Below are 224,772 nucleotides of genomic sequence, written 5' to 3'. Positions count from 1 at the left end.
GTTGTAGAGCAGCACGGTGAAGCTCGCGATGAAGGACTGCACCACCAGCAGCGGGAACGCCACGGCGGGTACCAGTGCCGCGATCGGCAGGAGGGCTGCGACGACGCTCATCGCGATCGCGCTCACCGGGATCGCGCGCCCCTCTCCGATCCAGCGGACGATGTGCGGGGTCGCGATCGCCCCGACGAACCCGCCGATCGCGCCGAGCGAGAACACCAGCCCCATCGACGCGGGGGTGAAGCCCAGCTCGCGCAGCAGGAAGATCGGCAGCAGCGTCGTCGCGAGGGTGTTGAAGAAGTTGCCGGTGGCGGTGAAGCCGACGATGCGGCGCAGCAGCTTCTCGGTGAAGACGAACTTCAGCCCCTCCCGGATCTCGTGGAGGATCGGGGCGTGGTCCTCGGGGGCCCGGCGCTCCTCGTGGTCGCGGGTGAACAGCAGTGCGACGAGCGAGAACACGTACGTGCCGACGGTCGCGAGGATCGCGAACGGCGCCGTCAGCACACCGATCAGCCACCCGCCGATGCCGGGGCCGGCGATGTTGGCGAGCTCGTACGTCGACTGGAGCTTGCCGTTCGCCTCGGCGATCTGGTTCGGTCGCACCAGGGACGGGATGATGCTCTGATACGACACGTCGAAGAACACGGTCGCGACGCCCATCACGATCGCCACCGCGATGACGTGCCACATGTGGAGGGCGCCCGCCCACCACAGCAGCGGCACGGTGGCGAGGGCGACCGCCCGGACACCGTCGGCCCAGATCATGACGTGGCGCTTGCGCATGCGGTCGATCCACGCGCCCGCCGGAAGCCCGATGATCAGGAAGGCCGCGACGTTGGCCGCGTTCAGCACGCCGACCTCGAATTCCGTCGCGTTCAGCAGCAGTACGGCGAGCACCGGGATCGCGAGCTCGGTGATCTGGGCGCCGAACTGGCTGAACGCCTGCCCGGACCACAGGGTCAGGAAGTTGCGGTCGTGCCACAGCGACCCTTTCCGCGCCGGCGGAGCGTCGGCGGGGGAGGCGGCGGCATCCGTCGCCTGGTCGGCTTCGACGGCCTCGTCGACGCGGGAGCCGGGAGAGGATGCCTCGGCCCGCGCCTCTGCGAGCACGCCGGCGTCGAGGTCGCCGGTGACCGACCGGTCGTCTGATTGGGACATGTCAATCAGTGTGCGGTACTGATTGAGATCTGTCAATCACTAGCGTACGCTGACATCGTGACGGATCAGGCGGAGCGCGTCGAACTGCATCGGGGAGACCCCGAGGGGGAGGCGCGGATGCGGGCGCTGAGCTCTCCGCTGCGGCTGCGCGTACTGCGGCTGTGCGCCTTCGAGTCGCGCACCAACAAGGAGCTCGCGGGGCTGCTGGGCGTCAACCCGGGAACGATGCTGCACCACGTGCGCACCCTCGTGCAGACCGGCTACCTGGTCGCCGAGCCCGAGCGCGCGGGTACCCAGGGCGCGCGGGAGGTGCCGTACCGCTCCACCGGATTGTCGTGGCGCACCTCGATGCCCGGCGGGTCTCCGGTGCTGATCGAGACGTTCCTGCAGCAGATCGAAGGCGTCGACCCCGACGAGCTGGACACCACGTGGCTGGGGCTCAAGCTGAGCCCCGCGCACAAGGAGGAGTTCCAGCAGCGCCTGTACGAGCTGGTCAACGAGTTCAAGGAACGCGGCCCCGACCCCGACGGCGACACCTACTCCTTCTTCAGCACGCTCCACCCCGACGAGAACCCGCCGGCCGCGCACTGAACGCCGTCACGGTCGCGGCGGGAAGACGCCTTGCAACGCGATCACGAAGTACATCGCGAGGAACGGCGGCAGGTTGTTGTGCGATGCCCCGCCACCGGCGGGTGCGAGGGGCGCCATGTCGACGGAGGCGCCGGGAGCGGCGTACGCCGGCCGCGGTGCGCGCCCCAGGCGGGGCTGCGCCCACGTCGAACCCGGCGCGTTGCCGGTCGTCCCGGTCGCGCTCGAGCCCCGCGCCGCGTGCGTGTGGCGCGGCATCTCGGCCGTGGTGAGGGTCACGACCCTCGACCCGCCGATCTCGCCGATGTCGCGGGGCGTGAGCCCTGGCCCCTGACCGGGTCCGATCACCATCGCACCGTTGAGGTTCGGCAGTGCGAAGGTGGTCGTGCCGTTGCCGCCGTACTGGGCGCCCAGCAGCGAGAACAGCGGGGTGTTCTGGGCGATCGGCAGTATCTGCCCGTTGCACATCGCCCACCCGGCGGGCGCGTAGCTGAAGCCGATGGTGCGGATCTCGCCCACATAGGGATCCATGCGTGTCCTCCGTTCAGTCCCGCGGCGGGAAGACGCCCTGCAGCGCGATGATGTGGTTGATGACCGTGTACGGCGGCATGTTCTCGTGCGGCTGGTTGCTGCCGGCGACCGCGATGGCGGCGGCATCCATCGACTGCCCACCCGCTGCCGCATACGCGGGCTGCGGAGTGCTCGCCCAGGTCGCGCCCGCGGGATCCGTGGTGGTGGCGGACGCCGTCGTCGCCAACGGGGTGTGCGTGTGCGGGGGCATCTCGCCGGCGGTGAGCGCGTGCGTGGCCTCGCCACCGACCTGGCCCCACGGCATGGCGGTTCCCGCTCCGAAGGGGATGCGTCCGCGCAGGTCGGGCAGCGCGAACGTCGTCACGCCGTTCCCGCCGTAGGTGGTGCCCAGCAGGGCGAACAGCGCCGCGTTCGTGTTGATGGCGAGCGTCTGCCCGTCGCACAGCGCCCACCCTCTCGGGGCGAAATCGAACGCGACGCGTCGGATCTCGCCGACAAACGGTTCGGCCACGTGTCACTCTCCGTTCTGCGGGTCGGGATGCGGGAATGCCCCGGTCAGGGGCGAGAAGGAAAGATGCCCTCGACGGCGATGATGTACGGGACCGCGAGGAACGGCGGCATGTTCTCGTGCGGCTGTCCGCCGCCGACGGCGCTGACGGCGCTTCCCGCGAGCGCGGCGGACCCCGTCGCCGCGCCGAACGCCGCAGCGGACTGCGACGACCACACCCCGCCGGCGGGGGAGGCGGAGGTGGCGCCGGTCGCCGCTGCGGCCGTGTGGGTGTGCGCGGGCAGGTTCCCGCCCGTGAGCGTCACGGCTTCGGCACCGCCGGTCGCGCCGGGAAGCAGACCCGGTCCCGCATGCACCGGCGCCCGGCCGCGCAGGTCGGGGAGGGCGAAGGTGGTCTGGCCGTCGCCGCCGTACGTGGTCCCGATCAGGGCGAACAGGGCGTCGTACTGGCTGATCGGGAGCGGTCGGCCGTCGCAGGGCAGCCACCCCACCGGCGCGAAGGTCCCAGCGAAGATGCGGATCTCTCCGATGAATGCCTCGCTCATCGGGTGCCCTCCTCAGGCTCGGGGACGGATGCCGGCTCCCGCCGCAGCGCACGATGCAATGCGCCCGGCTCCTCTGGCTCGGCTGCCGGTGTGAAACCGCGGGCGAGGTAGAGGCGCTCGGCGTCGCTCGCCGGGGCGACGGTGAGCTCGACGGCGCGGCCGGCGGCATCCGCTCGCTCGGCCAGCTCGTCGAGGAACCCGGTCGCGACGCCCGAGCGGCGGAAGGCGGGGTGCACCACGAGGTCGACCAGGCGGATGGCGGTGCCGGTGTCGTCGACGATCGCGTAGCCCGCCGTGTGCCCGTCGCGCAGGAGGAGCCAGGCCATGGCGCGAGGGTACGACGCGGTGAAACCGCCCAGCCGTGCCCGCACCTGCAGGTCGATCAGCGTGTCACGGGCGGGGCCCGCCACGGCCGCGAACTGCTCGGCGCAGTGCTTCGCCAGCACGCGGGCGAGCTCGTCGGTGATGAGCGGATCGTGCAGCGGCGTCGTCCGCGACCGTCGCTCGGGCGCCGCCGTCGCCGGCGTCATCGGGTGCGGTCCACGATGGCTTCGAGGATGCCCGGATCCGGACCGATCCGCCCGAGATAGAGGACGTGGCTGGAGCCGCTCGGAGAGGTGAGGTGGTAGATGCCGTCGCGCGCGGAGCCGTCGGTGGAGAAAGCCAGGCGGTATGCGTGCTCGGCGTCGCCGTCGGTGCGCAGATCGTGGATCGCCTGCAGGCGCAGGCGGTGGGGCGACCACGGTGAGGAGCCGTCGTAGACCGCGTCGAGGTGCGGCGCGAACTCCGAGCGCACCGGGCGCGCCGGGTCTCCCGGACGTGCGTCGGCGGCCGCGGCGGCGGACGACACCGGTCCCGACGCCCCACCCGACGTCGGACGGACGGCTGCCGCGGCCGGCTGCGCTGCGGCAAGCGCGACGGCGCCCGCCGTCGCGCCGAGCACCACTCGGCGAGAGATCTCGGTCCCCACGATCGACCCCCTTCCGTGGCGAGACTAGTGCACCCGGCGTGTTTCGCCCCGCATCGCAGACGACCGATAGCATTCGGCGAGGACTGTAGCCACGGGGGGCTCTTTTTTATGCGCAAAGTGGGGCTTCCGTCGCGTCTGACGGTCATCGGAGTCGTGTTCGGCGTCGTCGTCGCGGCCGGCGCCGTGTTCGCGACGCCTGCCTACGCAGCCACGATCACGGTGAGCACGACGGCAGACGGCGACGCCTCCGGCGCGTGCGCCGACGGCAGCGTCACCACCCTCCCGGCTCCGCCCGTCTCGCTGCGCACCGCGCTGTGCGTGGCCGGCAATCTGGGCGGCGCCCAGGTCGTCGAGGTGCCGGCGGGCGACTACACGCTCACCGAGGGCGCCCTCGTCGTCGGCACGGCGGCCGGGGCGTCCGTCGTCGTGTCGGGACCGTCCACCGGCACCGCGCGCCTGATCGGGAACGGCTCGACGCAGCTGCTCACGGTCGATCCCGACCTGGTGGGCGATGTGGCCGTCACCGTCGAGGACCTCACCTTCCAGGGCGGCCGCGACAGCCTGTACGGCGGCGGCGCGATCATCGCCGGCTCCGCGGGGGCCGGCGCCGGCGACGAACTGACGGTGCGCCGGTCGACGTTCGTCGACAACCGCTCCACGGCCGCCGCAGCCCCCGGCGGTGCGATCCAGTTCATGGGCGGCTCGCTGACGATCGAAGACTCCACCTTCACCGGCAACGACAGCGGCACCTCCGACGGCGGAGCCGTCTTCTACCTCGCGATGAGTGCGACGGGTGAGGCGCTGGACATCACGGGATCGACCTTCACGGGCAACACGGCGCACGCCGCAGCCGGCGTCGCCGCGGGCGGCGGAGCCGTCGCGTACTCGGTCGACGCCGGGGCGTCGGCATCCGTCACGATCAGCGGCAGCACCTTCGCGAACAACACCGTCACGACGACGGATGCCTCGCCCACGCGCGGCGGCGCGATCCGGCAGCAGGGCGGCACGGCGACGGTGACCGAGAACGCGTTCACCGGCAACTCCGCCGGCGCCGGGGCGGCGATCGATGCGACCGGCGGGCGCCTGGACGCGCACTTCAACCTCGTGGCGGGCAACACCGGCACCGCCGTCTCGACGGCAGGGACCACCGCCGACCTCACCCGCAACTGGTGGGGCTGTGCGACGGGCACAGGCACCGCGGGCTGCGACACCGTCGCGACGTCGGGGGCGACCGCGCCCCACCTCACGCTCACCGGGTCCGCTTCGCCGTCCGCGGTCGCGGCGGGCGGCTCTGCGACGCTCAGCGTGTCGCTGCGCACCGACTCCGGCGGGGGTGCGGTCGCCGCATCCGATCTGTCGGCCTTCACCGGGCGTGCGGTCGCGTGGACCGGCGCGACGCCCGCCGGATCGTCGGTCGGATCGTCCTCGACCTTCGCCGCGGGCATCGCGACCACCACCTACACGGCCGGACCCGCGGGTGGCCCCGGCGGCGCTACCGCCACGTTCCACAGCGCGAACGTGCCGATCGCCGTCGCGGTCAGCCAGCCGCCGGTGTTCGCCGCGTACCCGTCCGAGGTCACGCTGACCGCAGGATCGGCGATGCCGACGCTGACCCTCACCGCCACGGGCAGCCCGACCCCGGCGATCATCATGACGGGATCGCTGCCCGACGGGCTGACCTTCACGCCGAGCCCGGGCGGCGCGACCGTCACCGGCACGCCGACCGGTGCACCGGTCCAGGCGGGAGCACCGCTGTCGAGCACGGTCACCTTCAGCGCGCTCAACGGCGTGGGAACCCCCGCGGTCGCGACGGTGACCTTCGTCGTAAACGACAGGCCCGCCATCACCAGCGCCGGGTCGGCCATCGCGCAGGCGGGCGCCCCGTTCACGTTCACGGTCACCGCGACCGGACGGCCGACACCGGGCCTCGCCGTCGCACCGCTCCCGGCGGGCCTGTCGTTCGTCGACAACGGCGACGGCACGGGGACGCTGTCGGGCACCCCGAGTGCGGCGCTGTCGGGGGAGAACATGCTGACGATCTCCGCGCAGAACACCAGCGGCACCGCGGTGCAGTCGTTCCTGCTCACCGTCCGGTCGGCGCCGGCGTTCACGAGCCCCGACACGGCGACGTTCGCGGTCGGCACGGCGGGCACCTTCGTGCCCACCGTCGGATCCGCCTACCCGGCAGCGGTGACGATCGTCTCGTCGGGGACCCTTCCCGCGGGCATCGTCTTCACGCCGGGTGCTGCCGGATCCGCACAGTTCTCGGGAACACCGGCGGCCGGCGCCGGCGGCACCTACGACGTTCAGCTGACCGCGACGAACGCCGCAGGATCGACCACGCAGGACCTCACGCTGACGGTCACCGAGGCCCCGGTCGTGACGGACGACCCCGACGACGTCTCGGTCCGCGTCGGTGCCGGCGTCACCCTCACGGCGGCGGCGCGCGGCTTCCCGGCGCCGACCGTGCAGTGGCAGCGCTTCGACGGCGCCTCATGGGTCGATGTCGCCGGCGCGACGTCGAGCACGCTGACCTTCACCGCCGCGCTCGCCGACGACGGCGCCCGCTTCCGCGCCGTGTTCACGAACTCCGCGTCCGCCGCCACCTCCGCGGCGGCGACCGTCGTGGTGTCGGCCGCACCGGCGATCGCGCCGGTCGCCCCCGTGACGGTGCTGCCGGGTGCACCACGGAGCATCGAACTCGCCGTGACGGGGCATCCGTCTCCGGTCCTGTCGGCCGTCGGCCTCCCGGCGTGGTTGACGCTCACCGACAACCACGACGGCACCGCGACCCTCTCCGGCACGCCCGGCGTGGGCGACGTCGCAGCGACGGATGTCGTCGTCCAGGCGACCAACTCCGCGGGCACGGCGCTGACCACGGTGTCGATCACGGTCGCCCTCGACGTCGCGCTGCCCGGCACCGTCCCCGCCGGCGACGGCCCCCTCGGTGGCGTCCCCGGCGCGGTCGTGCCGGGTCAGGTCGTCACGGTGTCGGGGGACGGCTACCTCCCGGGGGCGTCGATCGCCATCGGGATGTACTCGACGCCGACCTCGCTCGGTTCGGCGACCGCCGACGCGAGCGGCGCGTTCTCGGCGGCGGTCACCGTCCCCTTCACGGCGGTCCTGGGCTCCCACACCCTCGCCGCGACGGGCGTCTCGGCTGCCGGAGACGTGCGCACGCTCGTGGCAGCGGTGAACGTCACCGCGGCCAGTGGCGGCTCCGGGGGCTCCGTGCCGGGCGCCTCGGGGTCGGGCGCGCTCGGCGCGACGGGCGGCACCGTGCCGTGGTGGGCCGTCGTCTCGGGACTCCTCGCGATCGCTTTGGGCGCCGCCCTGGCGGTGCGCTCGCGCCGCGCCCGGTAGGTCGACCCCGGGTTCGAGGAGGGGGAGGCGCGGAGAAATCCGCCGCCTGTTCCGCAACCGCGAAATCCGGTCGGTTCTTCCGGCCGCCAGCCGATGTGCCGCCCGGGCTGCCTCGCCTACGGTGACAAGCATGACGATCGCCACCGCCGACCTGTACGACGAACGCGGCGACGAGCTCGACTCGCTCGCCCTCCAGCTGCACGATTTCGGCGGCCGTGCCGCCTTCGACGGACCGATCCGCACGGTGCGCTGCCACCGCGACAACGCGCTCGTGAAGGCGGTCCTCGCGGAGCCGGGCGACGGCGCCGTGCTCGTGATCGACGGCGGCGGATCGCTCGAGTCGGCGCTGGTCGGCGACCTCATCGCCGGATCGGCCGTGCGCAACGGCTGGGCGGGGATCATCGTGCACGGCGCGATCCGCGACCGCGTCGCGATCGGGGGCCTCGATCTGGGCGTCAAGGCGCTGGGGTCCAACCCCCGCAAGAGCGCCAAGGACGGGCTCGGCGAGGTCGATGTGCCGGTCACGATCGCGGGTGTCGCGTTCGCACCGGGCCGGCACGTGTGGGCCGACGCCGACGGGGTGCTCGTCGAGCGCTGACGCCCCGGGCGGCCGGGGTGGTGCGCCGCGGCGCGCTCGCTCGTAGGGTGGAGGCCTGATGTCCTCCACCGACGGGGAGCCCGCCCGTTATCTCGCCCGGGCCATCGAGATCGCCATCGGCAACGTCCGCAACGCGGGCGGTCCGTTCGGCGCCATCGTGGTGACCGCCGACGGCCAGGTGTTCGAGGGCGTGAACCGCGTCACCGCGGACCTCGATCCGTCCGCCCACGCCGAGGTCACCGCCATCCGCGGGGCGTGCCGGGGGATCGGCACCTTCGACCTCACCGGGGCGACGCTCTACTCCAGCTGCGAGCCCTGCCCGATGTGTCTGGGCACAGCACTGTGGGCGCGGATCGACCGTGTGTACTTCGCGGCCGACCGCGACGACGCCGCCGCGGCCGGGTTCGACGACGCGTTGTTCTACCGGTACTTCGACGGCGGGCCCGGCCATCGCGACATCATGCCGCTGGAGACGGTCGCGCTCGCTGCCGACGAGCGCATCGCCCCGTTCGAGGAGTGGAAGCGCAACTCCACGCGCATCGACTACTGAGCGCGCGCGGCGGCAGCCTCCTCGATGAGCTGCAGCATCCGCGCCGCCACGCTCACGGCGATCGTGGCCGGCTGCTTGCCCGAGATCTCGGGCAGGCCGATGGGGGTGGTGACGCGCGCGAGGGCCGCGTCGCCGTGGCCGGCATCCTGCAGTCGTGTGCGGAACCGCGCCCACTTGGAATGCGAGCCGATGAGGCCGATCGAGGCGATGCCACCGGTCCGCAGCGCCAGGTCGACGATCGCGAGGTCCTCGCTGTGGTCGTGGGTCATCACGAGCACGTGGGTGCCGGGCGGCAGGCCGGCGATGACCGCCTCGGGCACCGGCGCGTGGTGGATCGCCACGTGCGCCACCGCGTCAGCGAGCGGCCCCGGCGCGCCGTCGACACCGAGTCGTGCGGGCTCGAGCATCTCCGCGCGGGAGTCGACCAGGTGCAGGTCGAGTTCCTGACGGGCCAGGATGCGCGCGACCTCGAGGCCGACGTGTCCCATCCCGAACACCGCGATCGAAGGGACGACCCGCACCGGCTCGAGCATGAGCGTGACCTCTCCGCCGCAGCACTGCACCCCGTACTCGGTGATCGCCTTGTCGCTGAGCGTGAGCGTGAGCAGATCGGGCTCCGCCGTGCCCGACGCCAGCATCTCGCGGGCGCGCGAGAGAGCCGTGGCTTCGAGGTTGCCGCCGCCGATGGTGCCGAACACCTCGACGGGGGCGACCACCATCTTGGCGCCGCCGTTGCGCGGTGCGTGACCGCGCACCATCGCGAGCGTCACGATGACGGCGGGGGTGCGCGCCGCCCGCAGACTCTGCAGGGCATCGAGCCAGTCCACGGCAGGACCTCAGCGCTCTCTGCGAAGGAGGTCGGGCTCGGCCGCCCGCTCCGCAGGGCGTGCGCTCGCGTCGGCGGCGCGCGCCGCCTCGATCGCCCAGAACACCGCCTCGGGGGTGGCGGGGGAGGCCAGCTCGACGCTGCGCCCGGCGGGACCGAAGGCGCCCACCGCCTGCCGCAGCGCCTCGCGCACGCTGAACGCGAGCAGCAGCGGCGGCTCGCCCACAGCCTTCGAGCCGTAGACCGCGCCGTCCTCGCGGGCGTTCTCGAAAAGCCGCACGTGGAACTCCTCGGGCATCTCGGAGAAGCTCGGCAGCTTGTACGTGCTGGCCGAGGGCGTCTGCAGGCGGCCGCGGGTCGGACCGTCGCCGGTGTCCCACCGCAGGTCCTCGAGCGTGAGCCAGCCCGTACCCTGCACGAACCCGCCTTCGATCTGCCCGATGTCGACGCGGGGCGACAGCGAGTCGCCGACGTCGTGCACGATGTCGACCCGGCGCAGGCGGTAGGCGCCGGTGAAGCCGTCGACCTCGACCTCGGCGGCCGCGCAGCCGTAGGCGAAGTACTTGAACGGCGAGCCCTGCTGGCGGGCGGCATCCCAGTGCAGCCCCTCGGTCCGGTAGTACCCGGTGGCGAACAGCTGCACGCGCTGCAGATAGGCCGCGGCGACCACCTCGGCGAACGGCAGGCCGCCACCCGTGTCGCCGAGCGCCGCGACGCGCCCGCCGGAGAAGCGCACGTCGCGCTCGTCGACGCCCAGGAGGCGCCCGGCGACGGCGGCGAGCCGGCCGCGGATCTCCTCGCACGCGAGCTTGATGGCGCCGCCGTTCAGATCGGCGCTGGAGGACGCCGCCGTAGCCGACGTGTTGGGCACCTTGTCGGTGCGGGTGGGCGCCAGCCGCACCTGGTCGGGCTCGAGGCCGAGCGCGGTCGCGGCGACCTGCAGCATCTTGGTGTGCAGGCCCTGGCCCATCTCGGTGCCGCCGTGGTTGATGAGCACCGAGCCGTCCTTGTAGACGATGACGAGGGCTCCGGCCTGGTTGAACGGCGTGAACGTGAACGAGATGCCGAACTTCACCGGCGTCATCGCGAGGCCCCGCTTGCGGTGCGGGTGGGCACTGTTGAACCGTTCGATCTCGCGGCGCCGCGCCTCCAGGTCGCTCTCGGCGCGCAGCTCATCCCACATCGTCGTCAGGCGCGCGGCATCCTTCACCGGCTGGCCGTAGGGCGTGGTGTGGCCGGGCCGGTAGAGGTTCTTCCGGCGCAGCTCGAGCGGATCGATCCCCAGCACGGGCGCGGCGCGGCCCAGGATGTCCTCGATCAGGAAGGACCCCTGCGGACCGCCGAAGCCGCGGAAGGCGGTGTTCGAGGGCTTGTTCGTCTTCGCGATGCGGCCGTGGGCGCGCACATGCGGGATCCAGTACGCGTTGTCGACGTGGCACAGCGCACGGCCGAGGACCGGCTCCGACAGGTCGAGGCTCCACCCGCCGTCCGAGGTGAGGGTCGCGTCGAGCGCCTGCAGCATCCCCTCCTCGTCGAAGCCGGCGCGCCACACCATGTGGAACGCGTGCCGCTTGCCGGTCATGGTGATGTCCTGGGTGCGGTTGAGCCGCAGCCGCACCGGGCGGCCGGTCAGCTTCGCGCCCAGCGCCGCGATCGCCGCGAACCCGTGCGGCTGCATCTCCTTGCCGCCGAACCCGCCTCCCATCCGCAGGCACTCGACCGTCACCTCGCTGGAGGCGATGCCGAGCACGTGCGCGACGATCTCCTGCGTCTCGGACGGGTGCTGCGTCGAGCACTCCACGAAGTAGCGGCCGTCGGGCTCGCGCACCGCGAAGGACGCGTGCGTCTCGAGCGCGAAATGCTCCTGCCCGCCGACCTCGCTCACCCCTTCGAACACGTACGCCGCGGAGGCGAGAGCGGATGCCGCGTCCCCGCGCTGCACGGTGGGCGACACGCCCTGGAACGAGCCGGCATCGATCGCCTCGGGGATCGTGATGATCGACGGCAGCGTCTCGTAGTCGACCGACACCGCGGCAGCACCGAGCCGCGCCGCTTCGGGCGTCTCGCCCAGCACCCACACCAGCGCGTGCCCGTGGAACATCGCCTCGGAGGGGAACAGCGGCTCGTCGTGCTTGACCCCGGCGTCGTTGATGCCCGGCACGTCGGCGGCGGTGAGCACGCGGACGACGCCCGGCACCTCGTAGGCGGGCGAGACGTCCACCGTGACGAGCGCGTGAGCGGAGGTCGAGCACACCGGCCACGCGGTGAGCACGCCGTGGGCGCGCGCGGCGAGGTCGTCGGTGTACGCGGCGGCACCGGTCACGTGCAGCGCCGCGCTCTCGTGCACCGCGGGGCGGCCCACGACGGGGTTCGGCGGCCGGTCGGCGAGGCTGCTCATGTCGTGGCCTCCTCCGCCGTGTTCGCGTACAGGGCGCGCAGGGCGTTGCCGAGCATGCGTGCGCGGTATGCGGCGCTGGCGCGGTGGTCGCTGAGCGGCGTCCCCTCCGTCTCCAGGACGACGGATGCCGCGTCCACGGTCTCGGTGTTCCAGGGCCTCCCGACCAGTGCCCGCTCGGTGGCCAGGGCGCGCAGCGGGGTGGCAGCGACTCCGCCGAGCCCGATGCGGGCTGCGGTCACCACGCCGTCGTCGAGGTCGAGCGCGAAGGCGACGGCATCCGACGAGATGTCGTCGTAGCGCCGCTTGGCGATCTTGTGGAACGCGGTGACGGCAGCCCCGCGCGCCGGGAACCGCACCGCGCGGATGAGCTCGTCGGGGCGCCGCACCGTGGTGCGATAGCCGGTGAAGTACTCGGCGAGGTCGATCTCGCGCTCGCCGTCGTCGGCGGAGGCGAGCACCACCCGAGCGCCCAGCGCGAGCAGTGCCGGTGCGGCGTCACCGATGGGCGACGCGGTGCCGAGGTTGCCGCCGAGGGTGGCGCGGTTGCGGATGAGAGGCGACGCGAACTGGGGGAGCAGCTGCGCCAGGATCGGCACCCGGCCCGCGAGACGCCGGCCGAGCTCGCTCAGCGATACCGCGGCGCCGAGCTCGACGACCTCGGTGCCGACCGTCACCTTCCGCAGCTCGTCGAGTCGGTCGATGGCGATCACGAGCGGCGAGCGCGCGCCGCGGAGGTTCACGTCGACGCCCCAGTCGGTGCATCCGGCCACGGGCAGTGCGTCCGGTTCGTCGCGCAGCAGCCGCAGCGCTTCGGCGAGGGTCGCCGGGCGCACGAAGCGCGCGCCGTCGACCACGACGTCGGTGGTCACGGCGTCGGGCGCGGGCGTGTGCAGGCGCTGGAGGAGCGGATCGTCGGGAAGCGGCATCCCGAGCGCGAACGCGGCATCGCGGATCGGCCGGTACCCGGTGCAGCGACACAGGTTGCCGCTGAGGGCGTGCAGGTCGAAGCCGTTGGCACCCTGCTCGGGCGCGGCGTCCTGCGGGGCGCGGTCTGCGCGGTAGAACTCGGCCGCCATGCTGCAGACGAAGCCGGGAGTGCAGTATCCGCATTGCGATCCGCCCGCGGCGGCGAGCTGCGCCTGCACGGGATGCAGGTCGTCAGGCGAACCGAGCCCCTCGGCCGTCACGATGTCCTGGCCGTCCAGGGCGTGCGCCGGCACCAGGCACGCGTTGACCGGCATCCACTCGGTGCTGCCGTCGGGCGCCGTGGTGGCCACGAGGACCGCGCACGCGCCGCACTCGCCCTCGGCGCACCCTTCCTTCGCGCCGGTGAGCCCGATGCTGCGCAGCCAGTCCAGCGCGGTGGCGTGCGCGACCGTGCCGGCGAGCGGGACGACCCGCCCGTTGACTGTCACAGCGGTGTCACGGTTCGTGCGGATGCCGGGAGTCTACGCCGCGCAGAGCATGGGACGGCCGGCACGGGCACCGATGTCCCTGCGGACCGCCGGGTCAGCCTGCGCCGGGATCCGGGGTCGATCCGGGTGCCGGGGGCGCCGTGGCGCGGATGTCGCGGATGATCGCGATCACCGGAAGCGCGACGAGGATCACCGTCGCCCCGACCATGGCGGGCGTGGCGTCGAACTGCCCCGCGATGCAGAGCCCGGCGACGGCCGCGTCGCCGACGATGGCGAAGCGCACGGAGCGGCTCCTCGTGGCGGCCGCGGCGAGCGCGAACGCCGGCACCGAGAGCCCTACGACGACCCATCTCACGGCGGTGTCCGGCCCCGGCACACTCCACACCGCCGCGATCCCCGCCGCGACCGCGATCAGCGGCCACATCCATCGATTCACATCCCCAGTCAAGCATCGCGGCGGCGGCGCGCGCGGCGGGGTGTCTGCGCGAACGGAACCCCTGGACAGGCCGTGGGGGCAAGAGGATCGTGGTCGTGGGGACGATCACTGGGAGGATGACATGTTCACCACGCAACGGGCCTATTCGAGCTTCGCCGTACCCGACATCGACGCGGCTGTGGCTTTCTATCGCGACACGCTGGGGCTCGACGTCACCGTCTGGGAGGAGATGGGCGGTGGGTTCACCTTCAAACTCCCCGCCGGTGGGAGCGTCTTCGTCTACCCGAAGGAGGACCACCAGCCCGCCGTCTTCACGATCCTGAACTTCGGCGTCGACGACGTCGACGCGGCCGTCGACGACCTCAACTCCCGCGGCGTCGTCACGAAGATCTACACCGACCCCGACTACGGGACCGATGAGAAGGGCATCTCGCGCGGCTTCATGGGCGGTCCTGACATCGCGTGGTTCCGCGATCCCGCGGGCAACGTCATCTCGGTCGGCGTGATGACGCCGGAGATGACGGGGAGCTGAAACCGCAGACATGCGGATGCCGCGGCCCGGTGCAGGCACACCGAGCCGTGGCATCCGCCTTCCCGTGCGTCCGGCGAGCGCTTCCGAGAGCTTCGTGGGCCGGCGTCGAGTCCGATCGCACGCGTGGTCGATCGCGCGGTGGGTCAGCCCTCCAGCGGATTGCTCGGCTCGTAGGTGACCGCGACGATCTGGTCGGTCGGCAGCACGGTGATCCACTGACTGAAGACCTCGTTGGCGGGTAGGCCGGCGTCGAAGCCCTGGGCGAGCGGATCGAATCCGCTCTCGAAGACCTTGTCGGATTCGAGGGTCTGCCCGATGTCGGCGTTGCGCAGGCCGAGCTTCTCGGCGATCTTCTCCAGGACGTAGCCCAGCTGCGGCGGATTCCCCTCGGCCTGGACCTCCGCCACCAGGGCGGAGTCCTCCGCGTTCGCGGGAACGAAGGTCGCATCCCATCCATCGCCTTCGTTGCCTTCGATCGCCTTGAGCCAGTTCAGCGCCGCGCTCTCGCGTCCGGGACGGATCGGCACGATCGCCTTCACCCACGGCGCGTTGAGGAACGCGTTCCTCAGGTTGTCGCCGTCGAGCTGCAGCAGCCAGCCGAGCGACGATCCGAGCCGGGCGGGCTCGGACTCCTCGGTGATGCTGTAATTGTCCGCCCGCGCGGGGACGTCGTCCCAGCGCACCTTGTTCTCGTCGTTGAGATTGACCGTCTGGTCACCGACCGGCACGTTCGGGTTGAAGGTATGCGCGGTCTGGTGCTGTCGAGGCATCCACCACTCCGGGGCGACGAAGTACAGCATCGCGTCGACGTCGAAGATGGCACGCACGATCTCGGAACGCACGTGGTTGAGCCGCCGCTGGCTCTCGCTGTCTCCGCTCGCCCAGCTGTCGAGCATGAGCTGGCGCAGCAGCCCGCGGTAGACGATCGTGCGCTCCTCCTCGCGAAGGTCCCACGAGGGGCGCGACGCGATGCCGTGCGCGGCCTTGATGCGGTCGCGCACGCTGTCGGAGTACGACTGCTTGACCAGGCGGAGGACCTCGGCGTCGTACTTCTCGTCGGCCTTCTTCTTGAGGGCTTCCCACGCGGTGATCGCCGCGCCGGTCGGGCGGTAGACGAGCTCGACGTCGAACCCGATCTGCTTCTGCCCGTTGAACTGCATCTGATGCATGACGATGTGGAAGGAGCCGTCCGGCTTGCCCGCGCCATCCCGATGCATCGGCCAGTCCTTGACGACGCCGAGCTGTCCGCTCTGGGGGCCGATCGGTCGCACCTCGGCGAGCTCGTAGCCCGCCTGCGGGGTCGGGGCGTGGAACGTGAACGGGCCCATGATGATGCGCTTGTCCTGCTCGTCCTCGTCGTCCGTGTTCATGCGGTTGCCGTAGTGGTTGCCGTCGGGATGCTGCCCCCGCCACTCGTACAGGGCCCCGCCGTTGTCGTCGGTGTTCTCACCGTGGAACTGGAGCGGAAGGGTCATCTTGCTCGTGACTTCGGCCGGGTAGGGGATCGGATCGGGCTGCTTGATGTTGGCCAGGTCGGGGGATTCCGCGTAGTGCACGAGCTCCGCGAGCCCCAGGCCCGCGCCGGGGTCGTCCACGAACACCTGCCAGCACAGCTGGGTTCCGAGGTCCTGCAGCTGAACGCCCACGCGGCGCATCTTGCGTCGTAGCTCGTAGTTCACGAGCTCGAGTCCGGGATTGCTGAGCAGGTAGCGCTTGGTGCGCGTGTCGGTCGTCTCGGTCACGGTGCGGAACACCGACTTGAAGCTGCGCTTGATCTCGCTCGACAGCTTCTCGGATTGCTCGCGGCTCTGTTTGTGGACGCTCTCGCGGGCGTCCTTGCGGGCACTGTCGACGTTGACGCTCGCCGTCGCGGACCCCTGGTAGACACCGAACGTCACCGAGTTCGTCGTCGATACACCGAGCTTCGTGCTCGAGTCGGTCTCGGAGCGGATGGCGTCGCTCAGCTCGTCTTTCACAGCGGACGACTGCTCGCTGCGCTTGGTCGTCTCCATCAGGCTTTCCTCGGTGCGCTCGATGAGGGTGCGGCGCGTGCTCACCTCGATGAGCTCCGTGGTGGTGCCCGGCGCGAGCCAGATGTGCTCGACCGGTTCGCCGAGGAACGTGCCGAGGTCGAAGAAGTACTGTCTGAACAGGTGCACGAAGCCCACCGGCGACAGCACGCCGCTGCGATCGTTCGGGTCGATGTTCGCCAGCGGGTCGGTCGGGGCGAAGAGTGCGTCCAGCGGCGGCGCCGTCGACACCGCGAAGAGCTTCGCGAGCGAGTCCGGCGCGTACTCGCCCTGTCCTTCGGCGTGGAAGAGCAGCATGGCCGCGATCTGCGATTCGTACTGCATGAGCTTCAGGTGCTCGGCCAGCGCGGCCTTGATGGCGTCGGCGGGGATACCGGCCGGGTGCAGCACGTTCAGTCGATCGAAGATCTGGGTGCGATGGCGGTCGTTCACCACGCGGAGGGGACCGGCATCCTGATTCATGAGGTCGTTGATCTCGATGAGCTGATTCCACTCGGCGCCGGTAGGAAGGCGGCCGGAGTTCTGCTCGACGAACGTCTGCACGCGGTCCCGGATGACCTTCATCAGCTCGCTGCCGAGGTCGTTGAGCAGGCTCACCCGCCAGGGATGCCTGCCCGAACCGGGTTCGAGCGGTTCGGCGAGGAAGTCCGTGTCGGACGTCGGCCCCGGCTTGATGCGACTGCTGAGGATGGCGCTCAGGCGGGGATCGACGACGCGCGCGCCGCGTCGGACCCACTCCTGCGTCAGTCGGGAGCGCCACCCGAGCAGAGGCTGATACACGCCGAAGTGCTCGCTGGCGTAGGGCGGGATGCCCTTGTAACGGTCGAGGTCCTTCTTCAGGTCAAACATGACTTCTCCATGGTGGGAAGCGGTTCGATCCGGGGGATTCGTGCGCACAATAGCGCGAAATCCGTGCGCGCGGCAGGGGTCGCCGTGGCACGCTGCAGCCGGGAGTCAGCGCGCGACCGCGAGTCCGCTCATGCCGGCGGCGTGGCCGAAGAAGATGCGGGGCATGAGTTCGTGCGCGCCGGCGGGAAGGAGTGCGGGTTCGACGGCGGACGTCGTGCCGGCGGGAGGTCCGAGGACGAAGGCGTCTTCGAACGACGCGGCGGTCCACCGTCCGTCCAGTCCGGACGCCACGGCGGCGCGCACTTTGCCCTCGCCACGGACGACGGGCGAGGCGCGACGTGCCAGCGCACTCCAGGCCCCGGGCCGACGGGCGAGGAAGTCCCAGCCTCCCGTGAACCGGGTCTTGTAGATGCGGAGGTGCCGGTCGCTCTCCTGCTGCAGCCAGGTCGCCGCGGCATCCGTGTATGCCGGAAAGCCGCCGGCGACGCCGTCGATCGCCCATTGCTCCTTCCACACGTGAGCGAAGTCGCGAGCGTCGTCGGATGCCCCGTCCCTCGACGTGGTCCACCAGGTGGGCGAGTCGTAGTGCGGCTCCGGCGTGCGCGGGAGCATCAGCGTGTGCAGCCGGGGAACGCTGGCGCTGAAGCCGCTGACCGCCACGCGTCGGACCACGGGAGGAGGCGCATGGACCACCGCGTCGGCGCCGCGCGGGAAGTCGCGCGGGATCCACAGGCACAGCTCCCTGAGCAGCCGCATCAGGGTCGACGGGTTCTCGAAGACCTCGAAATGGCTCGACGGTGCCACAGGGATGACGATGACGGCGTCCCGTCGGGCGGCAGCGAGCTGGTAGGCCAGGAAGTGCTGGCTGAGCAGGTGGAAGATCGGGATGTCGAGGAAGCGCTGCGATGCGACGGCCGTGCCCGTGGGGCCTTTGACCGCGATGAGTCCGTAAGGGTACGGCTGCCGGAACGGGTACTGCACCTGGGGCATCACGATCGGATTGTTCGTGTGGGGGTGGAGCCAGACGACGAAGTCCAGCTCCGTCACGCGGGGATCGTGGAGCCGGGCCGGAACCCACACCCCGATGGCGAACCGCGGTCCGCCGCTGGGTTCTGCACCGACCTCGCCGTACTCGAGCACGTACAGCCGGCCCGCGTGTGCGGGGTCGACCCGGTGCGCGGTCGTGGCGAAGCGGCCCCATCCCGCGGCCTCCGGGGTGTCGGAGAGCAGAGCCGGCGCCGCGACGTGGAAGCTCTCGATCACCCGTTGCAGAGCCGCCTGCGGTCGGTAGGCACTTCGGTCCTCGGTCACGAGGGCGTTGGGCTGGTCGAAGTCGAGTGGCGCGAAGATCCGCTCGGACGCCGGGCGCTTCCGCCGTGCCTGGGCCGCATTCTTCCTGTCCGCCTCGTCGAGGGTCGCTTGGAGTTCCCGCGCGCGACGCGCGAGCTGATCCTCCGGGACGTACGCCAGCGGCGCAGGTCGCAGCCGACCGAGAGTCGCGTGGACGGTGACGTCGGTGCCACTCGTCCGGACCCGCCGATTCGGGTTGGTCCAGCGCCACGTCCCTTCGCCGGCGACTCTCACCAGGTTCATCGCGAGGGTCGCGTAGCGCGCGTGGCGCAGCTCGCACACCACGTTCAGAGTTGCTTCCGGCACATCGAAGGAGTAGGCGGCGCCGGCGATCGTGACCTCCGGCATGGGCTGGACCTGGCCGCCCGCCCACACCCGCCGGACGAGGCGTGCGCCGTGCACGGGCGCGCCGCCGGCGTTCTCGACGACGACCGATATCCGCCAATCCGCCATGTGAGGATCCGCTCGACTTCTACTGCGCGTCCACTGGTGAGCCTTGCAATGAATCAGGCGCCCGCTCCGAGCGCCGGCGGCTCGCAGTGTACGCCTCGACAGGGCCGGCGGCGAGCGGTAGGTCCTGTCCAGCTCCTCCTTCGCGCGCCGGAGCCATCGGGGCTAATCTGGCGCGCGTGAGCCAACCGCACTCGCTCGCACGCGCCTGGATGGGGACGATCGTGTTCCTCTTCCTCGCGCCGGGCATCGTCGCGGGGCTGATGCCGGGTCTGATCGCGGGCTGGCAGTGGCACGATTGGGGCGGTGCGGCGTGGTTCGTCCTACCCGTCGCATGGTTCCTCATCGCGCTCGGTGCGGCGTTCCTCGTGTACGCCTTCGGCTTGTTCGCCCTGCAGCGCGGAACGCCTGCTCCCGTCGCTCCGACGCGGGCGCTCGTCGTGACAGGGGTGTACCGCTTCGTGCGCAATCCGATGTACCTCGCGGTGCTCGCGATCATCCTGGGCCAGGCGCTGCTGTTCGGCAGCGGGTGGGTCGTGCTCTACGCGGGCATCGTTCTCACCGCCTTCGTCGCGTTCGTGAAGGGCTACGAGGAGCCGACCCTTTCCCGCACCTACGGCGAGCAGTACCTCGAGTATCGCCGCCACGTCCCGGGGTGGTGGCCGCGGATCACGCCATGGCGGGGGTGAGCTCTGGACCGGCAGCGAAGGGGACACCGGGCAGCGTGGACTCCGCGGCCGGAGAAGTGAGTCGTCACATCGTCGGGCGGACCGGGAACTCAGGTCAGTCCTTGCCGGGCGGGTACCGAGGTCGTGGTGCTGATCGTCAGCCTTCGTCGAGGAAGACGCCGATCTGGTCGCCCTGTCTCACGAACTGGATGGCGCTGTCCGGGTAGGCCGTTCGCAGCTCCTCCGGGGCGTTGCTGTCGACGATCAGCTGGACGGTGGCAGGGAAGACTCCGACGCGGCACGCGCTGTAGATCTGCCCCGAGAGAGACCAGGAGTCCTGGTTGGACTCCTCCGCCTTCGGGATCTCCTCGGTCGTGACGACGGCGAAGCACTCGCCGCCGTTCGCGTTTCCGAACATCCCGCTGCTGGTCTCGAACAGGGTCAGACCCTGGAACTCCCAGACGCGGGAGCTGGGACCGGCGCCGAACCATCCGGGCGGGACCTCGACGAGCGGAGTCGGACGCAGCGTCGCGATCTGGGGGGCGCCGCTGGACGCCGATACGGGTGTCATGGCGACCAGTCCGTACGTGCCGGCAGCCGCGATGCCCGCCGCGGCGAGGATCGAGCCCGCCCACAGCAGGCGGACATGCCGCGACAACCGCCTCCGCCGAGGCCGGCCGTCCTCCGCGGCCTTCGGCGTGGCGCCCGGCTCATCGTGACCGGAGGTTCGCGTGCGATCGGGGTCGGGTGCCGACGTGGTGTCGTGCGCGCTCACTCGGGGCGGGACGTCCGCCTCCGCAGCGGGTTCGTGCCCGCGGTCGGCATGCGTATCGTCGACGGTCGCAGACGTGTCCCGCGGAAGGGGTGCGGGCACTCGGACGAGACCTTCCAGCTCACGGAGCCGCTGTTGCGCGGTCGAGTCCGTGTGGATGTCCGCGGACGGCCCGTACGCACGGAGGCGAAGAATCTGAAGCTCGTCGGCGGTGTCGCTGTCCATCTGCGGCATCGTCTCATGAGATTCCGTGCCGATGCACGAGCAACCTTCCTCCCGTGTTGCCGCCGCCCGCGAACGGCTTTACTGCTCCGCGGCGGGAGCGGGCACGACCTGCGGGGCCCCGTCGCCGGCGGCGAACGCGATCTGAAGCGTGCCGATCAGGACGGTGGCGATCCCGGCGAGGATCACGATCCACAGCATCGGATTCCATCCGGTGATGCCGGTCTCGTCGGCGACGATGCCGTAGCTGTACAGTGCTGCGCCGCCGGCGACCGTGACGATCACGCCGAGGCCAACCACGATCGCCGCCAGAGTCATCCGCATGCTCCGCACCCTCCCCGCCGATGTTCCCCGATCATAGGTCGACGCGGTGGACGGATGCCGCGACCCGGTGCAGACGCACCGGACCGCGGCATCCGTGTCCCGGCTCAGCCGGCGAGGGCCTCCGAGAGCTTCACGCGGCCGCCCATGCGCAGCAGCGAGTTCTCGTAGATGCGGGCGGCGACGAGGATCGCGACCACGCAGGTGGCGACGAGGATCGCCAGCGACACCAGCGGCTCCCACCACTGCGCGTCGCCGAGGAAGATGCGCATCGGCATGCCCACCGGCGCCGAGAACGGCACGTACGACATGATCGCGAGCACCAGCGGGTTGTCGTTGAAGAAGATCACCAGGAAGTACGGCGCCATCACGAGCATCGTGATCGGCATCGTGGTCGAGCCGATGTCCTCCTGGCGCGACACCATCGACGCGGCGGCCGCGAACAGCGACGCGAGCAGGATGAAGCCGAACAGGAAGAAGATCGCGAACCAGGCGATCGGACCGCCCAGGCCCTGCAGGAGCGCCGTCTGATCGGTGACGGTGAGGCCGATCACCGCGATCGCCGCGAGGATCAGGATCTGGCCCATCGCGAGGATGGTGTTGCCGATCACCTTGCCCGCCAGCAGCGACCGCACCGGGATCGCCGAGATCAGCAGCTCGACCACCCGGGTCTGCTTCTCCTCCACCACGCTCTGCGCGATCGTGCCGCCGAACAGCGACGCGGCCAGCAGGAACACGATGCCGAACCCGATGGCGGCGATGTAGCCGAGCGCGGCATTGCCCTGGTCGGGGTTCAAGAGCTCGACGGGAGGCACCTGCGCCAGTTGCAGCAGCAGCTGGGTGGGCGCCGACGAGTCGGCGATGACGGCGAAGCCCATCGGCGACGACGGGTCGCCCACCACGGCGGCGTCGACATCGCCGTCCTTCACGAGCGTCTCGGCCGCGGCGCGGTCGGCGACGTCGGTGACGTCGAGTCCCTGCGCGCTCGCGACGTACTGCTGGGCGTCGGCGGTGACCGCCACCGGGGTGCCGCTCGCGTTGGCCGCCTGGAAGCCGCCCCACAGCACCAGCGCGAGGGCGCCGACGAACAGGATCGCGGTCGAGATCACGAACGCCTTGCTGCGCAGCTTCGAGCCGATCTCGCGCTCGGCGACGAGCCAGATCGCCTGGGCGGCGCCGAGGCCGCGGTTCTCGGTGGTGCTCACTGGATGACCTCCTTGAAGATCTGGGCGAGAGACGGATGCTGCGGTGCGAAGCTCGCGACATCCCCCTGTGCGACGGCACGACGCAGCACGCGCTGCGCCGTCTCGTCGCTGTCGGCGTCGAACACGGCGAACCCGCCGTCGAAGTCGAGCACCTCGACGCCCGGCTCGCTGCGCAGCCACCCGGCGTCACCCGTGGACACGAGCTCGAAGCGGCGCGTGGAGTGCTCGGCGCGGAGGGTGTCGCGGGCGCCGGCCGCACGGATGGTGCCGCCGGCGATGATGACGAGGTCGTCGCACAGGCGCTCGACGACGTCGAGCTGGTGCGACGAGAACAGCACGGCGGCGCCCGCCGCGGCCCGCTCCTGCAGCACGCCGGCCACGACGTCGACGGCCAGCGGATCCAGGCCGGAGAAGGGCTCGTCGAGAATCAGCACCTGCGGGCCGTGCACCAGGGCGGCGGCGATCTGCGCGCGCTGCTGGTTGCCGAGCGAGAGCGTCTCGACGTTGTCGTTGAGGCGCTCGCCGAGCCCGAGCCGCTCGAGCAGCGCGCGGGCGCGGGTGGTGCCATCCGCCTTCGAGAACCCGTGCAGCCGCGCGAGGTAGGTGATGTGCTCAAGCACCTTCATCTTCGGGTACAGGCCGCGCTCCTCGGGCATGTAGCCGAAGCGGCGGCGGTCGGATGCCGTCACCTCCGCGCCGTCGAGCGTCACCGTTCCGGCGTCCTTGCCCAGCACTCCCAGCACGATCCGCATGGTCGTGGTCTTGCCGGCGCCGTTGCCGCCGACGAAGCCGGTGAGCCGGCCCGGGCGGACCTCGAACGACACGTCGTCGAGCACCCGGCGACCGCCGTAGCTCTTGGTGATCCCGCGCAGCTGCAGCATCCCTGTCTCCTCTCGTTCCTTCGCGATCGACGCTACGCACCCGTGCGGGGGACGTCCTCCCCCCGGAGGGGGATTCCGCGGCGCTCCGCCGTGCGGGGGAGGTCCGCGCATGAGAGACCTTTCATGCGCCGGAATAGAACTCAGGTTCATGTGCTTGCATGGAGGTGGAACGTCCACGGTGGTCCCCACCGGGACGCCTTTGCTTTTTCAAGGAGAGAACAGAATGTCCGAGCGGACCATCGGCTACATCGTCGGCAGCATCTCGTCGACCTCGATCAACCGTCGCCTGGCGAAGGCCCTCGAGCGCCTCGCCCCCGAGGGCACGACGCTGGTCGAGATCCCGATCGCAGACCTCCCCTTCTACTCGCCCGACTTCGACGCCGACTATCCGCAGGTCGCCCGCGACTTCAAGAAGGCCATCGAGGACGTCGACGGCGTCATCATCGTCACGCCCGAGTACAGCCGCTCGATCCCCGGCGTGCTGAAGAACGCCCTCGACTGGGCCGCCCGCCCCTGGGGCCAGGGCTCGTTCAACGGCAAGCCCACCGCGGTCATCGGCACCTCCGGCGGCGGCATCGCCACCGCGGCGGCGCAGCAGCACCTGAAGGCGATCCTCAGCCACTACAACGCTCCGACGCTCGGACAGCCCGAGGGCTACGTGCAGACCACCCCGGGTCTGTTCACCGAGACCGGCGAGGTCACCAACGACCAGACCGCCGAGTTCCTGGTCGGCTATCTCGAGGCGTTCGGCGCCCTGGTCGACCGCTACACCCAGGTCGCCGTCGCGGCCTGAGCCCCCGGATCGGCCGCCCGAGGCCGATCTCGTTCCAGCCGATCGGATGCCCCGACCCGGCGCCCCCTCGCGGGCGCAGGGCCGGGGCATCCGTGGTTCTAGGCGAGGCCGTGCCGGTGGGCGTAGACGACAGCGGCGACGCGGTCGCGGGCCCCGAGCTTCTGCAGCACGTTCGACACGTGCGTCTTCACGGTGGCCTCGCCGATGTACAGGCGCTGCGCGATCTCGGCGTTGCTCATCGCCTGGGCGACCAGCTGCAGCACCTCGGCCTCGCGCTCGGTGAGGTCGACCACCGGCTGCCCGCCCGTGACGACCCGCGCCGCGGTGGCGCCGACCGTGGCCGCGGGGGCGGTGACCGGGGCCTCCGCGAACCGCGCGATCACCCGGCGGGTCACCTCCGGGGCGAGCAGCGCGTCGCCGACCGCGGCCACCCGCACAGCGGCGATGAGCTCCTCGGGCCCCGCGTTCTTCAGCAGGAAGCCGCTGGCTCCGGCGGCGAGCGCGTCGAACAGGTAGTCGTCGCGGTCGAACGTCGTCACCACCACGACCGCCGCGTCCACGTCGGGGTCGGCGACGATCAGCCGAGTGGCGTCGAGGCCGTCCATGTCGGGCATCTGCACGTCCATGCAGATCACGTCCGGACCGAGAGCGGATGCCGCGGCCACCGCCTCCACGCCGGTCGACGCCTCGCCGACGACGACGATGTCGCCGGCGGACTCGAGGATCATCCGGAAACCCGCCCGCATCACGGCGTGGTCGTCGACGAGCAGCACGCGGATCGGCCCGCTCATGCGCCGACCTCCACGCGTGCGGCCAGCGGCACGCGCAGGCGCACCAGGAACCCGCCCCGCCCGCGCGGTCCGGCCTCGAGCTCTCCGCCCGAGGCGACCGCCCGTTCGCGCATGCCGACGAGGCCGAGCCCCGGACGCATCGGCGCGGTGACGGCGCGGCCGGTGTTGACGACCTCCAGCTCTAGGGAGTCCGGCGCGTAGCGCAGACGGACGTCGGCGGCGGCATCCGGTCCGCCGTGGCGGCGCGCGTTCGTGAGCGACTCCTGCGCGACGCGGTAGACGTTCACCTGCACGAGCTCGGGCAGCTCCACCGGGTCGCCGACGACCGTCAGCGTCGTGGGCAGGCCGTTGTCGTTGGCGTGGGCGACGAGGTCGGACAGGCCCGACAGATGCACCGTCGACCCGCCCTCGCCGTCGCCGGCGGGGGTGCGCAGGGTCTCCAGCAGCTGCCGGAGCTCGACCAGGGCTGAGCGGGCGGATGCCTCCACTCCGAGCATCGCCGAGCGAGCCGCCTCCGGGTCGCGCTCGAGCACGGCGCGCGCGGCGCCGGCCTGCACCCCCATCGCCGAGACGTGATGGGCGACCACGTCGTGCAGCTCCCGCGCGATGCGCACGCGGTCCAGCGCCACCGCCTGGGCGGCGGTCACCTCGCGTTCGCGTTCGAGCTCGCGGGTGCGCTCCTCGAGAGCCGCGCGCGAGAGCGCGGCGGAGTAGGCGCGGTCGCCCATGTAGTACGCGCCGCCGAAGAAGGCCGCGTTGATGAGGAGCTGGATGAGCATCATCGCGGCGAACGGCGAGAACAGGCCGGCCTTGGAGAGGCCGTCGTCCGACGGGTCGATCGCGGCCTGGAACATCGTGATCAGCAGCCACACGAACATCGCGACGACCACGCCCACGCGCACCCACATCGCGCGGCGACGGTCGTCGACCCACGCCCCGACGGTGTACATCGCGATGAACATCGAGATGTTCGTCACGTACAGATCCGGGATGCGCAGTGTCACGCCCACGAAGAACACGATCGCGACGACGACCACCACGATCTCGGGGAAGCGGCGCCGCACCGCCAGCGGAGCGGTGAGCCCGAAGCTGTACAGCAGCGCCCACTGCATGCCCGCGGTGGCGTCGGCGCCGTAGACGCCGGCGACCGAGCCGAGTGCGGTGCTCAGCACGGCCGCGACGAACAGCCCGGCGGCGAGCCAGATGTCGTTGCGCAGGTCGCGCGAGTCCGCGGGCGGGCGCAGGACCGGGTGCGCGGAAGGGAGGTCGGACATGCTTCCACGGTACGGACAACGAGGGGGCGCGGCATCCGTCTCACGGGGGAGGAGATCGCGAGTTGCTTGCTATTGACAAGCAGACTTGTTTTTTGCAACCATTGCACCACCAGGCAGTCAGGAACCCAGAGGAGCAAGGCAATGACGCACATCTTCGTCAACATCCCGACGAACGACCTCGAGCGTTCGAAGGCGTACTACACCGCCCTCGGGTGCGAACTCAATCCGCTCTTCACCGACGACAACGCGGCGTGCATCGTGTGGGACGAGAACGTCTTCTTCATGGTGCTCACGAAGGAGTACTTCTCGACGTTCACCGACAAGGAGTTCGCCGACCCGAAGACGTACGCGCAGGTGCTGCTGTCGATCAGCCGCGAGTCCCGCGAAGCGGTCGACCACACCGTCGAGGCCGGCGTCGCCAACGGCGGCACCGCGCCGGGCGACCCGCAGGACTTCGGCTTCATGTACAGCCGCGACCTCATCGACCCCGACGGGAACGGCATCCAGTTCATGTACATGGATCCCGAGGCCGCCGCCAAGGGGCCCGAGGCCTACATGGCGGAGCAGGCGCAGGCGTAAGTGGCGTCCCGCAGCTACGGGCAGTACTGCGGGGTCACGACGGCCGTCGAGCTGATCGGGGAACGGTGGGCGCTGCTCATCGTCCGCGATCTGCTCGTCGGGCCTCGCCGTTACACCGACCTCAAGCAGGGGCTGCCCAAGATCCCCACCAACATCCTCTCCACGCGGCTGAAGGAGCTGCAGGAGGGCGGTGTGGTGCGCCGCGTCCCGTTGCTGCACTGCGGGCTCGTCTACGAGCTGACGCCGTACGGGCGCGGGCTCGAGCCGATCGTGCTGGCACTCGGCCGATGGGGATTCGCGCAGATGGGTGACCCGCAGCCCGACGACGTCGTGACGGCGGACTCGCTCACGATGGCGCTGCGCACGGCGTACCGAGCGGATGCCGCAACCCTCCCGCCCGCCGACTACGAGGTGCACGTCGGCGACGTCGTGCTGCGCGTGCAGGTCGACGAGGCGGGCCTGCGCATCGCCCAGATCGCGCCGGCCGGGCGCCCCATCGACCCGAGACTCGGGACGCAGGCGTCCACCGACGGGACGCCGGATCTGGTCTTCGCGGCGGGTCCCGGCATCCGTCGCCTCATCTCGGGCGAGCTGACACCGGCCGACGCGATCGACCAGGAGGTGCTCGCGGTGGTCGCGGGCGACGCGACCCTCCTCGAGAGGTTCGCCCAGACGTTCCACATCGACCCGGGGCTCGTGCTCGTCGCGTGAGCAGGCCCCCGTTGGGAAGGAGTCGACCATGACCGGTCGCATCTTCATCGATCTGTTCACCACGCTCGACGGCGTCGCGCAGGCGCCCGGCGGCCGCGAGGAGGACCCGTCGCACGGGTTCGCGTACGGCGGCTGGCAGGCGCCGTTCCCCGACGAGACCATCGGGAAGTCGGTCTGGCAGGGCATCTCCGAGCTCGACGCCCTGCTGCTCGGTCGCCGCACCTACGACATCTTCGCCGCGTACTGGCCGCGGCACGCGGGCTCCGACAGCAAGATCGCCGACGTCTTCAACGAGGTGCCGAAGTACGTCGCCTCCCGCGGCACGCCGGCGCTCGACTGGGCGGGCACCACGCAGCTGGGTCCCGACACGGCCGCGGAGGTCGCCGCCCTGCGCGAACGCCACGAGCACATCCACGTCATCGGCAGCGTCGACTTCGTGCAGACGCTGCTGAAGGAGAAGCTCTTCGACGTGCTGACGCTGTGGGTGCACCCGGTCGTGCTCGGCCGGGGGAAGAAGGTGTTCCCCGACGGCGCCGATCCGGCGAACTATCGGCTGCTCGAACCCGCCGTGGTCGGTCCTCTCGGCGTGGTGCAGCTGCGTTACGCCCCCGCCGCGGGCCTGCCTGAGACGGGTGACGTCGGCGACTAGTCCGTGGTGACCGCGGTGGGCGAGGTCGCGTGGACGGTGACCGTGGTGGCGCGCCCCTCGCGACCGGTCGCCGCGTCGACGTAGCGGATTCCGATCACGTGGTCACCCGGTGCGAGGTCGTACACCACACGCCGCAACGGGTGGCCGAGCAGCGTGTGCAGGTTGCCTGTCCAGACCCCGTCCACCGACACGGCGACGCTCCGGTGCGGCAGCCCGTCGATCAGCAGGAACAGGTCGTCGGCGATGCCGTCCGCGTCGGCGTCGGCGAGCGGCACGTCGAAGGTCCCGTCGTCGCCGGTCACCGAGGGCACCGGGAAGGTGAAGGGGCCGACCGCCGTGCTCGGCGTGGACGGGCGCTCGTCCGGCGCGGTCTGCACGGCGTGCACGCTCATGCCGTCGTGGAGCGCGTCGCCCGGGATCACGGCCACGAACCGGCCGTCAGCGCCCACCGTCGCTGTGGCGATCACGGTGCCGGTCTCGTCGAGGAGCGTGACGCTCGCGCCGGCGACACCGCTCCCGGTCAGTGGTGCGGGTACGGGCTCGTCGAGGTGGTCGGGTGCATCGAGCAGGGGAGCCGCGGTCTGCGCGGGAGGCGTCGGAGTCGGCGTGGGGGTCGGCACGGGAGCCGGAGCGGGCGCAGGCGCGGGTGAGGGCTGCGGCGCCGGCGCGGGGCGCGGGGCGGGTGCCGGCACGACCTGGGGGGTCTCGGGCACAGGCGCGTCGGCAGGTTCGATGACCGGCGGCGCGGGCGGCGCCGCGACGTCGTCGTCGGCATCCGTCTCCACCGGCGCGATCACGGCCGCGACGGGCTCTTCCACGGGGGCGTTCCAGGGGGCGATCGCCATGACCACCGCGGCGATCGCGACGGCAGCGGCCACGCCGATGCCCACCGCGATGCCCGCGACCGGGTTGGCAGTGGTGSCGGCGCCCCCCGCGCCGSCACCCCCGCCTGAGGCGTCCCCAGACGCCGTTCCCCCGGAGCCGGATGCCCCGCCACCCCCGGTGGGCGATCCGGCCACCACCGATGCCACGGCCGGAGTGGCATCAGCGGTGTAGGCGAGGGCCCCAGCCCCGCCGAGTACAAGAGGCAGCAGCACCACACGGAGCTTCTGCGACACGTGTTCGATGTCGGCCGCGACGATGCGGCACGCCTGGCACTCGCGCAGATGCGCGTCGAGGCGGCGCCGGTCGCCGCGGCGCACCGGCTTCTTCTCGCTCGCGACGAGCAGTTCGCACACCCAGCGGCACTCGGCCGGCCGGGCCGGGTCGCTGATGTGTGCCTGCAGCCACGCCTGCTTGAACCCCTCGCGGGCGCGATACGCGAGCGCCGAGACGGCGTTGGCGCTCATGCCCAGCAGCGGCGCGACCTCGCGCGGCTTCATGCCCTCGACCTCGATGTACCACAGCAGCGTCCGCCAGCGGGCGGGCAGCTCCCGGAACGCCTGGGCGAGCACGGAGCGGTCGGCCACCAGCTCGGCGAACTCGGCCGCGGAATCCGCCGCCCGCTCGTCGAGGTCGTCCAGCGGCACCTCGGACGTGCGCCGGCCCCACGACGCCGCGGCGTTGCGCACGGTCGCGAACAAGTAGGGGCGGAAGCCGTCCTGCGGACCGCCGCCCTTGCGGATCGCAGAGAGGATCGACGTGAACGCCTCCGAGACCAGGTCGTCGGGATCCGCCTGCGGACTCACGGCCCGCGCCGCGCTGCGTGCGCTGCCGACATGGCGTTCCCACAGCACCGCGTACGCGGCGTCGTCGCCCGCGCGCGTGGCGATGACGAGGTCTTCGTCGGATCGCTCCTGCAGCGGGCCGTCGGCGACGGCACGGTGGGGGGTGGTCACGATAACTCCTGGCCGGTTGGCGCAAATCGGGGGGTCGGCCGGCGACGGCGGGTTCGCGCCAGGCTAACGAGGCGTGCTGGGAAACCTCTGGTGAGCAGAGGGAATCAGCACGTGAAACGGGGGGTCTCACAGTGCAAGACGTCCCCGGAGCGAAAACGTGACGCGGGGAGCGGAAAAAGTTCAGAAAAGTTCGACCCGGCCGCCGGGAGGGTCGTCGTGCGTCAGAAGATCATCGGGCGATCGTCGTCGTCGGGACCCTCGAGATCGAGGTCGACGACGACGGGCACGTGGTCGCTGGGCGCCTCGCCCTTGCGCTCGTTGCGGTGGATCGTCGCCCCTGTGACGGCGTCGGCCACCGCGTGGGAGCCGAGGATGAAGTCGATGCGCATGCCCTCGTTGCGGGGGAAGCGCAGCTGCTTGTAGTCCCAGTACGTGAACCCGGTCGGCACGAGCGGACGCACGACATCCTGAAGGCCGGCGGCCTCCAGCGCCGCGAACGCCTCGCGCTCTGGCGGCGAGACGTGGGTCGCGAACCCCTGGACGACCGTCGGGTCGCCGTTGTCGGCATCCGTCGGGGCGATGTTGAAGTCGCCGACCAGCGCCAGCGGCAGGTCGGGATTCGCCGCGAGCGCGTTCGAGGTGTACTCGGTGAGCGCCGACAGCCAGTCGAGCTTGTAGAAGTAGTGCGGGTCTCCCAGCGAGCGGCCGTTGGGGACGTAGAGGCTCCACACCTCGACGCCGCCGATCGTCGCGCCCATCGCGCGGGCCTCCTGCGGGGCATCCGGCCCGTTGTGGCCCTTCGCGAATCCCGGCATGTCGGGGAAGGCGGTGCGCACGTCTTTCATCGGCTCACGGCTGGCGATCGCGACGCCGTTCCACTGCGAGAAGCCGTACGCCTCGACGTGGAAGCCGGCCTCCTCGAAGCGGTCGAACGGGAACTGCTCGGTCTTGCACTTGATCTCCTGCATCGCGAGCACGTCGATGTGCTCTCGCACCGCGAAGTCGACGATGCGGTCGACCCGCGCGCGGATCGAGTTGACGTTCCAGGTGGCCAAGCGCATGGATCCAGCCTAGGCGGGGCGGCCGACGTCAGACGGACCGGGGCAGGCGGCATCCGTAGAATCGACGGCATGACCGCCGCCTCCACGCCCGAGCTCGAAGCCGACCGCCAGCGCCTGATCGGCCTCATCCAGGACGAGGCGGTGTTCCACGGCGACTTCACGCTGTCCAGCGGCAAGAAGGCGACGTACTACGTCGACATGCGCAAGCTCACGCTCGACCACCGCGCCGCCCCCGCCATCGGGCGCATCATGCTCGATCTCATCCGCGACGTCGACGGCATCGTCGCCGTCGGCGGCCTGACGCTCGGCGCCGACCCCATCGCCAACGCCGTCATGCACGAGTCGGCGCGCACCGACACCCCGCTGGACGCGTTCGTCGTGCGCAAGGAGCCCAAGGACCACGGCCGCGGCCGCCAGGTCGAGGGAGCGGATGTCGCGGGCAAGCGCGTCGTCGTCGTCGAGGACACCTCGACCACCGGCCAGTCGGCCCTCAAAGCCGTCGAAGCGCTGCGCCGTGAGGGCGCCGAGCCCGTCGCCGTCGCCGTGATCGTCGACCGCAAGACCGGCGCCCAGGCGGCCGTCGAGGCGGAGGGGCTGCAGTGGCTCGCCGCGATCGACCTCGACGATCTGGGCCTTCAGCCGCAGTAGTCCTGCGAGGCGTGTCACACGCCGGCCGCGGCCGGTGTCTCCATGTGCGAAGGACCTTTCCACGACATGGAGGAAGACATGACCAGCACCACTCGCATCCCTGCGGCGGAGATCACCGGACTGAAGGGCGCGGCCATCAAGGCGGTCGCCCGGAAGATGGCAGGCAAGGTGCCGGACTCCCTCGGCGTGCTGTGGCACCACCAGGGCGTCATGAAGGACTCGATGAGCATCGGGCGCAAGACCGAAGGCTGGCACGAGCTCGACCCGAACCTCGCGTCGTACGCCGTGATGGCCGCCGCCGCGACGATCGGCTGCAGCTTCTGCCTGGACTACAACTACTTCATGGCGCACAACCACGGCCTCGACGAGGCCAAGGTGCGGCAGGTTCCACGCTGGCGGGACGCGACGGTGTTCACCCCGCTGGAGCGCCGCGTCATGGAGTACGCCGAAGCGGCCAGTCAGACCCCGCCCGCCGTCACCGACGAGCTCTCCGACGCCCTGCTGGCCGAGCTGGGCGCCGCCGGGCTGGTCGAGCTCGCCGCCCGCGTCGCGTTCATGAACATGTCGGCGCGCATGAACGTCGCCCTCGGCATCCACTCCGAGGAGTTCGCCGACGCGTGCGGACTCGCTCCGCTGGCCGAGCGGCCCGTCGTCGTCGCCTCCGCGTAGGCTCCCGGCCATGAGCATCGCCGACGTCGACGACCCGTTCGTCGCGCACCGGAGCCTCCTGTTCACCGTCGCGTACGAGATGCTCGGCTCGGCCGCCGACGCCGAGGACGTGCTGCAGGAGTCGTGGCTGCGCTGGGCGGCGGTCGACCGGGCCACGGTGCAGGAGCCGCGCGCGTATCTCGTGCGGATCGTGACGCGTCAGGCGCTCAACCACCTGCGCACGGTGTCGCGGAGGCGGGAGGACTACGTCGGCGAGTGGCTCCCCGAGCCGCTGCTCACGAGCCCCGACGTGGCGGAGGACGTCGAGCTCGCCGAGAGCCTCTCGATCGCGATGCTCACGGTGCTCGAGACGCTCGGCCCCGCCGAGCGGGCGGTGTTCGTGCTGCGCGAGGTGTTCGACGTGCCGTACGACGAGATCGCGGATGCCGTGGGCAAGACGCCCGCGGCGGTCCGACAGATCGCGCACCGCGCCAAGCACCACGTCGCCGCGCGGCGACCGCGCGTGCGGGTCGGGCCCACGGAGCACGAGGAGGTCGTGGAACGCCTCGTCGCCGCGCTCAACAGCGGCGACCTGCAGGGCCTCATGGATGTGCTCGCGCCCGACGTCGTGTCGGTCGCCGACGGCGGCGGCAAGGTCCGCGGCGCGGCACGACGCCCGATCGTGGGAGCAGAGCGTCTCGCCCGCTACCTCGTGGGCGGCATGGCGAAGGTCGAGGGCACCCTCCTGGCCGCGCCGACGTGGGTCAACGGGCAGCCGGGCATCCGCATGGAGCTCGACGGCGTCCTGGTGGGCGTGGTGAGCCTGACCGTCGAGGACGGCCGCGTCACGCAGGTGTACTCGATCGCCAACCCCGACAAGCTCGGCCGCGTGGACGCGGAGGCGCTGATCGCCCGCTGAACGCCGGACGCTGCGCGCGCCGCGTCAGTCCTTCTTGCCGCGGTTGCGCCACCACTGCCAGATGATGACCGTCAGCGTGCCCAGCGTGATGAGGGCGGCGGTCAGCAGGAGCAGCGTCTGCTCGGTGTCGGAGATCACGGGCGCTTCCCTTCGTCGGCGTCGGCCACCAGCTTCGCGATGCGTGCCGCGCGGGTCTCTGGCCGGCGCGCGCTGTCGACCCCGGTGATGCCGAGCTTGCGGCTCGACGGCGGGAAGGCGTCCCACGCGGCGCGGGCGGCGGGCGAGGCATCCAGCGCCGCGGCGAGGTCATCGGGCTCGCGCAGCGCCTCGGCGTTGTCGAGCACGGTCCAGCTGCCGTTGCCCTTGGCGATCTCGATCGCGCGGCGCCCGGCATCCGTCATCTCGCCGGACGCCTCCAGGCGCTCGACCCGCGCCTTGTTCGTCGCCGCCCACCCGCTCGAGGCGCGTCGCGGCGCGAACCAGAGCCCGCCGCGCTCATCGTCGAACGAGCGCACCGGGCCGTCGATCCAGCCGAAGCACAGCGCCTGCAGGATCGCGTCCTCGTACTCGACGAACACGAGCCCCGATCCGGGCCGCGCCCGCACCAGCCATGCCCCCTTCGAGGTGCGATGGTTCGCGTCGAGCCACGTGCGCCAGGCCGCGGCATCCGTCGCCTCCACCTTCTCGCCGTCATCGAGAGCACCCATGCGGCGACCCTATCGGGCGGCGCCGACCTCGTGCACGACGGCGGCGAGCACGTCCACCGCCTCCTCGACGAGCGGGTCGGCGAGGTCGCCGTAGCCGAGCACGAGGCGCTCGGGCGCGGGCGCGTCGGCCGAGACGCGGTACCGCAGGATGTCGGTGAGGCCGAGGTCGCGCGGCTCCGCGAGGCGCACGACGTCGGCCGCCCGCACCCCCTCGGGCAGGTCGAGCACGACGTGCAGGCCCGCGGCCATCCCCGAGACGCGGCACTCCGGCAGTGCCCGCGCGAGCGCCGCCAGCAGCGCCTCGCGCCGGCGCCGGTAGCGCGTGCGCGCCCCGCGCAGGTGCCGGTCCAGGCCGCCGCTGGTGAGGAAGCGCGCGAGCGCCAGCTGGTCGAGCGTCGACGGCGCCGCGGACCCCGCGTCGCGCACCGCGCCGCGCAGCCACGGCGGCAGCACCAGCCAGCCGATGCCGAGCGCGGGCGTCGCGGTCTTGCTGAGACTCCCGGCGAGCACGACCCGGTCGGGCGCCATCGCCTGCAGCGCGCCGATCGGGCGCCGGTCGTAGCGGAACTCGGCGTCGTAGTCGTCCTCGATCACGACGCCGTCGACGGCCCTCGCCCACGCCACGAGCCCCTCGCGCCGCTCGGCCGACAGCGGCACGCCGACGGGGAACTGGTGTGCGGGCGTGACCAGCGCGGCCCGCGCGCCGGTGCGGACGGATGCCTCCCGCAGCGCCGCCACGTCGACTCCCTGCTCGTCGACCGCGACCGGGACCGCGGCGAGCCCCTCCGCCGCGGCGACCTGCCGCATGCGGTGCCAGGACGGGTCCTCGACGAGCACCGCCTGGTGGCCCAGGTCGCGCAGGGCCCCCGCGACGCGCCGCATGCCGTCGGCGGCGCCGTGCGTCACCACGACGGCATCGGCGTCCGCGCGGGCGAACCGCGACCGCGACAGGTACCCGGCCACCGCCGCCCGAGCCGCCGGCACGTCGCCGTCCCGCCGGAACAGCTCGGCATCCGGGGTCTCGGCGAGCATCTCGGTCATCGCCCGCAGCCACAGCGCGCGCGGCGCATGGCGCAGATCGGGCACGCCCGGGGCGAGATCGAGGCGCGGGCGCCGCAGTGCCGGGGCCGGATCCGGCGAGGCCCGCGGGGCTGTGACGGCGACGGATGCCGCCACCCGCGTCGCCGATCCCGTCCGGGCCTCGAGGATGCCCTCGGCCGCGAGGCGCCCGTACACCTCGGTCACCACCCACCGCGAGACGCCGAGCGAGGCTGCGAGGAGCCGGCTCGGGGGGAGCGCGGCGCCCGCGGGCAGGCGGCCGGTGGCCACGGCATCCCGCAGCGCCAGCTCGAGGCGCACATGACGGGGTCCCTCGAACGCGTCGAGGTCGAGCAGCGTGTCCCACGCGACGAGATTGGTCTGGACTTGAGCCATCGAATCGGATCGTACTCCCAGACCGTTCCCGCTCCACCATGAAGAGGCGCCCAGGAGAGCGGGGCGCCAGGAAGGGAGACCCCATGCAGTACCGCACCATCTCCGACGGCACCACGAGCTTCGAGGTCTCGGGCCTGTGCCTGGGCACCATGTTCTTCGGCACGCGCACCGACGTCGCGACGTCGCTCGAGATCCTCGACCGCTTCGCCGACGCCGGCGGCACGTTCGTCGACACGGCCAACAACTACAACGCCTGGGTCGGCGGCCACGGCCGCGACAGCGAGGACGTGCTCGGCGAGTGGATCCGCCGCCGAGGCGGCCTCGGCGACGTGCGCCTGGCCACCAAGCTCGGCGCCGCCAAGAAGGACCCCGCCCTGCCGCTGCAGAACGTCGAGCCGACGAACTTCCAGGGGCTGTCGGCCGAGGTGGTCGCGGGGGAGGCGCGCGAGAGCCTGCGCCACCTCGGCATCGAGCGGCTCGATGTGCTCTACGGGCACGTCGACGACCGCGAGACGCCCATCGCCGAGACGGTCGCCGCCTTCGGCCAGCTGCAGCGCGATGGGCTCGTCGGCATCTCGGGCATCTCGAACGTCGCCGTGTGGCGGCTCGTCGAGGCGCGCGAAGAGGCCCTCCGCCAGGGCGTGGACCCCTACGGCCTCGTGCAGCAGGGCTACAGCTACGTGTACCCGAGCCCCGGGTTCGGCCGCACCAACGACGTGTCGCCGGACCTGCTCGACTACGTCGCCGCCGTCGGGACCGAGGGGCGTGCGCCGCTCACGATCACCGCGTACTCGCCGCTGCACCAGGGCGCGTTCACCCGCGGCGACAAGCCGATGTGGGCGCCGATGCGCCACGCCTCGAACCGGGAGCGGGTGCACGTGCTGCACGACGTCGCGGCCGAGATCGGCGCCACGCCCAACCAGGTCGCGCTGGCGTGGCTGACCGGCAGCGCGGTCCCGGTGATCCCGGTGGTCGGCATCTCCAGCGTCGCCCAGCTCGACGAGGCGCTGGCCGCCGCCGACCTCGTGCTCGATGCCGAGGTGCGCGCGCGGCTGGACGCCGCCGACCTCGACACGCGGGCGCTCGCCGCGGTCTGAGCCGGACGTGAGGGGAGAGCGGATGTCGGGGGCTCCGGCATCCGCTCTCCTGCCGTCACAGCAGCTCGGGGTCCTCGGACTCGACCGGCCCGGCGTCGAGCAGATCGGCGACCGAGGTCAGCACCTCGTCGGGACGGAACGGGTAGCGGGCGATCTCGACGGCGTCGCTGATGCCTGTGAGCACCAGCACCGTGTGCAGGCCCGCCTCGATGCCGGCCACGACGTCGGTGTCCATGCGGTCGCCGATCATGCCGGTGTTCTCGGAGTGCGCGCCGATGCGGTTCAGGGCCGAGCGGAACATCATCGGGTTCGGCTTGCCGACGACGTAGGGCTCCATGCCGGTGGCCTTCGTGATCAGCGCCGAGATGGCGCCGGTGGCCGGCAGCAGGCCCTCCGTCGAGGGGCCGGTGGCGTCGGGGTTGGTCGCGATGAACCGGGCGCCGGCGCCGATGAAGCGGATGGCCTTGGTGATCGCCTCGAACGAGTAGTTGCGGGTCTCGCCGACCACGACGTAGTCGGGATCGGTCTCGGTCATGATGAAGCCGGCCTCGTGGAGGGCCGTCGTGAGGCCCGCCTCGCCGATCACGAACGCCGAGCCGCCCGGCATCTGCGACTTCAGGAAGTCGGCCGTCGCGAGTGCGGAGGTCCAGATGGACTCCTCCGGGACGATGAGCCCGGAGGCCCGCAGCCGGGCCGACAGATCCCGCGGCGTGAAGATCGAGTTGTTGGTGAGGACGAGGAACGGCGTGCCCTGATCGCGCCACTGCTGGAGCAGTTCCGACGCGCCCGGAATGGGCGTGTTCTCGTGCACCAGGACGCCGTCCATGTCGGTGAGCCAGCATTCGATGTCGGACCGCGTGCGCATGCGTCCAGACTAGGTGTCCGGCGGGCGTAGGGTCGAAGCCGTGACGTGGGACCCCCGCAGCCTTCCCGACCTCTCGGGCCGCGTGTTCCTGGTGACCGGATCGAACGCCGGGCTCGGGTATTTCGCGTCCGAGCAGCTCGTGCGCGCGGGTGCGCGCGTGATCATGTCTGCCCGCCATCCGAACCGGCTGTCGGCCGCACGCGCGGCGATCCGGCGGAGGGTTCCGGATGCCGCCCCCGACGCCACCGAGCCCCTCATCCTCGACACCTCCAACCTGGGGTCGGTCCGTTCGGCAGCCGCGAGCGTGCGCGGACGCGGAGCGCTGCACGGCGTCCTGCTCAACGCCGGCATCGTCCACGCCCCCAAGGATCGCGAGACCACGATCGAGGGGCACGAGAAGGTGTTCGCGACCAACGCACTCGGCCACTTCGCGCTCGCCGGGGAGCTGCTGACGGCGCTGGCGGAGGCATCCGGTCGCATGGTGTGGGTCGGCAGCATGTCGACCTCGCTCTCCCCCTACGACCCGGTCGATCCGCAGCTGGTCGACGGGTACTCGGCCTGGCGTGCGTACGTGCAGTCCAAGGTCGCCACCACTGCGCTCGGGTTCGAGGCCGACCGGCGGCTGCGTGCCGCAGGAGTGCCGGTGGCGAGCGTCGTCGCCCACCCGGGGTACTCCACCGGGGGCCGCACACCGGGCATCGTCGGCGTCAACGAGCCGTCGCGGGCGAAGCGGTTCGCCGACAACCTGCAGGCGTTCATGGCGCAGTCCAAGGAGCACGGCGCGTGGCCGCTGGTGCGCGCCCTCGTCGACCCCGACGTGGAGGGCGGCGAGTTCTGGGGCCCCCGCACCGGCTCGCGCGGCGAGCCGCGGCGGCAGACCGCGTCGAAGATCACGCGCGATCCCGCCGTGGCGGCGCGCCTGTGGGACGTCGCCGAGAAGGCCACCGGCGTGCGCTGGCCGTTCGAGACCGCCGCCCGCCGTCCCGCCGCCTGACGCTGTGTCGTCGGCGGATGCCGGCGGCCCCGCTGACAGACTGGGCACGGGAGGTCGCATGGCCGAGGTCGCCCCGTCGCTGTGGGCCCGCTTCGTCGCGCGGGTGCGAGAGGCGAACTGGGCCATCGACGCCAACGACGGCATCATCGCCACCGCGGGTCTGCTGCAGGGCTTCGCGGGCGCGGGCGCGGGCGACCGGCTGCTGCTGTTCACCTCGATCGCGGCGATGCTCGCCGGCGGGCTCAGCGCCGGCGGCGCGAAGTGGGCCGAGGTCGCGGCCGAGCGCGAGGCCGAGCTCGAGCTGGCCGCCGAGGAGCAGGCCGAGCTGGAGCGCGACCCGGCGGGGGAGCTGGCCGAGCTCGCGGCGCACTGGGAGTCGCGCGGGCTCGCACCCGACCTCGCACTGGAGGTCGCGCAGCAGCTTACCGCGACCGACCCGCTGGGGGCGCAGCTGGACGCCGAGCACGGGCTCGAAGAGATCACCCACCGCTCGGCGCCGTGGTGGGCGGGCCTGGAGACGGCGATCGCCTTCATGATCGGGGCGGCGATCCCGGTGCTCATCACCTTCTTCGCCCCGGTGGCCATCGAGACCTGGGCGATCATCGTCGCCGTCGTGGTCTCGCTCGCGCTCACATCGCTCGTCGCGGCGGGGGTGGGGCGCCTCTCCGCGCTGCGCATGCTGATCCGCAGCCTCGTCGTGGGCCTGGGCACGATGGCCGTCAGCTACGTCGCGGGCGTCGTGTTCTTCTGAGCCACCCGCACGACGTCGAGGTCTCCGGCGACAGGCCGGGTGACGGCATCCGCGAACCGGCGTGTCGGGCAGGACTTCCGATTCTGTGCCGCGGGACGGGTCAGGCGCTGAGCCACACCGCGTCGGCGGCGGCCGCGGGCAGCACCACGTCCGACTCGGCGATGCGCAGGGTGGCGGCATCCGTCACCGTCACGGTGGCGCCGACGGCCACGCCCGAGGCCTCGACGGCGCGCAGCAGCTCGGGGTCGCGGTCGCTGACCCGCAGCACCCGGCCGGTGTGACCCACCGGCGCCTGGCCGAGCAGGACGAAGGGCTCGCGGTGGACGTGGCCGGCGGCATCCGGGATCGCATCGCCGTGCGGGTCGAAGCGCGGGCGTCCGAGACGCTCGTCGATGCCCTCGAGGAGCCGGTCGCTGATGGCGTGCTCGAGCACCTCGGCCTCGTCGTGCACCTCGTCCCACGCGTAGCCGAACTCGCCCACGAGCCACGTCTCGATGAGACGGTGGCGGCGGATGATGGCCGCCGCCCGGCGCTCGCCCTCGTCCGACAGCGCGATCGGGCCGTAGGGGCGGTGGGTCACCAGGCCCTGCGCGGCGAGCTTCTGCACCATCTCGGTGACGCTCGACGGTGCGAGCCCCAGCTCCGCGGCCAGCTGCGACGGCGTGATGCGCTCGTCCTGCCACTCGGTGTGGTGGTAGATCGTCTTCAGGTAGTCGTCGATCGCGGGGGAAGGCACGGCCTCCAGGCTACCCGCGGGTCATCCGCCGGTGAGGACGAGGTACAGCAGCACCCCGTTGAGCGCGATGAGGAACACGGATGCCGCCACCCCCGCGATCGTCGTCCACACCCGGTTGCGGTACGCGCCGAGCACGTCGCGGTTCGCGGTGAGCGAGACCAGGGGGATGAGCGCGAAGGGGATGCCGAACGAGAGCACCACCTGGCTCAGCACGAGCGCGCCGGTGGGGTCGAACCCGAGCGCGAGGATGATGAGCGCGGGGATCAGGGTGACCAGGCGCCGGGCCAGCAGCGGCACGCGGATGTGGAGCAGGCCGTGCATGATCTCGGCGCCCGCGTAGGCGCCCACCGACGTGCTGGCCAGGCCGCTGGCGAGCAGGCCGACGGCGAACAGCGTCGCGACGAGCGGCCCGAGCCCGGCGTACAGCGCGGCGTACGCGCCCTCGAGCGAGTCGGTGCCGGGGACCCCGGCGAGGTTCGCCGCCGCGAGCAGGAGGATGCAGAGGTTCACGGTGCCGGCGATGAGCATGGCGATCGAGACGTCCCACTTCGTCGCGCGCAGCAGGCGCGGCGTCGAGATGCCGCGCAGCTCCGCCAGCGTGGGGTCGGTCGGCGCGGAGATCCCGGCATCGGCCGGACGGGTGCCGCGCGGAACGACGCGGTCGCCGTCGGGTGCGCCGCCGGTGCGGGGCGGTGCGAACCGGTCCCGCGCGAGGGCGCTGTGCGCATAGATCGCGTGCGGCATGATCGTCGCGCCGAGGATCGAGGCCGCCAGCAGCACCGAGTCGGTGCCCTCGAAACGCGGCACGAGCCCCGCGACCACGCTCGCGCCGTCGGGCGGCGCGACGAACACGCCGAACGAGAAGCCGATCGCGATGATGACGAGCAGGCCGATCACGACGAACTCGAAGGGGCGCGCACCGCGGCGCGACTGGATCAGCAGCAGCGCGATCGAGACCGCGCCGGTGATCGCGCCGCCCCACACCAGAGGGACGCCGAACAGCAGGTTCAGTGCGACGGCGCCGCCGATGACCTCGGCGATGTCGGTGGCCATCGCGACGAGCTCGGCCTGCAGCCAGTAGGCGCGGCGCACCCACGGGTTGCGGATGCGGGCGCCGAGCGTCTCGGGCAGGCTCCGGCCGGTGACGATGCCCAGCTTGGCCGAGAGGTACTGGATGAGCCACGCCATCACGTTGCCGAGCACGACGACCCACACCAGGAGGTATCCGTAGCGTGCGCCGGCGGTCATGTTGCTCGCGACGTTGCCGGGGTCGAGGTAGGCGACGCCGGCGACGAGGGCGGGGCCGATCAGCCACGCCAGGCGCGGGAGGCTGGGCGGGCGGCGGCGCAGGCTCGCGGCAGGGGCGGGCCTGACCCCGTCGTCAGTTTTCGGCACACCGAAATCCTAGACGTTTTTCGGCGCACCGAAAAGTCCCCGGCTGCCGTCGAGGGACGCGCCGCGGCTAGCCTGGGCCGGTGACCTCACCCGACCCCGCCGCCGAGCCCGCCGAGCCGACGCTGCCGGTGGGGGTGGGGCCGTGGCCCGGCGGACCGGACGCCTGGCCCGACGATCCGCGGTACGACCGGGAGCTGCTCGCGCACGGGGACGCCCGCAACGTCGTCGACGCCTACCGGTACTGGACGATGGACGCCATCGTCGCCGACCTCGACACCCGCCGGCACGCGTTCCACGTCGCGATCGAGAACTGGCAGCACGACATGAACATCGGCTCGATCGTGCGCAGCGCCAACGCCTTCCTCGCCTCCGAGGTGCACATCATCGGCAAGCGCCGCTGGAACCGCCGCGGCGCCATGGTCACGGACCGCTACCAGCACGTGCGCCACCACGAGACCGTCGAGGCGTTCGTGGCGTGGGCGGATGCCGCATCCGTCCCCGTCATCGCGATCGACAACGTGGAGGGCTCGCAGCCGCTGCCCGCCGCCGACCTGCCCGAGGCGTGCGTGCTGCTGTTCGGTCAGGAGGGCCCGGGGCTGTCGCCAGAGGCGCTGGCGGCGGCATCCGGAACCATCCAGATCGAGCAGTACGGCTCGACGCGCTCCATCAACGCCAGTGCCGCGGCCGCCGTCGTCATGTACGAGTGGTGCCGACGCTGGGCGTGAGCCCGCGGACGGGCCTCAGTCGCCGGCGGTCAGCCACGCCGACCCGCGCACCCGCCAGCCGAGGGTGAGCAGGCGCGCGAGCATGTAGACGCCGAAGAACGCGACGGCGAGCCACGCGAGACCCGCCGCGCCGACGGGGTGGAGCACCGCGACCAGCACCAGCGCCGGGACGAAGGGCACCAGGTTCAGCACCCCGACGATCGCGAGGTACCGGGCGTCGCCGGCGCCGATGAGCACGCCGTCGAGCACGAACACGACGCCGCACACCGGCTGCGCCACCGCGAGCACGATGAGCGCGGGCTGCACGAGCACGGCGATGCCGGCATCCCCCGTGAACAGCAGCCCGATCACCCCCGAGAGCGCGCCGATGATCACGCCGGTGATCACCCCGAACCATGCGCCCCACGCGACGGTGCGGCCGAGCACGCGGCGCACCAGCGGGGTGTCCTCGGCGCCGAGCCCCTTGCCGATGAGGGCCTGCGCGGCGATCGCGAGGGCGTCCAGCGCGAACGCGGCGGTCGAGAAGATCGTGAACGCGACCTGCCAGCCGGCGAGCTCGACCGTGCCGAGGCCCGTCGCGACGGCGACCGTCGCCAGCAGCGCGACCCGCAGCGACACGGTGCGCAGGAACAGCCAGCCGCCCGAGCGGGCAGACCCGCGAACGCCCTCCCGCTGGGGGAGGACGGATGCCTCGTGCCGGCGCGCGAGCCGCCCCACCACGAGCGCGTAGGCGCCGACCATGCCCCACTGCGCGACGACCGTGCCCACCGCGGAACCGGCGATGCCCCACCCCAGCCCGTAGATGAACGCCCAGTTCAGCAGGGCGTTGGCGGCGAAGCCCAGGCCGGCGATCCACAGCGGCGTCACGGTGTCCTGCATGCCGCGCAGGAGCCCGGTCGCCGCGAACACCACGAGCATGGCGGGCAGGCCCCACATCGAGATGCCGAGGTAGATCTCGGCCTGCCGGGCGACCTCCGGGGTCGCGCCGAAGAGGCCGACCAGTGCCGGCGTCGCGACGTAGCCGACGACGGCGAGCACCGCGCCGAGCCCGAGCGCGAGCCACATGCCGTCGATCCCCACCGATACGGCGCGGGACGGATCCCCGGCTCCGAACCGGCGCGCGACGGCCGGCGTCGTCGAGTACGCGAGGAACACCATGAGCCCGACGATCGTCTGCAGCACCGCCGACGCGATGCCGAGTCCGGCCAGGGGCTCGACGCCGAGATGGCCGACCAGGGCCGAGTCGACGATGAGGAACAGCGGCTCGGCGATCAGTGCGCCCAGCGCCGGCACCGCGAGCCGCAGGATGTCGCGGTTCAGGGTGTCGGTGGCCACCCTCAGAGCCTAGAAGGCGCCGCCGACGCCGCGCGCCGACGTCAGCGCCGGCGAGCCGAGGCGGACGCGGCATCCGCTTCATCACAATGCGGTCACGACAGCCGATGATTCCCCCGCCGCAGGTTCTGCTCCGCCGGGACGGCTACCCTGGAACGCATGACCGACGCCCCCCGCTCCGGTCTCGCGCTGGAGGAGTTCAGCGCCGAGATCCGCCCCCAGGACGACCTGTTCCGTCACGTCAACGGCTCGTGGCTGGAGCGCACCGAGATCCCGGAGGACAAGGCGCGGTGGGGCTCGTTCCACCTGATCGCCGAGCAGGCCGAGAAGGACGTCCACGCGATCGTCGAGGAATCGCAGCAGGCCGATCCCGGCACCGAGGCGCGCAAGATCGGCGACCTCTACACGAGCTTCATGGACACCGAGAACATCGAGGCGCAGGGCGCCGCACCGCTGGCCGACACTCTCGCGCGCGTCGAGGCGATCAGCGACATCCCCGGGTTCCTGCGCACGATCGGCGAGTTCGAGCGCGACGGCATCGCGGCGCTCATCCACCTCTACATCGAGCCCGACCCGGGCAACCCGCAGCGCTACGTTCCGTTCTTCATCCAGGGCGGCCTCTCGCTGCCCGATGAGAGCTACTACCGGCTGGAGAACTTCCAGGAGACGCGCATCGCGTTCCGCACGCACGTGCACCGCATCCTCGAGCTCGCCGGCGTCGCCGAGGCCGAGGCATCCGCCGACCGCATCGTCGCGCTCGAGACGGAGCTCGCCACCCACCACTGGGACAACGTGGCCAGCCGCGACGCCGTCAAGACGTACAACCTCAAGACGTGGGACGAGGTGCAGGAGCTCGTCGGCGTCGACCTGACGCCGTGGCGCGAGGGCGCCGCCGACGGGTACGCCGAGGCGTTCGCCGAGGTCAACGTCTACCAGCCGAGCTTCTTCGAGGGCCTGGGCGCCCTGCTCGTCGAGGACCGCGTCGAGGACTGGAAGGCCTGGCTGCGCTTCGCCGTCGTGCACTCCGCCGCGCCGTTCCTGTCGGAGGAGTTCGTCGCCGAGAACTTCGGGTTCTACGGCACGCAGCTCACCGGCGTCCCGGTCAACCGCGAGCGCTGGAAGCGCGGCGTGAGCCTCACCGAGGCCGCCATGGGCGAGGCCATCGGCCGCGTCTACGTCGAGCGCCACTTCCCGCCCGCCGCGAAGGACGCGATGGACGAGCTGGTCGGCAACCTCATCGAGGCGTACCGGCAGTCGATCACCGACCTGGAGTGGATGAGCCCCGAGACCCGTGAGCGCGCGCTCGCGAAGCTCGACGCCTTCACGCCGAAGATCGGCTACCCGGTGAGCTGGAAGGACTACTCCACGCTCGAGATCGACGCGGAGGACCTCGTCGGCAACGTCCGCCGCGCGCACGTCTGGGAGCACGACCGCCAGCTCGCCAAGGTCGGCCAGCCGATCGACCGCGACGAGTGGTTCATGACACCGCAGACGGTCAACGCGTACTACAACCCGCTCATGAACGAGATCGTGTTCCCGGCGGCGATCCTGCAGTTCCCGTTCTTCGACGCCGAGCGCGACGCGGCGGCGAACTACGGCGGCATCGGCGCGGTCATCGGCCACGAGATCGGCCACGGCTTCGACGACCAGGGCAGCCGGTTCGACGGCGACGGGTCGCTGCGCGACTGGTGGACCGACGACGACCGCGCCGCCTTCGAGGAGCGCACCAAGAACCTGATCGCGCAGTACGACGCGCTCGTGCCGCAGGGCCTGGCCGACGAGAACCACGTCAACGGCGCGCTCACGATCGGCGAGAACATCGGCGACCTGGGCGGGCTCGGCATCGCGATCAAGGCCTACGCGCTGTCGCTGGACGGCGAGGAGGCCCCCGAGCTCGACGGGTTCACCGGCATCCAGCGGCTGCTGCTCAGCTGGGGACAGATCTGGCAGCAGAAGGGCCGGGATGCCGAGACCATCCGCCTGCTGACGATCGACCCGCACTCGCCCAACGAGTTCCGGTGCAACCAGATCGTCCGCAACATCGGCGCGTTCTACGACGCGTTCGACGTGACCGCGTCGGACGCTCTCTGGCTCGACGAGGACCAGCGCGTCACCATCTGGTGACGGACGGGCCGTCCGCGGCCCGCCACGCCCCGCCATCACACGTACGGGAGGGACACTCCGTGGGCATGGAGCCCAGAAGGGACGCCGAGTCGCTGCGGGGGGCGCGACGGAGCACCGGACGACGGCTGCCGAAGAGGGCGGCGGCCGGACGTCGATCATTCACGTCGACGCTCAAGGCGCTCGACGACCTCGCCGCATCCGGCGCCAAGATCTCGGTGCGCATCACCGACCTCGACCGCGGCACGTCGGTGCTCTCGGGCGACGACTTCGTGACCCTGCCGGTGGCCGGCCTCGGGGTGGTGCCGCTGCTCATCGAGGTCGCGGCCGCCTTCGAGTCGGGGCGGCTCGAGCCGCTGGAGATCATCGACCGCGCGCACCTGGAACCGGTCGGCGTCGGCGGGGTGTGGCAGCATCTCAAGGCGCCCGCGCTGCCCCTCACCGACCTCGCCGTGCTGACCGCCGCGACCGGCGATGCGCTGGCCGCCAACGCGCTGCTGCGGCGCGTCGGGCTTCCGGCGGTCCGGTCCCGCATCGAGGAGCTGGGCCTGTCGCGCTCGGCGCTGCTGGACCGCTTCCGCGACGAGCGCGGTCCCGACGACGCGCCGCACTTCGCCCTCGGCTCGGCTCGCGAGCTCGCCGAGGTCTTCGCGGCCCTGGTGAACTCGCAGGTCGTCTCGCCCAGCGTCAGCGCCCAGGTCGCGGAGTGGCTGAGCCTCAACCACGACCTGTCGCTGGTGGCATCCGCGACCGGTCTCGACCCGTTCTCCCACGAGAACGACGAGCACGGGCTGCTCTTCATCAACAAGACCGGCCGCGACGCCGGCGTCCGCGTCGAGGCCGGCGTGCTCGCGGGCCCCCGCGCCGGGGTGTCCTACGCGCTCATCGTCTGTTTCGACGACCTGTCGATCTCGCACCGGCTGCGTGCGCATGAGGCCTTCCGCGTGCTGGGCACCGACCTCATGGAGTACGTGTTCTGACCGGGATGCCGCGGCATCGCGGTCGCGCCGGGCACCGGCGCCGGGCTCACCTCAGATCGCGACGCAGCGGCGCGATGACGGCGGCCGTCGCCGCGACGAGGGCGTAGGCGATGAGGATCGCGGCGCCGACGGCAGGAGAGGTCAGCGGCGCGGCGCCGAGGGACGTCTGCTCCGCGATGGTGTCGGTCAGGAAGGTGAAACGGGTCAGCGACGAGGTGGCGCCGCCCGGCAGGAACGCATAGACCGCGTTCACGCCGGGGATCAGCATCAGCACGTGCTCGAGGAAGTAGAAGTAGCCCATCACGATCCCGATCGCCAGGAGCTGGTGGCGGGCCAGCGCCCCGATGGCGACGCCGAGCACCATGTAGACGGCCGAAGCGACCGCCAGCTGCGCGAGCGTCACCATGAGCTGCTCGACCGTGAGGCCGATGTCGACGCCGCGCACCGCGGCCGCGCCGAGCAGGGCGAGCCCCGACGAGACGGATGCGACGACGCCGTAGAGCAGCCCGAGCAGCGTGTAGACCGCGAGCTTGGCGAAGAGCACGCGACCGCGCCGCGGTACGGCCAGGAACGTGGTGCCGATCGTGCGATGACGGTACTCGCCGGTGATCGCGATCGTGCCGATGAGCGCCGGGACGAACAGCAGCAGGGCGCCCAGGCCGACGACGAGGCCGGCGCCCTGCGCCGTGTCGATGCCGGGCATCGGCGTGGTGGAGTTCTCCGGGCCGATGAGCGCCAGGAGGCCGGTCATGCCGCCGCCGCACGCGACGGCGGCCAGCAGCGTCCACAGCGGAAGCCGGGTGGAGAACAGGCGGACGAGTTCGCCATGGATCGCATTCATCGTCGTGCATCTTCCTGGGTGAGGTGGAGGAAGGCGTCCTCGAGCGACGGCCCGGTCCCGAGGGCCTCGGCGAGGGTGCCGGTGAACGAGATCCGTCCACGATCGATGAGGACCACGTCGTCGACGGTGTGCTGGAGGTCGTTGAGGAGGTGACTGGAGATCAGCACCGCCCCGCCGGTGGACGCGAAGTGGCGCAGGAAGCCGCGCAGCCACGCGATGCCCGCCGGATCCAGGCCGTTCGACGGCTCGTCGAGCACGAGGATCCCGGGCTCGCCGAGCAGCGCCGTCGCGAGCGACAGGCGCTGGCGCATCCCCGTCGAGAATGTGCCGATCAGCCGGTCGGCGAACTCTTCCGCGTGGACCATGGCGAGGACCGCGTCCACGCGCTCGTCGGCGAGCCCCGCCAGGGCGCAGTAGGTGCGCAGGTGGCCCCGCGCGGTCATCCTCGGATGAGCGGAGGCGATGTCGAGGACGGCGCCGACGGTACGGAAGGGAGTCGCGAGGTCCACGTAGTCCTGTCCGTGGAGTCGGGCGGTGCCCTCGTCCGGGCGGATAAGACCGAGCAGCATCCGCAGCGTCGTCGACTTCCCGGCGCCGTTGGGACCGAGGAACCCCACCACGCGCCCCGCCTCGACGGCGAAGCTCACGCCGTCCACGGCGTGCACCGCTCCGAACCGCTTGCTCAGCCCCTTCACCTGGATGGCGGGCTCGGCCGCGGTCCCGCCCGGCGTCATCGTCTGCATCCCGTCGTCCGCACGTCGTTCTCCTCGTGGTGCTCGTAAAATCGTTCCTATGAGGTGGAACATTATCACGATGATAATAATGGTGGAGGAGCACGCGTGAGCGACTCCTCGATCGCCGACGTCGTCCTGCACCCGGTGCGGCTGCGGATCATCCAGCAGTTCGGCGGCCGCAGCCTGACGACCGCGCAGCTGCGGGAGACGGTCCCGGACGTGACGCAGGCGACGCTGTATCGGCACGTCGCCACGCTGGTGGATGCCGGGATCCTCGCCGTCGTCGAGGAGCGGCGGGTGCGCGGCGCCGTCGAGCGCACGCTCGCGCTCGGCGAGCGGATGGCGCACGTGGATCAGGGCGCCCTGCGCGCGATGAGCGACGTGCAGCTGCGGTCGGCGCTGCTGACCTTCCTCGGCTCGGTCGCCGCGGACTTCGACAGGTTCGTCGACAGCGACGACGAGGGCCTGCGCGACTTCGTCGGCTTCGGCCGCGTGCCGCTGTACGTCGATGCCGACGACCTCGCCGCCATCCAGTCGGGTCTCGCCGAGCTTCTCGGTCCCTACCTGTCGGACCGCGGCGGGGATCGTCGGCGCGTCGGCTTCGTGACGCTGCTGGTGCCCGAGGCGGACTCTCCCTCAGCGACCGGCTGAGCGCCGGGCGGACGACGGGATCAGGGCTTGCCGTACCGCGCGCGCAGGTCGGCCTTGCGCACCTTGCCCGACGCCGTGCGAGGAAGGTCCTCGACGACCACCACGTTCTTCGGCAGCTTGTAGCGGGCCAGCAGCCCGTCCAGCGCCGCGCGCACGCTCTCGGTGTCAGCCTCGGCGCCCTCCCGGAGCGTCACGACGGCCCACGGCACCTCGCCCCATCTCTCGTCGGGCACGCCGACGACGGCCACCCCCGAGATGCCCTCGATGTCGGCGATGAGACTCTCGACCTCGGCGGGATAGATGTTCTCACCGCCGGAGATGATCATGTCCTTGAGCCGGTCGGCGATGTACAGGTAGCCGTCAGCATCCAGATAGCCCAGGTCGCCGGAGCGGAACCAGCCGTCGTCGGCGAACGCCGCCGCCGTTGCCTCGGGCAAGCCGTGATAGCCGAGGAAGACATTCGGGCCGCTGACCTCGATCTCGCCGACGGTGCCGCGCGGCACCACGTCGCCGTGCTCATCGGCGATGCGCACCTCGGTGAAGAAGTGGGGGAGACCGACACTGCCCTGCTTCCGTCTCGTCATCGCCGGCGACAGCGACGTCGCCCCCGGGGACGTCTCGGTCATGCCGTACCCCTGCGAGAACGACAGGCCCCGCTCCTCGTAGGCGTTGAGGATGCGCGTCGGCACAGCCGAACCGCCGCACGTCAGCTTGCGCAACGTCGACAGATCGGTCGACGCCCACGCAGGATGGTCGGCCATCAGCTGGTAGGTCGTCGGCACCCCGCTGAGCATCGTGACGCCGCGCTCGTGGATGAGGGCGAGTGCGCGTCCGGGCTCGAAGCCCTTCTCCAGCACGAGCGTCGCGCCCTTCATGAGCACGGGCAGGGCGCCCATGCCGAGCGAGGCGACGTGGAACAGCGGCGAGATCATCAGCGACACGTCGCTCGAGACCACGTCGTAGTCGACGATGCAGTTCAGCGCGGCCCAGGTGAGATTGCCGTGGCTGAGCACAGCCCCCTTCGGGCGCCCGGTGGTGCCGGACGTGTAGATGATCGCGGCCGGCTCGTCCAGCGCGACCTCGGCGACGGTGTGGCCGCCCGGCGCGTCGGCGACGAGCCTCGCGAGTCCTGGATGCTCGGGGGTTCCGTCGCCGGTGACGATGACGTGGGCGATGCGCGCGGCTTCGATGCCGGGCATCGCCCGGCCGAGGAACTCGGCATCCAGCACGACCGCCCGGGCGCCCGAGTCGACGAGCACGTGCTGGATCTCGGGCGCCGCGAGCCGGGTGTTGACCGGTGTGAACACCGCGCCCAGCTGCGCGGCGCCGAACATCACCTGCAGGAACTGCGGGCTGTTCTCTCCGATGTAGGCCACGACATCGCCCCTGCGGATGCCGCGATGCCAGAGCACGGCGGCGACGTGGTCTGCGGCATCCGCCAGCTGACGATAGGTCAGCTCGTCGTCGCCGAACACGACAGCAGGCGTGTCGGGGTTCTTCAGGCGCCGCTTGGCGAGCCAGAAGCCGATTCCGGAGTGCATCGTTGCGTGTCCTCTCCCTCGAGGCGTTTCGTCTCGGTCGCTGCGCTCGCTCGCTCAACCACCGGCGGCCTCAGGCGTAGAAGCGGTACAGGCCTCGGGCGGCGACCGCGGGCTTGTCTGCGCCCTCGATCTCGATCGTCTGGTCGACGGCGAACTGGTAGCCGCCGCGCACCTCCGTCACCTCGTCGATGACGGCGGTCATGCGCACGCGTGCCCCGACCTTGACGGGGGAGACGAAACGCACCTTGTCGAGGCCGTAGTTCACGCGCGTGGTGACGCCGGTGACGTCGAACAGCTCCGACCAGAACCTCACCGCCAGCGACAGCGTCAGGAAGCCGTGGGCGATGGGTGCGCCGAACGGGCCGTCAGCGGCTCGCTCGGGGTCGACGTGGATCCACTGGTGATCGTCGGTCGCATCGGCGAAGAGGTTCACGCGGTCCTGCGTGACCTCGAGCCACTCGGTGCAGCCGAGATCGGTGCCGGCGAGCCCGGCGACGTCGGCGTAGGCGACGGTGGTGGTCATGGTTCTCCTTCGATGGACGGGGTCCTGGGTGATGTGCGTCGCCGGGCCCGGCGACGTCCGGTCAGGTGAATGCGGAGGCGCCGGTGAGTCCGCGGCCGACGATGAGCGCATTGATCTCGTGCGTCCCCTCGTACGAGTAGACGGCTTCGGCGTCGGCGAAGAAGCGGGCGACGTCGTGGCCGAGCAGGATGCCGTTGCCGCCGAGCACCTCGCGGCCCAGCGCCACCGTCTCCCGCGCCAGGCGCGCGGTCTGCATCTTGGCGAGCGCCGAGTTCTCGTCGGCGAACGCGCCGGCATCCTGCCGCGCCGACAGCTGCACCACGAGCGACAGCGAGGCGACCGTGTTGCCGAGCATCCGCGCGAGCTTCTCCTGTACGAGCTGGAAGCCGCCGATCGGGCGATCGAACTGGTGGCGCTCCCGCACGTAGCGCACGGTCGCGTCGAGCGCGCCGGCCTGCAGCCCCGCCGCGATCCACGCGACATCCGACCTCATCGCGCGGAGGATGCGAGCCACGTCGCGCCAGCCGTTCACGTTCTGCAGCCGCGAGGTGTCGGACACGCGCACGCCCGAGATCGTGATGAGCGCGTTCTGCATCGGACGCAGCGATACCTTGCCGCCGATCGCCTCGACGCGCACGCCGTCGGCTCCGGTCGGCACGAGGAAGGCCTTGACCGCGTGGTCGTCGACATCGCGCGCGAACACGACGAGGACATCGGATGCCGCGGCGCCGCCGATCCACATCTTCCGGCCGTCGATCACCCATTCGTCGCCCTCGCGGCGCGCCGTCGACGCGAGGCCGCCCGCGATGTCGGAGCCGTGCTCCGGCTCGGTCAGGGCGAACACGCCCTTGACGTCGAAGCTGCGCACGCGGGGGTCGAGTCCCGCGGCCTGCTCCGGCGACCCTCCGAGCTCGATCGTCGTCCGGAACAGGCCCGACTGCGCGTTGTACAAGGTCGCCACCGACACGTCGGTGCGGGCGAGCACGTAGTTGCGGAAACCGGAGAACACGCTCGACCGCGCCTCGGCGGCATCCACCCCCTCCGGCTGCATGAGATCGAGGGGGATGAGCGCGTCGAGCACGCCGGCCGGCATGGTCGCCGTCTCCCACGCGTCGGCGAGGAGCGGGCGGATGTCGCGCTCGAGGGTCTGCTGCAGACGCCCGAGCGCGATGCGTGCGGCGGGGCTGAGATGCGCGGCCGCGATCGCGTAGGGGTCGAACCCGAACGTCGTGTCCGCCTCGAGCGCCGGCACGTCAGCTTCCGAGGCCGAGCAGGCGCACGGCGTTGGCCTTGAGGATGCCCGGCATGGCCTCGGGCGTGAAGAGGGCGGACGCGTCGGCATCGCGCGTCCAGCGCTCGGGAGTCAGCAGCGGGAAGTCCGAGCCGAACAGCACGCGGCCCTTGAGGTACGAGTTCGCGGCGCGCACCAGGGACTGCGGGAAGTACTTCGGGCTCCAGCCCGACAGATCGATCCAGGTGTTGTGCTTGTGGGTCGCGACCGACAGCGCCTCGTCCTGCCACGGCACGGACGGGTGCGCCATCACGATCTGCAGGTCGGGGAACCGCGCGGCGACCGGATCGAGCAGCATCGGGTTCGACAGGCCCAGGAGGAGCCCGCGGCCTCCCGGCAGGCCTGCGCCGATGCCGGTCTGGCCGGTGTGGAACAGCGCGACGACACCGGCGTCCTGCAGCACCTCGTACAGCGGGAAGTGCGCATCGTCGGACGGGTCGAAGCCCTGCACGGTCGGGTGGAACTTGAATCCCCGCACGCCGGCGTCCTCGATGAGGCGTCGTGCGCGCTCGAGCGCGTCGGGGCGCCGGGGGTCGACCGAGCCGAACGGGATGAGCACGTCGTTGTTGCGCGCAGCGCCCTCGGCGACCTCGGCGCTGGAGATCGGCGTGTGGCCGAGCTGCGTCTCGGCGTCGACCGTGAACACGACGGCGGCCATCCGCCGCTCGCGGTAGTAGTCGGCGACCGAGTCCAGATCGGGCCGTGGCCCGTCGGTGCTGAAGTACCTCGACGCCGCCGCGGCGAGGTCGTCGGGCAGCGAGGCGTGGCCGTGCCCGTCGATCTCGATGTGCACGTGCACATCGATCGCCGTCAGTGCGTCGAGGTCGATCGCGGGTTCGTAGCGGGTCACGAGCGCTGGAGCTCCTCGGGGAGCGCCGGGAACTTCTCGCCGACCGACTGCAGGTCGCCGACGGCGCCGGCGAACCCGGCCGCGAGGTGGTCGTACGACCAGCCGCCCTCGCTGTACGCGGTCGCGACCGCCTCGGGGTGCGACCACAGTTGCAGGCGGTCGCCGCCGATGCCGATGGCCTGGCCGGTGACGGCGGCTGCGGCATCCGATGCCAGGTAGGCGATGAGCCCCGCGACGTCGTCGGAGGTTCCGAAGCCGAGGTCGCGGCGGAAGAACGCGGGCATGGGCTCGCCCGCCGCATCGGCCTCGACCGCGGCGGCGAAGTAGGGCACCGTGGCGGTCATCGCGGTCGCGGCGACGGGGATGACCGCGTTCGCGGTGATCCCGGCCCGCTTCAGTTCGAGCGCCCACGTGCGCACCATGCCGACGATGCCGGCCTTGGCCGCGGCGTAGTTGGTCTGGCCGAAGTTGCCGCGCTGGCCCGTGGGGGAGCCGATGCAGATGATCCGGCCGGCGATCTCGTTGTCGCGCATGTAGCCGGCCGCTTCGCGCACGCACGTGAAGGTGCCGCGCAGGTGCACGCCGATGACGGTGTCGAAGTCGTCGTCGCTCATCTTCCACAGCACGGTGTCGCGGAGGACTCCCGCGTTGGTCACCAGGATGTCGAGTCGGCCGAAGGTGTCGACCGCGGTCCGCACGAGCCGCTGTGCCGTCGCGGTCGGACCGACGGGCGCGACCACGGCGACGGCGCGGCCGCCTTCGGCCTCGATGGCAGCGACGGCCTCGGCCGCCGTGGCATCGTCGACGTCGTTGATCACGACGGATGCACCCTGCCGGGCGAGCTCCTGGGCGTAGGCCAGGCCGAGGCCGCGGCCCGAGCCGGTGACGATCGCGACCTTGCCGTCGAGAGGACGAGACATGCGGGGGCTCCTTCGTGTCGGGACCGCGTGGGGGATCCGGCATCCATTGAAATCGCAACAGTTGAAAAAGTCAATCATTCTGGATCTCTACGAGTTGAGATACGATCGACAGATGCCGAAGCCCGCCGACGTCGCCGCTCCGGCGGGCCTGCGGTCGTCGGCGCTCACCGACGATCTGAGCTTTCTGCTGGCCCGCGCGAACGCGTACGCGCTCGCCGCCGGCAACGCCGCGCTCGCCCAGCACGGGCTGAAGGTCCGCTCGTACTCGGTCCTCGTGCTCGCCTCCGGCCAGGCGCGTCCGTCGCAGCGCGAGCTCGCCGAGTTCCTCCGGCTCGACCCCAGCCAGGTCGTGAGCCTCGTCGACGAGCTGCAGTCGCGGCGCCTGGTCGAGCGGCAGCCCGATCCCTCGGATCGTCGCGCCAACGTCGTGGTGGCCACGGATGCCGGCCGCGACCTCGTGGCCGCCGCGCGCGAATCCGCACGTGCCGCCGAGGAGCGCGTGCACGCGCAGCTGAGCCCGGCCGACCGGGAGGCCCTGGCCGTCCTGCTGCGCACCTTGGCCTTCCCCGAGGACTGACCCCCGTTCCCGGATCGACGCGTCGCGGCCGCGAGCGTCCGCACACGCCATGGCGTCGGCATCCTCCGAGTCAGCGCCGTGCGAGCACGAATCGGTCGCGCCCGGCGAACAACCCGACCGCGGTGAGCGCCACGAGCACGCCCAGAAGCATCGCCAGCGGCGCGATCCAGCCGCCGGTGAGGCTGTGCAGTCCACCGAACACCACGGGACCGAAGGCGGCGATGACGTAGCCGACCGATTGGGACATGCCCGACAGCGCGGCCGACGTGTCGTGGTCGCGGGCCCGCTGCGCCATGAGGGTGAGCGACATCGCAAGCGTCGCGCCGCCGGTGAATCCGATGAGGGACGCCCAGGCGAGGATCGCGCCGGGGGCGAGCATCATGCCGGTCACGCCGGCGATCGCCAGCGAGGGGATGAGGGCGGGGGCCCAGCGTTCGAGTCCACCGCGCAGGATGAGGGGCAGCAGCAGCGAGCCGCCGAGCGAGAACAGCTGGTAGACCATCACGTCCACGCCCGCGACGACCTCGGAGCGGCCGAGCGACATCGACATGGGAGCCAGCCAGGTGACGAACATGTAGAACATGGATGCCTGCAGCCCCATGTAGACGGCGACCTGCCACGCGACCGGATCGGTCCAGATGCCGGTGCGCCCGCGGCGTGCCCTCGAGCGGTCGTGCGCCCCGGCGGCTCCGCGGTGCGCCCACCACCACGCCACGAGCGCGAACGGCAGCAGCGCGGCACCGGTGACCAGCAGGGCGGATCGCCAGCCGGCGGTGTGCCCGCCGACGTCGAGGTGCGAGATCGGCACGACGACCCCCGACGAGACGGCGCCCATACCGGCCAGCAGCGCGGTGTACGTCGCGGTCACCGCGGGGACGTGCCCCGCGAACTCCCGTTTGACCACGGCGGGCATGAGCACGTTGATGATCGCGATGCCGATGCCGACGATCGCGGTGCCGACCCACAGGCTCACGATGGGCCCGGGGACCGATCGCACGAGCGTGCCCGCGAGCAGCACGAGCAAGGACCCCAGCAGCACGCGCGGCTGTCCGTGGCGTCTGCTCAGGTCGTGCGCGAGCGGAGAGAACAGCGCCCATGCCATCAGGGGCACCGCGGCCAGCAGCCCGAGCGCGGTCGTCGACATGCCGGTGTCGGCCCCGATCTGGTCCAGCAGCGGCCCGAGCCCGGTGATCGCCGGCCGCATGTTGGCCGCGACGAGGCACACCGCCGCGAGGAGCATCGCCACCGCCGCGCGGCGTGACGGGGCGGCGGTGGCGGGCGCTGGTGCCGGGGCCGAGGGCGACCGGTGACGGTGGGATCCGGATTCGCCGTTCAGGCCAGGCCCTCCAGCGGCCAGCCCGTATACGCCTCGGCGAGGTAGCGGCTGCCCGCCTCGGACTCGACGACCGAGCGCAGCTCGCCGAGCTGGCGGAGCCGGTCGAAGTCCGATGCGTCGGGCGCGACGTGCAGCATGTTCGTCATCCACCACGAGAAGTGCTGCGCCTTCCAGATGCGGTGCAGCGCCGTCGCGGGGAACGCGTCGATGAGACGGTCGTCGTTCTCGAGCAGCAGCGCCCGCAGAGCTCGCTCCAGCACCAGTACGTCCGCGACGGCGAGGTTCATGCCCTTCGCACCGGTCGGCGGGACGGTGTGGGCGGCATCCCCGATCAGCGCCGCGCGACCGCGCCGCAGCTCGTGGGCGACGAAGCTGCGGAAGCGCAGCACGTCGCGCTGGAAGATCGGACCTTCCTTGAGCGTCGTGCCGGGCACGCGCGCCTGCAGCTCGTCCCACAGCTGCGCCTCGCTGTACGCGGCGGGGTCGGTCTCGGGGTCGCACTGGAAGTACATGCGCTGCACGGTGTCGCTGCGCTGGCTGATGAGTGCGAACCCGTCGGGCGAGTTGCTGTAGATCAGCTCGTCGGCGCTCGGCGGCGCCTCGCACAGGATGCCGAACCACGCGAAGGGGTACTCGCGGAAGTGGCCGCCGGTCGCCGAGCCCGTCACCGCCTCGCGCACGACGCTGCGCGACCCGTCGGCGCCGACCACGAACTCCGCCTCGATCTCCAGCGGCGCACCGTCGGCGTCGGTCGCGATGACGCGCGGCCGATCGGATGCCGCACCCTCGACGCGTAGGGCGGTGACGCCGAATCGGAGGTCCTGGCCCCGGTCGAGCCGCACTGCGATGAGGTCCTTGAGGACCTCGTGCTGCGGGTACAGCCACACCCCGCGGCCGACGAGGTCGGCGAAGTCGATGCGGTGACCCGCGCCGGCGAAGCGCAGCTCGATGCCGTCGTGACGGTGGCCGACCGAGCGGACGCGGCTGGACGCGCCGCTGGACTCGAGCACTTCGACGGTGCCCTGCTCGAGGATGCCGGCGCGGATGGTCGTCTCGACCTCGTCGCGGGTGCGCTGGTCGATGACGACGGAGTCGATGCCGGCTGACGCGAGCAGGTGCGACAGCAGCAGGCCGGCGGGCCCGGCGCCCACGATGGCGACACGGGTGCGGATGGGGGTGGTCATGCGGTCTCCTTCGACGACGTGCGCCACCCATCGTGCGGGTGAGGACGACCTCGGGATCCGCGACTCCCATTCAACGGGATGCCGCGAGACGAGGATCAGCGCCGGTAGCCCATGGCCCGCTCGATGTCGCGTGCCGCTCGGTGCAGCTCCTCGAGGGCGAACGCGGTCTGCGCGTCGCGGGGGAGGACGACCGAGAGCGCCGCGACGGTCGCCCCGGTCTCGACGCGCACGGGCACGGCGAGGCCCGTCGACACCTCCTCGATGTAGCCCGGGGCGATCGCGTGCCCGAGCGATCGCACCTCGGCGAGCTTGCGGCGCAGCGCGACCGGGTCCACGAGGGTCGACGGGGTGAGCGCCCGCAGCGGGCGCGCCAGCACCCGCTCGCGCAGCTCGTCATCGGCGAACGCCATCAGCACGAGCCCCGAGGAGGACGCGTGCAGCGGAAGCCGACCCGCGACCCGCGTCACGTTCGCGCCCGCGCCCTGACCGCTCAGCCGTTCCAGGAACAGCGCCTCGTCCTGCTCGAGGATCGCCAGCTGGGTGTGCTCGCGCACGCGCGCCTGCACGCGCTCCATGAACGGCAGGGCGGCCTGCCGCAGCCGCAGGGCGTGCGAGGAGCGCGTGGCGAGCTCCCACAGGCGCATCCCGACCCGGATGCGCCGGTCGTCGTCGCGCTCGAGCAGGCCCGCATCGACGAGCTCTCCGACGATGCGGTGCGCGGTCGAGGGGGGAAGACCGCTGCGTCGGCCGATCTCGGCGGCGGTCTGCGCGGTGCGGGTGGGGGTGTAGGTCTCGAGCACGCGTACGAGTCGATCCGTCATCGAGTCGCCGGACGGGGAGTTCGCCACGCGGCCAGTCTGCCACGGTCGAGGAAGCGAGTCCCATTCATCGGGAGGACGATGACCTCGGGCGATCGCTGCGTCGCACGATGGTGAGGGCTCGCAGGTGAAGCCCCACCCGAGCCCGTGTCGAAGGAGACCGTCATGGATGCCGCGCCCACGGCCGCAGCGCCCGAGTCGCTGCTGGCCTCACCCGACCAGCCGCCGCAGGCCGAGATCACCCGCGAGATCGCCGACCACCACGCGGCGACCGCCCTCCGCGAGGGAGCGGGGGAGGCGCTGCCGCCCACGCTGCACGACTTCCCGCCGTATCGCTCGAGCCTGCTCCGGCATCCCACCAAGAACCCCAAGCTCGTGGACCCGGAGAGCATCGAGCTCTGGTCCCCGGCCTTCGGTCAGCGCGAAGTGGCCGCCATCGAGTCGGACCTGACCGCGCAGCACGCCGGCGAGCCGCAGGGCGAGCGCATCACCGTGCAGGGGCGCCTTCTCGACTCGTGGGGCCGGCCGCTGGCGAACCAGCTCGTCGAGATCTGGCAGGCGAACGCGGCGGGCCGCTACATCCACCAGCGGGACCAGCATCCTGCCCCCCTGGATCCCCACTTCACCGGTGCCGGCCGCGCCGTCACCGACGACCACGGGTTCTACCGCTTCACGACGATCAAGCCGGGCCCCTACCCGTGGCGCAACCACGTCAACGCGTGGCGGCCCGCGCACATCCACTTCTCGGTGTTCGGCTCGGGGTTCACCCAGAGGCTGGTGACGCAGATGTACTTCCCCGGGGACCCGTTGTTCCCCCTCGACCCCATCTACAACAGCGTCTGGCGGCAGCAGGATCGCGACCGCCTCATCGGCGTCTACGACCACGACCTGTCGGTGCCCGAGTTCTCGATGGGCTACCGCTTCGACATCGTCGTCGACGGCCCGGACGCCACCTGGTTCGAGCCCGAGGAAGGGGACCGCTGATGGCTGTGATGCGCGACCTCGGTGCGAAGACCCACGAGCCCACCCCCGGCCAGACCGTCGGACCGTTCTTCGCGTTCGGCCTGGACTACCCGAAGAAGCACGAGGTCGTCTTCCCGCACAGCCCGGGCGCGATCGTGCTCGGCGGGACGGTGTTCGACGGCGCAGGAGCGCCGATCCCCGACGCGGTCGTCGAGATCTGGAGCGCCGACCGCAACGGCGCCATCCCCCGTGCGCACGGCGCGCTCGGTCGCGACGACCACACGTTCACCGGGTTCGGGCGCGCGGCGACCACCGACGTCGGCCGGTACGAGTTCTGGACCTGCGACCCGGGACCCGTCGACGGCCGAGCGCCGTTCTTCTCGGTCGTGGTGTTCGCGCGGGGCCTTCCCGACAAGCTCGTGACGCGCATCTACCTCCCCGAGCACGACGAGCTGCGCGCGGCGGACCCGCTCCTGTCCTCCCTCGACGAGAGCGAGCGCGCTACGCTCATCGCGACGCGCCTGCCGGGTGGCCACCTGCACCACGACATCCACCTGCAGGGCGAGAAGGAGACCGTGTTCCTTGCGTTCTGACCCTCACGGCGCCCCGCTGGACGCGGGGCTGCTGTCGCCGGTGACCGTCGGGCACGACGCGACGGTGACGGATGCCGCCTGCCTCGACGCGCTGGTGACCGCCGAGGTGGCGCTGGCCCGCGCCTACCGCGAGGCCGGGGTCGCCCCGGCTGCGGCGGTCGACGAGATCGAGGCGGAGTTCGGCTGGCTGGGCGGACTGCGCGGATGCCCCGGCCACGGCGTGGACGGCGTCGCGCTCGCGGCGGATGCCGTCGCCGGCGGCAACCCCGTGATCCCGCTCGTCGGGCTCATGAAGAACCGGGTCTCGCCCGAGGCGGGCGCGTGGCTGCACCGCGGGGCGACCAGCCAGGACATCCTCGACACGGCGCTGATGCTGATCGCCCGTGCGGCGACGAGCCGGATCGTCGCCGCGCTCGCGCACATCGAGGTGTCGCTGCGTTCGCTCGCCCGCTCGCGGCGCGACGAGGCCGCGACGTCGCGGACGCTCTCCCAGCACGCGGTGCCGACGACCGTCGGCGCCCGGGCGGCGGGATGGCTGCGCGGCGTCGCACGCGCGAAGACCCGGGTCGAAGAGGCCCAGCGGCGCCTGCCCGTGCAGCTCGGCGGAGCGGCCGGGACGCTCGCGTCCTTCGCCGAGATCGCGGGCGCCGACGTCGCGGCGGCGCTGCCCGCCCTGTACGCGCGAGAGCTCGGCCTCGCCGCCCCCGACGCGCCGTGGCACACCGAGCGCTGGCCGGTCACCGAGCTCGGCGACGCCCTGGTGCAGGCGATCGACGCCGTCGGCAAGATCGCCGCGGACGTCGCGACGCTCAGCCGCACCGAGATCGGCGAGCTCGCCGAGGGCGCGGCCGGCGGGTCGTCGGCGATGCCGCAGAAGCGCAACCCCGCGGCATCCGTGCTCATCCGTTCCGCGGCGCTGCGCGCGCCCCAGCTCGGCGCGACGCTGCACCTCGCGTCGGCGCTCGCCGTGGACGAACGACCGGACGGCGCCTGGCACGCGGAGTGGCCGACGCTGCGGGAGCTGCTGCGCCTGGCGCTCGGCGCGACGGCGCACGCGGCGACGCTCGTGGCCGGCCTGCACGTCGACACCGACGCCGTGGCACGCAATCTGGCCGCGACGCGGGGCCTCATCGTCGCCGAGCGGCTCTCGATCGTGCTGGGCCCGCGTATCGGCCCCGAGCGGGTGACGCGACTCGTCGCCGACGCCGCCGGCGGAGGCGACCTCGCCGCCGCCCTCGTCGGGCTGCCCGAGGTGACCGCGCTCGCCGCCGAGCGGGGCGTCGCCCCCGACCTGCTCGTCGCCGACCTGCTCGATCCCGCCCGCTACACCGGGCTCGCCGGCCGTCTGGTCGACCGGGCCGTCGACCACGGAGCGACCGCTCCCCGAGAGGAGGACGGGTGATCCCCACCATCTCGCTGACCGTCCCGGTCGGTGCCGCGCACGCCCCGCTGCTCGTGCTCGGGCCGTCGCTGGGCACGTCCACGCTGCTGTGGGACCGCGCGATCCCGACGCTCGCCGATCGGTACCGCGTCCTCGCGTGGGACCTTCCTGGGCACGGCTCCGCGCCGGCGGCGACCTCGCCGTTCACCGTCGCAGAGCTCGCCGACGCCGTCGCCGACGCCGTCGACGGGCCGTTCCTGTACGCCGGGGTGTCGCTCGGCGGCGCGGTCGGCCTCGAACTGCTGCTGCGTCACCCCGACCGCGTGGGTGCCGCCGCGATCCTGTGCTCGGGTGCGGCCATCGGCACCCCCGACGGCTGGCACGAGCGTGCGGCGCAGGTGCGCGCCCAGAGCACGTCGAGCCTCCTCATCGGCTCCGCGCAGCGCTGGTTCGCGCCGGGGTCGATCGGCCGCGACCCCGACACCACCGGCCGGCTGCTGCACGCACTGCAGGACGCCGACGACGAGAGCTACGCGCTGTGCTGCGAGGCGCTGGCCGCCTTCGACGTGCGCGATCGGCTCGGCCTCATCGCCGCCCCGGTGCTCGCGGTGTGGGGCGATCACGACGCCGTCACGCCCGAGGCATCCGCCCGTGAGATCGCCGCCGGCGTGCCGCGCGGCCAGGCGCTCGGGATCCCGGATGCCTCCCATCTGGCGCCCGTCGACGATCCTGCGGCCACCGTGACCGCCCTGCGCGGGTTCTTCGACGCGATCGTGGCGGAGCGTGCCGCATGACGCGTCCGGAGGGTGAGGGCCTCACCGACCAGGAGCGGTACGACCAGGGGATGACGGTGCGCCGCGAGGTGCTGTCGGACGCCCACGTCGACCGCGCCGTCGCGCGCACCACCCCGCTGACGGCGGACTTCCAGGACTTCATCACCCGTGTCGCATGGGGCGACATCTGGTCGCGGCCGGGGCTCGACCGGCGGTCGCGCTCGGTCGCCGTGCTCACGGCGCTCATCGCGCTGGGGCACGAGGAGGAGCTCGCGATGCACCTGCGGGCCGCGGTGCGCAACGGCCTGACCGTCGAGGAGATCACCGAGGTCATCCTCCAGGCGGGCCTGTACTGCGGCGTGCCCGCCGCGAACACGGCGTTCCGCATCGCGGGCGAGGTGTTCGCCGACGGGGTCTGACACTCCCTCGTCGCGTCGTTCGTCCCGGCGGCATCGGGCTGTCCGGCGTGGGCGAGCGCGTCCTGCGTCCGCGGTTCCGGGACTTCCCGAAGCGACGCGGGTTGCGTAGACTGGGCGCATAACGAACGAGTGTTCGCACAGCGAACATGAGGAGATCGCATGATCGACAAGACCGTCGCGACCGTCGAAGAGGCGGTGGCCGGCATCCCCGACGGGGCGACCGTCATGATCGGCGGCTTCGGCCGTGCCGGCCAGCCCGTCGAGCTGATCGACGCGCTGATCGCGCAGGGCGCGACCGATCTCACGATCATCAACAACAACGCCGGGAACGGCGACGTCGGGCTCGCGGCGCTGCTGGCGCATCGCCGCGTGCGCCGGATCGTCTGCTCGTTCCCGCGTCAGCACGACTCGTGGGTGTTCGACGGGCTCTACCGCGCCGGCGAGATCGAGCTCGAGCTGGTGCCGCAGGGCAACCTCGCCGAGCGCATCCGTGCCGCCGGCGCCGGCATCGGCGCCTTCTACTCGCCGACGGGCGTGGGCACGCAGCTGGCGGACGGCAAGGAGATCCGCGAGATCGACGGCCGCAGGTACGCCCTCGAATACCCGCTCGCGGCCGATGTGGCCCTCGTCTCGGCGCGGCAGGCCGACCGCTGGGGCAACCTCGTCTACCGCGAGACCGCCCGCAACTTCGGGCCGATCATGGCGGCCGCGGCGACGACCACCGTCGTGCAGGTCGACGAGATCGTGCCGCTGGGGGCGCTGGACCCCGAGGCCGTCGTGACGCCGGGCATCTTCGTCGACCGCGTCGTGGCGGTGGGGGAGCGCGCGTGGCTCGACGGGGGCGCGTTCGTCGGCGGCGTCGACATCGAGGGGCGTCCGGTGGCGGCGGCCGGAACGGCGGCGGGCGCATGAACGCCGTCGAGACCACGCGTGAGGCGACGCGCCTGTCGCGGGAGCAGCTGGCCGCCCGCGTCGCCCGCGACATCCCCGATGGTTCGTACGTCAACCTCGGCATCGGCGCGCCGACGCTGGTGGCCGACTACCTGCCGGCCGACCAGGAGATCATCCTCCACACCGAGAACGGGATGCTGGGCATGGGTCCCTCGCCCGAGCCGGGCGCCCTCGACCCCGACCTCATCAACGCGGGCAAGCAGCCCGTCACGGCACTCGCCGGCGCCTCCTACTTCCACCACGCCGACTCGTTCGGCATGATGCGCGGCGGCCACCTCGACGTGTGCGTGCTCGGGGCCTTCCAGGTCTCGCAGGGCGGCGACCTCGCCAACTGGTCCACGGGGGCGCCCGGGGCGATCCCCGCCGTCGGCGGCGCGATGGACCTCGCCATCGGCGCCAAGAACGTCTACGTCATGACCGACCTGCTGACCAGGACGGGCCAGTCCAAGCTGGTCGAGGCGTGCACGTATCCGCTGACAGGCGTCGGCTGCGTCACCCGCATCTACACCGACCACGCCGTCTTCGACGTGACGCCGGAGGGCTTCGCGGTGCGCGAGGCGTTCGGCGACAACACCGTCGAGCTTCTCGCCGAGCTCACCGGCGTGGAACTGACGGATGCCGGGGCCACCGGCATCCGGGAAGGCGAATGACATGGCCACCTACGTGTACGACGCCGTCCGCACCCCCTTCGGCCGCGCCGGCGGCGCCCTCTCGGGCGTCCGGCCCGACGACCTCGCCGCCGTCGTCATGAAGGCCACGATCGAGCGCACCGGCCTGGACCCGGCGCGCGTGGACGACGTGATCTTCGGCGACGCCAACCAGGCCGGGGAGGACAACCGCAACGTGGGCCGCATGGGCGCCCTGCTCGCGGGCTTTCCGACGTCGGTGACGGGTGTCACGGTCAACCGGCTGTGCGCCTCGTCGGTCGAGGCAGTGATCCAGGGGTCGCGCGCGATCGAGGCCGGCGACGCCGACATCGTGCTCGCCGGCGGCGTCGAGTCGATGAGCCGCGCGCCGTACGTCGTGGAGAAGTCACCGCGGCCGTGGCCGAGCGTGGGCAACCAGACGATGTGGAACACGTCCATCGGGTGGCGGATGACCAACCCCGCGCTGCCCAAGCACTGGACGATCTCCAACGGCGAGTCCGCCGAGCAGATCGCGCGCGAATGGGGGATCACCCGGGAGGCGCAGGACGCGTTCGCCGTGCGCTCGCACCGGCTCGCCGCCGCGGCGTGGGCGGACGGCGTCTACGACGCCGAGGTGGTGCAGGTGCCCGGCGCCGCGCTCGCGCGCGACGAGGGCATCCGCGACGACACGTCGGTGGACAAGCTCGCGGGGCTGAGGGCGCTGTTCGCCGCGGACGGCGCCGGCACGGTGACCGCCGGCAACTCGTCCCCGATCAACGACGGCGCCTCTGCGGTGCTGCTGGGCCGCGAGGGCGCCCTCCCCGGCGAGCCGCTCGCGCGGATCACGGGCCGCGCCGCCCACGGGGTCGATCCCGACCAGTTCCCGATCGCGCCCATCGAGGCGGCGAACAAGGCCCTCGCCCGGGCCGGGCGCACGTGGGCCGACGTCGACCTGGTCGAGCTCAACGAGGCCTTCGCGTCGCAGTCGCTGGCGTGCCTGGCCGGCTGGCCCGACCTCGACCCCGCGAAGCTCAACATCCACGGCGGCGCGCTGGCGATCGGGCATCCGCTCGGCGCCTCGGGCGGGCGCATCATCGGGCATGCCGCCCACGAGCTCGCCCGGCGCGGCGGCGGTGTCGCGGTCGCCGCGATCTGCATCGGCGTGGGTCAGGGGCTCGCGGTCGTCCTCGAGCGCTGACCGGGGTGGATAGGGTGAGCCGGTGACCGTGACAAGTGACGACGCCGCCGCGACCGGGAACGACACCGTGCAGTCGCTGGCGCGGGGGCTGGCGGTCATCCGCGCGTTCGATGCGGAGCATCCCGACCTGAGCCTCAGCGACGTCGCACGCCGCGCCGACATCACCCGCGCCGCCGCCGGGCGGTTCCTGCGGACCCTCGAGCAGCTGGGCTATGTGCGCGGGACCGACGAGCGCTCCGGGCGGCGGTTCTCGCTCACGCCGCGGGTGCTCGAGCTCGGCTTCAGCTACCTGTCGGCCCTGTCGATCCCCGAGATCGTCCAGCCGCACCTCGAGACCCTGTCGCGCGAGATCGGCGAGAGCGTGTCGGCGGCGGTGCTCGACGAGCACGAGATCGTCTACGTCGCGCGCGTGCCCACCCGCCGCATCATGAGCGTGCGCATCACCATCGGCACGCGGTTCCCCGCGTTCGCGACGTCGATGGGCCGCGTGCTGCTGGCGGGGATGCCGGATGCCGCCCTGGACGCGCTGCTGGCGGCATCCGATCGCCCCTCCCTCACCGAGCGGACCGTGACGGACGCGCCCGCGCTGCGCGCCGAGATCGACCGCGTGCGGGATCAGGGCTGGGCGCTCATCGACGGCGAGCTCGAGCCGGGCCTGCGCTCGGTCGCCGTTCCGCTGCACGACCGGCGGGGCGACGTGGTCGCTGCGGTGAACGTGTCGACGAGCGCGACCCGCGACAGCGTCGACCGCATCGTCGCCGAGTACCTGCCGCGGCTGCAGCGCGCCGCCGCGGTGATCGACGCGGAGCTGCGCCTGGTGTGATCCCGGATGCCGCCCACCGGCCGCGCGCGGCCGGTTCGGCGGGTCAGAACACGATGGTGTGGTTGCCGTGGCGGATGACGCGGTCCTGCGCGTGCCACAGCACGGCGCGCGAGAGCACCTGGCGCTCGACGTCGGCGCCGCGGCGGGCGAGCTCTGCGGCGGAGTCGGCGTGGGTCACCCGCACCGTGTCCTGCTCGATGATCGGGCCTTCGTCGAGGTCGTCGGTCACGTAGTGCGATGTCGCGCCGATGAGCTTGACGCCGCGCTCCTTCGCCTTCTTGTAGGGCTCGGCGCCGATGAAGGCCGGCAGGAACGAGTGGTGGATGTTGATGACCGGGACGCCCAGCTCGGCGAGGAAGTCGCCCGAGAGGATCTGCATGTAGCGGGCGAGCACGACGAAATCGACGTTGCCCTTCAGCAGCTCCAGGATCTTCGCCTCGGACGCCGACTTGTCGGGGCCCGGCGCCCCCGGCACGTGGAAGAACGGCACGCCGAACGAGCGGACGTCCTCGGCGGAGGTGGTGTGGTTCGAGATGACCATCGGCACCGTCACCGGCAGGTCGCCGCGGCGGTGGCGCCACAGCAGGTCGAGCAGGCAGTGGTCCTGCTTGGACGACAGGATCGCCATGCGCTTGGGCACCGACTGGTCGGTGAGCGACCACTCCAGGTCGAACCCGGCGAGGGTCTGGGCGATCTCCTCCTCGATGGGCGGGCGCGCGGCGGCGAAGCCGGGGCGGTGGAACACGACGCGCTGGAAGTAGGCGCCGCCCTCGGGGTTGTCGGAGTACTGGTCGAACGCGACGATGTTGCCGCCGATGCGCGTGATCATCGCCGAGACCGCGGCCACGATCCCCGGCCGGTCGCTCCCGTGGACGATGAGGCAGGCGTGGTCGGGGTTGAGGTGCAGCGGGACGGCCATTGTTCGATTCTGCCCTGTCTGCCGGCCGGCGGCGGGCGGGCGGGTGCGTGCCGGGCGGGCGGATGCCGCTAGGCCGCGGACACGGCCTCCTGGCGAAGGAGATCTCCGTTGCGGGTGAGTTCGAGGTACTCGGCGACCGCATCGCGGCTCTTGGTGAGGCACGCGAGGCGGTCGTCGAGGGCGGTCAGCTCGGTGGCGAGCATCTCGGCCAGCTCGCGGGAGCACGTCGGCTGCGCCATCGCGCACTGCCGCTCGACGTCGAGCACGACCTTCGCCAGGCGCGTCGACAGGCCCGCCTGCACGAGCCCGCGCGCCCGGGTGGCGCGCTCGACGTCCGCCTCGTCGTAGGAGCGGTAGCCGTTGGCCGAGCGCTCTGACGCGAGCAGGCCCTGCTCCTCGTAGTACCGCAGCATGCGCGGGGGGATGCCGGTGCGCTCCGACAGTTCGCCGATCTTCATGCCGGGCTCCGTCCCGTTTCGATCCGTGTCGCACGAAAGCTTGACATTGACATTGATGTCAAAGTTTAGCCTCGCTCCATGACGACGTCCACACCCTCCCCGACCCTTCCCTCCCCGCCCGCCCCGCGCATGCCGATGGGCGCTCTGCTGCTGCTCTCGCTCGGTGTCTTCGTCACCGTGACGGCCGAGTCGCTGCCTGCCGGTCTCATGCCCGAGATGGCGGCCGACCTCGGCGTCGACCCCCTCCGGATCGGGCTGCTGGTGTCGGTGTGGGCGATCGTGGTGATCGGCACCAGCCTGCCGCTGACCCGCGCGACCCGGGCGGTGGACCGCCGCGTCGTGGTCGCCGCCTCGCTCGCGGTGTTCGCGCTGGCCAACGTGGCCACCGCTTTCGCCCCGACCTACGAATTCGCCTTCGCGACCCGCGTCGTCGCGGCGATCGCGCACGGCGTGTTCTGGGCGATCGTCATCGTCTACGCATCGTCGCTGCTGGCCGGGTCGCAGCTCGGCAAGGGCCTCGCCCTCGTCACCGGCGGTGGCACCGCCGCGACCGTCCTGGGCCTGCCCGCGGCCACCGCGCTCGCGCAGCTGACCAGCTGGCGGGTCTCGTTCGCCGCGATGGGGATCGGGATGCTGCTGCTCGCGGTCGTGGTGCTCCGCCGGCTTCCCCGCTCGGTCGTGGCACCCGTGCCCGCCGGGGCGCGCGAGCCGCTGCGGCAGGATCGGTCGATCCCGGCGCTCCTGGCCCTCGGGATCTCCGGCCTGCTCATCGGTCTCGCGCAGTTCCTGTCGTTCGTGTACATCCGTCCCTACCTCGCCGACGCCGCCGGCATCGCCGACGGCTGGGCGAGCGCGCTGCTGTTCGTGTTCGGCGCGGCGGGGATGGTGGGGGTGACGGTGGCCGGGTGGCTCGCCGACCGGTTCCCGCGCGCGGCGCTCACGGCGACCCTGCTGGTCTTCGTCGTCGCCTACGCGGTGCTGGCCGCGCTGCCGCACGTGACGGCCGTCGTGGTCGTGGGGCTGGCGCTGTGGGGAGCCGGCACCGGTGCGGTATTCCCGCTGATCCAGACGGCGCTCATGCGCGCGGCATCCGATCGCCTCCGTGACCTCGCGAGTTCGGCGATCGTCGTGCTGTTCAACGTCGGGATCGCGTTCGGCTCGTGGGGCGGCGGGCAGCTGGTGACCGCCTACGGCCCCACCGCCAACATGGCGGTGTCGTCGATGGCGGTCCTGTTGGCCGCGGGGCTCGCGGCGCTGGGCATCGCGCTCGCCGCCCGGCGCAGCTCCGGGCGCGCGGCAGTGGACCCGGCTGCCGTGGCGGAACCGGCCGACCCGGGTGATCCGCCGATTCCGGAGGCGGTCGCAGTGCCGGAGGGGGTTCTCGCGCCGCAGCCGAGCGTCCGCTGACCGGTCCGCGTCCGTTCTGAGTCGCCGCCCGTCCCATGGGGATTGCGCCCCATGGGACGGGCGCGTCGGCCACTGTTACGCTCCGGATGCACGACCTGTGGGGAGCGAGGGGCAGAGATGGCGTTCTACGGTGCCGATGTCGAGGCGTTGCGCGAGTTCGGGCGGCAGCTCGCGGCGGGCGCGGACTCGCTCGACGACGCGCGCCGGGCGCTGCAGTCGCGTGTCACCGCTGTTCGCTGGGGCGGGCCGGACGGCGACCATGTGCGAAGCCAGTGGTCGGGCGAGCTCGGCCCGTCGCTCGCCGGCGCCGCCGCCACGCTGCGCCACGCCGCCGACCGGATCCGCGCGAACGCCGCCGATCAGGAGCGCACCAGCTCCGCAGGAGGGGGCGGCGTCGCCGGTGGACACGGCGGAGGTACGACGGGCGGCACCCACGGCGGCGGGGCGCACGGCGGAGCGGGCGACGACGACAGCGCCGCCGGCGGGTCGAAGGTCGACGTGAAGGACTCCCACAAAGTCACCCTGGGGGGCGAAGACGAGGACGCGGCCCAGGGCACGGATGCCAAGCTCGGGGGCGGCGTGAAGTACGACCCCGAGACCGGCGAGACCACGTACTCCGGCAACGGATCCCTCGAGCAGTGGGCGAAGGGCCCGGGCGATTCGAAGGTCACCTTCGGGGTCAACGGCGGCGCCGACTACACGACGGGGGAGAAGACCGAGGACGGCTTCACCACGTACACCTCCAAGTCGGACGTGTCGATCGGGGTCAGCGGCGGCGGCGAGGTCAAGGGTTACGGCCTGGACGGCGGGCGCACGTGGGGGGTCGAGGCCGAGTACAAGGTCAAGGTGCCCGAGGGCGCGGACGTCGACCCCGCGTCGATCAACCCGTTCGACCCGCACAGCATCCCCGTCGGCGGATCCGTGACCTCCAACGGAGGCGACTACGTCAAGACGGAACTCAACGGCGCCTTCCACCAGATCGCGGTGGACTCGTCGGTCAAGGACTCCAGCGGTGTGAGCAGCGTCGTCGAGCGCATCGACGACGACACGGTGCGCGTCACCGCCGGCCCGACAGACGCGCTCGTCAACAAGGCCGGGCTGGGGCTGGACGTCTTCGGCATCAAGGCGATGCTGACGGGGACCGAGACGTTCAACGGCAGCACGGTGCGCACCGCCGACTTCGACATCTCGACGCCCGAGGGGGCGGCGGCGTACGCCCACTATCAGGCGACGGGTGAGCTGCCCGGTTCCGAGTCCGCAGGCGTCTCGGGCACGACGAAGATCCAACGCCTCGACTACGACGACATCGCGAAGCTCGGCATCGAGACTCCGGTGGGCGCCGTCGGAGACACCGAGATCGGACACAACTCCGGGTCGAAGGTCATGACGACCTATCCCGACGGCAGCGCCGAGATGATCACGAACGCGAAGTACGGCGACACCGGCGACTTCCGGATGGAGCAGAGCTTCGACGCCTCGGGCAAGGAAGACATGTCGTCTCGGACGTACTCCTATCAGGTCACCGCGAACGACCTCACGGCGCAGTACCTCAACAGCGGCGATTGGTTCCCGCAGGGCTCCGTGCCCGACCACGTGTCTGCTGGTGAGAAGGTGACCCTCACGTTCACCGAGGCGCAGATGGAACGCCTGGCAGGCTATGCCGAACGCGCCGATCCGACTGGCGACAACACGGGCCTGCTCGGTGACAAGATGACGGCGTTCGACCTTGCGAGGAACTTCGCGATCAACTCGATGGACGAGCAGGAACTCATCGACCGGATCTCACGCGTCTACCAGTCGCGCTGATGAGGAGAGCGGATGCCGCGGGCCGCGGCATCCGTCGGGTGACCGGCGCTAGCGCACGCCCCGCATCAGCTTCAGCACCGGCTTGACCGAGGCCAGCAGTGCCAGGCCGAGCACGATCGCGATGCCGCCGAGGATCGTGAAGTAGGGCACCTCGTCCTCGGGGTTGTAGAACTGCGCCAGCCATCCGGCGATGGCGGTGCCGAGCGCGATCGAGAGGAAGTACAGCGCCACCATCTGGGTGTGGAAGCGCCCCGGGGCGAGCTTGGTCGTCACCGACAGTCCCGGGGGCGAGATGAACAGCTCGGCGATCGTGAACACGAACAGGATCAGGACGATCGCCAGCAGCGGCGTGGAGTTCGGCGCGCCGTTGGCCCACGGCAGGAACAGCAGGAACGCGACGCCCATGATCATCGCGCCGAGCGAGAACTTCACCGGCGCCGAGGGCGCGCGGTCGCCGAGCTTCGTCCAGACCGCGGCGAAGACGCCCGACAGGATGATGACGAAGATCGGGTTGATGGAGTTCACCCACGACACCGGCATCTCCCAGCCGAGGATGTTGCGGTTCAGGCGCTGGTCGGAGTAGATCGTGAGCACCGTGAACTGCTGCTGGTACAGCGACCAGAACCCCACGTTGACGATGAACAGCGGGATGAAGCCGACCACCCGCGAGCGGGCGTCACCGTCGAGGTGGCGCGACGAGATGATCACGGCGAAGTACGCGATCGCCGCCGCGAGAGTCACCAGGATCACGACGCCCGCGAGGTTGTCGGCGCGGATGACACCGGTGAGCACCAGCACCACGATGAGCAGGAGGCCGGCGACGCCGACGCCGATCATCAGGCCACGGCGGTTCGCCGGCAGCGGGTTGGAGACCACGCGCGACGAGGCCGGCAGCTGCTTGCGGCCGAACGAGTACTGCGTGAGGCCGATCGCCATGCCGATGGCGGCGGCGCCGAAGCCCCAGTGGAAACCGACGTTGGTCTGCAGGAACCCGGTCACGATGGGGCCGAGGAAGGCGCCCAGGTTGATGCCGAGGTAGAAGAGGGAGAAGCCCGCGTCACGGCGCGGATCCTTGGCGCTGTAGAGCGTGCCCACGACGGAGGTGGCGTTGGCCTTCAGGCCGCCCGAGCCCACCGCCACGAGGATGAGGCCCACCCCGAGCCCCCACACGCTCGGCAGCAGCGCGAGCGCGATGTGCCCGGCCATGATGACCCAGGCACTGAAGAACAGCACGCGCTCGGAGCCCAGCAGCCGGTCGGCCACCCACGCGCCGAGGATCGTCGACAGGTAGACGGTGCCGCCGTACGCCCCGACGATGCCCGTCGCCGTCGCCTGGTCGATGCCGAGGCCGCCCTCGGCGACCGAGTAGTACATGTAGATGAGCAGGATGCCCTGCATGCCGTAGAAGCTGAACCGCTCCCACATCTCCACTCCGAAGATGTGCGCCAGCGCCCACGGCTGCCCGAAGAAGCGGGCGTCGTGGTCGGCGCCGTCGTCGGCGACCGCGACGGCGGCGGCGCCGGGCTCGGCATCCTTGGCTCCCACGCTCGCCTCGCGGCCGGCGGCGGTAGCCCCGTCGGGCGGGCCGACCGGCTCTTGGCGGGACTCCTCGCCGTCCCCCTGATGTCCCTGCTCTCGCCCGTCCATGCCTGTGCTCCCGTCGCCCCCGGTTCCCGTCAGGCTAGCGAGGACGCGCAGTGGCGCGATAGACCTGCCGGGGGAGCCCCGTCGGATCGCGGCGCTCGGAGAGGGTCGGCATGCGCATCGGCATCATCGGCGGCGGCACCGCGGGGCTCGTGAGCGCGTGGCTGCTGGAGCAGGACCACGACGTCACGCTCTTCGAGAAGGACGCGCGTTTCGGTGGCCATGCGCACACCGTCGACATCGACGTCGGCGGGCGGGCCCTGAGCGTCGACCTCGGCTTCCAGTTCTTCGCCCGCAGCGCCGCGTATGCGACGTTCACCCGCCTCCTCGACGTGCTCGAGGTCCCCCGGCGGTCGTATGCGGCGACCCTCACGGTCGCGCGCGCCGACGGCAGGAGCGCGATCGCGATGCCTCCGGTCCGCCGAGGACGGCCGATGTGGTCGTCGCTCACGCCGCGGGCGATCGCGCACCTGCTGCGGCTGCGCGCCTTCCTCGCCGACATCCCCGCCTTCCTCGCCCGCCACGACACGACGATGACGATCGAGGAGTACGTCGCGCGCAAGCGCCTGCCCGCGTCCTTCGTCAACGGCTTCCTGTTCCCCCTGCTGCAGGCCTTCTGGTGCGTCGAGCTCGCCGAGTTCCGCCGGTTCGCGGCGTACAACGCGCTGTACTACCTGGGTGCGAACCTCCCGCACGGGCTGACGCCGCCGACGCAGAGCGAGATCCCCGGCGGCCTGCGCGTCTACGTCGACGCCCTCGTCCGCTCCCTCGAGCGGGCGCGGCTGCACAGCGACGCGGCGGTCGATTCCGTCGCCAGGGACGCCGACGGCACGCTGCTCGTCGACGTCGCGGGGACGCGGCATCCGTTCGACCACCTCGTGCTCGCGTGCGACGCGCGCACGGCGCACGATCTGCTCGCGCCGCTGCCCGAACAGGCGGAGCTGACGCAGCAGCTCGCCCGCTTCCGGTACTTCGACACCACCATCGCGATCCACGGCGACCGCCGTCTCATGCCGCGGGATCGCGCGGCGTGGTCGGTGGTGAACGTGCGCGCCGGCGACGGGCGCAGCGCGCTGTCGGTGTGGGCGCCCGCGCGCGGCGGCGACGTGTTCAAGAGCTGGGTGACGTACGAAGCCGAACCCCCGCGGCCGCTGTACGCCACCGCGAGCTACCGGCACGGGCTGATCGACACGGCCTACTTCGACGCCCAGCGCCGGCTGCGCCCGCTGCAGGGGCGGGAGGGCGTGTCGCTCGCAGGGCTGTACACCGCCGACGCCGACTCCCACGAGAGCGCGGTCCGCTCCGCGGTCGCCGTCGCGGAGCGCCTCGCACCCGCCGCACCGCGTCTGGAGCTGCTGCGCGGCTGAGGTGCCGGACCTCATTCCGGGAGGGACGGATGCCGCTCCTGCGGCGCGTGGCGGCGTGGGATGAACAGCGCCACCACCAGGGCGACCACCGCGGCCGCCCCGCCCAGCAGGAACGAGACGTGGAACGCGTCGGGCGTCGGGACGACGACCCCGTCGAGGTCGGTGGCGAACGTCGCCAGCACGGCGCCGATCACCGCGGCGGCGGTGCTCGTGCCCAGCGAGCGGAACAGGGCGTTCAGACCGTTCGACGCACCTGTCTCGGACTGCGGCACCGAGCGCATGATGAGCATCGGCATGGCGGCGTACCCGAAGCCGATGCCGAACCCGATGCCGATGTTCGCGGCGAGGATCTGCCACACGTGGTCGGACGCCACGAGCGTGAACCCGTAGGTCGCCACCAGTGCGAGCGCCCCGAGCACGAGGAGGAGCTTCGGCCCCACCGTGCGTGCCAGGCGCCCCGAGAACGGCGAGAGCACCATCATCACCAGGCCCGCCGGCATGACGACCAGGCTGGCGGCCACCAGCGACAGCCCGAAGCCGCCCGCGGCCGCCGGCAGCTCGAGCATCTGCGGGTAGACGACGTTCGACGCGAACAGCGCGAACCCGAACGCGACGGAGGCGAGGTTGGTCAGCAGCACCGGCCGCCGGGCGGCGACGCGCAGGTCGAGCAGCGGCTCCGCGATGCGCAGCTCGTACCAGCCCCACACCAGCAGCACGGCCAGGCCGCCCAGGCCGCAGGCGAGCACCGCGGGCGAGGTCCAGCCCCACTCGTTGCCGCGCGAGACGGCCAGCAGCACGCCGAGCAGGCCCACCGCGAGCCCCGCGGTGCCGACGAAGTCGAACCGCCCGCCGGTGCGCAGGGCGCTGACCGGCACGATCCAGGCGACCAGGGCGAAGACGATCACGCCGAGTCCGGCCGCGACCCAGAACAGCACGTGCCAGTCGCTGCGCTCGGTGATGAGGGCGCTGATCGGCAGTCCCAGGGCGCCGCCCACGCCGAGCGTGGCGCTGATGAGGGCGATGGCGGCGTCGACGCGGTCCTCATGCAGCACGTCGCGGAGGATCGAGATCCCGAGCGGGATGACGCCGGTCACGGCGCCTTGCAGCGTCCGGCCGATGATCACCCCGATGATGCCGGTGGAGACCGCTGCGATGACGGAGCCCGCCACCAGCAGCCCGAGCAGCACCAACACGATCCGCCGCTTGCCGTACATGTCGCCCAGACGGCCGGCGATCGGGGTCATCACCGCCGCCGCCAGCAGCGTCGAGGTGACCACCCACGCGGTGTCGTCGCGGCTCGCGTCCAGCAGCTCCGGGAGCTTCGACTGGATCGGCACGACGAGCGTGAACATGAACGACGAGGCCAGCCCTGCGATGGCGAGGACCGCAACGATCGCGCCCTGGCGCGGCATCCGGGTGAGTCGTCTTCTCTCGTCGTCTCCCGCGCCCATCCGTTCAGGCTATCGGCGCTGTGGGACACGGTCTCCGCGGGTGCAGACTGGATCCATGGCCGAGACCGCGACGCCGCCGGGCATCGACATCCGTCCCCTCGACACCGTCGAGCAGGTGTTCCGCGCCTCCGAGGTGCTGGCTGAGGTGTGGGGCGGCGACCGCGGCGGGATGCCGCCGAATCTGCTGCGCGCGCTCGCCCAGTCCGGCAACTACGCAGTCGGCCTGTACGACGGCGACCGCATGGTGGGGGCATCCGTCGCCTTCTTCGCCGCTCCGGCGGAGCGCTCGATGCACAGCCACATCACCGGCGTGCTGCCCGACCACCAGGCCCACGGGCTCGGGCGTCTGCTCAAGCAGCATCAGCGCGAGTGGGCGCTGGCGCGCGACGTCGGCCACATCACCTGGACGTTCGATCCGCTGGTGGCCCGCAACGCCCACTTCAACCTCCGCGTGCTCGGCACCCGGGTGACCCAGTACCTGGTGAACCACTACGGGCCGATGGACGACGGCGTCAACCGCGGCGACGAGACCGACCGCATCATGGTGTCGTGGGCGCTGGCCGCGCCACCGGTGCCGACACCGGCGGACGAGCTGGTGATCGCCTCGGTCGAGGTCCCGCACGACATCGAGGCGCTGCGTCGCGATGCGCCGACGGATGCCGCCGCCTGGCGACTGCGCGTGCGCGAGGAGCTCGTCGGGCACCTCGCCGCGGGCCTCGTCGTCGGCGGCTTCGACGACGCCCGGGGCTACCTGCTCGTCCGGCCCTGACACCGCGCCGGCGGAGGATTCCTGCCAGATCCTCCGGCATCGGCGCCATTGTCGGGCACGGACGCGTCGTGCGGATGCCGCGCCCCTAGGCTGACGCGCATGCCGACCTCCTCCGCGCAGTACCGCGCCCACTTCGACTTCGACATCCGCTTCGCCAACGGCGGCGGCCTCGCGGGGACCGGGTTCCGGCTGGACCTCCCCGATGCGGATGTCGCCGAGGGCGAGATCGCACGGCTGCTCGTCGCGCACCTCGGCCTGGCGCTCGTGGACGAGGTCGAGCTGCGCGGCGTGCGCGTCGTCGAAGAGCCGCATCGCGGCAGCCGCGGCGTCGACACCGCGGCAGGGTCCCCGGCTACCGGCGCGACACGCGTGGTCGACCTCAGTCATCCGATCCGTGCCGGGCTCGTCACCTACCCCGGGCTTCCGGCCCCGACGATCGCGCCGCACCTCACCCGCGAGCAGTCGCGCGCCCGCTACGCGCCCGGCACCGAGTTCGCGATGGACGTCATCACGATGATCGGCAACACCGGCACCTACCTCGACTCGCCGTTCCACCGCTACGCGGACGGCCCTGACCTCGCCGGGCTGGACCTGTCGTCGCTGGTGGGCCTGCGCGCCGAGGTGTTCCACCTCGAGGACGCGTGGGATGCCGGGCGTCGCGGCATCCGCTCGGCCACGCTCGCCGATCGCGACCTGCGCGGCGCCGCCGTGCTGCTGCACACCGGGTGGGACCGGTGGTTCGGGCGCCCCGAGTACGGCGCGGGGGCGCCCTTCCTCACCGGCGAGGCGGCGCAGTGGCTCATCGACGCCGGCGTCGCGCTGGTCGGCATCGACTCCGTGAACATCGACGACACCGAGTCCGGCGGCGAGCGTCCCGCGCACTCGCTGCTGCTCGGAGCCGGGGTGCACGTGGTGGAGCATCTGACGAACCTCGGGTCGCTTCCGCCCCGCGGCGCGCGGTTCACGGCGGCCCCGCCCGCGGTGGAGGGTTTCGGCACCTTCCCGGTGCGGGCGTTCGCCGAGATCCCGGTCTGAGCCCCGCTCAGGATGTCGGAGGCCCCTCCTAACGTGGGGTCATGAACGAGTTCGTGTCAGGGCTCGTGGCGGGCGAGGCGCAGCCGGCGCTCGTGGACGAGCTCGCGCTGTTCGGGCGCTTCATCGGATCGTGGCAGGTGCAGAACCGCTACCGGGCCGGCCCGACGGCGGACTGGATCACGGCCGAGCGCACCTGGGTCTTCTCGTGGATCGCCGGGGGCCGCGCGGTGCAGGACGTCATCCTCGGCGGCCCACCCCGACGCGAGGTCGCCGGCACGACCATGCGGGCCTACGACCCGCGCATCGGTGCCTGGCGGGTGGACTGGTTCGGCACGGCGGCGGCGAACTACTGCTCGCTGATCGCCCGGCCGCACGGCGACGACGGCATCCGTCAGGACGGCGTCGAGCACACCGCCGACGGCGACATCCCGATCCGATGGAACTTCAGCGCGATCAGGGTCGACGCGTTCACGTGGGACGGCTGGTCGTCCGCCGGCGCATCCGCCCGGTCCTCGCACCGCGCAGGGGGCCGTGGGTCATGGTGGCTCGAACAGCACATGGACGCCCGGCGCATCTCCTGACGTCCGGCAGTCGGACGACCAGGCGACGTATCAGCGCCGGGGCATGCCGCTCCTCCTCAACGAACCTGGAGGAATCATGCACGAGTATCTCGAATCGCTGATCGAGGCGTGGGAGCAGCGGATACGGGCCCACGAGGGACCGGCCGCTCAGACAGAGCCTCGTCACCGCCGCCCGCGACGCGCGCGTACGACCTACGTGCCGGTGCGCCGAGACGCCGCGGGCACGCGTTACGCGCACTGACGTGGACGGCTGCGGCCCGGGCGTACGCTGAGCGCATGCCCATCGCCCGGCCCACGGCATCCGTCGCTCTCGAGGGTTTCGAACTGCGCGTGCTGCATCTGCCGCTCGTGTCCCCGTTCACGACGTCGTTCGGCACCGAGACGGTGCGCGAGGTCATCCTGGTGCGCGCCTTCACCTCCGACGGCGAGGGCTGGGGCGAGATGGTGACGCAGGCCGATCCGCTCTACTCCAGCGAGTACACGCAGGGCGCGTGGGATGTCGCACTGCGCTTCCTCGCGCCGGCCCTGCTCGATCGAGGGCGCATCGCGCCCGAAGAGGTCGCCGGTGTGCTGGAACCCTTCAAGGGCCATCGCATGGCCAAGGCGGGGCTCGAGCTGGCCGTGCTCGACGCCGCGCTGCGCGCCGAGGGGCGCAGCTTCGGCGAGTACGTCGGCGCGACGCGCGACCGGGTTCCCAGCGGCGTCTCGGTCGGCATCCAGCGCGACCCCGCCGCTCTCGTCGACGCCGTCCACGGCTACCGCGACGAGGGCTACGTGCGCATCAAGATCAAGATCAAACCCGGTCGGGACGTCGGCGACACGGCCGCCGTGCGCGACGCCTTCGGGGCGATCCCGCTGCAGGTCGACGCGAACTCGGCGTACACGATGGCCGATGCCGACACCCTGGCCGAGCTCGACCGGTTCGACCTGCTGCTGATCGAGCAGCCACTGCAGGAGGACGACCTGGTCGACCATGCGACGCTCGCGCGGCGCCTGCGCACGCCGGTGTGCCTGGACGAGTCGATCGTGTCCGACAAGGCCGCCGCCGACGCGCTCGCGCTGGGCTCGGCGTCGGTGATCAACATCAAGGCGGGCCGCGTCGGCGGCTACCTCGAGGCGGTGCGCATCCACGACCGGTGCCTGGCCGCCGGAGTGCCGGTGTGGTGCGGCGGCATGCTCGAGACGGGCATCGGCCGCGCCGCGAACGCCGCGCTCGCCGCCCTTCCCGGCTTCACGCTGACCGGCGACGTGTCGGCTTCCCGTCGCTTCTACGCGCGCGACATCGTCACCGAGCCCGCCGTGCTCGAGGACGGCCATGTGCGCGTGCCGACCGGCCACGGACTGGGCGTCGAGATCGACCCGGTCGCCCTGGCGGACCTCACCGTCGTCCGCGAGACGCTGACGCGGTAGTCACCGAGGGCTTCCGGCGATGCGGCGCGCAGCACTCCTCCGGGACGGGGAACGGATGCCGCGCCTCGCCGCCGGACGCACCCGCGTCGCACTCGCGATCGCGCTGGCCGCCGTGCTCGGTCTCGTGGGGTGCGCGGCGACTGCGGGACCGGCGCCCGCGGCGACCCTTCCGGCGGGAGTCGTCGTCGAGCTCGCGCAGCTGCGCGCCGACGTCGCTTCGCGGCAGGCCGAGGTGCACGTGGCCAACGGGTCCGACGCCCCGCTCACGGTCGGTGCCGTCCGCATCGAGGACGCGCGGTTCGACGGCCCGGCGACCCGCGTGATGGCCGACCGGGTGAGCACAGTCCCCGCCGGCGGCGCGGTGGACATCCGCGTGCAGCTCCCGCCGGTGGACTGCAGCGCGCCCGACGACGGCGAGGCCGCGGTGGTGCTCGAGCTCGTGGGGGAGTCCGCGACGACCGAGGTGACGGCATCCGCTCCCGATCCGCTCGGGTTCCTCGTGGAGCTGCACGCCCGCGAGTGCCTGCTGGAGCAGGTGACGGATGCCGCAGCCCTCGCGTTCACGGGGTTCACGCCGTCTCCTGCCGGGCAGCCTGCCGCCCTCGAGCTGACCATCTCGCCGACAGGCGCCGGGGCGGCCACCGTCGTCGGGGTGGCGCGCACCAACCTGATCGATTTCGCCGGGACGCCCGCCGAGGAGGTCTATCCCGTCGGCGTCGAGGTCGCGAAGGGCGACACCGATCCGATCGTGGTGCGAATCCCGATCGTGCCGTTCCGCTGCGACCCGCACGTGGTGCAGGAGGACAAGCGCGGCACCATCTTCGACGTGCCCGTCGAGCTCGACGGGAAGGGCGGCGAGGTCGAGCTGTTCGTCGGCGACGAGCTGCGCGGGCAGATCCTCACGTGGGTCGGCGCGTGGTGCGGCTTCGGCCAGGGGTGAGCGGGATCCGCCGGGCCGCGACCCGTGCGTAGGCTGACCGCATGGCTCAGAGCATCGACGCTCCCGACGACCCCGCGGCCGCCTCGCGCGGCATCTCGCGGCGGACCCAGTCCGACATCTACCGCACCGGCATCAGCGGCATCCGCCCCCGGGTGCCCGTCGACGTCGACGGGCTCGAGGCGGCCGCCCGCAAGGCGCTGAGCGCCGAGGCGTTCGCCTACATCGCCGGCGGCGCGGGCGCCGAGCGCACGGTCGCCGCGAACCGTGCCGCCTTCGGCCGCTGGCAGGTGTGGCCGCGCCCGCTGCGCGACGTGTCGGTGCGCGACCTGTCGATCGACTTCCTCGGCGTGCGCCGAGCGACGCCGCTGCTGCTCGCACCGCTCGGCGTCATGGAGATGGCTCATCCCGAGGCCGACCTCGCCGTGGCGCGGGCGGCGGCATCCCTCGGGGTCCCGTACACCCTCTCGAACCAGGCGTCCCTCCCCATGGAGGAGGTCGCCGCGGCCGCCCCGGGTGGATCCCGGCTGTTCCAGCTGTACTGGTCGGCCTCCGACGAGCTGAACGCGTCGCTGCTGCGCCGGGCGGAGGCATCCGGGTGCGAAGCGATCGTGGTGACTCTCGACACGCACCTGCTCGGCTGGCGCACGCGCGACCTCGACCTCGCCTACCTGCCGTTCACGCGCGCCATGGGCATCGCCCAGTACACGAGCGACCCCGTCTTCCAGCAGCTGGTGCGCGAGCGGTCGCGCGCGGCGGCCTCGGCGCCCTCGCCCGACGAGGCCGCGCCCCCGGTCAAGGTCACGCCGAAGGCCGTGGCGGCCGGCGTGCGGATCGCGCGCAAGGGCGCAGCGCTCACCGGGTCGCCGAGCCTGCGCGAGAACCTGCGCTCGCCGCTGCCGCGCGCCGCGGTCGAGACGTTCCTCGACGTGTTCTCGACGCCCGCGCTCACGTGGGACGACCTCGCCAAGGCCCGGCAGTGGACGAGCCTCCCGATCATCCTCAAGGGGATCGTGCACCCCGACGACGCGATCCGTGCCCTCGACGCCGGCGTCGACGGCATCTGGATCTCGAACCACGGCGGGCGGCAGGTCGACCAGTCCGTTCCCACCCTCGAGGTTCTGCCCACCATCGCCGAGCGCGTCGCGGGACGGGTGCCGGTCGTGTTCGACTCGGGTGTGCGGCAGGGCTCCGACGTGTTCATCGCGCTCGCGCTCGGTGCCACCGCCGTGGCGCTCGGGCGGCCCTACTCGTACGGTCTCGGCATCGCCGGTGAGACGGGCGTGCGCGAGGTCGTGCGCAACGTGCTCGCCGAGCTCGACATCACCCTGGGACTCTCGGGGCACACCTCGATCGCACGGCTCGGCCGCGACGCGCTGCGCGAGGCGTGAGCCCTAGTCTGGGGCGGTGACGACTCCTCCTCCCCAGTACCCGTACGCCGCCGCGCCCGTGCAGCCGATGAGCCCCGCCGACGAGAAGCTGTGGGCCACGCTCGTGCACCTCGGCGGCCTGTTCTTCGGGTTCCTGGCTCCGCTGATCGGCTACCTCGTCCTCAAGGACCGCGGGCCGTTCGTGCGCTCCCACACCGCGACGGCGCTGAACTTCCAGCTGACGCTGCTCATCGCCTACGTCGTCGGGGCCCTGCTGAGCATCGTGCTGATCGGCTTCTTCATCATGTTCGCGGCGTACGTCCTCAACATCGTGCTCTGCATCGTCGCCGCGGTGAAGGCCAACCGCGGCGAGTGGTACACCTACCCGATGACCATCGCGTTCCTGCGCTGAGCGCGGTCATCGCGGCTCGCCGTCCTCGGTGAAGCCGAAGACCGGGACCGCTCCGGCGGGCTCGGCGGCCGGCAGCGCCGCGTGCGAGACCGGATCGCCGGGCGAGCCCGGATAGAGGATCGCCGTCAGCGCCACGGGGTCGCCGGCGTGGCAGGAGCTCTCGGCGTGCACGCTGATCGCGTCCGCCGATGCCTCGCCGTCGCGGATCTCGATCACGAGTCCGGCGACGCCGACCGCGCGACCGGATGCCTCCACCGCGACATCGCCGTCGGCCTGGGTGGCGGCATCCTGCGCCTTCCAGCCGTGGTCGGTCAGCCACCGCGCGAGGCGGTGGCCGGTCGTCGTCGCGTCGGCCGACAGGGTCCAGCCCTCCGGAGTCGTGCGTCCCATCGTGAACCCGTAGCCGCCGTCGCAGCCCACGGGCAGATCGCCGTACTCCTGCACCTGCCAGTCGCCGTCGTACAGGTGCAGCTGGACGGTGGCGACCGCCGCCTTGAACAGCAGGTTCGCCTGGCGCGCCGTCTCGTAGAGTCCGTCGGACGCGGGGGCGGCGATGCAGCCGGCCAGCGTCGTCGCGACGACGAGCGCCGCGGCCGCCGCTGTCCGGCGGGCGGCGCGGCGGGCGCTGTTCTCGGGCACGGTGCTCCTCCGGATCGGGGCCGACATCTCGGGTTCAGGGGTCCAGCCGGTAGAACCGGAACGCCGAGAACCCCTCGATCGGCAGGACACCCGTTGCGCGGAAGCCCGCGTCGCGTGCGTAGCGCTCCAGCGTGGCGGGTCGCATCACCGTGCCGGTGGCGACCGAACCCGGCGTGGACATCGAGTCGGGGAGGCAGATGAAGACGCTGTAGCCGTACATCACCCGTTCGATCGCGTCGCCCGGGGCGGTGAACTCCGCGCCGACCGCTTCGTCCATGATCACGACGACCCCGTCGGGTCTGATCGCCCGATGCATCGCGGCGAGCACCCCGACCGGGTCGGGCATGTCGTGCAGCGCCTCGAACACGAACGCGGCGTCGTACGCGCCGACCCGGTCGTCGGCGATCCGCTCACCCGGGAGCACCTCGAAGGCGACCCGCTCGAGACCCGCGGCGTGGTTGCGCGCGGCCGCGACCGACGGACCGTCGAGATCGAAGCCGTCCACTCTGGCCGAGGGGTAAGCGCGGGCCAGCGCGACGGTGGACCAGCCATGACCGCATCCGACATCCGCGATCCGCGCCGTGGGTCGCGACAGCACCGCGTGCACGTCGGGCACCGAGGCCAGGGCGTCCGCCAGTGCGGACTCGAACCACGGCCGGTTCTGATCGCCTTGGGCATCCCTCGCGTCGTCCCCGAACTCGGCCCATCCCACCCCGCCTCCGGTGCGGTACGCCGTGAGGAGCTCGGGGAGGCGGGATGCCGCCGCCGCCAGCATCCGCGCGAGCGGTGCCGCGTAGGCGAGAGAGGCCGGATCGGCGAGCACGCGGGCGTGCGCGGCCGGGAGGCGGAACCGGCGGGCCTCACCCTCGCCGTCCACGTCGACGAGCCCGGCCACAGCCTGATGCTCGAGCCACTCGCGTGCGTACCGTTCGTGGATGCCGGCGCGCGAGGCCAGCTCGTCGACGGTCAGCGGCGAATCGAGCAGGGCGCGGTACAGGCCGAGCCTGTCGCCCACGTAGATCGACAGCATCTCCATGCCCCCGAGCAGCCTTTCGAAGACCTCGCCGGCGAACGCGTCGACGGCATCCTCGGCCGCGTGCGCCCCGTTCTCCTGGATCGACATGACGAGCCCCTCCCCAGCGCCCCGGGCGGCACCGCCCGGGGCTGACGCCGCACATGCTAGACCCGCGCGCGGCGCACGGCGAGAGGGGTCTCCACATGTGGTCGGGAGCGGTCATGCGGCCGATCGCGGCGGGACTTACGCTGTACCCATGGCCCCTCGCCGCCCGCGGTCCACCGCCCGCTCCGAATCGCCGACATCGACCCGGAGCGGACGCCGACGTGTCGTGCGCGCAGCCGGGGCCGCACTCGCACTCGGGGCGACGATCATCGCGCTGACCGGGTGCTTCGCGCCGAGCACCGACGAGGGTTTCGGTGACGGCGACGGCGATTTCGTCGACGACGGCTGCACGAGCGTCGTCGTGGCGACATCGTCCGAGAAGGTCAACATGCTGGACGCCCTCGCCGACGCGTTCAAGGAGTCGCCGCAGCACGCCCAGCTCGACGAGTGCGCGACCGTGCACCCGATCAACGTGTCTTCGGGCGACGCGACGCGGTTCCTCACCGCCGGCGGCGACTGGCCCGACGACGACACCCGCCGTTGGCCGACGATGTGGTCGCCGGCGTCGACGGTGTGGACCGACCGCGTCGCGGCCGCGGCATCCCCTTCGCTCGTGGGCGAACCCGAGTCGTTCACCCACACGCCGGTCGTGTTCGGCGTGCCCGAGACGATGGCGAAGGCGCTCGGCTGGCCCGACGCCGAGATCGGCATCGCGGACTTCGAGCGGCTCTGCCAGGACCCGCAGGGCTGGGCGAGCGTCGGCAAGCCGCTGTGGGGTTCGTTCAAGATCTCCAAGACCAACCCGAACACCTCGACCACGGGCCTGTCGGCCATCCTCATGCAGTCGTACGAGGCGGCCGGCAAGACGGCAGACCTCACCGCCGCCGACGTGGCCGCGGCCGAGGAGTTCTCGCGGGTGTTCGAGGAGTGCGTCATCCACTACGGCGACACGACAGGCAAGGTGCTGACGCGGCTGTACGACGAGACCGAGAACGGTGCCGGAGGCTCGGGCTACGTCTCGGCCGTGGCGCTGGAAGAGACGTCGCTGCTCAACTACAACCAGGGCAACCCCGACTCGCACACGGTGCAGCCGGGCGAGACGCTGACCCCGCCGAAGGAGAAGCTGGTCGCGGTGTATCCGTCCGGCGGCTCGATGTGGTCCGACAACCCCATCACCGTGCTCGGCGCCGACTGGGTGACCGACGCGCAGGCGACGGCGGGCGCCGCGTTCGCGGCGTTCCTGCAGACGGAGGCGGCGCAGAAGATCCTGCCCGAGTACGGATTCCGTCCCCTCGACGCGTCCGTGCCCCTGGGCAAGCTGTTCACCACCGCGTACGGCGTCGACCCCGCCGGCCCCGCCGTCACCCTGCCCAAGCCCGCGGTCGACGTGGTGTCGGCGGCGATCGACCAGTGGACGCAGATCCGCAAGCCCTCGTCGGTGCTCGAGGTGATCGACATCTCCGGCTCGATGGACGAGCCCATCGGCGACGGCCGATCGAAGCTGGACGGCGCCATCGAGGGGGCGCAGGCCACGCTCGGCCACTTCCGTTCGTCCGACGAGGTCGGCGTGTGGGCGTTCACGACCGGGGTCGAGTCCGAGGCCGGCAAGAACCTCGTGGTGCTGCGCGATGTCGAGCCGCTCGCCTCCGACCGCGAATCGGTCGGGTCGGCGCTGGACGACCTGCGCTTCGCGCACCGCGAGGGCACGCCGCTGTACGACGCGATCGCCGCGGCCTACGACGAGATGGTGGCGCGCGCCCAGCCGGGCCGCATCAACGCGATCGTGCTGCTGTCGGACGGCCAGGACACCGACTCGGCGATGTCGCTCGACTCCCTGGTCGCCAAGATCGGCGCCGCGTCGAAGGAGGGCGGCGACGACGCGCCGGTGCGCATCTTCCCGATCGCGTACGGCGAGGGTGCCGACACCGGCGCCCTGCAGCGCATCGCGGAGGCGACCGGCGGCCAGTGGTTCGACGCGTCAGACGCCGCCAAGATCGACCTCGTCTTCGCGTCCGTCATCAACAACTTCTGAACGGCCGCGAATGCCTCACGAATTCGGCCTCGATGCGGCGGACGTCTACCTCGACGACGCTGCCGAGGGGCTCGCGAACAGCAACGTCTACGTCTCGAGCGACGTGTCCGGCGCGGCGCAGCTGCAGCAGACGCTCGACCAGCAGGTCACCGACGAATCGATCGCGGTCGTGGTGTTCCCCGACAACGAGGCTTTCGACATGACCGGTCGGGAGATGGTGGCATCGCTCGCCGGCCGGACCGACTACGACACGATCATCGTCGCAGTCGGCGACGATCTCTCGGCGGGATCGCACGTGCTGGTGTCGGGCGAGGCGATGCGCATCGCCAATGAGGCGGAGAGCTCGGCCGACTCCCTCGACTCGGCGATCGTGCAGACGGTCGAGGGCGTCATCGCGGCCTACCCCTCGGATCACGTGCCCGACCAGGGCGGCGTCGACGGCGGGCTGATCGTCGGCGGTGCGCTGGGACTGGTGGTCCTCGTCGCCGCGGGTGGCGCGCTGTGGGCGCTGATCCGTCGGCGCCGGCGCGGTGCGCCCGGGCAGCACGCACCGCTTCCGGACGCGGTGCGCCCGCTCGTCGCGCGGCTGCGCACCCTCAGCGGCGAGTATGCGACGGCCGGGGCCGCCGGCAATCGTGACGCCATGGCGGTGGCCGGCGAGATCTCGACGGTCGCGAACAACACGGTCGAGCTGTTCGACCGGCTCGGGCGCAAGGGCGACGAGGGCCAGCGGGCGACCGCCGCCGTCGAATACCGCGAGACACTGCGCAAGCTCACCGCCGCCCTGGACCGCGACTACCTGCTCGACATCCTGAAGCACCCAGATCTGTGGGACGACCCCGCCGACCGGGTGCGCGAGGTGCGCACGGCGCTGACGTCGTTCGGCGTCGAGCTCGTCGAGAACATCAAGCAGGTCAACGCCCGCAGGGGGCTGCACTTCCAGGTGTCGCTGGACGGGCTCATCGGCCGGCGCAAAGAGCTGCAGGAATGGGATCGCGCGTTCGAGCGCGCCGACGGCGAGGCCGGCCCTGCGACGGGCGCCGACACCGCGGGCTGACCAGCTCGTCGCGGAGCCGTGCGGCGCGATCCCGACGACGCCGCGCTCCTCGAGAGCGGCGCTCAGGATGACGGGCGACGGCGTCGCGACCACGCCAGCGCGACGATCCCGACCATCAGCAGCAGCGACCCGGCCAACGGCGACAGACCCGGACCGGCTCCTCCGGTGGGGGGAAGCGCTCCTCCGCCGGTGTCGGGCGGAGAGGTCGCCAGCACCGATGCACTCGCCGTGAGCGTCGATATCGGGAGCAGGGGGGTCGATGAGGTGATCGTCGCGGTGTTGTCGAAGGTGCCGACGGCCGAGACGATCGCGACGACCTCGATGGACACCGTCGCGCCCACCGCGATGGTGCCCAGATCGCAGGTGAGCGTCGCGGCGGCGACGACGCATCCGCCGGTGGGCGACGACGTCGGCATCACCCCGGTGGGGAAGGGGTCGACCAGTCGGACGTCGGCAGCCTCCGCCGGCCCCGCGTTCGACACGGTCATCGTGTAGAGCACGGCTCCGCCGGCCTGCACCGACGGGCGGTCGACCGACTTGGTGACGTGCAGCTCGGCAGGACGCGGGGTCGCCGTGACGACCGCCGAGGCCGTGTTGTTGGTGAGGTCCGGGTCGAAGATCGGGGCGTTCGTGCGATCCGACGTCGCGGTGTTCTCGAACGTGCCGTCCGCGTCGACGGTGGCGACGATCCGCAGCGTCCCATGAGGTGGCGGCGCGTCGCGGCCGAGTCCGGGGAGGTTCGCAGGAGCGAAGCTCGGCAGCAGCCACACTCCCGTCACCGCGTCGTAGGTGCCGACGCTCGCCTCGGACGACACGTAGGTCAGGCCTGCCGGAAGGATGTCGTTCACCACGACCGGACCCGAGGGGTCCGGGCCGTAGTTCCAGACGTCGACCGTGAAAGTGATCTGGTCGCCCACGTACACCGTGGGCTGGTCCACGCGCTTGGCCACCACGATGTCGGCCGCCGGTACGAACAGGTCGGCGTCGTCGACGTTGTTCTCCAGGTCGGGATCGGTCTGATCGAGGCCCAGCACCACGACGACGTTGCGATGCCACCCCGGGTTCTGCACGACGATGACGACGGTCAGCACGGCGGAATCGCCGACTGCGAGCGTGCCGATGTCCCACCTGCGCGTGACCGGATCGAAGGTGCCCACCGTGGCGTCGACGCTCACGATGACCGCCGCGGGCATGAGGGGATCGAACGCCACGACGCCGGTCGCGTCGTTCGGGCCGTTGTTGGTCACCGTGACGGTGTAGGTGACGTTCGCACCGGGACGGGATACCGCCGGCGACACGTCCTTCACGATCTGAAGGTCGGCGACGACGAGCCCGATGACCCCGGCGGATGCGCTGTTGTTGGTCGGGTCCGTGTCGTTCTGGGTCAGCGATGTGAGGGTGACGGTGTTCACGTACGCGATCGGCTGCGTCACGGTCGCCACGATGGTGTGCGTCGCGGTCGACCCCGACGCGATGGAGTCCAGCGTCCAGAGGCCGGTGGCCGGGTCGTACGTCCCGTCGCCGCTGCTCGAGACGAACGTCAACCCGGTGGGCAGGATGTCGGTGAGGACCACCTCGGTCGCGGCATCCGCCGTGGGGCCGGGGATGTTCTCGGCCGTGATCGTGAACTCGACCTGCTCGCCGACGGGCACCGCGTCGGGCGATGCGCCGGAGGGGACCGACACGGACTTGCCGACGGCGATGTCGAGGTCGGGCTCGCCGGAGGTCACCGTGGCGGCCGAGGAGTTGTTCAAGAGGTTCGGATCGTCGACGACCGGCGAGGAGATCGTCGCGGTGTTGACCAGCGTGCCGGGTGCCTCGATCCGAGCGGTGACCGTGGCCGTGATCCCGGTCTGGCCCGGCGTGATCGTGCCGATCGTCCAGGTGCCCGCATCAGCGCTGATGGTGCCGGTCGTCGTCGTCGCGCTCAGGATCGTCACGCCGGCGGGGAACACGTCCCCGACCGTCACCTGCAGCGCGGTGTCGGGGCCGAGGTTGCTCGCCGCGAGCTGGTATGTGACCTCCTGTCCCACCGTGACGACCTGCGGGAAGACGGCCTTGACGATCGCCAGGTCGGACTCGGGCCTGACGACCGTCAGGGTCGCGGTGTCGGAGTTGTTGGCGGGGTTGATGTCGGGCGGGCTCGGGTTGCCGGTGAGCGCCGCGATGTTGACGAAGGTCCCGAGGGCGGTGCCGGTGACCGTGATCGTTCGGGACACCGTCTGGTTCACGCCGAGCGCGCCGATGGCCCAGACCCCGGTCGCGGGGTCGTACGCGCCGGGACCGCTCGACGAGGCGAAGGCGAGGCCGGGCGGGAGGAGGTCGCTCACCTGCACGCCGGTCGCTGCGAACGGGCCGTTGTTCGTCGCGTCGATCGTGAACACCGCGGTGCCCCCGAGCGGGATCTGGGGTTCGTCGACCGACTTCGTCACGGCGATGTCCATCGTCGGCGTGATCGGGTTGACCGTCGCCGAGGCGCGGTCGTTGTTCGGGTTGCGGTCGGGCTGGTCGGTGCGCGTGCGCGTCGCGCTGTTCGTGAAGGGCGTGCCCGTGTTCACCGTGGCGGTGATGGTCAACGTGACGATCTGACCCAGAGTGAGGGACGGGATCGCCCACGCACCTGTCGCCGGGTCGTACGTCGTTCCGGCGGTCGTCGTCGACGACTGGTAGACGACGCTGCCCACGGGGTCGCCATCAGGCAGCACGTCCGAGATGATGACGCCGGTCGCGACGGACGGGCCGTTGTTGGTGGCGGTGACGGTGAACGTGACGTTCTGGCCGACGAGCGGGGCGGCGTCGTCGACCGTCTTGGTCACGCCGACGTCCGTCGAGACGGGGATCTGCGCCTGTACGGGGCCCGCGGTGACGATCTGCCCGATCGGGGTCGCCGAGCGGACGGAGGCCGTGTTCACGAGGTAGCCGGCGGCGTTGATCTGCCCGGGCTGGATGGTGTGGGTTCCGGTGCACACGGTCGACGCGCCCGGCGCGAGACGCGCGACCGGACACGAGATCGACGCCAGCGGCACGCGATCATCGGTGATGACGATGCCCAGCAGGTCCGAGCCACCGGTGTTGGTCACCGTGTAGCTGTACGAGACCTGCTGGCCGATCGCATACGGGGGTGCCGTCGCCACCGTCTTCGCGATCGAGATCGAGGCGACGAGCGGGATCGTGACGGTCGCGGGAGGCGAGACGACGGTTCCGCCCGACTGGGGGGCGGCGTGCGCGGTGGCGATGTTGACGACCTGGCCGGCCGCGACGTCGGCGGCGGTGACGGTGTACGAGCCGCGGCACACGGTGCTGGACCCGGGAGCCGGCGCCGTCGTGAGGGACGTCGCATCGCACGTGATGCTCGCCGTGGGGATCTTGTCGTCGGTGATGAACATGCCGGTGACGGGCTCGCCCGTGTTGGTGACCGTGTACTGGTACGGGATGACGGTTCCCGCGGTGATGACGGGTGGAAGCGCAGCACCCGTGCGATCCACCTGCTTCTCGAGCTGCAGGTTCGGCAGCGGGAGGATCGTGTCGATCTGGGCGGCGCGGATCAGGTGGACGTCGTTGTTGCCGCCCGTCGAGGCCGAGAAGCCGAACTTGTACGTCGTCGGGGCGTCGGGCGGGGCGGGGATGTCGAGCTCGGTGATCCATGGGCCGCCGTCCACGTACTGCACCTGCACGATCACACGCGGCACGGGGTTGCCTGCAGTCACGGGCGTGACCTGCACGTTCACCGTCCGCTTGGACGCCGCGAGCGTGTCGGCCCGCAGCGTGCCGGTGCCTCCGTTGAGAGTCGTGCCGGGCTTGGTGGGATTGGTGATCGGCTTCGGCACCGTCGAGTCGAGCCAGCAGTAGCCGATCAGACCCGAACCGCGCCCGCGGAGAGTGATGACGTTCGGAGCGATGGGACCCGTCACCGTGGTCGGCGCCCGCTGCCCCGCCGGGCAGCCGGCGCCTCGGCCCTCGCCGTCGTTGTAGAAGTTGCCGTAGGCGTCGAGGCCCACCCCGAGGTAGCCGCCGACGACGCCCGGCTCGCTGTTGCGCTGGGCATAGCCGAGACTGCCGCCGAGGCCGCCTGTGGCGGTCAGCGACGTGGAACCGTCCACCAGGAAGAAGCCGATCCCGTCCGCGCCGTTGCCGCCGTACTGGTACTGCTCGAAGGTCACCGAGACACCGGCGCTGGCAGGGATCGGCCGGTTGTACAGGATGCTGCCGGCGCGGTTGCCTGCGGTGTCCGTCAGCTGCAGGTAGCCGTTCGGCGCTCCGCCCATCGGCGGCACCGGCCCGTTGCGGTGGGCGACGCATGACGGGATCTGGGCCGCACCGGCAGGAGGCGTGGCGCCGGAGGCGGCGCCCGTGAGGCACGTGTCGCCCTGGATGCTCCAGCCGGCGTCGGGCACCGTCGCCCCGGTGAACGTCTCGTCGACGATCGTGGAGCCGCCGGTCGGTGGGTCGGCGGATGCCGGACTGGGCAGGCTCAGCGCCGTCATGCTCGCCCCGAGGAGTCCGCCGACCACGAGGAGCGTCAGGACGCGCCGGCCTTCGCGGACCTCACGCGGTCCCTCGACGCGCCACGGCACTGGCATCCGGCCTCCTCGACGAGGACTTTTCGCGAGTCAACCACATCCGCGCGTCGAGCGCACCGATCGTCTGCGCGTCGCAGCGGGTCCGGGGTGCGGCATCCGCTCAGTAGAATCGACGGATGCCGTGTTCTGCGGCATCCGCACTCTCGTGCACCTCTATCCCGACCATTGGAGCCACCGTGGCCGAGCAGTCTCGCCTCGACAAAGTCATCGCCCTCGCCCGTCACCGCGGGTTCGTGTTCCAAGCGGGTGAGATCTACGGCGGATCCCGGTCGGCGTGGGACTACGGTCCCCTCGGCACCGAGCTCAAGGAGAACATCCGCCGCCAGTGGTGGCAGACGTTCGTGCGCGGCCGCGGCGACATGGTGGGCCTCGATTCGTCGATCATCCTGCCCAAGCGCGTGTGGGAGGCATCCGGTCACGTCGCGACCTTCACCGACCCGCTCGTCGAGTGCCTGCACTGCCACAAGCGCTTCCGCGCCGACAACCTCATCGAGGACTTCGAGGCGCGCAAGGGCCGCAAGGCCGAGAACGGCCTGGCCGACGTGCCGTGCCCGAACTGCGGCACCAAGGGCCAGTACACCGAGCCCAAGGAGTTCTCCGGTCTCGTGAAGACGTACCTCGGCGTCGTCGACGACGAGTCGGGCCTGTACTTCCTGCGCCCCGAGACGGCGCAGGGCATCTTCGTGAACTTCTCGAACGTGCTGACCGCGAGCCGCAAGAAGCCGCCGTTCGGCATCGGCCAGGTGGGCAAGGCGTTCCGCAACGAGATCACCCCCGGCAACTTCATCTTCCGCACGCGCGAGTTCGAGCAGATGGAGATCGAGTACTTCGTTCCGCCCGCCGAGGCGCAGGAGTGGTTCGATCACTGGGTCGACGAGTGCTGGGACTGGTTCATCGATCTCGGCATCGATCCGGCCAACATGCGCCGGTTCGACGTGCCCGAAGAGGACCGCGCCCACTACTCCGACGGCACGATCGACGTCGAGTACCGCTTCGGCTTCGCCGGCAAGGAGTGGGGCGAGCTCATGGGCGTCGCCAACCGCACCGACTACGACCTGAGCTCGCACTCCGAGGCGTCGGGCCAGTCGCTGTCGTACTTCGACCAGGCGTCGGGCGAGAAGTACACCCCGTACGTCATCGAGCCCTCGTTCGGTCTCACCCGCGCCATGATGGCGTTCCTCGTCGACGCGTACCACGAGGAGGAGGCGCCGAACGCGAAGGGCGGCACCGACACCCGCACCGTGCTCAAGCTCGACCCGCGCCTGGCGCCCGTGAAGGCGGCCGTGCTGCCGCTGTCGCGCAACGAGCAGCTCTCGCCGATCGCCCGCGAGGTGGCCGAGCAGCTGCGCGGCGACTGGAACATCGACTTCGACGACGCAGGCGCCATCGGCCGCCGCTACCGCCGTCAGGACGAGATCGGCACGCCGTTCTGCGTCACCGTCGACTTCGACTCGCTCGAGGACCGCGCCGTCACGGTGCGCGACCGCGACACCATGGGCCAGGAGCGCGTCCCGCTCGAGGGCCTGCACGCCTACCTCGCGGAGCGTCTGCGCGGCGCCTGAGCCCCTGTCTCGAACGGATGCCTCTGCCCTTCGGGGCAGGGGCATCCGGCGTCCCGCCGCACCCGTATCCCGTGCGGGTGCGCCGACGTACATTTGCCGCATGAGCATGACCTACCGCGGCACGACCGCCCTCATCACCGGGGCCAGTGCGGGACTGGGCACCGCGTTCGCCGAGCAGTTCGCCGCGCGCGGCGCGGACCTCGTGCTGGTCGCGCGACGGGAGGACCGCCTCCGGTCGCTCGCCGACCGCCTCCAGGCCGCCCACGGCATCACCGCGGGCGTGATCCCGCTGGACCTGGCGAGGACGGATGCCGCCACCGCGCTGCGCGCCGGGCTCGACGAGCGCGGCATCCGCGTCCAGACGCTCGTCAACAACGCCGGCTTCGGCATGAAGGGCGCCTTCGTCGACGCCGACCCGGCGCGCATCGCCGAGATGGTGCAGGTCAACGTCGCGACGCTGGTGGGCGTGACGCGCGCCGTGCTGCCGGAGCTCGTCGCGGACGGCAGGGGAGCGCTCGTCAGTGTGGCGAGCACCGGCGCCTACCAGCTGTGCCCGAACATGGCGGTCTACGGCGCGACGAAGGCGTTCGTGCTGAGCTTCACCGAGGCGCTCGCCTACGAGACGAAGGCCTCGGGGCTGCGGGTGCTCGCCCTGAGCCCGGGGGCGACGCGCACCGAGTTCTTCGACGTGGTCGGCACCGCCGACGCCGCGGTGGGCCGGTATCAGTCCCCGACCCAGGTGGTCGAGCTCGCCCTGCGGGTGCTGGACGGCGGCCGCAGGCCCAGCATCGTCTCCGGTCGCCTCAACGCCGCCAGCGCGAAGCTGGCCGGCCTCATGCCGCGCCGACTGACGCTCGCGGTGAGCGGTCGCGTCCTGCGCTGAACACCGGCCGGGGCAGACGCGGCGGCCCGCCGGTGCGAAGACCGGAGGGCCCGCGCGCTGTGACGCGGACCCCCGGGTGCCGAGATGCCTCTCTCGGCGTGGCGGGCGCGGCCTGCTGGAACTTGGGGAGCGTCCCCCGGGCCGCGCCCGCGGTCTCAGTCCTGCATGCGACGGCGTCGCACGAGGAACGCGGCCACTGCGCCGCCGGCCAGCAGCACCGCGCCCGCGAGGGCCAGCGGCAGGACGGGGCCGGAGCCGGTGATCGCCAGCAGACCGCTCGGCGTGCCGGTCGACGTCGGCGGGGTGACCGGCGGGGTCACCGGTGGCGTGACCGGGGGTGTCGCCGTCTCGCGCACGAACCGGTTGACGACCGCGAGGGTGGCCGCGGCATCCGGGGTCACCGTCACCGACGCCGACGTGACCTCGTAGCCGTCCCAGCGGAACGTCGCGTCGGTGAAGTCGCCCTTCGCTGTCGTGACGTCCTCACCGTTCACCGCGCAGTCGGCGCCCACCGGCAGGTCGGCGACGGTCGCCGCAGCGCCGATCGTCACGGCCGCGGTGCCGGCGGCCACGGTCTCACCGTCGAAGGTGCACGCGTAGTCCACGTCGAACACGCGGTCGTCGCCACCGGTGAAGCCGTCGGCCGGCGTGCCGTCGCGGGGCGTCACCGTCTTGGTGATCGCGAGCGAACCGCGCGGGTCGAACGTGTTCGTGTAGGTGCACGTGATCGGTGCGGACGCAGCGTCCGCCGCCGCGAGAACGCCCGTGAAGGTGACCGTTCCGCCCGAGACGATGTCGAGCGGTGCGTCGGTGCCGTCGACGCACGTGAGGCTCGTGAACGACCACGGCGCCGCGGTGGCGTCTTCGGTGATCGTCACGGTCTCGCCGACGACCACGTCGCGGGTGACGGATGCCGCACCCGCGGCGCCGAGTCCGGTCGGGGTGAGCGCCGCGTCGGCGTCCCACGCCGAGCCGGGGGTGTCGACCGTGGTGGTGAAGCCGAACGCCGGGATCGAGGCCGGAGCCGAGTACGGCGCCTCGGCGACCTTGGTGACGGTGAGGCTGCGGACCTGCTGGATCGTGCCGTAGAGGCATCCGTAGGTCGAGGTGCGCTCCACGGTCTCGAAGCGGTTGATGGCGTCGCCGGGCGCGTCGAGCGTCGCGGCGCACGTGCCGTCGCCCAGCGGCGATGCGAATCCGCTCACGACGAGCGTGTAGCGGTTGCCGTCGGGGCCCTCGAACGAGGTCTCGCTGACCGTGTTGACGAACTCGAGCACGTCGTTGTTGGCCGGATCCTGGGGCGGGTTCACCTGATTGGGCGTTTCGTGCAGGCGCCAGGCGTACGACAGGTCGATGCCGAGCAGGCGCACGTCCATGACGCCCTGGAACCACTGGTTCGACGTGTACACCGGGTTGTTGCGGTGCACCATGCGGCCGAGGTTGAAGGCCACGCCGGTCTGCACCGACGGGACCGCGGCGGGGGAGAAGCCGACCGCGCTCTGCGACGACAGGTCGAGCTGCGTGCTGCAGCCCGAGCCGCCCCTGCCGTGGGCCGAGTAGGCCGTGTCGTCGTACGTGACCCAGTCGGTCGCGCCGTCCGCCCAGGCGGCGGCCTCGGTGCCGGCCGAGCCGCCGGGGTTGGCGATCGGGCCGGTCGTGACGCTGTCGGCGGCCGAGCCGTAGCGCACGCAGTCGCCCGTGTTCGGAGCAGGCGCGACGTCGGCGTTCCAGCCGGTGTGCGAGGTCATGCGTGCCTGCACGTCCTCCGTCAGCGGGATCGACAGCTGCGACGCCGACGCGGGCGCGGCATCGGCCATGACCCCCACGGCGACGGTCGCCGGGGCGATCAGCAGCGCCGCGGTGAGCGTCGCCATGAGGCGCCGCGACCGGTGGGCAGGTTGTTTCAAGGCGCGCGGGCGCGCGTGAGCAGGACGCATCGGAGAACCCCCAGGTAGGCGCCCCGTGCGGGCAGGGCGCGACGATACATCGCACCCCGTTCGGGCAGGGTGCGACGGTGCATCGCACCCCGTTCGGGCGGGGTGCGACGGTGCATCGCCCGCCGCCGCTTTCGGGTCGGCGACGAGCGCTCTTCACTCAGCAAGACGTCCATGCCGGAGGTTCATGACGCGCGCCCCGAAGAATGTTCGGGAGGAGCCGGGATGCCGGGCTCCCGCGTGACAGCGCTGTGACAGCGCGGCGGCAGGAGGAGGCATCCGTCGACAGCGTCGCGACAGCGCCCGCGGCGCACTCTGGGTGACGTCGAAAGGCGAATCCCATGACCATCACCAGTTCCGCATCCCGCACCCCCGCGGTCCGCGCCGAAGGGCTCGTGAAGAGCTTCGGCAGCAACCGCGCGGTCGACGGCGTCGATCTGACCGTCGAAGCCGGCACCGTCTACGGCGTGCTCGGCCCCAACGGCGCGGGCAAGACCACCACCATCAGCATGCTGGCCACCCTGCTGCGCCCCGACGCCGGCCGGGCCGAGATCTTCGGCTACGACGTCGTGCGCGACCCGCAGATCGTGCGCCAGCTCATCGGCCTCACCGGGCAGTTCGCGTCCGTCGACGAGACGCTCTCGGCCACCGAGAACCTCGTCATCTTCGGGCGGCTCCTCGGGCTCTCGCGCACCGACGCGAAGCGCAAGGCGTCGGAGCTGCTCGAGGAGTTCTCGCTCACCGAGGCCGCCACCCGGCCGTTGGCGAAGTTCTCCGGCGGCATGCGCCGCCGGCTCGACCTCGCGGCATCCCTCATCGCGCAGCCGCCGCTCATCTTCCTCGACGAGCCGACCACCGGCCTCGATCCCCGCACCCGCGGGCAGATGTGGGACACGATCCGCCGCCTCGTCGCGACCGGCTCGACCGTGCTGCTGACCACGCAGTACCTCGACGAGGCCGACCAGCTCGCCGACCGCATCGCCGTCATCGACCGCGGCACCGTGGTCGCCGAGGGCACCGCCCTCGAGCTGAAGGCCTCGGTCGGTCAGGCGTCGCTGCTGCTGCGGCTGCGCGCCGGCTCCGACATCGCCGAGGCGCAGCGCGAGATCGCCCGGGTGCTCGGCGTCACCGCTGTCGTGTCGCCCGAGGCCGCGCGCCTCACCGTACCGATGAGCGACCCCGACCGGGTCGCCGACCTCTTGGTCGCCTTCCGCGAGGCCGACCTGCACCTCGAGGAGCTGAGCGTGCAGCAGCCGACGCTCGACGAGGTCTTCCTCACCCTCACCGGCAAGGGCGTGCCGGAAGACGACGAGGCCGCCCACGCGACGGCCGACGACCTGGAAGGAGTGCGCGCATGACCGCCATCGCGACCCCCATCGTGCCGGTGTCCGACCGGCGCCTCTCGAACCGCACGAGCCTGACGCTCACGGTGCAGAACACGCTCACCATGGCGTGGCGCGGCATCCTGAAGATCCGTCGCACACCCGAGCAGCTCATCGACGTGACGGTGCAGCCGATCATCTTCACCCTGATGTTCACGTACATCTTCGGCGGTGCGATCGCCGGCGACGTGCAGAACTACCTGCCGATCATCATCCCGGGCATCCTCGTGCAGACCGTCATCACGACCTCGGTCGTCACCGGCGTGCAGCTGCGCGAGGACATGGACAAGGGCGTGTTCGACCGGTTCCGGTCGCTGCCGATCGCGCGCATCGCGCCGCTGTCGGGAGCCCTGCTGGCCGACACCCTGCGGTACACGATCGCGACGACGCTCACCTTCACGATGGGATTCATCATGGGCTTCCGCCCCGGTGGCGGACTCGGCGGCGTGATCGCGGCCGGCCTGCTCGTGATCGCCTGCTCGTGGGCGATGAGCTGGATCTTCGCCTTCTTCGGCGTGATCGCGCGCACCGCGTCGAGCGTGCAGGGCATCTCGATGCTCATCCTCTTCCCGCTGACGTTCCTGTCGAATGCGTTCGTCCCCGCCGACACGATGCCCGACTGGCTGCAGTGGTTCGTCGAGATGAACCCGGTCTCGCACCTCGTGACGGCCGTGCGCTCGCTCGTCAACGACGGCGTGGTGACCGGCGACGTCTTCGTCGCGCTGCTCGGCGCGGCGGTCATCGTGGCCGTGTTCGCGCCGCTCACGGTGCGCGCGTACATGCGCAAGGCATGAGCGGATGCCGGGACCCGTGGCGAGAGCCGCGGGTCCCGGTGGGCGGGCCGGAGTGGCGTGAGGCTGCTCCGGCCCTTCCCTGTTGAGCGGGGCGGCGCGGATCCAGACCGGTGTGTGCGAGCCGTCTAGATTCGCACGATGACGGGATTCGTCCGCTTTCAGAGCCTTGTTCCGAATCGTCGCGGCCGGTACCCGGGGGTGTTCGCCCTCGTGAACGGCCTGGCGAGCGAGAACCAGCTGTCTTCGCGGGACGCGAGGTGGGTCCGTGAGTCGAATGATCACGCCGAGGCGACTTATCCAGACCCATCGAGAGCGGTGCCGGACTGTTACGACCCGATCGTGAACCCGGGAGCGAGATCCTGGTTCAAGTCATCGGCGCACGAACTCCTCGATCTCACGCGGGGATACCTCGATCTCTTGGATCGCTATGGAGTGCGATGGGTCGAACTGCGGAGGACCGCTCCCGGAAGAGTCACGTATGAGGGTGATGTGCAGGTCGTTGCGGTGCCCTTCACGTATCCCGATGACTGGCCATTCGGGCGCTGACAGCCCGCGGGAGCGGCCCTCTGGTGTGCGCTCCACCTTTCAGCGCGCTCGGCTGCCAGTCGAGAGATGACCGCCCCCTGTCCCTGAGACTTTGCTGGCGGGAGGGTTACGAGATTCGTAACTATGTTCTATACTGGGGCTCTGGATCGGACTCGTGCCCACCTTCGTTCGATCTTCCGTCGCACCGTCTGTGGCGCCGTTCTGCGGGAGAGACATGGGGCACGAAGTCGGCACCGGCGACGCGGCCTGGGGTGCACTGGAGCGGGTGGTCTCGGCGGTGCAGGCGACCAGGTCTGAGATCGCACGCCTGCAGGCGGAGGAGGCGCGACTGCTCGACGAAGCCTCCGATGTCGTCCGCGCACGCGAGGAGGAGCGGCGCATCGCCGGCCGGCGTACTGCTCACGAGCTGCCGCTGCGCGAGGTGTCGAGTGAGCTCGGCGCGGCCATGCGATTGAGCGACCGCACCGTCCAGGCACGGATGTCGGCGGCGAGCACTCTCGTCGAGGCGTTCGCGAAGACGTTCTGCGCACTGCGCGAGGGGCAGATCGACTTGGCGCACGCGATGGCGATCACCGACAGCGGCGCCGCGATCAGCGATCAATCGATGCGCGCCGAGTACGAGCGCATCCTGCTCGAGGCCGCCGAGTTCGAGACGCCCGCCCGGCTGCGGGCGATCGCGCGTGTCGTCGCGGCGCGCATCGATCCCGAGATGGCGGCGGAGCTTCGTCGACGTGCTGCTGCCGAGCGCCGCATCCGCCTCATCGATCTCGATGACGGAATGGCGCGCCTGCTCGCCGACCTGCCGGCGGTCCTCGCCCACGCCATCTTCGACCGCCTCACCCGGATGGCGGAGGAGGAGCGTGCCTCCGGAGATCCGGCGGACGGAGCGGATCGCGGCGCAGCAGTACGCGATGGGTCCGGCGCGCACAGCCGTCGACCGCAGGCCGCTGCGACGCCGGGAAAGGAGCCGGCGTCGGCGGCGGCCGAACCGTGCGCTGACGCGGACCGGGCGGCGACGTCGTGCACCGGACCGACGGGGGAGAGTCGAACGCTCGATGAGCTTCGAGCCGACATCTTCGCCGATCTCGTTCTCACCGGAGCGCCGACCGCCCATGGGGACGGCGATGCTCTGGCGGCGATCCGCGGCCACGTGCAGATCACGATCCCGGTGCTGACCGCGGCGGGCCAAGACGACGAACCCGCGCTCCTGACGGGATACGGGCCGATCGACCCCTCGACGGCCCGTGAGCTCGCCGGCGGTGCGAGCGGCTGGGATCGCGTCATGTTCCACCCGCATACGGGACTTCCGCTGGCGGTCGACAGGTATCGTCCCAGCGCTGAGCTTCGCCGGTTCCTCCGGGCGCGGGACGAACGATGCCGGTTCCCGGGCTGCTCGCGCCGTCCCACTCGGTGCGACATCGACCACACCGTCGACCATGCCAGGGGCGGATCGACGCAGGACGCGAATCTCGCCCACTTCTGCCGACGCCACCACACCCTGAAGCACGCGAGCCCATGGCGCGTGCGACAGCTCGGAGGTGGGGTGCTCGAATGGAGGAGCCCCACCGGGCGCCGTCACCTCGACAAACCGCCGCCAGTGGTCCGGTTCGTGCCGTCGAGCGTGTTCGCGGAGATGCTCGTCCGCGGGTCGCGCGATGCCCCGTTCTGAGCAGCCGCGTGCCGAGCGCTCAGCCCAGGAGCGCGGTCAGCACCGCGAGGTCATCCTGCGCCTCAGCGGGCGAGCTCGGAAGCGCACCGGGTCCGGTTCCCGCTTCGGCAGCGCCGCTCGCACCGACTGCGGCCGTCGCACCGTCTCCCGGCCCGACCTCGCCTGCCGGCAGGTCCGCGTCCGCGGCGATCGCCAGCGAGCCCGTGCCGAGCCGTTCGCGCATGACGCGCAGGAACGGTTCGCGAGCGTCGACCCCGCCGCGCAACGTCGTCGCGGCCTGCAGCGCACGCCGGGCGTCAGCATCCCTCCCGTTCGCAGCGAGCCAGCCGGCGATCGAGACCGCGGTGTCGGAGATGATCGGGTGGTCGCCGCTGCGCGTGGCGGCGGGCAGCGCGACGCGCAGGGCGGCGGCGGCATCCGGAAGACGTCCCAGCAGGATCAGCGCCTGCGCGCGTTTGGACTGCGACCACGCCTTCAGCTGATCGGGGAACGAGGCCCCGCTGACGTCGACGGCCTCGAGCAGGCGCAGCGCGGCATCCCCGTCGCCGACGGCGATCTCGATGGCGGCACCGTCCAGCTGGGCCTGCGCGATCGCCTGCGGCGACTCCTTCGCGCGGGCGAGCTGCATCGTCTCGGCGAGTCGGGTGCGGGCCTCGTCGACGCGGCCGAGCCGCAACAGCAGCCCGGTGCTCTGCGATCGCTGCTGGACCGCGTCGGCGGTCGAGGTCAGCCCCAGCAGCGCCGCGCTGGACGTGTCGGCGACCTCCAGCGCCTCCTCGAGGTCTCCCGCGAGCTGCAGCCACTCCGACCGCATCTGGCTGGCGAACGCCGTGCCCCACACGTCACCGAGTTCGCGGAACATCCTGAGCGACTTCTCGCTCTCGACGCCGAGCGTGGCGGTGTCGCCCGCGTTCTGGGCGACGGCCGAGCGCAGCATGCTCACGAAGGCGCGAGACCACTCGGGTGCGTCCGGCCCCAGATCCTCGATCGCCGTGTTGCGCGGCCAGGGGTTGCCGGGAGGCGTCGTGCGGATCGTCGTCAGGATGCCGCGAAGCAGCGGACCGACCACGGCCGAGAGCTCGCTCGGGTGCGCGGCAGCGGCGGCGACGACCGCGGGTGTCTCGCGTTCCAGCAGCTCGATCCCGGAGGTGCGGATCCGGTCGCCGTCGTCACGGGCCGGATCCGCGGGCACGACGGGGCCGATCGGTCCCGCGGCATCGCCTCGACTCTCGCCGAACGCGCGGCCCAGCAGCCCGACGCCGCGCACGACGACGGCGGGCTCGGAGTCCATCGCCTCCGCGGCGTCGAAGAAGCGGGAGAGGCCGGAGACGAGCTCCTCGAAGCGCTCCCGCATGAGCCACGCCCACAAAGACGCCCGGACGAGGCGCACGCCGACCTCCTCCAGACCCGGCTGCTCGGAGCACGCCCGCAGGGCCGCGCTGAGGTTCTCCTCGTCGGCGTCGAACCACGCGAGGCCCTCTCGCACCTCGGGTCCGCGGAGCCGCGCATCCTCGCGGGCGGCGAGTCGTGCCATCGTCCGTGCCTGCACGGCGCGGAACCCGGCCTCGCGTCCTTCCGTCCGCAGCCGGTCGATGCCGTACTCGCGCACCGTCTCGAGCATGCGCAGGCGCCCGTCCGTCCGTCGCAGCAGGGACTTGTCGACGAGTCCCTCGAAAGCGTCGGGGTCGACCCCGAACCCTTCGGCGACCGCGGGGATGTCCCGCACGTCCACGCCGTCCGGGAACACCGCGGCGGCACGCAGCGCGGTGCGCTCGGCATCCGTCAGCGTCTCCCAGCTCCAGTCGATGAGCGCGCGCAGCGTCTGATGCCGCGCCTCGACCGCGCGAGGGCCGGTCGCCAGGAGGGCGAACCGGTCATCGAGGCCGCGGTCGATCTCGGCGATCGTCAGGGTGCGCGCCTTCGCGGCCGCCAGCTCCAGCGCCAGCGGAAGCCCGTCGAGCCGCGTGACGATGCGCGCGACGGCCTCCTCCTCGTCGGGCGACGGCGGCGTACCGCGTGCCGCCCGCACGCGACGGGCGAACAGTTCGCGCGCGTCGGCGCCGGGAAGCGGGCCGAGGTCGACGAACGCCTCCCCGGCCAGACCCAGCGGTTCGCGGCTGGTCGCGAGGATCCGTGCCCCCGGCGCACCCCGCAGCAGGTCGAGGGCGACGTCCGCCGCCTCGAGCGAGACATGCTCGCAGTTGTCGAGCACGACGAGCAGCGTCCGGCCCGCGAGCGCCTCGGCCACACGTTCGCGCGCGCTCGTCGACACGAGTTCGCCGACACGGATGCTGCGACCCACCGCACCGGCGACGGCCGCCCACACCTCGCCCGGCGCCGCCGGGGCGAGCTCGACGACGATGGATCCGGGCCGGCGACGCGCGGTCTCGAAAGCGAGCGTGGTCTTGCCCGCGCCGCCCGGGCCGATCAGGGTGACCAGCCGCTCGGCCTGGAGCTGCTCGCCGATCGATTCGAGCTCATGGCGCCGCCCGATCAGCGGGGTCAGCGACGCGGGAACGGCCGACTCCGCGACCGACGCATGCACGCTGCGCTCATCAGCGGCTTCGCCACCGGCGGAAGAACCCCCGCCTGGTGCGGGCTCGCCCGCCGCGTGCGGCGCAGCCTCGCCCGAGGACCCGTTCGCGGCGATGCGCTCGGCGTGGGCGCGGTCCTCGAGGAGGTCGCGCACGACCCAGTCGAAGCCCTCGCCGGGCGTCCACGGGTCGCCGTGCCACAGATCGAGAGCGGCCCGGGCATCCGTCGCGGCCTCGGCCGGGTCTTCCGCGCGCCGTGCGCGGGCCACCAGGTCCTGGAACCGCGCGATGTCCACGTCGTCGCGGGAGACGGCGAGCCGGTATCCACCGGGCACGGCTTCGAGCACCCCCGTAGGGAGCACGCGGCGCAGCCGTGAGGCGAGCGACTGCAGTGCGGCGCGCGGGTCTTCGGGAAGATCGTCGGGCCACACGTCCTCGGCGAGGGAGCGGTAGGCCACGGTGGTACCGGCGTCGAGGGCCAGACGCAGCAGCAGCGCCTCCTGCCCGCGCCCGCGGACCTCGAGCGGGGCGCCGTCCGCCTCCGCCGCGAGCCCTCCGAAGAACCTCAGCCGCACGTCGTCCACCTTAGGACGCGCACCCGCCTCGACCGGCGTGCACGCCGCGACCCGACGCACGCGCGCCGGCACCCGACGTACGCGCAGTCGCCGTCCCGTGCGCGACCTCCGTGCATCCGCGATGCTGGGACGATGAGCGGCACGCCTGACGGGTTCGAGTTCGCGGTCATCGGCGCCCAGGTGGAGATCCGACACCACGGCCGACGGGCCGCGATCCTCCGCAACGCCGCGGCGCAGAAGTTCCTCGCCGACGTGGAGCGCGGCGACCCGCAGCAGCTGATGGCCCGGGTGACGGGCGACTACAAGCGCGGCAACGAGCGCGCCCGCCGCACGGCCCGACCGTCAGGCGGGTGAGGCCGTCGGTGCGACGTCAGTCCGTGACGGTGATCGTCGCGGAGCCGGTGTCGCCCTCGAGGACGCGACGGTAGTCCTCGGCGACGATCTCGCGCAGCACCTCGGTGTCGACCTGGTCGAGGTCCTTGATGTAGAGGCATCCGACACCCGTGTCGTGCGGGCCCAGCTTCGCCAGCTGCGCGGTGTGCGCCCCCGTGTCGAGCAGGTAGACCGTCGTGGCCTGCCGCCGCGGGGCGAACGCGGCGACGGGCATGTCGCCCTCGGTCCCGGTCGGATACCGGTAGTGGCACGAGCCGAAGCCGACGATCGTCCCCCACATCTCGGGTTCACGCCCGGTGATCTCCCGCAGGAGCGCGACCATCGTGGCGGCATCCCGCTGCCGCTTCACCGGCGCGACGGCGGCGATGAACTCGTCGACGACCCCTCCGGTCTTCTGCATCAGACGCCCCCGCCGCCCTTGGCCGCGGCCTTCATGGCGCGCTTGTGCTCGCGCACCTTCACGAGCGAGTCGGCCGAGACGATGTCGGCGACGCTGCGGTGCGAGCCGTCCTCGCCATAGGGAGCGGATGCCTCCCGCCACCCGTCGCCGGTGTACCCGTACTGCTTGCCCAGCAGCGCCAGGAAGATCTTGGCCTTCTGCTCGCCGAAGCCGGGCAGCGCCTTCAGCCGCTTCAGCACGGTCGCGCCGTCCGGCTCGCCCTGCGTCCAGATGGCGGCGGCATCACCGCTCCAGTCCTGCTCGACGGCGGCGCACAGCGCCTGCACGCGTGCGGCCATCGAGCCCGGGAACCGGTGCACGGCGGGCGTCTTCTTGAACTCCTCGACGAACGACTCGGGGTCGTAGCCGGCGAGAGTGGCGGCATCCAGGCTTCCCACGCGCTGCTCGATCTTCAGCGGCCCTGCGAAGGCCGTCTCCATCGCGACCTGCTGGTCCAGGAGCATGCCGATGAGCAGTGCGAGCGGGTCGTCGGTCAGGAGGCGATCGGCGTCGGCGTCGCCCGTGATGTGGAGCGTCATGCCGTCAGTCTCCCATCCGCGCCCGGTGCTCCACAGCCGGGGATGCCGTCCCGAGCGTGAGGAGCGAGCGTCCGTTAGGTTGGCAGGAGCCCACGTCAGCGACCGACGAACCGCGGAGGACCGAGCCCATGCCCGATCATCGCGCGGCGTCGCGATCACGCGCCCTGTCCGGCGCACGCCTGCTGTGGATCCGCTCCGCGGCCCGCGCCGGGCTCCTGGGGAGCACCGCGGCGACGGTCGCCGTCGCGGTCGCCACCGTATGCCTCGCGCTCGCATGGCTCTCCCACGCCGTCGCGATCGCCGGCGACCCGCCCCCGCCGGGCGTCGACCCCGACGAGGTCGCCGCGCAGGTCGCCGACGGGGCCGCGGCGCTCGCATCGGCGGCGCCCGCACTCGTGATCCTGGTGGCCCTCCTCGCCGGCACGGCGGTGGCGCAGCTGGCCCGCCTGGTCGCCGCGGCACGCGAGTACGAGACCGCGACGATCCGCGCACGCGGCTTCTCCCGTGCGCAGGCCTGGTGGACGGATGCCGCAGAGGGCGCCGTCGTCGCCCTCGCCGGCACCGCGATCGGGTTCGTGCTCGCCATCGGCGCCGCGCCGCTGGTCGGCGCCGTGCCCTCGGACACGCTCGCCTCGTGGCCATGGGCTGCGGGGACGGGGCTCCTCCTGGCCGTGACCTTCGCGATCGCGCTGCGCCGCGGGGAAGGGCGCTCCTCGCGGGGGACGCGCGCGACCACGGCTGCCCTCGTCGTCGTGCTCCTCCTCGCATCCGCGCTGGTGGTGTGGCAGCTGCCGCTCTCACGGGGGGCGGGCTTCGATCCGATCGTGGCGATCGCTCCTGCGGTCGTGCTGATGGCGGGCGCCGTGGCCGCGCTCGCGGTGTTCGGCGCTGCGGCGGTGGCGTGGGCACGCCCGGCCGCCGTCGCGCCGGCGCTCGAGCCGGGCTATCCGGCACGACAGGTGGCCCGCCGCATCCCGATCTTCGCCGTCGCGGTGCTCCTTGTGGCGCTCACCGTCGCGCAGGCGGTGTTCACGGCCGCGTACACCGCGACGTGGACGGCCATGACGACCGATTCGGCCGCGGTCGTGGCTGGCGCCGACCTGCGCGTCGACACCGAGCCGCAGACGGTCTCTCCGGCCGATGTCGCGGACGCCGCCGCCGTTCCCGACATCGTCGCGGCCGCCCCCGCGCTGGTGGCCGACGTCGAATCGGGTTCCCTCGACGACCTGCAGCTGGTGTCGACGCCCGCGTCGGCGATCGATCCCGTCGTGACCTCCGCGGGCGGCCTGGTCGACAAGGCCGCGCTCGCCGCGACTGCGGACGAAGCCGACGGGGTCGTCAGCCCGGCCCTGCAGGACCTCGGGGATGCCGCGACCGGCGTGCGCGTCACGCTCGCCGTCGACGGCTCCGCCACCGCGGCCGACTCCATCGTGCTGACCGCGGTGCTCGTCGATGCTCAAGGGACGCCCACCGCGTTGACCATGCCGGGCGCGCGGATCGAGGGCCCGGCGGGCGGTGTCGGGTACGTCGCCGAGGTCGGCCTGCCGCAGGGCGGCGCGCCGTGGCGTCTGCTCGGACTGCTGCTGGGCTCCGCGCCGAGTGCCGCCTCCCCGAACCTCGGCGTCGCGATCACCGCGCTCGAGGCCGTCGGCGGCGAGGCCCTCGACGTCTCGGGCGAAGCGGAGCTGCGCGGCGGCACGACCGCTGCGGTGCTGTGGGTCGGCGACGGTGGTGCGTTCGCGTCGGGTGCGGCCGGCGCCGATGCGCTGCCCGTCGCCGCGAGCGTGACGACCGCGCTCGCCGAGCGCCTGGGAGCCGGCATCGGCGACGAACTGGAGTTCCGCTACACCGGCACCGGGCGCCGCGGGGTCGCCGTCATCACGTCGATCGTCGAGGTCGTGCCGGGGGCATCCGCGCCGCGCGCTCTGTTCGTGCCGCTCGAGCAGCTCCTGGTGTCGCAGCTGCAGCGGGGCACCTCGATCGTGCCGCCGGGATCGGTGTGGGCTGCGGGAGCCCCTGAGACCGACGACGCGCTGAGCGCGGCCCTCGGCGACCGCCCGGTCGCGACCTCCGCGCCGGGGCTGACGGCGGGTGTGGTCGGTGCGCTGGTGCCGGGATGGTGGATCGCGACGGTCGGATCTGCCGTCCTCGCCCTCATCGCGGCGCTCGCGATCGTGCAGACGCTCGCGATCGCGCGCCGTCGCGAGGTGGGCGTGCTGCGGGCGCTCGGAGTCACCCCGCGGCGGCAGGCGCGCATGCGGGCGGCCGAGCTCGGCGGGGTGTTCGCCGCGGCAGTGGTGCTGGGAGGAGCGGCCGGCGCGCTCGTCGCGCTGCTGATCGTCCCGGCGCTGGTGCGGGCGGTGACGCCCGGCATCCTGCCCGCCGCCGGCGGCGTCGACATGTCGTGGCTGCTGCTGTCCATCGCGGTGGCCTGCGTGGTCGTGGGGCTCGCCGTGATCGTCGCCGCGGCGGCGGGCGGCGTGCGCCGGGTGGCACGCACCGCGACGGTGGGGGAGGAGTCGCGATGAGCCGGCGCGTGTCGACGCGTGCGCTCGTCGCACACCACATCCGGTCGGGTCTCGGCGGAACGGGCATCGTGGCTGCTCTGGTGGCGGTGCTCGCCTTCCTCGCCACGGTGGCGCCGATCGCCCTCGGGATCATGGGCGATGCGGCGCTGCGAGACCGCCTCGACGGCCTCGCGCCCACCGAGCGCGACGTCGTGTCGGAGAACCCGGGCGGCTTCCCGCAGGTGCCGTACACCGCCGTCCCGCTCACCACCGACGAGGTGTGGGGCGGCTTCCAGCAGGCGGTCGAAGGCATCCGCGGGGGCGCCGACGCGCCGCTGCCCGACACCCTCCAGCCGGCGCGCATGATCACGACCAGCCGCGACAACCAGGTGCTCGAGTCGCGCACGCAGGCGCTCACGGTGGCCTTCGATCCCGGGTACGAGGACGAGATCCGCGTCACCGAGGGCCGGCTGCCGGAGGCCGCGGTGACCACTCTCACTCCGCCGCCCGAGCTCGGCGGGGAGGCGAACAGCGCAACCCAGGTCATCCTGCCGGAGCCCACGGGATCCGGCTTGATCGATCCGGAGTCCGGCCTCGAGGTGCCGCTGTACAACCGCATCGAGGCGGTGGCCTCGACGGATGCCGCGGCCGAGGTCGACTGGAAGGTTGGCGAGGTGCGCACGATCGGGATGCTCAGCATGCCGGTCGAGGTCGTCCTCGTCGGGCTCTTCGAGGCGGTCGACCCGAAAGCGGACTACTGGCAGCACGTGCCGTCGGTGCTGACGCCGAAGATCTTCGACGACGGCAATCGCGCGAGGGTGGTGACTCCGACGGTGTACGCGGCTCCGGCGTCGCTGGTCGCGGACGGCCTTGGTGGCACGTACGCCACGAAGGTCTGGTATCCCATCGACACGGCGACCATCGACGGCGAGGACGCCGAGCAGACCGTCGCGGCGCTCAACAAGCTGACAGCCGTCTCGCACACCGTCGCCGAGTCCAGCGGCGGGGGCGGCATCCTGGCCCTGCGCTTCGACGCCGACATCACCACCGAGATCGAGTACGCGCTCGCGCAGGAGGCGTCGACCGCCGCGGTGATCGCGATGATCGTCGCCGGCCCCGTCGGCGTCGCGATCGCGGTGCTGGTGCTGGGGTGCCGACTCATCCTCGAGGGGCGCCGCGCCGGCCTGCGGCTGCTGTCCGCGCGCGGCGCGTCGCTCGCGCAGCTGCGCCGCCTCCTCGCCGTCGAGGGCGTCCTCGCGGGAACAGTGCCCGCGGTCGTCGGCGCCGTCGCCGCGGTCCTCGTCGGCACGCTCGTGCTCGGGGCGACGCCCGGCGTCGCCGGCCTCGTCCCGGCGATCGTGCTGGCCCTCGCGCCCATCGGCATCCTCCTGGTGCTCGCGCCGTCCGTCGCGGAACGCCAGGTTCGCGCCGACCTCGGCCAGCGCGGGTCGCGGCTGCGGCTCATCTCCGAGGGCGTGCTCGCAGGCCTCGCCGCGGTCGCCCTGGTGCTGCTGTTCGTCCGCGGCTACAGCGACGGCGTCGACCTCCTGCTCGCCGCGACGCCGCTCCTGCTGGCGCTGGTCGCGTGCCTGGTGACGCTGCGGCTGTATCCGATGCCGCTGCGCGCCGTGCTCGGCCGGGCACGCGCCGGTGCCGGCGCCGATGCGTTCCTCGGATCCGCCCGCGCGCTCCGGGAGCCGTCGATCGGCCTCGTCCCGGTGCTCGCGCTGGTGGTCGGCGTCTCGGTGGCGGTGTCCTCCGGTGTCCTGCTCTCGGTCCTGCAGACCGGGATCACCGAGGCCGCCCGCGCCCAGGTCGGCGCCGACGTGCGCATCACCGGCGCCTCGTTCACGCGCGACCAGCTCGATCGGCTGGCCGAGGTGGAAGGCGTCGCCGACGCCACCGGCATCTCGGGCGCCGAGCCGGCGAAGCTCGACATCGACGGCGTCAAGCGCGGCACCTCGGTGTTCGTCGTCGACGCGGCCGATCTGCGCGCCGTGCAGGGTGATGGGCCCGGGATGCTGCCGCCCGGCGTCTCGCTCGAGCCCGGCGCGTCGCCCATGCCGCTGGTCGCCTCGGGCGCGGCCGCCGACCTGATCGGCGATGCCGAGCCTCTCGACGTCGACGGCGTGGACGCCGAGGTCGCGGGCATCACCCGCGGACCGGTGCCGATCGGGACGCGGGAGAACTGGGTCGCCATCGACTCCTCGTACGCCGAGGACGTGCTCGGGCGCGACCCCACCGACCGCACTGTGCTCGTGCGCCTGGACGAGGGCGTCGCGGTGTCTGCCGTCGAGGACGACCTGCGCGCCGTCGTCGGAGCGGACGTCCGCGTCGACACCCCCGACGAGATCGCCGACCGCATCGGATCCGGACCGGCGGTGCAGGGTGTGCGGTGGGCGCTGCTCGCGGCGACCGCCGTCGCCGCGCTCTTGAGCGCCCTCGCGATCGTGATGACGCTGGCGCTCGCCTCCGGACCGCGCGCCCGCGTGCTCGCCCTGCTGCGCACGCTCGGCGCGCCGCGCAGGTCGGCCACCTCCCTTGCCGTCTGGGAGATCGGACCGCCCGCGGTCGCCGCGGTCGTGGCCGGGGCCCTGTTCGGCGCAGTGGTGCCGTTCGTGGTGCTCGCGGCGGTCGACCTGCGGCCGTTCACCGGCTCGCCGCTGGCGCCGGCGTACCGGCTGGACCCCGGCATCCTGCTGCTCACCCTCGGCGGGTTCCTCGCGCTGGCCGCACTGCTCACCGCCATCGCACTGCTCGTCTCCCGGCGCATCCGCGCCGCCGGCGCGCTGCGCAACGTGGAGGAAGGATAAGACGATGGACTCCGACATCCTCTGTGTCGACCTGGTTCGCATCTTCAAGGTCGCCTCGGGCGCCGGCCCCGGCGTCGAGGTGCAGGCGCTTCAGGGCCTGAACCTGCGCATCGAACCCGGAGAGCTCGTCGCCGTCGTCGGCGCCTCCGGCTCGGGCAAGTCGACGCTGCTGTCGATCCTGTCGAGCATCGACCAGCCCACCGCCGGCGTCGCCCGCGTGGCCGGGCACGATCTGCTCACGATGACCGAGAAGGAACGCGTGGTGTTCCGCCGCCACAGCGTCGGGTTCGTGTGGCAGCAGACCTCGCGCAACCTGCTGCCCTATCTCTCGGCGAGCGAGAACGTCGCGGCGGCGCTCGCGATCCCCGGAAAGGTGCGCGGCACCGCCGCCCGCCGCGCGCGGGTCGCCGAGCTCCTGGACCTCCTCGAGGTCTCGCACTGCGCCGAGCGCAAGCCCGCCGAGATGTCGGGCGGCGAGCAGCAGCGCGTGGCCATCGCGGTCGGCATCGCGAACGACCCGCGCGTGCTGCTGGCCGACGAGCCCACCGGCGAGCTGGACGACACCGCGAGCGCCCACGTGCTGGAGGCGATGCGATCGGTCAACCGCGAACTCGGCGTCACGACGCTCATCGTGACGCACGATCCCGGCGTCTCGGAGCACGTCGCCCGCACCGTGCAGATCCGCGACGGGCGCACCTCGACCGAGGTGCTCCGGTCCACGCGGCTCGACGAGCACGGCGCCGAGCACCACGTCGCCGAGGAGTACGCGGTGCTCGACCGCGTCGGCCGGCTGCAGCTGCCCGACGAGTTCGTCACCGCGCTCGAGCTGCGCGACCGTGTGCGGCTCGCGCTCGAACCCGACCACGTCGGCGTGTGGCCCGGGCAGGCCGCCGCCGCCGACGGGCACAAGCCATCGGCATCCGGCCCCACGGAGGAACCCTCATGACCGCAGCACTGCGCGGCGAGAAGCTCAGCCGCACCTTCGCGTCGGCGGCGGGCGACGTGCACGCCTGCGTCGACATCGACATCGAGGTCGCCCCCGGCGAACTCGTCGTGGTGCGCGGCGCATCGGGCGCCGGCAAGACGACGCTGCTCAACATGCTCGGCGGGCTCGACACGCCCACCACCGGCCGCGTCTGGATCGGCGACGTCGAGGCGACCGCGCTCGACGACGACGCGCTGGCGACACTGCGCCGCGAACGGCTCGGCTTCGTGTTCCAGTCCTTCGGGCTCATCCCGATCCTCTCTGCGGCCGAGAACGTCGAGCTGCCGCTGCGCATCGCGAAGACCCCGCCCGCCGAGCGCGACGCCCGCGTCGCCGAGGCCCTCGCCCTGGTGGGCCTCGCCGGCCACGCCGCGCAGCGGCCGACCGAGCTCTCCGGCGGCCAGCAGCAGCGCGTCGGCATCGCCCGCGCGATCGCGGTGCGTCCGCACGTGCTGATCGCCGACGAGCCGACCGGCCAGCTCGACTCCCGCACCGCGGCGACCGTCATGGACCTCATCGGCGACCTCGTCCACACCCAGGGGCTCGCGGCGATCGTCTCGACCCACGACCCCCTGCTGGTGCAGCGGGCCGACCGCGTCGTCGAGCTGCACGACGGCCGTGTCACGTCGGTCACCGGCAAGCCGACGGAGCACGGCGGCGCCGCCGAACCTGCGGGGCCGCGGACGCGGGCCGAGGCGCGCGAGCTGCGGGACGCCGCCGCCGACTGACTCCCAGGGTCCGGGAGGGCGCGGATGGAAGGATGGATGCCGTGACCGACGCCGAACCCTTCCAGGACCTCGTCGACCATGCACGCCACACCCGCGTCATCGTCGTCGGCGGAGGCATCGCCGGGCTCGTGGCCGCGTGGGAGTGCGCCAAGGTCGGCATGGCCGTCACCGTGGTGGAGGCATCCGACTCCCTCGGCGGCACGATCGGCGCGACGAGCATCGCCGGCCTCGACCTCGATGCCGGCGTCACCTGCTGGTCGACGCGCGGCGGCGCCGTGCGCGCGCTCGTGGACGACGTGATGCCGGATGCCGTCATCGTGCGTCCGCGCGAGGACCGCTCCTGGATCGCCGGGTTCGGCAAAGGCGGCGCCGCGCCGCAGCCCGCCGAGCAGGTGCTGGGGATCCCGGCGAACACGTGGGACGAGAGCGTGCGCCGCATCATCGGGTGGGGCGGCACCTGGCGCGCCTACCTCGACCGCCTGCGCCCGCCGCTGACGATCGGCACCGAACGCAGCCTCGGGCGCCTCGTCCGCAGCCGCATGGGCGACAAGGTGCGCGACCGCCTCGTCGCACCGCTCAGCATCGACCGCTTCGGCCTCGAGCCCGAAGACGTCGATGTCGAGGTCGCCGCCCCCAAGCTGAGCCCCGCCCTCACCCGCACCGGGTCGCTCGGCGCCGCCGTCTCCGAGCTGCTCGTCGACGCCGCGGGCACGCCGGTCGAGAGCCTGGACGGCGGGATGCCGCAGCTCGTCGCCGCGCTGCGCGCACGGCTCGACGAGCTCGGCGTCACGGTGCGCACCGGCGCCCCTGCGGCCAGGATCGCGCGGGCCGAGGGTCTGTGGACGGTCGACCTCGACGCGGACGACGGCGCCGACTCCGACTCCCGCGACCCGCAGGCGCTCGTCGCGGAGGCGGTCGTGGTCGCCACCGGCGAGGCGACCGCGCGGCGGCTGGTCGGGCCCGTACTCGGGTCGGCCGCCTTCACCGATGCGGCCCCCGCCGGCATCGCCCGCGAGGTCGTGACGCTCGTCGTCGACGCACCCGAGCTCGACGGCGCGCCCCGCGGCGCGCACGTGCACGCGGTCCCCGGCGCGCTGCGCGCGACCGGCCTCGTCCACGAGACCGCACGGTGGGAGTGGCTCGCGCGCGTGGCCGGCCCCGGTCGGCACGTGCTGCGCGTCTCGTTCGGCGGGCCCGGAACCCCACCGGTCACCGCCGGACGCAGCGACGCCGAGGCCGCCGCGATCGCGGGGCAGGAGGCATCCGCTCTCCTGGGCGTGCCCCTCGGCGCTGAACGGATCGCGGGCGTGCATCGGGCTGCGTACACCCTCGTCCCGCCCGTGTCGGCTCGCGGGCATCACGAGCGCACCGCCGCCACGCGGACCGCCGTGAGACGCGTGCCGGGCCTGGCCGTCGTGGGTGCGTGGCTGTCGGGGAGCGGGCTCGCGCAGGTCGTGCCCGACGCCCAGGAACAGGCCGATCGGCTGCGCCGCAGCGCGTTGTGGGGCGGCGCGATACAGCAATGACGGCCGCTGTCAAGGGTGGATGCCGGAATCGGCATACAGGACTACCCTGGGAAGGTCGGCAGGTGCACACCGAGCGTGAGGAGACCCCATGAGGGGCAAAGCAGGACTCGTCGTCGGACTCGCCATCGGGTATGTGCTCGGAACGAGGGCGGGCCGCGAACGCTACGAGCAGATCAAGGCGCAGTGGCTGAAGGTGTGGAACCTCGACCCCGTGCAGGAGCAGGTGGGCAAAGTCAAGGACTTCGCCAAGACGCAGGCGATGGCGCTGCCCTCGACGCTCTGGGACTCCGCCGTCAAGGTCGCTCAGGCCGCCGGCTCGAAGGGCACGCCTGGGCAGAAGCTGGATGCCGCGATCAAGGTCGGCAAGGACTCCGCCGACGAGGTGGGCGAGGCCGCGCAGACCTCCGCGCAGGCGGTGAAGGACGCCGTCGTCGACGCCGTCGATGAGGCGGCGGACGGCCGCGGCGGGGCCTGACGTGCAGACGCGCCCGCGTGGCTTCCGCGACCGCGCGGACGACAGCCTCCTGACACTCGTCGGCGAGATCCCGGAACTGATCCGCAACCTCGTCATCGCCGAGATCGACGCCGCCAAGGCGTGGCTCGCCCGCACCGCCAAGGACGGCGGCTGGGGCGCCCTGTGGGTGTTCGCCGCGCTGTTCGTGCTGTTCTGGTCGGTGCCCGTCCTCGGGACGTTCGTGATCGCCGGTCTGTCGTCTTGGTGGCCGGTGTGGCTGTCGGCACTGGTCGTGTTCTTCGCGATGCTCATCGTCACGGCCGTGCTGGCATGGCTCGGCATCCTCCGCTTCAAGAAGATCGGCGAGCGGCAGAACCCCGTGCAATCGATCGCCCAGGACGTGAAGGAGGTGCGCGATGAGCTCTGACGCGCCCGTGCCGCAGCACCCTGCCCAATCCGTGGCGCTGCCCCGGACCGCCGTTCCGCTCGGAATCGGCGATCCCGTCGAGCAGGCCAGGGCCGAGCTCAAGGCGGCACTGGCCGCGATCGAGGAGAAGGCCAACGTGCCCCGCCGTGTCGGACGCGCGGTCGACGAGAGGGTCGCGCAGGCGCGCGCCTTCCAGCGTCGCAGCCCGGGCCTGGCCGCCGCGGCCGTCGTGGTCGGCGCCGTCGCCGTCGGCGCCGCGGTCTGGGGTTTCGTGCGTCTCTACACGCGCTGATCCCGCGTTCGGACATCCCGTCAGGGGTGAGGTCCGCGCTCCCAGCGATGAGGGGTATGCTCAGGGATCAAGGCAGTGCAATGGTGCGTATGCTGCCGATCGCGCGAACCCGATTCGTATCGCGCATCGGCTGCCTCATCGTCTTGGGCGGCCGACTGGGCACCACCGAGAGTCGACCCCCCATGAACACAGCCGCTACACAGCACCAGTCCGCCAAGCCCCTGACCGGCTGGCGCGTTCTCGTGCCCCGCGGCGGCCCCTGGGGCGACGGTGTCGCCGCCACGCTGCGCCGCCAGGGCGCGACCCCGGTGATCGCGCCCCTCATCAACTTCGCCCCGACGAACGACCAGGCCACGCTCGACCAGGCGCTCGCGGACCTCGCCGCCGGAGCGTTCGACTGGCTCACCGTCACGAGCGCCACCACGGTGGACGTGCTCTACGCGTACCGGGCCGTCGTCCCGCCGACCACCAAGGTCGCGGCCGTCGGCGAGACGACCGCGGCGGCGCTCCTGGCCGTCGGCTACCGTGTCGACCTCGTCCCCGAGCGCGACAACTCCGCCGCAGGCATGGCCGAGCAGCTCATCGGGCTCGAGCCCGAGCCCCGCGACATCCTCACCCTGCGCAGCGAGATCGCCAAGCCCGTGCTCACGCGCATGCTGACCGAGGCCGGTCACCGCGTGCGCAGCGTGGTGGCGTACCGCACCGTCGGGGTGCCGGTCACCGACCGCATCGCGGAGGACGTCCACTCCGGTCGCATCAACGCGATCCTCGTCACCAGCGGCTCGGTCGCCGAGCAGGTGCACGAGCAGTTCCCCGACATCCCCGACACCACCCTCATCGCCGCGATCGGCCCCCGCACCGCCAAGGATGCGCGCCGGGCGGGGCTGGATGTCGATGTCATCGCCGATGCGCAGACGGTCGACGCCCTGATCGACGCGGTCGGCAAGTTCTCGCTGCCGCACGCGGCCGACGAGTTCGCCCCGAAGACCGGCGTGCTGCCGCAGCTGCGCGGCGAGCGAGGCTGACGCGAACGTGACCGGCGCGCCTCGCATCGTCGTGCTCGCGGGCGGGGTCGGCGGATCCCGTTTCGTCCTCGGTGTGCGCGCCGCGCTGCGCGCCCGCGGCGTGGACGACACGACCGCGGCGCTCACCGTCGTCGTCAACACCGGGGACGACCTGTGGCTGTCGGGTGTCCGTCTGCAGCCCGACGTCGACTCCATCACGTACGCGCTGGCGGGCGTCAACGACACCGAGCGCGGGTGGGGGCGACAGGGCGACAGCGAGCGGGTCAACCACGAGCTGCAGGAGTGGGGCGCCGGCTGGCCCTGGTTCACCCTCGGCGACCTCGATCTCGGCACCCACCTCGCCCGCACCGGCTGGCTGCGCGACGGCCTGACCCCGACCCAGGTGCTGGAGCGGATGTCGCACCGGTGGGATCTCGGCGCGCGCCTGCTGCCGATGACCGACGCCGAGGTCGACACCCAGGTCTTCGTCGAGGACGGCTCGTGCCTGCACTTCCAGGAGTGGTGGACGCGGCATCGCGCGACCCTCGCGCCGGTCCGGTTCGCGAACCCCGGCATCGAGACCGCGACCGCGGCGCCCGGCGTCGCCGAGGCGATCGCCGCCGCGGATGCCGTGCTCGTCGCGCCGTCGAACCCCGTCGTCTCGATCGGCCCGATCCTGGCGGTCCCCGGCGTGCGAAGCGCGATCCGCGACACCGGCGCACCCGTGGTCGGCGTCTCGCCGATCATCGGCGGCAAGGTGGTGCGCGGCATGGCCGACGTCTGCCTGACCGCGATCGGCGTCGAGACCTCCGCCACAGCGGTCGCCGGGCACTACGGGGCGCGCGCGGACGGCGGGCTCCTGGATGCGTGGCTCGTCGCCGAGGAGGACGAAGCGGCGGCCGCAGCGGTGGCCGGGCTCGGCATCCGCCCGCTCGTGCGCCCGCTGTGGATGACGGATGCCGAGCGCAGCGCCGCGCTCGGCGAGGCGGCGCTGGCCGCAGCCGGCCTCTGACGTGCCCGATCTCGCCTGGTGGGCGTGGGCTCTGCTCGGCGTCGGTGCGCTCGTGGTCGGACTGTCGAAGACCGCCGTCCCCGGCGCCGGGACCATCGCCGTCGCGATCTTCGCGGCCGTGCTCCCTGCGAAGCAGTCGACCGGCGTGCTGCTGCTCCTGCTCATCGTCGCCGACCTGTTCGCCGTGACGATGTACCGGCGTCACGCGGATTGGCGGACGCTGGCGCGCCTCGCGCCCGCCGTGGTGGCGGGCGTGCTGGTCGGGGTGGTGTTCCTGTTCTTCGCCGACGACCTGTGGGTGAAGAGATCGATCGGCGTCATCCTGCTCGCCGTCATCGCGATCACGCTGCTGCGCCGCCGGTTCGGCGCGGGCGTCTCGGATGCCGGTCCCCACCGGGTCGCCGCGGCGACCTACGGCACGCTCGGCGGCTTCACCACGATGGTCGCCAACGCGGCGGGACCGGTGATGTCGATGTACTTCCTCGCGGCGCGGTTCGAGGTGAAGGCGTTCCTCGGCACGGCGGCGTGGTTCTTCGCGATCGTCAACCTGTTCAAGGTGCCGTTCTCGATCGGCATCGGCATCATCACGGTGCCGGGCCTGCTCATCGACCTCGTGCTCGTGCCGCTCGTGGTGGTGGCCGCCCTCCTCGGACGATGGCTCGCGGACCGTATGCCGCAGTCCGTGTTCGAGAAGCTCGTCATCGCGTTCACGATCGTGGGCGCGGTGTACCTGCTGGTGGCCTGACGGGCCGACTCAGCTCCAGGGCGAGGGGCGCTCCGGGTCGCGGCGGCTGTCGTCGGGGAGGTGGGGGAGCTCTTCGCCGCCGGCGCGGATGCAAAGCCAGCGCAGCTGCCCGGGGCTGTCGGGCGTCGCGCGCCACGTGCGCCAGACCCCCTGACCCACGCGCACGACGGTGCCCGCCTCGACGTCGACGATGTCGTCGTCCAGGCCCATCTGGCCGCGGCCGGTGAGGAAGACGTAGAGCTCCTCGATGCTCGCGTGCGTGTGCCAGTAGCCGGCCTGCTCGCCGGGTTCGAACGCGTTGGCCGTCATGCCGATGTACTGCATCGTCATGTCGTGGTCGACGACGCGTCGCCCGTCGCGCGAACGGTCCGGCGTGAACCCGCCGAAGTGGCTGCGCCACTGGTCGAGTCCGCCCATCTCCAGCACCTGGTAGTCGCTCATCGTGCCAGGCTATCGGCGCTGCGAAGGCCTTCGCCGGCGCCGGGAGCGGGTGGCGGGAACTGCGGGGCGGTTGGCAGGGAGAGGGCGTCGCCTCGGTCAGCCGCGACCCTTCAGGAGCGCCGCGGTGCGCGGCCCGAGGCCCAGGGCCGCCGCGGCGTGGAGCTGGTCGGCGGTGTCGACGTCGCGGCGGAGGGTGGAGGCATCGGGGATCCCCAGCGCCGCGCACCCCAGGGCGACGTGGCGCGCGAACGAGCCGTCGCCGAACGACGATGTCCACGCCACCTCGGCGGCCGCGGTCACCAGCGTCGAGCCGGTGCCCTCCGCGTCGGCCACGACGGCGCGGGGGACGGATGCCGCCTCCCGCAGCGCGTCGGCGAGATCGCCCGGGCGCAGGGCGGGGAGGTCGCCGAGAAGGGCGGCGCGCGGCATCCGTCCGTTCGGATCGATCGCGGCGACGCCTGCCGCCACTGCGGCATCGAGCCCGCCGGCGTCGCCCTCGGGGACGAACCGCAGCGCCGGGATCATCGCGGCCTCGCGCGCCAGCGTCGCGTCGTCGGTGACCACCACGACCTGGGCCACCAGCTCGCACGCGGTGGCCGCGGCGAGCGTGTCGAGGGCGATCGCACGGGCGAGATCGGCGCGGCCGACGCCGGGCACGTCGAGGCGCGACTTCGCGCGCGCCGACGGCTTGACCGGCACGACCACGACCCACTTCGGCGAGGGGGGCTGCGGCTGCTCGTCCTGTCGCGGGCGTCGGCGGAAGAGCGGACTCACGCGCCGTACTTCGCGCGCAGGCGCGGCAGGATCTCTTCGCCATACATCCGCAGGAAGGCGCCCTGGTCGTGACCGGGGTCGTGGAACACCAGGTGGCGGAAGCCGAGGCCGATGTACCAGCCGATGCGCTCGACGTGCTCATCGGGGTCGTCCGACACGATGAAGCGCGAAGCGGCGCGCTCGATGGGGAGCTCCTCGCCCAGTCGCTGCATCTCGATGGGGTCGTCGACGCCCATCTTCTCCTCGGGGGTGAGCGCGAGCGGAGCCCAGAAGCGGGTCTTCTCCTTCGCAGCCTCGATCGTCTCGGCCAGGGAGACCTTGATCTCCATCAGCGTGTCGATCGCGTCGGCGGGGCGGCCGGCCTTCTCCAGGCCCTCGTGCAGCGCGGGCAGCAGCGTGTCGGTGTAGAGCTCGCGCTTCTTGCCGCTGGTCGTGATGAACCCGTCGGCGATGCGACCGGCCAGACGCGTGGCTGCGGGACCTGCGGCGCCGATGTAGATCGGCACCGGCTCGGGCAGCTTGTCGTAGATCGTGATGTTGCGCGCGTGATAGTAGGTGCCGTCGAAGGTGACGCGGTCTTCCGACCACAGCCGCCGGATGAGGCCGATCGCCTCCTTGAGGCGCTGGAACCGCTCCGGCGGGTCGGGCCACGTGATGCCGAGGTTCGCCTCGTTGAGCGCCTCGCCGGTGCCGACCCCGAGGATCACGCGTCCCGGGTACATCACGCCGAGGGTCGCGAAATCCTGGGCGACGACCGTCGGGTTGTAGCGGAACGTGGGCGTGAGAACCGACGTGCCGATCAGCACACGCGACGTCTTCGCGCCGAGGGCGCCGAGCCACGGGACGGATGCCGGCGCGTGGCCGCCGTCGTGCAACCACGGCTGCAGGTGGTCCGAGATGAAGACCGAGTCGAACCCGGCCTCCTCGGCCTGGATCGCGTAGTCGAGCAGCTCGGCGGGGCCGAACTGCTCGGCCGAGGCCTTGTAGCCGAAGCGCAGGGGGACGGTCATGCGGGGCTCCCTTCGAGAGCGGGTTCACGTTCGGGACGGGAGCCGGGCGAGGGCAGGAACTCCGAGCCGTCGGCGCGGGCGAGCCGCTCCCGGAAGGCGTCGACCGTGCCCGGCCACAGCAGGGTGAGCCGGCCGGAACGTTCGTCGACGTACCAGTTGCGGCATCCGCCGGTCATCCAGCGGGTGGATGCCGCAGCCTGCGCGATCTCGTCGGTGTAGGTGCGCTCGGCGACGGGGTCGACCCGCAGCACGCGGCCGGCGCGGCCGGCGAGGACGCGGGTGACGTAGCCCGCCTGCTCCTCGATCATGAGCACCGACGACGAGTGGCCGAGCGAGGCGTTGGGGCCGTTGAGCACGAAGAGGTTGGGGAAGCCGGCGACGACCGTCGAGGCGAACGCCGTCATGCCGCCGGACCAGTGCTCGGCGAGCGTCCTGCCCTCTTCGCCGGAGACGAGCTCGGCGTAGGGCTGGCGGGTCGAGGCGAAGCCGGTCGCGAGGACGAGCGCGTCGACCTCGTGGCGGGTCCCGTCGGAGCCCACCAGGGTCGACCCCTCCACCGCGGAGAGGGCGGCGGGAACGAGCGAGACGGCGTCGGATGCGACAGCGGGGTAGAACTCGTCCGAGAGCAGCACGCGCTTGCACCCGAACGCGTAGTCGGGGGTGAGCGCGGCGCGAAGTGCGGGGTCGGCGATCTGCCGCTCGAGGTGTGCGCGTGCCACGGCCTCCGCCTCCGCGGCGGCGTCGGAGTCGCCCGACCGCGACGCGAAGCGCGCCTCGCCCTCGGCGTAGAGGTCGGCGCGCAGCGCCTCGAGCGCGGCGGGATCGGTCACGAACCGGGCACGCTCGGCGTCGGAGTAGGCGTCGCCGCCGCGCGGCACGATCCAGGCGGGTGTGCGCTGGAAGAGCGTGACGTGCGCCGCGGTGCGGGCCAGCTCCGGGACGATCTGCACCGCGCTGGCCCCGGTGCCCACGACCGCCACGCGCGCGCCGGCGAGATCCGCGGAGTGGTCCCACCGCGCCGAGTGGAACAGCGGCCCCGGGAACTGCTCGAGCCCGGCGATCCGCGGGATGGTCGGCTCCGTGAGCCGCCCGCACGCGAGCACGAGCACGTCGGCGACGATGACGTCGCCGGCAGCTGGAGAGGAGGCGCCGCGCGTCGTGACGTCGATCCGCCACACCTCGTTCTCGGCATCCCAGCGTGCGCCGCGCATCATGGTGCGCAGGCGCAGCCGGTCGCGCAGCCCCTCGGCGTCGACGACGTGCTCGAGGTAGGAGTGGATCTCCGCGCCCGTCGCGTAGGTGCCCGACCAGGCCGGGTTGGGGTGCGCCGCGAAGCCGTACAGGTGCGAGGGCACGTCGCAGGCGATGCCCGGATATGTGTTGTCGCGCCACGTGCCGCCGACCGACCCCCCGCGCTCCAGCACGACGAGGTCGTCGCGGCCGGCGCGGCGCAGCGACGAGGCCACGCCGATGCCCGCGAACCCGGCGCCGACGATCGCGACCTCGACGCGGGTCATCGCGTGACCTGCCCGTAGGTGGTCGTGCGCAGGCGGAACGGCCGGAACAGGCGCGACACCAGGGTCGCGGCATCCGACGCCGGCAGTTCGAGACCGTGCTCGATGCCCGCCTCGGGTTTCACGCGGCCGTCGAGGAGCGTGCCGCCGAGGTCGTCGCCGCCGGACTGCAGCAGGACCGCGGATGCCTCGCGCCCGACGCGCGTCCACGGGATCTGCACGTGCGGGATGCTGCCCGAGAGCAGCAGGCGCGACACGGCGACCATGGCGCGGTGCTCGTCCAGCGCCGCACGGCCGGCGACGAGGGGGACGCCGCCCGCGGGTCCGGGGAGCGGGATCGGCACGAACTCCGTGAACCCGCCGGTCTCGGACTGGATCGCGCGCAGCCGGCGGAGGTGGGCGACGCGCTCGGCGGCGGTCTCCACGTGGCCGTAGAAGAGGACGCTCGTCGACCGGAAGCCCGCGCGGTGCGCGGCGGTGATGCCCTCGACCCAGCGGTCGATCTCGAGGTCGCCGGGGGCGACGAGCCCCCGCACACGCTCGCTCAGCACCTTGACGCCGGTGCCGGGCACGGTGTCGACGCCCGCCTCGCGCATCGCCGCGAGCGCCGCGTCGAGCGTGATGCCGGAGCGGTCGGCGTGGTCCCGCACGTCTTGCGGGCGGTACGCGTGGAGGTGGATGCCGGGGGCCCCCGCCTTCACGGCGCGGGCGATGTCGAGATACCCCGACGGTTCCTCGGCCACGGGGAGCAGCCCCTGCACGCAGATCTCGGTCGCGCCGAGGTCCCACGCATCGGCCGCGATCGCGCCGACGTCCTCGAGGGTGAACGTCGCCGGGTCGTCGGTCGCGGCCCGCCGCAGCCCGGTCGAGGTGAGGTTGCGGTTCACGACGAGCGTGACCGCTTCGCCGACGGTGTAGCGGCGCACATCGTCAGCGGTCGCCGCGAGCACGTCGAGGTCGTCGCCGGCGGCCTCGAGGAGGGTGGCCCACTCGGCGTCGTCGAGCGCGAGCGGGTCGGCGGCCGCGGCCTCGGCGAGGGTGCGGACGGAGCGGTTCCCGCTGGTGCGCTCCGTCTCGTCGCTGCGCTCCTCGCTCAGCGACCGGGGACCCGGCGTCGGATGCGCTGAGGCGGCCACCTCGGTCGCCGCGCCGTCGTCGGCGAGACGAGGCTTCGCCGCCGCGAGGCCCGTGGCAGGGTCCGCCAGCGCCGTGACCGCGGGGCGCAGCGCGGGGTCGATCCACGTCTCGGCGTCGAGCACGAACTCGGGCTGCGCGGTCAGACGCTCGCGCAGCTCGAAGCCGAGTTCGGCGGTCATGCGGGCGAGGTCGTCGAGGTGCGGCCACGGGCGCTCGGGGTTGACGTGGTCGGCCGTCAGCGGCGAGACGCCGCCCCAGTCGTCGGCGCCTGCTCGTACGAGCAGGCCGAACTCGGTGGCGTCCGACAGGTTCGGCGGCACCTGGATGCGCATGTGCGGACCCATCACGAGCCGGGCGACGGCGACGGCGGCGACGTACTCCAGCAGATCGGCGTCGGGCGCGCCCTGCATCGCGGTGCGGGGCTTCGCGCGGAAGTTCTGGACGATGACCTCCTGCACGTGCCCTTGCCCGTCGACCTGGTGGCGCTCGTGGGCGTCGCGGATCGCGACGAGCGACTCGGCACGGTCGTGGACGGTCTCGCCGATGCCCACCAGGATGCCGGTGGTGAACGGCACGCGCGCGCGCCCGGCATCCTCGATCACGGCCAGTCGCACCGCTGGGTCCTTGTCGGGCGAGCCGAAGTGCACCTGCCCGGGCTCTTCGAACAGCCGCCGCGAGGTCGTCTCGAGCATCATTCCCATCGACGGCGCGGTGGGACGAAGCATCCGCAGCTCCTCCGCACTCATCACGCCCGGGTTGGCGTGCGCGAGCAGCCCCGTCTCGGCGGTCACGAGGCGCGCGACGTGAGCGACGTAATCGATCGTCGACGTGAAGCCGTGCTCGTCGAGCCATGCGCGCGCTTCGGGCCACCGCTCCTCGGGACGGTCGCCGAGGGTCAGCAGCACCTCCTTGCACCCCATCGCCTGGCCCTGCCGCACGACGGCGAGCACCTGCTCAGGAGACATGTACGCCGGCTTGTGCTTCTTCAGGAGCTGCCCGGGAGTGTCGACGAACACGCAGTAGTGGCAGCGGTCGCGGCACAGCGTCGTCAACGGCACGAAGACCTTGCGCGAGTAGGTGATGACGCCGGGACGACCGGATGCCGCGAGCCCGGCATCCCGCAGCGCACCGGCGATCGCGAGCAGGCGCTCGAACTGCTCCCCGGTCGCGCCGAGCAGCGCTTCGGCAGCCGCCACGTCGAGGCGCTCACCGGCGGCGGCGCGCGCGAGGGCCTCGTCGACGAGGGAGGCCGGCGGAGAGGTGACGGAGGGGGACACGACGGTCACCGCTCCAGTCTTGCACCGCCCGCCCTCGTCGGGGCCGAGGATCGTTGCCCTCCCGTAAGCAAATGAGGCCTGTTCCCGACGACGCCGCTGGCAGACTAGGCACATGGTGACGCTGCTGCTCGACTCGACGCAGCTCGAGGTCGTGCTGTCGGGGTCCGAGCGCGCGCTGTCATTCCGCAAAGGGAATGTGGTCATCGAGCGTTCCACGATCACCAAGGTGCAGCTGACCGACGACGCGTGGACGTGGCTGCGCGGCATCCCCAGCCCCGGCACGCACGTGCGCGGCGTGGTCGCGATGGGCACCTGGCGCTCGGCCGGCGGCGAGGACTTCGCCGTCATCCGCCGCCGCAGGCCCAGCGTCGTGATCGACCTCGAAGGTCACCCGGAGTTCCAGCGCGTGATCCTCACGACCCGTCACGGGCTCGCGCTCGTGCAGGCGCTGCGCGTCGAGGTCGCCGAGGAGCCGGTCGACGTCGTCGAGATCGCGGCCGAGACGGGCACAGTCCCCGCCGCGCCCGAGAAGAAGCCGCGCAAGCGCAAAGCCCCCTCGCCGGCTCCGGCGGTCTGAGCCGCCCGGTCAGCTGACGTCGCGGCGCCAGCTGACGAGCTGCCCCAGGACGACGAACACCACCGCGTACCCGAGCAGCACGAGCCCGCCCACCCACCACTCCAGCGGGTCCGCGGAGCCCTGCGGGATGCCGACGGCGTAGACGCTCGCGCCGACGAGCGCATCGCTCGCGGCCCCGGGGAGGAAGCGGGTGTAGTCCGACAGCCCCTCGACGAACGCCGCCGCGGCGCGTCCGATGGGCTCGACGAACTGGGTGAACACGAGCACCCCGACGATCGCGCCCACCTGGTTGCGCACCAGCGCGCCGACCCCGACGCCGATGAGCGTCCACAGCACATAGGCCAGCAGCATCCGTCCGAGCATCGCCCACGTGTCGGGCGAGGACAGCTCGGTCTCCAGCGAGAACCCGGCGAGGAAGGCGGCCGAGATCCCCACCGAGGCGACGATGCCGATGACGCCCAGCACGACGCCGATGAGGATCCCGACGGCGAGCTTGGCGGCGAGCACCCGGCCGCGCCGGGGAGTGGCGAGGAACGTCGGCGTCAGGGTCTTGTGCCGGAACTCGGCCGTGACCATGAGCGTGCCCACCAGCAGCGGGAAGACATAGCCCACCGTCGTCGCGGTGCTGTAGAGCGTGGCCGCGAGACCCTCCTCAGGGAGCGGCGGCGCGTCGCCCGGGAGCGACCCGGACGCGGCGGCCGCGTAGACGAAGCCGAGTGCCGCGGCCGTGAAGCCCACGTAGACGAACAGGACGATCGCGAGGATCCACCAGATGCTCGTCGAGAACAGCTTGGTGGTCTCGGCGCGGGTCGCTGCGGTGAGGCTCATCGCGTGCCCCCTTCGTCGTGGCGCTGCTCATCGGGTTCGTCGGACGATGGTCCCGGGGGAGGAGCGGATGCCTCCTCCGCGGCCACGTCGATGCGCGGCGCCTCCCCGGTGTCGAACGCCGCGAAGAACGCGTCGGCCTCGATGTCGGCATCCGTCTTGACGTACGTCTCCCAGGGGCGGTCCTCATCGGCATCGGCCGGTTCCGGCGGGGAGAGCTCCTCGTCGATCTCGCCGATGGCCTCGACGTCGGGGTCGGCGTCGAGGGGAGCCCACGCGTTGCCGGGCGCCGCGGCGCCGGGCTCGGGGTCGGGATGGGGCGCTGGCTCGGGTTCGGGTTCGGGTTGGGGCTCGGGTTCCGGCTGCGGCTCGGGTGCCGGTTCGGGTTGCGGCTGGGGTTCCGGCGCGGAGAGCTCCTCGTCGATCTCGCCGATCGCCTGGACGTCGGGGTCGGCGTCGAGGGGAGCCCAGGCGTTCTCGACGACCGGGCCCGTGGCGACGGAGGGTTCGGGCTCCGGCTGGGGTTGGGGTTCGGGCTCCGGCTGGGGTTGGGGTTCGGGCTGGGGTTGAGGCTCCGGCTCGGGCTGGGGTTCGGGCTGCGGTTCGGGCTCGCGCTCCGGCTGAGGTTGGGGCTCCGGCTGCGATTCGGGCTGAGGTTCGGGCTGGGGTTCCGGCTGCGGTTCGGGTTGCGGCTGCGGTTCGGGCTGCGGTTCGGGTTCGGGCTGCGGCTCGGGCTGCGGCTCGGGCTCCGGTTGCGGCTGCGGTTCGGGTTCCGGCTGAGGTTCCGGCTGAGGTTCCGGCTCTGGCTGGGGCTGGGGTTCGGGCTGCGGTTCGGGTTCGGGCTGGGGCTGGGGTTCCGGCTGTGGTTCGGGTTCGGGCTGCGGTTCCTGCTGCGGCTCCGCGGGTGCCTCGGCGGGGACGATGTCGATCACGCCGGTGCTGGCCACCGCGTACGCGACAGGAGCGGACGGCGGTTGGACCGGCTCTGCATCCCCGACGGGCGGGACATCGGGCGCGGCGGCGGTGGCCTCCGCACCCCGGTCGTCGTCCGCGACGGCCCATGCCGCTCCCGCGGCGGCGCCCAGCGCGGCGGCGGCGCCGGGCGCGCCGGTCGCCTCCGCGTCGAGCTCGGCCGCGGTGAGCGCGGACTCGTCCGCTTCGCGAGCATCCTCGTCTGTGGCGGCATCCGTCGCGGCTGCGGCGACGACGGCGGCCGCGACCGTCGAGTCCTGCACACGGGGCGCATCCGTCGTGGCTGCTGCGGCGACGGGTGCGCCCGGCGCACCCTGGGCGCTGCGGTGCACCCGCGTGCCGTTGACGAGGTCGAGGAAGACCTCCTCCAAGGCCGGCCCGCGGCGGTGCAGCGACGACAGCGCCACGCCGCCTGCCGCGGCGGCCGCGCCGACGGATGCCGGATCCAGGCCGCGGACGGTCAGCCCCGACCGCAGCACCTCGAACCGCACCCCCGCGGCCTCCAGCGCCGACGTCAGCGCCGCGCGGTCGGGGGCGTCGACGATGGTCGCGTACTCGTCGGAGTCGGCGAGCTCGTCGATCGATCCCTGGAACACGAGACGGCCGCGCGAGATGATCAGCAGCGCGTCGACCGTCTGCTGCACCTCGGCGAGCAGGTGCGACGAGACGAGCACCGTGCGTCCTTCCGCGGCGAGCTGCCGCAGGAAGCCGCGCATCCAGATGATGCCCTCGGGGTCGAGGCCGTTCGCCGGCTCATCGAGCACGAGCACGCCGGGGTCGCCCAGCAGCGCGTAGGCGAGGCCGAGGCGCTGGCGCATGCCGAGCGAGTAGCCGCCGACCTTGCGGCCGGCGGCATCTGCCAGCCCCACCAGGCCCAGCACCTCGTCGACGCGCGCCCGCCCGATCGAGGCGGCCTGCGCATAGATCGCGAGGTGGGCCGCGCCGGTGCGACCGGGATGGAAGCTGGATGCCTCCAGCACCGCGCCGACGCTCTGCAGCGGCCTGTCGAGTTCGGCGTAGCGCCGGCCGCCGATGGTCGCGCGGCCGGCCGTCGGGCGCACCAGGCCGAGCAGCATCCGCAGTGTCGTGGTCTTGCCTGCGCCGTTGGGGCCGAGGAATCCGGTCACCCGCCCCGGATCGACGCGGGCGGTGAGATCGGAGACGGCGGTGACCGCGCCGAAGCGCTTCGTGACGCCTGCGAACTCCAGCGACTGACCGTCGGGCATGCCGTTCCCTCTCGTGTTGTGAGCAGACACCTCGCGCTGCGGAGGACGGTGCCGCTTCGTTGCGGGATTCCTGCGGAACTCAGTCCCATCCTGGCGGAAATCCGGCACCGACGTGGGAGAACTTCACAGGCCCGGTAACGTTGCGCCCGTGACCGATCTCGCCCCGCAATCCGCCGAGCCCACCGTGCTCGTCCGCATCGGCCGGGGGCTGGGGCGCCTGACCCTCAACCGCCCGCGCGCGATCAACGCGCTCGACCTGGGCATGGTCCGGCGTCTGCACGAGGCGCTGGACTACTGGGAGGACGACACCGAAGTAGACCTGGTGCTGCTGGACGGCGCCGGGGAGCGCGGGCTGTGCGCGGGCGGCGACGTGCGGGGACTGGCCGAGCAGGTCACGACCGGCCGTGCCGAGGATGCGGCGGTGTTCTTCCGCGACGAGTACGCGCTCAACGCCCGCATCGCCGAGTACTCCAAGCCGTTCGTCGCGTTCGCCGACGGCATCACGATGGGCGGCGGCATCGGCGTGGCCGGCCACGCCGCCATCCGCATCGTCACCGAGCGCTCGCAGCTGGCGATGCCCGAGACCCGCATCGGGTTCACCCCCGACGTGGGCGGCTCGTGGCTGCTCGCCCACGCGCCGGGTCGGATCGGCGAGTATCTGGGGCTGACCGGGGCCGTGATGGATGCCGCTGACGCGGTGTACGCCGGATTCGCCGACCACTGCGTGCCCCACGAGCATCTCGACGCCCTCCGCGACGCGCTCGAGACCCGGGCCGATCCGTCGAGCCCGACCGAGCTCGTGCTGCTGTTCGACGAGACCCCCGGCCCGTCCAACCTGGAGCGCTCGCGAGAGTGGATCGACGACGCCTTCGCCGCCGACACGGTGGCGGGCATCGTCCAGCGGCTGCGCGCGCGCCCGGAGCCTGAGGCATCCGCCACCGCCGACCTGCTCGACGAGCTCTCGCCCACCGGGCTCGCCGTCACGCTCGCCGCCGTCCGCCGGGCGCGCGAGCTGCCCGGCCTGCGCGAGGCGCTGGAGCAGGAGTACGGGCTCGTGATGTGGTTCGCCACCACGCAGCCCGACCTTGCCGAGGGCATCCGCGCGCAGGTGATCGACAAGGACCGCTCGCCGCGGTGGCAGCCTGCGACGATCGCGGACCTGCCGCCGGACCTGGCGGCATCCGCTCTGGCCTACCGTCCCCAGATCCCGCTCTGGGACTGACGCCGCGAACGAGGAGGGATCGTGAGCACCCGGCGACGCACGTACTCGATCGGGGTGGCGGTCGACTGGTTCTTCTTCGTCTTCGCGGGGATCGCGGCGCTGTGGCTGGCCTACCTCAGCCTCACCGAGACGTTCCACGTCGGCTGGTGGGGCATCCCGTTCTTCATCGTGTTCTGGGTGCTGCTGGCCTACCTCGTACTGCCGCGGCTGCACCGCATCCTCACCACGATCTACGTGCCCGACTACTTCATCGGGCGCACCCGCACCAGTGACGGCCTGCTCGGCGACCCGGTGAACCTCGCGTTCCTCGGCTCGGCGGAGCAGATCGAGGCGGCGATGACCGCGGCCGGGTGGACCCGCGCCGATCCCGTCACCCTCGCCTCGTCGTGGGGCATCATCCGCTCCACGCTCGCCCGCCGCAGCTACGACGAGGCCCCGGTGAGCCCGCTGTTCCTGTTCGGCCGCCAGCAGGACTTCGCCTACCAGCAGGAGGTCGACGGCAACCCCGCCCAGCGCCACCATGTGCGCTTCTGGCGCTGCCCCGACGGCTGGCTGCTGCCCGGCGGTCGCCGCGTGGACTGGCTCGCCGCAGGCACCTTCGACACGCGCGTGGGGCTGTCGCTGTTCACGTTGCAGGTGACCCACAAGATCGACGCCGACACCGACGTCGAGCGCGACCACATCGTGCGCACAGTGGCGGATGCCGATCCCCGCGTGGCGGTCGATGTCATCGCCGACTTCGCCACGGGGTACCACGCCCGCAACGGCGGGGGCGACAGCATCCGCACCGACGGCGACCTGCCGATCGTCGACGTGCGGGCCGTCGCGGAGGCGGTGTCATGAGCGCGCCCGGAACGCCGGCGACGCCCGAGCCGCGCAAGCGCCCCGCGTACGAGCCCGCCGCGCGGCTGCTGCGGCCGCCGCGCGGCGACCCCGACATGCCGCGGCCGGCGTCCATCGTCGCCGGAGCGGTGCTCGTGCTGCTGCGTGCGCTGGCCGGGGTGCTCGTGCTCGCCGGGATCGCGCTGGAATGGCAGGGGATCCTCGCCGATCCCGACGTCCAGCTCGCCCTGGAGGGGATCGACACGGCGACCGCCCAGATGTGGGGGCTGGTCACCGTCCTCGTCGTCGGCGGCATCACGGTCCTGATCGACGTCGTCCTGGCCGTCTTCGTGCTGCGCGGCCGCAACTGGGCGCGCGTGGTCGTGATGGTCGTCTCGGTGGTCTCGATCAGCACGTCGTTCTTCGCCTGGTGGGTGCAGGGGCAGGAGATCCGCGTCGACGAGACGTTCGTGTCGCTGGCCTTCGACATCCTCGTGCTGCTCGCGCTGTCCAGTCGCAGCGCCGCCGCCTACGCGCGACGCAACGAGCGGCGCGCGGAGCCCGCCTCCGCCGGGTGACGTAGCCTGTTCTGGCCGCGACGCGCGGCAGGACGATCCGGGGGAGGGTGCGTGTTCGACAGTCCGCTCTCGGCGTCCGCCTACGAGGTGCTCGCGGTCGATCCCGCCGTCGACGAGGAGGGCCTGCGCAAGGCGTATCGCCTGCGCCTGCGCCAGACGCACCCCGACACCGGCGGCGACGCCGCGCTGTTCATCCAGGTGCAGCGGGCGTGGGAGCTCGTCGGCACCTCTGAGGCGCGCGCGGCCTACGACCGCGGGCACGGCTTCGGCGAGGCGGCGGCTCCGGAATGGTCGGGGTGGCGCCCGCCGGCGGCGCGGACCGACACGCGCCCCCGCGCCCGCTCGTACGGTCACCCCGGCGGCTGGCGGCGTGAGCGCTACCTGACCCTCATCCGCGAGTGGGTGGGGCGTGGCGTCACCCTCGACGACCCGTACGACCCCGCGCTCGTGCGCTCGGCGCCCGTCGCGCTCAAGCGCCTGCTCGCCGACGCGCTCGCCGAAGAGGCGACCGCGCGCATCGTCTCCGACCTGGGCATGGGGTACACGGTGTGGCACGACGTGGCCGCCTCCGGCCGCGACGCCGACCCCGACGCCAAGATCGACCACATCGTGCTCGGCCCGAGCGGCCTGTACGGCATCCTGTCGGAGGACTTCGGTGCGCCCGCGCGCCTGCGCCGGGGCGAGTTCATCGGCGACGGCGTGCCCGGTGCGCCGATCGCCGAGCTCCTCGCCCGCATGCGCGTGATCTCGCGGGCCGCGGGTGTGCGCTTCAGCGGGGCGATCGTGGTGCTGCCCGACGAGGACGTCGAGACGCCCATCGACGAGCTCGGCAAGCTGCGGGGCGTACGCGTGGCCGTGGCCTCGCGCAGCGCGCTGACCACCGTCCTGCGCCGCGGCATCACCGGCGCGCGCGACATCGGCGGCAACGAGGTCTTCGACGTCCGCACGCGTCTGCAGCAGACGGTCCGTTTCGCCTGAGCGCGGCCGGCGCCCGTGGGCACCGGCCGCGCGGGCTCAGCCGATCGGCGACAGCCTCGTCTGCAGCACCACCGCGCCGTCGAGGTCCCTCAGGGTGACGAGCAGGCCGGATGCCTCCGCCACGGCCTCGGTCCAGGTCGCGGCCTCGGGCGAGCCGGGGTCGCGATCGGGGCCGCCGGCCACGAGCTGGGCGTAGGGGAAGGCGTCGTCGGGCGCGAGCAGAGCGGGCTCGTGCGTGTGCCCGGACACCACCAGCTGCGCCCCCCACTCCACGAGCGAGTCGTGCCACGCGTCGCGGCTCATCCGGCTGAACCAGTCATAGCCGCCGTCGTCGTAGTCGACCTCGGACTCGTCGGTCCAGCGCAGCGGGATGTGGCAGAACACCAGCCGATACTGGGCATCGCGGATCTCGGGGCGCGCGACGGCCTCGCGCAGCCACTCCGCCTGGAGGGCGCGCAGCGGCTCGAAGGCCACCCGCCCCTCGAAGCTCGGGTGATCGTCGGGCTTGTCCTCGCCGGTGTGCAGCAGGATGCACGCGATCGGGCCCACGCGGAACGCCGAGTAGGGCCGGCCGTCCGGTGTCGCCACGTACTCCTCGAGCCGGTACGCCCACGTGCCGCGCACGTCGTGGTTGCCGACGACGATCGTGAGTGGCCGGTCGGCGCTGACGTCCAGGCCCTCGGGGCTGAGGACGGTGGCCGTGAACGAGTCGTCGTCCTTCCAGTCGTTGCAGAGGTCGCCGTTCCACACGAGCAGGTCGACCGGGGGTGTGACCTCGTCCAGCGTGCGCAGCGTGTCGCCGTGCTGGTGGGTGTCGTTCCACACGGCGATGCGGGCGCTCGGAGCCTCCGCGTCGAGCGTGCGCACGCGCTTCCACGGCGACTCGTGGCGCTCGGGGGCACCGAGGATCGCCTCGGTGATCGCGCGCACCTCCACCTCGCTGCCGGGGGCGAGGTCCGACAGGCGCACGCGCAGCACGCGGTCGCCCTGCGGCACCATGCCGAACGCGTCGGCGCGGGCCACCCCCGACCCCGCGGCGCCGCGCCACTCCAGGCGGCCGCGGGCGAGCCGCCCGACGCTCCAGACCACCTCGAACCCGTCGGCGCGCGGTGCCATGACCACCGGAGGACTCGTGACGAGCCCCGGGGTCGCGGCATCCGTCATCGGCCGACCTCGAGCTCGAAGCGGTAGCGCAGGTCGTCCTCGAACCACATGCGGAAGTTGGTGCCCCACACGTTGTTGTGGAGGTTGACGTGCACGCCGTCGTCGGGGCGTGCGACGCGGTTCTCGAAGCGCAGCAGCTGCGGCTCGCCGACGGCCACCAGCGGCGCGTCGGGGGTGCGCAGCACGAAGGCGCGCTCGCCGCGGCACTCCACGGCCGAGACGGCGTGCAGCGTGCGGTTGCCGTTGCGCACGACACGGCGCGGGTCGACCTTCGTGCCGAGCTTGTCCAGGGCCCACCCGTCGTCCGCCGTGCGCGGACGGAAGCCCAGCCAGCTCGCCTCGGGCAGACGCGAGGCGTCGCGATCCTGCGCGTCCAGGACGATGGCGATCGGTCCGGCACCGTGCGGGAAGCGGTACTCCAGGCGCAGCGTCCGCGGAGCACCCCACAGCGCGCTCGCCGCTTCGGGCAGCTCCAGCTGCAGCGCGACGACGTCCGCGTCGGCGTCGGCATGCAGCGCGGCGCTCACGACGTGCGGCGCGAACACCTGCGCGGGCTGGGTGTCGGCGATCGCGAGGCCGGGCTTGGACTGGTCGGGGATCGCCCAGAATCCGTGCTCGTCCATGTCGCGGCAGTACTGGTCCATCCAGGCCTGCTCGTCGCGCTCGTCGAACGTCTGGTAGCGGTAGGCGGCGAGCCGGTTCTCCGAGCCCGCCCACTCGGTGCCGTCGCGGTCGACGAGCGACACGAGCGACCCGTCGTCGCCGAAGCTCACGGTGAACCGTCCGAGCCGGTGCGCCTCGCCGGCCTCGACGACCAGAGGGACGGATGCCGCACCCGCGGTCGCCGCGGGGCGCAGCTCGTCCAGGGCGGCCCGGGCGGCGAGCTCGCGTTCGGGCGCGAGCGCGGCGACGGCCCGCTCGAGGTACTCGCGCTGCTCGGCCCACGAGGCCTCGAAGCCCGAGTAGCGCAGCCCCTGCGGCGTCGGGTGCTCCTCGTAGGCCCACGCGTACGCCTGGGTCGGGGCCGGGTTGCCGGCGAGGTCGATCTCGTCGCGCGCACGCGCGGCGATGAAGTCGGCCTTCGTATACGAGGCGTAGTCGGGGAGGAAGGTCTTGAGGTCCTCGCCCCAGGTGTGCTCGGCGATGAGCAGCAGCGCGTCGCCGAATCGCTGCGCCTCGTCGGAGTCGGGGTCCAGCGCACCGGAGGCGACCCACTCGGCCCGCAGCGTCAGCATCCGTCGCAGTCCCGCCGTCAGCAGCGGGTCGCTGCCGACGCCGTGGATCCACGAGTCGCCGATCTCGTCGGTGAGCACCGGCAGCGCGTCGCGCACGGCGACCACCGCGGAGGCGAACTCGTCGAGGGTGGAGGCCACGATGCGCGCGTCCGGGTATGCGGCCGCGAGGGCTGCGAACAGCTCCTCGACCTCTTCGGCCGGCGGCGGGCCGAAGTTGTCGCCGGTGTGGGCGAGGTGCAGTGCGTCCGTCCCGCCGGGCACGACGGCAAGACCCAGGTCGGTGGCGCCGTAGCTGCGCGCATAGTTGACGACGACCTCGCTGCCGTCCGGCGCCTGCCAGCGGAAGAACTCCGGCACGTCGGGCACGGCCGAGGCGCCGTTGACGCCGATGTGCAGGTACTCCAGTCCGGATGCCGCAAGCAGCGGGACGAGCCCGATGGTGTGGCCGGGGACGTCGGTCATCTTCGCCGCGACGGTGTGCACCCCGAAGCGCTCGTCGAGGCGCCGGCCGATGCGGATGCCGTGCTCTACGAGCCCGGCGTCCATCACCTCGGTGTGGGTCGTCGCCGGCAGACCGTGCCAGCGGATGCGTCCCTCGCGGATCGCACCCTCCAGGCGGTCGCGCTCGGCGGGCGTTCCCGCGCGCAGTGCCTCGTGAATGAGCCAGGAGCCGGTCGTCCACACGAACCGGGCGTCGCCGCCTCGGCGGTCGAGCTCCTCGGACAGCTCGATCGCGCGGGGCAGATATGAGCGCACATACCGTTCGGCGACGTTGGCCGCGAGGTCGGTGAAGCCGATGTCGAGGTGGGTTTTGAAGACGACGTGGATGGTCGAGATCACGCGGGGGGCTCCTTCGCCGGGAGGGGGGTCAAAACTGTGTTTGCGTAAACACGATCATCTCGTATACTCCGATGTGAACGCAAACATTCACGAGGAAGTGGGTCCGCACATGAGCGACTCCAGTGCGACGACGGAGCGTGGCCGGTGGCAACGATGACCATCGCAGCGCCGTCGACCAGCCCGTCCGGTGCATCCACTCCGGCCGCGCCGACGGTGCGCAACCGCAAGCGACTGCGTCGGGACTGGGCCGGCTGGTGGTTCATCGGGCCGTTCATGCTCGTGTTCACGGTCGTGCTCATCGCGCCGCTGCTCTACGCGATCTACCTCAGTCTCTTCCACGAGTCGCTCATCGGCGGCACGCGTTTCGTCGGGCTCGAGAACTACGCGACCGCGCTCACCGACCCGAAGTTCTGGGACGCCACCCTCCGGGTGACGGTCTTCCTGCTCATCCAGGTGCCGATCATGCTCGCCCTCGCACTGGTCGCCGCGCTCGCACTGGACAGCGCGCGGCTGCGCTTCGTGCCGCTGTACCGCCTCGGCATCTTCCTCCCCTACGCGGTCCCCGGCGTCGTCGCCGTCATGATCTGGGGCTACATGTACGGGTCGCAGTTCGGCCTCGTCGCCGACATCAACCACTGGCTCGGCACGGCCATCCCCTCGCCGCTGTCCGACAGCTTCATCATGGTCGCGATCGGCAACATCGTGACCTGGGAGTTCGTCGGCTACAACATGCTGATCTTCTTCTCCGCGCTCAAAGCCGTGCCCAATGAACTGTACGAGGCCGCCGAGATCGACGGTGCCGGGCCCTTCCGCACGGTGTTCAGCATCAAGATCCCGTCGATCCGCGGGGCGATCGTGGTGGCCACGATCTTCTCGATCATCGGCAGCTTCCAGCTGTTCAACGAGCCGGCCGTGCTGCAGTCCATCGCGCCGAACGTCATCACCAGCTACTTCACGCCGAATCTCTATGCGTACAACCTGTCGTTCGCGGGTTCGCAGTTCAACTACGCCGCGGCGATCGCAATCGTCTCCGGCCTCATCACCATGGTGATCGCGTTCTTCGCGCAGTCCACCGGCAACCGCGGGGAGAAGATCCGATGACCACCGAGACAGTCGTCACCGGCGGTCGCCGTCCGAGCCGGCTCGCCAGCGGTCGCATCGCGCCGCGCCCCACCCGCGCCGTGCACAGCCCGCGCCACCGACGTGCGTCGATCAGCCTCACCGTCGTGATGGTGCTGATGCTGATGTACTGCTTGGTGCCGCTGTTCTGGCTTCTGGTCAACGCCTCCAAGACACGTGCCGATCTGTACGACTCGTTCGCGCTCTGGTTCACGCCCGACTTCGCACTGTTCCAGAACATCGCCGCGGTGTTCGCCTACGACGACGGGATCTTCCTGCGCTGGCTCGGCAACACGCTGCTGTACGTCGTGGTGGGCGCGGGCGGCGCGACGCTGCTGGCAGCGCTGGGCGGTTACGGACTTGCGAAGTACCGGTTCCCCGGCCGTCGCGCGGTCTTCGCGATCATCCTCGGCGCCCTCGCGATCCCGGGCTCGGTCCTGGCCGTACCGCAGTTCCTCATGTTCAGCGGCCTGGGGCTCACCAACACCCCGTGGTCGGTCATCATCCCGTCGCTCGTGAGCGCTTTCGGGCTCTACCTGGTCTGGGTGTACGCCGCCGAGGCCATCCCCGACGAATTGCTCGAAGCGGCACGCCTGGACGGCGCCGGCGAACTGCGCATCTTCTTCTCCATCTCGGTGCGCCAGCTCGCTCCCGCGCTGATCACCGTGCTGATGTTCGCCGTCGTGGCGACGTGGAACAACTACTTCCTCCCGCTGATCATGCTGAGCGACCCGCAGTGGTACCCGCTGCCCGTCGGTCTGAATCAGTGGATGGCGCAGTCCAGCTCGATCGGCGCGCAGCCCATCCCGCACTTGGTGATCACGGCAGCCCTGCTCACCGTCCTCCCGATCTCTGCGGCTTTCCTCTATCTCCAGCGCTACTGGCAGTCGGGGCTCACCGCGGGGAGCGTCAAATAGGCCCGGCTCCGGCCGAGCCGCCTGCAAGACCCACTCATCACACTCCATCAAGAAGAAACACCCGAAGGGAACTGCACGTGAAGAACAACAGCACCCGCTTCTGGCAGCGGGCCGGCGTCATCGCCGGCACCGGCGCACTGCTTGTCGGCGCCCTCGCCGGCTGCGCCAGCAGCACTCCGGAGTCCGCCGACAGCGGCACCCAGGCCGACATCGACGCTGCGGTCGAGAACGGCGCCACGCTGACGTGGTGGACCTGGAGCGACTCGACGCAGGACCAGGCCGACGCGTTCATGAAGGAGAACCCGAAGGTCAAGATCAAGGTCGTCAAGCTGGAGAACCCCGACGCGGTCGTCACGAAGCTCCAGAACGCGATCAAGGCCGGCTCCGGCGCCCCGGACATCGTCCCGGTCGAGTACCAGACGATCCCGCAGCTGGCGCTCGGCGGCGCGCTGGCCGACATGAGCAAGTTCGGCCTCGACAGCTACGACGGCGAGTTCACCGAATCGACGTGGAACTCGGTGCACTTCGGTGACGAGCTCGTCGCGATCCCCGGCGACTCCGGCCCCATGGTCATGATCTACAACAAGGACGTCTACGACGCCGCCGGCATCACCGCTCCGCCGACGACGTGGGACGAGTTCGCTGCCGCGTCTGCCGCCATCCACGCCGCGGACCCCGAGGCCTACATCGCCAACAGTGGCGACGCCGGCTTCATCACCAGCATGCTGTGGTCGGCGGGCGCTCAGCCGTTCCAGGTCGAGGGCGAGAACGTCACCATCGACCTGCAGGACGAGGGCTCGAAGAAGTTCGCCGACTACTGGGGCACGCTGCTGCAGAACGGCGAGCTCTCGCCGCTGCCGACGTGGTCGGACGAGTGGAGCAAGGCGCTCACGCAGGGCAAGCTCGCCACGTTGATGATGGGCTCCTGGATGATCGGCGGCATGGACGACTACAGCACCGGCAACTGGCGCGTCGCGCCGATGCCGTCGTGGGACGGTCAGCCCGCCTCCGCCGAGAACGGCGGCAGCGGCCTCGCGGTCACGTCGCAGAGCGCGAATAAGGCGGCCGCGGCTGCGGTGCTGCAGTTCTTCGCCGACGGCACGGGCCGCGAGCTGCAGAACGCGACCGGGTTCCCGGCGACCAACGCGGCGTTCGACAACCCCGAGTGGGCCGACGTCGAGTTCCCGGCGTACGACGGTCAGCAGGCCAACCAGGTCGGTGCCGCGTCGGCCAAGTCGGTCATCGCCGGCTGGCAGTACCTGCCCTACCAGGGCTACGCGAACAACGTCTTCGCCGACTCCGTCGGCAAGGCGCTCGGTGAGCAGGGCGACCTGAACGCCGCGTTCCAGGAGTGGCAGGACACCCTCGTGGAGTACGGCAACTCCCAGGGCTTCTCCGTCAACAAGTAATCCCCATCGATGACGCGGGGGATCTGCTGACAGGCAGGTCCCCCGCGGCATATGCCTTCCGCGACCCGAAAGACCCCCGCATGCCCTCCTTCTCCATCGGCGACACCGACTTCCTCCTCGACGGCGAGCCGTTCCAGGTGATCTCCGGCGCCATCCACTACTTCCGGGTGCACCCCGAGCAGTGGGCCGATCGGGTGCGCAAGGCGCGGCAGATGGGGCTGAACACCATCGAGACCTATGTGGCGTGGAACGACCACGCTCCCACGCGCGGCGAGTTCCGCACGGACGACCGGCTCGACCTCGGCCGCTTCCTCGATCTGGTGCATGCGGAGGGGTTGCGCGCCATCGTGCGCCCCGGCCCGTACATCTGCGCGGAGTGGCACGACGGCGGGCTGCCCGGCTGGCTGGTCTCCAGCGATGTCACCATCCGCTCGAGCGACCCGGCCTACCTCGCGGCCGTCGGCGAGTACCTCGACGAGGTCTACCGCATCGTCGTGCCGCGTCAGATCGACGCCGGAGGACCGGTGATCCTGGTCCAGATCGAGAACGAGTACGGTGCGTACGGGGAGGATGCCGACTACCTGCGCGCGCTCGTGGACCGCACCCGCCGTGCGGGCGTGACGGTGCCGCTCACCACGGTCGACCAGCCACTGGACGACATGCTCACCCGCGGCAGTCTGGACGAACTGCACCGCACCGGTTCCTTCGGCTCGCGTGCCACCGAGCGGCTCGCCACCCTGCGCGAGCACCAGCCGACCGGCCCGCTGATGTGCTCGGAGTTCTGGTGCGGTTGGTTCGACAGCTGGGGCGAGCCCCATCACATCACGGCGGCGGCGGACTCGGCCGCCGAGCTCGACACGCTCCTGCGTGCGGGCGCCTCGGTGAACATCTACATGTTCCACGGCGGGACCAACTTCGGCTTCGCCGCGGGCGCGAACGACAAGGGCATCTATCGCCCGATCACGACCTCCTACGACTACGACGCTCCGCTGGCGGAGGACGGCACGCCCACCGAGAAGTACTGGCGGTTCCGCGAGGTGATCGCGCGGTACGCCCCGGTGCCCGACGACATGCCCGCCGAGCGGCAGGACGCGCCCGTGCTCGAGGCATCCCTCGATCGCGCGGTGCCGCTGCTGGAGGCCGGCCTTGTCCGCTCTTCGCGCTTCGACGCACTGCCCGACGCCGCGGCGTTCGGTTCTCCCCGCGGGTTCTCGGCGTATGCGACGACCGCCCCGCACGGCGGGCTGCTCGCGTTCGGCGAGGTGCGCGACCGCGCACACGTCTTCGTGGACGGCGTCCGGGTCGGCACGATCGACCGCGAGCAGGGCGAGCGCGTGCTGACGCTGCCGCCGGCGGGCGGCGAGCTGTTCGTGCTCGTCGAGCACCTCGGTGGCGTCGACTACGGTCCGCGTTTGGGAGAGACGAAGGGGCTGATCGGCCCCGCGACCCTGGACGGACGGCCCCTCGGCCCCTGGCAGGCCGGCCCCCTCGACCTCGAAGGCGCCACCTTGTGCGCCGCGCTCGCGGGCGCGGGCCGCTCACCAGTCCCGGGCGCCGCCGTGGCGGGTCCGGCGCTCGTGGCGGGCTCGTTCGCCCTCGACGCGCCTTGCGACCTGCATCTGGACACCACCGGCTGGGGTGCGGGAGTCGTGTGGATCAACGGCTTCTCGCTCGGCCGTTACTGGAGCCGCGGCCCGCAGAGCACGCTCTACGTGCCCGGCCCCGTGCTGCGTGCAGGAGCCAACGACATCGTGGTGCTCGAGCTGTCGGGCATGGCCGAGGCATCGGTCCGTTTCGCCGCGCGGCCGGATCTCGGCCCGACCGAAGTGTGAGCGGGCGCGTGGAAACCGCGGCACCGCAGGTGGCGCCCGGTCGGCGAGGCTCAGACGGTGCGTGCGGGACCGGTGCTGTCGCGCACGACGAGATGGGTCTGCACGAGGTGCTTCTGACGCTCGGAGCCCTGGCCGTCGATGAGCGCCAGCAGCAGATCGGTGGCGCGGTGTCCGACTTCGTCGAAGTTCTGGTGCACCGTGGTGAGCGCAGGCCAGTACGCCTTCGCCTCGTCGATGTCGTCGAAGCCGACCACGCTGATGTCCTCGGGGATGCGCAGGCCCGCCTCGTGGATGGAATGCATGATGCCGAGCGCCATCTGATCGTTGCCGGCGAAGACCGCCGTCGGCCGCGTGTCGGATGCCAGCAGCCGACGACCCGCCTCGAGCCCGGATGCCGTGGTCCAGTCGCCTTCGATGACGGGCGGCATGGCGAGGCCTGCGGCGGACATCGTGTGGTGGTAGCCGTCGAGGCGTCGCTTGGCCGAGAAGGACTTCGCGGGACCGGACACGTGCACGATGTCGCGGTGCCCGAGTGCGATCAGATGCTCGAGGGCGATTCGCGCACCCTGCTCCTGGTCGGTGTCGACGATGCTGTACGGCAGGTTCGCGTCGGAGTCGACGATCACCAGAGGAAGGCCGGCGGTGAGCGACAGCTCGTCGATGGGTCCGACTTCGGCCGACATGACGAGGATGATGCCGTCGACCGCCTGCTCTTCGAGGCGGCCGAAGGCGCCGACGACGTCGAGCTGGGTGGGATCGGCGACCGACAGCAGCGTGGTCGTGTAGCCGGCGGCCTCCGACGCGGCGGCCACCGCGTCGAGCGTGCGCGCGTTGCCGACGGTGGTCAGGTTGAACGTGACGAACCCGATGCTGCGGAAGCGGCCGGACTTCAGATTGCGGGCGGCGCTGTTCGGGCGGTAACCGAGAGCCTGCATCGAGGCGCGCACGCGGTCACGGGTGGCCGGGCGCACGTTCGTCTGGCCGTTTGCCACGCGCGACACCGTCTGCGCCGACACGCCTGCGTGGGCGGCGACGTCGTTGATGGAGGCGCGGGTGGCAGTCGACTTCATGGCAACGTAAACACTATCCGACGTACTAATTCAAGAGGAACTATCGATGTCATCCTTCCCTGACTGCGTCGTCGCGCTGCGCTCCGGCGGCGTGTCGCTCGTCCTCGAACTGCGCGACGGCGGACTGCCCGCCGTCGCGCATTGGGGCGCCGACCTCGGGGCGCTCACTGCCCTCGAGGCCAGGACGCTCGCGGTGGCGGGGATCCCCGCGGTCGCGGAGAGCCAGGCCGACGGGCCCGTCCCGCTGTCGCTCCTCCCGGAGCAGACCCGGGGCTGGGTGGGCCGTCCGGGGCTCAGCGGCTCCCGCGCGGGCGCGGCGTGGGCGCCGCAGTTCACCGTGACGCGAGCGGTCCTGGACGGCGTCGATCTTGCGAGCGCACCCGGTGCCCCCGCGGGGGACCCGCAGCTGTACGGCGACGGAGCAGGCGTGCTCGTGGTGGAGGCATCCGATGCCGTCACCGCGCTCGGTCTCACCCTCACGGTGGAGCTCACTGCGGACGGCGTCGTGCGCACCCGTGCGGTGGTCGAGAACCTCGCCGACACGCCGTACCAGGTGGATGAGCTGCTCCTGAGCCTGCCCGTGCCGCTCTTCGCCGACGAGGTGCTCGACTTCGCCGGACGCTGGGGACGGGAGCGCGCGCCGCAGCGCCGCCGCATGACCGCCGGGCAGCACCGCCGCGAGGGCCGACATGGTCGCACGGGCCTGGATGCCGCGACGCTGCTGTTCGCCGGAACCCCCGGCTTCGGCTTCGCCGAGGGAGAGGTCTGGGGCGTGCACACGGCATGGTCCGGCAACCACGTGCACCAGCTCGAGCGACAGCTCGACGGCCGGCAGCTCCTGGGCGGCGGTGAGCTGCTGCTGCCCGGCGAGATCGTGCTGCAGCAGGGCGAGCGGTACGAGAGCCCCTGGGTCTACGGCGTGCACGGGACGGGTCTGGACGACGCGGCACGACGCATGCACCGGATGCTGCGCGCCCGGCCCTCGCACCCGCGTTCGGCGCGGCCGGTCACCCTCAACGTGTGGGAGGCGGTCTACTTCGACCACGACCATGACACCCTGACCGAGCTCGCCGACGTCGCCGCGGCGGTGGGTGTCGAGCGGTTCGTACTCGACGACGGCTGGTTCGGCGCGCGCCGCAACGACCAGGCGGGTCTGGGCGACTGGACGGTCTCGCCTGATGTGTGGCCGACGGGACTGGGGCCGCTGGTGGATCATGTACGCGGGCTCGGCATGCAGTTCGGCCTGTGGGTCGAGCCCGAGATGATCAACGTCGACTCCGACCTCGCGCGCGCACATCCGGAGTGGATCATGTCGGCGCGTGACCGCCTGCCGGTCGAGGCGCGCAACCAGCAGGTGCTCGACCTCGCGAACCCTGATGCGTACGCGTACATCCGCGATGCGCTGGTGGCGCTCCTGGACGAGTACGACATCGCCTACCTCAAGTGGGATCACAACCGTGACCTGGTCGATGCGGGCACGGGCCCCGACCGCCGGCCGGGCGTGCACGGCCAGACCGCCGCGTTCTACCGGCTCGTCGACGAGCTGAAGGCGCGCTATCCCGGACTCGAGATCGAGTCGTGTTCGTCAGGCGGCGGGCGCGTGGACCTCGGTGCGCTCGAGCGCACCGACCGGGTGTGGGTCTCCGACAACAACGACCCCCTCGACCGCACCGAGATCAACCGCTGGACGACCCAGCTGGTGCCTCCGGAGCTGATGGGCACGCACATCGCGTCGGCGTCCTCGCACACCACCTGGCGCACGCACTCGCTGTCGTTCCGGGCCGTCACCGCGCTGTTCGGGCACCTCGGCGTCGAGTGGGATCTGCGTCAGGCGAGCGAGGCCGAGCGCGCCGAACTGGCGGACTGGGTCATGCTGCACCGCCGCCACCGGGCGCTCCTGCACAGCGGCGACCTGGTGCGCCTGGATCACCCGGAGGGTTCGTTCGCGCTGCACGGCGTGGTCGCGCAGGACCGGTGCGAGGCGCTCTACGCCTACGTCGGCCTCACCCGTTCGCCGCTGTCGGGCGTCGGACGGGTGCGTCTGCCCGGGCTCGATCCGGCCCGCCGCTACGCGCTGGAGCCGGTGCGCGTCGGCTTGCAGCCGCAGGAGCACGAAGCCCCGCGCTGGTGGTGGGACGCTCCGATCGTGCTCAGCGGCGCGGCACTGTCGACGGCCGGGGTCGTGCTGCTATCGATGCCGCCCGAACAGGCCGTGCTGCTGCACGTGAGGGCGGTGGACGCGTGATGCCGAGGTGAGCGCGCTGGTCCTCGGGGCGGTCCTCGGGGCCGCGGTGCTGCACGGCGCGTGGAACGCCATCGCCAAGGCGATCCCCGCGCGACTGGTCTCCTCAGCCCTCATCGGACTCGTCTACCTCGTCGCGGGGGCGATCGGATGCCTCGTCCTGCCGCCGATCGCCCCCGCGGCGTGGCCGCTGCTCATCGCCTCGGCGGCGGCGCAGACGCTGTACCTGGTGCTGCTGACCGCCGCCTACGCCCGCACCGAGTTCGGCCGCGCGTACCCGATGACGCGCGGACTGTCGGTGCTCGGCATCACGCTGGCCGCGACGACGCTCCTGGGGGAGCGGCTCACGCCGCTGCAGCTGGGCGGGGTGGCCGTCGTGGCGGTGTCGCTGCTGGTGCTGTCGTGGCCGCCTCGCGGCACCCGGCACGACAAGGTCGGCACCCTGCTCATCGTCGCGGTGGGGGCCACGGTGACGGTCTACTCCGTTCTCGACGGGGTGGGGGTGCGGGCGTCGGGCCAGCCGCTGAGCTACGCGGCGTGGCTCTTCCTGCTGCAGGGCGCCGCGATCCCGGTGGTCTGCCTCGTGCTCGCCCGCGACCGACGGGCGTTCCTGCGCGGACTGCGCACCCATGCACCACTCGGGGCGACCGGCGGGCTCATCTCGCTGGTCGCCTACACGATCGTGGTGTGGGCGCAGTCGCAGGCGCCGCTCGCGGTCGTCTCAGCGGTGCGCGAGACCGGCGTGATCGCGGCGGTCGTGATCGGGTTCCTGGTCTTCCGCGAGCCGCTGAAGGTCTCCCGCGCGCTGGTGAGCGTGTGCGTCGTCGCCGGCATCGTCGCGATCCGCGGGGGCGGCTGACCGCGCAGGCGCGGGCTCAGGCGTCGCGCGCCTGGCGGAGCCAGCGTTCGACGCCCGAGATGTGCGCCGTCGTGAGGGCGCTGGCCAGCTCGACGTCGTGCGCGGCGATCGCCTCGGCGATCCCGGCATGTTCGCGCACCGTGCGCTCGGCGGCGCCGGACTCGGTGAGGCCGCGCCACACGCGGGCGCGGACGGTCTGACTGCTGAGGCTCGCGATGAGGCTCGACAGGTATCGGTTGCCCGCGAGCTCGACGATCGCGGTGTGGAACCGCAGGTCGTGCTCGACGAGCGTCTCGATGTCGGTGACGCCGGCGGCCGAGGCGATCTCGTCCTCGAGGATGCGGACGTCGTCGTCGCTCGCGCGCGCGGCGGCGATGCCGCTGGCCTGGGACTCCAGCATCCGTCGCACCTGGAAGATCTCCAGCAGCGAATGGTCGTCGTGCAGATCGACCACGAACGAGATGGCCTCCAGCAGCAGTTCGGGTTCGAGGCTCGTCACGTACGTGCCGTCGCCGCGTCGCACATCGAGCACGCGGATGACCTCGAGCGCCTTGACCGCCTCGCGCATCGAGCTGCGCGACAGGCCGAGGCGCTCGGCGAGATCCTTCTCGGGAGGCAGGCGGGATCCGGGCGTCAGCTCGCCGCTGACGATCATCTCTTTGATCTTCTCGATCGCTTCATCGGTGACGGCCACGCGCCCATCATAGACATCGGATGTCCGGCGTCCGCGGAGGCGGCATCCGCGTGGCGTTCACGGCATGATGGGTGGCATGCGCGTCGTGGACGGACACCTTCACCTGTGGGACCCCGCGGTCCTCGACTACGAGTGGCTCGAGGGCGAGCTGCTCCGACCTTTCGGCCCGGACGAGCTGCACGCCGCTCTTGCCGAGGCGCCGGACGCCGGGTACGGCTTCGTCTTCGTGCAGGCGGACTGCGTGCCCGAGCAGTCGCTCGCCGAGGTCGACTGGGTCGCCGGCCTCGTGCCGCAGGTCGCGGTGCGCGGCATCGTGGCGCGCGCGCCCCTGGAAGACCCGGCGGCCACCGACGAGCACCTCGCCGCGTTCGCGACCAGGCCGCTCGTGGTCGGCATCCGGCGGAACCTGCAGTCCGCGCCCCTGGGCTTCTCGGCGACGCCCGGTTTCCGTGCCTCCGCCAGGGCGGTGGCATCCGCCGGGCTGACCTTCGATGCGTGCATCCTCCGCCACCAGCTGCCGGACGTGATCGCGCTGGCCGACAGTGTTCCCGACCTCACGATCGTGCTGGACCACCTGGGCAAGCCGGAGGTGGGGACACCGGATGCCCCGGCCCCTGCCGACGGCACCGAATGGGCCGCCGCGCTGCGCGCGGTCGCGGAGCGGCCCAACGTGGTGTGCAAGCTGTCGGGGCTTCCGGCCGAGTCCTCGGGGGAGTGGTCCGACGCGCAGCTGTGGCCGTTCCTCGACGTCGCACTGGATGCCTTCGGCCCGGAGCGCCTGCTCTTCGGCAGCGACTGGCCGGTGTCACGGCCGTTCGGCCAGTGGGTGCAGACGGTCTCGGACTGGCTCGACGACCGCCTCGGCGAGAACGGCCATCACGCCGTGCTCGCCGAGACCGCGGAGCGGGTCTACCGCCTGCGCTGACCCGCCCGCCGGTGCGCGGGCAGGTCAGCGCCGCGGCTCAGGAGCCGGCAGGGCGCAGGCGCAGGCCCGACATGCCGCCGTCCACCTCGATGCAGGTGCCGGTGGTCGAGCCCGACAGCGGGCTCACGAGGTAGAGCACGGCGCCGGCGACCTCGTCGGCCGACACCAGGCGCCCATGCGGCTGGCGCGCTTCGAGCGCCGCGCGCTCGGCGGCGGGGTCGGGGGCGCTGGAGAGCAGCCGGCCGACCCACGGCGTGTCGGCGGTGCCGGGGTTCACCGCGTTGACGCGGATGCCCTCGCGCAGGTGGTCGGCGGCCATCGCCCGCGTCAGCGAGAGCACGGCGCCCTTGGACGCGCTGTACAGCGCACGCTGCGGCAGGCCTGCGGTGGCGGCGATCGACGACGTGTTGCAGACCGCCGCGGACGGCGACTTCCGCAGCCACGGCAGCGCGGCCGTCGTCACCCGGGCGATGCCGGTGACGTTGATCGAGAACACCCGGGCCCACTCGTCGTCGTCGTTGGCGGCGATGTCGCCCTGCGCGCCGATGCCGGCGTTGTTGACGACGATGTCGATGCGGCCGAAGCGCTCGGCGACCGCGGCGATCGCACGCTCGACGGCGCCCCGGTCCGACACGTCGGCGGCGAACGCGGCGAACCGCGGGTCGGCGCCCGACGGGTCGCGGTCGAGGACCGCGATCTGCGCGCCCTGGTCGGCGAGGGTGGCCGCGATCGCGGCGCCGATGCCCGACGCCCCACCGGTGACGACGGCGACGAGGCCGTCCAGCTGCTGCCCGGTCATCGCGTCGCCTCCCAGGCCACGAACTCCTGGCGCTGTGCGCCCAGGCCGTCGATCTCGACGTCGACGACGTCGCCCGCCTTCAGGTACGGGAACGTGCCGCCGAACGCGACGCCCTGCGGGGTCCCGGTGAGGATGAGGTCGCCGGGTTCGAGGGTGACGTACTGCGAGAGGTGGTGCACGATCGTGCGCACGTCGAAGATCATGTCGCTCGTGTTCGAGTCCTGACGGGGCTCGCCGTTGACGAAGCTCTTCAGGTCGAGGTTCTGCACGTCGACCTCGTCGGGGGTGACCAGCCACGGGCCGGTGGGGTTGAAGCCGTGGGCGATCTTGCCCTTCGACCACTGCCCGCCCGAGACCTCCATCTGGAAGGTGCGCTCCGAGACGTCGTTGGCGACCACGAAGCCGGCGATGTGCGCGTCGACCTCGTCGAGGCTGTCGAGGTAGGCCGTGCGGCGGCCGATCACGACGCCGAGCTCCACCTCCCAGTCGGTCTTCTCGCTGCCGCGGGGGATCGTCACGGTGTCGTTGGGCCCGACGACCGTGTTCGGGGTCTTGAGGAAGACGATCGGCACGGTCGGCGGCTCGGCGCCGGACTCGCGGGCGTGCGCCGCGTAGTTCTGGCCGATGCAGATGACGGCGCTCGGCCGGGCGATCGGAGCGCCGATGCGCAGCTGCGCGGCGCCGTCCAGCTCGGGCAGTGCTCCGTCGGCGATCGCCGCGGACGTGCGGCCGACGGGGTCGTCGGCGAGGAAACCACCGTCGACATCGGATGTGAGCGGGCGCAGATCGAGGTAGCGGTCGCCGTCGAGCACGACGGGGATCTCGCTTCCGGACTCGCCGAGGCGCGCGAACTTCATTGCTCTCCTGGATTCTCCGTGCGGGGCGGCGTGAAGTCCGTCGTTCCCGCGTTGCGTGATTGACAGTATAGACATCCGATGTTTACACTTCGAGCGGTTCGACTCCCCGAACCGGAACCCGCAGGAGAACACCCCGTGAGCCGCATCGTCGCCTTCGAGACGACAGACATCCGATTCCCCACGTCGCTGAGCCTGGACGGCTCCGACGCGATGAACCCCGATCCCGACTACTCCGCCGCATACCTGCGGGTGGTCACGGATGCCGCCGACGGCGTCTCGGGGCACGCCTTCGTGTTCACGATCGGCCGCGGGAACGACGTCCAGGTCGCCGCGCTCGACGCGCTGGCCGGGCATCTGGTCGGGCGCGAGCTCGAGCCGCTGCTGGATGACATGGGCGCGACGAACCGCGAGCTCATCGGCGACTCGCAGCTGCGCTGGCTCGGCCCGGAGAAGGGCGTCATGCACATGGCGATCGGCGCGGTGGTCAACGCGCTGTGGGACATCAAGGCCAAGCGCGCGGGGCTGCCGCTGTGGCAGCTGCTGTCGCGGATGACGCCGGAGGAGCTCGTCGACCTCGTCGACTTCCGCTACCTGACGAACGCGCTCACCCCCGAGGAGGCCTTGCAGATCCTGCGCGACGCCGCCCCGGGGCGCGCCGCGCGCGAGCAGGAGCTTCTCGCGACCGGGTACCCCGCCTACACGACGAGCCCCGGTTGGCTGGGCTACTCCGACGAGAAGCTCACGCGCCTGTGCCGGGAGGCGATCGCCGACGGCTTCGGGCAGATCAAGCTCAAGGTCGGCGCCGACCTGGAAGACGACATCCGCCGCTTCCGCGTGGCCCGCGAGGTGTGCGGCCCCGACTTCCCGATCGCGATCGACGCGAACCAGCGGTGGGAGGTCGCACAGGCCATCGAATGGGTGAACGCCCTGGCCGAGTTCGACCCCGCATGGATCGAGGAGCCCACCAGCCCCGACGATGTGCTCGGCCACGCCGAGATCGCGCGCGGCGTCGCGCCGGTGCGGGTGGCCACGGGAGAGCACGCGCAGAATCGCGTGATCTTCAAGCAGCTGCTGCAGGCGGGCGCCATCTCGGTCATGCAGATCGACGCCGTGCGCGTCGCGGGCGTCAACGAGAACATCGCCAACCTGCTGCTGGCGGCGAAGTTCGGCGTGCCGGTGTGCCCGCACGCCGGCGGGGTGGGGCTGTGCGAGGCCGTGCAGCACCTGTCGATGTTCGATTTCGTCGCCGTCAGCGCCACGCGGGAAGGCCGCATGATCGAGTACGTCGATCACCTGCACGAGCACTTCGTCGTGCCGACCGACATCCGTCGGGGCGTGTACGTCGCCCCGCTGGCTCCGGGCAACGGCATGGAGATGAAGGCCGAGAGCCGGGTCGAGTACGAATGGGAGAGCGCCCGTGTCGCCGTCTGAGTCCACCTCGCTGTCCGAGCGCGCGGCGCGCACGCCGTCCCTGACCGCGCTCGGCTACGGCGCCGCGAACGTCGGCAACCTGCACCGCGAGCTCACCGACGATCAGGCGTGGGCGATCCTCGACGCGGCGTGGGAGAGCGGCATCCGCTACTACGACACCGCCCCGCACTACGGCCTCGGCCTCTCGGAGCGGCGTCTCGGCGCCTTCCTGCAGACCAAGCCGCGCGACGAGTTCGTGGTCTCGACGAAGGCCGGGCGCCTGCTGCGGCCGAACCCCGACGCCAAGGAGCTCGATACCGACGGGTTCCACGTGCCGGGCACGCTCCACCGCGAGTGGGACTTCTCGGCCGCGGGCATCAAGGCGAGCCTCGACGAGTCGCTCGAGCGGCTCGGGCTGGACCGTGTCGACATCCTGTTCCTGCACGACCCCGAGCAGCACGGCATCGACCTCGCACTGAGCGACGCGTTCCCGGCGATGCAGCAGCTGCGCGCCGACGGCGCGGTCGACGCGATCGGCATCGGGTCGATGGCCTCCGACGCCCTCGCCGCCGCCGTCCGCGGCGCCGACCTCGACATCATCATGGTCGCCGGCCGCTACACGCTGCTCGAGCAGCCCGCGGCCGACGACGTGCTGCCGGCATGCCACGAGCGGGGCACCGGCGTGGTCGCGGCATCCGTCTTCAACTCCGGCCTGCTCGCGAAGGACGAGCCCTCTCGCGACGACCGGTACGAGTACGGGCGGATGCCGGAGGAGATCTGGGAGCGCCTGCAGCGCATCGTCGCCGTGTGCCGCGCGCACGAGGTGCCGCTGCCGGCGGCGGCGGTGCAGTTCGCTCTGCGAGACTCGGCAGTGCGCTCGGTCGTGGTCGGGGGCAGCCGCCCCGAGCAGCTCCACCGCAATGCCGAGCTGATGGCGATCGACATCCCCGGCGCGCTCTGGGAGGAGCTCGCCGCCGAGGGACTCATCCGCTGACGAAAGGACCGCCATGCTCGAGGGCATCCACCCACTGCTGACCGGCGAGCTGCTGCTGCACCTGGACCGGATGGGTCACTCCGACGCCGTCGTGATCGCCGACGCGCACTTCCCCGCGTGGGCGATCGGGGAGCGGGTCGTCGATCTTCCGGGCACGACGACCCCCGAGGTCGTCGCGGCGGTGCGCACGGTGCTGCCGCTGGACGATGCGCCGGCCCTGGACCTCATGGCCTCGGCGGACGGCGAGGTGCTCGACGTGCAGGGCGAGCTCGCCGCCGCGGCGGGCACCGATGCGCCGCGCTACGTCGACCGGTTCGAGTACTACGAACTGGCCAAGAGCGCCTACCTCGTGCTGCGCACCGGCGAGACCCGCAAGTACGGCAACGCGCTGCTGCGCAAGGGCGTCGTCGGCCACCCGCCGGTCTCCTGAGAGCGGATGCCGCCGCCCGTCGTCGCCGGGTGGGGCGGGCGCGTCAGCCGTTGAGGCCGAACAGGTCCAGCGGGTGCGTGAGGCGCCACAGCGGCGACGGGTCCGAGATGTCGGCGGCGAGCTTCAGGTCGACCGTCGTGTCATCGAGCGGCCCCGTGACGCTGAGGCTGCCGACCTCGTCGCCCGCGTCCCTGCTGTCGCCGAGGTCGTAGGTGGTGCCGACCGTGCCGGTCGCGCCGTTCCACAGGATCACCGACGCGTCGCCCGACGTGACCACGTCGACCTTGTCGCCCCACCGGGTCTCGACGATGCCGACGACGGTGCCCGCCGTCACCGACGGCTTGAGCTGCAGCTCCTGCTCGAGCTGCGCGTAGATCGCACGCGACGCCGCCAGGCGCGTGTCGTCGTCGGGCTGCCCCAGCACCGACGCGTAGAGGCGCACCGTCGTGTCGCCGACCGTGATGTCCTTAGCGGACAGCAGGTTCCAGGCATCCAGCGTCCCGGTCTTCACCCCGACGACGCCCGGGTCGGCCAGCAGCTCGTTGGTGTTGACGACGTGGCCGGCGCCCGGCAGATCGACCGACGCCGTCGCGACGATCTCGGCGATCACCGGGTTGGCGAGCGCCTTCTGGGCGAGGGTGACCAGCGCCTCGGGGCTCGCGGTGTTGCGCTTGTCCATGCCGGTCGGCTCGTAGACGGTCACCCCGGGCACGCCGTGCGTGCTCAGCCACGCGGAGGCCGCGGAGGCGAAGACCGCGTCCGAGGGCCACAGGCCCTGCGCCAGGCGGTCCGCGTAGTTGTTCGCCGAGCCGATCAGCATGCCCTGCAGCATCTGGTACTCGGTGAGCGAGCCGCCCACGGGGACGTCGAGAGCGGATTCGCCGCCGCGCCGGTACGACCAGTAGTTCGAGCGGTCGGCGGAGGTGAAGCGGTACTCCGGCCCCTGTTCGCCGGGCGCGAGCGGCAGCTGGTCCAGCACGAGCAGCGCGGTCACGACCTTGGTGATGCTCGCGATCGAGTCGGGGTCCGCCGTGGAGGCCAGCGTCCCCGAGATTCCGGCGACGGCCTCGGCCGCGCTGCCGGCGGCAGGCCACGCGGGCGCGGCGGCGGGTGCGGCGACCGGCTGTGCCTCGATCGCGGTGATCGTCGGCTCGACGGCGTGCAACGGCCACAGCAGCGTCGTGGCGGCGTAGGCGCCCACGATGCCCGCGATGATGAGGGTCGGCACGACGACGCCGGCACGCAGCGGGGAACGGCGCGGCGGATTGGCGAGCAGGTCCTTCTCGACCGTCACGTACGGGGTGGCCGCAGCGGACAGATCGCCCGGCGCGCCGCCCTGCGCGATCGACGCCTCGTCGACCCACCCCAGCGCGACGTGTCCGCTCGCAGCGGCGGTGTACGTGGCGCCCGCCGGCTCGGCATCCGGTTCGTCGTCCGGGACCAGGCCGGGGATCAGCGACGTCGTCGACTCGGCCGCCGGCGCGAAACCCGGCACGGTCGGGGAATCCGCCACCGGTTCGAACACCGGCACGGTCGGAGCGACGGCGGTGGCGGCGTCGGCGGGCGGCACCGCGTCGATGGTCAGGATGCCGTCATCGGCCGATCCGGCCGGCGTCGCCGTCGAGAGCGCACCGGTCTGCGCGCGCCGCTCACGGCGCGTGGGGACGGGGGGCTCATCCTGACTCACCCGCTCAAGATACCTCGCACCACCGCGGATCACGGAAAGCAGCGGCGGTATACTCGGCCTCACAACCACGGGAGTCCGGTGAGCCGGGCTGAGAGGAAGCGACCCACGCTTCGACCGTCGAACCTGATCCGGATCATGCCGGCGCAGGGAGGAGTTCATATGCACGCGTCCACGTCCGCACCCACGGCCGCGACGGGAACCGCTTCGCGCAGTCTGCGCTGGCGGGTCGTCGACATCGTCGTCGCCAGCGTCATCGGGGTGGCAGCGGGTCTGATCTTCCTGTTGTGGAACATCGGCTATCTCGGCCCGAAGACGCTGCTCGAGCCGCTCGCGCCGGGACTGCAGGGCCTCCTGGACGGCCCGTGGCTCTTCGCCGGTGTGCTCGGTGCGCTCATCATCCGCAAGCCCGGCGCCGCGATCTACACCGAGACGCTCGCCGCGGTCGTCTCGGCGCTCGTCGGCAACACCTGGGGCGGCTTCCTCACCATCGAGGCCGGCCTCGTGCAGGGGCTGGGCGCGGAGCTGATCTTCCTGATCTTCCTCTACAAGAAGTGGAACCTCCCGGTCGCGATCCTCGCCGGCGCCGGTGCCGCCCTCGCCGGCGGGATCAACAACCTCGTCCTGTGGTTCGCCGGTGCCGATGCGCTGTTCACGACGGTCTACCTCTTCAGCACAGTGCTCTCCGGCGCCGTCATCGCGGGAGCGGGGTCGTGGCTCATCGCGCGTGGGCTCGCCGCGACGGGCGCGCTGGATCGGTTCGCCTCGGGCCGCGAGGCCCGGGCGCGCGTCTGACGCGAGTGGACCGCTGGGCCTCGGCCGCCGCCCATCCTGCCGTCGTCGAGGCGCGCGGGTGGGGTTGGCGACACGCCTCCCGGCATGCGTGGGCGGTGCGGGATGTCTCCTTCCGCATCGACCCCGGCGAGCGGGTGCTGCTGCTCGGTGCGTCCGGGTCGGGGAAGTCCACGCTGCTGCACGGCCTCGCCGGCGTCCTCGGCGGTGACGAGGAGGGCGAGGCCGAGGGCGCGCTGCTCATCGACGGCGTGCCGGCCGCGCAGGCCCGCGGCCGCGCCGGCCTCGTGCTGCAGGACCCGGATTCGCAGGTGATCCTCGCGCGCGTCGGCGACGATGTCGCGTTCGGCTGCGAGAACCTCGGCGTCCCGCGCGACGAGATCTGGCCCCGGGTCGGCGCCGCCCTCGAGGCGGTCGGACTCGACGTGCCGCTCGACCATCCGACGAAGGCGCTGTCGGGCGGGCAGAAGCAGCGGCTCGCGCTGGCCGGGGCGCTCGCGATGCGACCCGGGCTGGTGATCCTGGACGAGCCCACGGCGAACCTCGATCCCGACGGCGTGGGCGAGGTGCGCGACGCCGTGGCGGCGATGCTCGCGGCTCAGGACGCGACGCTCGTCGTCGTGGAGCACCGCGTCGACGTGTGGCTTCCGCTGGTGACCCGTGTCATCGTGCTCGGTGACGGCGGGGTCGTCGCCGACGGTGCGCCCGACGCCGTCCTCCGCGAGCGCGGGGCGGAGCTGGCCGCTGCCGGCGTGTGGGTTCCCGGCATCCCGCCCGCCTGGCCCGCGCGTGCCTCCGTCGCGCCGGGGGAGGTGCTGCTGGCGGCGCGGGACGTCTCCGTCCAGCGGGTGAAGGGACAGCCGGTCGCGCACGGGATCCACCTCGACGTGCACGCCGGGGAGGTGCTCGCGATCACCGGCCCCAACGGCGCGGGCAAGTCCACGCTCGGTCTCACCCTCGCCGGGCTTCTCGCCCCGGCAGCGGGCGAGGTCTCGGCATCCGCGCACCTCTCGGGCGACGCGGGCCCCTCGCCGATCCGCTGGTCGTCGCGTCAACTGCTCACCCGGATCGGCACCGTGTTCCAGGATCCGGAGCACCAGCTGCTCGCGCGCACCGTTCGCGAGGAACTCGAGGTCGGTCCGCGGGCGCTGGGACTCGATGACGACCAGATCGCGCGCCGCGTCGACGAGCTGCTCGAACGGCTGCGGCTCGACAGGCTCGCTCGGGCGAATCCGTACACACTCTCCGGTGGGGAGAAGCGCCGGCTGACAGTGGCCGCCGCGCTCGCCACCGCGCCGCGTGTGCTGGTGCTGGACGAGCCGACGTTCGGTCAGGACGCGCGCACGTGGGCCGAGCTCGTGGCGCTCCTCGCACGACTGCGGGACGGCGACGTCGGTCACAAGGGCGGATCGTCGATCGTGGCGATCACGCATGACCTCGATGTCGTCGCCGCGCTCGGCGCCTCGCGCTTCGAGCTGGCGTCACAGCGCGAGGAGACCCGGTGACGCTCCTCGACGCGCGCGCTCGCACCGGGACGGTCGCCCGGATCAATCCCGTCGCCAAGCTCGGCGCAAGCGCCCTGATCGCCTTGCCTCTCGTGCTCACGCTGGACTGGGTCTCCGCCGCTGTGGCGCTCGTGCTCGAGTGCCTGCTCTTCCCCTTCGCGGGCCTCGCGTGGCGGGAGTTCTGGGTGCGCACATGGCCGGTCTGGCTCGCCGCGCCGCTCACAGGGCTGACGATCGCGCTCTACGGCGAGACCTCGGGCACCGTCTACGTCGACTGGTTCGTCGTGCGCGTCAGCGAGGGGTCGCTCGAACTGGCGCTGGCCACGACGCTCCGAGTCCTCGCGATCGCCCTGCCCTCCGTCGTGCTGTTCGTCACGGTGGACCCGACCGATCTCGCGGACGGACTCGCGCAGATCGTGCGCCTGCCCGCCCGGTTCGTGCTCGGTGCGCTCGCGGGGCTGCGGATGGTGGGCCTGTTCCTCGACGACTGGCGTGCGCTCGAGCTCGCTCGGCGGGCGCGCGGGGTCGCCGACCGGGGCCGCATCCTCCGGTTCCTCGGCATGGCCTTCGCCCTGCTCGTCCTGTCGATCCGGCGAGGCGCCAAGCTGGCCACGGCGATGGAAGCGCGCGGCTTCGGCGCCCCTGGCCGCCGCACGTGGGCGCGCGAGTCGCGCTTCGGCGCACGAGAGTGGGCGCTCATGGCGATCGGGCTGGGGATCGCGCTCGTCGCGGTCGCCGCGGCCGTCGCGGCCGGCACCTGGAACTTCATCCTCGGCCCTGGCGCGTGACGGGAGGGGCACCCGGCCCGGCGAGGCCGCGGTATCAGTCGCCGGCGACGAGCCGCTCGTACCCGGCCTGCAGCGCCGGGAAGTAGTCGTTCCAGTCCACCGTGGCGACGTCGACGCCCGCCTGGGCGGCCACGAGCCGATCGAGGTAGTACTCCCAGCCCGGGCCGATCGACCCGACATCCTCACCGGGGTTCAGCCGCTGGCCGAACGTGAGGACGGTGTCGCCGGGGGAGTCCTCGGCGAGCTCGAACCACAGGTGCCAGGAGCCGGAGCCGGCCGACGTGTCGCCGGCGAAGCGCCGCGGGCGGTCGCACTCCAGGATCGTGTACTCCTCGCCGGGTGCGTCGGCCGCCTCCGCGGTCATGAAGAACGTGACGTGCCCGCTACGCGGGTCGCCCTCCCAGCGGCCGATCCAGCGCTCCAGGCGCGTGGAGTCGGTGAGTTCGCGCCACACCTCCTCGGCGCTCACCGGGAACCGTCGCAGGATCACGAGGTGGGGGTGTCCGTCGATCTTGGTCACGGTGCCGGTGATGTCGGTCATGTCGCGTTCCAGAGGTCTCGGTAGTACGACAGGCGTTCGCGATCGGGTTCGACCCCGTACGCCTCGATGAGGGCGTCCTCCCATCCCTCGCCATAGTTCCACGCCGTCGACATCGACGCCACGGCGATGTCGGCCCAGCGATCCGCGACCCCCAGCGTGCCGAGGTCGACGTGCCCGCTCCACCGTCCGTCGTCGCCGATGAGGGTGTTCGGGCAGCACGCGTCGCCGTGGCACACCACGAGCCGGTCGACCGGCGGCGCCTCGCGCAGCGCATCGGGGACCCGGATGCCGCGCCGCGCGGCATTCTCGATGCGCACCGGCACGCTCCACTCGAACGGGCACTCGTCCACCGGCAGCGCGTCGTGCAGCGCCCGCAGGCCCTCGCCCACGGCGCGGACGGCGGTGGCGGCATCCGCGATCCAGCGCGGGTCGACCGCCGACAGTCCGGGGAGGGCCGCCGTCACCATCCACTCGTGGGTGTCGTCGCCGCCCTGCTCGAGCACCCGCGGAACCACGATGCGCGCGGACGCCCAGCGCAGGCGCTCGGCCTCGCCCGCGAACGAGGACTCGTCGTTGCGCGGACCGAACTTGATGAAGCGCCCGTCGCCGGCGCGGAAGGTCAGTCCGCCGTAGTCGTTGCGCCAGACCGGGGTGAGATCCGCCCCCAGCGCGAGGCGCTCGACCGTGGGCGGGACTGCGACGTCTTCGACGGGGATCGACACCCGTCCACTCTCCCACTCCCGCCGCGGTCAGGCCTCGAGAGCCTCCCGCAGGAGCCGGGCGTGGTTGTGCGTCTCGTCGTGGGCGCCGTAGACCAGCGTCACCACCGGGTGCGGATCGAGCGAGGTGCGCAGCGCGTCGACGGCGGGCAGGAGCGGCCCCGCGAGTTCGGCCCGGTACGCCGCCTCGAACTCGGCCCAGGGCATGCCCTCATGGTGGAACGCCCTTCGCAGCTCGGTCGAGGGCGCGGCATCCTTCGCCCACAGGGCGATGGCCGCGCGCTCCTTCGACAGGCCTCGCGGCCAGAGCCGGTCGACCAGCACGCGGAAGCCGTCAGCTGCGGCCGGGTCGTCGTACACGCGCTTGAGCCTGATCTCCATGCGCCCATCCAACCTGCCCGCCCGTGCCGCCCGCCACCGGCATGGTGGGATGGGGAGATGCCCCCCACCCGCGCCACCCGTCGACGAGGACCGCTCACGGCGCTCGAAGGCGCGGAGCCGGCGGTCGCGATCGGGGATGCCGCCGCGCGCCACGTGCGGCTCACTCCCGAAGGGCTCGCGCGTCACGTGGGCGAGCCGCAGTATCAGTTCGTGCCCTGGGCGCAGGTGCACGCGGTCACGGTGGAGCCGCCGGCCACCTGGTGGCCGTATCCCGCGCTCGCCGACACGGCAGCGGCTCTGCTCGGCGGCGCGATCGGCGGCGTCGAACTCGGCGAGGCCGGCGAGACGCCCACCTTCGCCGTCGTGATCATGACGATCGACGGGGATCGGCTGGAATGGCGTGCCACCCAGCACTACCTCTCCGGCTACCGTCGGGCCGACGCGCAGGCCACGACGCGCCTGGTGGAGTACCTGACCGCACGCGGGGAGGCGCGCCTGCTGCTCGCCCGCCCCGCGGAGCTGCTCGATCGCATCGCCGCCCTCACGCGCAGCGGGCCCCGCATCGGGCCCTGACGGCCTCGGCGGCCGCCCGTTAACCTGGTGCCGTTGCCCGCCCGTTGACGAGCGGTGGGACTGAGTCCCGCGTATGCTGATACGCGGTTCCGCAGAATCCGGACTTCGAAGGAGAATCCATGGACCTCACCGGTGCCGCAGCCCTCGTGACCGGCGGTGCGAGCGGGCTGGGCCTGGCCACGGCCAGGCGCCTGGCCGACGCCGGCGCGACCGTCACCATCGTCGACCTGCCGACCTCGGCCGGCGCCGACGTCGCGGCAGAGCTGGGCGGGTCGTTCGCGCCCGCCGATGTCACGAGCCCGGAGCAGGTGGCGGCCGCCGTGGCGCAGGCCGCGGCATCCGGACCCCTGCGCGTCGTCGTCAATTGCGCCGGCATCGCGCCGCCGGCCAAGGTGCTCGACCGCGAGGGCGACCCGTCGCCGCTGGAGGGCTTCGAGCGCATCATCCGGGTGAACCTCATCGGCACCTACAACGTCATCGCGCAGGCCTCGGCGGTCATGGCCAAGGGCGAGCCCACCTCCGACGGCGACCGCGGCGTCATCGTGAACACCGCGAGCGTGGCCGCGTTCGACGGCCAGATCGGGCAGCCCGCGTACTCCGCCTCGAAGGGCGGCGTGCACGCGATGACCCTGCCGATCGCCCGCGAGCTCGCCCGTTACGGCATCCGCGTGGTGACGATCGCCCCCGGCATCATGGAGACCCCGATGCTGATGGGCCTTCCGCAGGCGGCGCAGGACTCGCTCGGCCAGCAGGTGCCCTACCCGCAGCGGCTCGGCAAGCCCGACGAGTACGCGCGCCTGGTCATGTCGATTGTCGACAACGGCTACCTCAACGGCGAGACGATCCGCCTCGACGGCGCGATCCGCATGGCCCCGAAGTAAGGAGATCGCATGAGCGACTCGATCCTCGTCACCCGCGACGGCGCCCTCGCCCGCGTGACCTTCAACCGCCCCGCGTTCCTCAACGCGATGGGCTTCGAGATGGGCCGTCGCTGGCGCGACGTCGCGCACGAGCTCACCTCCGACGCATCGGTGGGGGCGATCATCCTGGATGCCGTCGGCCCCGCGTTCTGCGCCGGCGGCGACGTGATGGAGATGGCGACCTCCGGCGCCTCGGGCGCCGACGTCACCGGCGCCGCGCACACGATCCACGACGGCATCCGCACGTTCGTGGAATCCGACAAGCCGATCGTCGCCGCCGTGCAGGGCGCGGTCGCGGGCGGCGGGATCGGGCTCATGCTCGCCGCCGACTACATCGTCGCGGCGGAGCACGCGAAGTTCGTGAGCAAGTACGCCAACATCGGGCTCACCCCCGACCTCGGCGTCTCGACGCTGCTGCCCGCCGCGGTCGGCCAGCGCCGTGCGCTCCAGCTGCTGCTGCAGGACGTCACGATCGACGCCCCGACGGCGCTGGACTGGGGCCTGGTGACCGAGGTGGTCGCGCCCGACGCCGTCGCCTCGCGCGCCGAGGCGGTCGCCCGGTTCTGGCTCGACAACGCCACCGGAGCGTTCGGCCAGGCCAAGCGCCTGGTCCGCACCGGCGCCGGCCGCTCGTTCGCCGAGAACCTCGACGACGAGGCCCGTTCGATCGGCGCCCGCTTCGACACCGACGAGGCCAAGGCCCGCGTCGCCGCGTTCGCCGCGGCATCCCGCAAGACCAAGGAGGAAGCATGAGCCTTGCCGGCAAGACCATCCTGATGTCCGGCGGCAGCCGCGGCATCGGCCTCGCGATCGCGCTGCGCGCGGCGCGCGACGGCGCGAACATCGCGCTGCTGGCCAAGACCGACACGCCGCACCCGAAGCTCGAGGGCACGGTGCACTCGGCGGCGGAGCAGATCCGCGCCGCCGGCGGCAACGCGCTGCCGATCGTCGGCGACGTGCGCAACGACGACGACGTGACCGAGGCGGTGCTGAAGACCCAGGGCGAGTTCGGCGGCATCGACATCGTCGTCAACAACGCGTCGGTCATCGACCTGTCGCGCTCGCTCGACCTCGATGCGAAGAAGTACGACCTCATGCAGGACGTGAACGTGCGCGGCACGTTCATGCTCTCGCGCGCCGCGGTCCCGATCCTGAAGGATGCCGAGAACCCGCACATCCTCTCGCTCTCGCCGCCGCTGAACCTGTCGCCGAAGTGGCTCGGCGGGCACACCGGGTACACGCTCGCCAAGTACGGCATGACGATGGCGACCCTCGGGCTCGCCGCCGAGTTCGCCGAGGCCGGCATCGCCGCCAACACGCTGTGGCCGCGCACGACGATCGCGACGGCCGCGGTGCGGTTCGCGCTCGGCGGCGACCGCATGATGAAGGTCAGCCGCACCCCCGAGATCTACGCCGACGCGGCGTACGAGGTCGTCACGAAGCCGTCCCGCGAGTACACCGGCCAGACGCTCATCGTCGAGGACGTGCTCGAGGCGGCCGGGGTCACCGACTTCTCGGGCTACGCGGCGGTGCCCGGCACCCCCGACTCGGCGCTGTTCCCCGACATCTTCCTGGACTGATCCCACGCGATTCCCCGGTCTGCCCGAGACCGGGGAATCGCCGTGGAACGCGTGCGCCACCTCGGTTCCGACGCTGATCCCCTGTCTCGTCGGAGCGCGCGGACGTAGGGTGGGGCCATGGCGGTGCGGAGCCTCTTCCCCATTCTGCTGACTCGCGAACTCCCGGATCTCGTGCGGTTCTACGAGAGGGCGCTCGGCGGCGTCGTGGACTACCGGTTCGCCGATGAGCACGGCGCCGACGCGTACGTGTCGCTGAAGATCGACGGGGTCTCGCTCGGGATCGGGCGCGACGAGAACGCGCTGGCGCCCGGTGCGGGCGAACGGGTCGCCCTGTGGTTCTACGTCGACGACGTCGACTCATCGTATGCGGCGTGGGTCGCCGCAGGAGGCCACCCGATCCAGCCGCCGGAGGACATGCCGTGGGGCGAGCGCGTCGCTCAGGTGCGCGATCCCGCCGGCAACCTCGCGAACCTCGGCGCGGAGGGCGCAGCCGCCGAGAGCTGAGGTGCCGCCGGTGTCGGCAGAGGCCGGCTCAGATCAGCTCGAGGCGTCGCAGGGCGTTGGCGACGCCGTCGTCGAGCACGTCGGTGGTGACGAAGTCGGCGAGCTCCTTGAGCTCGGGCTGGGCGTTGCCCATCGCCACCGCCGTGCCGCACACCTGGAACATCTCGACGTCGTTCCAGCTGTCGCCGATCGCGACGGCGTCGGCGGCGTCCATGCCGAGGTGGCCCAGCAGCAGCTCGATCGCGGAGCCCTTCGTGGTGTCGCGCTCGCTGATCTCGCCGTTGGAGCCGCCCGGCAGCGGCATGCTCCCCGGCACGATGAGGAACTCGTCGCCGAGGTCGGCGCGCAGCTCGTCGATGCCCTCCTCGTGGTCGCTGACGAACACCGCCTTGTCGATGCGGGTGAGGTCGGCCTCGTCGGCGCTCGGGAACGTCCGCTCCGCCAGGCCCACCAGCGAGTCCTCGGGCCGCACCTCGGCGCCGGCGGCGATGCGGGCGTTCAGCGCCGCCGCGTAGTCGCGCATCAGCTCGGCCATGCCGCCCGACGCGTAGACGCCGTCGCGCGTCTGCAGGAAGTAGCGGATGCCGCGGCCGTGCAGCGCCGCGAGCAGCCGGTCCGTCGCCTCCGGTGACAGCGGGCGGTCGACGAGCACGTCGTCGCCCGACGTCACGAGGGCGCCGGAGTTGGTGATCGCGCCGTCGAAGCCGATCTCGGCGACGCGGGGGTGGATGTCTGCGGCCGATCGCCCGGTGCTGAGATACACGAGGTGCCCGGCGGCGCGCGCCGCGCGGATGGCGGTGGCCGTCGAGGGCGCCACGTGCGAGCCGTGCTCGAGGATCGTGCCGTCGACATCGATGAACACGATGCGCCGGGCGCCGGCAGGGGTCGTCATCGTCGCGTCCTCCCTCAGTGCCTGTTGCCCGTGAACAGCAGGATGCCGCCCAGGCCGATCATGAGCCCGCCACCGGTGGCGGACAGCGTGGCGATGCGCTTGGGGGAGCGGCCGAACCACGACCGCGCGCCGGCGGCGACCAGCGCCCACGCGCCGTCCGAGAGCAGCGCGATGATGAAGAACACCAGGCCGAGCTCGATCATCTGCAGCGGCACCATGCCGGCCGACAGGTCGACGAACTGCGGGAGCACCGCGACGAAGAACGCGATGGTCTTCGGGTTGGTGACGCCGACGACGAACCCCTCGCCGAGCTGACGCCACGCCGACTTGGCCAGGACGGCGCCGTTCGCCTGCGCGGCGGCGCGGTTCCGGTGCCGGATCGCCTGCACGCCGAGGTACATCAGGTACAGCGCGCCGGCGACCTTGAGGATCGTGAACAGCACGATCGACTGCGCGACGATGCCGCCGACGCCCAGGGCCACCAGGCCGATGATGGGCAGCAGCCCGAGGGCGTTGCCGAGCACGCTGAGCAGTCCTCCGATGCGGCCGAGCGCGAGGGCGCGGCCGATGGTGAACAGCACGCTCGGGCCCGGGATCACGATCAGCACGAGCGCGGCCAGCGTGAAGGCCAGGAGGTTCTCGACGGGGACCACGAGTCGACGATAGCCGCCGCAGGCGACGCGCGGCGGGGCGCGGCATCCGCTTCGGCGATCGCCCAGGCGCGCCCGCGTACCCTTGAGGGCATGACCGAGTCCTCGCCGGTGCGCAGCACCAAGCCCCGCCAGGTGCGCCCGGCGACCGAAGGTTGGACCCAGAAGAAGGATGCCGAGGGCCGGCCGCTGCTGCAGTTCGCCAGCCCCAAGCGCGGCAAGCCGCCGGTGCACATGGCCGACTTCACGCCGGAGCAGCGCGTCGAGAAGGTGAAGGAGCTGGGGCTCCCCGGCTTCCGCGCCAAGCAGCTCGAGAAGCACTACTTCCAGCACTGGACCCACAACCCCGCCGACATGACCGACCTCCCCGCCGACGGGCGCGAGGAGTTCGTGCACGGCATGCTGCCGCCCCTGCTCACCGAGGTGCGGCGCCTGGAGACCGACCGCGGCGACACCATCAAGTTCCTGTGGAAGCTGCACGACGGTGCGCTCGTCGAGTCGGTGCTCATGCGCTACCCCGGCCGCATCACGCTGTGCGTGTCGAGCCAGGCCGGCTGCGGCATGAACTGCCCGTTCTGCGCGACCGGCCAGGCGGGCCTGACCCGCAACATGTCGGCCGCCGAGATCGTCGAGCAGATCGTCCGGGCCAACCGCCTCATCGCCGAGGGCGGCCTCGGGGGCAAGAAGAAGAGCGACCACTCCGCCGAGCGGGTGTCGAACATCGTGTTCATGGGCATGGGCGAGCCGCTCGCGAACTACGCGCGCGTCATGCAGGCCGTCCGCGTCATGACCGACAAACAGCACGGCCTCGGCATGAGCGCGCGCGGCATCACCGTCTCGACCGTCGGCCTCGTGCCGGCGATCACCAAGCTCGCGAACGAAGACATCCCGGTCACGTTCGCGCTGTCGCTGCACGCCCCCGACGACAAGCTGCGCGACGAGCTCATCCCGGTGAACTCCCGCTGGAAGGTCGACGAGGCCCTCGACGCCGCCCGTGCATACTTCGACAAGACCGGGCGCCGCGTGTCGATCGAATACGCCCTCATCAAGGACATGAACGACCACGGCTGGCGCGCCGACCTCCTCGCCGAGAAGCTCAACGCCCGCGGCCGCGGCTGGGTGCACGTGAACCCCATCCCGCTGAACCCGACCCCCGGCTCGATCTGGACGGCGTCCGAGGTGCCGGTGCAGAACGAGTTCGTGCGACGCCTCAACGACGCCGGCATCCCGACGACCCTGCGCGACACGCGCGGCAAGGAGATCGACGGCGCGTGCGGGCAGCTCGTGGCCACCGAAGAGGACGAGGCCGTCGCCGCCGCGACCCCGCTCGAGGACTGAGATCGGGGATGCCGCGGCCGCGGCATCCGGGTCCTCTCAGAATCCTCTAATACACCTGCCGCACAGGTAGACCGCTCTATGGTGTCCGGATGTCTTTCTCCGCACACCGACCGGGCAGGTTCGGCTCCGACGGTCGCATCGAGTTCGAGACGGACGGCGAGCAGACCGAGGATCTCTACCTCGACGACGTGCGCGCCCAGCAGGCCGCCGGCGAGCCCGCCGACGAGCGTCTCGACGCCGACGGGCCGGAGGACCCGTTCCCCGTGACGCGGGATCTGCTCGAGGACGCGCTGGCGATGAACCCGACGCAGCCGGTCACCGTGACGGAGCCCGTCGTGACCGATGGGCCGACGACGATCGGCGAGTGGGGCGCCGTCGACGAGCCCGCCGCTGATGGACCGGTGGCCGACGAGGAGCCGGTCGAGGAGGCATCCGCTCCTCCCGTCCGTGCCAAGCGTGCGAAGCGCCGGAAGGAGCGCGGCTCCGCCTGGCGACGGCTGGCGATCCTCGGCGGCGCGGACGGTTCGGTGCTCGACCAGGTGCCGACCGAGACCCCCCGCTTCGTGCAGATGTTCTTCGTGATCGCCGGCACCGCGCTGATCTCGGCCATCTCGATGTACTTCGCGCTCACCACCGGCGTGCGCATCGTCGCGTGGGGCGCGCTGCCCCTGGCGATCGTGTGGGCGCTCATCATCTTCAACCTCGACCGCTTCCTCACCTCGACGATGCGCTCGACCCACAGCGTCGGGCGCCTCATCGGGCTGGCGATCCCGCGTGTGATCATGGCCGCCGTGATCGGCATCGTCGTGGCAGAGCCGCTCGTGCTGCAGATCTTCCACAACGACATCGCCCGCGAGGTGAACGCGACCAACATCACGCAGGCGCAGTCGGATCAGGATGCCGTCACCTCCGGCCCCGAGAAGCAGGCGCTGGATGCCGCGACCGAACGCGTCGCGGCTCTGGAGAGCCAGGCGGCCAGCGGCGTCGTCGCCGGGGCCGACACGACCTCGGCATCCGCGGCCTCGGCGCAGAAGACGGTCGACGACCTGACCACGAAGCTCGCCGCGCAGCAGCAGGTGATCGACCAGGCGCGCGCGATGTACCAGTGCGAGCTCACCGGCCAGGGCGCCGGGGAGGTCTCCGGGTGCAGCGGCGTCGCGGGCGAGGGCGCGAGCTCCGGCGCGGCGAAGGACCAGCTCGCGTCCGCGCAGGCGGCGTACGACGACCTGGCGTCCCAGCTGACGACCGCCCAGTCGGACCTCGCGGCCGCGCAGGCCGCGGGCACGGCAGACGCCGGCGCCTCGGAGGCCGCCAACAAGCAGCAGGCCAAGGACGAGCTGCCGGCGGCGCGCGAGCAGTATCAGGCCGCCCGCGCGGCCTACGACGCCCGGGCCTCCGAGATCGCAAGCGGCAACGCGGGGGCGATCGGCCTCCTCAGCCAGATCAGCGGCCTCGAGCGGCTCTCCGCCCGCGAGCCGACCCTGTCGTGGGCGCACTGGCTCATCGCCGGGCTGTTCTTCATGATCGAGCTGCTGCCGGTGCTCGTGAAGGTGCTGACCAGCTACGGCGACCCCTCGCTCTACGAGCAGGCCGACGCGCTGCGCCGCCAGGTCGCGCTCGACCGCGTGACCGCCCGCAGCTGGCGCGAGCGCGCCGACATCGCCCAGGGCGGCGAGGCCTGATCGGCTGACGCCTCGGGGACGGGATGCCGCGGGCCGCGGCATCCGCTCTCCGAGGCGTGCGGCGTCAGTCGGTGGGGGCGACCAGCCAGCCGCGGACCCTCTCCAGCACGTCGGCGCCCGAGTCGCGGTCGACGCTCGCGACCAGGTCGGCGACGCTCACGCCTGCCAGCGACGCACGCCAGGCCTGCTCGGCGGCGAGCATCGCGCGATGGACGGCGCACGCGCGCAGACAGTCCTCGGGGGAGGCCGCCAGCGGACCCCGCTGCCGGATCTCGGTGCAGGTGAACTGCGGCTCGCGTCCCTCGATCGCCAGGACGATGTCGAGGACCGAGATCTCGTCGGCGGGGCGCGTCAGGACGTAGCCGCCGGACTTGCCCTGCACGGAGTGCACGATGCCGGCCCGTGCGAGGGCCTGCATCTGCTTGGCGAGGTACGACATCGAGACGTCGTTGAGGCGCGCGAGCGTCGCCGCGGGGACCGGCTCGGTCACGCCGGTGAGCGCGACGCAGCAGTGCACCGCCCACTCGACTCCACCCGACATCTTCATATCCGAAACCCTACTTGACTCGGACAGGTGGTGTCCGAGTAAGTTGAACTCGGACAATATCAATCCGAGTTTGGAGAGACCGATGAAGATCGTGGTGCTGGGCGGAACGGGGCGGATCGGCGCGCGCGTGGTGGCGCTGCTGGCGGAGCGCGGTCACGAGGTCGTGGCGGCCTCGCGGTCGACGGGGGTCGATGCCGTGGCGGGGACCGGGCTGGACGAGGCCTTCGCCGGCATGGACGTCGTCGTGGACGCGACCGAGTCGTCGGCATGGGACGAGGCGGGCGTGATCGCCTTCTTCCACGCCGCGACGGGCAACGTGCTCGCCGCCGAGGAGCGCGCGGGCGTCGGGCACCACGTCGCCCTGTCGATCGTCGGGATCGACCGCAACCCCGACGCTCGGGGGTACCTCGCCGGCAAGGTCGCGCAGGAGCGGCTCGTTGCCGCGAGCGCGGTGCCGTCGACGATCGTGCGTGCGACGCAGTTCTTCGAGTTCCTCCCGCAGATCGCCGATGCGAGCACGGCGGACGGTGACGTGCGCGTCGGCACGGCCCTGCTGCAGCCGGTGGCGGCTGAGGCCGTCGCCCGGGCGCTCGCCGACGCCGCCGAGGCCGCTCCCGGCGGTGCCGTCGACGTCGCAGGGCCCGAGCGGGCGCCACTGGCGGACTTCCTCCGCCGCGACCTCGCCGCCCGCGGCGATGCGCGATCGGTGGTGGTCGACCCCGCCGCGGGCTACTTCGGCCGCGTCGTCGGCGAGACGAGCCTGGTGCCCGCGGGGGACGCCCTGATCGACGGGGTCGGGTACGAGGAGTGGCTCGCCGCGCGCTGACGCGGAGTGCGGCATCCGCTCTTCACAGGACACGATATATCGTGTTACAGTGACGGGCGGATGTCGCCGGCCACGGCATCCCACGTCCAGGATTCGCCCTCCGCGAACGGGGCTGCCGCGATGTCGGCGGCCCGTGCGAGGGTGAGAACACACCACCTCAAGCGCGCGCGTCCGCGTGCTTTTCCACGCCCCAGGGATCCTCGTGCTGGCAAAACTCCTCGTCCGATATCTGAAACCGTACGGCTGGCTGCTGCTCGGCGTGCTGCTGTTCCAGTCCGCCTCCGCCATCGCCTCGCTGTACCTGCCCAGCCTGAACGCCGACATCATCGACAACGGCGTATCCAAGGGCGACACCGACTACATCTGGCGCACCGGCATCGTCATGCTGACGGTCTCGCTCGCGCAGATCACCGCGTCGATCATCGCGACCTACTTCGCCGCACGCGCGGCGATGAAGCTCGGCCGCGACATCCGCGACGACATCTTCGAGCGCGTCTCGGGCTTCTCCGAGCGCGAGGTCACCGGCTTCGGTGCCGGCTCCCTCATCACCCGCAACACGAACGACGTGCAGCAGGTGCAGATGCTCGCGATGATGGGAGCGACCTTCCTCGTGACGGCGCCGCTCCTGGCGATCGGCGGGATCGTGCTCGCGATCGAGCAGGCCGCCTCCCTGGCGTGGATCATCGCGATCGCCGTACCCGTGCTGCTGGTCGTCGCGGGCCTCGTCATCGCGCGCATGGTGCCGCTGTTCCGCAGCTACCAGGGCAAGCTCGACGGCGTGAACCGCGTGATGCGCGAACAGCTCACCGGCATCCGCGTCATCCGCGCGTTCGTGCGCGAGCCCATCGAGGAGGAGCGCTTCCGCGAGGCCAACACCGACATCATGGTCGTCGGCCGCAAGGTCGGGTCGCTCTTCGTGGTGCTGTTCCCGGCCGTCATGCTGATCCTCAACGTCACCGTGATCGGCGTGATCTGGTTCGGCGGCATGCAGGTCGACAGCGGAGAGATCCAGATCGGCACGCTCTTCGCCTTCATGCAGTACGCCATGATCATCCTCTCCGGCGTGATGATGGCGAGCTTCATGACGCTGATGATCCCTCGCGCCGCGGTCTCCGCCGAGCGCGTCGGCGAGGTGCTCGACACGCACTCGTCGCTCGAGCGTCCCGCCGACGCGGTCTCCGACTTCCCGGCGCCCGGCACGATCGAGTTCCGCGACGTCGCCTTCACGTACCCCGGCGCCGAGCACCCGATCCTCTCGGGCATCAGCTTCCGGGCGACGGCCGGCGAGACCGTCGCCATCGTCGGCTCGACCGGCGCCGGCAAGACCACCCTCGTCTCGCTGATCCCGCGCCTGTTCGACGTCACCGACGGCGTCGTCGAGGTCGGAGGGGTCGACGTGCGCAAGGCCGACCTCGAAGCGCTCTGGAGCACGATCGGCCTGGTGCCGCAGCGGCCGTTCCTCTTCACGGGCACGATCGCGTCCAACCTGCGGTTCGGCCGCGAAGAGGCGACGGATGCCGAGCTCTGGCGCGCGCTCGAGATCGCGCAGGCCAGCGACTTCGTGAGTCAGATGGAGGCCGGGCTCGACGCCCCGATCGCCCAGGGCGGCACCAACGTGTCGGGCGGGCAGCGGCAGCGCCTCGCCATCGCGCGCGCCATCGTCCACCAGCCGAAGGTGCTCGTCTTCGACGACTCGTTCTCCGCACTCGACCTCACCACCGACGCGCGGCTGAGGCAGGCGCTGTGGCGGGAGCTTCCCGACGTCACCAAGATCGTCGTCGCCCAGCGCGTCTCGACGATCACCGACGCCGACCGCATCGTCGTCCTCGACGACGGCGGCATCGTGGGGATGGGGACGCACGAGCAGCTGCTCGAGACGAGCCAGACCTATCGAGAGATCGTCGAATCCCAGCTCGGAGCGGAGGTCGCCCGATGAGCGACGACAAGACCACCCGCCGGCGCACGCGCCAGGCCGTCGCAGAGCTGAGCGCCGAGGAGAAGGCCGAGATCGAGCTCGGCGAGCAGGCGCGCATCGCCGCCGACGACTGGAGCGGCGCTGTCGCACCGGGCAAGGCCGCGCATTTCTGGCCCTCCTTCCGCCGGCTCATCGGGCTGCTGCGCCCGAACGCGTGGGCGTTCGTGTTCGTGTCGATCCTCGGCTCCATCGGCGTCGTGCTCGCCGTGCTGTCGCCGAAGGTGCTGGGTGAGGCGACCAACATCCTCTTCGAGGGCGTCGTGTCGGGGATGGCGCCTGCGGGCGCCACGAAGGAGCAGGTCGTCGCAGGCCTCGAGGCGCAGGGCCAGCAGGACCTCGCCAACATGGTCTCGGCGATGGAGCACTTCGTGCCCGGAGCCGGCGTCGACTTCATGGCCCTCAGCCGTGTGCTGCTGATCGTGCTCGCGCTGTACTTCGCGTCGTCGCTGCTGATGTGGCTGCAGGGCTACGTCATCAACGTGATCATGGTGCGCGTCATGTGGCGCCTGCGCGAAGAGGTCGAGGCGAAGATCAACCGCCTGCCGCTGCGCTACTTCGACCGCGTCCAGCGCGGCGAGCTGATCTCGCGCGTCACGAACGACATCGACAACATCACGCAGATGATGCAGCAGTCGCTGTCGCAGGCGCTGACGAGCGTGCTCACCGTGATCGGCGTGCTCATCATGATGCTGACCATCTCGTGGCAGCTGACCCTGGTGGTGCTGATCAGCTTCCCGCTCATGGGCGTGCTGTTCGGCGTCATCGGCCCGCGCTCGCAGAAGGCGTTCGGCATCCAGTGGCGCAAGGTCGGCCGCCTCAACGCCCGTGTCGAGGAGTCCTTCTCGGGTCACGCCCTGGTCAAGGTCTACGGTCGCGAGCAGGCGTCGCGCGAGGCGTTCCGCGACGAGAACGAGGAGCTCTACCAGGCCTCGTTCAAGGCGCAGTTCCTCTCGAACATCATGATGCCGGCGATGATGTTCATCGGGAACCTGACCTACGTGGGCATCGCGGTCTTCGGCGCGCTCATGGTCGCCGGAGGCCAGCTGCGACTCGGCGACGTGCAGGCGTTCATCCAGTACTCGCAGCAGTTCACGCAGCCGCTGGCCGAGCTCGGCGGCATGGCCGCGGTCGTCCAGTCCGGCACGGCGTCGGCCGAGCGCGTGTTCGAGCTGCTCGACGAAGACGAGCAGGAGCCCGACGCCCAGGACGCCCCGGCGCCGGTCGAGGGCGACGGCACGATCGAGTTCCAGGACGTCGCGTTCTCGTACTCGGCCGAGCGGCCGCTCATCCACGACCTGTCGTTCCGGGTCGAGCCCGGTCAGACCGTCGCGATCGTGGGTCCGACGGGGGCCGGCAAGACGACGCTCGTCAACCTGCTGATGCGCTTCTACGAGCTCGACGGCGGCCGCATCCTCCTCAACGGGCAGAACATCGCCGAGCTCACCCGCCGCGACATCCGCGCCGAGACGGGCATGGTGCTGCAGGACCCGTGGCTGTTCGCCGGAACCATCCGGGAGAACATCCGCTACGGCCGGGCCGACGCCACCGACGACGAGATCCTCGCCGCCGCGCGGGCGACGTACGTCGACCGGTTCGTGCACTCGCTGCCCGACGGGTACGACACACTCCTCGACGAGGACGCGTCGAACATCTCGGCGGGCGAGAAGCAGCTCATCACGATCGCCCGCGCGTTCGTGGCGCAGCCATCGGTGCTGATCCTCGACGAGGCGACGAGCTCCGTCGACACCCGCACCGAGCTGCTGCTGCAGCACGCGATGGCCGCGCTGCGCGAAGGACGCACGTCCTTCGTGATCGCGCACCGCCTGTCGACGATCCGCGATGCCGACCTGATCCTCGTGATGGAGAACGGCGGCATCGTCGAGAAGGGCACGCACGACGAGCTCATCGCGGCGCAGGGTGCGTACTTCCGCCTCTACAACTCGCAGTTCGAGCAGGCGGCGACCGATCTGGACGAAGAGGCACGCGCGCTCGCCGAGACGGCCGACGCTGCGGAAGCCGCCGAGTCGGCGGACGACGCCATCGAGGACGAGACCGCCTCGGTGGTCTGATCCGCGCCGACGGACGCACCGTCCGATCGCATCCACAGCAGCCCGGGGCGCCCGCCCCGGGCTGCTGGCGTGAACGGGGACGCCGGATCAGCGGCCCTCGCCCTCCTCTCTTCCCGTCGCGAAGTGCCTTCGGTGTTCGACGAGAAGCATGCGGCCGAGCGCGGGTTGCGCCCCGGTCGTCGAGACCGAATCCGTCATCGTGTGACGGGACGCCGGCCGGATCGCCGAGGCGTCCGCGCGGGCCGGTAGCGTCGTCCTATGGCCAACTACCGGTACCTCGGCAACAGCGGTCTCAAGGTCAGCGAGATCACGTACGGCAACTGGGTCACGCACGGCTCGCAGGTCGATGACTCGGCCGCCATCGCGACGGTCCACGCGGCGCTCGACGTCGGCATCACGACGTTCGACACCGCGGACGTGTACGCCAACACCGCCGCCGAGGTCGTCCTCGGCAAGGCGCTCGCCAGTCAGCGTCGCGAGTCGCTCGAGATCTTCACCAAGGTCTACTTCCCGACCGGTCCGCAGGGGCCGAACGACACCGGTCTCAGCCGCAAGCACATCTTCGAGTCCATCAACGGATCGCTCCGGCGCCTCGGCACCGACTACGTCGACCTCTACCAGGCGCACCGCTTCGACTACGAGACGCCCCTGGAAGAGACGTTCCAGGCGTTCGCCGACGTCGTCCGTCAGGGCAAGGCCCTCTACATCGGCGTCTCGGAGTGGACCGCCGAGCAGCTGCGCGAGGGCCACGCGCTCGCCAAGAGCTACGGCATCCAACTCATCTCGAACCAGCCGCAGTACTCGGCGCTGTGGCGCGTCATCGAGGGCAAGGTCGTCCCGGCGTCCGAGGAGCTCGGCATCTCGCAGATCGTGTGGTCGCCGATGGCACAGGGCGTGCTGTCGGGCAAGTACCTGCCGGGTCAGCCGGTGCCCGAGGGCTCGCGCGCGACCGACGAGAAGAGCGGCGCGCGCTTCATCAAGGACTTCCTGCGCGACGACGTGCTCGAGGCCGTGCAGCGCCTGAAGCCGGTCGCCGAGCAGGCCGGGCTGTCGATGCCGCAGCTCGCGATCGCGTGGGTGCTGCAGAACCAGAACGTGGCGTCGGCGCTGGTGGGGGCATCCCGTCCCGAGCAGCTCGCCGAGACCGTCAAGGCCTCGGGGGTCGTCCTCGACGCCGATACGCTCGCCGCGATCGATGCCGCGCTCGGCGACGTCGTCTACCGCGATCCCGAAGACACCTACACGGTGTCGCCGAAGACGCGCCTCGCGTAACGCCGACATGCCGCACACGACCAGCGCCGGCATCCTGCTCTACCGGCTCGAGCCGCAGCTCCACGTGCTCATCGCGCACATGGGCGGCCCGTACTGGGCGGGCAAGGATGCCGGCGCGTGGTCGGTCCCCAAGGGCGAGTTCGTCGAGGGGGAGGAAGGCGCGCTGGATGCCGCGCGCCGGGAGTTCCGCGAGGAGCTCGGCGTCGACCCGCCCGAGCCGCCGTACGCCGAGCTCGGCACATTCGCGTACTCATCGGGCAAGCGCGTGACGGTGTTCGTCGTCGACGGCACCGGCTTCTCCCTCGACGACCTGGCGTTCGGGGAGTTCGAGCTCGAATGGCCTCCCCGATCCGGGCGGACGGCCCGATTCCCCGAGGTCGACCGGGTCGAGTGGACGTCGACGGATGCCGCACGCGAACGTCTGGTGAAGGGGCAGCGTCCCGTGATCGACGCGCTCGAGAAGCACGTGGCCGAGGCGTCCACCGGCTGAGCGAGGACCTTGTGAGTGCGGCCGCGGCGGCGGAGACTGACCGCGTCGGAACGTACGAGAGGACCCCACCATGGCTCACGGCGACATCACCCACATCGACATCCCGGTCAGCGACTTCGCGAAGGCGAGCGCGTTCTACTCCGGGCTGTTCGGCTGGCAGATCGCGGAGGTGCCCGGCTTCGAGGGCTACCCCATGTGGCAGGCGCCGAACCAGATCTCCGGCGGCGGTCTCGCCCCGCGCGACGACGGATTCACCCAGCCGCGCTCCTACGTCGAGGTGGACTCCATCGACGACACCGTGGCCAAGGCCATGCAGGCCGGCGGCGCCGTGCTGATGGAGAAGAGCGAGATCACCCCGACGAGCTGGTGGGCGGTCATCCGCGACCCGGACGGCAACGCGATCGGCCTGTACGAAGGGGCCATGGGCGGAGACGCCTGAGTCCCGCTCCGCCGCCGCGGCGGCATCCGCTCGTCACGCGGAACGGATGCCGACGCCCGGGAGGTCGCGCACGCGCACGTCGCGCAGCGCGGGGTCGGCGCGCAATCGGCGTGCGATCGCGCGAACGAGCGGGACAGGGGAGCTCGGCGTGAGCGCCGTGGCCTGCGACCCCGGGAGCGCCGCGTCGACCGCGGTGAGCAGCGGCAGGAGCGTCTCGTCGCGGCTGCGGGTGTCGTCGGCCGCGATCCACGACAGAAGCTCCTGAGTGGTCCAATCGGTGAGAACTGGCCTGCTGTGGACGGCTGAGCTGGCGTGTGTGCGGAACATTGGACCAGAATGCGGGGGTATGACGACGCTTGACAGTGCCAATGAGCGGCTGGTGGACCATCGGGTGGCACTCGGCGGGACGGTGGAGGCCTCCCGGCTGGCCGCGCGCCTGGGGCGGTGGGCCCACGGCGACGGAACGCTCACGGTGCGCCTCGCCCAGGCCATCGCGGCGCTCATCGAGGGCGGCGAGCTCCGCCCGGGCGATCGGCTTCCTGCCGAGAGGGCGCTCGCGGGTGCGATCTCGGTGTCGCGTGGAACCGTGGTCGCCGCCTACACGCTGCTGAGCGAGGACGGACTGGTCGAACGCCGGCAGGGGAGCGGGACCCGCGTGGCCGGGCATCTGGGCGTGGCGCCTCCGGTGCGTGAGCGCACTGCCCGCGGAGAGGGACTCTTCTCGGCGCTGCCCTCCGGCATCGACCTGCTGCGCGCCGTGCCGGCGATGCCGGCGCTCGCGGTCGAGATCGTGCACGCCCACCGGCCGGTGCTCGATCCGGTGACCCTGGCCGAGACCGATCCCGCCGGCCTGCCGATCCTGCGCACGCGCCTGGCAGCGCTGTTCGAGGAGGAGGGCACGCCGGCAACTTCGGCCCAGATCCTCGTGACCCACGGCGCGCAGCAGGCCATCAGCCTCGTGGTGGACGAGCTCGTCTCACCCGGTGACGTCGTGCTCACCGAGTCGGTGACGTGGCCAGGGCTCGCCGACTCCGTGCGGCGCAAGGGCGGGCGCGTGCACGGCGTGACGATGGGCGCCGACGGCATCGACGTCGACGAGCTCGAGGCGGCGATCGTCGCCCTGCGTCCGGTGCTGGTGGCCGTGAATCCGCACCACCACAACCCGACCGGCACCCGGCTGCCGGCGGCGGCGCGGCAGCGCGTGGCCGACCTCTCGGCCGAGTACGGCGTGCCGGTGCTCGAGGACCGCGTGCAGGCGCACATCTCGTTCGACGGCGTCGTGCCGCCGACGCTCGCGGCGCTGCGCCCGGATGCCCCGGTCATCGTCGCGGACTCGCTGTCGAAATGGTCGTGGTCGGGCCTGCGCATCGGCTGGCTGCGGGCCGACCCGGTCCTGGTGCGGCGTCTGCGCGCCGTGCGCCAGCTGATCGACCAGTCCACGAGCGTCCCCGCGCAGCTGCTCGCGCTCGATCTCGTCGACCAGGCCCGGGCCCTGCGGGTGGCGACGGGGGAGACGCACGCCGCCGCCGCGCAGCAGCTGCACGCCGCGATGCGCGAGCACCTGCCCGACTGGCACGCGATCCCGCCGCGCGGCGGCCTCACGATGTGGGCGCGCCTGCCGGTGGGCTCGGCGACGGCGTTCGCGCGCGTCGCCTCGATGCACGGCGTCTCCGTGGCCGGCGGCACCGAGTTCACGGCATCCGTCACCTACGACGACCACATCCGCCTGCCGTACACCGCCGCAGAGCCGGTGCTGCAGGAGGGGGTGCGACGCCTCGGCGAGGCCTGGCGCGAGTACCGCGCGCGGCTCTAGCGGTCAGCGACCGTTCTTCGGGCGCTCCGAGACGTCGATGCGATCCTGCGCACCCAGCGACGACCACGCGCTGGCGATCCCTTTCGCGGCGTGCTCGGAGGCGCGCACCGCGCGCTCGTCGGCCCACGCGTTGAGCACGTGGCCGGAGTGGCCGCGCACGTGCTCGAGCACGACGTCGGGCATGCCGGCAGCGCGCCGCGCGTCGCGCGCCACGATGAGCTGCTCGAGGATGTCGACGTTCTTGGTGGGCGCCCCGGTCGAGGTCTTCCAGCCGCGCCGGCGGTGGCCGTCCATCCACTTCGTGTACGTGTCGATGGCGTACTTGGAGTCGGCCTGCACGACGAGGTTCGCGACGTCCGCGTGGTCCTCGATCGCCTTGAGCAGGCCGGTGAGCTCGCCGATGTTGTTCGTCCCCACCGGGATCGCGCCGGCGGCCCAGTGGCCGTCCTCGCCGACCCACGCCCAGCCCGTCGGTCCGGGGTTGCCCTTGCAGGCGCCGTCGGTGGCAACGATGTAGCGGGGTGCGTCGGTCACCCGGGCAAGGCTACCCGGCCTCGGCCTCCTCCTCGGCCGCGGCCGCCTCGCGTTCGGCCCGCCACTCGTCCACGAGCTGCGGCATCCGCGTGGCGAGATACCTCATGAAATCGGCGATGTCCCGCGCCCGCTGCACGGATGCCGGAGCCTCCGCGTTCTCGTCGGCGATGCGGTCCATGAAGCCCGCGAGGCTCGAGTAGAGGGGAGCGTTCGCGGTGATCATGCCGAGCCACGCATCGCCGGTGAGGTCGTACCGGTCGCGCCGGTCGCCGGGGCGCGAGAGCCGATGGATGAGGCGCATCGAGGTCAGATAGCGCACCGCGCCCGACACCGCCGCAGCCGAGACGCCGAGCCGCTCGGCGAGGTCGGCGGCGGTGTAGCCCTCGTCGGGGGACCCGACGAGGGCCATCAGCACGCGCGCCGGCATCCGCGCCATCCCGGCCGCCGTCAGCATCGCCGCTGCCTGCTCGGCGGGTTCGACGCCCGCGTGCTCCACCGTCATGTCATCCCCCTACCCGGCGGATGCCAGTTCACGCCGTCGCATGAGCGTAAGGGATGCCGCGGCCCCGACGCCCACGACCAGCACCAGCCACCACATCCCGCGCAGGTCCACCTCGCCCCCGCTCGGTACCGGGGCGACCGAGAACGGCGACAGGTTCGTCACCCACTCCGGGAGGCCCAGCAGCGGCCCGAAGAGCCCGAACACGATCGCGGCGGTCACGAGCGTCCAGCCGAGCGGGATCGTCCACCGCGGCGCGATCGTGAAGACGAGCGCCGTCAGCACCAGGAACACGGATGCCGCGACCACCTGCCCCCAGGCGGCGACGAACGCGTCGGTGGTCAGGTCGGTGCCGTTGTCCAGGCCCGCGGCACCGGCCCACGCCCCGACGAATGCGGCGGCGCACGTCAGCACGATGGCGACGAATCCGATGACGACGAAGTCGGCGAGCCACCGCACGCGCTGCACGGGGGTGGCGAGCACCGGTTCCGCGGTGCCGTGCGCCTCCTCCTGCCGGGCGCGGGCGACCGTCTGCACGCCGGCGCACGCCGCCAGCAGCCCCACCATCGTGAAGAACACGACGACGACCGCCTGCTCGAGGTCGGCTTCGGCCGACAGCGATTTCAGCATGTCGGCGACGGCGGGGTTGTCCGAGCCCATCTCGTTCACGACCGCCCCCAGCGACGTCGAGAGCGCGCCGGCGAAGAACGCACCGGCCATCCAGCCGATCGTCGAGCCGCTCGCCAGCCGCGTGACCAGCGCCGTCGGCGACGACAGCGCCGGACGCGCGTCGGTGCGGCCGCGGCGCTCCGGGACGATGCCTGCGCCGAGGTCGCGCACGGCCTGCAGCGCCAGCGCCGCCCCCGCGAGCACGACGAACAAAGCCAGGCACAGCAGCGCCGGCCACCACAGGTTCTCGTCGAACGCGCGGGTGTTCTCGGCCCATCCGAACGGCGAGAGCCAGGTCAGCCAAGAGCTCTCCATGTGGGTGAGGTCGTCGCTCGGGGTGCCGAGGGCGTTGCCGATGCCGGCGATGAAGAAGGTCACCACGAGCACCCACACGGCGAGGGAGTTCGCGCCGCGCGACGTGCGCATGAGCTGCGCCGACAACAGCGCGACGCCCAAGTACGTCAGTCCGCCGCACGCGGCGGTGAATCCGGCGAGCCAGGACCCTTCGGCGGGCGCGCCGCCGGTGAGGAAGGCGGCGGAGACGAGGATGCCGAGGACGAGGTTCGCGAGCACGCCGTGGACGATCGTCGCGACCGTCGGCATGGTCCTTGCCGCCGTCGTCGCCGCGACCAGTTCGAGACGCCCCGCCTCCTCATCGCCGCGCGTGTGCCGCACGGCGAGGAACGAGCTCATGAAGGCGGCCATCATGACGAGGAACGGCATGAGGAGGAAGACGATGAAGGCCTGCTCATCCGGGCCTGACGGGAGCCCGCGGAACAGGAGGATCACCGGGTTGGCCATGACGGTGGCCAGCAGCGCCGTGCGCTCCGTCTCGCTGCCGTAGGTGCTCGCGGCGCCGGACAGTCCCGCGAGCGCCAGTGCCATCGTGCCGACGATCCACAGCGTCAGCTGCAGCCAGTCGCGCCGGAGCCGCTGCGCGAGCAGCGTCGTGAGACGGCTCATCGTCCGTTCCCCTCCAGCGCGGCGAGGTCGTCGCCGTAGTGGCGCAGGAAGAGCTCCTCGAGCGAGGGCGGGGCCACGCGCAGCCCGGCGACCCCGAGGCGCGAGAGCTCGGGAAGCACGCCGGTGACCTGGTCGCTGTCGACTGTGAAGCGCACGCGGCCGTCCTCGACGAGCGCGTCGTGCGCTGCGGCCAGCGCGGCGACGGGTGCGGCATCCGTCCCCTCGTACGAGACCTCGGTGCGGGTGAGGTGGCGCATGTCGGCGAGGGTCCCGCTCTCGACGATCCGCCCGGCGCGGATGATCGAGACCCGATCGCACAGCTGCTCGACCTCCGACAGGATGTGGCTCGACAGCAGCACGGTCGCGCCCGCGGCGTGGACGCGCGCGACCTCGCGCCGGAACATCACGTCCATGAGCGGGTCGAGGCCGCTCGTCGGCTCGTCGAGGATGTACAGGTCGGCCGGCACGGCGAACGCCGCGATCAGCGCCACCTTCTGGCGGTTGCCCTTGGAGTACGCGCGACCCTTCTTGCGCGGGTCGAACTGGAACGCCTCCATGAGGCGCGCCTTCTCGCCGAGATAGGCCTTGTCGTGGCGTGAGGCGCCGCGCAGGCGCGCGAGCAGGTCGATCGACTCGCCGCCGGAGAGGTTCGGCCACACGCTCACGTCGCCGGGGATGTAGGCGACCCGCCGGTGGATCTTCACGGCGTCGCGCCACGGGTGCAGACCGAAGACGGATGCCTCACCCCCGGTCTTGCGTGCGAGTCCGAGCAGCACGCGGATCGTGGTGGACTTGCCGGCGCCGTTCGGTCCGAGGAAGCCGTGCACCTGACCCTCCTCGACCGTGACGTCGAGCCCGTCGAGGGCGTGCACGCGGCCGTAGTGCTTGGTGAGGCCGCTGGTGAGGATGACTGTGGACATGGCGCAGACGCTACGCCGAATTCACAATCTTCTGAATATTCCTCACGCTTTCCTCACGGCGGCGCCGCGAGACCCGTTGCTGGGTTCAGCCGCCGGGGCAGTCGCCGGTGGTCCCGAAGCACACCGGGTGGTCGCGCACGTCCTCGACGGGAGCGGGTCTCGGGACGAACCGGCCCTGCGGCACCTGGAACAGCAGGGCGCCGATCACGGCGCACCCCAGGGCCACCGCGGTCAGGACGATGAGCCCTCGGCCGCGGCGCACCACGGCGACCACGAGCGCGGCGAGCAGGAAGGCGAGCGCGAGCCCCCCAGTCCACAGATAGCGGATGCCGTCCTCCGGCGTGGGCGGCGGGGGCGCGTCCCAGATGGCGAAGTACACGTCGAGCCACTGCGTGGGCAGGGCGAAGGCGAGGGCGGATCCGACCACGAGGAGCGCGAGGGTCGCGCCGGTGAGCATCCGGCGGCGGCCGGGTGCGGCGGGGCGCTCGACCGCGGCGTCGTCGGCAGCGGTCTCGTGCGCGTCGCCGGTGGTGTCGTCCCTGGCGACGCGAGGGCCGGCATCCTGAGCGACGCGGTTCCGGTCGATCACTCCTGCGATCGCGCCCACCAGGGCGGCACCCGCCAGCCCCGCAGCCTGCCATGCCAGGACGAGGAGCAGCGGACCGCCATAGGCGGCCGAGGGCGCGTTGGCGATGAGCGTCGCCACGGGGGCTGCCACCACCGCCCACGCCGCGAATGTGCCGGAGCGCGCACGCGGGAGCGCGAGCGCGAGCACCCCGACGAGTGCGAGCCAGACGAGGAGCGGGAGCGAGAAGACCCCGGCGGCGATGTTGACAAGCGCCTCGCCCTGGTACGTGACCAGCCCGGCGACCACCGTACCGACGACGAAGGCTGCGGCGCCCACGATCGCGGTGACGGCAGCCTGGCGGCCCGTCGCGCGCGGGGGACGTGACGCGGGTGGTGCTTCGAAGGGGTGAGGCTCCGGTGCCGTCATGGGTGAATGCTAGCCAGGGGTGCATCCGTCCCTCGGCATACACATCCACGTCATCGCGCCATGTATACCAAAGAGGGCCTGGTTGCGCCTAGGTGGCGCCGCAGGTGGCTTTATGTATACACTGACCGAGGTATGCGGGACGAGGAGGGGGTGCGGATGCGCGCGAGCGACCGGGCCTATGCGACGCTTCTCGACGAGATCCAGTCCGGCATCCTTCGTCCTGGCGCGGTCCTCGGCGAGGTGGAGCAGGCCGCCCGTCTCGGGGTGAGCCGCACGCCGCTGCGCGAAGCCCTGGGACGCCTCGCCGCCGACGGGCTGGTCGCCCAGCAGTCGCCCCGCGTCACCGTGGTCACCGCGATCGACGCCGACGACATCCGCGAGATCTTCGAGGTGCGCCGGGCGCTCGAGGAATCGGCCGCCCGCCTGGCAGCGGAGCGGGGGGATGCCGCCGCCTTCGCCGACCTGGCCCGCGACTTCGCGCATGTCGACCTCGTCGACGACGCGGCAGGAGACGGCCGCGACGCCTACTACGGCCTGATCGCACGCTTCGACCTCGCGCTGGACGGCGCCGTCGTCAACGACTACCTCACCGCGGCGCTGCGCACCGTGCGCACCCACCTGGTGCGTGTGCGCCGGCTCGCCCGCGACAACCCCGACCGGCTCGCGGCATCCGTCGCCGAGCACCGCCTGATCGCCTCGGCGATCGCCGCACGCGACGCGGACCTCGCCGCGCACGCCACGCACGTGCACCTGCACAACGCCCTCACGAACATCCTCGAGTCCCTCGAGGCATCGCGACACTGAAAGGCCGGCAATGACCGTCATCCACCACCTCCGTGTGCACCGCAGCGACGAGAACCTCGCCCGCGAGGGGCAGCTGGCCTGGCACATCGCCGAGGTCGCCGCCGACCCCGTCGAGGTCGACCAGGACGTCGTCGACATGATCGTCAACCGCGTCATCGACAACGCGGCCGTGGCCGCGGCATCCCTCACCCGCGCTCCCGTGAGCGCCGCCCGCCAGCAGGCGCTCGACCACGCGGTGTCGGTCGGCGGCTCGGGCGCGACCGTGTTCGGCTGCGCCCTCGACCGCAAGACCAGCCCCGAGTGGGCCGCCTGGGCGAACGGCGTCGCCGTGCGCGAGCTGGACTACCACGACACGTTCCTGGCGGCGGAGTACTCCCACCCGGGCGACAACATCCCGCCGATCGTCGCCGTCGCGCAGCACGTGGGCGCCGACGGCGCCGCACTCGTGCGCGGCCTCGCGACCGGCTACGAGATCCAGATCGACCTCGTGCGCGCGATCAGCCTGCACAAGCACAAGATCGACCACGTCGCCCACCTCGGCCCGTCGGCCGCCGCGGGCATCGGAACCCTCCTCGGCCTCGACGTCGAGACCATCTACCAGGCCGTCGGCCAGGCCTTGCACACCACGACCGCCACGCGCCAGTCGCGCAAGGGCGAGATCTCGACGTGGAAGGCCCACGCCCCCGCGTTCGCGGGCAAGATGGCGGTCGAGGCCGTCGACCGTGCGATGCGCGGCGAGACCTCGCCGAGCCCCATCTACGAAGGCGAGGACGGCGTCATCGCGTGGCTGCTGGACGGACCGGATGCCTCCTACGACGTGCCGCTGCCCGCCGCCGGCGAGTCCAAGCGCGGCATCCTCGACTCCTACACGAAGGAGCACTCGGCCGAGTACCAGGCGCAGGCCTGGATCGACCTGGCACGCAAGCTCCACGGCGAGCACCCCGAGCTGCTCGACCCGGCGAACGTCGAGGCGATCGTGCTGCACACCTCGCACCACACGCACTACGTGATCGGCTCGGGTGCGAACGACCCGCAGAAGTACGACCCGACGGCATCCCGCGAGACGCTCGACCACTCGATCCCGTACATCTTCGCGGTCGCGCTGCAGGACGGCGGCTGGCACCACGTCGACTCGTACACCCCCGAGCGCGCCGGCCGCGCCGACACCGTCGAGCTGTGGCAGAAGATCACCACGGCCGAGGACGAGGAGTGGACGCGCCGCTACCACTCGGAGGACCCGAGCGAGAAGGCGTTCGGCGGCCGCGTCGAGATCCGCCTCACCGACGGCGAGACCATCGAGGACGAGATCGCCGTGGCCGACGCCCACCCGCTCGGCGCCCGGCCGTTCGTCCGCGAGGACTACGTGCGCAAGTTCCGCCTGCTGGCCGAGCCGGTGCTCACGCCGGAGGAGATCGAGCGCTTCCTCGACCTCGCGCAGCGCCTTCCCGAGCTCACCGCCGACGAGGTGCAGCAGCTCACGATCGTCGCCAAGCCCGGCGTGCTGGCCGGGGCTCCCGCCCCGAAGGGCCTGTTCTGATGCTGTACTCCGCCGTGCCCGCGCACGAGAAGCGGCGGCTCTTCCGCGAGCGGCTCGCCACCGGCGAGCTGCTGCGGTTCCCCGGCGCGTTCAATCCGCTCTCCGCCCGCCTCATCGAGCGCAAGGGGTTCGAGGGCGTCTACATCTCGGGCGCCGTCCTCAGCGCCGACCTGGGCCTGCCCGACATCGGCCTGACGACGCTCACCGAGGTCGCCGCGCGCGGCCAGCAGATCGCGCGCATGACCGATCTGCCCGCGATCATCGACGCCGACACCGGGTTCGGCGAGCCCATGAACGTCGCCCGCACGATCCAGACCCTCGAGGACGCAGGCCTGGCAGGCACGCACATCGAGGACCAGATCAACCCGAAGCGCTGCGGCCATCTCGACGGCAAGGCCGTGGTCGACGAGGGTACGGCGATCAAGCGCATCCGTGCCGCGGCCGATGCCCGCCGCGACCCGAACTTCCTCATCATGGCGCGCACCGACATCCGTGCCGTGGAGGGGATGGATGCCGCCGTCGATCGCGCGAAGGCGCTCGTCGACGCGGGGGCCGACGCGATCTTCCCGGAGGCGATGCGCACGCTCGAGGAGTTCGCCGCGATCCGCGCCGCCGTGGACGTGCCGATCCTCGCCAACATGACCGAGTTCGGCAAGTCCGACCTGTTCCCGGTCGACCAGCTGCGTGATGTCGGGGTCAACATCGTCATCTGGCCGGTCTCGCTGCTGCGCATCGCGATGGGTGCGGCATCCCGTGCACTCGATACGCTCTCAGACGAAGGGCACCTCACCTCCAAGCTCGGCGAGATGCAGCATCGCGCCGACCTGTACGACCTCGTCGACTACGAGCAGTACAACCACTTCGACCAGGACGTCTTCAACTTCCAGATCACGAGGGACTGACATGACCGAACCCGACATCAAGAAGGGCCTCGCCGGCGTCGTCGTGGACTACACGGCGGTCTCGAAGGTCAACCCCGAGACGAACTCGCTGCTGTACCGGGGCTACCCGGTGCAGGAGCTCGCGGCGACCCAGTCGTTCGAGGCCGTCGCCTACCTGCTGTGGCACGGCGACCTGCCGACCGAGGTGCAGTTGGCGCAGCTGCGCGCGACGGAGCGCGCCTACCGGCACCTGCCCGCAGACGTGCGCGCCGCGATCGACCTCGTGCCGATCGACGCGCACCCCATGGACGAGGTGCGCACCGCGGTGAGCCTCATCGGCGCCCGCGACCTCGCAGGCAGCGGCTCGGTGCTCGACGCGAGCGGAAGCGAGGAGGAGAACCTGGCGCGCAGCGTCCGCCTGTTCGCCGTGCTTCCCGCGATCGTCGCCTACGGTCAGCGTCGCCGGCGCGGCCAGCAGCCGGTCGCGCCCCGCGACGACCTGGACTACGCCGCCAACTTCCTCTGGATGACCTTCGGCGAGGAGGCCGACGAGGTCGTCGTCGACGCGTTCAACCGGTCGATGATCCTGTACGCCGAGCACTCGTTCAACGCCTCGACGTTCACCGCCCGCGTCATCACCTCGACGCTGAGCGACCTGTACTCGGCGGTCGTCGGCGCCATCGGCGCGCTCAAGGGCCCGCTGCACGGCGGTGCCAACGAGGCCGTCCTGCACATCTTCGACGAGATCGGCACCGCCGAGAACGTCGGTCCGTGGCTGGACACCGCCCTCGCCGAGAAGCGCAAGATCATGGGCTTCGGCCACCGCGTCTACAAGCGCGGTGACTCGCGGGTGCCGACGATGAAGGCGGCGCTGGACACCCTCGTCGAGCACTACGACCGGCCGGATGTCGCGGCGCTGTACGACACGCTCGAGAGCGAGTTCGTGAGCCGAAAGGGCATCTACCCGAACCTCGACTACCCGTCGGGCCCGGCGTACAACCTCATCGGCTTCGACACGCTCACCTTCACGCCGCTGTTCGTCGCGGCGCGGGTCACCGGCTGGACCGCCCACATCATGGAGCAGCTCGCCTCGAACGCACTCATCCGCCCGCTGTCGGAGTACAACGGCCCGGACGAGCGTCACATCGAGGGCTATGTCCCGGATGCCGCGACCCTGGCCGCCGTCGAGCGCGAAGAGGAAGCCGCAGGGTGAGGTCGTGAGCCTGTGGTTCGGCGACGTCGCCGGCGTCGATCTGACGGCGATGGCCACCGGGACCCTGATCGAGCACCTGGGCATCCAGATCGTCGAGATCCGCGACGATGCGCTGGTGGGACGGATGCCGGTGGACCACCGCACGGTGCAGCCGGCCGGCGTCCTGCACGGCGGGGCGTCGGTGGCGCTCGCCGAGACGCTCGCGTCGTGGGCGGGGTACCTCGCGGTGGACCGCGAGCGGTTCCACGTCGTCGGGCAGGAGATCAACGCCAACCACATCCGGCCGATCTCGTCGGGATGGGTGACCGCGACGGTCACGCCCGCCAACGTCGGCCGTCGCGCGCACGTGTGGGAGATCCGCATCGTCGACGAGGCCGGAAAGCTGGTGTGCATCTCGCGGTGCACGCTCGCCGTCATCGAGCAGCGCAGCACCTACGCGACCCCCGACGCCCGCGCCTGAGCGGTTCGTCCGCCCGGTGAGCGCGGCCCTCAGCCGCGCTGCGCCGTCCTAGGCTTCTGAGCAGGAGGTTCTCATGCCGCACGCTGTCATCGTCGACGTGGTCCGCACCCCTTCCGGTCGCGGCAAGCCCGGGGGAGCGCTGAGCGGGGTGCACCCGGTCGACCTCGCCGCCGGGGTGCTCACGGCGCTGCTCGAGCGCAACGGGCTGGAGTCGCGGCAGATCGACGACGTCCTGATGGGCTGCGTGAGCCAGATCGGCGATCAGTCCCTCAACATCGCGCGGCAGACGGTGCTCGCCGCCGGCTTCGACGAGACGGTCCCGGCCGTGACGATCGACCGGCAGTGCGGTTCGAGCCAGCAGGCCGCGCACTTCGCGGCGCAGGGCGTGATCGCCGGTGCGTACGACATCGTCATCGCGGCGGGCGTCGAGTCGATGAGCCGCGTCCCGCTGGGGTCTTCGGCGCACGGCGGCACGGTCTCGCAGGGGGTCGCGCACCGCTACCCCGATGGCCTGGTGAACCAGGGCGTGTCGGCGGAACTGATCGCACAGCGCTGGGGGTTCGGCCGCGACGAGCTCGACGCGTTCTCGGCCGAGTCGCACCGACGGGCGACGGATGCCTGGAACCGCGGCGCCTTCGACGCGCAGGTCGTGCCGGTACTCGCGGGGGAGGAAGCTGTCGCGTTCGATGAGACCGTCCGGGCGGGCACCACCGTGGAATCGCTCGCCGGCCTCGGCCCCGCCTTCCGCACCGACGCGCTCGCGGCGCGGTTCCCCGACCTTCAGTGGAGCATCACCGCGGGCAACTCGTCGCCGCTCACGGACGCGGCATCCGCTGCTCTCATCATGAGCGAGGAGAAGGCCGCCGAACTCGGACTCACGCCACGGGCGCGCTTCCACTCGTTCGCGGTGGTCGGCGACGACCCGATGATGATGCTCACCGGTCCCATCCCCGCGACGCGGCGGATCCTGGAGCGCAGCGGCCTGTCGATGGGCGACCTCGACGTGTACGAAGTGAACGAGGCGTTCGCGTCGGTACCCCTCGCCTGGCGGCGCGACCTCGACGCCGATCCGGCGAAGCTCAATCCGTGGGGCGGCGCCATCGCGCTCGGTCACGCGGTCGGCGCGTCGGGCACCCGGCTGCTGGGCACGCTGGTGTCGTACCTGGAGGCGACGGGCGGCCGGTACGGGCTGCAGACGATGTGCGAAGGCGGCGGCATGGCCAACGCCACCATCATCGAACGGCTCTGACTCACCCGCTCAGCCGGTCCGGACCCCCGCCGCGAGGACGCGGAAGTTCTCGCCCTCGAAGGACCATGTGTCGGGCCAGACGGAGATCACATGGTCGCGTTCTGCCGGATCCGCGGTGTAGAAGTGGTGCAGCGCCTTCGGGCTCCAGAAGCGTGCGACGGCGACCGTATCGGGTTGCGCTGACGCCGGCGGATAGACGTAGTACGCCACGCCTTCATAGCTCCACGCGTCCGGCCATTGGGCGAGCACCTGGTCGCGCTCCGCCGGATCGGCGGTGTAGAAGTGGCCGCGGAACCGCGCGCTCCAGAACCGGAAGAGGGGTATCGTCCCCGGCACCTGGGTCGTGTAGGCGGTGTAGCGCTGCCCTTCGTACGACCAGATATCCGGCCAGGCAGATCGCACGCGATCCCGCTCGATCGGATCGACGGTGTAGAAGTGGCCCTGATACACGGGGCTCCAGAACCGGTAGACGGCCGCTGCCGTCACCGTGATGCTGGAGACGGGCACGTCCGCGCCGCGGTACTCGACGTGGAGGTGGTCGCAGGCATCGTCGAACCGTACCCACCCGGCGGGCAGCGTGAAGCTCTGGCCGCAGTTGAGCTGGCCCACCCCGGCGGGGGTCGGCAGCACCCCGACGAGCGCGCGCACGAAGTCGGCGTCCTGGGCGGTGGCACCGGTCGATGCGACCCCGTTCACTCTGACCAGATCCACCGCATGGCCGCCGCCGTTGACGATGTGGTACTGCCACCACGCCGTCGGCTCGCTGCCTTCGCACCAGCGGTTGAGGGAGATGATCCGGATCGAGAAGCCCTGATCGACGACGACCTTCCGCAATGCGTCGAGGAGGACGTCGTTGATGTTGCAGGCGCGACTCGTCCGAGGGTTGATGTACTCCGAGCCGTTCGCGTACGCCTGGATCTGCGCCTGAGGTGAGGACGAGCCGAAAGTGACGCGTCCGCTGTCGAGCATCGCCCGTGCGTTCGACTGCGCCGTCGCCGCGACGGCCGCGGCCTGCGCAGGCGGCGCCTGGCCGAGAAGTACGCCCCCCAGCAGCGCCAGCGATATCCCAAGTCCCGCCGCTCGCAGCCGGGTGGTGTGCCGCATCCGAGGTGCCTTCCGTTCGGAGGGAGGCGCCACGTGATCCGTCCGGCTCGCGCGATGTCGGCCGGATGCGTGCCCCCGCTCTCAACCTATCGGCGGCTTCGGCGATCTCGTCAGCATGCGGAGCGCCATCACCCCGGATGGCGGCTGTGGTCCGCGGTGTCGGGGTCCGCGCGCAGGCGGTCGGCGATCTCCTCTTCCGGGCGCGGGGCGATCGTCTCGTCCTCCTCGAGCTCGGGGATGGTGTGCTCGCCGGGCGCAGGGACGTGCGGCTCGTGCGACTGCTCGTCGGGGGTCGACACCACGACTCCTACCGGGCCTGGAGTCCGGCCTGCCACCGGTGGTGCTCTCGCACGACGAGCAGGGCGAGGATGCTCCAGACGCCGAGGTCGTCGGTGAATCCCAGCGGTCCGAGGACGAGCTCGGGGATCAGGTCGATCGGCGAGACGGCGTAGACGACGGCCGCGGTCGCGGCGACCCACGTCGTCGGAGCGACGCGGTGCTGCCCGCCCTTGAGCGCCTTGAGGAATCTCCACCACATGCCCCCCAGTGTGCGCCGCGGGCGGGCCGCCTGGGCCGGCCGGTATCAACTCGTGATCTCCGCGGCCCACGGTCTGTCTGCAAGCGGTTGCGCAAACGGGGGATGAGCGGATGCCTCGACCCGCGGCATCCGTTCGATGAAAGGTCTCTCATGATGTAAGCGCTTGCAGTATCTGCGATCGCGCTGCTAGCGTCGGCCGCACAACTGCACCGCGGGCACGTCGGCGTGCCCACCGCCCCACCTCAGGAGCTCCCGTGTCGAAGTCGACCTCAGGACGTGCCCGCATCCTCACCGCCAGCCTTGCCGCGGCCGCGCTCATCGTCACGGGGGGAGCGGTCGCGATCGCTCCCGCCGCCGCTGCCGAGCGCACCTTCGCGCTGGTCGGGAGCCTGCAATCGGAGCTCGGGTGCGCCGACGACTGGAAGCCCGAGTGCACCGCCACCGAGCTCGTCGCCACCGGCACCGCGGGTGTCTACGCCGCGGAGTTCGATGTGCCGGCGGGCTCGTACGAGTACAAGGTCGCCGTGAACGACGGCTGGGACGAGTCGTACGGGCTCAACGGCGGTAATGACAACATCCCGCTCACGATCGGCGGGCCGGCGACGCTGCGCTTCGTGTTCGACGACAACACCCACCGCGTCGGCGTCGAGGCGAAGAGCCTGCGGGCCGGCTACACGCCCGACGACGACGCCCTCGTCGCGGCGCCGGTGCGCCAGCCAGGCAGCCAGGAGCAGTTCTACTTCGTGATGACCGACCGCTTCGCGAACGGCGACACGTCCAACGACCAGGGCGGGCTCACCGGCGACCGGCTCGCCACCGGCTTCGACCCGACCGACAAGGGCTTCTACAACGGCGGCGACATCGCGGGGCTGCGGGAGAGCCTCGACTACATCGAGGGCCTCGGCACCACCGCGATCTGGCTGACCCCGAGCTTCAAGAACAAGCCCGTGCAGGGCGAGGGCGCGAACGCGAGCGCCGGTTATCACGGCTACTGGATCACGGACTTCACGCAGATCGACCCGCACCTGGGCACCAACGCCGAGCTCGAGGCGCTGATCTCCGAGGCGCACGCCAAGGGGATCAAGGTCTACTTCGACATCATCGCCAACCACACCGCCGACGTGATCTCGTACGCCGACGGGCAGTACGGCTACGTCGACCAGGCTACGAGCCCCTACAAGGACGCGGACGGCAAGGCCTTCGACCCGGCGGCGTACGCGGGCACCGACGCGTTCCCGACGCTCGACCCTGCCACGTCGTTCCCGCACGCCCCGGTGATCGCCCCGGAGGACGCCGACGCGAAGACGCCGGCGTGGCTCAACGACCCGACGCTGTACCACAACCGGGGCAACTCGACGTGGGCGGGGGAGTCGGTCACTTACGGCGACTTCGACGGCCTCGACGACCTCATGACCGAGAACCCGACCGTCGTGAACGGCTTCGTCGACGTGTACCGGGACTGGATCGACCTCGGGATCGACGGCTTCCGCATCGACACCGCCAAGCACGTGAACTTCGAGTTCTGGCAGACCTGGACCACCGAGGTGCTCGACTACGCGCGCACCGTCGCGAAGAAGCCCGACTTCTTCATGTTCGGCGAGGTCTACGACGCCGACCCGGTCAAGCTCTCGCCGTACGTGCGCGACACCGATATGAGCTCGGTGCTCGACTTCACGTTCCAGTCGTCGGCGGTGGGCTACGCCGGAGGCGGCAACGCCAAGGCGCTGCAGAACCTCTACGCGGGCGACGACCACTACACGACGCCCGACTCGTCGGCCACCGCATTGCCGACGTTCCTCGGCAACCACGACATGGGCCGCGTCGGGTACTTCCTGAAGGATGCCGGCGACGCCGCCAGGCGCGACCTGCTCGCGCACGACCTGATGTTCCTCGGTCGCGGACAGCCTGTCGTCTACTACGGCGACGAGCAGGGCTTCGTCGGCACCGGCGGCGACAAGGACGCGCGCCAGACGCTGTTCGCGACGCAGGTCCCGTCGTACCAGAACCAGAAGCTCATCGACGGCACCACCGCCGGATCGGTCGACCGCTACGACACGGACGCGCCGGTGTACGCGCGCATCGCCGACCTCGCCGCGCTGCGCGAGGCCCACCCCGCCCTGGTCACCGGCGCCCAGATCGAGCGCTACGCCGACGACGGCGCCGGCGTCTACGCGTTCTCGCGCGTCGACCGCGACGAGAAGGTCGAGTACCTCGTCGCCCTCAACAACACGACGTCCGATAAGACGGTGAGCCTCACGACCCTCACCGCGGGTGCGTCGTTCGCCCCCGTCTACGGGACCACGACCGGGATCTCGACGGATGCCGCGGCCGCGGCATCCGTCACCGTCCCGGCTCTGTCGGCCGTCGTCTACCGCGCCGACAAGGCAGTGACCGCGCCGGCCGAGGCGCGCGCCGTCACCGTGAAGGCGCCGGCCGCCGGCGCGGGGGTCACCGGCTCGACGGCGGTCGGCGCCGATGTCGACGACGCGACCTGGCAGGAGACGAGCTTCTCGTGGCGCGTCGTCGGGTCGGACCAGTGGCACGCCCTCGGCACCGCTGAGGACACCGACCCCGGCGTCTTCCACGACGTCCGCGGGCTCGCCGACGGCACCCTGATCGAGTACCGCGCGGTGACGACGGATGCCGCCGGCCATCGCGCCGCGTCCTCCACCTACGCGTCGGTGGGGAACAAGGTGAGCACCGGGGTCGAGGTGACCCCCGAGGAGCCGGAGGAGCCCGAACCGCAGACGCCGACGGAGTACGGCGCGGTCAGCGTCCCCGGCAGCTTCGACGCGAAGGCGGGCTGCCCCGGCGACTGGCAGCCCGACTGCGACGCCGTGCAGATGACGAAGGTCGACGGCATCTGGACCCTCGCGCTGGGCGATCTCGCGGCCGGCACGTACGAGTTCAAGATCGCGACCGAGAAGAAGTGGGACGAGAACTACGGCGCCGGCGGCGTGCAGAACGGCTCGAACATCACCGTGACCCACGCGGGCGGACCGATCGGGTTCTTCTTCGATCCGCGCACCAAGAACATCCGCACCACCGCGGACGGACCGGTCGTCACGCTGCCGGGCAGCCTCCAGAGCGAGCTCGGCTGCGCGGGCGACTGGATGCCGGAGTGCCTGGCGACCATGATGTTCGACCGCGACGGCGACGGCGTCTTCCAGTTCACCACCGACGACCTGCCCACCGGCTCGTACGAGGTGAAGGTCGCCCACGGCCGCAGCTGGGCCGAGAACTACGGCGCCGGTGGCGCCCCGGGCGGCGCGAACATCACGTTCAGCGCGAGCACCGGCAAGGTCGTGACCTTCCGCTACACCCTCGACACCCACGTGCTCACCGTCAAGGCGAGCGACCCGCCGCTGGCCGGCACCGGCGAGCTGCGCGCGCACTGGATCGACGCCGCGACCATCGCCTGGCCCGCCGACCTCGGCGCCCCTGCCGCCGGTGCGGCGTGGCAGCTGTACGGATCTCCGGCAGCCTCGCTCGCCGTCTCGGCCGACCGCGAGGTCACCGGCGGAACCGATCCGATCACCCTCACGCGCATCGACGGCGGTCTCACCGCCGCGCAGAAGGAGCGGTTCCCGTCGCTCGCCGGCTATGTCGCCCTTCACGTCGACGGCGTCGACCGCGAGGCCGCGGCCGCGCTGCTGAAGGGCCAGCTCATGGTGGCGCAGCACGGCCCAGGCGGCGCGCTCGCCGCCTTCACCGGCGTGCAGATCCCGGGCGTGCTCGACGACCTCTATGCGGACGCCGTCGCCGACGCCGACCTCGGGATCGCGTTCAAAGCCAACAAGCCGACGTTCCGGCTGTGGGCGCCGACGGCGCAGCGCGCGACGCTGCTCACCTGGGATGCCGGTGCCGACGGCGACCCGGTGCGCCACGACGCGACGTGGGACGCGGCATCCGGGATCTGGGCCGTCGCGGGCACGAAGGCGCTGAAGGGCGACGAGTACCGGTGGGAGGTCGTCGTCTACGCCCCCACGACGGGGAAGATCGAGACCAACGACGTCACCGACCCTTACTCGGTGGCGCTCACGACGAACTCGGAGCGCTCGGTCGCGATCGACCTCGACGACAAGCAATGGCGCCCGAAGGCGTGGGAGAAGACGAAGGCGCCGGTGGTGGCGCGACCGGTCGACCGTGCGATCTACGAGCTGCACGTGCGCGACTTCTCGATCACCGACGAGTCGGTGCCGGAGGCGGAGCGCGGCACGTACGCCGCGTTCACCCGCGACAGCGCCGGCACGAAGCAGCTGCGTCAACTCGCCGACGCGGGCATCAACACGGTTCACCTGCTGCCGACTTTCGACATCGCCACGATCGAGGAGGACCGCTCGAAGCAGGCGGTGCCCGACTGCGACCTCGCCTCGTTCGCACCCGACAGCACCGGGCAGCAGACGTGCGTCGAGAAGGTCGTCGACGCCGACGGCTTCAACTGGGGCTACGACCCGTACCACTACTCGGTCCCCGAGGGCTCGTACGCGGTCGACCCCGATGGCGGCGCACGTATCGCCGAGTTCCGCTCGATGGTCGGCGCCCTGCACGGCATGGGACTGCAGGTCGTGCTCGACCAGGTGTTCAACCACACCTCCGCGGCGGGCCAGGCCGACACGTCGGTGCTCGACCAGGTCGTGCCCGGCTACTACCAGCGACTGAACGCCGCCGGCGCCGTGGAGACCTCGACCTGCTGCCAGAACGTGGCCACCGAGCACGAGGTGGCGCAGAAGCTCATGGTCGACTCGGTCGTGCTGTGGGCCCGCGAGTACAAGGTCGACGGCTTCCGCTTCGACCTCATGGGCCACCATTCGAAGGCGAACATGCTGGCGATCCGGGCGGCGCTGGACGAGCTGACGCTCAGGGACGACGGCGTCGACGGGTCGAAGATCTACCTCTACGGCGAGGGCTGGAACTTCGGCGAGGTCGCGGACAACGCGCTGTTCGAGCAGGCCACGCAGGGGCAGCTCGGCGGCACCGGCATCGGCACGTTCAGCGACCGGCTGCGCGACGCCGTCCACGGCGGCAGCCCCGTCGCCGGCGAGACGATCCAGCAGCAGGGCTTCGGCACGGGCCTGGGCACAGACCCCAACGGCGCGCCGATCAACGGCACGACCGAGCAGGCGCTCGCCGACCTGGCGCACCAGACCGACCTCGTCAAGCTCGGCCTCGCGGGCAACCTCCGCGACTACGAGCTGACGGCGTCCGACGGCACCGTCAAGGCGGGCGACGAGCTCGACTACCGCGGTTCGCCGGCCGGATACGCCGACCAGCCCGACGAGATCATCACCTACGTCGACGCGCACGACAACGAGACGTTGTACGACCTCTCGGTGCTGAAGCTCCCGGCCGACACGTCGATGGCCGACCGCGTGCGCATGAACACGCTCGAGCTCGCGACCACGACGTTCGGGCAGACCCCGTCGTTCTGGCACGCCGGCACCGAGCTCCTGCGCTCCAAGTCGCTCGACCGCAACAGCTACAACTCCGGCGACTGGTTCAACCGCATCGACTGGACCGGCCAGGAGTCGACCTTCGGGTCGGGCCTGCCGCGCGAGGCCGACAACGGCTCGACGTGGGCCATCAAGCAGCCGCTGCTGGCCGACCCCGCCAACAAGCCGGGTGCCTCCGACATCGCCACGGCCGAGGCATCCGCTCTCGACCTGCTGCGGGTGCGCGACGAGGTGGGGCTGCTCCGGCTCGGGTCCGCCGGGCTCATCGAGGAGAAGGTCTCGTTCCCGAACAGCGGGCCGGATGCCGCACCCGGCGTCGTCGTGATGCTCATCGACGACCTCGTGGGCAAGGATGTCGACCCCGCCCTCGACGGCGCGCTGGTGGTCTTCAACGCCGGCACGGAGCCCACGACGCAGACGGTGGACGAGCTCGCGGGTCGCGGCTTCGCGCTGACGCCGGCGCTCGCGAAGGGATCGGACCCGGTCGTCAAGACCACAACGTGGGATGCCGCCACCGGAACGGTCACCGTCCCCGCGCGCACCGCCGTGGTTCTGGTGGACCGTGAGCCGATCGGAACCCGGACCGTGGTGGCGCCCACGAAGCTGCTCGTGAAGGCAGGCAGCGCGGTACCTGTCGTGGGCACCGTGACGACCGACGACGGATCACCCGCGATCGGCACCGTGACGATCACCGACAACGGGAAGGTCGTCGCGACCGTGGAGCTCGACGCGGCGGACAAGGGCCGGGTGACGGTCGGCGTGAAGCTGTCGGAGCGGGGCGTGCACATGATCCGCACGACGTTCACCGGCGTCGGCGATCACCAGGACTCGCGCGCGATGATCCCGGTGCCGGTTCTCGTCTACTGAGCTCTGCGCAGCCCGCGAACCGACCGCCGGAGGATCCGCCCGATCCTCCGGCGGTCGGTCACAGCGCGTCGAAGAGGCCGGCGCCGAACACCGCGATCGCGGCGATCCCGACACCCGCCACCGCGAGCGCCCCGATCGCGATCACGAGGATGTTGCCGCCGATCGTGAGCAGCAGCGCCGCGGTCGAGGAGAGTTCGTGGCGCCGCGAGACCCGGATCGTGGACGTGCTGCTGGTCATGTCTTCGACGCTACGGAGCGCTCGCCGACGGCGCGTCCACCGAGAGTCTCATCGGCCTCCACCTGGAGGATGATCTGGATCGGGACGAATTGTCGATCCGCTGCCCGGCCGGGCGACGACCTGAGTGAGGCCGGCATCAGCCCGCCCGCAACGGAAGGATCCGAAATGAAGTACATGATGTTCGTCGTCACCTCGCTCGAGCCCGACGCCGAGGTCGACGACTCCGACGTCGACCTGTGGGTGGACCCGCTCGACGCCAGCGGCAAGCGGGTCATCGGCGAGGTGCTCGCCCCGCAGGCCGACTCCACCGTCGTGAAGGTGCGCGGCGGCAAGGTGCTGACCTCGCGCGGCCCTTTCGTCGAGACCGCCGAGGTCATCTGCGGGTTCGACATCCTCGAGGTCGACGACCTCGAGGAGGCGATCGAGATCGCGTCGCGGCATCCCATGGCCCGCAACGGCCAGCTGGAGCTGCGCCCGTTCATGGTCTGGCCGGACTGATCGCCGCGACACGCACCGGCCCCGGGAACGCCCGGGGCCGGCGCGACCATCGGCGGCCTCAGCGCGTGAGCGCGATCTCGTAGACCGTCGTCGTGCCCGACACCTCGTTGCCGACGGTGAGCAGGGGCGCTCCGGTCGGCGACGTCGGGGCGGGGATGAACGCGATGCCCTCCGGGCCGAGGTCGCCCGCCGCAGCGGTGGTCGGGTCGGCGCCGAAGTCCCGGTTGTCGACGTACGTCACGAACCGGGATGCCGCCGGGTCGGTGATGTCGAACACCATGATGCCGCCGACGCGCTCGAGGCCGATGAAGGCGTACGTGCGCCCGTCGACCTGACCGACGGCGACGCCCTCGGGCTCGGGGCCCTTGTCGTCGCTGCGGCCCTCGAAGTTTTTCTCGGTGTGGTTCGAGTTCACGAATCGCGGCGCCGCCGCGGCGGTGATCTGCTCGAACTGCGAACCGGAGTCGAACACCTGGGTCCCGCCGGTGGTCCAGATCGAGAACGAGCGCCCGCCGTAGGCGAAGAGCTCGTCGTAGCATCCCGCGGCCGCGTCGAACCCGTCCTCGATCGAGACGTTGAGGCGTCCGAGCTCCGTGTCGCCGAGCGCGCCGGCCAGCGGGCTGTCGGCGCACACCGGGCCGTGGCCGTCCTTCGCGAGATCCTTCACGCGCGCCACGTCGGCGTAGTCGCCCCACTCGCGGGCGTCGCCCTCGTTCGCGGTGACGAGGTAGGTGGTGCCGCCGGCCGTGTACGAGGCGATGCCGTCGGGCATGTACATGCCGTTCAGGCCCGCGTAGGTGCGCAGCGAGAACCGCTTGTCCTTGTCGCTCGGGTCGAGCGCGTTCGGTGCGAGACCGAAGTCCTTCGTGCCGAGGGGACGGATGTCGGTGACCCGCGCGCTCGGGATCTGCACCACGGCGATCGAGTTCGCCTCCTGCAGCGACACGTAGGCGGTGTTGCCGTCCACGGCGATGTACTCTGGCTCGAGGTTGCGGCTCACCGGGTGGTCGGCGCCGTGCGGCTGCGGCCCGAACACGCGCACGCCCTCCGGGAGCGCCCGGCCACCGGCCTCGTACGCGTGGAAGTCGGCGGTCTTGACGTCCTTCTGCGCGGCCGCGGCGACCTTGCGGGGGAGCTTGACGACGCTGACCGAGCCCTCGGGGTCCACGGAGAAGTCGTCGGCGGGCTCGCCCTCGTTCGCCACCAGCGCGTACTTGCCGTCGGGCACGACGGTGACCATGTCGGGCAGCGCGCCGACTTCGACCGATCCGAGCACCGCGGAGGCGGCATCCTTCGCGTTCGCGTCGAAGAAGAGCAGGTGGCCGGGGTCGGTCTTGACCTCGGCCTCGAAGGCGACCACGCCCAGGCCGTCGGCACGGACGGCGACCGAGTTGGCGACGCCGGCCGAGCCGATGGCGAACTCCTCCGACATGGCCGAGGGGTCGGCCGCGTCGAGCACGCTGACGGAGCCTGCCTGGGCGTTGACGACGAACAGCCGGTCGCGGTAGGCGGCGACGATCTCGGAGGCGCCCTCGTCGAACGCGCCGGTCTCGAACGTGCCGATGGGGGCGAGCGAGAGCGCGGCGCCGGGGGCGGACGTGGTGATCGGATCGGGCACGATCGCCGCGTGCGCGGCGGCGAGCGGGATGAGCGCGAGGGCGCAGGCGGCGACGGTCGTCGTCGCGACGGCGGCGATCCGGCGGGGTGCAGGCGAAGGCATCGGGATTCCTCGTTCGAAGGGAAGGGGGTGTTCCCCCGTGCTTATCGCCGGCGGGTGTCGCCCCGGTGAACAGTCCGCGAACCGATCGAGTGGAAGGAGTGCCTGTCATTTACGAGGACGTCCATGTAAAATCAGCAGGGTGCCAATGACGGCACGATCGCGTTGATCAGGATGCCTCACAAGGGCGTCACTGCATCACTGAAGGAGCAATGGTGTCCACGATCACCCCTCTGACCCCCGCCCCCCTGACGACGGAGGAGCGCGCGGCGATCCTCGACGCGGTACGGGACTTCGCACAGACCGAGCTCGCGCCCCACGCGCTGGAGTGGGACGCTGCCTCGCATTTCCCGCGTGAGACGCTGCACCGCGGCGGTGAGCTCGGGCTCGGCGGCATCTACGTCCGCGAGGACGTGGGCGGCTCGGGCCTCTCGCGCTCCGACGCGGCGGCGATCTTCGAGGAGCTCGCACAGGGCGACACCGCCATCGCCGCCTACATCTCCATCCACAACATGGTCGCGTGGATGATCGACACCTACGGCACGCAGGCGCAGCGCAGCCGGTGGCTGCCGCTGCTGACCTCGATGTCGGGCTTCGGCAGCTACTGCCTCACCGAACCGGGCGCGGGATCCGACGCCGCGGCCATCGCCACCAGCGCCATCCGCTCGGGCGACGAGTACGTGCTGACGGGCGTCAAGCAGTTCATCTCGGGCGGGGGCGAGGCATCCGTCTACATCGTGATGGCCCGCACCGACCCGGCCGGCGGCGCGGGCGGCATCACCGCGTTCCTCGTGCCCGCCGACACCGCGGGGCTCTCGTTCGGCGCCGTCGAGCACAAGATGGGCTGGAACGCCCAGCCGACGCGACAGGTGATCCTCGACGAGGTCCGCGTGCCGGCAGAGAACATCCTCGGCGTCACCGGGCAGGGCTTCAAGATCGCGATGTCGGCGCTCGACGGCGGCCGCATCAACATCGCCGCGTGCTCGCTGGGCGGGGCGCAGTGGGCGCTCGACCGTGCGCTGCGCTACGTGCACGAGCGGTTCACCTTCGGTGAGCCGCTGGCCGAGAAGCAGGCGGTGGTGTTCGCGCTCGCCGACATGGCCACCGAGCTGCGCGCGGCCCGCGCACTCGTCCGCGACGCCGCGGCGGCCGTCGACGCGAAGGCGCCCGACGCCTCGATGCAGTGCGCGATGGCCAAGCGCTTCGCCACCGACGCAGGCTTCACCGTGGCCAACCAGGCGCTGCAGCTGCACGGCGGCTACGGCTACCTCCACGAGTACGGGATCGAGAAGGTGGTGCGGGATCTGCGCGTGCACCAGATCCTCGAGGGGACCAACGAGATCATGCGCGTGATCATCGGGCGCCAGCTGCTCACGCAGTGACAGCCCCGACGACGAGGAGATCCGAAATGAAGATCGCATTCCTGGGGCTCGGCCACATGGGTCTGCCCATGGCGAGGAATCTCGCCGCCGCGGGCGACGACGTCGTCGGCTTCGACGTCTTCCCCGCCGCGGTGGACGCGGCCCGCGGGGCCGGGCTGGCCACCGCGGCGTCGGGGACGGATGCCGCGGACGGCGCCGATGTCGTCATCACGATGTTCCAGACCGGCGCGCAGGTGCTCGACGCCTATCGTGGCGCGGACGGCGCCGACGGACTCCTGGCCGTCGCCGCGCCCGGCGCCCTGTTCATCGACTGCTCGACGATCGCCGTCGACGACGCCCGGTCCGCGCACGCGCTCGCCGAGGCGGCGGGGCACCGCTCGCTGGACGCCCCGGTGTCGGGTGGCGTGGTCGGCGCCGAGAACGCCACCCTCGCGTTCATGGTCGGCGGCACCGACGAGGACTTCGAGGCCGCACGGCCCCTGCTGGAGACCATGGGTCGGCGTGTGGTGCACTGCGGCAGCGCGGGGCTCGGCCAGGCGGCGAAGGTCTGCAACAACATGATCCTGGCGGTCTCGCAGATCGCCGTGGCCGAGGCCTTCGTGCTGGGGGAGCGGCTGGGACTGTCGCATCAGGCGCTCTTCGACGTCGCATCGAACGCGTCGGGCCAGTGCTGGGCGCTCACCACCAACTGCCCGGTGCCCGGGCCGGTGCCGACCAGCCCCGCCAACCGCGACTACCAGCCCGGCTTCGCCGGCGCCCTCATGAACAAGGACCTGGGCCTGGCCGAGCAGGCGGTGCAGCTCACCGGCGTCGACGCCCGCATGGGCATGCTGGCGCGGGAGATCTACGCGCACTTCGCCGAGGGGCCGGGGGCGGGCCAGGACTTCTCGGGGATCATCACCTCGATCCGCGAGTTCTCGGACTGACGTCGGGCCGACGCCTCACCGGCCGCCGGCGGCCGTGGCACAGGCATGCGCCGAGGCGGCAGGGCAGGCCCGCGCAATGCGTACGATCGGAACGTCGCGCCGACGCGACAGGGACGGAGCACCATGACCGAGTACGAGACGATCCTGGTGGAGACCCGCGGCAGGGTGGGGTGGATCACCCTGAACCGCCCGGAGGCGCTGAACGCGCTGAACTCGCAGGTGTGCCGCGACGTGGTGGCCGCGGCATCCGCGTTCGATGCCGACGAGCAGATCGGCGTGATCGTGGTGACCGGCTCGGAGCGGGCGTTCGCCGCGGGAGCCGACATCAAGGAGATGGAGTCCAAGTCCGGGCTCGACATGCTGATGGGAGACCACTTCGGCGGGTGGACCGACTTCGCCGCGGTGCGCACGCCGGTGATCGCCGCGGTGTCGGGGTATGCCCTGGGCGGCGGCTGCGAGCTGGCGATGATGTGCGACATCATCCTCGCCGCCGACACGGCGAAGTTCGGGCAGCCCGAGATCAACCTCGGGGTGATCCCGGGGATGGGCGGCTCGCAGCGACTGGTGCGCGCCGTCGGCGCCTACAAGGCCGCCGACCTGATCCTCACCGGCCGGATGATGGATGCCGCCGAGGCCGAGCGGTCCGGACTGGTGTCGCGAGTGGTGCCCGCGGCCGACCTCCTCGCCGAGGCGCAGAAGACCGCCGAGACGATCGCGGCCAAGAGCCTGCCCTCGCTGTACGCGGCCAAGGCGGTGCTCGACGCCGCGCTGGAGACCTCGCTCGCCGAGGGGCTGCGCCTGGAGAAGCACGTCTTCGCGAGCCTCTTCGACACCGAGGACCAGAAGGAGGGCATGGCCGCCTTCCGCGAGAAGCGCACCCCCGACTTCACCGGCCGCTGAGCCGCGGCGTCAGAGCGGGTCGGGCTGGGGGCGGGGGTCGGTGAAGTCGCCCGCCTCCTTGCGGAACCGGGCGATGATCCGCACCAGCTCGGTCGTGTCGTCGTCGTTCAGGCCGGGGCTCTCGAACACTTCGGTGTTCAACGCCGCCGTGGCCCGCTCCACGAGCTCCCGCCCGGAGTCGGTGAGCACGAGCATCGCCGCGCGTCCGTCCCCCGGGTGCGGCTCCCGCGACACCAGACCGTCGCGCGCGAGGCGCTCGACCGTGTTCGTCACGCTGGTCGGGTGCACCTGGAGGCGGACGATGGCGCTGGCCATCGGCATCCGCCCCTCCCGTGTGAAGGCGAGCAGGCGCAGCATCTCGTACCGCGCGAACGACAGGCCGAACGGCTTGAGCGTCGCGTCGATGCGGGCGAACAGGAGCTGCTGCGCACGGATGATCGAGGTCACCGCGGTCATACCCGCTGCCGCCGGTTCCCAGCCGTGCGCGATCCACTGACGCTTGGCCTCGGCGATCGGGTCGACCGGGAGACGCTTGGGTGCTGCCATGTCGACCTCCTTCCTCCACCGTACCGGTCGGGGCTCGCAGGAGCGGAGAACGGATGCCGCGAATCGGCGTTTATGTATACACACAGCGGGTCAGACCTCGTCATCGTCGGTTCATTTCGCTCGATTGGGTACATTGCGCCGCGAGCCCTAGACTCGTGCCCAGCGTGAGGAGATCGTCATGAAGATCGTCGTCCTGGTCAAGGAAGTCCCGGATACGTACGGGGATCGCAAGCTGTCGTTGGAGACCGGCCTGGCCGATCGCGGTGCGAGCGAGAGCGTGCTGGATGAGATCGGCGAGCGTGCCCTCGAGGTGGCGCTGTCGTACGCCGACAAGAACCCCGGGACCGAGGTCGTGGTGCTGTCGATGACGCCCGAGTCGGCGTCGGCGACGGTGCGCAAGGGCCTGGCGATGGGAGCGTCCTCGGCCGTGCAGGTCATCGACGAGGCGCTGCTGGGCGCCGACCTGGGGCTGACCGCCGAGGTGCTCGCGGCCGCGCTGCGGCGCACCGGGTACGACCTGGTGATCGCAGGGAACCAGTCCACCGACGGCTCGGGCGGGGTGCTGCCCTCGATGCTCGCCGAGATGCTCGACGTGCCCAGCGCCACCTACCTGAACGCCGTCGAGATCGGCGCCGACGCGGTGTCGGGGACGCGTGCATCGGACGGCGCGACGCTGCAGGTGACGGCATCCCTCCCCGCGGTCATCTCGATCACCGAGGCGCTGCCGGACGCGCGCTTCCCCAACTTCAAGGGCATCATGGCGGCCAAGAAGAAGCCGTTCGAGACCCTGTCGCTGACCGACCTCGAGATCGACCCGCACGCCCCCGACGCGGCGCGGTCGATCGTCATCTCGCTGAGCGAGAAGCCGGCACGTGTGGCCGGCGTCAAGATCGTCGACGAGGGCGACGCGGGCGACAAGCTCGCCGAGTTCCTCATCCAGAACCGGCTCGCGTGAGGAAGGCTGCCATGACGTTCGCAGATGATTCGATCCTGGTCCTCCTCGACACGACGCCCTCGGGCGAGCTGGCGAAGTCGGCGGCCGAGGTGCTCGGCGCCGCCGCAGCGGTCGGCACGCCGGTCGCGCTGATCGTGGGCGACGCGGCGCGCGCGGCGGATGCTGCGGCCCTCGGTGCGTCGGCCGTGCTGGTCGCCGCACCCGGCGAGGGCCTGAGTGCTCCCGCCGTCGACGCGCTCACCGCCGCTGCCGACCTGGTCCGCCCCGACGCGGTGCTGGTGTCGCACTCGATCGAGGGCCGAGAGGTCGCCGGCCGCTTCGCCGCGCGCACCCGCTCGGGCATCGCCGTCGACGCCGTCGGCGTCTCGCGCGACGCCGAGGGCGTGGTCGCGCACCACTCGGTCTACGGCGGCGCCTACAACGTCGACTCCGCCGTCACGTGGGGCGCACCCGTCATCACCATCCGCCAGGGCTCGGTCGACGCGCGCGCCGACGCCGTGGCAGGTGTCGAGGCGGAGCCTCTCGAGGTGCGCGCCTCCGGGCGGCGTGCCGCCACCGTCAGCTCGGTCGACGAAGCGGTGGTGTCGTCGTCGCGGCCCGAGCTGCGCGGCGCGGCCAAGGTCGTCTCAGGCGGACGCGGTCTCGGCTCGGGCGACAAGTTCGCGCTCGTCGAGCAGCTCGCCGATACCCTCGGCGCGGCCGTCGGCGCCTCGCGGGCCGCCGTCGACGCCGGATACGTGCCGCAGTCCTACCAGGTCGGCCAGACCGGTGTCTCGGTGTCGCCGCAGCTGTACGTGGCGCTCGGCATCTCGGGTGCGATCCAGCACAAGGCCGGCATGCAGACGGCCAAGACGATCGTCGCGATCAACAAGGACGCGGACGCGCCGATCTTCGAGATCGCCGACTTCGGCGTCGTGGGCGACCTGTTCCAGGTCGTGCCGCAGCTGATCGCCGCGCTCGAGGCGAAGAAGGCGTAGCGGCGCATGGCGACGTACGGTTCTGCGGTGCGGCGCGGCCTGCCGCGCGTGCCCGGCGGTCAGCCGTGGCCCCCGGCCGGGGCCGCCCCGGTGGCCGAGGCGGCGGATGCCGCGGCCCTCGGCGCCGCGGATGCATCGGTCGCCGTTGCTCCGTCGGTCGAGACTGCCGCGGCACCGGGGGCGGCTCCCGTCGTCGCCGACGCCCCCGCCGCGGCTCCCGTCGTCGCCGACGCCCCAGCCGTGGCTGCCGACGCGTCGGCCGCGGCTCCGGCCGTGGAGGCGGAGGTCTTCGCAGGGGCCACGGCGGGCCGTGCGATCCGTCGCGGTCTGCCGCGCGTGGCCGGCGGCGAACCGTGGCCGCCGGCATCCGCTGTTCCCGCTGCGGCGGCTGCCAGTGCCGTTGCTGCGGCGGCGGCCCCTGCTGCCGCCGCCGTTTCCACCGCTGCCGCCGCTGCACCGACGTCGGAGCCTGTGGCGGCGCCGGCCGTCGCGGAGGCGGCACCGGCCGCGGTGGCGCCGGCCGCTGCCGACGGCACGAAGGCACTGCGCCGAGGTCTTCCCCGTACGCCCGGCGGCGAGCCGTGGCCGCCGGCCGGGTTCGCTCCCACCCTCGCCACCGCACCTGTTGCCGCCGCCGCTGAAACGACCTCGGCCGCGCCGGAGGCCCCGGCTCCCGCTGCGCCTGCGGCATCCCTCGCTCCCGCGGCACCTGTCGCTCCCGCCACCCCGAGGACGGCGACCGGCGTGCCGCTGTCGCAGCCGCTGCCGTTCCCGCGGACCGTGTGGGCGGGTGCGAGCGCCCGCACGCGTCCTGCGCCGCCCGCGGAGCCGAAGCGCATCGGTCCGTTCACCCGCGGGCAGTGGGCGGGCGCCGTCATCGTCGGCGGTGCCGGCCTCCTCTACGCGGCCGGGATGGCCGTGCTGGCCGTACGGTGGCTGCTGTCGACCTCGTGGGGCGTGGACTTCCTCGCCGCCTTCCCCGGCGAGTACCACCTGCCCGAGGGTGCGCCGATCGGGTTCCCGGCATGGCTCGGGTGGCAGCACTTCTTCAACGTGTTCCTGATGGTCCTGATCATCCGCTCGGGGCTGCAGGTGCGCACCGAGAAGCGGCCGAGCGTGTTCTGGTCGCCCCGCAACAACGGCAAGCGCAAGATCAGCCTGAACCTGTGGTTCCACCAGTCGCTCGACATCCTGTGGCTGGTCAACGGCGTCATCTTCGTGGTGCTGCTGTTCGTCACCGGTCAGTGGCTGCGGATCGTCCCCACGTCGTGGGAAGTGTTCCCCAACGCGGTGTCGGCGGCGCTGCAGTACGTGTCGCTGGACTGGCCGACCGAGAACGGCTGGGTCAACTACAACGCGCTGCAGCAGCTGGCGTACTTCACGACCGTGTTCATCGCGGCGCCGCTGGCCGCGATCACCGGCGTGCGCATGTCGGGGATCTGGCCCAAGAACGCCGCGGGCCTCAACAAGGCGTACCCGGTGGAGTGGGCGCGGGCGGTGCACTTCCCGGTGATGCTGTACTTCGTCGTCTTCATCGCGGTGCACGTGTTCCTGGTGTTCGCGACCGGGGCGCTGCGCAACCTCAACCACATGTACGCCGCGCAGGGCTCGGTCGACCCGAACGCCTATGCCGACAACTGGACCGGGTTCTGGCTCTTCGCCGCCTCGATCGTCGTGATCGCCGCGGCCTGGGTGGCCGCACGGCCGCTCGTGCTCGCCCCGATCGCGCGGCTGTTCGGCAAGGTCTCGGGCCGCTGAGGCAGCCCTTCCCCCGAACCGGGCTGCGCGTGCCGATCGCTATTCGACGGTGAGGCCCGCCAGGTCGGCGAGCGCCGGCGCCATCGGCTGCAGCTGCTCGGGCGAGATCGTCGCTCCGCGCAGGCCCTCGAGTCCGACCACCTGGCCGATGTCGGCGCCGCGCAGATCGGCGTCGGTCAGCCGGGCTCCGCTCGCGTTCACGGTGCCGACCCGCGACGACACGAACGCGACGCGGCGGGCGGCGGCATCCAGCAGATCGATCTCGTCGATGGTGCAGTCGACGAACGCGACGTCCAGCAGTTCGGACGCGCGCAGGTTGACGTAGCCGAGTTTGCAGCGCGTGAAGCGGATGCCGCGCCACGCCGCGTCGTACGCCTCGAAGGAGCCGAACCGGCTGTCGCGCACCTCGACGTCGCGCCAGCCGGTGCGGGCGCCCGAGACCACCGGGATGTTCGCTCCGGCGATCACCGACTCGACCACGCGGGCACCGCGCAGCGCCCACGTGCCGAGCTCGAGACCGTCAAAGCGACAGGCCTCGACCGTGTCGCCGGAGCCGAGCTCCCACCCGTCGCCCATGACCCCGGCGTAGGCGACACCCTCGAACCCGGCGTCGCCGAATCGTTCGGCGTCGCCGGCCTCCAAGGCCCCGAGGGCGGACTCGTCGAAGTCGAAGGAGGGCGGCTGCGTGCCCTGGCGTTTGCGGGATCCGGTGGGTGACATCGCCGAAACACTAGCCCGTGCCACCGACGCCGGGCGCGCGGCGGTCCGCTGCACGGGGTTGAGGCGGTACGCGCGCTCCGACGAAGGGGGGGATAACCCGAAGGGAAGACTACGGATGCCTCGGGCGCGCGGAGCGCCGCGCGCGCCTACCGTAAGGGGCATGACCTCCTCGGACTCTCCTCCCGTCCGCCCGGTGACGCGGCCGGCCCAGGTGGCGGGCGCGATCGCGCAGCTCGCCGCACTCGGTGTCGTCGGCGCCGCAGCCTTCTCGCTGCTGTTCACGCTGCTGGGACTGGGTATCGGGCTCGTGTTCGTGCTCGGCATCGGCCTCGTGGTGCTCGTCGGGCTCGTCTATGCGCTGTTCGCGCTCGGCTGGCTCGAGACGGCGCGCGTCGATGGCCTGTACGGGTTCGGCATCCCCGCACTGCGCCCCCGTTCGAGCGGACGCCCCGGGTTCGGCGGCTTCCTCCGCACGCTGTGGATGCAGACCATCGACCCCGCCACGTGGCGCGCGATCGCCGACCTCGCGATCGCGACGATCCTCGGCTGGGTCGTGGTCGCCCTCGCCGGCCTTCTGGTCTCGGGCGCCGTCCTCGCGTTCGCGCCGCTGTTCGCGGACGCGAACTCGGTGCGGCTCGCGCGCACCGGCATCGAGGTGCCCCTCGCGTGGGCCGTTCCGGTGGGTGTCTTCGCGGTGCTCTTCTCCGCCGCGGCCCTCATCGGTCTCGGTGTGCTGCACGGCATCATCGCCCGGGCGATCATGGTCCCTTCGCGTGAGGCGCAGCTCGCCGCCGCGGCACGGATGTCGAGCCAGCAGCACGCGGGTGCGGTCCGCGCCGCCGATGTCGAGCGCACGCGTATCGAGCGCGACCTCCACGACGGCGTGCAGCCGCGGCTGGTGTCGGTGGGCATGACCCTCGGTCTCGCGCAGCAGAAGATCGATGCCGACCCGGAGGCGGCGAAGGCCCTCATCACCGAGGCGCACACCTCGACCAAGGCGGCCATCACCGAACTGCGGCAGCTCGCCCGCGGCATCCACACCTCCGTCCTCGACGATCGGGGACTGGATGCCGCCATCTCGGCCCTCGTCGCACGCTCGGTGGTTCCCGTGCAGACCGACGTCCGGCTCGACGGCCGGTGCAGCCGTGACACCGAGGCCGCGGCCTACTTCGTGATCGCCGAGGCGCTCACCAACGCCGCCAAGCACTCGCGGGCGACCGAGGTGCGCGTGGTCGCACGACTGCGCGAGCCGGGCACGCTGTGGGCCCGGGTCGAGGACAACGGCGTGGGCGGAGCACGGGTCATCCCCGGCGGCGGCCTCGACGGCATCGTCAACCGCGTGCTCGCAGCCGGCGGCGAAGCCCGCATCGACAGCCCTGCCGGGGGGCCCACGAGCGTGGAGGTGACCATCCCGTGCGCATCCTGATCTGCGAGGACTCGGCGCTGCTGCGCGCCGGCCTGGTGCGGGTGCTCGAAGACTCCGGCCACGAGGTGGTCGCCGCCCTCCCCGACGCCTCGCGTCTGGACGAGACAGTGGACGAGACCGCGCCGGACCTGTGCATCCTCGACGTGCGGCTGCCGCCGACGTGGATCGACGAGGGCATCCGTGCAGCGTTGTCGCTGCGGGCGCGACTGCCCGAGCTCGCGGTGCTGGTGCTGTCGCAATACGTCGAGGAGCGGTACGCCGCCGACCTCATCGCGTCCAGCGGCGGGGCGCTCGGCTACCTCCTCAAGGACCGCGTCGCCGACGTCGCCGACTTCCTCGAGGCGATCGAGCGCATCGCCGCGGGCGCCACGGTGCTCGATCCCGAGGTCGTCGCGCAGCTGTTGAGCAGACGGACGCGGGACGAGCGGATGCTGCGCCTGACCGACCGCGAGGCCGCGGTGCTCGCGCTCATCGCCGAGGGGCGCTCCAACCAGGCCATCGCGAAGACGCTGCACGTGACGGAGGGCAGCGTCGAGAAGCACATCACCGCGGTGTTCCAGAAGCTGGACCTCGAACCCGACGAATCGGGCAACCGGCGCGTGCTCGCCGCGATCGCCCACCTCGAGCATGGCGGCCCGACATCGCCGCCCCCCACGACACCCGGCGGCCGCGGGCCGCAGACAGGAACGAACCGATGAGCACGACCCTGACCCCTCCTCCCGTGGTGCCCGAGCGCCCCGCCGAACCGCCCCGGCCGCCGTCGGGCGGCTCGCGCGCCGTCGCCATCGTCGTGATCGTGCTGGGCGGGCTCGTTCTGCTGGGCGCGACGATCTCGGCCGCCGTCGGCACCGTCGCCTCGGCATCCGTCCACACCTCGACTCGCACGCTCGCCGCGACCGGCGTCGAGGAGCTGGACATCGAGGCCGCCGCCGGCACGCTGCGCGTCGAGTTCACCGACGTGCAGGAGGCCGAGCTGGAGGTGACCAGCTCGTGGGACGCGGACGCATGGCGGCTCGAGCGCGACGGCGACACGCTCCACGTCGCCTCGCCCGACCGCTCCGGCTGGTTCGGCTGGCGCAGCTGGTTCGGGGACGGGGGAGCGGACGCCGTGCTGCGTCTGCCGAGCTCCCTCGCGGGGCTCGATGCGGACGTCTCGCTCGCCGCAGGCGAGTTCGTGACCGACGGCGAGTTCGGCGAGCTGGACCTGGAGCTGGCGGCCGGGGCGTTCGACGTGTCGGGCTCGGCCCGGTCGCTGAGCGCCGACGTCAGCGCCGGGCGCGGCACGCTCGAGCTCGAGGGCGTGCGTGAGGCCGACCTCACCGTGAGCGCCGGTTCGCTGGATGCCACCCTGACCGGCACGAAGCCCGACTCCGTCGAGCTCGGCGTGAGCGCGGGCTCGCTGCGGCTCACGGTCCCCGAGGGCGACTACGACGTGCGGTCGGACGTGTCGGCCGGCCAGTTCGACAACCGCATCGGCTCGACCCCCGGCGCATCGAGCACGATCAGCGTGCAGGTGTCGGCAGGCCAGGCCGTGCTGAAGTCCGGGCGCTGAGCCCCCATACCTGCCGCCTCGACGTCGACCCTTGCGCGCCGTCGAGCCGGCAGGTGAGGGTCAGGGGGACACGGATGCCGCGCCCGCGGCGAACCCCTCGGCATAGGCCTCGTCGGCGCCCAGGCGGAACATGTCGCGCTCGGACGGGCGCACGATGGACCGCGCGCCCGGCAGGTCGAGGGCGCCGACGAGGTCGGCGCGGCCGCGGACCACGGCGACCGGGAGTCGGGCCGCCTTGCCCTTCACGAGGTCGGCGGCGGCAGCCAGCTCGTCCCCGACGCACGGCATGGTCACCACGAGCGGGCGGCCCTCGGCATCCGTTCCCCCGCGGAGGTCCTCGAAGACCAGCACGCCGCCGGCGCCGATCGCGTGATCGGTCTGGCCCTCGCGCCAGGCGCGGCCGAGCGTGTCCGACACGATGACGCCGACCTCCACGCCCAGGCGCTCGCGCAGGCCCGCGGCGATCGCCCGTGCGGACGCGTCGGGGTCGAGCGGCAGCAGCAGCACCGTGCCCTCGGGGGTGTTCGAGGCGTCCACGCCGGCGGCCGCCGACACCATGCCCAGCCGGTTCTCGACGATGCGGGTCGTGGAGCCGTTGGGGGTGATGCGGGATGCCACGACCCTCACCGTCTCGGAGGTGATGGCGTCTTCGCGGTCGTCGGCCACGACGAAGCGGCCCTCCGCCTTCGACACGATCTTCGACGTGACCACGAGGATGTCGCCGTCCTGCAGATCGTCGCCGGCGGCGTGGGCGATGACGTCGACGAGGTCGCGGCCGGCCTCGATCTCGGGGATGCCCTCCAGGGGCCAGACGGTGAGCGCGGTGCGGGGCGGCATGCGTCCAGTCTTGCGGATGCTCGGACGCTCGGCGCGCCCGCGGCGGAGCATCCACGCCTGTCTCTTCTGGTTCGGGGCGCGATTCGTCGGTTGGGGCGCATCTGTCACGCCCCAACCGGCGGAATGCGCCCCGAACTCGGCGAACCGGGACTGTGCCGGCGCGGGTGAGAAACGACGAGGGGGCGTGACCGGCAGACCGGACACGCCCCCTCGAGGACAGCAGGATCAGCGCACGAAGCGCACCTCGGTGAGGGTCTCGCCGAGGAAGGGCTCGGTGTGCGAGGCCCCGTCGAGAGCGAACCCGTTGCGCGTATAGAACCGGTGCGCGCGGGGGTTGTCGTCGGCGACCCACAGGTACAGGCCCTCACCGGGCTCGACGACGGCGTCGAAGAGCCGCTGGCCGATGCCGGTGCCGTGGTGGGCGTCGAGCAGGTAGATGAAGTACAGCTCGCGGAACCGAGGGGCGTCCTTGTCGCGGGCGGGACCGGACCCCGCGAACCCGACGATCTCGCCGTTGACGAGCGCGGCGAACATCTTGAACTCGGGACCCTGGACGGCCCAGTGGGTCCAGAGCTCGGCGAGGCGCTTCGGTGAGACCGCTTCGAGGGCGGCCTTGCTGATGAGGTGGTCGTACGTCTCGTGCCAGGCGGTCGCGTGGACGCGACCGAGGGCCTCCGCGTCGACGTCGCGCACCGGACGGACGACGATGTCGGTCTGGGTTTCGGCTTCCATGGGCGAGACTCTACGCGCGTCGGGCCGAGACCCGAAATCCGTGGAACGCCGCGTGAACACGCTGTGACGAACGGATGCCGGAGCCCCGTCAGCCGGGCCGTCGACGACGTTCCTTCACCCCTGCATGTACGTATTCGACAAGCGAATCGGTGATCGGGTCGAGGATCGCTACCATCGCACCTCGTGAACGTGATGTGGCGCACCCTCCTCGTGATGCTGTCCGCGCGACAGCGCCTCCGCCGCGGCGGGCACCTGGCCCCGAACGGCATCAGCCGCATCCGGCTGACGACGCTCCCCACCGACATCGACCTGCTGCGTCACATGAACAACGGCCGCTATCTGTCGCTGTTCGACCTCGGCCGCTGGGATCTGCTGGTGCGGACGGGGCTGTGGGACGTCATGAAGGACCGCGGCTGGTATGCCGTGGTCTCCAGCGAGACGGTGACCTTCCGCAAGTCCCTGAACCTCTGGCATCGCTTCGACGTCGAGTCGCGCATGATCGGCCACGACGACAAGGCGGTCTACCTCGAGCATCGCGCCGTCGTCGACGGCGAGGTGTACGCCCGCGCCATCATCCGCGCGCGCATGATGAAGCGCACGGGCGGCACGCTGTCGCACGACGAGCTGTTCGCGGCCGTGGGGCGGCCGGAGGGCGTGCCCGAGGTCGACGCGTGGGTGCACGAGTGGGCGGCGGCATCCGCTCTTCCTCCCACGCGCGCGCAGGCGCCGAGCGTCTGGGGCTGAACCCGGTAGCGCACGCGAGGCCCCGACGCAAGCCGTTTGCCCGACGCCGATGCGTGCGGTTGCGTAGACGGTCCGAGCGCGGGCGACCTGCCGGCGCGGGAGGGGAAGGAGTGCGCCATGGACCGGAGCACCCTGATCTGGATCATCGTGGGCATCGTCGTGCTGCTCGTCGTCGTGGCGGCGGCGCTGCTGCTCACGGCGCGCGGGCGACGCGAGCGCCGTATGGAGCACCAGCACGACCGGGCGGAGAAGCTGCGCGCAGACGCGCGTGAGACGCAGCTGCAGGCCCGCGAGCACGAAGCGGAGGCGGCGCGCGCCCGCGCGGACTCCGCAGCCGCGACCGCGGCCGCGGAATCGGCGAAGGCCCGCGCGGCCGAGGCCTCCATCGACGCCGAACGCCGGGCCGCGACGATCGACGACCATCGCGCCGAGGCCGAGAGCCTGCGTGAGCGCCAGGCAGAGACGCTGCGCAAGGCCGACGACGTCGATCCCTACGTCGATGCCGACGCCGGCGAGCAGGCGCCGATGCGCCGCTCCGCGTCGACCGATCCGCGCGAGGCCGATGCCCCTCGCGTCGCGGTCGGCGACGGGATGACCGCGGACGGCCGTCCCGTCGCGGACGAGCGCGCCCGGCAGGACCGGGACGAGGTCGCGCCGCCCACCCGGGCCGATCGCGGCTGACCCGCGGATGCCGCCGGCCCGCCCCGAGCTACGGCCGCGGGTGGGCCGGCACCGTCGGGAACGCGTCGCGCAGGGCGCGACGGACCTCGAGGATGCCGGCACGCTCCCGTGAGGCGGCGCGCTGCGCCGTGAAGACCTCGCGTGCGGGCCTGCCCGGCAGGTCCACCAGCGACACCGGCGCGGGCGAGCCCGCCCACAGCAGGTCCGGGAGCACGGCGACCGCCCGCCCCGCGGCGACCAGCCGCGCGTGGGCGGAGAGGTCGGCGAGCTCGTACCGCACGTCGGGCTCGAACCCCGCCGCCCGGCACTGCTGCACGGCCCACAGCTGCGCGGCGGTGCCGGCGGGCTCCATCACCCACGGCCGCGCGCGGAGGTCTGCCAGCGAGCGGACGGGGTCGCCGGATGGCACGGCCAGACGGATCGGGTCGGTGCCGAGGGTCTCGCGCTCGAGGCCCGCGACGTGGGGCCTCGTGTGGCCGGGGTACTGCTCGGCGATCACGAGGTCGACGCCCCGGGCCTCGAGTTCGAACAGACCGAGTTCCGGCGCCATCTCGACCAGCTCGACGCGCAGCGCGGGCGCGCGGTCGGCCAGCAGCCCCAGCGCGGTCGGGACGATCGCCAGCGCCGCGGTCTGCATCACCGCGACCCGCACCGGCGCGAGCCCCGGGTGCAGCGACTCCAGTTCGCCGCGCGCCTGCTCGTCGAGATCGAGCGCGCGGGCCGCGTGCGCGGCGAGGACCCGACCGTGCTCGGTGAGCCGCACGCGCCTCCCGTCGGGCACCAGCAGCGCGACGCCGGCCTCCTTCTCGAGCTGGGCGAGCTGCTGCGAGATCGTCGACGGACTGTACGAGAGGGCCTGCGCCACGGCCGCGAGGGTGCCGCGCAGGGCGAGCTCGTGGAGCAGTCGCAGTCGTCGCAGCTCGAACATCGGCATCCCATCGAGAATCTCGAACGATATCGATCGTAGATGATCGCTTTTCACGAATGAATGGATGCCTCACCCTGGACTCCATGCAGCACGTGCAGCACATTGGGGTGCAGTCTGGAAGCACCGAGATCTTCGACGGGACATCTGGAGTGCGAATGGAAGACGGACCGGACGGGCGCCTCGCCGACGAGGCGGTGGCGCTGGCTCAGCGGTGGACGGTGGAAAGCGCCGAGGTCGAGGCCGATCCCGCCGCCGAACGGCTCGCGGGCGTGCTGAAGGACCCCAACGGACTTCCGTTCACGATCGGGTTCGTCGACGGCGTGATGCGCCCCGAGAGCCTGTCGGCCGCGGCATCCCACCTCCACCGCGTCGCGCCGCTCGTGCCCGACTTCCTGCCCTGGTACCTGCGCGGCGCCGTACGCGTGGGCGGCGTGGTCGCCCCGGTGCTGCCGACGCCGGTGGTGCCGATCGCCCGCCGCGTGCTGCGCGAGATGGTCGGGCACCTCGTCGTCGACGCGCGACCCGACAAGCTCGGCCCGGCGATCGCCACGCTGCGTGAGAGCGGCGCGCGGCTGAACCTGAACCTGCTCGGCGAGGCCGTGCTCGGCGAGGACGAGGCGCTGCGGCGGCTGAAGGGCATCCACGAGCTCATCCGCCGGCCCGACGTGGACTACGTCTCGGTGAAGGTCTCGGCCATCGCGAGCCACATCTCGATGTGGGCGTTCGACGAGGTCGTCGATAAGGTCGTCGAGCGCCTGCGTCCGCTCTACCTGACCGCAGCCTCCGACGGCACGTTCATCAACCTCGACATGGAGGAGTACCGCGACCTCGACCTCACGATCGCGGTGTTCACGCGGCTGCTCGAGGACCCGCGGCTGAGGCTGCTCGAGGCGGGCATCGTGCTGCAGGCCTACCTGCCCGACGCCCTCCCGGCGCTCCAGCAGCTCACGGCGTGGGCGCAGCAGCGCGTCGCCGCCGGCGGCGCACGCATCAAGGTGCGGCTCGTGAAGGGCGCGAACCTCGCGATGGAGCGGGTGGATGCCGTCATGCACGGGTGGACGCTCGCCACCTACGGGGCGAAGGTCGACTCCGACGCGAACTACATCCGCTGCCTGCGCTTCGCGCTGCGCGGCGAGAACGCCGCCGCCGTGCGCATCGGCGTCGCCGGGCACAACCTCTTCGACATCGCGTACGCGTGGCTGCTCGCCGGCGCGACCGGTGTGCGCCCCGCCGTCGAGTTCGAGATGCTCCTCGGCATGGCCCAGGGCCAGGTCGCCGCCGTCACCCGCGAGGTCGGACATGTGCTGCTGTACGTGCCGGTGGTGCGCCCCGACGAGTTCGACGTCGCCATCAGCTACCTGGTCCGGCGTCTGGAGGAGAACGCGTCCAGCGACAACTTCCTCTCCGCCGCGTTCGACCTCGTCGACGACCCGTCGATGTTCGCGCGCGAACGCGACCGGTTCCTCGCCTCGCTGACCCGCGCCGACGACCCCGCCCTCGAGACCGGTGCGCGGCGTGTGCAGGACCGGGGCGCGACGCCCACGACTCCCGCCGAGTCGCCCCGTGCCCAGGCGCGGCTGCGCCGTGCGGCGGCGTCCAGCGAGGACGCCGGGCTCACTCAGGCCGTGATGGGCATCGCGCGTTCGGCCGCGGCGACCGACACGGCCCCGGTCGAACGGGCCGTTCCCGAGCAGGTGTTCGCCGCCGATGCGTTCGTCGAGACCGCCGTGTTCGCGCCGCGCGAGACCGCGCCGGCGGCCGGGGCCCCGGGCTTCCGCAACGCCGCCGACAGCGATCCGGCGCTGCCGGGCAACCGTGCATGGGCCCGCGGCATCCTGTCGCGGATCGAGACCTCTGTCGCCGGCGACGCGACCGTCGCCGCGGCACGGATCACCGACGAGCCGACGCTCCAGGGCGTGATCGGGCGGGTGAGGGATGCCGCCGCCGTGTGGGGTGCGCTGCCCGCGGCCGATCGCGGGCTCGTGCTCGCCGCGGCCGCACGCGCGCTCGAGGCCCGTCGCGGGGAGCTCATCGAGGTCGCGGCGTCCGAGACGGGCAAGGTGTTCGCCGAGGCCGACGTCGAGGTCAGCGAGGCCGTCGACTTCGCCAACTACTACGCGGCCACCGCGCGCGAGCTCGACCGCGTGAGCGGTGCTGTGTTCGAGCCGGCGCGGCTGACCGTGGTCACGCCGCCGTGGAACTTCCCGATCGCGATCCCCGCGGGCGGCGTGCTCGCCGCGCTCGCGGCGGGCTCGGGCGTCGTGTTCAAGCCGGCCCCGCAGGCGCGACGCTGCGCGGCCGTCGTCGCCGAGGCGCTGTGGGAGGCGGGGGTGCCGCGCGAGGTGCTCGCACTCGTCGACATCGACGAGGGCGGCCTCGGGCGGACGCTCGTGTCGCACCCCGACGTGGACCGGGTGATCCTCACCGGGTCGTGGGAGACGGCGGCGCTGTTCCGCTCGTGGCGCCCCGACCTGCCGCTGCTGGCGGAGACCAGCGGCAAGAACGCGATGATCGTGATGCCCACCGCAGATCTCGACCTCGCGGCATCCGATCTCATCAAGAGCGCCTTCGGTCATGCCGGCCAGAAGTGCTCGGCGGCCTCGATCGCGATCCTCGTCGGCCCGGTGGGGCACTCGCAGCGCTTCGCGCGTCAGCTGGTGGATGCCGCCACCTCGCTGCGCGTCGGCCCGCCGTCCGATCCGCTCAGCGAGGTCGGGCCGATCGTCGAGCCGCCGCGCGGCAAGCTCGCATGGGCGCTCACGACGCTCGAGGAGGGCGAGGCGTGGCTCGTCGAGCCCAAGCCCATGGACGCCGGACCCGAATACACCGGACGCCTGTGGAGCCCCGGCATCCGCACCGGCGTGCAGCCGGGCTCCCGCTTCCACCGCGAGGAGTTCTTCGGGCCGGTGCTCGGCATCATGCACGCAACGTCGCTGTCGCACGCGATCGAGCTGCAGAACGCCGTCGACTACGGCCTGACCGCGGGCCTGTACACGCAGGACCCCGCAGACCTCGCGACGTGGCTGGACCGCGTCGAGGCCGGCAACCTCTACGTGAACCGCGGCATCACCGGCGCGATCGTGCAGCGCCAGCCGTTCGGCGGCTGGAAGCGGTCGTCGGTGGGAGCCGGAGCCAAGGCCGGCGGGCCCAACTACCTCGTCGGGCTCGGCCGCTGGCGTGCGACGTCGGGCGCCCCGGCGTCGGCGACGCTGCACCTGCGCGGACTCGACAGCCGCATCGCATCGGTCATCGAGGCGGCCCAGCCGTCACTGGACTACGAGGCGTTCGAGTGGCTGCGTCGCGGCGCGCTCTCGGACGCCATCGCGTGGGATCGCGAGTTCGGGCAGGTCAAGGACGTCTCGGCGCTCGGTGTCGAGCGCAACCTGTTCCGGTACCGGCCGATCTCCTCGGTGGCGCTGCGCGCGACGGCGGATGCCTCGTGGCAGGCGGTGCTGCGCGCTGTCATCGCCGGCATCCGCGCGGGATCGACGCTCACGCTGAGCGCGCCGGTCGGCCTTCCGGCCGCGGTGCGCCGCGTGCTCGCGGACGACGGCGTCGCGGTCTACGTCGAGACCGACGAGCAGTGGATCGAACGCCTCACCGCCGTCGACCTGGTGGCAGCCGTCGCCGACGCCGATCCCTCGCCGCGGCCGTCGCGCGTGCGCCTCATCGGCTCGGCCGACTCTGTCGCAGACCTGCACGGCCGTGTCGCCGACGCGTTCGGGGGAGACCCCGATCTCGCGATCTACGACAACGAGGTGACCACCGCCGGGCGGCTCGAGCTGCTCCCGTTCCTGCACGAGCAGTCCGTGACCATCACGGCGCACCGCTTCGGCAACCCCGACAACTGGTCGGAAGCCGTCATCTGACGGGATCCATCCGGTGTCAGCCCCAGAAGTCGAGCAGGCCCGGGCCGAGCGACAGACCCTGGTCGTACCCGGCCCGCGCGGCTGCTGGACGCAGCGCCGGGTTCATCGCGTTCACGCCGAACAGGTGGTCGGCGTCGGCGTCGGGGGTGATCGCCTCGACCCGGCTGCCGCCCGCGCGCAGGTCGTCGATCTGCGTGGCGAGATCCAGTCGCCAGGCCGCAGGGGTCCGGGTCCTTCCGCCGAACGGCGAGAGCGAGAGCACCCGCGCGTACCCGGCCGCGAGGTCGGCGTTGTCGGCGTTCGAACGGTAGCCGCCATCGATGTACGCGGCGTCGCCGATGCGGTACGCGACGGAGCTCGAACAGCTGGCGGCCACCGCGTCGGCGAGGTCGATGCCGCTGTCGCGATCGAAGACGACGGGCTCACCGGTGGCGGCGTCCACGGCCGTGATGAGTACGCGCTGCGCGGGCCACTGCTGACGCGGGAGGCGCGCTGCGACCGTGCTGCGCCAGCGCGCGGAGAAGTCCGGCACGGCGTCTGCAGCGAGGGCGGCGGCGCCCATGCGGCGGCGCATGTCGGCGGCATCCGTCGCGGCGGCGAGGATCGCATCCGCCCGCTCGAGATGGCTCGAGACGGCGCGGGAGGGCGCCGGTGCGCCGGCGGGCCGCGGCGGGCGCGGGGGAATCGTGGCGGTGAGGATGTCGGCGAGCAGTGCGGCCGGTGCGGCCCCGGTGATCTGGGCCGCCGCGGTGGACCCGGCCGAGGTGCCGATGATCGCATCGGCCGCCGTCGCGTCCAGCCCGGCGTCGGCGAGGCCGGCGATGACGCCGATCAGCCAGGCGTTGCCGGTGGATCCGCCGCCGCCGAGCACCAGTGCCCGACCGGACGGGGAAGAGGAGGGAGTCGTGTTCATGGGAGTCGCCTTTCGCGAGTGCGTGCGGGGCGCTCCGGGTGGCGACTAGCTCTGTCGCGCGATCGTGCGCTGCGGGGGAGCACCCCATGCTGTCTGTGCGTTCATGGGTCTCACCTCCTGCGGTCGGGTCACGATCGCCACGACGCTAGCACGCGGAGGCTGGCCGCGTACGGAGTGTAAAGAATTCTTGACAGTCGGCTCCCCGCGGCGTAGCGTCGGTGTCAAGAATCTTTTACAGGCGGGAGGGGTCATGGTCTACGAGGAGCGCAACATCTGGTCGAGTCTCATCGTCAGCGTGCTCGGGGTGATCGTGTACGTCGGGCTCGTGCTGCAGCAGGCGGGCGGCGGGTCGCTCACCGACGTCGACTGGGTGCCCCTCATGCTCTGGACGATCGGCGCGAGCATCGTGGCGGCGATCGTCGTCAGCATCGTGTGGGGGATCCTCGCGGGAATGCGAGACCCCGACGGCGTCGGCAAGAGCGATCAGCGCGACCGCGACATCGCCCGCATGTCCACGCGGGTGGGGCAGGCCTTCCTCGTGATCGCGGGGCTCGGCGTCATCCTGCTGTGCGCACTCGAAGCCGACTGGTTCTGGATCGCGAACACGATGTTCTTCGGCTTCGCACTGTCGTCGATCATCGGCGGCGTGGCGAGCGTCATCGCCTACCGGCGAGGACTCGTCTGATGGTCAAGCCCACCCGGGTCACCAACTCGATCCGCGCCGTCCGCGAGGCCGCCGGGATGACCCAGGCGGACCTCGCCCGCCGCGTCGGCGTGACGCGGCAGACCCTCATCGCCATCGAGCAGGGCCGCTACTCGCCCACGCTCGAGCTGGCCTTCCAGCTGAGCCGCGCCTTCGGCGTCGGGCTCGACGACCTCTTCGACTACCCGGAGGAATGACATGTCCGACGACACCCGTGCGGGCCTGCGCACCGACACGATGCCGGCATGGCGTCAGGACGCCTACGGCGGCCCCGAGGTCGTGCGCCTCACCGACGTCGAGGTGCCCGCGCCGGGCCGCGGGGAGGTGCTGCTCCGGCTGCGCGCGACCGGGCTCAACAACGGCGACATCCGCGTCATGCGCGGCGAACCGCTGCTCGTCCGCGTCGCGTTCGGTCTGCGCCGGCCACGGCAGCCGGTGCGGGGGATGGATGCCGCAGCCACCGTGGTCGCCCTGGGCGCGGGTGTCACCGACCTGGCGGTCGGGGACGAGGTCGTCGGGGAGCTTCCCGGCGGCGGTGGCCTCGCGCAGTACGCCGTCGCTCCGGCGGCGCGGCTGGTGCCGCGCCCGCCGGGCCTGGACCCGGTCGTGGCCGCGGCGCTGCCCGTCGCCGGTGGCACCGCATGGCAGGCGCTCGAGCTCGCCGGCGTGACGGGCGAGAGCGGCGGCGCTCGGGAGCGCCTGCGGGTGCTCGTCATCGGGGCGTCCGGCGGGGTCGGCGCGTTCGCGGTGCAACTGGCCGCGATGCGCGGAGCCGAGGTGTGGGCGCTGTGCGGCGAGCGCAATCGGGTGCTCGTGGATGGCCTGGGCGCGGTGCGCACGTTCGACTACCGGAAGGTGCGGCCGGGGTCGCCCGAGCTCCCGCCCAGCACGTTCGACGCCGTCGTCGACATCGCCGGCACCGCGGCGCTGCGCGCCCTGCAGCAGCTCGTGCACGACGGCGGGCGCGTCGTGCTCGTGTCGGGGGAGGGCGGGCGCGTGCTGGGTCCTCTCGGGCGCATGGCCGGCGCCGCGCTGCGCTCGCTGGGCTCCAAGCGCCCGTTGCGCGCGCTCGCGGCGACGGCGAAGCCCGACGTGCTGACGCAGCTGCTCGCCCTGTCGGCGACCGGCTCCCTGCGGCCGGTCATCGAGCGCCGCTTCGCGTTCGGCGAGGCCGCCGACGCGCTCGCCCACCTCGCCGCCGGCCACGCGGTCGGCAAGACGGTGGTCCTCGCGGCGCCGTGACCCGCGTTCGCGGCATCCGTTGTCCGGGATATCCAGGCGGCTCCCAGGCTCCATGAGACAATGGGTGAGGCGTGCCCGGTTGTCGGCTTCCGCAGCTCCGCCGGGCCTCTGGACAGCGTCCGCCGCGCCTCTACAGGAGCAAGATGTCCACGCAGAACCCCGCGCCCGCATCCGAGACCACTGCCGCGGCGACCGCCGGTCGCATCCAGCAGGTCCGCCGCTACCTGATGTGCCGCCCCGAGCACTTCACGGTGAGCTACACGATCAACCCCTGGATGGAGCCGGCGAACCCGACCGACACGGCGCTGGCCGTGCGCCAGTGGCAGGTGCTGTACGACACCTACCTCGCGCTCGGGCACGAGGTGCACCTCATCGACCCGATCGAGGGCCTGCCCGACATGGTGTACACCGCCAACGGCGGCTTCGTGATCGACAACGTCGCCTACGGCGCGAAGTTCCGCTTCCAGGAGCGCGTGCCCGAGGGGCCGGCGTTCATGGACTGGTTCCGCGACAACGGCTACGAGGTCGCCGAGCCCGTCGAGGTCAACGAGGGCGAGGGCGACTTCCTGCTGGTGGGCGACACGATCCTCGCCGGCACCGGGTTCCGCTCGACCGGCGACAGCCACCGCGAGCTCGCCGAGGTGTTCGGCAAGGAGGTCGTGAGCCTCAACCTCGTCGACCCGCGCTTCTACCACCTCGACACCGCGATCTCGGTGCTCGACCCGGTCGAGGGCCCCGGCGGCGTCGAGAAGGCGAACATCGCCTACCTCGAGCACGCGTTCGACGAGCGCAGCCAGGCGATCCTCTCCGAGCGCTACCCCGACGCGATCAAGGTCGCCGACGAGGACGGCGCCGTGTTCGGCCTCAACTCGGCCAGCGACGGCCTCAACGTCATCATCTCGCCGCGTGCGAAGGGCTTCGAGGCGCAGCTGCGCGAGCGTGGCTACAACCCGGTGCTCGTCGACCTGTCCGAGCTGCTGCTCGGCGGCGGCGGCATCAAGTGCTGCACGCTCGAGCTGCGGCGCTGACCGAGCGGAAAGAGGAGCATCATGACCGCCACCCCCACTCCGCTCGACACCGCGATGGCGCAGATCATCGCCGGTGAAGAGGAGCACGTCGCCCACAACTACCACCCGCTTCCGGTGGTGATCTCGCGCGGCGAGGGCGCCTGGGTGACGGATGTCGAGGGCAAGCGGTACCTCGACCTGCTCTCGGCCTACTCCGCCCTGAACTTCGGCCACGGGCATCCCGCGATCCTCGCCGCCGCACAGGAGCAGCTGAACCGGCTGACGCTCACCAGCCGCGCGTACCACAACGACCGCCTCGGGCCCTTCGCCGCCGCGCTCGCCGAGCTGTGCGGCAAGGACCTCGTGCTGCCGATGAACACCGGCGCCGAGGCCGTCGAGACCGGTATCAAGGTCGCGCGGGCGTGGGGCTACCGCGTGAAGGGCGTGGCGCCCGACGCCGCGAAGATCGTCGTCGCGCACGGCAACTTCCACGGCCGCACCACGACGATCGTCGGCTTCAGCGACGACCCCGACGCGCGCGGCGACTTCGGGCCGTTCACGCCCGGTTTCGCCTCGGTGCCGTTCGGCGACGCCGCCGTGATCGACGCGGCGATCACCGCCGACACCGTCGCGGTGCTCATCGAGCCGATCCAGGGCGAGGCCGGCGTCGTCGTCCCGCCCGAGGGCTACCTGCAGAAGGTTCGCGAGATCTGCACCCGCCGCGGCGTGCTGTTCATCGCGGACGAGATCCAGTCCGGCCTCGGCCGTGTCGGCGAGACGTTCGCGTGCGATCGCGAGGGCGTCGTTCCTGACGTGTACCTGCTCGGCAAGGCGCTGGGCGGCGGCATCCTTCCGCTGTCGGCCGTCGTCGCCGACCGCGACGTGCTGGGCGTCATCCGTCCCGGCGAGCACGGCTCGACCTTCGGCGGCAACCCGCTGGCCGCGGCCGTCGGCCTGCGCGTGGTCGAGATGCTGCGGACCGGCGAGTTCCAGAACCGCGCGAAGCTGCTCGGCGAGCACCTCGAAGGCACGCTCCAGGAGCTCGTGGGCAACGGCGTGACCGCCGTGCGCATCGCCGGCCTGTGGGCAGGCGTCGACATCGATCCTGCCGTCGGCACGGGTCGTGAGATCGCCGAGCGGCTCATCGCGCGCGGCGTGCTCGTCAAGGACACGCACGGCCAGACCATCCGCATCGCGCCGCCGCTGGTCGTCCGCGCGACCGAGCTGGACTGGGCGGTCGAGCAGCTGCGGGTGGTGCTCGCCGGCTGAGGTCTGCGGAGCCCTGCAGCCGCCGGCTCGTGGCGATCAGCTTCTGCATTGCGACGCGACCGCTCCCCGGACCTGAGGACACGGAGAGGTCGCCGCCGCGACGGCGTCGCTCAATCGAAGACCGTCACCGTTCGCCAGTGCCAGCCGGTGGCCCCGTCGGGGGCCGGCGGCGCTGTGTCCTCCGTCTGCACCTCGCCTGCCTTGCTCGTCGCGCGACACTGGATGACGTGGTCGCCCGTGGTGGCGGCCCAGGGGGTGCTCCATTGCACCCACGTGTCGTCGGAGATCGCGCTGGCGAGCGTCGCCGGCATCCACTCGCCCTCATCGATCCGCACCTCGACGCTCTCGATGCCCACCTGCTGCTGCCACGCGACGCCGGCGATCACCGCCTGCCCGGCCTTGAGCCCCTGCCCCTTGCGCGGGACGTCGATGCGCGACTCGAGCTTGATCGGCCCGCGCTCGGACCAGCCGCGGGTCGTCCAGTAGGCGGTCGCGTCGGCGAAGCGCGTCACCTCGAGATCGACGACCCACTTCGTCGCCGACACGTAGCCGTAGAGGCCCGGCACGACCATGCGCACCGGGAAGCCGTGCTCGAGCGGCAGGGGCTCGCCGTTCATCCCGACCGCCAGGATCGCGGCCCGGTCGTCGGTGAGCACCTCCAGCGGAGTGGATGCCGTGAACCCGTCGACGGACCTCGACAGCACCATGTCGGCGTCGGCGTCCGGCCGGGCACGCGCGAGCAGTTCGCGGATCGGGTAGCCGAGCCAGCGGGCGTTGCCGATGAGGGTGCCGCCCACCTCGTTCGACACGCAGGTGAGGGTCGTCCACGACTCCTCGAGGGGCAGCGCCAGCAGGTCGTCCCACGTCAGCTCGACCTCGTTCGCGACCTTGCCGTGGATGCGCAGCCGCCACTGCGACGGATCCACCTCCGGCACGACCAGGGCGGTGTCGATGCGGTAGAAGCTGTCGTTGGGCGTGACGACCCGCGCCAGTCCGGGGATGTCGAGCTCGGCCCCCTCGGGGACGGCGGATGCCGCCACCGCGGGTGTCGGCAGATGCAGCGCCCGCCGTGCCGCCGCAATGCCCGCCGAGGCCGTGGTCCGCAGGCTCCCGAAGACCGTCGCGAGGACCCCGGCGGCCACGGCGGTGCCCGCCCACGCGAGGAACACGCGCCGAGTCTGCGGCGCCGGCGTCGCAGCCGCCTCGGACGAACCGACCTCCGACGCAGCGGCGGCGGGGAGCGACAGCATCCGTGCCAGCATCCACAGCGCCACTGCGCCCGCCGCGCCCGCGACGGCCGCAGGCAGCCAGGCGAGGCCGCTCGCGCTCGGCCGCGTGACCGCGAGGATCGCGACGGCCACGCCGATGACGGCGACCAGTACGACGCCCCACGGCGGGAAGTGCACCTCGATCCATCCGGCGAGTGCGGCGAGCACGAGCAGGACCAGTGAGATCCCGATGAGGAGGGCCGCCTTGTCGCCGGTGCCGAACAGGGCGATCGCCGTGTCCTTCGCCCACGGCGGCGCGAGATCGATCAGTGTGGAGCCCACCACCGCGATCGGGCTCGACGCGGGGGCGACGAGCCCCGCGGTGAGCTCGCCCAGGCCCGTTCCGAGCACGACCGCCGCTACGCCTGCCACCCACGTCAGGGGGGCCGGGATGCCGCGGCCCGAGGCCTTCGCCGCCATGGTGCAAGAGTACGTCCGGTGGGCGGCCACAGGCAGGACGGCTCGGAAACACGAGCGCAACGAGCGCCGCATTAGGCTCATGGCATGGGTGATCTGTTCGACGGCTACGGCTCGACGCTGACGCCGCGCAAGACGCCCTCGGGTGTGCCCGCGTTCGACGAGATGTTCGGGAGCCCCGCTCACCCGGGCGCCCCCGCCGAGTCGCGCGAGGCCTATCGAGAGCTGTACCAGGCGCTGGCCCAGATGACCCAGGAGGAGCTGCGCGGCCGCACCGATTCGCTGGCCAGTTCGTACCTCGCGCAGGGCGTCACGTTCGACTTCGCGGGGGAGGAGCGCCCCTTCCCGCTGGATGCCGTACCCCGCGTGATCACGTACGACGAGTGGTCGCGCATCGAGGCGGGCGTCAAGCAGCGCGTGCGGGCGCTGGAGGCGTTCCTCGACGATGCGTACGGGCACCAGTTCTGCGTGCGCGACGAGGTGCTGCCGGCGGGACTCATCGCGTCGAGCCAGTACTTCTACCGCCAAGCAGCCGGCATCCAGTCCGCCAACGGGGTGCGGATCCAGGTGTCGGGCATCGATCTCATCCGCGACGAGCACGGCGAGATGCGGGTGCTCGAAGACAACGTGCGCGTGCCGTCGGGCGTCAGTTACGTCATCTCGAACCGCCGTGTCATGGCGCAGACCCTGCCCGAGCTGTTCGTGTCGATGCGGGTGCGCCCGGTGGGCGACTACCCGAACAAGCTGCTGGCGGCGCTGCGGGCCTCGGCGCCGGCCGGCATCGAAGACCCCAACGTCGTGGTGCTCACCCCCGGCGTGTACAACTCGGCGTACTTCGAGCACACGCTGCTGGCGCGCCTCATGGGCGTCGAGCTCGTCGAGGGCCGCGACCTGCTGTGCGTGGGCGGCAAGGTCTTCATGCGCACTACGCGCGGACCCAAGCGCGTCGACGTCATCTACCGTCGTGTCGACGACGACTTCCTCGACCCGCTGCAGTTCCGTGCCGACTCGATGCTCGGCGCTCCCGGGCTCATGCTCGCGGCGCGCCTGGGCAACGTCACGATCGCCAACGCGGTGGGCAACGGCGTGGCCGACGACAAGCTGCTCTACACGTACGTGCCCGACCTCATCCGCTACTACCTGGCGGAGGAGCCCATCCTCAAGAACGTCGACACGTGGCGCCTGGAAGACCCGAACGCCCTCGAAGAGGTGCTCGACCGGCTCGACGAGCTCGTGGTGAAGCCGGTCGACGGCTCGGGCGGCAAGGGACTGGTCGTAGGGCCGGATGCCTCGCCCGCCGAGCTCGAGAAGCTCCGCCAGCGCCTGCTCGCCGACCCGCGCGGCTGGATCGCGCAGCCCGTGGTCATGCTCTCGACGATCCCCACCCTCGTGGAGGACGGCATGCGTCCGCGCCACGCCGACCTGCGGCCCTTCGCGGTCAACGACGGCGAGGACGTGTGGGTGCTCCCCGGCGGGCTCACCCGCGTCGCACTGCCCGAGGGGCAGCTCGTCGTGAACTCCAGCCAGGGCGGCGGCTCGAAGGACACCTGGATCGTCGGCGGCTCCGCGCCCTCCCAGGTCGAGTACGGCCAGAGCCAGACCGTCGCCGACCTCGTCGCCGATCAGGCGGCCACCGTCACCGCGGCCGTGCCGGTCATCTACGACGCCCAGACCGAGCCCCTGCACTCGCCGCAGGACCGCCCGCGCTCCCGCGTCGAGCAGGTCGAGCAGCAGCAGCAGTCCGCATCCGATGACGTTTCGTCTCGCTTCGCTCGCTCAACGACCGTGGATCCGGTTGAGCGAGCGAGGAACGAGCGAGACGAAGCGCGCCGAGTCGTCGAGGACACCTCATGCTGAGCCGCATCGCCGAGTCGCTGTTCTGGATCGGGCGCTACATCGAGCGCAGCGACGGCACCGCCCGCATCCTCGACGTGCACCTGCAGCTCCTCCTCGAGGATCCGTGGATCGACGAGGACACCGCGTGCCGGTCGCTGCTCAGCGTCATGGGATCGGCCCCGCCCGAAGGCGTGGAGCAGGTGCGCCGCGAGGACGTGCTGGCCCGTCTCGCCGTGGACCGCATGAACCCGTCGAGCATCGCCTACGCGCTCACCGCCGCCCGCGAGAACGCCCGCCGCGCGCGCGAGATCGTCTCGACCGAGCTGTGGGAGACCCTCAACACCACGAGCGCACGGATGCCGCGACGTCTGCAGAACGACCGCGTGCACGAGTTCTTCCAGTGGGTGCGCGAGCGCGCGGCACTCGCCGTGGGCATCGTCGACTCCTCGACGAGCCGCGACGAGGCGTGGCAGTTCTTCACCCTCGGACGCAGCATCGAGCGCACCGACATGACGGCGCGCCTGCTCGCGACGCGCTCGCTCACCGAGGCATCCGGTCCCTCGTGGACGACCATCCTCCGCTCGTGCGGCGCCTACGAGGCGTACCTGCGCACCTACCGGGGCATGCCGAGCGCGCGCAACGCGGCCGAGTTCCTGCTGCTGGACCGCCTCTTCCCCCGCTCGATCATCTACTCGATCCAGCGCGCCGAGGAGTGCATGAGCGCCATCGACCCCCGTGCGGATCGCGTCGGCCACTCCAACACCGTGCTGCGAGCGCTCGGGCAGATCCGCAACGACCTCGAGTACCGGCCGATCTCCGAGATCCTCGGCGAACTGCCGACGCACATGGACCGCGTGCAGACGGTCACGCGCGAGGCGTCCGAAGCCATCCGCGGGCGGTTCTTCCCGACGCAGGCCGAGCCCAGCTGGATCGGAGAGATCTCATGATGGTTCGTCACGCTCACCAACCGGGGGGCCGCTCCCGCAAGCGGGAGCGCAGCGCATGAAGAGACTGCGCATCGAGCACCAGACCGGCTTCAGCTATCACGGCGACGTGACCGCGTCCTACAACGAGGCGCGCATGCTGCCGGGCTCCACCGACAGCCAGTTCGTGCTCAACTCGTCGCTGGACATCGAGCCGTCCACGTCCGTCAACCAGTACGTCGACTACTTCGGCACGCGGGTCGCGGCGTTCGACGTGCTCTCGCCCCACTCGTCGCTGACGATCACCGCCCGCTCCCTCGTCGAGGTGCGCCCCCGGCCGCTCGAGCACATCGACATCACGTGGGACGACCTCGCCCGCGAGGCGAACCGCTCGCTCGAGACCGTCGAGCAGCTGTCGCAGACCGGGCGCACGCGTCCCCACCCTGAGGTCGTCGAGCTCGCGCGGTCGATCGCCGCGCAGCACGACCACCCCGGTCGTGCGGCGCACGCGATCGCGGTCGCCGTCGGCGACGCCGTCGAGTACATGTACGGCATCACCGGCGTCCACTCGACCGCCAGCGAGGCCTGGGAGGCGCGCAAGGGCGTCTGCCAGGACATGGCCCACATCGCCCTGGGCGCGCTGCGCGAGGTCGGCATCCCCGCTCGCTACGTCTCTGGCTACCTGCACCCGAGGCCGTCGGCCGAGGTCGGCGTCGCGGTGACCGGTGAGTCGCACGCATGGGTGGAGTGGTTCGCGGGCGAGTGGCAGGGCTTCGACCCCACCAACAACATCGAGATCGGCGACCGCCACGTGCTCGTCGGCCGCGGCCGGGACTACGGCGACGTGCCGCCGCTGCGCGGTGTCTACGCCGGTCCGTTCAAGTCGAACCTGCACGTCAAGGTCACGATCACCCGCGAGGCGTAGCCGCGATCCACGTCGCGCCGGCGCCGTCGCCGAGAAGGAGCCGGGATGCCTCGCAACTGGGCAGGAACGTACGAGTACACCGCGGCGCGCATCGTCGAGGCGACCTCGGTCGACGACGTCGTCCGCGTGCTGCGCGAGCCCGGCCGGGTGCGTGCGCTGGGCACGCGGCACTCGTTCACGGACCTGCCCGACACCCCCGGCACGCTGGTGGACGTCACCGGCTTCGCGCCCGAGTTCGAGCTCGACGAGGCGGCGGGCACGGTGACCGTGCCCGCCGGCATCCGCTACGGCGTGCTGGCCGTCTGGCTCGACGAGCGCGGGTGGGCGCTGCGCAACATGGGGTCGCTGCCCCACATCAACGTCGGCGGTGCCACCGCGACGGGCACGCACGGTTCGGGCGACGCGAATCCGGTGCTGTCGGCATCCGTCCGCGCCCTGCGCTACGTCGGCGCCGACGCCGAGGTGCACGAGGTGCGCCGGGGCGATCCCGACTTCGACGCCCTCGTCGTCGGGCTCGGCGCCTACGGCATCGTCGTGGCCGTAACCCTCGACGTGGTTCCCTCCTTCCGGCTCCGGCAGGACATCTACACCGGCGTGACGTGGGATGCCCTCCTCGCCGGCTACGACGGGCTGACGGCGGCGGGGTACAGCGTGTCGGTCTTCACGCGGTGGGAGGCGCCGGCGGTCGGGTACGTGTGGGTGAAGACCCGGCTCGACACCGACGCGGACGCCGTCCCCGACACGATCCTCGACGGCACCCGCTCGCTCAGCGGGGACTCGCCCCTGGGCGCCGAGGACAACGTCACCGAGCTCGCCGGCGTGCCCGGACCCTGGATGCTGCGCCTGCCGCATTTCCGGCTGGACGCGCAGCCGTCGTTCGGCGACGAGATCCAGAGCGAGTACTTCGTCGACCGTGCCGACGCTCCTGCGGCGCTGGACGCGGTGCGGGCGCTGGGTGACGGCATCCGCCCCCACCTCATCTGGACCGAGCTGCGCACCGCCGCCGCCGACGAGCTGTGGCTGAGCCCGGCCTACCGGCGCGACGTCGCGATCATCCACTTCACATGGCGCAACGAGCCCGACGACGTCGCGGCCGCGGTCGCGCGCATCGAGGCGGCGCTCGAGCCGTTCGCGGCGCGCCCGCACTGGGGCAAGCTGCACGGCTTCGACCGGGCGGCGATCGAGCGCGTGCACCCGCGGCTGGCCGACGCGCGCGCCGTCTTCGAACGGCTGGATCCGGAGGGGCGCTTCACGAGCGCCCACCTGGAGCGCGTGGGCGTCCGCGAGGCGCGCTGACCCGACCCGCGCGCGGGCGCGCCGAGCCGGTGGCCGTCAGCTCGCGCGGGCGGGCACCGTCTTCGGCTCATCGCCGGGGAGCACCCGGATGGGCGTCGTTCCGGCGACCTCGTCGCTGAAGTCCTCGGGGGTGACGACGGTGAGCGGCCGCGTCTCGTCGAGCGTGAGGAGGAACCTCTTCTCGTCGTGGCGGCGCAGGCGGCCAGAGGCGATCAGCCACGTCGCGCCGATGCCGAAGGCGACCAGCGCCGCGACGGCGCCGAGGAGGATCGCGGTGCGCGGACCGAACTCGGCGGCGACCCACCCGACGATCGGGGCGCCGACGGGGGTCCCGCCCATGAGGATCGCCATGTAGAGCGCCAGCACGCGGCCGCGCAGTGCCGGATCGGTGGTCGTCTGCACGTAGCCGTTCGCGGTGGTCAGCATCGTCACGACGGCGAACCCGGTGAACATCAGCGTGACGGCATACGTCCAGTAGGTGGGCATGATCGCCGACACCGTCGCGGCGATCGCGAACAGCAGCGTGCCCATGATGACCACGCGGATGCGGGCGCGGTCGCGTCGGGCTGCGAGCAGTGCACCGGCGAGCGAGCCGACCGCGAGGACCGAGCTGAGCAGGCCGTAGCCATCGGCCTCCTGGCCGAACTCCAGCGCCATCGTCGAGGCGAAGATCGGGAAGTTCATGCCGAACGCGCCCACCAGGAACACCATCGCGAAGGTGACCATGAGGTCGGGGCGCCGCCCGACGTAGCGGAAGCCGTCGGCCAGGCGCGACGCCTTCGAGGCCTTGATGCGGGGGATCAGCTCATCGGTGCGGATGAGCAGCAGCGCC

The 224,772-nt window shown here is 71.9% G+C and carries 206 protein-coding genes and 1 riboswitch (2 of these 207 cut by a window edge); of the genes, 120 read left to right on the top strand and 86 right to left on the bottom strand.

Going from position 1 to position 224,772, the window contains the following annotated elements; translation table 11 throughout:
• Positions 1-1,155: the 5' portion of an MFS transporter gene (locus tag AC1DDU_RS05975; protein WP_477432079.1), read on the bottom strand. It extends 261 nt beyond the left edge of the window; 1,155 of the gene's 1,416 nt are visible here — the first part of the coding sequence; it begins with the start codon at positions 1,153-1,155; the stop codon falls past the left edge of the window.
• Positions 1,156-1,212: 57 nt separating this feature from the next.
• Between AC1DDU_RS05975 and AC1DDU_RS05970 the strand changes: the two genes are divergently transcribed.
• Positions 1,213-1,746, top strand: a complete 534-nt coding sequence (locus AC1DDU_RS05970; protein WP_477432077.1) for an ArsR family transcriptional regulator — start codon at positions 1,213-1,215, stop codon at positions 1,744-1,746.
• A 6-nt stretch (positions 1,747-1,752) separates the two neighbouring features.
• Here AC1DDU_RS05970 and AC1DDU_RS05965 read toward each other — a convergent pair whose 3' ends face one another.
• Genes AC1DDU_RS05965 through AC1DDU_RS05945 form a run of 5 tightly spaced genes read right to left on the bottom strand, consistent with a single transcriptional unit; the run spans position 1,753 to position 4,297 of the window.
• On the bottom strand, positions 1,753-2,274 hold the full coding sequence (locus AC1DDU_RS05965) for a phage tail protein (protein WP_477432075.1): 522 nt from the start codon (positions 2,272-2,274) through the stop codon (positions 1,753-1,755).
• A gap of 13 nt (positions 2,275-2,287) precedes the next feature.
• The gene (locus tag AC1DDU_RS05960; RefSeq protein WP_477432073.1) at positions 2,288-2,785 is read right to left on the bottom strand and encodes a phage tail protein; all 498 of its coding nucleotides are present in this window, start codon (positions 2,783-2,785) and stop codon (positions 2,288-2,290) included.
• A 44-nt stretch (positions 2,786-2,829) separates the two neighbouring features.
• Entirely contained in the window at positions 2,830-3,327 is a 498-nt protein-coding gene (locus tag AC1DDU_RS05955; protein WP_477432071.1) for a phage tail protein, read from the bottom strand.
• Positions 3,324-3,857: a GNAT family N-acetyltransferase gene (locus AC1DDU_RS05950; protein WP_477432070.1), complete on the bottom strand. Its 534-nt coding sequence runs from the start codon at positions 3,855-3,857 to the stop codon at positions 3,324-3,326. Before AC1DDU_RS05950 ends, AC1DDU_RS05955 begins: the two co-directional genes overlap by 4 nt.
• Positions 3,854-4,297 carry a DUF6916 family protein gene (locus tag AC1DDU_RS05945; RefSeq protein ID WP_477432068.1) on the bottom strand — a complete coding sequence of 148 codons (444 nt, stop codon included), beginning with the start codon at positions 4,295-4,297 and terminating at the stop codon, positions 3,854-3,856. Before AC1DDU_RS05945 ends, AC1DDU_RS05950 begins: the two co-directional genes overlap by 4 nt.
• Before the next feature lie 108 nt (positions 4,298-4,405).
• Between AC1DDU_RS05945 and AC1DDU_RS05940 the strand changes: the two genes are divergently transcribed.
• The 3 genes from AC1DDU_RS05940 (at position 4,406) to AC1DDU_RS05930 (ending at position 8,808) form a co-directional block, all read left to right on the top strand.
• Positions 4,406-7,660, top strand: a complete 3,255-nt coding sequence (locus AC1DDU_RS05940; protein WP_477432066.1) for a beta strand repeat-containing protein — start codon at positions 4,406-4,408, stop codon at positions 7,658-7,660.
• Between the two features lie 130 nt (positions 7,661-7,790).
• A complete protein-coding gene (gene rraA, locus AC1DDU_RS05935) occupies positions 7,791-8,258 on the top strand; it encodes a ribonuclease E activity regulator RraA (RefSeq protein ID WP_477432065.1) in 468 nt (155 codons plus the stop codon).
• A gap of 58 nt (positions 8,259-8,316) precedes the next feature.
• Positions 8,317-8,808, top strand: a complete 492-nt coding sequence (locus tag AC1DDU_RS05930) for a nucleoside deaminase (protein WP_477432063.1) — start codon at positions 8,317-8,319, stop codon at positions 8,806-8,808.
• Here AC1DDU_RS05930 and xdhC read toward each other — a convergent pair.
• From xdhC to AC1DDU_RS05910, 4 genes are all read right to left on the bottom strand, one after another.
• Positions 8,802-9,635, bottom strand: coding sequence for a xanthine dehydrogenase accessory protein XdhC (xdhC, locus tag AC1DDU_RS05925; RefSeq protein ID WP_477432061.1), 834 nt, complete (start codon positions 9,633-9,635; stop codon positions 8,802-8,804). The two genes, AC1DDU_RS05930 and xdhC, sit on opposite strands and share 7 nt — an antisense overlap.
• 9 nt (positions 9,636-9,644) lie before the next feature.
• Positions 9,645-12,032: a xanthine dehydrogenase molybdopterin binding subunit gene (xdhB, locus tag AC1DDU_RS05920; protein ID WP_477432059.1), complete on the bottom strand. Its 2,388-nt coding sequence runs from the start codon at positions 12,030-12,032 to the stop codon at positions 9,645-9,647.
• Positions 12,029-13,447 carry a xanthine dehydrogenase small subunit gene (locus AC1DDU_RS05915; RefSeq protein ID WP_477432057.1) on the bottom strand — a complete coding sequence of 473 codons (1,419 nt, stop codon included), beginning with the start codon at positions 13,445-13,447 and terminating at the stop codon, positions 12,029-12,031. Before AC1DDU_RS05915 ends, xdhB begins: the two co-directional genes overlap by 4 nt.
• Before the next feature lie 94 nt (positions 13,448-13,541).
• Positions 13,542-13,883, bottom strand: a complete 342-nt coding sequence (locus AC1DDU_RS05910; protein WP_477432055.1) for a hypothetical protein — start codon at positions 13,881-13,883, stop codon at positions 13,542-13,544.
• Positions 13,884-14,004: 121 nt separating this feature from the next.
• On the opposite strand from AC1DDU_RS05910, the gene AC1DDU_RS05905 reads away from it, so the two are divergent.
• Positions 14,005-14,415 carry a VOC family protein gene (locus AC1DDU_RS05905; RefSeq protein WP_477432054.1) on the top strand — a complete coding sequence of 137 codons (411 nt, stop codon included), beginning with the start codon at positions 14,005-14,007 and terminating at the stop codon, positions 14,413-14,415.
• A gap of 143 nt (positions 14,416-14,558) precedes the next feature.
• Here AC1DDU_RS05905 and AC1DDU_RS05900 read toward each other — a convergent pair whose 3' ends face one another.
• Positions 14,559-17,294, bottom strand: coding sequence for a hypothetical protein (locus AC1DDU_RS05900; protein WP_477432052.1), 2,736 nt, complete (start codon positions 17,292-17,294; stop codon positions 14,559-14,561).
• Positions 17,295-17,399: 105 nt separating this feature from the next.
• Positions 17,400-19,097: a hypothetical protein gene (locus AC1DDU_RS05895; RefSeq protein WP_477432050.1), complete on the bottom strand. Its 1,698-nt coding sequence runs from the start codon at positions 19,095-19,097 to the stop codon at positions 17,400-17,402.
• 176 nt (positions 19,098-19,273) lie between these two features.
• Between AC1DDU_RS05895 and AC1DDU_RS05890 the strand changes: the two genes are divergently transcribed.
• Complete coding sequence (locus AC1DDU_RS05890) at positions 19,274-19,783, top strand: methyltransferase family protein (protein ID WP_477432048.1); 510 nt, start codon at positions 19,274-19,276, stop codon at positions 19,781-19,783.
• Between the two features lie 136 nt (positions 19,784-19,919).
• Here AC1DDU_RS05890 and AC1DDU_RS05885 read toward each other — a convergent pair whose 3' ends face one another.
• From AC1DDU_RS05885 to AC1DDU_RS05870, 4 genes are all read right to left on the bottom strand, one after another.
• On the bottom strand, positions 19,920-20,420 hold the full coding sequence (locus AC1DDU_RS05885) for a hypothetical protein (RefSeq protein WP_477432046.1): 501 nt from the start codon (positions 20,418-20,420) through the stop codon (positions 19,920-19,922).
• Positions 20,421-20,837: 417 nt separating this feature from the next.
• On the bottom strand, positions 20,838-21,080 hold the full coding sequence (locus AC1DDU_RS05880) for a hypothetical protein (RefSeq protein WP_477432045.1): 243 nt from the start codon (positions 21,078-21,080) through the stop codon (positions 20,838-20,840).
• A 104-nt stretch (positions 21,081-21,184) separates the two neighbouring features.
• Entirely contained in the window at positions 21,185-22,282 is a 1,098-nt protein-coding gene (locus AC1DDU_RS05875; RefSeq protein WP_477432043.1) for an ABC transporter permease, read from the bottom strand.
• Complete coding sequence (locus AC1DDU_RS05870; protein ID WP_477432041.1) at positions 22,279-23,163, bottom strand: ABC transporter ATP-binding protein; 885 nt, start codon at positions 23,161-23,163, stop codon at positions 22,279-22,281. The genes AC1DDU_RS05875 and AC1DDU_RS05870 overlap by 4 nt, the downstream gene beginning before the upstream one ends.
• A gap of 223 nt (positions 23,164-23,386) precedes the next feature.
• On the opposite strand from AC1DDU_RS05870, the gene AC1DDU_RS05865 reads away from it, so the two are divergent.
• A complete protein-coding gene (locus AC1DDU_RS05865; protein WP_477432039.1) occupies positions 23,387-23,956 on the top strand; it encodes an NADPH-dependent FMN reductase in 570 nt (189 codons plus the stop codon).
• Positions 23,957-24,054: 98 nt separating this feature from the next.
• On the opposite strand, the gene AC1DDU_RS05860 is transcribed toward AC1DDU_RS05865, so the two are convergent.
• Together AC1DDU_RS05860 and AC1DDU_RS05855 are read right to left on the bottom strand one after the other, a co-directional pair.
• Positions 24,055-24,747 carry a response regulator gene (locus AC1DDU_RS05860; protein WP_477432037.1) on the bottom strand — a complete coding sequence of 231 codons (693 nt, stop codon included), beginning with the start codon at positions 24,745-24,747 and terminating at the stop codon, positions 24,055-24,057.
• Complete coding sequence (locus AC1DDU_RS05855) at positions 24,744-26,021, bottom strand: sensor histidine kinase (RefSeq protein ID WP_477432035.1); 1,278 nt, start codon at positions 26,019-26,021, stop codon at positions 24,744-24,746. The genes AC1DDU_RS05860 and AC1DDU_RS05855 overlap by 4 nt, the downstream gene beginning before the upstream one ends.
• Positions 26,022-26,162: 141 nt before the next feature.
• On the opposite strand from AC1DDU_RS05855, the gene AC1DDU_RS05850 reads away from it, so the two are divergent.
• From AC1DDU_RS05850 to AC1DDU_RS05840, 3 genes are read left to right on the top strand one after another with little or no spacing between them, the layout of a single operon-like run.
• Positions 26,163-26,600, top strand: a complete 438-nt coding sequence (locus AC1DDU_RS05850; protein ID WP_477432033.1) for a VOC family protein — start codon at positions 26,163-26,165, stop codon at positions 26,598-26,600.
• Positions 26,601-27,311, top strand: a complete 711-nt coding sequence (locus AC1DDU_RS05845; RefSeq protein WP_477432031.1) for a winged helix-turn-helix transcriptional regulator — start codon at positions 26,601-26,603, stop codon at positions 27,309-27,311.
• A 28-nt stretch (positions 27,312-27,339) separates the two neighbouring features.
• On the top strand, positions 27,340-27,960 hold the full coding sequence (locus AC1DDU_RS05840; RefSeq protein WP_477432029.1) for a dihydrofolate reductase family protein: 621 nt from the start codon (positions 27,340-27,342) through the stop codon (positions 27,958-27,960).
• Here the strand turns inward: AC1DDU_RS05840 and AC1DDU_RS05835 are convergent.
• Both AC1DDU_RS05835 and AC1DDU_RS05830 read right to left on the bottom strand, forming a co-directional pair.
• Positions 27,957-29,798, bottom strand: coding sequence for a sigma-70 family RNA polymerase sigma factor (locus tag AC1DDU_RS05835; protein WP_477432027.1), 1,842 nt, complete (start codon positions 29,796-29,798; stop codon positions 27,957-27,959). The genes AC1DDU_RS05840 and AC1DDU_RS05835 overlap by 4 nt on opposite strands.
• A 221-nt stretch (positions 29,799-30,019) precedes the next feature.
• Positions 30,020-30,859 carry an exodeoxyribonuclease III gene (locus tag AC1DDU_RS05830; protein ID WP_477432025.1) on the bottom strand — a complete coding sequence of 280 codons (840 nt, stop codon included), beginning with the start codon at positions 30,857-30,859 and terminating at the stop codon, positions 30,020-30,022.
• 69 nt (positions 30,860-30,928) lie between these two features.
• Between AC1DDU_RS05830 and pyrE the strand changes: the two genes are divergently transcribed.
• The 3 genes from pyrE to AC1DDU_RS05815 all read left to right on the top strand — a co-directional run bounded on the left by pyrE (position 30,929) and on the right by AC1DDU_RS05815 (position 33,074).
• Positions 30,929-31,507, top strand: coding sequence for an orotate phosphoribosyltransferase (gene pyrE / locus AC1DDU_RS05825; protein WP_477432023.1), 579 nt, complete (start codon positions 30,929-30,931; stop codon positions 31,505-31,507).
• 78 nt (positions 31,508-31,585) lie between these two features.
• Entirely contained in the window at positions 31,586-32,176 is a 591-nt protein-coding gene (locus tag AC1DDU_RS05820; RefSeq protein WP_477432021.1) for a carboxymuconolactone decarboxylase family protein, read from the top strand.
• A gap of 10 nt (positions 32,177-32,186) precedes the next feature.
• Positions 32,187-33,074: an RNA polymerase sigma-70 factor gene (locus tag AC1DDU_RS05815; protein WP_477432019.1), complete on the top strand. Its 888-nt coding sequence runs from the start codon at positions 32,187-32,189 to the stop codon at positions 33,072-33,074.
• Between the two features lie 134 nt (positions 33,075-33,208).
• On the opposite strand, the gene AC1DDU_RS05810 is transcribed toward AC1DDU_RS05815, so the two are convergent.
• Together AC1DDU_RS05810 and pdxR are read right to left on the bottom strand one after the other, a co-directional pair.
• Positions 33,209-33,781 (bottom strand): YdeI/OmpD-associated family protein, encoded by a 573-nt coding sequence (locus AC1DDU_RS05810; protein ID WP_477432018.1) that lies wholly within the window; start codon positions 33,779-33,781, stop codon positions 33,209-33,211.
• A 9-nt stretch (positions 33,782-33,790) separates the two neighbouring features.
• On the bottom strand, positions 33,791-35,215 hold the full coding sequence (pdxR, locus tag AC1DDU_RS05805; protein ID WP_477432016.1) for a MocR-like pyridoxine biosynthesis transcription factor PdxR: 1,425 nt from the start codon (positions 35,213-35,215) through the stop codon (positions 33,791-33,793).
• An 83-nt stretch (positions 35,216-35,298) separates the two neighbouring features.
• On the opposite strand from pdxR, the gene AC1DDU_RS05800 reads away from it, so the two are divergent.
• Positions 35,299-36,312 (top strand): aldo/keto reductase, encoded by a 1,014-nt coding sequence (locus tag AC1DDU_RS05800; RefSeq protein ID WP_477432014.1) that lies wholly within the window; start codon positions 35,299-35,301, stop codon positions 36,310-36,312.
• A 55-nt stretch (positions 36,313-36,367) separates the two neighbouring features.
• Here the strand turns inward: AC1DDU_RS05800 and AC1DDU_RS05795 are convergent, their stop codons facing one another.
• Entirely contained in the window at positions 36,368-37,177 is an 810-nt protein-coding gene (locus AC1DDU_RS05795; RefSeq protein ID WP_477432012.1) for an HAD-IIA family hydrolase, read from the bottom strand.
• A 40-nt stretch (positions 37,178-37,217) separates the two neighbouring features.
• On the opposite strand from AC1DDU_RS05795, the gene AC1DDU_RS05790 reads away from it, so the two are divergent.
• Together AC1DDU_RS05790 and AC1DDU_RS05785 are read left to right on the top strand one after the other, a co-directional pair.
• Positions 37,218-38,171, top strand: a complete 954-nt coding sequence (locus AC1DDU_RS05790) for an SDR family NAD(P)-dependent oxidoreductase (RefSeq protein WP_477432010.1) — start codon at positions 37,218-37,220, stop codon at positions 38,169-38,171.
• Positions 38,172-38,229: 58 nt separating this feature from the next.
• Entirely contained in the window at positions 38,230-38,922 is a 693-nt protein-coding gene (locus AC1DDU_RS05785) for a VIT1/CCC1 transporter family protein (protein ID WP_477432008.1), read from the top strand.
• 100 nt (positions 38,923-39,022) lie between these two features.
• On the opposite strand, the gene AC1DDU_RS05780 is transcribed toward AC1DDU_RS05785, so the two are convergent.
• On the bottom strand, positions 39,023-39,658 hold the full coding sequence (locus AC1DDU_RS05780; protein ID WP_477432006.1) for a metal-dependent transcriptional regulator: 636 nt from the start codon (positions 39,656-39,658) through the stop codon (positions 39,023-39,025).
• Between the two features lie 21 nt (positions 39,659-39,679).
• Complete coding sequence (locus AC1DDU_RS05775; RefSeq protein ID WP_477432004.1) at positions 39,680-41,053, bottom strand: Nramp family divalent metal transporter; 1,374 nt, start codon at positions 41,051-41,053, stop codon at positions 39,680-39,682.
• 80 nt (positions 41,054-41,133) lie between these two features.
• On the opposite strand from AC1DDU_RS05775, the gene AC1DDU_RS05770 reads away from it, so the two are divergent.
• Positions 41,134-41,778, top strand: coding sequence for a TrmH family RNA methyltransferase (locus AC1DDU_RS05770; protein WP_477432002.1), 645 nt, complete (start codon positions 41,134-41,136; stop codon positions 41,776-41,778).
• Between the two features lie 15 nt (positions 41,779-41,793).
• On the opposite strand, the gene AC1DDU_RS05765 is transcribed toward AC1DDU_RS05770, so the two are convergent.
• A complete protein-coding gene (locus AC1DDU_RS05765; RefSeq protein ID WP_477432001.1) occupies positions 41,794-43,113 on the bottom strand; it encodes an MATE family efflux transporter in 1,320 nt (439 codons plus the stop codon).
• A 156-nt stretch (positions 43,114-43,269) separates the two neighbouring features.
• Here AC1DDU_RS05765 and AC1DDU_RS05760 point away from each other — a divergent pair, with 156 nt between their 5' ends.
• Positions 43,270-45,234, top strand: coding sequence for a M13 family metallopeptidase (locus AC1DDU_RS05760; RefSeq protein WP_477431999.1), 1,965 nt, complete (start codon positions 43,270-43,272; stop codon positions 45,232-45,234).
• A gap of 65 nt (positions 45,235-45,299) precedes the next feature.
• Positions 45,300-46,211, top strand: a complete 912-nt coding sequence (locus AC1DDU_RS05755; RefSeq protein WP_477431997.1) for a serine hydrolase — start codon at positions 45,300-45,302, stop codon at positions 46,209-46,211.
• A gap of 46 nt (positions 46,212-46,257) precedes the next feature.
• On the opposite strand, the gene AC1DDU_RS05750 is transcribed toward AC1DDU_RS05755, so the two are convergent.
• Entirely contained in the window at positions 46,258-47,052 is a 795-nt protein-coding gene (locus tag AC1DDU_RS05750) for an ABC transporter permease (RefSeq protein WP_477431995.1), read from the bottom strand.
• Positions 47,049-47,795: an ABC transporter ATP-binding protein gene (locus tag AC1DDU_RS05745; RefSeq protein WP_477431993.1), complete on the bottom strand. Its 747-nt coding sequence runs from the start codon at positions 47,793-47,795 to the stop codon at positions 47,049-47,051. The genes AC1DDU_RS05750 and AC1DDU_RS05745 overlap by 4 nt, the downstream gene beginning before the upstream one ends.
• 96 nt (positions 47,796-47,891) lie before the next feature.
• Here AC1DDU_RS05745 and AC1DDU_RS05740 point away from each other — a divergent pair, with 96 nt between their 5' ends.
• Entirely contained in the window at positions 47,892-48,437 is a 546-nt protein-coding gene (locus tag AC1DDU_RS05740) for a helix-turn-helix domain-containing protein (RefSeq protein ID WP_477431992.1), read from the top strand.
• 20 nt (positions 48,438-48,457) lie between these two features.
• On the opposite strand, the gene AC1DDU_RS05735 is transcribed toward AC1DDU_RS05740, so the two are convergent.
• The 5 genes from AC1DDU_RS05735 to AC1DDU_RS05715 all read right to left on the bottom strand — a co-directional run bounded on the left by AC1DDU_RS05735 (position 48,458) and on the right by AC1DDU_RS05715 (position 53,562).
• Positions 48,458-49,978 (bottom strand): acyl-CoA synthetase, encoded by a 1,521-nt coding sequence (locus AC1DDU_RS05735; RefSeq protein WP_477431990.1) that lies wholly within the window; start codon positions 49,976-49,978, stop codon positions 48,458-48,460.
• Between the two features lie 70 nt (positions 49,979-50,048).
• Positions 50,049-50,501, bottom strand: a complete 453-nt coding sequence (locus AC1DDU_RS05730; RefSeq protein ID WP_477431988.1) for a MaoC family dehydratase — start codon at positions 50,499-50,501, stop codon at positions 50,049-50,051.
• Positions 50,502-50,562: 61 nt separating this feature from the next.
• Positions 50,563-51,753, bottom strand: a complete 1,191-nt coding sequence (locus AC1DDU_RS05725; RefSeq protein ID WP_477431986.1) for an acyl-CoA dehydrogenase family protein — start codon at positions 51,751-51,753, stop codon at positions 50,563-50,565.
• Position 51,754: 1 nt separating this feature from the next.
• Positions 51,755-52,642, bottom strand: a complete 888-nt coding sequence (locus AC1DDU_RS05720; protein ID WP_477431984.1) for an amidohydrolase family protein — start codon at positions 52,640-52,642, stop codon at positions 51,755-51,757.
• Complete coding sequence (locus AC1DDU_RS05715) at positions 52,639-53,562, bottom strand: SDR family NAD(P)-dependent oxidoreductase (RefSeq protein WP_477431982.1); 924 nt, start codon at positions 53,560-53,562, stop codon at positions 52,639-52,641. The genes AC1DDU_RS05720 and AC1DDU_RS05715 overlap by 4 nt, the downstream gene beginning before the upstream one ends.
• Before the next feature lie 112 nt (positions 53,563-53,674).
• Between AC1DDU_RS05715 and AC1DDU_RS05710 the strand changes: the two genes are divergently transcribed.
• A complete protein-coding gene (locus AC1DDU_RS05710) occupies positions 53,675-54,139 on the top strand; it encodes a MarR family winged helix-turn-helix transcriptional regulator (RefSeq protein ID WP_477431980.1) in 465 nt (154 codons plus the stop codon).
• A gap of 70 nt (positions 54,140-54,209) precedes the next feature.
• Here AC1DDU_RS05710 and AC1DDU_RS05705 read toward each other — a convergent pair whose 3' ends face one another.
• The 3 genes from AC1DDU_RS05705 to AC1DDU_RS05695 form a co-directional block, all read right to left on the bottom strand.
• Entirely contained in the window at positions 54,210-55,379 is a 1,170-nt protein-coding gene (locus AC1DDU_RS05705) for an MFS transporter (RefSeq protein WP_477433438.1), read from the bottom strand.
• 92 nt (positions 55,380-55,471) lie between these two features.
• Positions 55,472-56,659, bottom strand: a complete 1,188-nt coding sequence (locus AC1DDU_RS05700; RefSeq protein WP_477431978.1) for a 4-hydroxybenzoate 3-monooxygenase — start codon at positions 56,657-56,659, stop codon at positions 55,472-55,474.
• 95 nt (positions 56,660-56,754) lie between these two features.
• Complete coding sequence (locus AC1DDU_RS05695) at positions 56,755-57,507, bottom strand: IclR family transcriptional regulator (RefSeq protein WP_477431976.1); 753 nt, start codon at positions 57,505-57,507, stop codon at positions 56,755-56,757.
• 135 nt (positions 57,508-57,642) lie between these two features.
• Here AC1DDU_RS05695 and pcaH point away from each other — a divergent pair, with 135 nt between their 5' ends.
• The 9 genes from pcaH to AC1DDU_RS05650 all read left to right on the top strand — a co-directional run bounded on the left by pcaH (position 57,643) and on the right by AC1DDU_RS05650 (position 65,204).
• Positions 57,643-58,461: a protocatechuate 3,4-dioxygenase subunit beta gene (gene pcaH, locus AC1DDU_RS05690; RefSeq protein ID WP_477431975.1), complete on the top strand. Its 819-nt coding sequence runs from the start codon at positions 57,643-57,645 to the stop codon at positions 58,459-58,461.
• Entirely contained in the window at positions 58,461-59,033 is a 573-nt protein-coding gene (gene pcaG, locus AC1DDU_RS05685; protein WP_477431973.1) for a protocatechuate 3,4-dioxygenase subunit alpha, read from the top strand. The genes pcaH and pcaG overlap by 1 nt, the downstream gene beginning before the upstream one ends.
• A complete protein-coding gene (locus AC1DDU_RS05680) occupies positions 59,023-60,435 on the top strand; it encodes a lyase family protein (RefSeq protein WP_477431971.1) in 1,413 nt (470 codons plus the stop codon). The genes pcaG and AC1DDU_RS05680 overlap by 11 nt, the downstream gene beginning before the upstream one ends.
• Entirely contained in the window at positions 60,432-61,208 is a 777-nt protein-coding gene (locus AC1DDU_RS05675) for an alpha/beta fold hydrolase (RefSeq protein WP_477431969.1), read from the top strand. The genes AC1DDU_RS05680 and AC1DDU_RS05675 overlap by 4 nt, the downstream gene beginning before the upstream one ends.
• Positions 61,205-61,606, top strand: coding sequence for a 4-carboxymuconolactone decarboxylase (pcaC, locus tag AC1DDU_RS05670; RefSeq protein WP_477431968.1), 402 nt, complete (start codon positions 61,205-61,207; stop codon positions 61,604-61,606). The genes AC1DDU_RS05675 and pcaC overlap by 4 nt, the downstream gene beginning before the upstream one ends.
• A 159-nt stretch (positions 61,607-61,765) precedes the next feature.
• A complete protein-coding gene (locus AC1DDU_RS05665; protein ID WP_477431966.1) occupies positions 61,766-62,518 on the top strand; it encodes a 3-oxoacid CoA-transferase subunit A in 753 nt (250 codons plus the stop codon).
• Entirely contained in the window at positions 62,515-63,207 is a 693-nt protein-coding gene (locus AC1DDU_RS05660; RefSeq protein ID WP_477431964.1) for a 3-oxoacid CoA-transferase subunit B, read from the top strand. Before AC1DDU_RS05665 ends, AC1DDU_RS05660 begins: the two co-directional genes overlap by 4 nt.
• 1 nt (position 63,208) lies before the next feature.
• Positions 63,209-64,381, top strand: coding sequence for a thiolase family protein (locus AC1DDU_RS05655; RefSeq protein ID WP_477431962.1), 1,173 nt, complete (start codon positions 63,209-63,211; stop codon positions 64,379-64,381).
• A 22-nt stretch (positions 64,382-64,403) separates the two neighbouring features.
• Positions 64,404-65,204 (top strand): IclR family transcriptional regulator domain-containing protein, encoded by an 801-nt coding sequence (locus AC1DDU_RS05650; RefSeq protein WP_477431960.1) that lies wholly within the window; start codon positions 64,404-64,406, stop codon positions 65,202-65,204.
• A 43-nt stretch (positions 65,205-65,247) separates the two neighbouring features.
• Here AC1DDU_RS05650 and purU read toward each other — a convergent pair whose 3' ends face one another.
• Together purU and AC1DDU_RS05640 are read right to left on the bottom strand one after the other, a co-directional pair.
• The gene (purU, locus tag AC1DDU_RS05645) at positions 65,248-66,123 is read right to left on the bottom strand and encodes a formyltetrahydrofolate deformylase (RefSeq protein ID WP_477431958.1); all 876 of its coding nucleotides are present in this window, start codon (positions 66,121-66,123) and stop codon (positions 65,248-65,250) included.
• A gap of 68 nt (positions 66,124-66,191) precedes the next feature.
• Positions 66,192-66,581, bottom strand: a complete 390-nt coding sequence (locus AC1DDU_RS05640; protein ID WP_477431956.1) for a MerR family transcriptional regulator — start codon at positions 66,579-66,581, stop codon at positions 66,192-66,194.
• A gap of 78 nt (positions 66,582-66,659) precedes the next feature.
• Between AC1DDU_RS05640 and AC1DDU_RS05635 the strand changes: the two genes are divergently transcribed.
• Together AC1DDU_RS05635 and AC1DDU_RS05630 are read left to right on the top strand one after the other, a co-directional pair.
• On the top strand, positions 66,660-67,988 hold the full coding sequence (locus tag AC1DDU_RS05635) for an MFS transporter (RefSeq protein ID WP_477431954.1): 1,329 nt from the start codon (positions 66,660-66,662) through the stop codon (positions 67,986-67,988).
• 117 nt (positions 67,989-68,105) lie between these two features.
• Positions 68,106-69,794, top strand: coding sequence for a WXG100 family type VII secretion target (locus AC1DDU_RS05630; protein ID WP_477431952.1), 1,689 nt, complete (start codon positions 68,106-68,108; stop codon positions 69,792-69,794).
• 48 nt (positions 69,795-69,842) lie between these two features.
• Here AC1DDU_RS05630 and AC1DDU_RS05625 read toward each other — a convergent pair whose 3' ends face one another.
• On the bottom strand, positions 69,843-71,441 hold the full coding sequence (locus tag AC1DDU_RS05625; protein ID WP_477431950.1) for a peptide MFS transporter: 1,599 nt from the start codon (positions 71,439-71,441) through the stop codon (positions 69,843-69,845).
• A 110-nt stretch (positions 71,442-71,551) separates the two neighbouring features.
• On the opposite strand from AC1DDU_RS05625, the gene AC1DDU_RS05620 reads away from it, so the two are divergent.
• The gene (locus AC1DDU_RS05620) at positions 71,552-72,805 is read left to right on the top strand and encodes an FAD-dependent oxidoreductase (RefSeq protein ID WP_477431948.1); all 1,254 of its coding nucleotides are present in this window, start codon (positions 71,552-71,554) and stop codon (positions 72,803-72,805) included.
• 11 nt (positions 72,806-72,816) lie between these two features.
• Here AC1DDU_RS05620 and AC1DDU_RS05615 read toward each other — a convergent pair whose 3' ends face one another.
• On the bottom strand, positions 72,817-74,217 hold the full coding sequence (locus AC1DDU_RS05615; RefSeq protein WP_477433436.1) for an MFS transporter: 1,401 nt from the start codon (positions 74,215-74,217) through the stop codon (positions 72,817-72,819).
• Between the two features lie 94 nt (positions 74,218-74,311).
• Between AC1DDU_RS05615 and AC1DDU_RS05610 the strand changes: the two genes are divergently transcribed.
• The 7 genes from AC1DDU_RS05610 (at position 74,312) to AC1DDU_RS05580 (ending at position 80,770) form a co-directional block, all read left to right on the top strand.
• A complete protein-coding gene (locus AC1DDU_RS05610; RefSeq protein WP_477431946.1) occupies positions 74,312-75,025 on the top strand; it encodes a GNAT family N-acetyltransferase in 714 nt (237 codons plus the stop codon).
• A gap of 99 nt (positions 75,026-75,124) precedes the next feature.
• Positions 75,125-76,060, top strand: a complete 936-nt coding sequence (locus tag AC1DDU_RS05605) for a cyclase family protein (RefSeq protein WP_477431944.1) — start codon at positions 75,125-75,127, stop codon at positions 76,058-76,060.
• A 41-nt stretch (positions 76,061-76,101) separates the two neighbouring features.
• Positions 76,102-76,641 (top strand): hypothetical protein, encoded by a 540-nt coding sequence (locus tag AC1DDU_RS05600; RefSeq protein ID WP_477431942.1) that lies wholly within the window; start codon positions 76,102-76,104, stop codon positions 76,639-76,641.
• A 276-nt stretch (positions 76,642-76,917) separates the two neighbouring features.
• Complete coding sequence (menC, locus tag AC1DDU_RS05595; RefSeq protein WP_477431940.1) at positions 76,918-78,051, top strand: o-succinylbenzoate synthase; 1,134 nt, start codon at positions 76,918-76,920, stop codon at positions 78,049-78,051.
• 55 nt (positions 78,052-78,106) lie between these two features.
• Positions 78,107-78,991: a hypothetical protein gene (locus tag AC1DDU_RS05590; RefSeq protein ID WP_477431938.1), complete on the top strand. Its 885-nt coding sequence runs from the start codon at positions 78,107-78,109 to the stop codon at positions 78,989-78,991.
• Positions 78,992-79,032: 41 nt separating this feature from the next.
• Positions 79,033-80,379 (top strand): alpha-hydroxy-acid oxidizing protein, encoded by a 1,347-nt coding sequence (locus AC1DDU_RS05585; protein WP_477431936.1) that lies wholly within the window; start codon positions 79,033-79,035, stop codon positions 80,377-80,379.
• A gap of 67 nt (positions 80,380-80,446) precedes the next feature.
• Positions 80,447-80,770 (top strand): DUF4870 domain-containing protein, encoded by a 324-nt coding sequence (locus AC1DDU_RS05580; RefSeq protein ID WP_477433434.1) that lies wholly within the window; start codon positions 80,447-80,449, stop codon positions 80,768-80,770.
• A 6-nt stretch (positions 80,771-80,776) separates the two neighbouring features.
• Here the strand turns inward: AC1DDU_RS05580 and AC1DDU_RS05575 are convergent, their stop codons facing one another.
• Both AC1DDU_RS05575 and AC1DDU_RS05570 read right to left on the bottom strand, forming a co-directional pair.
• Entirely contained in the window at positions 80,777-81,409 is a 633-nt protein-coding gene (locus AC1DDU_RS05575; RefSeq protein WP_477431934.1) for a hypothetical protein, read from the bottom strand.
• A 34-nt stretch (positions 81,410-81,443) separates the two neighbouring features.
• Positions 81,444-82,532 (bottom strand): methyltransferase domain-containing protein, encoded by a 1,089-nt coding sequence (locus AC1DDU_RS05570; RefSeq protein ID WP_477431932.1) that lies wholly within the window; start codon positions 82,530-82,532, stop codon positions 81,444-81,446.
• 148 nt (positions 82,533-82,680) lie between these two features.
• Here AC1DDU_RS05570 and AC1DDU_RS05565 point away from each other — a divergent pair, with 148 nt between their 5' ends.
• Together AC1DDU_RS05565 and AC1DDU_RS05560 are read left to right on the top strand one after the other, a co-directional pair.
• Complete coding sequence (locus tag AC1DDU_RS05565) at positions 82,681-84,561, top strand: vWA domain-containing protein (RefSeq protein ID WP_477431931.1); 1,881 nt, start codon at positions 82,681-82,683, stop codon at positions 84,559-84,561.
• A gap of 10 nt (positions 84,562-84,571) precedes the next feature.
• The gene (locus tag AC1DDU_RS05560) at positions 84,572-85,618 is read left to right on the top strand and encodes a hypothetical protein (RefSeq protein WP_477431929.1); all 1,047 of its coding nucleotides are present in this window, start codon (positions 84,572-84,574) and stop codon (positions 85,616-85,618) included.
• A gap of 62 nt (positions 85,619-85,680) precedes the next feature.
• Here the strand turns inward: AC1DDU_RS05560 and AC1DDU_RS05555 are convergent, their stop codons facing one another.
• On the bottom strand, positions 85,681-90,198 hold the full coding sequence (locus AC1DDU_RS05555) for a DUF7507 domain-containing protein (protein WP_477431927.1): 4,518 nt from the start codon (positions 90,196-90,198) through the stop codon (positions 85,681-85,683).
• Positions 90,199-90,374: 176 nt separating this feature from the next.
• Here AC1DDU_RS05555 and AC1DDU_RS05550 point away from each other — a divergent pair, with 176 nt between their 5' ends.
• Both AC1DDU_RS05550 and AC1DDU_RS05545 read left to right on the top strand, forming a co-directional pair.
• Entirely contained in the window at positions 90,375-91,760 is a 1,386-nt protein-coding gene (locus tag AC1DDU_RS05550; RefSeq protein WP_477431925.1) for a glycine--tRNA ligase, read from the top strand.
• A 100-nt stretch (positions 91,761-91,860) separates the two neighbouring features.
• Positions 91,861-92,643: an SDR family NAD(P)-dependent oxidoreductase gene (locus AC1DDU_RS05545; protein WP_477431923.1), complete on the top strand. Its 783-nt coding sequence runs from the start codon at positions 91,861-91,863 to the stop codon at positions 92,641-92,643.
• Between the two features lie 155 nt (positions 92,644-92,798).
• On the opposite strand, the gene AC1DDU_RS05540 is transcribed toward AC1DDU_RS05545, so the two are convergent.
• Positions 92,799-94,517: a choice-of-anchor K domain-containing protein gene (locus AC1DDU_RS05540; protein WP_477431921.1), complete on the bottom strand. Its 1,719-nt coding sequence runs from the start codon at positions 94,515-94,517 to the stop codon at positions 92,799-92,801.
• Between the two features lie 401 nt (positions 94,518-94,918).
• Between AC1DDU_RS05540 and AC1DDU_RS05535 the strand changes: the two genes are divergently transcribed.
• From AC1DDU_RS05535 to AC1DDU_RS05525, 3 genes are all read left to right on the top strand, one after another.
• Positions 94,919-95,935, top strand: a complete 1,017-nt coding sequence (locus tag AC1DDU_RS05535; protein ID WP_477431919.1) for an ATP-binding cassette domain-containing protein — start codon at positions 94,919-94,921, stop codon at positions 95,933-95,935.
• Positions 95,932-96,753 carry an ABC transporter permease gene (locus AC1DDU_RS05530; RefSeq protein WP_477431917.1) on the top strand — a complete coding sequence of 274 codons (822 nt, stop codon included), beginning with the start codon at positions 95,932-95,934 and terminating at the stop codon, positions 96,751-96,753. The genes AC1DDU_RS05535 and AC1DDU_RS05530 overlap by 4 nt, the downstream gene beginning before the upstream one ends.
• Before the next feature lie 760 nt (positions 96,754-97,513).
• Positions 97,514-98,968: an HNH endonuclease signature motif containing protein gene (locus AC1DDU_RS05525; protein WP_477431915.1), complete on the top strand. Its 1,455-nt coding sequence runs from the start codon at positions 97,514-97,516 to the stop codon at positions 98,966-98,968.
• A 19-nt stretch (positions 98,969-98,987) separates the two neighbouring features.
• Here AC1DDU_RS05525 and AC1DDU_RS05520 read toward each other — a convergent pair whose 3' ends face one another.
• The gene (locus AC1DDU_RS05520) at positions 98,988-102,077 is read right to left on the bottom strand and encodes an ATP-binding protein (RefSeq protein ID WP_477431913.1); all 3,090 of its coding nucleotides are present in this window, start codon (positions 102,075-102,077) and stop codon (positions 98,988-98,990) included.
• 132 nt (positions 102,078-102,209) lie between these two features.
• Between AC1DDU_RS05520 and AC1DDU_RS05515 the strand changes: the two genes are divergently transcribed.
• Positions 102,210-102,431, top strand: coding sequence for a hypothetical protein (locus AC1DDU_RS05515; protein WP_477431911.1), 222 nt, complete (start codon positions 102,210-102,212; stop codon positions 102,429-102,431).
• 16 nt (positions 102,432-102,447) lie between these two features.
• Here the strand turns inward: AC1DDU_RS05515 and AC1DDU_RS05510 are convergent, their stop codons facing one another.
• A complete protein-coding gene (locus tag AC1DDU_RS05510) occupies positions 102,448-102,870 on the bottom strand; it encodes a DUF1801 domain-containing protein (protein ID WP_477431909.1) in 423 nt (140 codons plus the stop codon).
• Entirely contained in the window at positions 102,870-103,448 is a 579-nt protein-coding gene (locus AC1DDU_RS05505) for an HhH-GPD-type base excision DNA repair protein (protein WP_477431907.1), read from the bottom strand. Before AC1DDU_RS05505 ends, AC1DDU_RS05510 begins: the two co-directional genes overlap by 1 nt.
• A gap of 128 nt (positions 103,449-103,576) precedes the next feature.
• Between AC1DDU_RS05505 and AC1DDU_RS05500 the strand changes: the two genes are divergently transcribed.
• From AC1DDU_RS05500 to AC1DDU_RS05450, 11 genes are all read left to right on the top strand, one after another.
• Positions 103,577-105,976 carry an FtsX-like permease family protein gene (locus tag AC1DDU_RS05500; RefSeq protein ID WP_477431905.1) on the top strand — a complete coding sequence of 800 codons (2,400 nt, stop codon included), beginning with the start codon at positions 103,577-103,579 and terminating at the stop codon, positions 105,974-105,976.
• A complete protein-coding gene (locus AC1DDU_RS05495) occupies positions 105,973-108,768 on the top strand; it encodes an FtsX-like permease family protein (RefSeq protein ID WP_477431903.1) in 2,796 nt (931 codons plus the stop codon). The genes AC1DDU_RS05500 and AC1DDU_RS05495 overlap by 4 nt, the downstream gene beginning before the upstream one ends.
• Before the next feature lie 4 nt (positions 108,769-108,772).
• The gene (locus AC1DDU_RS05490; RefSeq protein ID WP_477431901.1) at positions 108,773-109,714 is read left to right on the top strand and encodes an ABC transporter ATP-binding protein; all 942 of its coding nucleotides are present in this window, start codon (positions 108,773-108,775) and stop codon (positions 109,712-109,714) included.
• Positions 109,711-110,481 carry an ABC transporter ATP-binding protein gene (locus AC1DDU_RS05485; RefSeq protein ID WP_477431899.1) on the top strand — a complete coding sequence of 257 codons (771 nt, stop codon included), beginning with the start codon at positions 109,711-109,713 and terminating at the stop codon, positions 110,479-110,481. The genes AC1DDU_RS05490 and AC1DDU_RS05485 overlap by 4 nt, the downstream gene beginning before the upstream one ends.
• Positions 110,478-112,007: a protoporphyrinogen/coproporphyrinogen oxidase gene (locus AC1DDU_RS05480; protein ID WP_477433433.1), complete on the top strand. Its 1,530-nt coding sequence runs from the start codon at positions 110,478-110,480 to the stop codon at positions 112,005-112,007. Before AC1DDU_RS05485 ends, AC1DDU_RS05480 begins: the two co-directional genes overlap by 4 nt.
• Positions 112,008-112,095: 88 nt before the next feature.
• Positions 112,096-112,482: a hypothetical protein gene (locus tag AC1DDU_RS05475; RefSeq protein WP_477431897.1), complete on the top strand. Its 387-nt coding sequence runs from the start codon at positions 112,096-112,098 to the stop codon at positions 112,480-112,482.
• Between the two features lies 1 nt (position 112,483).
• Entirely contained in the window at positions 112,484-112,888 is a 405-nt protein-coding gene (locus AC1DDU_RS05470) for a phage holin family protein (RefSeq protein ID WP_477431895.1), read from the top strand.
• Positions 112,878-113,180 (top strand): hypothetical protein, encoded by a 303-nt coding sequence (locus tag AC1DDU_RS05465; protein ID WP_477431893.1) that lies wholly within the window; start codon positions 112,878-112,880, stop codon positions 113,178-113,180. The genes AC1DDU_RS05470 and AC1DDU_RS05465 overlap by 11 nt, the downstream gene beginning before the upstream one ends.
• Positions 113,181-113,362: 182 nt before the next feature.
• Positions 113,363-114,205 (top strand): uroporphyrinogen-III synthase, encoded by an 843-nt coding sequence (locus AC1DDU_RS05460; RefSeq protein WP_477431891.1) that lies wholly within the window; start codon positions 113,363-113,365, stop codon positions 114,203-114,205.
• Between the two features lie 7 nt (positions 114,206-114,212).
• Positions 114,213-115,196 carry a 2-phospho-L-lactate transferase gene (cofD, locus tag AC1DDU_RS05455; RefSeq protein ID WP_477431890.1) on the top strand — a complete coding sequence of 328 codons (984 nt, stop codon included), beginning with the start codon at positions 114,213-114,215 and terminating at the stop codon, positions 115,194-115,196.
• 1 nt (position 115,197) lies between these two features.
• Complete coding sequence (locus tag AC1DDU_RS05450) at positions 115,198-115,941, top strand: sulfite exporter TauE/SafE family protein (protein WP_477431888.1); 744 nt, start codon at positions 115,198-115,200, stop codon at positions 115,939-115,941.
• 9 nt (positions 115,942-115,950) lie between these two features.
• Here the strand turns inward: AC1DDU_RS05450 and AC1DDU_RS05445 are convergent, their stop codons facing one another.
• From AC1DDU_RS05445 to cofG, 5 genes are all read right to left on the bottom strand, one after another.
• Positions 115,951-116,382: a cupin domain-containing protein gene (locus AC1DDU_RS05445; protein ID WP_477431886.1), complete on the bottom strand. Its 432-nt coding sequence runs from the start codon at positions 116,380-116,382 to the stop codon at positions 115,951-115,953.
• Positions 116,383-116,478: 96 nt separating this feature from the next.
• Positions 116,479-117,156 carry a 2-phospho-L-lactate guanylyltransferase gene (gene cofC, locus AC1DDU_RS05440; RefSeq protein ID WP_477431884.1) on the bottom strand — a complete coding sequence of 226 codons (678 nt, stop codon included), beginning with the start codon at positions 117,154-117,156 and terminating at the stop codon, positions 116,479-116,481.
• Positions 117,153-118,166: a glucose-6-phosphate dehydrogenase (coenzyme-F420) gene (gene fgd, locus AC1DDU_RS05435; protein WP_477431882.1), complete on the bottom strand. Its 1,014-nt coding sequence runs from the start codon at positions 118,164-118,166 to the stop codon at positions 117,153-117,155. Before fgd ends, cofC begins: the two co-directional genes overlap by 4 nt.
• Entirely contained in the window at positions 118,163-119,683 is a 1,521-nt protein-coding gene (locus tag AC1DDU_RS05430) for a flavin-containing monooxygenase (protein ID WP_477431880.1), read from the bottom strand. The genes fgd and AC1DDU_RS05430 overlap by 4 nt, the downstream gene beginning before the upstream one ends.
• Complete coding sequence (gene cofG, locus AC1DDU_RS05425) at positions 119,680-122,103, bottom strand: 7,8-didemethyl-8-hydroxy-5-deazariboflavin synthase CofG (RefSeq protein ID WP_477431878.1); 2,424 nt, start codon at positions 122,101-122,103, stop codon at positions 119,680-119,682. The genes AC1DDU_RS05430 and cofG overlap by 4 nt, the downstream gene beginning before the upstream one ends.
• 103 nt (positions 122,104-122,206) lie before the next feature.
• Here cofG and AC1DDU_RS05420 point away from each other — a divergent pair, with 103 nt between their 5' ends.
• Positions 122,207-122,671 (top strand): hypothetical protein, encoded by a 465-nt coding sequence (locus AC1DDU_RS05420; RefSeq protein ID WP_477431876.1) that lies wholly within the window; start codon positions 122,207-122,209, stop codon positions 122,669-122,671.
• 9 nt (positions 122,672-122,680) lie between these two features.
• Here the strand turns inward: AC1DDU_RS05420 and AC1DDU_RS05415 are convergent, their stop codons facing one another.
• Together AC1DDU_RS05415 and AC1DDU_RS05410 are read right to left on the bottom strand one after the other, a co-directional pair.
• Entirely contained in the window at positions 122,681-123,499 is an 819-nt protein-coding gene (locus AC1DDU_RS05415) for an ABC transporter permease (RefSeq protein ID WP_477431874.1), read from the bottom strand.
• The gene (locus AC1DDU_RS05410) at positions 123,496-125,694 is read right to left on the bottom strand and encodes an ABC transporter ATP-binding protein (RefSeq protein WP_477431872.1); all 2,199 of its coding nucleotides are present in this window, start codon (positions 125,692-125,694) and stop codon (positions 123,496-123,498) included. Before AC1DDU_RS05410 ends, AC1DDU_RS05415 begins: the two co-directional genes overlap by 4 nt.
• Positions 125,695-125,842: 148 nt before the next feature.
• On the opposite strand from AC1DDU_RS05410, the gene AC1DDU_RS05405 reads away from it, so the two are divergent.
• Genes AC1DDU_RS05405 through AC1DDU_RS05390 form a run of 4 tightly spaced genes read left to right on the top strand, consistent with a single transcriptional unit; the run spans position 125,843 to position 129,294 of the window.
• Positions 125,843-126,916 carry an enoyl-CoA hydratase/isomerase family protein gene (locus AC1DDU_RS05405; protein ID WP_477431870.1) on the top strand — a complete coding sequence of 358 codons (1,074 nt, stop codon included), beginning with the start codon at positions 125,843-125,845 and terminating at the stop codon, positions 126,914-126,916.
• A 21-nt stretch (positions 126,917-126,937) separates the two neighbouring features.
• Entirely contained in the window at positions 126,938-127,759 is an 822-nt protein-coding gene (locus AC1DDU_RS05400; protein WP_477431868.1) for an LssY C-terminal domain-containing protein, read from the top strand.
• Positions 127,756-128,316 carry a hypothetical protein gene (locus AC1DDU_RS05395; protein ID WP_477431866.1) on the top strand — a complete coding sequence of 187 codons (561 nt, stop codon included), beginning with the start codon at positions 127,756-127,758 and terminating at the stop codon, positions 128,314-128,316. The genes AC1DDU_RS05400 and AC1DDU_RS05395 overlap by 4 nt, the downstream gene beginning before the upstream one ends.
• Before the next feature lie 51 nt (positions 128,317-128,367).
• Positions 128,368-129,294 carry a J domain-containing protein gene (locus AC1DDU_RS05390; RefSeq protein WP_477431864.1) on the top strand — a complete coding sequence of 309 codons (927 nt, stop codon included), beginning with the start codon at positions 128,368-128,370 and terminating at the stop codon, positions 129,292-129,294.
• 36 nt (positions 129,295-129,330) lie between these two features.
• On the opposite strand, the gene AC1DDU_RS05385 is transcribed toward AC1DDU_RS05390, so the two are convergent.
• Together AC1DDU_RS05385 and AC1DDU_RS05380 are read right to left on the bottom strand one after the other, a co-directional pair.
• Positions 129,331-130,458 (bottom strand): metallophosphoesterase family protein, encoded by a 1,128-nt coding sequence (locus AC1DDU_RS05385; RefSeq protein WP_477431862.1) that lies wholly within the window; start codon positions 130,456-130,458, stop codon positions 129,331-129,333.
• Positions 130,455-132,533 (bottom strand): DUF5054 domain-containing protein, encoded by a 2,079-nt coding sequence (locus AC1DDU_RS05380; protein WP_477431861.1) that lies wholly within the window; start codon positions 132,531-132,533, stop codon positions 130,455-130,457. Before AC1DDU_RS05380 ends, AC1DDU_RS05385 begins: the two co-directional genes overlap by 4 nt.
• A gap of 153 nt (positions 132,534-132,686) precedes the next feature.
• On the opposite strand from AC1DDU_RS05380, the gene AC1DDU_RS05375 reads away from it, so the two are divergent.
• The 4 genes from AC1DDU_RS05375 to AC1DDU_RS05360 all read left to right on the top strand — a co-directional run bounded on the left by AC1DDU_RS05375 (position 132,687) and on the right by AC1DDU_RS05360 (position 137,810).
• Entirely contained in the window at positions 132,687-133,634 is a 948-nt protein-coding gene (locus AC1DDU_RS05375; RefSeq protein ID WP_477431859.1) for a carbohydrate ABC transporter permease, read from the top strand.
• Positions 133,631-134,569 carry a carbohydrate ABC transporter permease gene (locus tag AC1DDU_RS05370; protein WP_477431857.1) on the top strand — a complete coding sequence of 313 codons (939 nt, stop codon included), beginning with the start codon at positions 133,631-133,633 and terminating at the stop codon, positions 134,567-134,569. Before AC1DDU_RS05375 ends, AC1DDU_RS05370 begins: the two co-directional genes overlap by 4 nt.
• A gap of 77 nt (positions 134,570-134,646) precedes the next feature.
• A complete protein-coding gene (locus AC1DDU_RS05365; RefSeq protein ID WP_477431855.1) occupies positions 134,647-135,978 on the top strand; it encodes an ABC transporter substrate-binding protein in 1,332 nt (443 codons plus the stop codon).
• A gap of 80 nt (positions 135,979-136,058) precedes the next feature.
• Positions 136,059-137,810: a glycoside hydrolase family 35 protein gene (locus AC1DDU_RS05360; RefSeq protein WP_477431853.1), complete on the top strand. Its 1,752-nt coding sequence runs from the start codon at positions 136,059-136,061 to the stop codon at positions 137,808-137,810.
• Between the two features lie 50 nt (positions 137,811-137,860).
• Here AC1DDU_RS05360 and AC1DDU_RS05355 read toward each other — a convergent pair whose 3' ends face one another.
• Entirely contained in the window at positions 137,861-138,880 is a 1,020-nt protein-coding gene (locus AC1DDU_RS05355; RefSeq protein WP_477431851.1) for a LacI family DNA-binding transcriptional regulator, read from the bottom strand.
• Between the two features lie 46 nt (positions 138,881-138,926).
• Here AC1DDU_RS05355 and AC1DDU_RS05350 point away from each other — a divergent pair, with 46 nt between their 5' ends.
• Positions 138,927-141,125 carry an alpha-galactosidase gene (locus AC1DDU_RS05350; protein ID WP_477431849.1) on the top strand — a complete coding sequence of 733 codons (2,199 nt, stop codon included), beginning with the start codon at positions 138,927-138,929 and terminating at the stop codon, positions 141,123-141,125.
• A gap of 7 nt (positions 141,126-141,132) precedes the next feature.
• Positions 141,133-141,981 (top strand): EamA family transporter, encoded by an 849-nt coding sequence (locus tag AC1DDU_RS05345; protein WP_477431847.1) that lies wholly within the window; start codon positions 141,133-141,135, stop codon positions 141,979-141,981.
• A gap of 16 nt (positions 141,982-141,997) precedes the next feature.
• On the opposite strand, the gene AC1DDU_RS05340 is transcribed toward AC1DDU_RS05345, so the two are convergent.
• Positions 141,998-142,675, bottom strand: coding sequence for a FadR/GntR family transcriptional regulator (locus AC1DDU_RS05340; RefSeq protein WP_477431845.1), 678 nt, complete (start codon positions 142,673-142,675; stop codon positions 141,998-142,000).
• A gap of 76 nt (positions 142,676-142,751) precedes the next feature.
• Here AC1DDU_RS05340 and AC1DDU_RS05335 point away from each other — a divergent pair, with 76 nt between their 5' ends.
• On the top strand, positions 142,752-143,600 hold the full coding sequence (locus AC1DDU_RS05335) for an amidohydrolase family protein (RefSeq protein ID WP_477431843.1): 849 nt from the start codon (positions 142,752-142,754) through the stop codon (positions 143,598-143,600).
• Positions 143,601-143,637: 37 nt separating this feature from the next.
• On the opposite strand, the gene AC1DDU_RS05330 is transcribed toward AC1DDU_RS05335, so the two are convergent.
• Positions 143,638-144,399 (bottom strand): SDR family NAD(P)-dependent oxidoreductase, encoded by a 762-nt coding sequence (locus AC1DDU_RS05330; RefSeq protein ID WP_477431841.1) that lies wholly within the window; start codon positions 144,397-144,399, stop codon positions 143,638-143,640.
• Positions 144,396-145,256, bottom strand: a complete 861-nt coding sequence (locus tag AC1DDU_RS05325; protein WP_477431839.1) for a fumarylacetoacetate hydrolase family protein — start codon at positions 145,254-145,256, stop codon at positions 144,396-144,398. The genes AC1DDU_RS05330 and AC1DDU_RS05325 overlap by 4 nt, the downstream gene beginning before the upstream one ends.
• 135 nt (positions 145,257-145,391) lie before the next feature.
• On the opposite strand from AC1DDU_RS05325, the gene AC1DDU_RS05320 reads away from it, so the two are divergent.
• Genes AC1DDU_RS05320 through AC1DDU_RS05310 form a run of 3 tightly spaced genes read left to right on the top strand, consistent with a single transcriptional unit; the run spans position 145,392 to position 148,090 of the window.
• A complete protein-coding gene (locus AC1DDU_RS05320; protein WP_477431837.1) occupies positions 145,392-146,687 on the top strand; it encodes an L-fuconate dehydratase in 1,296 nt (431 codons plus the stop codon).
• Entirely contained in the window at positions 146,674-147,660 is a 987-nt protein-coding gene (locus AC1DDU_RS05315) for an aldo/keto reductase (protein ID WP_477431835.1), read from the top strand. Before AC1DDU_RS05320 ends, AC1DDU_RS05315 begins: the two co-directional genes overlap by 14 nt.
• Positions 147,661-147,673: 13 nt before the next feature.
• A complete protein-coding gene (locus tag AC1DDU_RS05310) occupies positions 147,674-148,090 on the top strand; it encodes an RbsD/FucU family protein (RefSeq protein WP_477431833.1) in 417 nt (138 codons plus the stop codon).
• Positions 148,091-148,133: 43 nt separating this feature from the next.
• On the opposite strand, the gene AC1DDU_RS05305 is transcribed toward AC1DDU_RS05310, so the two are convergent.
• Positions 148,134-149,777, bottom strand: a complete 1,644-nt coding sequence (locus tag AC1DDU_RS05305; RefSeq protein ID WP_477431831.1) for a D-alanyl-D-alanine carboxypeptidase family protein — start codon at positions 149,775-149,777, stop codon at positions 148,134-148,136.
• 57 nt (positions 149,778-149,834) lie between these two features.
• Positions 149,835-149,946, top strand: a riboswitch (TPP riboswitch).
• On the opposite strand from AC1DDU_RS05305, the gene AC1DDU_RS05300 reads away from it, so the two are divergent.
• The 3 genes from AC1DDU_RS05300 to AC1DDU_RS05290 all read left to right on the top strand — a co-directional run bounded on the left by AC1DDU_RS05300 (position 149,937) and on the right by AC1DDU_RS05290 (position 152,859).
• Positions 149,937-150,569, top strand: coding sequence for an ECF transporter S component (locus AC1DDU_RS05300; RefSeq protein ID WP_477431829.1), 633 nt, complete (start codon positions 149,937-149,939; stop codon positions 150,567-150,569). Its footprint overlaps the riboswitch before it by 10 nt.
• Positions 150,570-150,664: 95 nt before the next feature.
• Positions 150,665-152,071: an ABC transporter ATP-binding protein gene (locus AC1DDU_RS05295; RefSeq protein WP_477431827.1), complete on the top strand. Its 1,407-nt coding sequence runs from the start codon at positions 150,665-150,667 to the stop codon at positions 152,069-152,071.
• Positions 152,068-152,859 carry an energy-coupling factor transporter transmembrane component T family protein gene (locus AC1DDU_RS05290; RefSeq protein ID WP_477431825.1) on the top strand — a complete coding sequence of 264 codons (792 nt, stop codon included), beginning with the start codon at positions 152,068-152,070 and terminating at the stop codon, positions 152,857-152,859. Before AC1DDU_RS05295 ends, AC1DDU_RS05290 begins: the two co-directional genes overlap by 4 nt.
• A gap of 34 nt (positions 152,860-152,893) precedes the next feature.
• Here the strand turns inward: AC1DDU_RS05290 and AC1DDU_RS05285 are convergent, their stop codons facing one another.
• From AC1DDU_RS05285 to AC1DDU_RS05275, 3 genes are read right to left on the bottom strand one after another with little or no spacing between them, the layout of a single operon-like run.
• Positions 152,894-153,400 carry an SRPBCC domain-containing protein gene (locus tag AC1DDU_RS05285; RefSeq protein WP_477431823.1) on the bottom strand — a complete coding sequence of 169 codons (507 nt, stop codon included), beginning with the start codon at positions 153,398-153,400 and terminating at the stop codon, positions 152,894-152,896.
• Positions 153,397-154,122 carry a phosphotransferase gene (locus tag AC1DDU_RS05280; RefSeq protein WP_477431821.1) on the bottom strand — a complete coding sequence of 242 codons (726 nt, stop codon included), beginning with the start codon at positions 154,120-154,122 and terminating at the stop codon, positions 153,397-153,399. The genes AC1DDU_RS05285 and AC1DDU_RS05280 overlap by 4 nt, the downstream gene beginning before the upstream one ends.
• Before the next feature lie 27 nt (positions 154,123-154,149).
• Positions 154,150-154,500: a DUF488 domain-containing protein gene (locus tag AC1DDU_RS05275; protein WP_477431819.1), complete on the bottom strand. Its 351-nt coding sequence runs from the start codon at positions 154,498-154,500 to the stop codon at positions 154,150-154,152.
• 57 nt (positions 154,501-154,557) lie between these two features.
• Between AC1DDU_RS05275 and AC1DDU_RS05270 the strand changes: the two genes are divergently transcribed.
• The 5 genes from AC1DDU_RS05270 (at position 154,558) to AC1DDU_RS05250 (ending at position 158,077) form a co-directional block, all read left to right on the top strand.
• Positions 154,558-155,073, top strand: a complete 516-nt coding sequence (locus AC1DDU_RS05270) for a hypothetical protein (RefSeq protein ID WP_477431817.1) — start codon at positions 154,558-154,560, stop codon at positions 155,071-155,073.
• A gap of 119 nt (positions 155,074-155,192) precedes the next feature.
• Positions 155,193-155,954, top strand: coding sequence for an SDR family NAD(P)-dependent oxidoreductase (locus tag AC1DDU_RS05265; RefSeq protein ID WP_477431815.1), 762 nt, complete (start codon positions 155,193-155,195; stop codon positions 155,952-155,954).
• 9 nt (positions 155,955-155,963) lie between these two features.
• Entirely contained in the window at positions 155,964-156,746 is a 783-nt protein-coding gene (locus AC1DDU_RS05260; RefSeq protein ID WP_477431813.1) for an enoyl-CoA hydratase/isomerase family protein, read from the top strand.
• Positions 156,743-157,573: an SDR family oxidoreductase gene (locus AC1DDU_RS05255; protein ID WP_477431811.1), complete on the top strand. Its 831-nt coding sequence runs from the start codon at positions 156,743-156,745 to the stop codon at positions 157,571-157,573. Before AC1DDU_RS05260 ends, AC1DDU_RS05255 begins: the two co-directional genes overlap by 4 nt.
• Positions 157,574-157,690: 117 nt before the next feature.
• Complete coding sequence (locus AC1DDU_RS05250; protein ID WP_477431809.1) at positions 157,691-158,077, top strand: VOC family protein; 387 nt, start codon at positions 157,691-157,693, stop codon at positions 158,075-158,077.
• Positions 158,078-158,105: 28 nt separating this feature from the next.
• Here the strand turns inward: AC1DDU_RS05250 and AC1DDU_RS05245 are convergent, their stop codons facing one another.
• Positions 158,106-158,969 (bottom strand): Cof-type HAD-IIB family hydrolase, encoded by an 864-nt coding sequence (locus AC1DDU_RS05245; RefSeq protein WP_477431807.1) that lies wholly within the window; start codon positions 158,967-158,969, stop codon positions 158,106-158,108.
• Positions 158,970-158,983: 14 nt separating this feature from the next.
• Positions 158,984-159,622, bottom strand: coding sequence for a LysE family translocator (locus AC1DDU_RS05240; protein WP_477431805.1), 639 nt, complete (start codon positions 159,620-159,622; stop codon positions 158,984-158,986).
• Positions 159,623-159,712: 90 nt separating this feature from the next.
• Between AC1DDU_RS05240 and rlmN the strand changes: the two genes are divergently transcribed.
• Both rlmN and AC1DDU_RS05230 read left to right on the top strand, forming a co-directional pair.
• Positions 159,713-160,957 (top strand): dual-specificity RNA methyltransferase RlmN, encoded by a 1,245-nt coding sequence (rlmN, locus tag AC1DDU_RS05235; RefSeq protein ID WP_477431803.1) that lies wholly within the window; start codon positions 159,713-159,715, stop codon positions 160,955-160,957.
• A gap of 89 nt (positions 160,958-161,046) precedes the next feature.
• Positions 161,047-162,639, top strand: coding sequence for a DUF4407 domain-containing protein (locus AC1DDU_RS05230; protein WP_477431801.1), 1,593 nt, complete (start codon positions 161,047-161,049; stop codon positions 162,637-162,639).
• A gap of 64 nt (positions 162,640-162,703) precedes the next feature.
• Here the strand turns inward: AC1DDU_RS05230 and AC1DDU_RS05225 are convergent, their stop codons facing one another.
• A complete protein-coding gene (locus AC1DDU_RS05225) occupies positions 162,704-163,180 on the bottom strand; it encodes an RrF2 family transcriptional regulator (RefSeq protein WP_477431799.1) in 477 nt (158 codons plus the stop codon).
• A gap of 88 nt (positions 163,181-163,268) precedes the next feature.
• Here AC1DDU_RS05225 and AC1DDU_RS05220 point away from each other — a divergent pair, with 88 nt between their 5' ends.
• The 6 genes from AC1DDU_RS05220 (at position 163,269) to AC1DDU_RS05195 (ending at position 170,257) form a co-directional block, all read left to right on the top strand.
• Complete coding sequence (locus AC1DDU_RS05220; protein WP_477431797.1) at positions 163,269-164,012, top strand: SDR family oxidoreductase; 744 nt, start codon at positions 163,269-163,271, stop codon at positions 164,010-164,012.
• A 202-nt stretch (positions 164,013-164,214) separates the two neighbouring features.
• Positions 164,215-165,948, top strand: coding sequence for an ABC transporter ATP-binding protein (locus AC1DDU_RS05215; protein WP_477431795.1), 1,734 nt, complete (start codon positions 164,215-164,217; stop codon positions 165,946-165,948).
• Positions 165,945-168,056 carry an ABC transporter ATP-binding protein gene (locus AC1DDU_RS05210; protein ID WP_477431793.1) on the top strand — a complete coding sequence of 704 codons (2,112 nt, stop codon included), beginning with the start codon at positions 165,945-165,947 and terminating at the stop codon, positions 168,054-168,056. The genes AC1DDU_RS05215 and AC1DDU_RS05210 overlap by 4 nt, the downstream gene beginning before the upstream one ends.
• Positions 168,057-168,314: 258 nt before the next feature.
• Positions 168,315-169,328: an aldo/keto reductase family protein gene (locus AC1DDU_RS05205; protein ID WP_477431791.1), complete on the top strand. Its 1,014-nt coding sequence runs from the start codon at positions 168,315-168,317 to the stop codon at positions 169,326-169,328.
• Between the two features lie 7 nt (positions 169,329-169,335).
• Complete coding sequence (locus AC1DDU_RS05200; protein WP_477431789.1) at positions 169,336-169,818, top strand: NUDIX hydrolase; 483 nt, start codon at positions 169,336-169,338, stop codon at positions 169,816-169,818.
• Between the two features lie 70 nt (positions 169,819-169,888).
• Positions 169,889-170,257, top strand: coding sequence for a VOC family protein (locus AC1DDU_RS05195; RefSeq protein ID WP_477431787.1), 369 nt, complete (start codon positions 169,889-169,891; stop codon positions 170,255-170,257).
• A gap of 33 nt (positions 170,258-170,290) precedes the next feature.
• Here AC1DDU_RS05195 and AC1DDU_RS05190 read toward each other — a convergent pair whose 3' ends face one another.
• The gene (locus AC1DDU_RS05190) at positions 170,291-170,584 is read right to left on the bottom strand and encodes a hypothetical protein (RefSeq protein ID WP_477431785.1); all 294 of its coding nucleotides are present in this window, start codon (positions 170,582-170,584) and stop codon (positions 170,291-170,293) included.
• A 19-nt stretch (positions 170,585-170,603) separates the two neighbouring features.
• Here AC1DDU_RS05190 and AC1DDU_RS05185 point away from each other — a divergent pair, with 19 nt between their 5' ends.
• The gene (locus AC1DDU_RS05185) at positions 170,604-172,070 is read left to right on the top strand and encodes an aminotransferase-like domain-containing protein (RefSeq protein WP_477431783.1); all 1,467 of its coding nucleotides are present in this window, start codon (positions 170,604-170,606) and stop codon (positions 172,068-172,070) included.
• 3 nt (positions 172,071-172,073) lie between these two features.
• Here the strand turns inward: AC1DDU_RS05185 and AC1DDU_RS05180 are convergent, their stop codons facing one another.
• The 5 genes from AC1DDU_RS05180 to AC1DDU_RS05160 form a co-directional block, all read right to left on the bottom strand.
• Complete coding sequence (locus tag AC1DDU_RS05180) at positions 172,074-172,604, bottom strand: ribonuclease H family protein (RefSeq protein ID WP_477431781.1); 531 nt, start codon at positions 172,602-172,604, stop codon at positions 172,074-172,076.
• A gap of 10 nt (positions 172,605-172,614) precedes the next feature.
• Positions 172,615-173,106, bottom strand: a complete 492-nt coding sequence (locus tag AC1DDU_RS05175) for a GbsR/MarR family transcriptional regulator (RefSeq protein WP_477431779.1) — start codon at positions 173,104-173,106, stop codon at positions 172,615-172,617.
• A 9-nt stretch (positions 173,107-173,115) separates the two neighbouring features.
• Positions 173,116-174,735, bottom strand: coding sequence for an ABC transporter permease (locus AC1DDU_RS05170; RefSeq protein ID WP_477431777.1), 1,620 nt, complete (start codon positions 174,733-174,735; stop codon positions 173,116-173,118).
• Positions 174,732-175,655 (bottom strand): ABC transporter ATP-binding protein, encoded by a 924-nt coding sequence (locus AC1DDU_RS05165; RefSeq protein WP_477431775.1) that lies wholly within the window; start codon positions 175,653-175,655, stop codon positions 174,732-174,734. The genes AC1DDU_RS05170 and AC1DDU_RS05165 overlap by 4 nt, the downstream gene beginning before the upstream one ends.
• Positions 175,656-175,740: 85 nt before the next feature.
• Complete coding sequence (locus AC1DDU_RS05160; RefSeq protein ID WP_477431773.1) at positions 175,741-176,649, bottom strand: hypothetical protein; 909 nt, start codon at positions 176,647-176,649, stop codon at positions 175,741-175,743.
• A gap of 156 nt (positions 176,650-176,805) precedes the next feature.
• Between AC1DDU_RS05160 and AC1DDU_RS05155 the strand changes: the two genes are divergently transcribed.
• The 6 genes from AC1DDU_RS05155 (at position 176,806) to AC1DDU_RS05130 (ending at position 182,793) form a co-directional block, all read left to right on the top strand.
• Complete coding sequence (locus tag AC1DDU_RS05155) at positions 176,806-177,453, top strand: GntR family transcriptional regulator (RefSeq protein WP_477433431.1); 648 nt, start codon at positions 176,806-176,808, stop codon at positions 177,451-177,453.
• A gap of 10 nt (positions 177,454-177,463) precedes the next feature.
• Positions 177,464-178,990, top strand: coding sequence for an MmgE/PrpD family protein (locus tag AC1DDU_RS05150; protein WP_477431771.1), 1,527 nt, complete (start codon positions 177,464-177,466; stop codon positions 178,988-178,990).
• Positions 178,990-179,892, top strand: coding sequence for a methylisocitrate lyase (gene prpB, locus AC1DDU_RS05145; RefSeq protein WP_477431769.1), 903 nt, complete (start codon positions 178,990-178,992; stop codon positions 179,890-179,892). The genes AC1DDU_RS05150 and prpB overlap by 1 nt, the downstream gene beginning before the upstream one ends.
• A gap of 1 nt (position 179,893) precedes the next feature.
• Positions 179,894-181,084 carry a bifunctional 2-methylcitrate synthase/citrate synthase gene (locus AC1DDU_RS05140; protein WP_477431767.1) on the top strand — a complete coding sequence of 397 codons (1,191 nt, stop codon included), beginning with the start codon at positions 179,894-179,896 and terminating at the stop codon, positions 181,082-181,084.
• Positions 181,085-181,088: 4 nt separating this feature from the next.
• A complete protein-coding gene (locus tag AC1DDU_RS05135) occupies positions 181,089-181,544 on the top strand; it encodes a hotdog fold thioesterase (protein WP_477431765.1) in 456 nt (151 codons plus the stop codon).
• Between the two features lie 73 nt (positions 181,545-181,617).
• The gene (locus AC1DDU_RS05130) at positions 181,618-182,793 is read left to right on the top strand and encodes a thiolase family protein (RefSeq protein WP_477431763.1); all 1,176 of its coding nucleotides are present in this window, start codon (positions 181,618-181,620) and stop codon (positions 182,791-182,793) included.
• 9 nt (positions 182,794-182,802) lie between these two features.
• Here the strand turns inward: AC1DDU_RS05130 and AC1DDU_RS05125 are convergent, their stop codons facing one another.
• The 3 genes from AC1DDU_RS05125 to AC1DDU_RS05115 form a co-directional block, all read right to left on the bottom strand.
• The gene (locus AC1DDU_RS05125; protein ID WP_477431761.1) at positions 182,803-183,897 is read right to left on the bottom strand and encodes a hypothetical protein; all 1,095 of its coding nucleotides are present in this window, start codon (positions 183,895-183,897) and stop codon (positions 182,803-182,805) included.
• Between the two features lie 128 nt (positions 183,898-184,025).
• Entirely contained in the window at positions 184,026-184,196 is a 171-nt protein-coding gene (locus AC1DDU_RS05120) for a hypothetical protein (RefSeq protein WP_477431759.1), read from the bottom strand.
• Between the two features lie 8 nt (positions 184,197-184,204).
• On the bottom strand, positions 184,205-184,435 hold the full coding sequence (locus tag AC1DDU_RS05115; protein ID WP_477431757.1) for a DUF1232 domain-containing protein: 231 nt from the start codon (positions 184,433-184,435) through the stop codon (positions 184,205-184,207).
• A 254-nt stretch (positions 184,436-184,689) separates the two neighbouring features.
• On the opposite strand from AC1DDU_RS05115, the gene pulA reads away from it, so the two are divergent.
• On the top strand, positions 184,690-190,755 hold the full coding sequence (gene pulA / locus AC1DDU_RS05110; protein WP_477431755.1) for a pullulanase-type alpha-1,6-glucosidase: 6,066 nt from the start codon (positions 184,690-184,692) through the stop codon (positions 190,753-190,755).
• Positions 190,756-190,813: 58 nt separating this feature from the next.
• Here pulA and AC1DDU_RS05105 read toward each other — a convergent pair whose 3' ends face one another.
• Positions 190,814-190,993 carry a hypothetical protein gene (locus AC1DDU_RS05105; protein WP_477431753.1) on the bottom strand — a complete coding sequence of 60 codons (180 nt, stop codon included), beginning with the start codon at positions 190,991-190,993 and terminating at the stop codon, positions 190,814-190,816.
• Positions 190,994-191,158: 165 nt separating this feature from the next.
• Here AC1DDU_RS05105 and AC1DDU_RS05100 point away from each other — a divergent pair, with 165 nt between their 5' ends.
• Positions 191,159-191,491, top strand: coding sequence for a YciI family protein (locus AC1DDU_RS05100; RefSeq protein ID WP_477431751.1), 333 nt, complete (start codon positions 191,159-191,161; stop codon positions 191,489-191,491).
• 58 nt (positions 191,492-191,549) lie between these two features.
• On the opposite strand, the gene AC1DDU_RS05095 is transcribed toward AC1DDU_RS05100, so the two are convergent.
• Entirely contained in the window at positions 191,550-193,211 is a 1,662-nt protein-coding gene (locus AC1DDU_RS05095; RefSeq protein ID WP_477431749.1) for a choice-of-anchor I family protein, read from the bottom strand.
• Between the two features lie 209 nt (positions 193,212-193,420).
• Here AC1DDU_RS05095 and AC1DDU_RS05090 point away from each other — a divergent pair, with 209 nt between their 5' ends.
• The 3 genes from AC1DDU_RS05090 to AC1DDU_RS05080 all read left to right on the top strand — a co-directional run bounded on the left by AC1DDU_RS05090 (position 193,421) and on the right by AC1DDU_RS05080 (position 196,416).
• Positions 193,421-194,590 (top strand): acyl-CoA dehydrogenase family protein, encoded by a 1,170-nt coding sequence (locus AC1DDU_RS05090; RefSeq protein WP_477431747.1) that lies wholly within the window; start codon positions 193,421-193,423, stop codon positions 194,588-194,590.
• A gap of 26 nt (positions 194,591-194,616) precedes the next feature.
• Complete coding sequence (gene mmsB, locus AC1DDU_RS05085) at positions 194,617-195,516, top strand: 3-hydroxyisobutyrate dehydrogenase (RefSeq protein WP_477431745.1); 900 nt, start codon at positions 194,617-194,619, stop codon at positions 195,514-195,516.
• A 123-nt stretch (positions 195,517-195,639) separates the two neighbouring features.
• The gene (locus AC1DDU_RS05080; protein ID WP_477431743.1) at positions 195,640-196,416 is read left to right on the top strand and encodes an enoyl-CoA hydratase; all 777 of its coding nucleotides are present in this window, start codon (positions 195,640-195,642) and stop codon (positions 196,414-196,416) included.
• 9 nt (positions 196,417-196,425) lie between these two features.
• Here AC1DDU_RS05080 and AC1DDU_RS05075 read toward each other — a convergent pair whose 3' ends face one another.
• On the bottom strand, positions 196,426-196,962 hold the full coding sequence (locus tag AC1DDU_RS05075) for a MarR family winged helix-turn-helix transcriptional regulator (protein WP_477431741.1): 537 nt from the start codon (positions 196,960-196,962) through the stop codon (positions 196,426-196,428).
• Between the two features lie 178 nt (positions 196,963-197,140).
• On the opposite strand from AC1DDU_RS05075, the gene AC1DDU_RS05070 reads away from it, so the two are divergent.
• From AC1DDU_RS05070 to AC1DDU_RS05060, 3 genes are read left to right on the top strand one after another with little or no spacing between them, the layout of a single operon-like run.
• Positions 197,141-197,917 carry an electron transfer flavoprotein subunit beta/FixA family protein gene (locus AC1DDU_RS05070; protein WP_477431739.1) on the top strand — a complete coding sequence of 259 codons (777 nt, stop codon included), beginning with the start codon at positions 197,141-197,143 and terminating at the stop codon, positions 197,915-197,917.
• A gap of 11 nt (positions 197,918-197,928) precedes the next feature.
• On the top strand, positions 197,929-198,894 hold the full coding sequence (locus tag AC1DDU_RS05065; protein ID WP_477431737.1) for an electron transfer flavoprotein subunit alpha/FixB family protein: 966 nt from the start codon (positions 197,929-197,931) through the stop codon (positions 198,892-198,894).
• A gap of 6 nt (positions 198,895-198,900) precedes the next feature.
• The gene (locus AC1DDU_RS05060) at positions 198,901-200,652 is read left to right on the top strand and encodes a cytochrome b/b6 domain-containing protein (protein ID WP_477431735.1); all 1,752 of its coding nucleotides are present in this window, start codon (positions 198,901-198,903) and stop codon (positions 200,650-200,652) included.
• Positions 200,653-200,691: 39 nt separating this feature from the next.
• On the opposite strand, the gene AC1DDU_RS05055 is transcribed toward AC1DDU_RS05060, so the two are convergent.
• Positions 200,692-201,372: a pentapeptide repeat-containing protein gene (locus tag AC1DDU_RS05055; RefSeq protein WP_477431733.1), complete on the bottom strand. Its 681-nt coding sequence runs from the start codon at positions 201,370-201,372 to the stop codon at positions 200,692-200,694.
• 160 nt (positions 201,373-201,532) lie between these two features.
• Here AC1DDU_RS05055 and AC1DDU_RS05050 point away from each other — a divergent pair, with 160 nt between their 5' ends.
• From AC1DDU_RS05050 to AC1DDU_RS05040, 3 genes are read left to right on the top strand one after another with little or no spacing between them, the layout of a single operon-like run.
• A complete protein-coding gene (locus AC1DDU_RS05050; protein ID WP_477431731.1) occupies positions 201,533-202,798 on the top strand; it encodes a sensor histidine kinase in 1,266 nt (421 codons plus the stop codon).
• On the top strand, positions 202,786-203,496 hold the full coding sequence (locus AC1DDU_RS05045; RefSeq protein ID WP_477431730.1) for a response regulator: 711 nt from the start codon (positions 202,786-202,788) through the stop codon (positions 203,494-203,496). The genes AC1DDU_RS05050 and AC1DDU_RS05045 overlap by 13 nt, the downstream gene beginning before the upstream one ends.
• Complete coding sequence (locus AC1DDU_RS05040) at positions 203,493-204,350, top strand: DUF4097 family beta strand repeat-containing protein (protein WP_477431728.1); 858 nt, start codon at positions 203,493-203,495, stop codon at positions 204,348-204,350. Before AC1DDU_RS05045 ends, AC1DDU_RS05040 begins: the two co-directional genes overlap by 4 nt.
• 60 nt (positions 204,351-204,410) lie before the next feature.
• Here AC1DDU_RS05040 and cofE read toward each other — a convergent pair whose 3' ends face one another.
• Both cofE and AC1DDU_RS05030 read right to left on the bottom strand, forming a co-directional pair.
• Positions 204,411-205,187, bottom strand: a complete 777-nt coding sequence (cofE, locus tag AC1DDU_RS05035; RefSeq protein ID WP_477431726.1) for a coenzyme F420-0:L-glutamate ligase — start codon at positions 205,185-205,187, stop codon at positions 204,411-204,413.
• Positions 205,188-205,412: 225 nt separating this feature from the next.
• The gene (locus AC1DDU_RS05030) at positions 205,413-205,919 is read right to left on the bottom strand and encodes an N-acetyltransferase family protein (RefSeq protein ID WP_477431724.1); all 507 of its coding nucleotides are present in this window, start codon (positions 205,917-205,919) and stop codon (positions 205,413-205,415) included.
• 183 nt (positions 205,920-206,102) lie between these two features.
• Here AC1DDU_RS05030 and AC1DDU_RS05025 point away from each other — a divergent pair, with 183 nt between their 5' ends.
• A complete protein-coding gene (locus AC1DDU_RS05025; RefSeq protein ID WP_477431722.1) occupies positions 206,103-206,663 on the top strand; it encodes a thioesterase family protein in 561 nt (186 codons plus the stop codon).
• Between the two features lie 117 nt (positions 206,664-206,780).
• Complete coding sequence (locus AC1DDU_RS05020) at positions 206,781-207,344, top strand: hypothetical protein (protein WP_477431720.1); 564 nt, start codon at positions 206,781-206,783, stop codon at positions 207,342-207,344.
• 28 nt (positions 207,345-207,372) lie between these two features.
• On the opposite strand, the gene AC1DDU_RS05015 is transcribed toward AC1DDU_RS05020, so the two are convergent.
• Positions 207,373-208,272 carry a LysR family transcriptional regulator gene (locus tag AC1DDU_RS05015; protein WP_477433429.1) on the bottom strand — a complete coding sequence of 300 codons (900 nt, stop codon included), beginning with the start codon at positions 208,270-208,272 and terminating at the stop codon, positions 207,373-207,375.
• 155 nt (positions 208,273-208,427) lie between these two features.
• On the opposite strand from AC1DDU_RS05015, the gene AC1DDU_RS05010 reads away from it, so the two are divergent.
• Positions 208,428-212,141 carry a proline dehydrogenase family protein gene (locus AC1DDU_RS05010; protein ID WP_477431718.1) on the top strand — a complete coding sequence of 1,238 codons (3,714 nt, stop codon included), beginning with the start codon at positions 208,428-208,430 and terminating at the stop codon, positions 212,139-212,141.
• A 16-nt stretch (positions 212,142-212,157) separates the two neighbouring features.
• On the opposite strand, the gene AC1DDU_RS05005 is transcribed toward AC1DDU_RS05010, so the two are convergent.
• Positions 212,158-213,054, bottom strand: a complete 897-nt coding sequence (locus AC1DDU_RS05005; protein ID WP_477431716.1) for a patatin-like phospholipase family protein — start codon at positions 213,052-213,054, stop codon at positions 212,158-212,160.
• A gap of 250 nt (positions 213,055-213,304) precedes the next feature.
• Between AC1DDU_RS05005 and AC1DDU_RS05000 the strand changes: the two genes are divergently transcribed.
• From AC1DDU_RS05000 to rocD, 5 genes are all read left to right on the top strand, one after another.
• On the top strand, positions 213,305-213,739 hold the full coding sequence (locus tag AC1DDU_RS05000; protein WP_477431714.1) for a hypothetical protein: 435 nt from the start codon (positions 213,305-213,307) through the stop codon (positions 213,737-213,739).
• Complete coding sequence (locus tag AC1DDU_RS04995) at positions 213,739-213,954, top strand: helix-turn-helix transcriptional regulator (RefSeq protein WP_477431712.1); 216 nt, start codon at positions 213,739-213,741, stop codon at positions 213,952-213,954. The genes AC1DDU_RS05000 and AC1DDU_RS04995 overlap by 1 nt, the downstream gene beginning before the upstream one ends.
• Before the next feature lies 1 nt (position 213,955).
• Positions 213,956-214,999 (top strand): NAD(P)-dependent alcohol dehydrogenase, encoded by a 1,044-nt coding sequence (locus AC1DDU_RS04990; protein ID WP_477431710.1) that lies wholly within the window; start codon positions 213,956-213,958, stop codon positions 214,997-214,999.
• A gap of 143 nt (positions 215,000-215,142) precedes the next feature.
• On the top strand, positions 215,143-216,027 hold the full coding sequence (gene ddaH / locus AC1DDU_RS04985) for a dimethylargininase (RefSeq protein WP_477431708.1): 885 nt from the start codon (positions 215,143-215,145) through the stop codon (positions 216,025-216,027).
• A gap of 21 nt (positions 216,028-216,048) precedes the next feature.
• A complete protein-coding gene (rocD, locus tag AC1DDU_RS04980) occupies positions 216,049-217,275 on the top strand; it encodes an ornithine--oxo-acid transaminase (RefSeq protein ID WP_477431706.1) in 1,227 nt (408 codons plus the stop codon).
• A 110-nt stretch (positions 217,276-217,385) separates the two neighbouring features.
• On the opposite strand, the gene AC1DDU_RS04975 is transcribed toward rocD, so the two are convergent.
• The gene (locus AC1DDU_RS04975) at positions 217,386-218,963 is read right to left on the bottom strand and encodes a molybdopterin-dependent oxidoreductase (RefSeq protein ID WP_477431704.1); all 1,578 of its coding nucleotides are present in this window, start codon (positions 218,961-218,963) and stop codon (positions 217,386-217,388) included.
• Positions 218,964-219,047: 84 nt separating this feature from the next.
• On the opposite strand from AC1DDU_RS04975, the gene AC1DDU_RS04970 reads away from it, so the two are divergent.
• From AC1DDU_RS04970 to AC1DDU_RS04955, 4 genes are read left to right on the top strand one after another with little or no spacing between them, the layout of a single operon-like run.
• The gene (locus AC1DDU_RS04970; protein WP_477431702.1) at positions 219,048-220,817 is read left to right on the top strand and encodes a circularly permuted type 2 ATP-grasp protein; all 1,770 of its coding nucleotides are present in this window, start codon (positions 219,048-219,050) and stop codon (positions 220,815-220,817) included.
• Positions 220,811-221,743: an alpha-E domain-containing protein gene (locus AC1DDU_RS04965; protein WP_477431700.1), complete on the top strand. Its 933-nt coding sequence runs from the start codon at positions 220,811-220,813 to the stop codon at positions 221,741-221,743. Before AC1DDU_RS04970 ends, AC1DDU_RS04965 begins: the two co-directional genes overlap by 7 nt.
• A gap of 55 nt (positions 221,744-221,798) precedes the next feature.
• Entirely contained in the window at positions 221,799-222,644 is an 846-nt protein-coding gene (locus AC1DDU_RS04960; protein ID WP_477431698.1) for a transglutaminase family protein, read from the top strand.
• A gap of 45 nt (positions 222,645-222,689) precedes the next feature.
• Entirely contained in the window at positions 222,690-223,940 is a 1,251-nt protein-coding gene (locus AC1DDU_RS04955) for a D-arabinono-1,4-lactone oxidase (RefSeq protein WP_477431696.1), read from the top strand.
• Between the two features lie 36 nt (positions 223,941-223,976).
• Here AC1DDU_RS04955 and AC1DDU_RS04950 read toward each other — a convergent pair whose 3' ends face one another.
• Positions 223,977-224,772: the 3' portion of an MFS transporter gene (locus AC1DDU_RS04950; RefSeq protein WP_477431694.1), read on the bottom strand. The gene runs 551 nt beyond the window's last position; 796 of the gene's 1,347 nt are visible here — the last part of the coding sequence; its start codon lies off the right edge, out of view; its stop codon occupies positions 223,977-223,979.

The organism is Microbacterium sp. 05T445, assembly GCF_056395865.1.
This window is presented reverse-complemented; position numbering and strand designations above follow the sequence as displayed.

What these genes read in the sequence shown, in the direction of transcription:
- AC1DDU_RS05965 (WP_477432075.1), bottom strand. Translation starts at nt 2,274, where the DNA reads ATGGATCCCTATGTGGGCGAGATCCGCACCATCGGCTTCAGCTACGCG.
- AC1DDU_RS05955 (WP_477432071.1), bottom strand. Translation starts at nt 3,327, where the DNA reads ATGAGCGAGGCATTCATCGGAGAGATCCGCATCTTCGCTGGGACCTTC.
- AC1DDU_RS05950 (WP_477432070.1), bottom strand. Translation starts at nt 3,857, where the DNA reads ATGACGCCGGCGACGGCGGCGCCCGAGCGACGGTCGCGGACGACGCCG.
- AC1DDU_RS05940 (WP_477432066.1), top strand. Translation starts at nt 4,406, where the DNA reads ATGCGCAAAGTGGGGCTTCCGTCGCGTCTGACGGTCATCGGAGTCGTG.
- rraA (WP_477432065.1), top strand. Translation starts at nt 7,791, where the DNA reads ATGACGATCGCCACCGCCGACCTGTACGACGAACGCGGCGACGAGCTC.
- AC1DDU_RS05930 (WP_477432063.1), top strand. Translation starts at nt 8,317, where the DNA reads ATGTCCTCCACCGACGGGGAGCCCGCCCGTTATCTCGCCCGGGCCATC.
- xdhB (WP_477432059.1), bottom strand. Translation starts at nt 12,032, where the DNA reads ATGAGCAGCCTCGCCGACCGGCCGCCGAACCCCGTCGTGGGCCGCCCC.
- AC1DDU_RS05905 (WP_477432054.1), top strand. Translation starts at nt 14,005, where the DNA reads ATGTTCACCACGCAACGGGCCTATTCGAGCTTCGCCGTACCCGACATC.
- AC1DDU_RS05900 (WP_477432052.1), bottom strand. Translation starts at nt 17,294, where the DNA reads ATGTTTGACCTGAAGAAGGACCTCGACCGTTACAAGGGCATCCCGCCC.
- AC1DDU_RS05895 (WP_477432050.1), bottom strand. Translation starts at nt 19,097, where the DNA reads ATGGCGGATTGGCGGATATCGGTCGTCGTCGAGAACGCCGGCGGCGCG.
- AC1DDU_RS05880 (WP_477432045.1), bottom strand. Translation starts at nt 21,080, where the DNA reads ATGCGGATGACTCTGGCGGCGATCGTGGTTGGCCTCGGCGTGATCGTC.
- AC1DDU_RS05870 (WP_477432041.1), bottom strand. Translation starts at nt 23,163, where the DNA reads ATGCTGCAGCTGCGCGGGATCACCAAGAGCTACGGCGGTCGCCGGGTG.
- AC1DDU_RS05865 (WP_477432039.1), top strand. Translation starts at nt 23,387, where the DNA reads ATGTCCGAGCGGACCATCGGCTACATCGTCGGCAGCATCTCGTCGACC.
- AC1DDU_RS05860 (WP_477432037.1), bottom strand. Translation starts at nt 24,747, where the DNA reads ATGAGCGGGCCGATCCGCGTGCTGCTCGTCGACGACCACGCCGTGATG.
- AC1DDU_RS05855 (WP_477432035.1), bottom strand. Translation starts at nt 26,021, where the DNA reads ATGTCCGACCTCCCTTCCGCGCACCCGGTCCTGCGCCCGCCCGCGGAC.
- AC1DDU_RS05850 (WP_477432033.1), top strand. Translation starts at nt 26,163, where the DNA reads ATGACGCACATCTTCGTCAACATCCCGACGAACGACCTCGAGCGTTCG.
- AC1DDU_RS05840 (WP_477432029.1), top strand. Translation starts at nt 27,340, where the DNA reads ATGACCGGTCGCATCTTCATCGATCTGTTCACCACGCTCGACGGCGTC.
- AC1DDU_RS05830 (WP_477432025.1), bottom strand. Translation starts at nt 30,859, where the DNA reads ATGCGCTTGGCCACCTGGAACGTCAACTCGATCCGCGCGCGGGTCGAC.
- pyrE (WP_477432023.1), top strand. Translation starts at nt 30,929, where the DNA reads ATGACCGCCGCCTCCACGCCCGAGCTCGAAGCCGACCGCCAGCGCCTG.
- AC1DDU_RS05820 (WP_477432021.1), top strand. Translation starts at nt 31,586, where the DNA reads ATGACCAGCACCACTCGCATCCCTGCGGCGGAGATCACCGGACTGAAG.
- AC1DDU_RS05815 (WP_477432019.1), top strand. Translation starts at nt 32,187, where the DNA reads ATGAGCATCGCCGACGTCGACGACCCGTTCGTCGCGCACCGGAGCCTC.
- AC1DDU_RS05810 (WP_477432018.1), bottom strand. Translation starts at nt 33,781, where the DNA reads ATGGGTGCTCTCGATGACGGCGAGAAGGTGGAGGCGACGGATGCCGCG.
- pdxR (WP_477432016.1), bottom strand. Translation starts at nt 35,215, where the DNA reads ATGGCTCAAGTCCAGACCAATCTCGTCGCGTGGGACACGCTGCTCGAC.
- AC1DDU_RS05800 (WP_477432014.1), top strand. Translation starts at nt 35,299, where the DNA reads ATGCAGTACCGCACCATCTCCGACGGCACCACGAGCTTCGAGGTCTCG.
- AC1DDU_RS05795 (WP_477432012.1), bottom strand. Translation starts at nt 37,177, where the DNA reads ATGCGCACGCGGTCCGACATCGAATGCTGGCTCACCGACATGGACGGC.
- AC1DDU_RS05785 (WP_477432008.1), top strand. Translation starts at nt 38,230, where the DNA reads ATGGCCGAGGTCGCCCCGTCGCTGTGGGCCCGCTTCGTCGCGCGGGTG.
- AC1DDU_RS05760 (WP_477431999.1), top strand. Translation starts at nt 43,270, where the DNA reads ATGACCGACGCCCCCCGCTCCGGTCTCGCGCTGGAGGAGTTCAGCGCC.
- AC1DDU_RS05755 (WP_477431997.1), top strand. Translation starts at nt 45,300, where the DNA reads ATGGAGCCCAGAAGGGACGCCGAGTCGCTGCGGGGGGCGCGACGGAGC.
- AC1DDU_RS05750 (WP_477431995.1), bottom strand. Translation starts at nt 47,052, where the DNA reads ATGAATGCGATCCATGGCGAACTCGTCCGCCTGTTCTCCACCCGGCTT.
- AC1DDU_RS05745 (WP_477431993.1), bottom strand. Translation starts at nt 47,795, where the DNA reads ATGCAGACGATGACGCCGGGCGGGACCGCGGCCGAGCCCGCCATCCAG.
- AC1DDU_RS05735 (WP_477431990.1), bottom strand. Translation starts at nt 49,978, where the DNA reads ATGCACTCCGGAATCGGCTTCTGGCTCGCCAAGCGGCGCCTGAAGAAC.
- AC1DDU_RS05730 (WP_477431988.1), bottom strand. Translation starts at nt 50,501, where the DNA reads ATGACCACCACCGTCGCCTACGCCGACGTCGCCGGGCTCGCCGGCACC.
- AC1DDU_RS05715 (WP_477431982.1), bottom strand. Translation starts at nt 53,562, where the DNA reads ATGTCTCGTCCTCTCGACGGCAAGGTCGCGATCGTCACCGGCTCGGGC.
- AC1DDU_RS05710 (WP_477431980.1), top strand. Translation starts at nt 53,675, where the DNA reads ATGCCGAAGCCCGCCGACGTCGCCGCTCCGGCGGGCCTGCGGTCGTCG.
- AC1DDU_RS05705 (WP_477433438.1), bottom strand. Translation starts at nt 55,379, where the DNA reads ATGCTCCTCGCGGCGGTGTGCCTCGTCGCGGCCAACATGCGGCCGGCG.
- AC1DDU_RS05700 (WP_477431978.1), bottom strand. Translation starts at nt 56,659, where the DNA reads ATGACCACCCCCATCCGCACCCGTGTCGCCATCGTGGGCGCCGGGCCC.
- pcaH (WP_477431975.1), top strand. Translation starts at nt 57,643, where the DNA reads ATGGATGCCGCGCCCACGGCCGCAGCGCCCGAGTCGCTGCTGGCCTCA.
- pcaG (WP_477431973.1), top strand. Translation starts at nt 58,461, where the DNA reads ATGGCTGTGATGCGCGACCTCGGTGCGAAGACCCACGAGCCCACCCCC.
- pcaC (WP_477431968.1), top strand. Translation starts at nt 61,205, where the DNA reads ATGACGCGTCCGGAGGGTGAGGGCCTCACCGACCAGGAGCGGTACGAC.
- AC1DDU_RS05665 (WP_477431966.1), top strand. Translation starts at nt 61,766, where the DNA reads ATGATCGACAAGACCGTCGCGACCGTCGAAGAGGCGGTGGCCGGCATC.
- AC1DDU_RS05660 (WP_477431964.1), top strand. Translation starts at nt 62,515, where the DNA reads ATGAACGCCGTCGAGACCACGCGTGAGGCGACGCGCCTGTCGCGGGAG.
- AC1DDU_RS05655 (WP_477431962.1), top strand. Translation starts at nt 63,209, where the DNA reads ATGGCCACCTACGTGTACGACGCCGTCCGCACCCCCTTCGGCCGCGCC.
- purU (WP_477431958.1), bottom strand. Translation starts at nt 66,123, where the DNA reads ATGGCCGTCCCGCTGCACCTCAACCCCGACCACGCCTGCCTCATCGTC.
- AC1DDU_RS05640 (WP_477431956.1), bottom strand. Translation starts at nt 66,581, where the DNA reads ATGAAGATCGGCGAACTGTCGGAGCGCACCGGCATCCCCCCGCGCATG.
- AC1DDU_RS05635 (WP_477431954.1), top strand. Translation starts at nt 66,660, where the DNA reads ATGACGACGTCCACACCCTCCCCGACCCTTCCCTCCCCGCCCGCCCCG.
- AC1DDU_RS05630 (WP_477431952.1), top strand. Translation starts at nt 68,106, where the DNA reads ATGGCGTTCTACGGTGCCGATGTCGAGGCGTTGCGCGAGTTCGGGCGG.
- AC1DDU_RS05625 (WP_477431950.1), bottom strand. Translation starts at nt 71,441, where the DNA reads ATGGACGGGCGAGAGCAGGGACATCAGGGGGACGGCGAGGAGTCCCGC.
- AC1DDU_RS05620 (WP_477431948.1), top strand. Translation starts at nt 71,552, where the DNA reads ATGCGCATCGGCATCATCGGCGGCGGCACCGCGGGGCTCGTGAGCGCG.
- AC1DDU_RS05615 (WP_477433436.1), bottom strand. Translation starts at nt 74,217, where the DNA reads ATGCCGCGCCAGGGCGCGATCGTTGCGGTCCTCGCCATCGCAGGGCTG.
- AC1DDU_RS05610 (WP_477431946.1), top strand. Translation starts at nt 74,312, where the DNA reads ATGGCCGAGACCGCGACGCCGCCGGGCATCGACATCCGTCCCCTCGAC.
- AC1DDU_RS05605 (WP_477431944.1), top strand. Translation starts at nt 75,125, where the DNA reads ATGCCGACCTCCTCCGCGCAGTACCGCGCCCACTTCGACTTCGACATC.
- AC1DDU_RS05600 (WP_477431942.1), top strand. Translation starts at nt 76,102, where the DNA reads ATGAACGAGTTCGTGTCAGGGCTCGTGGCGGGCGAGGCGCAGCCGGCG.
- menC (WP_477431940.1), top strand. Translation starts at nt 76,918, where the DNA reads ATGCCCATCGCCCGGCCCACGGCATCCGTCGCTCTCGAGGGTTTCGAA.
- AC1DDU_RS05590 (WP_477431938.1), top strand. Translation starts at nt 78,107, where the DNA reads ATGCCGCGCCTCGCCGCCGGACGCACCCGCGTCGCACTCGCGATCGCG.
- AC1DDU_RS05585 (WP_477431936.1), top strand. Translation starts at nt 79,033, where the DNA reads ATGGCTCAGAGCATCGACGCTCCCGACGACCCCGCGGCCGCCTCGCGC.
- AC1DDU_RS05580 (WP_477433434.1), top strand. Translation starts at nt 80,447, where the DNA reads ATGAGCCCCGCCGACGAGAAGCTGTGGGCCACGCTCGTGCACCTCGGC.
- AC1DDU_RS05570 (WP_477431932.1), bottom strand. Translation starts at nt 82,532, where the DNA reads ATGTCGATCCAGGAGAACGGGGCGCACGCGGCCGAGGATGCCGTCGAC.
- AC1DDU_RS05565 (WP_477431931.1), top strand. Translation starts at nt 82,681, where the DNA reads ATGGCCCCTCGCCGCCCGCGGTCCACCGCCCGCTCCGAATCGCCGACA.
- AC1DDU_RS05560 (WP_477431929.1), top strand. Translation starts at nt 84,572, where the DNA reads ATGCCTCACGAATTCGGCCTCGATGCGGCGGACGTCTACCTCGACGAC.
- AC1DDU_RS05555 (WP_477431927.1), bottom strand. Translation starts at nt 90,198, where the DNA reads ATGCCAGTGCCGTGGCGCGTCGAGGGACCGCGTGAGGTCCGCGAAGGC.
- AC1DDU_RS05545 (WP_477431923.1), top strand. Translation starts at nt 91,861, where the DNA reads ATGAGCATGACCTACCGCGGCACGACCGCCCTCATCACCGGGGCCAGT.
- AC1DDU_RS05540 (WP_477431921.1), bottom strand. Translation starts at nt 94,517, where the DNA reads ATGGCGACGCTCACCGCGGCGCTGCTGATCGCCCCGGCGACCGTCGCC.
- AC1DDU_RS05535 (WP_477431919.1), top strand. Translation starts at nt 94,919, where the DNA reads ATGACCATCACCAGTTCCGCATCCCGCACCCCCGCGGTCCGCGCCGAA.
- AC1DDU_RS05530 (WP_477431917.1), top strand. Translation starts at nt 95,932, where the DNA reads ATGACCGCCATCGCGACCCCCATCGTGCCGGTGTCCGACCGGCGCCTC.
- AC1DDU_RS05525 (WP_477431915.1), top strand. Translation starts at nt 97,514, where the DNA reads ATGGGGCACGAAGTCGGCACCGGCGACGCGGCCTGGGGTGCACTGGAG.
- AC1DDU_RS05515 (WP_477431911.1), top strand. Translation starts at nt 102,210, where the DNA reads ATGAGCGGCACGCCTGACGGGTTCGAGTTCGCGGTCATCGGCGCCCAG.
- AC1DDU_RS05510 (WP_477431909.1), bottom strand. Translation starts at nt 102,870, where the DNA reads ATGCAGAAGACCGGAGGGGTCGTCGACGAGTTCATCGCCGCCGTCGCG.
- AC1DDU_RS05505 (WP_477431907.1), bottom strand. Translation starts at nt 103,448, where the DNA reads ATGACGCTCCACATCACGGGCGACGCCGACGCCGATCGCCTCCTGACC.
- AC1DDU_RS05500 (WP_477431905.1), top strand. Translation starts at nt 103,577, where the DNA reads ATGCCCGATCATCGCGCGGCGTCGCGATCACGCGCCCTGTCCGGCGCA.
- AC1DDU_RS05495 (WP_477431903.1), top strand. Translation starts at nt 105,973, where the DNA reads ATGAGCCGGCGCGTGTCGACGCGTGCGCTCGTCGCACACCACATCCGG.
- AC1DDU_RS05490 (WP_477431901.1), top strand. Translation starts at nt 108,773, where the DNA reads ATGGACTCCGACATCCTCTGTGTCGACCTGGTTCGCATCTTCAAGGTC.
- AC1DDU_RS05485 (WP_477431899.1), top strand. Translation starts at nt 109,711, where the DNA reads ATGACCGCAGCACTGCGCGGCGAGAAGCTCAGCCGCACCTTCGCGTCG.
- AC1DDU_RS05475 (WP_477431897.1), top strand. Translation starts at nt 112,096, where the DNA reads ATGAGGGGCAAAGCAGGACTCGTCGTCGGACTCGCCATCGGGTATGTG.
- AC1DDU_RS05465 (WP_477431893.1), top strand. Translation starts at nt 112,878, where the DNA reads ATGAGCTCTGACGCGCCCGTGCCGCAGCACCCTGCCCAATCCGTGGCG.
- AC1DDU_RS05460 (WP_477431891.1), top strand. Translation starts at nt 113,363, where the DNA reads ATGAACACAGCCGCTACACAGCACCAGTCCGCCAAGCCCCTGACCGGC.
- AC1DDU_RS05445 (WP_477431886.1), bottom strand. Translation starts at nt 116,382, where the DNA reads ATGAGCGACTACCAGGTGCTGGAGATGGGCGGACTCGACCAGTGGCGC.
- fgd (WP_477431882.1), bottom strand. Translation starts at nt 118,166, where the DNA reads ATGACCGTCCCCCTGCGCTTCGGCTACAAGGCCTCGGCCGAGCAGTTC.
- AC1DDU_RS05430 (WP_477431880.1), bottom strand. Translation starts at nt 119,683, where the DNA reads ATGACCCGCGTCGAGGTCGCGATCGTCGGCGCCGGGTTCGCGGGCATC.
- AC1DDU_RS05420 (WP_477431876.1), top strand. Translation starts at nt 122,207, where the DNA reads ATGGTGACGCTGCTGCTCGACTCGACGCAGCTCGAGGTCGTGCTGTCG.
- AC1DDU_RS05415 (WP_477431874.1), bottom strand. Translation starts at nt 123,499, where the DNA reads ATGAGCCTCACCGCAGCGACCCGCGCCGAGACCACCAAGCTGTTCTCG.
- AC1DDU_RS05410 (WP_477431872.1), bottom strand. Translation starts at nt 125,694, where the DNA reads ATGCCCGACGGTCAGTCGCTGGAGTTCGCAGGCGTCACGAAGCGCTTC.
- AC1DDU_RS05395 (WP_477431866.1), top strand. Translation starts at nt 127,756, where the DNA reads ATGAGCGCGCCCGGAACGCCGGCGACGCCCGAGCCGCGCAAGCGCCCC.
- AC1DDU_RS05385 (WP_477431862.1), bottom strand. Translation starts at nt 130,458, where the DNA reads ATGACGGATGCCGCGACCCCGGGGCTCGTCACGAGTCCTCCGGTGGTC.
- AC1DDU_RS05375 (WP_477431859.1), top strand. Translation starts at nt 132,687, where the DNA reads ATGACCATCGCAGCGCCGTCGACCAGCCCGTCCGGTGCATCCACTCCG.
- AC1DDU_RS05370 (WP_477431857.1), top strand. Translation starts at nt 133,631, where the DNA reads ATGACCACCGAGACAGTCGTCACCGGCGGTCGCCGTCCGAGCCGGCTC.
- AC1DDU_RS05360 (WP_477431853.1), top strand. Translation starts at nt 136,059, where the DNA reads ATGCCCTCCTTCTCCATCGGCGACACCGACTTCCTCCTCGACGGCGAG.
- AC1DDU_RS05355 (WP_477431851.1), bottom strand. Translation starts at nt 138,880, where the DNA reads ATGAAGTCGACTGCCACCCGCGCCTCCATCAACGACGTCGCCGCCCAC.
- AC1DDU_RS05350 (WP_477431849.1), top strand. Translation starts at nt 138,927, where the DNA reads ATGTCATCCTTCCCTGACTGCGTCGTCGCGCTGCGCTCCGGCGGCGTG.
- AC1DDU_RS05335 (WP_477431843.1), top strand. Translation starts at nt 142,752, where the DNA reads ATGCGCGTCGTGGACGGACACCTTCACCTGTGGGACCCCGCGGTCCTC.
- AC1DDU_RS05330 (WP_477431841.1), bottom strand. Translation starts at nt 144,399, where the DNA reads ATGACCGGGCAGCAGCTGGACGGCCTCGTCGCCGTCGTCACCGGTGGG.
- AC1DDU_RS05325 (WP_477431839.1), bottom strand. Translation starts at nt 145,256, where the DNA reads ATGAAGTTCGCGCGCCTCGGCGAGTCCGGAAGCGAGATCCCCGTCGTG.
- AC1DDU_RS05310 (WP_477431833.1), top strand. Translation starts at nt 147,674, where the DNA reads ATGCTCGAGGGCATCCACCCACTGCTGACCGGCGAGCTGCTGCTGCAC.
- AC1DDU_RS05300 (WP_477431829.1), top strand. Translation starts at nt 149,937, where the DNA reads ATGCACGCGTCCACGTCCGCACCCACGGCCGCGACGGGAACCGCTTCG.
- AC1DDU_RS05285 (WP_477431823.1), bottom strand. Translation starts at nt 153,400, where the DNA reads ATGACCGACATCACCGGCACCGTGACCAAGATCGACGGACACCCCCAC.
- AC1DDU_RS05275 (WP_477431819.1), bottom strand. Translation starts at nt 154,500, where the DNA reads ATGGAGATCAGGCTCAAGCGCGTGTACGACGACCCGGCCGCAGCTGAC.
- AC1DDU_RS05270 (WP_477431817.1), top strand. Translation starts at nt 154,558, where the DNA reads ATGCCCCCCACCCGCGCCACCCGTCGACGAGGACCGCTCACGGCGCTC.
- AC1DDU_RS05265 (WP_477431815.1), top strand. Translation starts at nt 155,193, where the DNA reads ATGGACCTCACCGGTGCCGCAGCCCTCGTGACCGGCGGTGCGAGCGGG.
- AC1DDU_RS05260 (WP_477431813.1), top strand. Translation starts at nt 155,964, where the DNA reads ATGAGCGACTCGATCCTCGTCACCCGCGACGGCGCCCTCGCCCGCGTG.
- AC1DDU_RS05255 (WP_477431811.1), top strand. Translation starts at nt 156,743, where the DNA reads ATGAGCCTTGCCGGCAAGACCATCCTGATGTCCGGCGGCAGCCGCGGC.
- AC1DDU_RS05250 (WP_477431809.1), top strand. Translation starts at nt 157,691, where the DNA reads ATGGCGGTGCGGAGCCTCTTCCCCATTCTGCTGACTCGCGAACTCCCG.
- AC1DDU_RS05245 (WP_477431807.1), bottom strand. Translation starts at nt 158,969, where the DNA reads ATGACGACCCCTGCCGGCGCCCGGCGCATCGTGTTCATCGATGTCGAC.
- rlmN (WP_477431803.1), top strand. Translation starts at nt 159,713, where the DNA reads ATGACCGAGTCCTCGCCGGTGCGCAGCACCAAGCCCCGCCAGGTGCGC.
- AC1DDU_RS05230 (WP_477431801.1), top strand. Translation starts at nt 161,047, where the DNA reads ATGTCTTTCTCCGCACACCGACCGGGCAGGTTCGGCTCCGACGGTCGC.
- AC1DDU_RS05225 (WP_477431799.1), bottom strand. Translation starts at nt 163,180, where the DNA reads ATGTCGGGTGGAGTCGAGTGGGCGGTGCACTGCTGCGTCGCGCTCACC.
- AC1DDU_RS05220 (WP_477431797.1), top strand. Translation starts at nt 163,269, where the DNA reads ATGAAGATCGTGGTGCTGGGCGGAACGGGGCGGATCGGCGCGCGCGTG.
- AC1DDU_RS05210 (WP_477431793.1), top strand. Translation starts at nt 165,945, where the DNA reads ATGAGCGACGACAAGACCACCCGCCGGCGCACGCGCCAGGCCGTCGCA.
- AC1DDU_RS05205 (WP_477431791.1), top strand. Translation starts at nt 168,315, where the DNA reads ATGGCCAACTACCGGTACCTCGGCAACAGCGGTCTCAAGGTCAGCGAG.
- AC1DDU_RS05200 (WP_477431789.1), top strand. Translation starts at nt 169,336, where the DNA reads ATGCCGCACACGACCAGCGCCGGCATCCTGCTCTACCGGCTCGAGCCG.
- AC1DDU_RS05195 (WP_477431787.1), top strand. Translation starts at nt 169,889, where the DNA reads ATGGCTCACGGCGACATCACCCACATCGACATCCCGGTCAGCGACTTC.
- AC1DDU_RS05190 (WP_477431785.1), bottom strand. Translation starts at nt 170,584, where the DNA reads ATGTTCCGCACACACGCCAGCTCAGCCGTCCACAGCAGGCCAGTTCTC.
- AC1DDU_RS05185 (WP_477431783.1), top strand. Translation starts at nt 170,604, where the DNA reads ATGACGACGCTTGACAGTGCCAATGAGCGGCTGGTGGACCATCGGGTG.
- AC1DDU_RS05175 (WP_477431779.1), bottom strand. Translation starts at nt 173,106, where the DNA reads ATGACGGTGGAGCACGCGGGCGTCGAACCCGCCGAGCAGGCAGCGGCG.
- AC1DDU_RS05170 (WP_477431777.1), bottom strand. Translation starts at nt 174,735, where the DNA reads ATGAGCCGTCTCACGACGCTGCTCGCGCAGCGGCTCCGGCGCGACTGG.
- AC1DDU_RS05165 (WP_477431775.1), bottom strand. Translation starts at nt 175,655, where the DNA reads ATGTCCACAGTCATCCTCACCAGCGGCCTCACCAAGCACTACGGCCGC.
- AC1DDU_RS05160 (WP_477431773.1), bottom strand. Translation starts at nt 176,649, where the DNA reads ATGACGGCACCGGAGCCTCACCCCTTCGAAGCACCACCCGCGTCACGT.
- AC1DDU_RS05155 (WP_477433431.1), top strand. Translation starts at nt 176,806, where the DNA reads ATGCGCGCGAGCGACCGGGCCTATGCGACGCTTCTCGACGAGATCCAG.
- AC1DDU_RS05150 (WP_477431771.1), top strand. Translation starts at nt 177,464, where the DNA reads ATGACCGTCATCCACCACCTCCGTGTGCACCGCAGCGACGAGAACCTC.
- prpB (WP_477431769.1), top strand. Translation starts at nt 178,990, where the DNA reads ATGCTGTACTCCGCCGTGCCCGCGCACGAGAAGCGGCGGCTCTTCCGC.
- AC1DDU_RS05140 (WP_477431767.1), top strand. Translation starts at nt 179,894, where the DNA reads ATGACCGAACCCGACATCAAGAAGGGCCTCGCCGGCGTCGTCGTGGAC.
- AC1DDU_RS05130 (WP_477431763.1), top strand. Translation starts at nt 181,618, where the DNA reads ATGCCGCACGCTGTCATCGTCGACGTGGTCCGCACCCCTTCCGGTCGC.
- AC1DDU_RS05125 (WP_477431761.1), bottom strand. Translation starts at nt 183,897, where the DNA reads ATGCGGCACACCACCCGGCTGCGAGCGGCGGGACTTGGGATATCGCTG.
- AC1DDU_RS05115 (WP_477431757.1), bottom strand. Translation starts at nt 184,435, where the DNA reads ATGTGGTGGAGATTCCTCAAGGCGCTCAAGGGCGGGCAGCACCGCGTC.
- AC1DDU_RS05105 (WP_477431753.1), bottom strand. Translation starts at nt 190,993, where the DNA reads ATGACCAGCAGCACGTCCACGATCCGGGTCTCGCGGCGCCACGAACTC.
- AC1DDU_RS05100 (WP_477431751.1), top strand. Translation starts at nt 191,159, where the DNA reads ATGAAGTACATGATGTTCGTCGTCACCTCGCTCGAGCCCGACGCCGAG.
- AC1DDU_RS05095 (WP_477431749.1), bottom strand. Translation starts at nt 193,211, where the DNA reads ATGCCTTCGCCTGCACCCCGCCGGATCGCCGCCGTCGCGACGACGACC.
- AC1DDU_RS05090 (WP_477431747.1), top strand. Translation starts at nt 193,421, where the DNA reads ATGGTGTCCACGATCACCCCTCTGACCCCCGCCCCCCTGACGACGGAG.
- mmsB (WP_477431745.1), top strand. Translation starts at nt 194,617, where the DNA reads ATGAAGATCGCATTCCTGGGGCTCGGCCACATGGGTCTGCCCATGGCG.
- AC1DDU_RS05080 (WP_477431743.1), top strand. Translation starts at nt 195,640, where the DNA reads ATGACCGAGTACGAGACGATCCTGGTGGAGACCCGCGGCAGGGTGGGG.
- AC1DDU_RS05075 (WP_477431741.1), bottom strand. Translation starts at nt 196,962, where the DNA reads ATGGCAGCACCCAAGCGTCTCCCGGTCGACCCGATCGCCGAGGCCAAG.
- AC1DDU_RS05070 (WP_477431739.1), top strand. Translation starts at nt 197,141, where the DNA reads ATGAAGATCGTCGTCCTGGTCAAGGAAGTCCCGGATACGTACGGGGAT.
- AC1DDU_RS05065 (WP_477431737.1), top strand. Translation starts at nt 197,929, where the DNA reads ATGACGTTCGCAGATGATTCGATCCTGGTCCTCCTCGACACGACGCCC.
- AC1DDU_RS05060 (WP_477431735.1), top strand. Translation starts at nt 198,901, where the DNA reads ATGGCGACGTACGGTTCTGCGGTGCGGCGCGGCCTGCCGCGCGTGCCC.
- AC1DDU_RS05055 (WP_477431733.1), bottom strand. Translation starts at nt 201,372, where the DNA reads ATGTCACCCACCGGATCCCGCAAACGCCAGGGCACGCAGCCGCCCTCC.
- AC1DDU_RS05050 (WP_477431731.1), top strand. Translation starts at nt 201,533, where the DNA reads ATGACCTCCTCGGACTCTCCTCCCGTCCGCCCGGTGACGCGGCCGGCC.
- AC1DDU_RS05040 (WP_477431728.1), top strand. Translation starts at nt 203,493, where the DNA reads ATGAGCACGACCCTGACCCCTCCTCCCGTGGTGCCCGAGCGCCCCGCC.
- cofE (WP_477431726.1), bottom strand. Translation starts at nt 205,187, where the DNA reads ATGCCGCCCCGCACCGCGCTCACCGTCTGGCCCCTGGAGGGCATCCCC.
- AC1DDU_RS05030 (WP_477431724.1), bottom strand. Translation starts at nt 205,919, where the DNA reads ATGGAAGCCGAAACCCAGACCGACATCGTCGTCCGTCCGGTGCGCGAC.
- AC1DDU_RS05020 (WP_477431720.1), top strand. Translation starts at nt 206,781, where the DNA reads ATGGACCGGAGCACCCTGATCTGGATCATCGTGGGCATCGTCGTGCTG.
- AC1DDU_RS05015 (WP_477433429.1), bottom strand. Translation starts at nt 208,272, where the DNA reads ATGTTCGAGCTGCGACGACTGCGACTGCTCCACGAGCTCGCCCTGCGC.
- AC1DDU_RS05010 (WP_477431718.1), top strand. Translation starts at nt 208,428, where the DNA reads ATGGAAGACGGACCGGACGGGCGCCTCGCCGACGAGGCGGTGGCGCTG.
- AC1DDU_RS05005 (WP_477431716.1), bottom strand. Translation starts at nt 213,054, where the DNA reads ATGAACACGACTCCCTCCTCTTCCCCGTCCGGTCGGGCACTGGTGCTC.
- AC1DDU_RS05000 (WP_477431714.1), top strand. Translation starts at nt 213,305, where the DNA reads ATGGTCTACGAGGAGCGCAACATCTGGTCGAGTCTCATCGTCAGCGTG.
- AC1DDU_RS04995 (WP_477431712.1), top strand. Translation starts at nt 213,739, where the DNA reads ATGGTCAAGCCCACCCGGGTCACCAACTCGATCCGCGCCGTCCGCGAG.
- AC1DDU_RS04990 (WP_477431710.1), top strand. Translation starts at nt 213,956, where the DNA reads ATGTCCGACGACACCCGTGCGGGCCTGCGCACCGACACGATGCCGGCA.
- ddaH (WP_477431708.1), top strand. Translation starts at nt 215,143, where the DNA reads ATGTCCACGCAGAACCCCGCGCCCGCATCCGAGACCACTGCCGCGGCG.
- rocD (WP_477431706.1), top strand. Translation starts at nt 216,049, where the DNA reads ATGACCGCCACCCCCACTCCGCTCGACACCGCGATGGCGCAGATCATC.
- AC1DDU_RS04975 (WP_477431704.1), bottom strand. Translation starts at nt 218,963, where the DNA reads ATGGCGGCGAAGGCCTCGGGCCGCGGCATCCCGGCCCCCCTGACGTGG.
- AC1DDU_RS04970 (WP_477431702.1), top strand. Translation starts at nt 219,048, where the DNA reads ATGGGTGATCTGTTCGACGGCTACGGCTCGACGCTGACGCCGCGCAAG.
- AC1DDU_RS04965 (WP_477431700.1), top strand. Translation starts at nt 220,811, where the DNA reads ATGCTGAGCCGCATCGCCGAGTCGCTGTTCTGGATCGGGCGCTACATC.
- AC1DDU_RS04960 (WP_477431698.1), top strand. Translation starts at nt 221,799, where the DNA reads ATGAAGAGACTGCGCATCGAGCACCAGACCGGCTTCAGCTATCACGGC.
- AC1DDU_RS04955 (WP_477431696.1), top strand. Translation starts at nt 222,690, where the DNA reads ATGCCTCGCAACTGGGCAGGAACGTACGAGTACACCGCGGCGCGCATC.